General features: G+C 29.6%; 200 protein-coding genes, 5 tRNA genes, 3 rRNA genes and 1 riboswitch (2 of these 209 only partly in view). Of the genes, 43 read left to right on the top strand and 165 right to left on the bottom strand.

Annotation, left to right across the window (positions count from 1 at the left end; all coding sequences use genetic code 4):
- From SCLAR_RS02310 to SCLAR_RS02260, 11 genes are all read right to left on the bottom strand, one after another.
- A protein-coding gene (locus SCLAR_RS02310) for an ATP-binding protein (protein WP_100254338.1) crosses the window boundary here: on the bottom strand, positions 1–277 show its 5' portion. The gene continues 1,739 nt to the left of window position 1, outside the view; the window shows 277 of its 2,016 coding nt (coding positions 1–277); it begins with the start codon at positions 275–277; the stop codon falls past the left edge of the window.
- Between the two features lie 20 nt (positions 278–297).
- Positions 298–822, bottom strand: coding sequence for a P-loop NTPase family protein (locus SCLAR_RS02305; RefSeq protein WP_100254337.1), 525 nt, complete (start codon positions 820–822; stop codon positions 298–300).
- A 218-nt stretch (positions 823–1,040) separates the two neighbouring features.
- Positions 1,041–1,763, bottom strand: coding sequence for a DDE-type integrase/transposase/recombinase (locus SCLAR_RS02300; RefSeq protein WP_146637825.1), 723 nt, complete (start codon positions 1,761–1,763; stop codon positions 1,041–1,043).
- 125 nt (positions 1,764–1,888) lie between these two features.
- A complete protein-coding gene (locus SCLAR_RS02295; RefSeq protein ID WP_100254336.1) occupies positions 1,889–2,185 on the bottom strand; it encodes a transposase in 297 nt (98 codons plus the stop codon).
- Between the two features lie 350 nt (positions 2,186–2,535).
- A complete protein-coding gene (locus tag SCLAR_RS02290; protein ID WP_100254335.1) occupies positions 2,536–4,146 on the bottom strand; it encodes a hypothetical protein in 1,611 nt (536 codons plus the stop codon).
- 167 nt (positions 4,147–4,313) lie between these two features.
- The gene (locus SCLAR_RS02285) at positions 4,314–4,754 is read right to left on the bottom strand and encodes a PTS sugar transporter subunit IIA (protein ID WP_157795128.1); all 441 of its coding nucleotides are present in this window, start codon (positions 4,752–4,754) and stop codon (positions 4,314–4,316) included.
- Positions 4,735–6,597, bottom strand: coding sequence for a fructose PTS transporter subunit IIB (locus SCLAR_RS02280; protein ID WP_100254333.1), 1,863 nt, complete (start codon positions 6,595–6,597; stop codon positions 4,735–4,737). Before SCLAR_RS02280 ends, SCLAR_RS02285 begins: the two co-directional genes overlap by 20 nt.
- Positions 6,597–7,454, bottom strand: coding sequence for a class II fructose-bisphosphate aldolase (locus SCLAR_RS02275; RefSeq protein WP_100254332.1), 858 nt, complete (start codon positions 7,452–7,454; stop codon positions 6,597–6,599). Before SCLAR_RS02275 ends, SCLAR_RS02280 begins: the two co-directional genes overlap by 1 nt.
- An 11-nt stretch (positions 7,455–7,465) precedes the next feature.
- Positions 7,466–7,909: a PTS glucose transporter subunit IIA gene (locus SCLAR_RS02270; RefSeq protein WP_100254331.1), complete on the bottom strand. Its 444-nt coding sequence runs from the start codon at positions 7,907–7,909 to the stop codon at positions 7,466–7,468.
- Positions 7,902–9,458, bottom strand: coding sequence for a PTS ascorbate transporter subunit IIC (locus SCLAR_RS02265; protein WP_100254330.1), 1,557 nt, complete (start codon positions 9,456–9,458; stop codon positions 7,902–7,904). Before SCLAR_RS02265 ends, SCLAR_RS02270 begins: the two co-directional genes overlap by 8 nt.
- A gap of 1 nt (position 9,459) precedes the next feature.
- Entirely contained in the window at positions 9,460–9,753 is a 294-nt protein-coding gene (locus SCLAR_RS02260) for a PTS sugar transporter subunit IIB (protein ID WP_100254329.1), read from the bottom strand.
- Positions 9,754–9,889: 136 nt separating this feature from the next.
- Between SCLAR_RS02260 and SCLAR_RS02255 the strand changes: the two genes are divergently transcribed.
- A complete protein-coding gene (locus tag SCLAR_RS02255; RefSeq protein WP_100254328.1) occupies positions 9,890–10,621 on the top strand; it encodes a MurR/RpiR family transcriptional regulator in 732 nt (243 codons plus the stop codon).
- 206 nt (positions 10,622–10,827) lie between these two features.
- On the opposite strand, the gene SCLAR_RS02250 is transcribed toward SCLAR_RS02255, so the two are convergent.
- The 11 genes from SCLAR_RS02250 to SCLAR_RS02200 form a co-directional block, all read right to left on the bottom strand.
- Positions 10,828–11,277, bottom strand: a complete 450-nt coding sequence (locus SCLAR_RS02250; protein WP_100254327.1) for a hypothetical protein — start codon at positions 11,275–11,277, stop codon at positions 10,828–10,830.
- A 227-nt stretch (positions 11,278–11,504) separates the two neighbouring features.
- Entirely contained in the window at positions 11,505–12,059 is a 555-nt protein-coding gene (locus tag SCLAR_RS02245) for a hypothetical protein (RefSeq protein WP_100254326.1), read from the bottom strand.
- A 288-nt stretch (positions 12,060–12,347) separates the two neighbouring features.
- Positions 12,348–12,923 carry a YdeI/OmpD-associated family protein gene (locus SCLAR_RS02240; protein WP_100254325.1) on the bottom strand — a complete coding sequence of 192 codons (576 nt, stop codon included), beginning with the start codon at positions 12,921–12,923 and terminating at the stop codon, positions 12,348–12,350.
- A 129-nt stretch (positions 12,924–13,052) separates the two neighbouring features.
- Positions 13,053–13,775 (bottom strand): DDE-type integrase/transposase/recombinase, encoded by a 723-nt coding sequence (locus SCLAR_RS02235; RefSeq protein ID WP_146637825.1) that lies wholly within the window; start codon positions 13,773–13,775, stop codon positions 13,053–13,055.
- Between the two features lie 125 nt (positions 13,776–13,900).
- Positions 13,901–14,197, bottom strand: coding sequence for a transposase (locus tag SCLAR_RS02230; protein WP_100254044.1), 297 nt, complete (start codon positions 14,195–14,197; stop codon positions 13,901–13,903).
- Between the two features lie 146 nt (positions 14,198–14,343).
- Entirely contained in the window at positions 14,344–14,682 is a 339-nt protein-coding gene (locus tag SCLAR_RS02225) for a PTS sugar transporter subunit IIA (RefSeq protein WP_100254324.1), read from the bottom strand.
- Positions 14,682–15,641 carry a glycosylasparaginase gene (locus tag SCLAR_RS02220; RefSeq protein ID WP_100254323.1) on the bottom strand — a complete coding sequence of 320 codons (960 nt, stop codon included), beginning with the start codon at positions 15,639–15,641 and terminating at the stop codon, positions 14,682–14,684. Before SCLAR_RS02220 ends, SCLAR_RS02225 begins: the two co-directional genes overlap by 1 nt.
- Entirely contained in the window at positions 15,641–17,596 is a 1,956-nt protein-coding gene (locus SCLAR_RS02215) for a PTS sugar transporter subunit IIC (RefSeq protein WP_100254322.1), read from the bottom strand. The genes SCLAR_RS02220 and SCLAR_RS02215 overlap by 1 nt, the downstream gene beginning before the upstream one ends.
- Before the next feature lies 1 nt (position 17,597).
- Positions 17,598–18,932, bottom strand: a complete 1,335-nt coding sequence (locus SCLAR_RS02210) for a M17 family metallopeptidase (RefSeq protein WP_100254321.1) — start codon at positions 18,930–18,932, stop codon at positions 17,598–17,600.
- Positions 18,922–19,413: a DUF3284 domain-containing protein gene (locus tag SCLAR_RS02205; protein ID WP_100254320.1), complete on the bottom strand. Its 492-nt coding sequence runs from the start codon at positions 19,411–19,413 to the stop codon at positions 18,922–18,924. The genes SCLAR_RS02210 and SCLAR_RS02205 overlap by 11 nt, the downstream gene beginning before the upstream one ends.
- Positions 19,413–19,712 (bottom strand): PTS sugar transporter subunit IIB, encoded by a 300-nt coding sequence (locus tag SCLAR_RS02200; RefSeq protein ID WP_100254319.1) that lies wholly within the window; start codon positions 19,710–19,712, stop codon positions 19,413–19,415. Before SCLAR_RS02200 ends, SCLAR_RS02205 begins: the two co-directional genes overlap by 1 nt.
- A 48-nt stretch (positions 19,713–19,760) precedes the next feature.
- Here SCLAR_RS02200 and SCLAR_RS02195 point away from each other — a divergent pair, with 48 nt between their 5' ends.
- Positions 19,761–19,955 (top strand): hypothetical protein, encoded by a 195-nt coding sequence (locus tag SCLAR_RS02195; RefSeq protein WP_100254318.1) that lies wholly within the window; start codon positions 19,761–19,763, stop codon positions 19,953–19,955.
- Positions 19,956–20,013: 58 nt separating this feature from the next.
- Here SCLAR_RS02195 and SCLAR_RS02190 read toward each other — a convergent pair whose 3' ends face one another.
- From SCLAR_RS02190 to SCLAR_RS02175, 4 genes are all read right to left on the bottom strand, one after another.
- Positions 20,014–20,826 (bottom strand): MurR/RpiR family transcriptional regulator, encoded by an 813-nt coding sequence (locus SCLAR_RS02190; protein WP_169921837.1) that lies wholly within the window; start codon positions 20,824–20,826, stop codon positions 20,014–20,016.
- A 276-nt stretch (positions 20,827–21,102) separates the two neighbouring features.
- Entirely contained in the window at positions 21,103–21,696 is a 594-nt protein-coding gene (locus SCLAR_RS02185; protein ID WP_100254316.1) for a lipoprotein, read from the bottom strand.
- A 413-nt stretch (positions 21,697–22,109) separates the two neighbouring features.
- Positions 22,110–24,245 carry a hypothetical protein gene (locus SCLAR_RS02180; protein ID WP_100254315.1) on the bottom strand — a complete coding sequence of 712 codons (2,136 nt, stop codon included), beginning with the start codon at positions 24,243–24,245 and terminating at the stop codon, positions 22,110–22,112.
- Complete coding sequence (locus SCLAR_RS02175; RefSeq protein WP_100254314.1) at positions 24,238–27,018, bottom strand: hypothetical protein; 2,781 nt, start codon at positions 27,016–27,018, stop codon at positions 24,238–24,240. The genes SCLAR_RS02180 and SCLAR_RS02175 overlap by 8 nt, the downstream gene beginning before the upstream one ends.
- 138 nt (positions 27,019–27,156) lie before the next feature.
- Between SCLAR_RS02175 and SCLAR_RS02170 the strand changes: the two genes are divergently transcribed.
- The 3 genes from SCLAR_RS02170 (at position 27,157) to SCLAR_RS07120 (ending at position 28,326) form a co-directional block, all read left to right on the top strand.
- Positions 27,157–27,711: a hypothetical protein gene (locus SCLAR_RS02170; protein ID WP_100254313.1), complete on the top strand. Its 555-nt coding sequence runs from the start codon at positions 27,157–27,159 to the stop codon at positions 27,709–27,711.
- 57 nt (positions 27,712–27,768) lie between these two features.
- The gene (locus SCLAR_RS02165) at positions 27,769–28,008 is read left to right on the top strand and encodes a hypothetical protein (RefSeq protein ID WP_100254312.1); all 240 of its coding nucleotides are present in this window, start codon (positions 27,769–27,771) and stop codon (positions 28,006–28,008) included.
- A gap of 117 nt (positions 28,009–28,125) precedes the next feature.
- Complete coding sequence (locus tag SCLAR_RS07120; protein WP_169921836.1) at positions 28,126–28,326, top strand: hypothetical protein; 201 nt, start codon at positions 28,126–28,128, stop codon at positions 28,324–28,326.
- A 224-nt stretch (positions 28,327–28,550) separates the two neighbouring features.
- Here the strand turns inward: SCLAR_RS07120 and SCLAR_RS02160 are convergent, their stop codons facing one another.
- From SCLAR_RS02160 to SCLAR_RS02070, 19 genes are all read right to left on the bottom strand, one after another.
- The gene (locus SCLAR_RS02160) at positions 28,551–29,063 is read right to left on the bottom strand and encodes a hypothetical protein (RefSeq protein WP_100254311.1); all 513 of its coding nucleotides are present in this window, start codon (positions 29,061–29,063) and stop codon (positions 28,551–28,553) included.
- A gap of 334 nt (positions 29,064–29,397) precedes the next feature.
- Positions 29,398–29,895, bottom strand: coding sequence for a lipoprotein (locus SCLAR_RS02155; protein ID WP_100254310.1), 498 nt, complete (start codon positions 29,893–29,895; stop codon positions 29,398–29,400).
- A gap of 237 nt (positions 29,896–30,132) precedes the next feature.
- Complete coding sequence (locus tag SCLAR_RS02150) at positions 30,133–30,699, bottom strand: lipoprotein (protein ID WP_100254309.1); 567 nt, start codon at positions 30,697–30,699, stop codon at positions 30,133–30,135.
- A gap of 237 nt (positions 30,700–30,936) precedes the next feature.
- Entirely contained in the window at positions 30,937–31,485 is a 549-nt protein-coding gene (locus SCLAR_RS02145; protein ID WP_100254308.1) for a lipoprotein, read from the bottom strand.
- A gap of 422 nt (positions 31,486–31,907) precedes the next feature.
- Complete coding sequence (locus tag SCLAR_RS02140) at positions 31,908–32,519, bottom strand: lipoprotein (RefSeq protein ID WP_100254307.1); 612 nt, start codon at positions 32,517–32,519, stop codon at positions 31,908–31,910.
- Between the two features lie 138 nt (positions 32,520–32,657).
- The gene (locus tag SCLAR_RS02135; protein ID WP_100254306.1) at positions 32,658–33,653 is read right to left on the bottom strand and encodes a Vmc-like lipoprotein signal peptide domain-containing protein; all 996 of its coding nucleotides are present in this window, start codon (positions 33,651–33,653) and stop codon (positions 32,658–32,660) included.
- 10 nt (positions 33,654–33,663) lie between these two features.
- Complete coding sequence (locus tag SCLAR_RS02130) at positions 33,664–37,770, bottom strand: ABC transporter permease (RefSeq protein ID WP_100254305.1); 4,107 nt, start codon at positions 37,768–37,770, stop codon at positions 33,664–33,666.
- Between the two features lie 2 nt (positions 37,771–37,772).
- Positions 37,773–39,095 (bottom strand): lipoprotein, encoded by a 1,323-nt coding sequence (locus tag SCLAR_RS02125; RefSeq protein ID WP_100254304.1) that lies wholly within the window; start codon positions 39,093–39,095, stop codon positions 37,773–37,775.
- Between the two features lie 340 nt (positions 39,096–39,435).
- Positions 39,436–40,515 (bottom strand): lipoprotein, encoded by a 1,080-nt coding sequence (locus tag SCLAR_RS02120; RefSeq protein WP_100254303.1) that lies wholly within the window; start codon positions 40,513–40,515, stop codon positions 39,436–39,438.
- A 112-nt stretch (positions 40,516–40,627) separates the two neighbouring features.
- Positions 40,628–41,131, bottom strand: a complete 504-nt coding sequence (locus SCLAR_RS02115; protein WP_100254302.1) for a hypothetical protein — start codon at positions 41,129–41,131, stop codon at positions 40,628–40,630.
- A 130-nt stretch (positions 41,132–41,261) separates the two neighbouring features.
- Entirely contained in the window at positions 41,262–41,975 is a 714-nt protein-coding gene (locus tag SCLAR_RS02110) for a hypothetical protein (protein WP_100254301.1), read from the bottom strand.
- A 235-nt stretch (positions 41,976–42,210) separates the two neighbouring features.
- On the bottom strand, positions 42,211–46,620 hold the full coding sequence (locus tag SCLAR_RS02105; RefSeq protein WP_100254300.1) for an ABC transporter permease: 4,410 nt from the start codon (positions 46,618–46,620) through the stop codon (positions 42,211–42,213).
- Between the two features lie 59 nt (positions 46,621–46,679).
- Positions 46,680–49,028 carry a Vmc-like lipoprotein signal peptide domain-containing protein gene (locus SCLAR_RS02100; protein ID WP_100254299.1) on the bottom strand — a complete coding sequence of 783 codons (2,349 nt, stop codon included), beginning with the start codon at positions 49,026–49,028 and terminating at the stop codon, positions 46,680–46,682.
- A 43-nt stretch (positions 49,029–49,071) separates the two neighbouring features.
- Positions 49,072–49,698 carry a hypothetical protein gene (locus SCLAR_RS02095; protein ID WP_100254298.1) on the bottom strand — a complete coding sequence of 209 codons (627 nt, stop codon included), beginning with the start codon at positions 49,696–49,698 and terminating at the stop codon, positions 49,072–49,074.
- A gap of 96 nt (positions 49,699–49,794) precedes the next feature.
- Complete coding sequence (locus tag SCLAR_RS02090; protein ID WP_169921835.1) at positions 49,795–50,211, bottom strand: nitroreductase family protein; 417 nt, start codon at positions 50,209–50,211, stop codon at positions 49,795–49,797.
- Complete coding sequence (locus SCLAR_RS02085; RefSeq protein ID WP_100254296.1) at positions 50,166–50,441, bottom strand: nitroreductase family protein; 276 nt, start codon at positions 50,439–50,441, stop codon at positions 50,166–50,168. Before SCLAR_RS02085 ends, SCLAR_RS02090 begins: the two co-directional genes overlap by 46 nt.
- Positions 50,442–50,698: 257 nt before the next feature.
- Positions 50,699–50,804: ribosomal RNA gene (gene rrf / locus SCLAR_RS02080) — 5S ribosomal RNA — on the bottom strand.
- A 102-nt stretch (positions 50,805–50,906) separates the two neighbouring features.
- Positions 50,907–53,816: ribosomal RNA gene (locus SCLAR_RS02075) — 23S ribosomal RNA — on the bottom strand.
- Between the two features lie 309 nt (positions 53,817–54,125).
- Positions 54,126–55,645 (bottom strand): 16S ribosomal RNA (locus SCLAR_RS02070).
- Together the 16S, 23S and 5S rRNA genes form the textbook arrangement of a ribosomal RNA operon.
- Before the next feature lie 557 nt (positions 55,646–56,202).
- On the opposite strand from SCLAR_RS02070, the gene SCLAR_RS02065 reads away from it, so the two are divergent.
- Together SCLAR_RS02065 and SCLAR_RS02055 are read left to right on the top strand one after the other, a co-directional pair.
- Positions 56,203–57,483 carry an AAA family ATPase gene (locus tag SCLAR_RS02065; RefSeq protein WP_100254295.1) on the top strand — a complete coding sequence of 427 codons (1,281 nt, stop codon included), beginning with the start codon at positions 56,203–56,205 and terminating at the stop codon, positions 57,481–57,483.
- 276 nt (positions 57,484–57,759) lie between these two features.
- On the top strand, positions 57,760–58,059 hold the full coding sequence (locus tag SCLAR_RS02055; RefSeq protein WP_100254293.1) for a hypothetical protein: 300 nt from the start codon (positions 57,760–57,762) through the stop codon (positions 58,057–58,059).
- 37 nt (positions 58,060–58,096) lie between these two features.
- Here SCLAR_RS02055 and SCLAR_RS02050 read toward each other — a convergent pair whose 3' ends face one another.
- The 11 genes from SCLAR_RS02050 to SCLAR_RS02000 all read right to left on the bottom strand — a co-directional run bounded on the left by SCLAR_RS02050 (position 58,097) and on the right by SCLAR_RS02000 (position 70,033).
- Positions 58,097–58,837 (bottom strand): ATP-binding cassette domain-containing protein, encoded by a 741-nt coding sequence (locus SCLAR_RS02050; protein ID WP_100254292.1) that lies wholly within the window; start codon positions 58,835–58,837, stop codon positions 58,097–58,099.
- 6 nt (positions 58,838–58,843) lie between these two features.
- On the bottom strand, positions 58,844–59,128 hold the full coding sequence (locus SCLAR_RS02045; protein ID WP_100254291.1) for an ATP-binding cassette domain-containing protein: 285 nt from the start codon (positions 59,126–59,128) through the stop codon (positions 58,844–58,846).
- A gap of 34 nt (positions 59,129–59,162) precedes the next feature.
- A complete protein-coding gene (locus SCLAR_RS02040) occupies positions 59,163–60,641 on the bottom strand; it encodes a hypothetical protein (RefSeq protein ID WP_100254290.1) in 1,479 nt (492 codons plus the stop codon).
- Between the two features lie 609 nt (positions 60,642–61,250).
- Positions 61,251–63,050 (bottom strand): hypothetical protein, encoded by a 1,800-nt coding sequence (locus SCLAR_RS02035; protein ID WP_100254289.1) that lies wholly within the window; start codon positions 63,048–63,050, stop codon positions 61,251–61,253.
- Positions 63,051–63,217: 167 nt separating this feature from the next.
- Positions 63,218–64,396, bottom strand: a complete 1,179-nt coding sequence (locus SCLAR_RS02030; protein WP_100254288.1) for a hypothetical protein — start codon at positions 64,394–64,396, stop codon at positions 63,218–63,220.
- A 95-nt stretch (positions 64,397–64,491) separates the two neighbouring features.
- Positions 64,492–65,907, bottom strand: coding sequence for an NADP-dependent glyceraldehyde-3-phosphate dehydrogenase (locus SCLAR_RS02025; RefSeq protein ID WP_100254287.1), 1,416 nt, complete (start codon positions 65,905–65,907; stop codon positions 64,492–64,494).
- A gap of 45 nt (positions 65,908–65,952) precedes the next feature.
- On the bottom strand, positions 65,953–66,693 hold the full coding sequence (locus SCLAR_RS02020) for a TrmH family RNA methyltransferase (RefSeq protein WP_100254286.1): 741 nt from the start codon (positions 66,691–66,693) through the stop codon (positions 65,953–65,955).
- Between the two features lie 2 nt (positions 66,694–66,695).
- Complete coding sequence (locus SCLAR_RS02015; RefSeq protein WP_100254285.1) at positions 66,696–67,823, bottom strand: hypothetical protein; 1,128 nt, start codon at positions 67,821–67,823, stop codon at positions 66,696–66,698.
- A 15-nt stretch (positions 67,824–67,838) separates the two neighbouring features.
- Positions 67,839–68,339, bottom strand: a complete 501-nt coding sequence (locus SCLAR_RS02010) for a dUTP diphosphatase (protein ID WP_100254284.1) — start codon at positions 68,337–68,339, stop codon at positions 67,839–67,841.
- Between the two features lie 61 nt (positions 68,340–68,400).
- The gene (locus SCLAR_RS02005) at positions 68,401–69,681 is read right to left on the bottom strand and encodes a glucose-6-phosphate isomerase (protein ID WP_100254283.1); all 1,281 of its coding nucleotides are present in this window, start codon (positions 69,679–69,681) and stop codon (positions 68,401–68,403) included.
- A gap of 40 nt (positions 69,682–69,721) precedes the next feature.
- Positions 69,722–70,033 carry a S1 RNA-binding domain-containing protein gene (locus SCLAR_RS02000; RefSeq protein WP_100254282.1) on the bottom strand — a complete coding sequence of 104 codons (312 nt, stop codon included), beginning with the start codon at positions 70,031–70,033 and terminating at the stop codon, positions 69,722–69,724.
- 91 nt (positions 70,034–70,124) lie between these two features.
- Between SCLAR_RS02000 and SCLAR_RS01995 the strand changes: the two genes are divergently transcribed.
- The 4 genes from SCLAR_RS01995 (at position 70,125) to SCLAR_RS01980 (ending at position 73,426) form a co-directional block, all read left to right on the top strand.
- Positions 70,125–70,364, top strand: a complete 240-nt coding sequence (locus tag SCLAR_RS01995) for a NifU family protein (protein ID WP_100254281.1) — start codon at positions 70,125–70,127, stop codon at positions 70,362–70,364.
- A gap of 223 nt (positions 70,365–70,587) precedes the next feature.
- Positions 70,588–71,670, top strand: a complete 1,083-nt coding sequence (locus SCLAR_RS01990; RefSeq protein ID WP_100254280.1) for a hypothetical protein — start codon at positions 70,588–70,590, stop codon at positions 71,668–71,670.
- A 63-nt stretch (positions 71,671–71,733) separates the two neighbouring features.
- Positions 71,734–72,360 carry a hypothetical protein gene (locus tag SCLAR_RS01985; protein ID WP_100254279.1) on the top strand — a complete coding sequence of 209 codons (627 nt, stop codon included), beginning with the start codon at positions 71,734–71,736 and terminating at the stop codon, positions 72,358–72,360.
- Positions 72,361–72,364: 4 nt separating this feature from the next.
- Complete coding sequence (locus tag SCLAR_RS01980; protein WP_100254278.1) at positions 72,365–73,426, top strand: MFS transporter; 1,062 nt, start codon at positions 72,365–72,367, stop codon at positions 73,424–73,426.
- A 28-nt stretch (positions 73,427–73,454) separates the two neighbouring features.
- On the opposite strand, the gene SCLAR_RS01975 is transcribed toward SCLAR_RS01980, so the two are convergent.
- The 8 genes from SCLAR_RS01975 to sufC form a co-directional block, all read right to left on the bottom strand.
- Entirely contained in the window at positions 73,455–74,048 is a 594-nt protein-coding gene (locus tag SCLAR_RS01975) for a LemA family protein (protein WP_100254277.1), read from the bottom strand.
- A 292-nt stretch (positions 74,049–74,340) separates the two neighbouring features.
- A complete protein-coding gene (locus tag SCLAR_RS01970; RefSeq protein ID WP_100254276.1) occupies positions 74,341–74,862 on the bottom strand; it encodes a hypothetical protein in 522 nt (173 codons plus the stop codon).
- Between the two features lie 289 nt (positions 74,863–75,151).
- Positions 75,152–77,254 carry a PTS fructose transporter subunit IIABC gene (locus tag SCLAR_RS01965; RefSeq protein WP_100254275.1) on the bottom strand — a complete coding sequence of 701 codons (2,103 nt, stop codon included), beginning with the start codon at positions 77,252–77,254 and terminating at the stop codon, positions 75,152–75,154.
- A gap of 173 nt (positions 77,255–77,427) precedes the next feature.
- Positions 77,428–78,840, bottom strand: coding sequence for a Fe-S cluster assembly protein SufB (gene sufB, locus SCLAR_RS01960; protein ID WP_100254274.1), 1,413 nt, complete (start codon positions 78,838–78,840; stop codon positions 77,428–77,430).
- On the bottom strand, positions 78,840–79,280 hold the full coding sequence (locus SCLAR_RS01955; protein WP_100254273.1) for an iron-sulfur cluster assembly scaffold protein: 441 nt from the start codon (positions 79,278–79,280) through the stop codon (positions 78,840–78,842). The genes sufB and SCLAR_RS01955 overlap by 1 nt, the downstream gene beginning before the upstream one ends.
- Positions 79,281–79,291: 11 nt before the next feature.
- A complete protein-coding gene (locus tag SCLAR_RS01950) occupies positions 79,292–80,506 on the bottom strand; it encodes an aminotransferase class V-fold PLP-dependent enzyme (RefSeq protein ID WP_100254272.1) in 1,215 nt (404 codons plus the stop codon).
- Entirely contained in the window at positions 80,507–81,274 is a 768-nt protein-coding gene (locus SCLAR_RS01945; protein WP_100254271.1) for a SufB/SufD family protein, read from the bottom strand.
- Positions 81,275–81,277: 3 nt separating this feature from the next.
- On the bottom strand, positions 81,278–82,015 hold the full coding sequence (gene sufC / locus SCLAR_RS01940; RefSeq protein ID WP_100254270.1) for a Fe-S cluster assembly ATPase SufC: 738 nt from the start codon (positions 82,013–82,015) through the stop codon (positions 81,278–81,280).
- Positions 82,016–82,177: 162 nt separating this feature from the next.
- On the opposite strand from sufC, the gene SCLAR_RS07295 reads away from it, so the two are divergent.
- The 5 genes from SCLAR_RS07295 (at position 82,178) to SCLAR_RS01915 (ending at position 88,486) form a co-directional block, all read left to right on the top strand.
- Complete coding sequence (locus SCLAR_RS07295; protein WP_100254269.1) at positions 82,178–82,768, top strand: CatB-related O-acetyltransferase; 591 nt, start codon at positions 82,178–82,180, stop codon at positions 82,766–82,768.
- 171 nt (positions 82,769–82,939) lie between these two features.
- Positions 82,940–83,962 (top strand): rod shape-determining protein, encoded by a 1,023-nt coding sequence (gene mreB, locus SCLAR_RS01930; protein ID WP_100254268.1) that lies wholly within the window; start codon positions 82,940–82,942, stop codon positions 83,960–83,962.
- Positions 83,963–84,121: 159 nt separating this feature from the next.
- Positions 84,122–86,308: a Vmc-like lipoprotein signal peptide domain-containing protein gene (locus tag SCLAR_RS01925; RefSeq protein ID WP_100254267.1), complete on the top strand. Its 2,187-nt coding sequence runs from the start codon at positions 84,122–84,124 to the stop codon at positions 86,306–86,308.
- Positions 86,308–87,999, top strand: coding sequence for a lipoprotein (locus SCLAR_RS01920; RefSeq protein ID WP_100254266.1), 1,692 nt, complete (start codon positions 86,308–86,310; stop codon positions 87,997–87,999). Before SCLAR_RS01925 ends, SCLAR_RS01920 begins: the two co-directional genes overlap by 1 nt.
- A 73-nt stretch (positions 88,000–88,072) precedes the next feature.
- Positions 88,073–88,486, top strand: a complete 414-nt coding sequence (locus tag SCLAR_RS01915; protein WP_100254265.1) for an HIT family protein — start codon at positions 88,073–88,075, stop codon at positions 88,484–88,486.
- 33 nt (positions 88,487–88,519) lie between these two features.
- Here the strand turns inward: SCLAR_RS01915 and SCLAR_RS01910 are convergent, their stop codons facing one another.
- From SCLAR_RS01910 to ftsY, 14 genes are all read right to left on the bottom strand, one after another.
- Positions 88,520–89,494, bottom strand: coding sequence for a 3'-5' exoribonuclease YhaM family protein (locus tag SCLAR_RS01910; RefSeq protein WP_100254264.1), 975 nt, complete (start codon positions 89,492–89,494; stop codon positions 88,520–88,522).
- A gap of 53 nt (positions 89,495–89,547) precedes the next feature.
- Positions 89,548–92,118 (bottom strand): hypothetical protein, encoded by a 2,571-nt coding sequence (locus SCLAR_RS01905; protein ID WP_100254263.1) that lies wholly within the window; start codon positions 92,116–92,118, stop codon positions 89,548–89,550.
- A gap of 220 nt (positions 92,119–92,338) precedes the next feature.
- Positions 92,339–93,061, bottom strand: coding sequence for a DDE-type integrase/transposase/recombinase (locus SCLAR_RS01900; protein WP_146637825.1), 723 nt, complete (start codon positions 93,059–93,061; stop codon positions 92,339–92,341).
- 125 nt (positions 93,062–93,186) lie between these two features.
- On the bottom strand, positions 93,187–93,483 hold the full coding sequence (locus SCLAR_RS01895) for a transposase (RefSeq protein ID WP_100254044.1): 297 nt from the start codon (positions 93,481–93,483) through the stop codon (positions 93,187–93,189).
- Positions 93,484–94,041: 558 nt separating this feature from the next.
- The gene (locus tag SCLAR_RS01890; protein WP_100254261.1) at positions 94,042–94,677 is read right to left on the bottom strand and encodes a lipoprotein; all 636 of its coding nucleotides are present in this window, start codon (positions 94,675–94,677) and stop codon (positions 94,042–94,044) included.
- Between the two features lie 251 nt (positions 94,678–94,928).
- Entirely contained in the window at positions 94,929–95,339 is a 411-nt protein-coding gene (locus SCLAR_RS01885) for a hypothetical protein (protein WP_100254260.1), read from the bottom strand.
- Positions 95,340–95,495: 156 nt separating this feature from the next.
- Positions 95,496–96,203, bottom strand: coding sequence for a hypothetical protein (locus tag SCLAR_RS01880; protein WP_100254259.1), 708 nt, complete (start codon positions 96,201–96,203; stop codon positions 95,496–95,498).
- A gap of 241 nt (positions 96,204–96,444) precedes the next feature.
- On the bottom strand, positions 96,445–97,116 hold the full coding sequence (locus SCLAR_RS01875; RefSeq protein WP_100254258.1) for a copper homeostasis protein CutC: 672 nt from the start codon (positions 97,114–97,116) through the stop codon (positions 96,445–96,447).
- On the bottom strand, positions 97,117–98,250 hold the full coding sequence (gene metK / locus SCLAR_RS01870) for a methionine adenosyltransferase (RefSeq protein WP_100254257.1): 1,134 nt from the start codon (positions 98,248–98,250) through the stop codon (positions 97,117–97,119).
- A 77-nt stretch (positions 98,251–98,327) separates the two neighbouring features.
- Positions 98,328–98,420: riboswitch (SAM riboswitch) on the bottom strand.
- 31 nt (positions 98,421–98,451) lie between these two features.
- The gene (locus SCLAR_RS01865; protein WP_100254256.1) at positions 98,452–99,402 is read right to left on the bottom strand and encodes a serine aminopeptidase domain-containing protein; all 951 of its coding nucleotides are present in this window, start codon (positions 99,400–99,402) and stop codon (positions 98,452–98,454) included.
- 68 nt (positions 99,403–99,470) lie between these two features.
- Positions 99,471–99,836, bottom strand: coding sequence for a hypothetical protein (locus SCLAR_RS01860; protein ID WP_100254255.1), 366 nt, complete (start codon positions 99,834–99,836; stop codon positions 99,471–99,473).
- An 86-nt stretch (positions 99,837–99,922) separates the two neighbouring features.
- Positions 99,923–100,684, bottom strand: coding sequence for a TIGR00282 family metallophosphoesterase (locus SCLAR_RS01855; RefSeq protein WP_100254254.1), 762 nt, complete (start codon positions 100,682–100,684; stop codon positions 99,923–99,925).
- Positions 100,685–101,008, bottom strand: coding sequence for a YlxM family DNA-binding protein (gene ylxM, locus SCLAR_RS01850; protein WP_100254253.1), 324 nt, complete (start codon positions 101,006–101,008; stop codon positions 100,685–100,687).
- Positions 100,995–101,975, bottom strand: a complete 981-nt coding sequence (ftsY, locus tag SCLAR_RS01845) for a signal recognition particle-docking protein FtsY (protein ID WP_100254252.1) — start codon at positions 101,973–101,975, stop codon at positions 100,995–100,997. Before ftsY ends, ylxM begins: the two co-directional genes overlap by 14 nt.
- A gap of 106 nt (positions 101,976–102,081) precedes the next feature.
- Between ftsY and SCLAR_RS01840 the strand changes: the two genes are divergently transcribed.
- The gene (locus tag SCLAR_RS01840; protein ID WP_100254251.1) at positions 102,082–102,717 is read left to right on the top strand and encodes a hypothetical protein; all 636 of its coding nucleotides are present in this window, start codon (positions 102,082–102,084) and stop codon (positions 102,715–102,717) included.
- A gap of 84 nt (positions 102,718–102,801) precedes the next feature.
- On the opposite strand, the gene phoU is transcribed toward SCLAR_RS01840, so the two are convergent.
- The 18 genes from phoU to SCLAR_RS01750 all read right to left on the bottom strand — a co-directional run bounded on the left by phoU (position 102,802) and on the right by SCLAR_RS01750 (position 126,022).
- Positions 102,802–103,503, bottom strand: a complete 702-nt coding sequence (gene phoU, locus SCLAR_RS01835; RefSeq protein ID WP_100254250.1) for a phosphate signaling complex protein PhoU — start codon at positions 103,501–103,503, stop codon at positions 102,802–102,804.
- Positions 103,504–103,515: 12 nt separating this feature from the next.
- Positions 103,516–104,439 (bottom strand): phosphate ABC transporter ATP-binding protein PstB, encoded by a 924-nt coding sequence (gene pstB / locus SCLAR_RS01830; RefSeq protein ID WP_100254249.1) that lies wholly within the window; start codon positions 104,437–104,439, stop codon positions 103,516–103,518.
- Entirely contained in the window at positions 104,405–106,579 is a 2,175-nt protein-coding gene (gene pstA / locus SCLAR_RS01825) for a phosphate ABC transporter permease PstA (RefSeq protein ID WP_100254248.1), read from the bottom strand. Before pstA ends, pstB begins: the two co-directional genes overlap by 35 nt.
- Positions 106,580–106,582: 3 nt before the next feature.
- Positions 106,583–107,731: a phosphate ABC transporter substrate-binding protein gene (gene ptsS / locus SCLAR_RS01820; RefSeq protein ID WP_100254247.1), complete on the bottom strand. Its 1,149-nt coding sequence runs from the start codon at positions 107,729–107,731 to the stop codon at positions 106,583–106,585.
- Between the two features lie 25 nt (positions 107,732–107,756).
- Positions 107,757–110,708 carry an AAA family ATPase gene (locus tag SCLAR_RS01815; protein WP_100254246.1) on the bottom strand — a complete coding sequence of 984 codons (2,952 nt, stop codon included), beginning with the start codon at positions 110,706–110,708 and terminating at the stop codon, positions 107,757–107,759.
- Between the two features lie 146 nt (positions 110,709–110,854).
- Complete coding sequence (gene rnc, locus SCLAR_RS01810; protein WP_100254245.1) at positions 110,855–111,547, bottom strand: ribonuclease III; 693 nt, start codon at positions 111,545–111,547, stop codon at positions 110,855–110,857.
- Positions 111,548–111,550: 3 nt separating this feature from the next.
- On the bottom strand, positions 111,551–112,549 hold the full coding sequence (gene plsX, locus SCLAR_RS01805) for a phosphate acyltransferase PlsX (protein ID WP_100255215.1): 999 nt from the start codon (positions 112,547–112,549) through the stop codon (positions 111,551–111,553).
- A gap of 216 nt (positions 112,550–112,765) precedes the next feature.
- A complete protein-coding gene (locus SCLAR_RS01800; protein ID WP_100254244.1) occupies positions 112,766–114,253 on the bottom strand; it encodes a hypothetical protein in 1,488 nt (495 codons plus the stop codon).
- Positions 114,253–116,367 carry a hypothetical protein gene (locus tag SCLAR_RS01795; RefSeq protein WP_100254243.1) on the bottom strand — a complete coding sequence of 705 codons (2,115 nt, stop codon included), beginning with the start codon at positions 116,365–116,367 and terminating at the stop codon, positions 114,253–114,255. Before SCLAR_RS01795 ends, SCLAR_RS01800 begins: the two co-directional genes overlap by 1 nt.
- A gap of 3 nt (positions 116,368–116,370) precedes the next feature.
- Positions 116,371–118,035 (bottom strand): hypothetical protein, encoded by a 1,665-nt coding sequence (locus SCLAR_RS01790; RefSeq protein ID WP_157795125.1) that lies wholly within the window; start codon positions 118,033–118,035, stop codon positions 116,371–116,373.
- Positions 117,980–119,119 carry a hypothetical protein gene (locus SCLAR_RS01785; RefSeq protein WP_100254241.1) on the bottom strand — a complete coding sequence of 380 codons (1,140 nt, stop codon included), beginning with the start codon at positions 119,117–119,119 and terminating at the stop codon, positions 117,980–117,982. Before SCLAR_RS01785 ends, SCLAR_RS01790 begins: the two co-directional genes overlap by 56 nt.
- A gap of 2 nt (positions 119,120–119,121) precedes the next feature.
- Positions 119,122–119,979: a hypothetical protein gene (locus tag SCLAR_RS01780; protein WP_100254240.1), complete on the bottom strand. Its 858-nt coding sequence runs from the start codon at positions 119,977–119,979 to the stop codon at positions 119,122–119,124.
- Positions 119,980–120,049: 70 nt separating this feature from the next.
- Positions 120,050–120,925 carry a hypothetical protein gene (locus SCLAR_RS01775; RefSeq protein ID WP_100254239.1) on the bottom strand — a complete coding sequence of 292 codons (876 nt, stop codon included), beginning with the start codon at positions 120,923–120,925 and terminating at the stop codon, positions 120,050–120,052.
- 71 nt (positions 120,926–120,996) lie between these two features.
- Positions 120,997–121,872: a lipoprotein gene (locus SCLAR_RS01770; RefSeq protein WP_100254238.1), complete on the bottom strand. Its 876-nt coding sequence runs from the start codon at positions 121,870–121,872 to the stop codon at positions 120,997–120,999.
- Positions 121,873–121,943: 71 nt separating this feature from the next.
- Positions 121,944–122,756 carry a hypothetical protein gene (locus SCLAR_RS01765; protein ID WP_169921834.1) on the bottom strand — a complete coding sequence of 271 codons (813 nt, stop codon included), beginning with the start codon at positions 122,754–122,756 and terminating at the stop codon, positions 121,944–121,946.
- A gap of 640 nt (positions 122,757–123,396) precedes the next feature.
- Positions 123,397–124,149 carry an ABC transporter ATP-binding protein gene (locus SCLAR_RS01760; RefSeq protein ID WP_244900143.1) on the bottom strand — a complete coding sequence of 251 codons (753 nt, stop codon included), beginning with the start codon at positions 124,147–124,149 and terminating at the stop codon, positions 123,397–123,399.
- Positions 124,149–125,441 (bottom strand): hypothetical protein, encoded by a 1,293-nt coding sequence (locus tag SCLAR_RS01755; RefSeq protein WP_100254235.1) that lies wholly within the window; start codon positions 125,439–125,441, stop codon positions 124,149–124,151. Before SCLAR_RS01755 ends, SCLAR_RS01760 begins: the two co-directional genes overlap by 1 nt.
- Before the next feature lie 269 nt (positions 125,442–125,710).
- On the bottom strand, positions 125,711–126,022 hold the full coding sequence (locus SCLAR_RS01750; RefSeq protein ID WP_100254234.1) for a hypothetical protein: 312 nt from the start codon (positions 126,020–126,022) through the stop codon (positions 125,711–125,713).
- A 411-nt stretch (positions 126,023–126,433) separates the two neighbouring features.
- Between SCLAR_RS01750 and SCLAR_RS01745 the strand changes: the two genes are divergently transcribed.
- Positions 126,434–126,925, top strand: coding sequence for a GNAT family N-acetyltransferase (locus SCLAR_RS01745; protein WP_157795123.1), 492 nt, complete (start codon positions 126,434–126,436; stop codon positions 126,923–126,925).
- 28 nt (positions 126,926–126,953) lie between these two features.
- Here the strand turns inward: SCLAR_RS01745 and SCLAR_RS01740 are convergent, their stop codons facing one another.
- Positions 126,954–127,622: an MBL fold metallo-hydrolase gene (locus SCLAR_RS01740; RefSeq protein ID WP_100254232.1), complete on the bottom strand. Its 669-nt coding sequence runs from the start codon at positions 127,620–127,622 to the stop codon at positions 126,954–126,956.
- A 296-nt stretch (positions 127,623–127,918) separates the two neighbouring features.
- Entirely contained in the window at positions 127,919–131,743 is a 3,825-nt protein-coding gene (locus SCLAR_RS01730; RefSeq protein ID WP_211277558.1) for an FtsX-like permease family protein, read from the bottom strand.
- A 434-nt stretch (positions 131,744–132,177) separates the two neighbouring features.
- Here SCLAR_RS01730 and SCLAR_RS01725 point away from each other — a divergent pair, with 434 nt between their 5' ends.
- From SCLAR_RS01725 to rpmB, 3 genes are all read left to right on the top strand, one after another.
- Entirely contained in the window at positions 132,178–132,609 is a 432-nt protein-coding gene (locus tag SCLAR_RS01725; RefSeq protein ID WP_100254229.1) for a hypothetical protein, read from the top strand.
- 19 nt (positions 132,610–132,628) lie between these two features.
- Positions 132,629–133,402 carry a hypothetical protein gene (locus SCLAR_RS01720; RefSeq protein WP_100254228.1) on the top strand — a complete coding sequence of 258 codons (774 nt, stop codon included), beginning with the start codon at positions 132,629–132,631 and terminating at the stop codon, positions 133,400–133,402.
- A 103-nt stretch (positions 133,403–133,505) separates the two neighbouring features.
- Positions 133,506–133,706, top strand: a complete 201-nt coding sequence (rpmB, locus tag SCLAR_RS01715) for a 50S ribosomal protein L28 (protein WP_100254227.1) — start codon at positions 133,506–133,508, stop codon at positions 133,704–133,706.
- An 82-nt stretch (positions 133,707–133,788) separates the two neighbouring features.
- Here the strand turns inward: rpmB and SCLAR_RS01710 are convergent, their stop codons facing one another.
- Both SCLAR_RS01710 and SCLAR_RS01705 read right to left on the bottom strand, forming a co-directional pair.
- Positions 133,789–135,441, bottom strand: a complete 1,653-nt coding sequence (locus tag SCLAR_RS01710; protein ID WP_100254226.1) for a DAK2 domain-containing protein — start codon at positions 135,439–135,441, stop codon at positions 133,789–133,791.
- Positions 135,442–135,543: 102 nt separating this feature from the next.
- Positions 135,544–135,852 carry an Asp23/Gls24 family envelope stress response protein gene (locus tag SCLAR_RS01705; protein ID WP_100254225.1) on the bottom strand — a complete coding sequence of 103 codons (309 nt, stop codon included), beginning with the start codon at positions 135,850–135,852 and terminating at the stop codon, positions 135,544–135,546.
- 188 nt (positions 135,853–136,040) lie between these two features.
- Between SCLAR_RS01705 and SCLAR_RS01700 the strand changes: the two genes are divergently transcribed.
- Positions 136,041–136,125 (top strand) — tRNA-Leu (locus SCLAR_RS01700).
- A gap of 36 nt (positions 136,126–136,161) precedes the next feature.
- Here SCLAR_RS01700 and SCLAR_RS01695 read toward each other — a convergent pair.
- The 6 genes from SCLAR_RS01695 to rlmN form a co-directional block, all read right to left on the bottom strand.
- Positions 136,162–136,779: a thiamine diphosphokinase gene (locus SCLAR_RS01695; protein WP_100254224.1), complete on the bottom strand. Its 618-nt coding sequence runs from the start codon at positions 136,777–136,779 to the stop codon at positions 136,162–136,164.
- Positions 136,769–137,443, bottom strand: a complete 675-nt coding sequence (locus SCLAR_RS01690; protein ID WP_100254223.1) for a ribulose-phosphate 3-epimerase — start codon at positions 137,441–137,443, stop codon at positions 136,769–136,771. The genes SCLAR_RS01695 and SCLAR_RS01690 overlap by 11 nt, the downstream gene beginning before the upstream one ends.
- Positions 137,443–138,354 carry a ribosome small subunit-dependent GTPase A gene (gene rsgA / locus SCLAR_RS01685; protein ID WP_244900142.1) on the bottom strand — a complete coding sequence of 304 codons (912 nt, stop codon included), beginning with the start codon at positions 138,352–138,354 and terminating at the stop codon, positions 137,443–137,445. Before rsgA ends, SCLAR_RS01690 begins: the two co-directional genes overlap by 1 nt.
- A complete protein-coding gene (locus SCLAR_RS01680) occupies positions 138,342–139,364 on the bottom strand; it encodes a serine/threonine protein kinase (RefSeq protein WP_100254221.1) in 1,023 nt (340 codons plus the stop codon). Before SCLAR_RS01680 ends, rsgA begins: the two co-directional genes overlap by 13 nt.
- 62 nt (positions 139,365–139,426) lie before the next feature.
- Positions 139,427–140,191 carry a PP2C family protein-serine/threonine phosphatase gene (locus SCLAR_RS01675; protein ID WP_100254220.1) on the bottom strand — a complete coding sequence of 255 codons (765 nt, stop codon included), beginning with the start codon at positions 140,189–140,191 and terminating at the stop codon, positions 139,427–139,429.
- Positions 140,181–141,254, bottom strand: coding sequence for a dual-specificity RNA methyltransferase RlmN (gene rlmN, locus SCLAR_RS01670; protein ID WP_100254219.1), 1,074 nt, complete (start codon positions 141,252–141,254; stop codon positions 140,181–140,183). The genes SCLAR_RS01675 and rlmN overlap by 11 nt, the downstream gene beginning before the upstream one ends.
- A gap of 745 nt (positions 141,255–141,999) precedes the next feature.
- Here rlmN and SCLAR_RS01665 point away from each other — a divergent pair.
- The 8 genes from SCLAR_RS01665 (at position 142,000) to SCLAR_RS01630 (ending at position 149,273) form a co-directional block, all read left to right on the top strand.
- The gene (locus SCLAR_RS01665; RefSeq protein ID WP_100254218.1) at positions 142,000–143,877 is read left to right on the top strand and encodes a hypothetical protein; all 1,878 of its coding nucleotides are present in this window, start codon (positions 142,000–142,002) and stop codon (positions 143,875–143,877) included.
- Positions 143,870–145,501, top strand: a complete 1,632-nt coding sequence (locus tag SCLAR_RS01660; protein ID WP_100254217.1) for a hypothetical protein — start codon at positions 143,870–143,872, stop codon at positions 145,499–145,501. The genes SCLAR_RS01665 and SCLAR_RS01660 overlap by 8 nt, the downstream gene beginning before the upstream one ends.
- Positions 145,474–146,004: a lipoprotein gene (locus SCLAR_RS01655; protein WP_416374968.1), complete on the top strand. Its 531-nt coding sequence runs from the start codon at positions 145,474–145,476 to the stop codon at positions 146,002–146,004. Before SCLAR_RS01660 ends, SCLAR_RS01655 begins: the two co-directional genes overlap by 28 nt.
- 110 nt (positions 146,005–146,114) lie before the next feature.
- On the top strand, positions 146,115–146,672 hold the full coding sequence (locus SCLAR_RS01650) for a lipoprotein (protein WP_100254215.1): 558 nt from the start codon (positions 146,115–146,117) through the stop codon (positions 146,670–146,672).
- A 100-nt stretch (positions 146,673–146,772) separates the two neighbouring features.
- On the top strand, positions 146,773–147,330 hold the full coding sequence (locus SCLAR_RS01645; RefSeq protein ID WP_100254214.1) for a lipoprotein: 558 nt from the start codon (positions 146,773–146,775) through the stop codon (positions 147,328–147,330).
- Positions 147,331–147,419: 89 nt separating this feature from the next.
- On the top strand, positions 147,420–147,977 hold the full coding sequence (locus tag SCLAR_RS01640) for a lipoprotein (protein WP_100254213.1): 558 nt from the start codon (positions 147,420–147,422) through the stop codon (positions 147,975–147,977).
- A 100-nt stretch (positions 147,978–148,077) separates the two neighbouring features.
- On the top strand, positions 148,078–148,635 hold the full coding sequence (locus SCLAR_RS01635) for a lipoprotein (protein WP_100254212.1): 558 nt from the start codon (positions 148,078–148,080) through the stop codon (positions 148,633–148,635).
- Between the two features lie 89 nt (positions 148,636–148,724).
- On the top strand, positions 148,725–149,273 hold the full coding sequence (locus tag SCLAR_RS01630) for a lipoprotein (RefSeq protein WP_100254211.1): 549 nt from the start codon (positions 148,725–148,727) through the stop codon (positions 149,271–149,273).
- A 146-nt stretch (positions 149,274–149,419) separates the two neighbouring features.
- Here the strand turns inward: SCLAR_RS01630 and SCLAR_RS01625 are convergent, their stop codons facing one another.
- The 3 genes from SCLAR_RS01625 to rsmD are packed head-to-tail and all read right to left on the bottom strand — an operon-like array spanning position 149,420 to position 152,122.
- Positions 149,420–150,673 carry a transcription antitermination factor NusB gene (locus SCLAR_RS01625; RefSeq protein WP_100254210.1) on the bottom strand — a complete coding sequence of 418 codons (1,254 nt, stop codon included), beginning with the start codon at positions 150,671–150,673 and terminating at the stop codon, positions 149,420–149,422.
- Positions 150,673–151,554 (bottom strand): guanylate kinase, encoded by an 882-nt coding sequence (gene gmk, locus SCLAR_RS01620; protein WP_100254209.1) that lies wholly within the window; start codon positions 151,552–151,554, stop codon positions 150,673–150,675. Before gmk ends, SCLAR_RS01625 begins: the two co-directional genes overlap by 1 nt.
- A gap of 4 nt (positions 151,555–151,558) precedes the next feature.
- Complete coding sequence (rsmD, locus tag SCLAR_RS01615) at positions 151,559–152,122, bottom strand: 16S rRNA (guanine(966)-N(2))-methyltransferase RsmD (RefSeq protein ID WP_100254208.1); 564 nt, start codon at positions 152,120–152,122, stop codon at positions 151,559–151,561.
- An 82-nt stretch (positions 152,123–152,204) separates the two neighbouring features.
- On the opposite strand from rsmD, the gene def reads away from it, so the two are divergent.
- From def to SCLAR_RS01590, 5 genes are all read left to right on the top strand, one after another.
- Positions 152,205–152,807 carry a peptide deformylase gene (gene def, locus SCLAR_RS01610; protein ID WP_100255214.1) on the top strand — a complete coding sequence of 201 codons (603 nt, stop codon included), beginning with the start codon at positions 152,205–152,207 and terminating at the stop codon, positions 152,805–152,807.
- Positions 152,808–153,163: 356 nt separating this feature from the next.
- Complete coding sequence (locus SCLAR_RS01605) at positions 153,164–154,945, top strand: ribonuclease J (protein ID WP_100254207.1); 1,782 nt, start codon at positions 153,164–153,166, stop codon at positions 154,943–154,945.
- Positions 154,946–154,964: 19 nt separating this feature from the next.
- Positions 154,965–156,515 (top strand): APC family permease, encoded by a 1,551-nt coding sequence (locus SCLAR_RS01600; protein ID WP_100254206.1) that lies wholly within the window; start codon positions 154,965–154,967, stop codon positions 156,513–156,515.
- A gap of 66 nt (positions 156,516–156,581) precedes the next feature.
- Positions 156,582–157,553, top strand: a complete 972-nt coding sequence (locus SCLAR_RS01595) for a hypothetical protein (RefSeq protein ID WP_100254205.1) — start codon at positions 156,582–156,584, stop codon at positions 157,551–157,553.
- Positions 157,554–157,656: 103 nt separating this feature from the next.
- Positions 157,657–158,559 (top strand): hypothetical protein, encoded by a 903-nt coding sequence (locus tag SCLAR_RS01590; RefSeq protein WP_100254204.1) that lies wholly within the window; start codon positions 157,657–157,659, stop codon positions 158,557–158,559.
- A 41-nt stretch (positions 158,560–158,600) separates the two neighbouring features.
- On the opposite strand, the gene SCLAR_RS01585 is transcribed toward SCLAR_RS01590, so the two are convergent.
- From SCLAR_RS01585 to SCLAR_RS01545, 10 genes are all read right to left on the bottom strand, one after another.
- Positions 158,601–159,401 (bottom strand): hypothetical protein, encoded by an 801-nt coding sequence (locus SCLAR_RS01585; protein WP_100254203.1) that lies wholly within the window; start codon positions 159,399–159,401, stop codon positions 158,601–158,603.
- 89 nt (positions 159,402–159,490) lie between these two features.
- Entirely contained in the window at positions 159,491–159,661 is a 171-nt protein-coding gene (locus SCLAR_RS07115) for a hypothetical protein (RefSeq protein WP_169921833.1), read from the bottom strand.
- A 50-nt stretch (positions 159,662–159,711) separates the two neighbouring features.
- Complete coding sequence (locus SCLAR_RS07110; protein ID WP_100254202.1) at positions 159,712–160,227, bottom strand: hypothetical protein; 516 nt, start codon at positions 160,225–160,227, stop codon at positions 159,712–159,714.
- A 12-nt stretch (positions 160,228–160,239) separates the two neighbouring features.
- A complete protein-coding gene (locus SCLAR_RS01575; protein WP_100254201.1) occupies positions 160,240–160,482 on the bottom strand; it encodes a M60 family metallopeptidase in 243 nt (80 codons plus the stop codon).
- 137 nt (positions 160,483–160,619) lie between these two features.
- Positions 160,620–162,269 carry a M60 family metallopeptidase gene (locus tag SCLAR_RS01570; RefSeq protein WP_100254200.1) on the bottom strand — a complete coding sequence of 550 codons (1,650 nt, stop codon included), beginning with the start codon at positions 162,267–162,269 and terminating at the stop codon, positions 160,620–160,622.
- 173 nt (positions 162,270–162,442) lie between these two features.
- The gene (locus tag SCLAR_RS01565) at positions 162,443–164,992 is read right to left on the bottom strand and encodes a M60 family metallopeptidase (protein WP_100254199.1); all 2,550 of its coding nucleotides are present in this window, start codon (positions 164,990–164,992) and stop codon (positions 162,443–162,445) included.
- Between the two features lie 189 nt (positions 164,993–165,181).
- The gene (locus tag SCLAR_RS01560; protein WP_100254198.1) at positions 165,182–166,801 is read right to left on the bottom strand and encodes an ATP-binding cassette domain-containing protein; all 1,620 of its coding nucleotides are present in this window, start codon (positions 166,799–166,801) and stop codon (positions 165,182–165,184) included.
- A 142-nt stretch (positions 166,802–166,943) separates the two neighbouring features.
- A tRNA-Arg gene (locus SCLAR_RS01555) sits at positions 166,944–167,020 on the bottom strand.
- Positions 167,021–167,128: 108 nt separating this feature from the next.
- Positions 167,129–168,736, bottom strand: a complete 1,608-nt coding sequence (locus SCLAR_RS01550; protein WP_100254197.1) for a hypothetical protein — start codon at positions 168,734–168,736, stop codon at positions 167,129–167,131.
- A gap of 415 nt (positions 168,737–169,151) precedes the next feature.
- Positions 169,152–171,179: an ABC transporter ATP-binding protein gene (locus SCLAR_RS01545; protein ID WP_100254196.1), complete on the bottom strand. Its 2,028-nt coding sequence runs from the start codon at positions 171,177–171,179 to the stop codon at positions 169,152–169,154.
- Between the two features lie 373 nt (positions 171,180–171,552).
- On the opposite strand from SCLAR_RS01545, the gene SCLAR_RS01540 reads away from it, so the two are divergent.
- Entirely contained in the window at positions 171,553–172,953 is a 1,401-nt protein-coding gene (locus SCLAR_RS01540) for a DDE-type integrase/transposase/recombinase (protein ID WP_100254164.1), read from the top strand.
- Between the two features lie 268 nt (positions 172,954–173,221).
- On the opposite strand, the gene SCLAR_RS01535 is transcribed toward SCLAR_RS01540, so the two are convergent.
- The 12 genes from SCLAR_RS01535 to SCLAR_RS01480 form a co-directional block, all read right to left on the bottom strand.
- Positions 173,222–174,418 (bottom strand): phosphoglycerate kinase, encoded by a 1,197-nt coding sequence (locus SCLAR_RS01535; protein ID WP_100254195.1) that lies wholly within the window; start codon positions 174,416–174,418, stop codon positions 173,222–173,224.
- 113 nt (positions 174,419–174,531) lie between these two features.
- A complete protein-coding gene (locus tag SCLAR_RS01530) occupies positions 174,532–175,056 on the bottom strand; it encodes a type II toxin-antitoxin system antitoxin SocA domain-containing protein (protein ID WP_100254194.1) in 525 nt (174 codons plus the stop codon).
- Positions 175,057–175,106: 50 nt separating this feature from the next.
- Entirely contained in the window at positions 175,107–176,123 is a 1,017-nt protein-coding gene (gap, locus tag SCLAR_RS01525; RefSeq protein ID WP_100255213.1) for a type I glyceraldehyde-3-phosphate dehydrogenase, read from the bottom strand.
- Positions 176,124–176,249: 126 nt separating this feature from the next.
- Positions 176,250–177,146, bottom strand: a complete 897-nt coding sequence (locus SCLAR_RS01520) for a DnaA ATPase domain-containing protein (RefSeq protein WP_100254193.1) — start codon at positions 177,144–177,146, stop codon at positions 176,250–176,252.
- Positions 177,146–178,414 (bottom strand): DnaD domain protein, encoded by a 1,269-nt coding sequence (locus SCLAR_RS01515; protein ID WP_100254192.1) that lies wholly within the window; start codon positions 178,412–178,414, stop codon positions 177,146–177,148. Before SCLAR_RS01515 ends, SCLAR_RS01520 begins: the two co-directional genes overlap by 1 nt.
- A gap of 171 nt (positions 178,415–178,585) precedes the next feature.
- Positions 178,586–179,413, bottom strand: coding sequence for a DNA-formamidopyrimidine glycosylase (mutM, locus tag SCLAR_RS01510; RefSeq protein ID WP_100254191.1), 828 nt, complete (start codon positions 179,411–179,413; stop codon positions 178,586–178,588).
- 10 nt (positions 179,414–179,423) lie between these two features.
- Positions 179,424–182,114 carry a DNA polymerase I gene (gene polA / locus SCLAR_RS01505; RefSeq protein WP_100254190.1) on the bottom strand — a complete coding sequence of 897 codons (2,691 nt, stop codon included), beginning with the start codon at positions 182,112–182,114 and terminating at the stop codon, positions 179,424–179,426.
- 27 nt (positions 182,115–182,141) lie between these two features.
- The gene (dnaE, locus tag SCLAR_RS01500; protein ID WP_169921832.1) at positions 182,142–185,138 is read right to left on the bottom strand and encodes a DNA polymerase III subunit alpha; all 2,997 of its coding nucleotides are present in this window, start codon (positions 185,136–185,138) and stop codon (positions 182,142–182,144) included.
- 67 nt (positions 185,139–185,205) lie between these two features.
- Positions 185,206–185,634 carry a J domain-containing protein gene (locus tag SCLAR_RS07290; RefSeq protein ID WP_100254188.1) on the bottom strand — a complete coding sequence of 143 codons (429 nt, stop codon included), beginning with the start codon at positions 185,632–185,634 and terminating at the stop codon, positions 185,206–185,208.
- A gap of 10 nt (positions 185,635–185,644) precedes the next feature.
- The gene (locus SCLAR_RS01490; RefSeq protein WP_100254187.1) at positions 185,645–185,944 is read right to left on the bottom strand and encodes a hypothetical protein; all 300 of its coding nucleotides are present in this window, start codon (positions 185,942–185,944) and stop codon (positions 185,645–185,647) included.
- Positions 185,925–187,118, bottom strand: coding sequence for a tRNA uracil 4-sulfurtransferase ThiI (thiI, locus tag SCLAR_RS01485; protein WP_100254186.1), 1,194 nt, complete (start codon positions 187,116–187,118; stop codon positions 185,925–185,927). The genes SCLAR_RS01490 and thiI overlap by 20 nt, the downstream gene beginning before the upstream one ends.
- 2 nt (positions 187,119–187,120) lie before the next feature.
- Positions 187,121–188,884, bottom strand: a complete 1,764-nt coding sequence (locus SCLAR_RS01480; protein ID WP_100254185.1) for a septation ring formation regulator EzrA — start codon at positions 188,882–188,884, stop codon at positions 187,121–187,123.
- Between the two features lie 272 nt (positions 188,885–189,156).
- On the opposite strand from SCLAR_RS01480, the gene rpsD reads away from it, so the two are divergent.
- The gene (gene rpsD / locus SCLAR_RS01475; protein WP_100254184.1) at positions 189,157–189,774 is read left to right on the top strand and encodes a 30S ribosomal protein S4; all 618 of its coding nucleotides are present in this window, start codon (positions 189,157–189,159) and stop codon (positions 189,772–189,774) included.
- 100 nt (positions 189,775–189,874) lie between these two features.
- The gene (locus SCLAR_RS01470) at positions 189,875–190,561 is read left to right on the top strand and encodes a hypothetical protein (protein ID WP_100254183.1); all 687 of its coding nucleotides are present in this window, start codon (positions 189,875–189,877) and stop codon (positions 190,559–190,561) included.
- A 62-nt stretch (positions 190,562–190,623) separates the two neighbouring features.
- Here the strand turns inward: SCLAR_RS01470 and SCLAR_RS01465 are convergent, their stop codons facing one another.
- The 7 genes from SCLAR_RS01465 to pgsA all read right to left on the bottom strand — a co-directional run bounded on the left by SCLAR_RS01465 (position 190,624) and on the right by pgsA (position 199,899).
- On the bottom strand, positions 190,624–192,408 hold the full coding sequence (locus SCLAR_RS01465) for a hypothetical protein (protein WP_100254182.1): 1,785 nt from the start codon (positions 192,406–192,408) through the stop codon (positions 190,624–190,626).
- Between the two features lie 1,233 nt (positions 192,409–193,641).
- Entirely contained in the window at positions 193,642–195,804 is a 2,163-nt protein-coding gene (nrdE, locus tag SCLAR_RS01455; protein WP_100254180.1) for a class 1b ribonucleoside-diphosphate reductase subunit alpha, read from the bottom strand.
- A 3-nt stretch (positions 195,805–195,807) separates the two neighbouring features.
- The gene (gene nrdI, locus SCLAR_RS01450; RefSeq protein WP_100254179.1) at positions 195,808–196,266 is read right to left on the bottom strand and encodes a class Ib ribonucleoside-diphosphate reductase assembly flavoprotein NrdI; all 459 of its coding nucleotides are present in this window, start codon (positions 196,264–196,266) and stop codon (positions 195,808–195,810) included.
- The gene (nrdF, locus tag SCLAR_RS01445) at positions 196,266–197,294 is read right to left on the bottom strand and encodes a class 1b ribonucleoside-diphosphate reductase subunit beta (RefSeq protein ID WP_100254178.1); all 1,029 of its coding nucleotides are present in this window, start codon (positions 197,292–197,294) and stop codon (positions 196,266–196,268) included. The genes nrdI and nrdF overlap by 1 nt, the downstream gene beginning before the upstream one ends.
- Positions 197,295–197,554: 260 nt before the next feature.
- The gene (locus SCLAR_RS01440; RefSeq protein ID WP_100254177.1) at positions 197,555–198,349 is read right to left on the bottom strand and encodes an SDR family NAD(P)-dependent oxidoreductase; all 795 of its coding nucleotides are present in this window, start codon (positions 198,347–198,349) and stop codon (positions 197,555–197,557) included.
- A 40-nt stretch (positions 198,350–198,389) separates the two neighbouring features.
- Positions 198,390–199,187 (bottom strand): SDR family NAD(P)-dependent oxidoreductase, encoded by a 798-nt coding sequence (locus SCLAR_RS01435; RefSeq protein ID WP_100254176.1) that lies wholly within the window; start codon positions 199,185–199,187, stop codon positions 198,390–198,392.
- Positions 199,180–199,899 (bottom strand): CDP-diacylglycerol--glycerol-3-phosphate 3-phosphatidyltransferase, encoded by a 720-nt coding sequence (gene pgsA, locus SCLAR_RS01430; protein WP_100254175.1) that lies wholly within the window; start codon positions 199,897–199,899, stop codon positions 199,180–199,182. The genes SCLAR_RS01435 and pgsA overlap by 8 nt, the downstream gene beginning before the upstream one ends.
- Before the next feature lie 203 nt (positions 199,900–200,102).
- Here pgsA and SCLAR_RS01425 point away from each other — a divergent pair, with 203 nt between their 5' ends.
- Together SCLAR_RS01425 and SCLAR_RS01420 are read left to right on the top strand one after the other, a co-directional pair.
- Positions 200,103–200,699, top strand: a complete 597-nt coding sequence (locus tag SCLAR_RS01425; protein WP_100254174.1) for a hypothetical protein — start codon at positions 200,103–200,105, stop codon at positions 200,697–200,699.
- A gap of 46 nt (positions 200,700–200,745) precedes the next feature.
- Positions 200,746–202,518 carry an ATP-binding cassette domain-containing protein gene (locus SCLAR_RS01420; protein ID WP_100254173.1) on the top strand — a complete coding sequence of 591 codons (1,773 nt, stop codon included), beginning with the start codon at positions 200,746–200,748 and terminating at the stop codon, positions 202,516–202,518.
- Between the two features lie 33 nt (positions 202,519–202,551).
- Here the strand turns inward: SCLAR_RS01420 and SCLAR_RS01415 are convergent, their stop codons facing one another.
- The 8 genes from SCLAR_RS01415 to ytpR all read right to left on the bottom strand — a co-directional run bounded on the left by SCLAR_RS01415 (position 202,552) and on the right by ytpR (position 208,942).
- On the bottom strand, positions 202,552–203,277 hold the full coding sequence (locus SCLAR_RS01415) for a hypothetical protein (RefSeq protein WP_100254172.1): 726 nt from the start codon (positions 203,275–203,277) through the stop codon (positions 202,552–202,554).
- Positions 203,278–203,294: 17 nt separating this feature from the next.
- Positions 203,295–204,539, bottom strand: coding sequence for a tyrosine--tRNA ligase (tyrS, locus tag SCLAR_RS01410; RefSeq protein ID WP_211277556.1), 1,245 nt, complete (start codon positions 204,537–204,539; stop codon positions 203,295–203,297).
- A 1-nt stretch (position 204,540) separates the two neighbouring features.
- Complete coding sequence (locus tag SCLAR_RS01405) at positions 204,541–205,035, bottom strand: hypothetical protein (RefSeq protein WP_100254170.1); 495 nt, start codon at positions 205,033–205,035, stop codon at positions 204,541–204,543.
- 13 nt (positions 205,036–205,048) lie between these two features.
- A complete protein-coding gene (locus SCLAR_RS01400) occupies positions 205,049–205,399 on the bottom strand; it encodes a hypothetical protein (RefSeq protein ID WP_100254169.1) in 351 nt (116 codons plus the stop codon).
- A gap of 131 nt (positions 205,400–205,530) precedes the next feature.
- Positions 205,531–206,325 (bottom strand): hypothetical protein, encoded by a 795-nt coding sequence (locus SCLAR_RS01395; RefSeq protein WP_100254168.1) that lies wholly within the window; start codon positions 206,323–206,325, stop codon positions 205,531–205,533.
- Positions 206,326–206,340: 15 nt separating this feature from the next.
- Positions 206,341–207,294: a hypothetical protein gene (locus tag SCLAR_RS01390; RefSeq protein ID WP_100254167.1), complete on the bottom strand. Its 954-nt coding sequence runs from the start codon at positions 207,292–207,294 to the stop codon at positions 206,341–206,343.
- 27 nt (positions 207,295–207,321) lie between these two features.
- Positions 207,322–208,362, bottom strand: a complete 1,041-nt coding sequence (locus tag SCLAR_RS01385) for a nicotinate phosphoribosyltransferase (protein WP_100254166.1) — start codon at positions 208,360–208,362, stop codon at positions 207,322–207,324.
- The gene (gene ytpR, locus SCLAR_RS01380) at positions 208,352–208,942 is read right to left on the bottom strand and encodes a YtpR family tRNA-binding protein (RefSeq protein WP_100254165.1); all 591 of its coding nucleotides are present in this window, start codon (positions 208,940–208,942) and stop codon (positions 208,352–208,354) included. Before ytpR ends, SCLAR_RS01385 begins: the two co-directional genes overlap by 11 nt.
- A gap of 179 nt (positions 208,943–209,121) precedes the next feature.
- Between ytpR and SCLAR_RS01375 the strand changes: the two genes are divergently transcribed.
- From SCLAR_RS01375 to SCLAR_RS01365, 3 genes are all read left to right on the top strand, one after another.
- A complete protein-coding gene (locus tag SCLAR_RS01375) occupies positions 209,122–210,522 on the top strand; it encodes a DDE-type integrase/transposase/recombinase (protein WP_100254164.1) in 1,401 nt (466 codons plus the stop codon).
- Positions 210,523–210,749: 227 nt separating this feature from the next.
- The gene (locus SCLAR_RS01370; protein WP_100254163.1) at positions 210,750–211,586 is read left to right on the top strand and encodes a DegV family protein; all 837 of its coding nucleotides are present in this window, start codon (positions 210,750–210,752) and stop codon (positions 211,584–211,586) included.
- 25 nt (positions 211,587–211,611) lie between these two features.
- Complete coding sequence (locus tag SCLAR_RS01365) at positions 211,612–212,463, top strand: DegV family protein (RefSeq protein WP_100254162.1); 852 nt, start codon at positions 211,612–211,614, stop codon at positions 212,461–212,463.
- Positions 212,464–212,509: 46 nt separating this feature from the next.
- Here SCLAR_RS01365 and SCLAR_RS01360 read toward each other — a convergent pair.
- From SCLAR_RS01360 to SCLAR_RS01265, 19 genes are all read right to left on the bottom strand, one after another.
- Positions 212,510–212,585 (bottom strand) — tRNA-Trp (locus SCLAR_RS01360).
- A 37-nt stretch (positions 212,586–212,622) separates the two neighbouring features.
- Positions 212,623–212,698: transfer RNA gene (locus SCLAR_RS01355), tRNA-Trp, on the bottom strand.
- 214 nt (positions 212,699–212,912) lie between these two features.
- Positions 212,913–213,407: a hypothetical protein gene (locus SCLAR_RS01350; RefSeq protein ID WP_100254161.1), complete on the bottom strand. Its 495-nt coding sequence runs from the start codon at positions 213,405–213,407 to the stop codon at positions 212,913–212,915.
- 268 nt (positions 213,408–213,675) lie between these two features.
- Positions 213,676–214,134, bottom strand: a complete 459-nt coding sequence (locus SCLAR_RS01345) for a Fur family transcriptional regulator (RefSeq protein WP_100254160.1) — start codon at positions 214,132–214,134, stop codon at positions 213,676–213,678.
- On the bottom strand, positions 214,127–214,360 hold the full coding sequence (locus tag SCLAR_RS01340; protein ID WP_100254159.1) for an acyl carrier protein: 234 nt from the start codon (positions 214,358–214,360) through the stop codon (positions 214,127–214,129). The genes SCLAR_RS01345 and SCLAR_RS01340 overlap by 8 nt, the downstream gene beginning before the upstream one ends.
- 154 nt (positions 214,361–214,514) lie before the next feature.
- Complete coding sequence (locus SCLAR_RS01335) at positions 214,515–215,603, bottom strand: hypothetical protein (RefSeq protein WP_100254158.1); 1,089 nt, start codon at positions 215,601–215,603, stop codon at positions 214,515–214,517.
- A gap of 137 nt (positions 215,604–215,740) precedes the next feature.
- Entirely contained in the window at positions 215,741–216,934 is a 1,194-nt protein-coding gene (locus tag SCLAR_RS01330) for a hypothetical protein (protein WP_100254157.1), read from the bottom strand.
- Positions 216,935–216,998: 64 nt separating this feature from the next.
- A complete protein-coding gene (locus tag SCLAR_RS01325) occupies positions 216,999–218,153 on the bottom strand; it encodes a hypothetical protein (protein ID WP_100254156.1) in 1,155 nt (384 codons plus the stop codon).
- A gap of 36 nt (positions 218,154–218,189) precedes the next feature.
- Positions 218,190–219,341 (bottom strand): hypothetical protein, encoded by a 1,152-nt coding sequence (locus SCLAR_RS01320; RefSeq protein ID WP_100254155.1) that lies wholly within the window; start codon positions 219,339–219,341, stop codon positions 218,190–218,192.
- A 36-nt stretch (positions 219,342–219,377) separates the two neighbouring features.
- A complete protein-coding gene (locus tag SCLAR_RS01315) occupies positions 219,378–220,532 on the bottom strand; it encodes a hypothetical protein (protein WP_100254154.1) in 1,155 nt (384 codons plus the stop codon).
- A 70-nt stretch (positions 220,533–220,602) separates the two neighbouring features.
- Positions 220,603–220,821 (bottom strand): hypothetical protein, encoded by a 219-nt coding sequence (locus SCLAR_RS01310; protein WP_100254153.1) that lies wholly within the window; start codon positions 220,819–220,821, stop codon positions 220,603–220,605.
- Between the two features lie 60 nt (positions 220,822–220,881).
- Positions 220,882–221,763, bottom strand: a complete 882-nt coding sequence (locus SCLAR_RS01305) for a hypothetical protein (protein ID WP_100254152.1) — start codon at positions 221,761–221,763, stop codon at positions 220,882–220,884.
- A 100-nt stretch (positions 221,764–221,863) separates the two neighbouring features.
- Positions 221,864–222,397 (bottom strand): phosphoribosyltransferase, encoded by a 534-nt coding sequence (locus tag SCLAR_RS01300; protein WP_237243861.1) that lies wholly within the window; start codon positions 222,395–222,397, stop codon positions 221,864–221,866.
- A 225-nt stretch (positions 222,398–222,622) separates the two neighbouring features.
- Positions 222,623–224,089 (bottom strand): IMP dehydrogenase, encoded by a 1,467-nt coding sequence (guaB, locus tag SCLAR_RS01295; RefSeq protein WP_100254151.1) that lies wholly within the window; start codon positions 224,087–224,089, stop codon positions 222,623–222,625.
- Between the two features lie 13 nt (positions 224,090–224,102).
- A complete protein-coding gene (gene guaA, locus SCLAR_RS01290) occupies positions 224,103–225,647 on the bottom strand; it encodes a glutamine-hydrolyzing GMP synthase (protein WP_100254150.1) in 1,545 nt (514 codons plus the stop codon).
- A gap of 88 nt (positions 225,648–225,735) precedes the next feature.
- A tRNA-His gene (locus SCLAR_RS01285) sits at positions 225,736–225,811 on the bottom strand.
- 92 nt (positions 225,812–225,903) lie between these two features.
- On the bottom strand, positions 225,904–227,607 hold the full coding sequence (locus tag SCLAR_RS01280) for a hypothetical protein (protein ID WP_169921831.1): 1,704 nt from the start codon (positions 227,605–227,607) through the stop codon (positions 225,904–225,906).
- Positions 227,608–228,224: 617 nt separating this feature from the next.
- Positions 228,225–229,208, bottom strand: coding sequence for a hypothetical protein (locus SCLAR_RS01270; RefSeq protein WP_100254147.1), 984 nt, complete (start codon positions 229,206–229,208; stop codon positions 228,225–228,227).
- A 33-nt stretch (positions 229,209–229,241) separates the two neighbouring features.
- A protein-coding gene (locus SCLAR_RS01265; protein WP_100254146.1) for a hypothetical protein crosses the window boundary here: on the bottom strand, positions 229,242–230,686 show its 3' portion. The gene runs 892 nt beyond the window's last position; only the last 1,445 of its 2,337 coding nucleotides appear in the window; its start codon lies off the right edge, out of view; the stop codon is at positions 229,242–229,244.

Below are 230,686 nucleotides of genomic sequence, written 5' to 3'. Positions count from 1 at the left end.
CTAGTACTTTGCTTATTTCTGACATACATATCTCATAATTATGTTCACTATCTAATAATTCATTATAGTTTTCAATTAGATTACCAATTTTTGTATATGAGGTGCTTAAGCACTTTGATAGTGGGTCAATTACTTTATTATTAAATCTGTCAACTAAAGTACTGTGAAAAATTTTTATTACTTCACTTTCAAATTCATTCTCATCAATTTGATTTGATAGTGAATAAATATCATCATAACTTATATAGTCTAAATAAGAATTTTCTATGAATTTCACGAGTGTATCTACAGGTTTTTTTACATTGCCATATGCATTTTGCTTTGAAATATTAGACTTAAATTTTTTTTCATTTCTTCTAATAAGTTATTTTCTAACTCTCTTATTACTTCCAAATTTATCTTCGTCAAGTTTTTCAATTCATTAAAAGTGCTTGCATTTTTTCATTCATTAAAGGCATTAATAAAAGCATCTTTATCAATACCTATCTCATAAATTTTATCCTTTGCAACACCTATTTTTTTTAAATCTTCATTAACAAAAAATCTACTTTTTATTTCTTGTAATTTTGCAGGAATTTTTATAGTTCCATCTTCTTTAAAATTTAAGATAACACTATTTATGTAGTTTTCACTAAATGTAAAAAATATCTCACCAACATTGCTATTTTCTAATTCGGAAATATTGTCTAATTGTTGAGAAATTGTGGTTTTGCCTGAACCATTACTTCCATATATATAGGTAATATTTGTACTTATATGTAAATCTAATTCTTGAGAGCTTTTTGACTTTAACTTTATTTTTTTATCTAATTTTATGCACACATTAATTCATGTCCTTTCTAAACTTATTTAAAAAAAATATGATTTGTTTCATTAAATCAATTTTCAAATTTTTTATATAAGCATATTTAAATTTTAGAACTTAAATATCTATTGTATAAGTATAGTTTACAATATTTTCAACTTATATGTTGAAACTTTAAAAATTTTTTTACTTTAAAATTATATTGACAGGTAACCTTTTTCCGGACACACATATTTTACAACTTTATTCTCACATAATTGTAAAATTTTTGATATAAACTTGCATTTAGCTGATACTCAGCAAGTCCTTTATAACAGTAATTTTCTTTTAAGCATTCTCTTTTAAAAACTGATCAAAACCCTTCAATCCAACCATTATCTGTAGACTTGGCTATTCTTGACATGCTTGGAATCAAATTAAAGTACATTAGCATCAACTTATAATTATATGCTTTAAATTCAGAACCATTATCTGAGTGTATTACACTGTTTGGCAAGAAGACACCAAATTCATCAGTCATTTTTAGAAATGATTTTTCTACAAGTTGATTCCCTTTATTTTTTTCTGTTACTAAACCAAATATTTTTTTCATTTTAATATGATAAAAACCACAGGTATAGTATCTTTCACCATTGAATTCCTTTTCTGTTATGTCTACTGAAAAAACATCACCATACTTATCAAAATTTTCAGGATCAGTTAACAAGTTTGGGTATTTACCAACCTTTTCAGGTTTTGCTACCTTATTTTTTCATTTCACATGATTATTGGTGGAGATGCTTCTCATTTTAAAGTATCTCAATATTTTTTTATGTGATGACTTAGCTATCCCCTTAGTGAGCAAATCTATTGCAATTCTTTTACAACCATAGGTTTTTCCTGAATCAATAAAGCTCTGCTCAATATTTAAATAAAAATCATGATCATAATATCTTACCCTAGGTTTCCCTTGCTTCACTCATTCATAGTATGTACTTTTTGGAAGTTGAGCAATTTTTAATAAGCCATTTTTAGGTATTTTGAATTCATTGTAGATAAATTCCTCAACAACTAAGCATTTAATTATATTAAGCTCCCATTTAACTACTTTTTTTTACTTATCAGGGCCTCAATTCTTTTTTGCATTTCATTTCTAGTTTCTAATTCGGCATTTTTCTTCTTCAGTTCTTTAACTTCATTTCTTAAAATTATTAGTTCTTCTTTATCAGCTGAATTTGGTGCCCCAAGACCATCAATTCCAGATTGATCATACTTTTTACACCAATTTAAAAGTGTTTGATCTGAGATGCCATAACTTTTAACAAAATTCTTGGCCTTTGTCTTGCTCTCTCTAAATTTTAAAATTATTTTTTCTTTTTGCTTTGCTGAGTAATGTCCCATAAAAAAACCTCTTTCCTAACAATATTATTTTACATTCAATATAAATGTAATTTAATTTTTTGTCCGGAAAAAGGTGGAAGTACACTTTAAAATTATATTTTAAGTCTATGAAAATAATATATAACACTAAAACTGTCTTAACCTTTAGGACACACTTAAAAAAATATATGCCAATGTGCCTTTTTATCACTGATTGCTCTATAAATATACCAAGAAAAATTCTACAAAGCCTAGTAATTAATGATTAATTTAAAATCCTTCATGTAATTGACACATAATTACTAATATAGTTATAAATTAGAATTTGACAAAATAACTAAAAACCCCCAAGATTCTCTTGGGGGTTTGTATTAAATTCTTGTATTATTCATAAAATATTTCCCTATTGCATTAGCGTTATTTGAAAACTCTTCAAATCCAAAAGCAATATTCATAAAATTAAATTGAATTTGTAGCCCTGCATATTCATAAGGGTTTTGATCATTTGGCACTTCTCATCCTGATTTCTCAAGGCCATTTTCCACAAATATTGTTGAAAATTTTATAGCCAAATTTTCTCTAAAAATAAATGTACCACTGCTATCAAATGAGCAAAGTTCTAATGAATAATTTCCTTGATATCCTATTTTTAGTAACTCTTGTCTAGATTCATTGGCACCTGAAATTGTTAATGAAAGGATACTACCCAATTTTGGATAATTATCATTACTATATGTTCAACATTCATCACCATTAGAGCTAACTACTGAATAAAAGGCATTATCTTTAATATCTTGTCATAAATCTAAACCAGTTTGTTGATTAATTCCACTAAAAGCCAGAGGAATCTCATAACTTGTTGTTATTTTTGGTGCTTCAACCCCCAAGTTTGATTGAAATGATGATATTCCTGCAATTATGTTTTTGTAAATAGCTTCTCCTAAATATGAGTTTACAAGATTTGTTGATGGTAATAGTTCTTCTCCAGATAATGAAAAAATATAATTAATTTTAAAGTCATTTATCGTAGTTATAAACTTATCAGTAGTTATTTTTATGCCCCCAAGAGTTGCTTCACCCATTAAAAAATTATCAATTTTAGCATAATTGCCTCTATAATCCTTACCTTGTAATTTTTGTGAAAAGTTTGTCTCAAAGTCATTGTACATTTGAGAAATATTTTGATCTAAATAATCAAAAATTTGATTATTTACTTTTTGAACTCCTGATTTAAAAGTTATATCACTGCCATCTTCATGTATTTCTCTTAAAACTGCATGTTTTGTTTCTAAAACATTAGCTTCTGTATTTTTAAAAAATACATCTGGTAGATTTTGTGGTTGGTATTTTGCTAAAACCTCTTCACCAACAAGATTCATATTACTTAAGTCAATAGAAACATTGGTAAAATCTGAAAAAAAGTCACCCTTTAGGTCTTGAATTATGTTTTTAAACTCATCACTACTATAAAAATCATCTAATTTAGCAACTCTTATTTGTTTGTTATATAATTCAAACATTTTGTAGTAATCATTTACTTCATAACCTAAATCACCAGCATCAATTCATGTGGCTTCACTATCACCATTTAAAAGACTTTCAGATCCTTTATCTTGAAAATCTTCAACTGCTTTTTCAAAATCATCAGCACCATCATTGGTGTTTTCATTGTCTGTGTCTTCACCGTCTTCTGTATTCTCATTGTCTTCTATGTCTTCACCATCTTCTGTATTCTCATTGTCTTCTGTGTCTTCACCGTCTTCTATATTCTCATTGTCTTCACCATTATCGGTGTCATCATCATCGTTGTCATCAATTCCTGAGCCACTATCTGTGTCTTCACCATTACCAATATCATTGACATTTTCATTGTCGTCAATGTGACCATTATTTTCATTTCCTTTTAATCCGCAAGAAATAGTTGTTGATGCTGAAATTGTGGCCAGACTCAAAATTGATAAGATTCCTAATAATTTTTTCATTTTATCCCCTTTTTTAATAACAAAATAAATATAACATATATTAGTGTTAATTTCAAATACTAAGTATCAAAAAAAATAATTTTTTGCTAAAATAACCAATTATACTCAAATAAAAAACTCTTACTTTAAGAGTTTTTTAAATTAAATATACTTTTCTATCAATATCTCTATTCTGAAAACATTAATTTTAATACCTCTTCAGCAGACTCTAAATTAATAAATTTTTCTCGAATTATTTTGTCTGAAAACGCAGTGGCGAAGCTCTTTAATATACTTAAATGTGAATCAGTGTCTGGTGCAGATAGCACAAACATTGCTTTAACTGGGTGTTTATCTGAATCCAAAAGGAAAGTTTCCTCTTTTAAGTAAACTAATGCTAACTGAGGTTTTAAACAAAACTTACCAGGAGCTGCATGTGCCAAGGCAATCTTGTCACTTAAAACATAATATGGTCCAAACTTTTTGGTTGATTCAACAATTTGTTTTAAAAGTTCTTGGGTGCAAACATTGTTTTTAACCAATAACTCCACTCCCTTACCAATTGCTTCTTCTCAACCAAGTTTTTCACTAACAAATGTAAATAGTTGTTTATCCACTAATTTGTTCATTTTTATAACCTCCTTGAAATTTAAGTATAATTTCATTTACTAAGACCCCAAAAGCTACTGTACCAAATAAGACACACAAATATGCTACTCCCCAAAACAAGACAGGTTGATATAAAAATCCAATTAATGCTCCTAAAGGAGAACTCAAGAAAATAAAGTACTGAATTTTTAAATAGCAGATTCCAAATGACATTAATAGGTAGGTTAAAATTAATGACAAGAGAACAACCTTACCATTTTTTTGAAGATAATTTTGACAACTCTCAGTTTTTGGTAATAAAGTATCTTTCATTAATATTTTAAAGTATTTTTTATCTTTATTAATTAATGCAGATATTCCATAAACAAGATTTGGAAAAGTTGGAGCAAATAATAGTACTGTACCTGAATATAAATAGATTGCCAAAAGACCTTGGCTTAAACTAAATAAGATCAAATTGTAACACAACATCATACTTACTTTATTAATTTTACCTCCTAAATCAATGGTATATAAAACTAATAATAAAAATACTAAGATTTGATTGATGTACCAGTGTTGATTTAAGTAGGCAAATGTTTTAAACACAACCCAATCAATGTGTTTTAAATAATCTAGTAAGTATAAATAATTTGTTAAAAAGATTATTACTAAAACTAAACCGTCAGCAATCATAATTAGATTTTTCTTTAAAATTTGCTTATTAATTTTATTTAAAGTCAATTTACAAATTTGAAAATAAATCATTAAGCCAACAGTAATGTAGATAAATGATCCACAAATTGCTGTGATTGAGGTTAGTTTAAATATTGATGGGATAAAAGCAATTAAAGTTACTCAAAATTTTGTTTCTCCAAAAAGGCTTGCAAGAATATAACTCGAATAAATAGCAATTAATATTGCTGCACTTGTTTGAAGTAATAAATTTAAAGATTCAAATTTAATAATTTCAACATTTAAATATCATTTCAAAAATGATAATAGCCCCAAAACTAGCATAATTAACTTTATTGCAAAGCTAAGATTTATTGTAGTTCCCACAAATGCTGTATAAAATTCTGTACCAGTAATAATTGATTTATTTTTTCTTTGATTTGAAATTACTTTCTTTAGGTTATTTACAACATTGACTGTTGAAGTTTTAATAATATTTTTGTTTAAATTGTAATACTCTTCTAAAACTACTGGTCTATCAATTGCTTGGATAAATATTTTTGCATTCTTAACATCATCTTTGGTAAGTTTATTTTGAATACCATCTCTTCCTCTTGTTTCAACTTTTACTTTTAAATTTTCTTCTCTGCCATAGTTGTATAAAATTTTTTCAGCAATAAAAGTATGAGCCAATCCACTTGGACAACAAGTTATTGCTACAATGTCATAGTTGTTTACTTGCAAAGTTGTTTTCTCTTCTAATTGCATTTCTAAATTTTGTTTTTCATTTTTAAAATCTAAAATGAGTTTAACAAAATCTTTTTGAGATTTCACATTGATGATTTTAGATTTGACAGCAGCATCAATTAATAGATTTGAAATGAAAGCAATAATCTCTAAATGCTTATCACTATTTTCTTGAGTAACAATTCCAAAAATGTATTCTACTGGCTTTTCATCAAGACTATTTCAATCAATTTGCTTTTTAACTTTTAAAAAAACTAAGTAGTCATCAGTGATTCCAGCAACTTGACAATGGGGAATGGCAATTTGATTTCCAATTCCAGTTGAAATAATTTCTTCTCGTTTAATAAACCCATCAACAATATTTGAATTTATCACTTCTGAATCTGTAATTAGGTTGGCAATTTCTTTCAGAGCTTGGTCACGATTAATTGTTCTTGAAAAATTTTTAAATAAATATTTCATTAACCTTTATTTTCAGAATTAAATAATTTTATTTTTGACTCTAAAAGATTTTTAACATTTTTATTTGCTGCACCAAAAAATAATCTTGAATCAGTTTCAGTTGGATGTTCATGTAAATACTTTACCAAGCCATCATGGAAGACCACTTTAAATTCTGTGGCAATATTTATTTTAGCAATCCCTTTGCTAACAACAGTTTTTATTTGTTCATCATTTAAACCTGAACAACCATGCAAGACCAAAGGGATTGTTGTAGTTTTTCTTAATTGTTCAAGTCTTTTTAAATCCAAACTTGGTGCAAGTTTTGTGACACAACCATGAACTGTTCCAATGGAAATTGCTAGGGCATCAATTTTTGTTTGCTTAATAAATTCAATTGCCAAATTTGGATCTGTATAAAAAGCATCAGCACTAGAATGATCATCTTCAGTTCCTTGGATTGCTCCAAGTTCTGCTTCAACACTTATTCCTTTTTTTGAACAAAACTCAACCACATCTTTTGTGATTGCAACATTTTTTTCAAAGTCAACAAGTGATGCATCAATCATAACTGAAGTTATGTATTTATTTTTTTTAATTCTTGTAAAAATATCTTTTGGGTCTTTGTGATGGTCTAAATGAACAGCAAATGGAATTTGATACTTTTTACTAGCTGCACTGCAAAGTCCTTCTAAAATTTCATCACCATAATACTTAATTAATCCTGTGGTAAAAGCCACAATTATTGGTGATTTTAGTTTTGCTGCTGTGCTTAAAATGGTGTCAAAGTGTTCTAGATTTGAAATATTAATATGTGGCACTGCATAATTTTGTGCCACAGCTTTGGTTAGTATTTCTTTTGTGGTTACTAATGGCATAATTTTCCCCCTTATATAATTTGTTCTCCACTTAAATATTCTTTTTGTAATTTAAGTTTGGCAAAGTCAATCTTTAAATCATCGTCAACAATTATTTCAAGAATTGAATTCAATGACTTAATACTGTTTGCCAGTTCCTCTTTATCAATTGTTAGTAGCCGATCTCCAACCGAAACTGGTTGACCCACCACAACTTTCATGTCAAAACCGACTCCAAAGGCTTGTTCTGATTCTTCACCAATTGTTAAGTTGACTGAGACATTATTTTTTTTATTTGAAATTTCATAATAATAGTTAAAAGGTTTAATAACACTAACTACTCCATCAAGTGGAATTTGAAATTTTTCATTTAAAGGTGTAAAAACAATTTTTAAAATAGTTTTATTAGTTACTTTATGAATAGTGGTAGACAATATTTTCAAATCACATGGTGAAAATATTTCAAAATTACTCATTTTTAACTTCCCCTTTTATTTGTTCTTCTTTTGATTTGGCAGCTTTAGTTATTTTTTCAGTTTTAATTTCTGCACTAGTTTCTGCTGTTAAACTTAATTTTTTAATTTTTTTATCTTTAATAGTTCCATCAACAATTAGTCCGACAACTACTGCTGCTAAAACTCCTAGGTAAACATAACCACCAGCTGTTCCCATAAATCCAAAAATAGCACTAAAAGCTCCAAGTAAGTAGTCAGTATCGCCTCAACCAACTTGATTTAGAGTTGAAGCATCGCTAACTTCGGGTAATCATTTTGCTGCTAGAAAAATAATTGGCACTAAGTGGAAAATGATACTTTGAATAAATGGTCCAATGATGGCCCCTAAAATTCCACCTTTAATATTTCCGTATACTGCTGAAGTTCCACCTTGGAAAAAGATGTTCATAATTGAAGGTAAAACAATATAAACAATTGCTTCTACTTGAAAACCAATGGCAAAAGAAATTCCCATTGCAACAAGTGCACCAGCAAATGCTGAAATAAAGCCAATAATAACTGCATTGGGTGCATAAGGAAATACTACTGGACAGTCAACTCCTGGTTTTGAGTCTTTGATCATTCTTTGTGAAACCCCTTTAAAAGCTGGGACAATTTCTGCAATAAAAGTTCTTACCCCTAATAAGATAATTTCTACTGCTGCAGCAAATTGAATTCCCCCAATCATTCCATTAACCAGTCAGTTTCCACTACTTAAAATACTATAAGCAGCACCAGGTTCTATTTTTCCTAATTCATATTTAATTCCAACTGGAATATAAATTGCCATGTAAATAATAAACATTAAGATAGCAATAGCAATTGTTGTGTTTCTAAAAATTGCCAATCCTTTGGGGAATTTAATTGATTCAGTAGATTTTACTTTACCTTTTCTAATTTTGTAAATTAATTCACCAATGTTTGCAGATAACAAGTAACCAAAAGCACCAGTGTGAGCCAAAGCTAATTTATCTGAATTGGTAATTTGTTTTGTTCTTTTTTGTAACATAGCTGGTTGTAAAGTCATATAAATTCCCATACATAATGCTCCAGTAACTACTGCCATGATGTAACCTTCAATAGTGTTAATATTTAAAATTCCCACCATACTTGCAGTTCCAGCTAACATAACTGACATGTAAAATAAACAATGTCCTGATAAATAAATGTATTTAAATCTTGAAAATTTAGCTAATAAAATATTGACTAGCATTGCAAAAATCATTATTAATGAACCAATGGCAACAATTTTAGGGGTAATTTCTGCTAAAATTGCAGCAGTAGCTTCATTTAAAGGTATTGCTCCAGTTAAGCCAAATAGTTCTTGAAATAAAATACTTAAATTTGTTAAAGTTAGAGTTAAAATTGCAGCCCCTGCTTGCATTACTACAAAACCAATAATAGTTTTTAAAGTGGCAGTTAAGGTTTGAGTGAAGCCTTTTTTTTGTAAAATACAACCCAATAAGGCAAATAAACCAAGTAAGATGGCAGGTGCTCCAATAAATTCTTTAAGAAAATTTACAAATCACATACTATTTCTCCTTTATATTCTGTAAAACAGATAAAATCTTTTCATTAACTTCATCAAAATCAATTAAATTAGTTAATGTGAGTTTGTGCCCATATACTACTGTAATTTGATCTGCTAAATCACTACCACAAATCACAATGTCATAATCATTTTCTTGAGTATATGAGTTTAAATTTTTGTGTTCGACATCTGCATTAAGGTTATTTTCATCAATAACTCTTTGGACATTGATTTCAATGACAAGCGATGAACCTAACCCATTACCGCAAACTGTACAAATTTTTAATTTTTTCATTACATGCTCCTTTCACTTTGATAATTGCATAAATTGTAATGAAACAAGTTTTATTAAGCAAAACATGTTCCAATTTTTAAGAATAGCTATAAAATAAATATAAAATAATAATGTAAATAGAATGGAAGTTAAGAATATGAAAATTATTGAAAAAATAATTAAACTTAATGCAAATGATGATACATTAGAGTCAATTATTTCAAAGTTTTTAATTGCAGATCTTAACAATATTAAAATCTGAACCCATAAATACATTGTTGAAAACACCCATTGTTCTAAAGCTACCCTGTCAAGGTATATTAATAAAATTGGGTTTAAAAATTTCAATGAATTTTACTACTCTTTACTTACTGAAAATGAGAAATTTATTCAAAAAAAACATGATCTTGACAATGAGATTGAGTTTAGTACTATCAAGAATATCAAACTTATCTCTGAGTGACTTAATTCTAATAACATTTTTTTAGATCTAAGAGAATTGCTAATTACTAAGCGCCGAATTTTCATTGTTTCAGATGTCTTATCAACTGGAATGATTACAACTTCAATCTTAGATTTTGTTTTCAAAAGAAGTAATGTTCAAATCTTAAATATTAGTAATATGGATGAAACAATGTTAAATCATTTTGATCAAAATGATGTTTTTATAAATATTATTTTAAGAGAATCTGAAAAGTATTTCTCATTGCTTAAAGAATTATTTAATAAAAGAATTATGAGCATTAATATTTCAAATCAACCTAATCTTGCTTATGAAAATAATAAAATATTCTATAATTTAGCCTTACCATGCTTTAAAAAAAATAAGCAAATTTCTGAAATAATATCGATTATTCTCTTATTATCTACTTTAAATGATTACATTTAAAAGTAAATGCCAAGATTTGCAAATAAAGTTACTGACTTTTGTTTCTAAAGGGCATTTTTTTACTTAAATTACTAAACTGAAAATGTAAAGTAAAAAAGAGATTATTAAAATAATCTCTTTTTTGGGATATCAATTGTATTCTAGTTCTATTCTAAATTATTAAATAAGTTATGGTGTTTATACTCAATTGAGTATTTAGATAATAACTAGTTTATTAAATTTTTAAGTTCTTTAATTTCTTGCTTTAATTGACTTATTTCAGCCTGCATTATTAGCTCTCTTTGTCTAAATGCTTCTTCTCTCTGTTTTAATTCATTTATTTCAGCCTGCATTATTGATTCTCTTTTTTGAAAATATTGAAATTGTTTTAACATTAATTCTTCCATCATTTTTTTAGTGCTTGCAATTGCTGCATCAACAAATGGTTGACAACTTCGTGGTATTCCTTCAAATTTGTATTCATTTAATTCTTTTTTATTTGAATCAACATTTTTACCAAACATGTTTTTTTCCTCTCCTGTTAAGATTTTTTCAAGCCTTTCATACTCTGTAATTAGTATATCGTCATATCTACCAATTAATTTTTCAAGTTGCATTTTTATGCTATCCTTATCAATTAAAAGAAAAACTTCTGCAATTTTTAATTTTAAATTCATCTTAAAATTACTTTCGAAAAATTTGTCTAAAGTCTAGTTTGTAAATTTTTTAGGCAAGCAATTCAATTCTGCTCTATAATTAATTATCATCAGTTAAAAATAAAATTTGCTGATTGTCACAAATAACCCTTGATTATATTTAAAGAATGCATAGACTATTTTGCTTTTACTTGGTTTCATTTAAAGTTAAATAAAAAATACTCAACTAATGATTGAGTATTTTTTGGCTAGTTTATTAATCTTTTAAGTTCCATAATTTCTTGTTTTAATTGACTAATTTGATCTTGCATTATTATTTCTCGTTGCCTAAATGATTTTTCTTTCTGTTTTAATTCATTTATTTCAGCCTGCATTAATAGTTCCTTTTTTCTAAATTCTGCTTCACGTTGTTTGAATTCTGCTTCGCGTTCTTTAAATTCTGCTTCACGTTGTTTAAATCATTCCTCACGTATTTTGAATTCTGCTTCACGTTTTTGAAAATATTGAAGTTGTTTAAACATCAATTCTTCCATCACTTTTTTAGTTCTTTCAATTGCTTCATCAACAAATTTTTGACAGTCTGATGGCATGTCAGCAAAATTGAAAACATTTAGCTCCCTTTTGGTAGCATCAATAGTTTTTTTAAACATTTTTCTTTCCTTTCCAGTTAAAACTTTTTCAAGTTTTTCGTACTCTTTAACTAGTATATCATCAAACCTACCGATTAATTTTTCAAATAGCATTTTGATATCTGCATCAGTAATAATAAGGAATATTTCTCCTATTTTTAATTTTAGACTCATAATTAATTATGTCCTTTCAAATTATTTGCCCATAGTTTTGTTTGCAAACTTTATAGACAAGTAGTTCAATTCTGTTCTACAATTAATTAATCGTTGACAAATAACAAAATTTGCAGCTAAATTAAAATTTTCAAAAATGCTTTATCATAAAGAAAAAATACTTTGCACTCTTTTGATCAGATATAGTTCAATAATCTAAGTTTAACAAAAAATAAAAAAATGTTTTAAGAAATTTAAAACATTTTTTCAAATCATTTTCTAATTTATCTTTAATGATCAGCTAGAATTCTAATCATGCATTCCTTTTCCTGCAAGAATTTTGTCAATATTTTTTTCAATTCTAGCAATTCGGGTAGCAGATTGTTTTGCTGATGAAAAATATAAAACATAACCTTTTTGACGCCCCTTTGTCAATTTGTCTCAAGCAACACTTAGTTCTGGGTTTGATGCTAAAATTTCTACAAGTTCATCAGGAAGTGGGTAATCCTTGTAAACAATTTTTAAACCCAATCTTTCATTTTCAATTGCTTCTTGAATATACTCTTTAATCTTATCAGCTAAGGCTTCAATTTCAGCAACATTTGCAAATCTTATAATTTTCCCACCCTGAGCATTTGGTCCTGGTGCTTGTAAAATTTGGTAAGGATCTTTTAATAAACTCCCTTTAACAAAGGAAAAAACACACTCAGTTTTAAACTTACCTAAAATCACTACATTCTTACCATTATAGTCATAAACTGGAGTTCATCATTTAAATTCTTCATCTAACTCAAATTCCATTAACAGTGCTCGCATAGCTTTAAATTCAGCTTGAAATTTACTTAATTTATTAATATATTCTTCGACAGTGGGGTTTGTTCTCATAATCTCTACCTAGTTTCTTGCTTTCTACTTATATTATACACTTTTCAAACTATATGTTTAACTTATTATTGGTCAATTACTCGAACTTGGTAGCAAATGACAGGTAACCTTTTTCCGGACACACATATTTTACAACTTTATTCTCACATAATTGTAAAATTTTTGATATAAACTTGCATTTAGCTGATACTCAGCAAGTCCTTTATAACAGTAATTTTCTTTTAAGCATTCTCTTTTAAAAACTGATCAAAACCCTTCAATCCAACCATTATCTGTAGACTTGGCTATTCTTGACATGCTTGGAATCAAATTAAAGTACATTAGCATCAACTTATAATTATATGCTTTAAATTCAGAACCATTATCTGAGTGTATTACACTGTTTGGCAAGAAGACACCAAATTCATCAGTCATTTTTAGAAATGATTTTTCTACAAGTTGATTCCCTTTATTTTTTTCTGTTACTAAACCAAATATTTTTTTCATTTTAATATGATAAAAACCACAGGTATAGTATCTTTCACCATTGAATTCCTTTTCTGTTATGTCTACTGAAAAAACATCACCATACTTATCAAAATTTTCAGGATCAGTTAACAAGTTTGGGTATTTACCAACCTTTTCAGGTTTTGCTACCTTATTTTTTCATTTCACATGATTATTGGTGGAGATGCTTCTCATTTTAAAGTATCTCAATATTTTTTTATGTGATGACTTAGCTATCCCCTTAGTGAGCAAATCTATTGCAATTCTTTTACAACCATAGGTTTTTCCTGAATCAATAAAGCTCTGCTCAATATTTAAATAAAAATCATGATCATAATATCTTACCCTAGGTTTCCCTTGCTTCACTCATTCATAGTATGTACTTTTTGGAAGTTGAGCAATTTTTAATAAGCCATTTTTAGGTATTTTGAATTCATTGTAGATAAATTCCTCAACAACTAAGCATTTAATTATATTAAGCTCCCATTTAACTACTTTTTTTTACTTATCAGGGCCTCAATTCTTTTTCACATTTCATTTCTAGTTTCTAATTCGGCATTTTTCTTCTTCAGTTCTTTAACTTCATTTCTTAAAATTATTAGTTCTTCTTTATCAGCTGAATTTGGTGCCCCAAGACCATCAATTCCAGATTGATCATACTTTTTACACCAATTTAAAAGTGTTTGATCTGAGATGCCATAACTTTTAACAAAATTCTTGGCCTTTGTCTTGCTCTCTCTAAATTTTAAAATTATTTTTTCTTTTTGCTTTGCTGAGTAATGTCCCATAAAAAAACCTCTTTCCTAACAATATTATTTTACATTCAATATAAATGTAATTTAATTTTTTGTCCGGAAAAAGGTGGAAGTACAAACTTGGTAGCAAACAAAAAATAGATCTAAATTGATCTATTTTTAAAATCTTTACAAAATAATTAACTAGCTAGTTTAGCAGTTAGTTCCCCAACTTTTTGATGTAAATTAATCAACTTCTTAGCAGTCAAGATAAAAAATTGAGTACTCAGCATTTGGTCTTCAGCATGCATAAAGAGGATTTTAAATTCCAACTTAATGCCCTGAGCTTCTTGAACAATAACACCAAGATGTAATTTTTCAGCACTAATGAGCAGTTCTTCAGCATCCTTGATATCTTGAAGAGCTGCTAAAACCTGATTATTTTCAGCCTTTTCAATAGCAAAAACTGCCAGAGATTTTGCTTCTCCTGAATAAGCAATCATGTTCATGCTGATTTCATTTCAATCAATTTTTGCCATTATTTGATAGGTTCTTTTCTGGCTCTATCATAATCTGCTAATCATTTTGGTGAGGGTTTGGTAATTGTTAGTTTGGTTAAATCTTCATTGGGTTGAGCAAGATAAATGGTGGTAACTTGGTTGTGGTTTCCCACAACAAAAGAGAACTCACAATTTGTACCCACTCCATACTCACCATTTTTGTCTAAGGCAACAATTGAGATGGGTCCACATTTTCCATATTTTTGAATTAACTTGTCGTTAAACTCTTTAACAACTTCTTGCACCACAGTTTTAACATCAAAGTTTTGACGCAGTTTTTCAACCACTAAAAAACTTAAACAACCTTTATAGATATCTTCACCTAAACCTGTTGCCACTGCCCCACCAACTTCACTATCTGCATAAAATCCACTGCCCATAACTGGAGAATCTCCAACTCGTCCAGGTTTTTTCATAAACAAACCACTTGTTGATGTTCCTACACACAAGTTATTTTGACTATCAAGACTGACCATTCCCACAGTATCATGACCATCATATGGAGATAAAGTTGGATCAGATCTTAAGAGGTCTAATTTTTTTTGATAATGTTGTTGGGCTCTTTTTGTTAACATATTGGTAAATTCAAACCCTTGTTGTTGGGCATATTTTTCTGCTCCAGCTGCTACTAAAAAACTATTAAATTTTTCTTGACTTAAATGATGAGCTAATTTGATAGGATTTTTAATATTTTTTACCCCACCAATTGCTCCAATTGCCAAGGTTGAACCATTCATAAAAGCAGCATCTAGCTCCACTTCACACTCTTGATTGGGTAGTCCTCCATATCCCACTGATTTAAAATAAGGATAGTTTTCAACTTCAACAATAGCTTGTACCAGTGCTGCTCCTGGAGCTGTACTTTGTTTTAATTGGTCAATATTGTTTGCAATGGCTTCATAAGCCATTCTTCATGTGCCAATCATTGCATATTTCATTAGCTATCAAGCTCCACAATGGTGGTTTCACCATTGATGTTTTTTAAAGTATAACTAGTTTGCTGATTTGCTTGACAAATTTTGCCAACAATTTCACGCATTTTCTCATCACTTAAAGCAGATGCAACAGTTTTACCATCAATTCTAATTTTATAACCTCCATAAGGAATGGTTTCAACTAAAATTGTTTTTGAGGTTGCTTTGCTAGTTTTAATTGAAGCTAATTTTTCAAGTGCTTTGGCTTCCATTTTTAGCATTTTTTTGTTATGTAAAATTTGCTCTTGTTCTGCTTTTGGTAGTTTTAAAAACTCTTGTTTTTCAGCAAGTTTTGCTTTTTTTGCAGCAATTTTTGCTTCTTTGGCAAGTCTTTTTTGTTCTTGGTAGTCAACTTCATCTTGAGCAATTTGAGCCAATGCAGCATCTCTGCTCATACCTGTATCCATGTAGCTTTTAATATTTAAGTTTGCTTGATATTTATTGGCAATCAAAACAAATGGAATGTACCAGACAAAAATAACTGCTAAACAGAACCAAGATAAAATCATAGCTCGCCAGTCAAATCCGGTTGATAATAAGGCTCCAATTCCTGGAGGTAAAGTTCAAGGTACCATAATGTAAGATTTTCTTACAATACCAATTGGACCCACAACTAGCCAGGCAATAAATAAAGTAATTGGCATTGCAAACATAGCACCAACCCCATAAACTGGGTGTAACATAATTGGAATTCCAAATGTTACTGGTTCATTAATTGAAAAACAAGCAGGTACTGCTGCAATTTTGGCCACTTCTCTTTGTTCACGAGCTTTTCCAAAAATACCAATAGCAATTAGTAATGCTCCAGTGTGACCTCAACCTGTAGTTTGAGAATAACTTTCAATAAATTGAATATTAATGACACTTAACATGTTTTGTGCATCTGCAACCGCATAACTGTATTGAGAAACTGCATCTGCATTTTGCATAAACATTTGTAATAAGAATGGGTAATAGGCTCCATTAACAACTGAACTTCCATTTAGACCAAAGAATCAGAAGAAACCAATTAAGAATTGGTATGATAGTCCAAAACCTAACCCAACTTCATTTCCTGAAATTAGGGCAGTAAATGGTGCTGAAAGGGTTTTATAAAAAAGACCCACAAAGCCATATTCTCCTCTTGCCAAAACAACAGCTCCACTACTACTGGTAATATCATAATTTCCATATTCTCCAATTGCTCAAGCTGCAGTATTAATTGACGATACCAAAATCAAAGTTAATGCTACAGGGATTAACAATGAAAACCCAGTGGCCACCATTGGGGGCACTTGTTTTGGCATTTTAATTAACATTTTTTTATTATTTGCTAAAATTCGATAAAATTCAATTACTAAAAATGTTTGAATAATTGCTGCTAACATTCCTTTTGAATCATAAAAGAAATTGAAGCGTGCTTGTTCAGCTCTAAATGTAGCTGCTGTAATTAAGAAAGTTACTAAATTAAAGACTGCAACAAACATTGGACTTTTTAAATCTCTTTTTTTAGCATAAAGATATCCTAACATAACTGCAATCATTAAAGCAAAGGTTCCCATTGAAAAATCAAAAATTGTTTGAAAGATTTTTTCTCCAATTTGGTTGGCAATTAATCACCCACCACTAATTTGTCAACTAGTACCATGTCCTGAATCTCCGACCACAGTAACTGCTCCAGCAGCTTTGGCTAGTAATCCTAATAATGAAGTTTGTAAATTGCCTCCAGCTCCAAAGATTAAGATCCCTAGTAAAAATGAAATTGATCCTCCAATAATAATTGGAGTTAGTATCCCAAAAGCATCTCTAATGCAAGTTAGATGAGTTTGACTAGCAAATTTTGTCATTGCTGGCATTAGTTTATCATTAAACCAACTTTTCTTTTCAACATTAGCATTAGTTGGTTCAGGATTAATTTCTGGTGTTTTTGGTTTTTTCATATTATCACTTCCCTTCAAGTTGATAATTTTTAATAAAATTTATAATGCCTCGCACCAAAACTCCTGTGGCACGATTGGCTTCAACCCCAGTTCCACCAATATCAAAGTGTAATAAACTAGTTTGAGGTTGAATAAATTCTGCAACAAATGCAGCTCCGAGTGAACTTGCTCCGTGAGTTGCAGACTCAGGAGCATTGGTTAAATCAGCCAGTGTTGCTGTGCGAATTTGTTTGTAATTTTGACGATGAATTGGTAAAATTCACACTTCTTCACCAACTGCATCACAAGCTGTTTTTAAGTTATGGGCTCATTTTTGATCTGTGGCAAACAACCCAGTCATGTATTTACCCAAAGTTGTACAAATAGCACCAGTTAAAGTGGCCACACTAATTACTGTTTGACAAGGATACTGATCTTGTAAATAACTGATTCCTTCTCCCAATAGTAGCCGACCTTCTGCATCTGGATTATCTACTTGAACAGTTTTTTGATTATAAGCAGTAATTACTTGACTTGGCAATAGTGCTTGTTGACCAATTAGATTTTCTGCTAAAACCAGTACTGCAGCCACATTGACTTTAACATCTTGTTCAACTAAGTATTGTAAAACTCCACAAAGACTGGCAGCTCCACTTTTATCTAATCTCATTGTCCGAATACCTGTAGAATTTTTTAAAGCATAACCCCCACTATCAAAGGTAACTCCTTTACCTACTAATACTAAAAAATTATTTTCTAAGGGATTATTTTTAAAACAAACTTCTAAAACTACTGGGGGGTTTTTTCCAGATCCACCTACTGCAGAAATTAAGTTTAAACCCAATTGTTGAATTTGTTGTGCATCTCAAACTTTAACCAAAAGATTTTTATGTTTTTTTGGTAATTGTTTTAAAAAGTTTTGACAAAATTGAGTTGGAGTTCCATCATCAAGTGAATCTAAATCACCCAAGTATTTTGCCTGATAAACTGCTTGGTAAAGTGCTAAGAAATTTTGTAGTTCCGCACTAATGCCACCAACAAAAATCACTTGAGTTTTTGGGTTTGCTGAGGTTTTTTTACTATACCTTGTACCATAATTATTAAACAAAATTTGAACTAGAAGTTCTTGTTTTAAAACTGAGTCAAAATCCTGAAGATCAATTTGAATTTTTTCAAGAGTTGGTAATTTAATTTCTTTGCATTCTTCAAAAACTTCAGCAACATTTGCTTTGTATTTTGTATTTAAATGCAAAGTAATTTCTAAGTTAGAAAAACTTGGGTTGATTAATAAAGTTGATTTTGAACTTTTTAAAACTGGGATTTTTAGATCAAAATCCTTTTCAAAACTAATATTCATCAAGATTTTTAACCTCCTCAAAAATTGCTAAAGTAATTTGTTTAACTTTTTTATCAAATTCTTTATTAAAGTTCATTTTCCCAATATTTGCTCTAAATCCATTTAAAGCACTACTAAACTTAACAGTTTCAGTAATAATAATTTCAGTTTTATTATCTTTAATTTTTCTTAATTCATAATTTGTTCAATAGATTACTCCATTGCTTTCACTTTTAAGTTCATACAAATAAGGAAATTCTAATAAAGAAATTTCAAATCTTGTACCTGTCTTTGATTTAACAACAGTATGAGGTTGCATTTCTGTGATTTTTCTTCAATTAACACCTCTTAGAGTTTTAAATGACAATTTAATGATTGCATAAAAACATCTTTCAATTTCATACCCCAAACTGAATCTACTTTTACGAGAATGACAAGCTTTTAGCTCTTCAACAACACTTGCATTTGGTGCTGAAACTGTTTTTTTGTTTGTAAAAAACATTAACCTAAATCACTCATAATACTTTCAATAACTGCCATCCCATTCATAATTCCGTAATGTTTCATATCAATAACCTTAACAACTGTTTCTTTGGCTTGCTTTTGAAAAGCTGCTAATTCATACCTGACTTGGGGACCTAAAAGCACCACATCAACTTGGTCAACTTTATGCAGGGCACTATTAACTGGTTCAGCTCAAATTTCTAATTCTAATCCTTTAGCAAGTGCTGCTTTTTTCATAGCTTCAACCATCATTGAAGTACTTAAACCAGCAGCACATGCCAATAATACCTTTTTCATTATTTTTTCCTCCTTTTGCTGTATTATCATTACAAGGGAGTGATCAAGATGCTAAATGCCTTAATATCAGTTTTTGCTGTTTTAATTTTGATTCCACTATTTACATGGGCTGCTTTAAAACTAGTGAAAAACTCTAAAGGATATCAGGTTTGATTTAAACCAACCATCAAGTGAACCTTTATTGGTTGCTACTTAACAGCACTTGTAATTTTAATCATTATCATTGTACTTGCAGTGTTGTAGATAATACAACTACTCCAATTATCTGGAAATGCTAAAAATAATGCTACTATTTTGAGCATTAATTTTTTTCGTTTTCTTGAAAAATAATGTAATTGGCAAAAATTACATTAAACAGGTAAAAAATAATAGCTCCTCTTGATGAATAAAGGTTTCACATACCATTTTCATCAACATCAATTTCAACTTCAAGGTCTGGTTTTGGGTTTAAAAGTTGAGTTTGCTTTGAAAAAATATGAATTCATTTAGCATGATTGGTTTTTGCATTATTCCCAAACTGAATAATGTTGGCGTTTTCATTTGATAAAGAGATTGTTATGACTAGATCATTTGCACTTGTGGTATGGGCTAAACTTTTTAAAAGGTGTAAATCACATTCAACCATACAGTTTTTTCCAATAGAAATCATCTTATTTTTAAAATCAACACTTTGGTTATAGTTAATATTCATACCTGCAATCACTATTTTGTTAGCTTCATACAACATTTCAGTGATTTTTGCTATGGTTTTATTAGCAATTAACCCTTTTATAACATTTCTACCCTGCTCCATTCTTTGTCAGTAGCATTCTTCAAAAGTAGAAATATCTTTAAAAACATCTTTTTTAAAAATTAATTCTAAATTATTGTAGTTTAAATTATCATTAATTTCTAAAACAGATTTTCGAAATTGATAAAACCCTTGGTAACCAAACTCCTTACAAAATCTTACTATTGTTGCTGGGGATTGTTTTGTGGCTTGAGAAATTTTTTTTAAGGAAATATGACGAATTTCATTTCATTGTTCAATTAGATATTTAGCAATTGCTTGGTTATTTTCATTCATACCTGGAAATTTTGTTTGAATTTTTTTATACAAATTACTGATGCTCATACTATAAGTCCCTCTTTTTTTCATTTTTATGAAAATTATTTCATAAATATTATAAAATAGAGATTGACTTTTTCAAAAATTATTACAAAAAAAATACTACTCTAGTCATTATCGTAAATTACTGCTATTCAAAAAGAATTGTTGGTAAGATTTGGTCTATTTAAAAATAGTGGCCACATGCTCTAAATTTATTTACTTTTATCTTGAATTTTTTAAATGGACTTGCCTATACTAAAAAAACCTTAAAACTATAATTATAGTTTTAAGGTTCAAAAATTAGCTGCTGGTCGAAAATTTGTTTTCCATTACTCAAGCAGCAATTTTTTTAAACTGTTCTTTGGTTTTATCTGTTGCTGAAGCAATATCTTCAAAATCATCATCAAATAAACTTGTGACAAAAGTATTAACCTTTTCTTGCAAAATTCCATTTGCTAATTTAATTTCAGGGAAGATTATTACAAAGGATATTTTTTCTAGATTTACTTTATGTTCTCCAAAAAAAGTTTTTTGATCTGCTACATCAAGTGTACATATATATTGGGCCACTTTGGCACTAAATGCATACTGAGAAAGCAGACCAATAAGTGCATCTTGCATAACCTGTTTTTCCTTAAATGCTGGAACAATAAATATAGGTTCATCACCTTCTCAGTCCTCATACTCATCAAGTATAGCCATAACTTCATCATTAATTTCATCCATTTTTGCTACTAAATCTTTTACATTATTGTTTATTAATGCAATAATTTCTTCTTTAGTTGATGGATTTTTTGGTAATGAAGAACCTTCGGTATTAGTACATGCAATAACACTTGTGCTTGCAGTAGCTACCATACCAATTGCTCCAAATAGTGATAATAATTTTTTCATTTCGTATTTCTCCTTTTCATAAATAATTATAACTTATAAGTTTAGTTTTTTAAAAAAAATAGTTAATTTTTAGTAATAATTGGATATTTAAAAGAAATTTTAGTGTATTAAACAATAATTTATCAACATCATTCTTCTTCATTGATAATCACCTCTACACAAATTTAAAATATTAACATTAGAATAATTAATTTCTCAATAGATTTCAAAATCTATTAAAATAATATAAATTATATAATTGTAATTTACTTTTTAAATTGACTTTTTATTACTGTAATTCATTATTCTTGTTATTCTAAGTTTTTATAACAGCTTTAGAGTTTCTTTTGCCCTTGGAACAAGACATGTTTTTGATGTTGTTAATTATTTACTTTTAAATTTTACTCAGTTATTCTAAGTAGTTTTATAATAATTTAGTGTTTTAAATAATTGGTGGAAATCAAATTAGCTACATAATCAACATCATAATTAAAGTAGATAATTGGAATTATTTCACCATCTTGACTTTTGTAGTTATACAAAAAGCAACTTGTGTATTTTTCTACAACCTTATCTGAAACTCTTAAACTTGATTTAACAGATGCTAGTGCTTTTTCTAGTGAAGCATAGTAAATAAATTTGCCAAGATTATTTGGGTCTTTTATTCTATAAACTACATATCTTCCATCTGAAATAACACTTGCAAAATCAATTTTATAATTTAAATTTCACTGTTGGTATTCTTGAATGCTAACAAATTTTGATTCAGTAAGTATTTTTTGCTGTAAGGTTCTAATTGCATCTTCTTCACTATCACCAGATGTCACACCGTTTCCAAAAACATCATAAGCAATATATTTTTTCTTTAAAGATCTAGCATTATTAATAAATGCTTTTTCTAATGCTTCTTGTTTAGAGTTAGACAACATTTTACCTTCAATATCTGATAATTTATTATCAGTTGACTGAAAATATTTAACTCTTGCATCAGGACCCATTTCAAAAGGAATAAAAACTTCTAGATCTTCTTTGGTTACATAATAATCTGGTCTTAGTTCATAGAGATTTACACCATCAATGTTTTTTGGGTTATTTAAAAGTTCTAATTTTTTTGGTAAAAAATCAAAGTAGCTTTGTAAGAAAGAATAGTTTTTACCATTACCTGAATTCATTGTGAAATACAAGTCTTTGTAAACACTATTATCTGCATTGGCAATTAATTTTTGATTAATGACATCAGCATATTTTATAGTAACATTTGCACCATTTGAAATTGTGCTACCATTACTGTTTTTGTAATAAAATTTTGTTAAAACATTTCTAAAGTAACTTTCAAATCAAATATCATATAGTCTTTGACGTTCACCAGATTCAAGGTCATTAACTGAGTATCTTTTTGGTAAGTTAGTTAGTGACCCTAAATATTTTGATTTATTTGTATCTAAATAGAGCTTTGCAACACTTGTTGTTTTATCAGAATAATTGTATTTACTAAAATCATACTTGTTCTTTCCACCTCCATAAGATCAATTAGGAACAGTTTTAACCACTGCATCCTCCACTCTTCCTGTTGTTGGATTAATTAATTTGAAGTTACGATATACATATTTTCTACCAATTGAATAACTACCTTCTGAACCCTTATTTCATCATGCTTCATTTTTAAAATCATTTAACATGCTTTCGTTTGAATCATACTTGTTTGCAAATACTAATTGAAATGATTCCCCTTTTTCACCATAATAAATGTCTTGCTCAGGAGCTGAAGAAAAATGGATTCTTAATTCATGTTTTTCAGTTGGTTGAACCACCATCATACTTTGGTGCTCCATTTTAACAACTTGTGAAAAATAGGTGTTTACAAAATTGTTAAATAATTTTGCTTTTATAAAACTAAATCCATCAGATTCACTTCCAACAAAAGTATATGGAGTTTTTAAGGTTCCCCCTTCTAAGTTTTTCTTAATATTTACAGATATCCCATTTCTAAAATTTAGAATTAATTTTTCCATATCCTCTAAATTGAAGGCATTGTAATAATTGTTACCTCATAACTGAAAAATTGACTTATAAATATCTAAATTATTTTTTTCATAGATTTTTGCTTCTTCTGCACTACTAAATCATTCTTGGGCATCATAACTATATTTCTCTTTTACAAGTCCTGGATTGGTATATGTATTTAAGGCATCTTGATGAGTTAAAGCTACATTTCCAAAAGCATCTCTATAAACTTTTTTTGCTGTTTCAATATCTGTATCAAAAACTTTATCTCCATCAAGAACTTGATTTTCATAATCTTTGACTATTTTACTTGGGTTTGATGAAGTTACCACTGATTCAATATTACTTTGTTGATAAATATGTCCATCTAATTGATCTTGGCTATAAAACTTTTGTCCATCATATTCAGTATAATATGAATCTTCTAGTTTAATAGAGTTATTAATTATGTCTGATTTTAGATTTTCATAGTAATGAGTTTGAACATCATTCATATTTATTGCTGAAATAACTGTTGTTGATGGCAATGAAGTTGCCATTAATGATATAAGCATTTTTTTAAGCATATGTTTGCCCTCTCATTCCATCAAGATTATTTGCTACACTACTTATAGTAGAGGAATTATTTAGAATTCAATTTTCAAATTCTGCACTACCTAAGAATTGCATATTTTTATAATTAATTATTTCAATTTGGTGATTGATATCAATAAGTTTATAATTTAGATTTGCATCTAAATAATTCAAGACTTGTTGATATGACTCAAAATACATTTCAATTCCATAATAATCTAAAGAATAAATTGTATATGTTTGTCCATCATACTCTTTTAGATTTTGATAGACACTTGTTGAAAATAAATCTGTTGATAATACTAGTTTTGAATAAACATGTTGATTTTGTTTAATGACATTTTTGATACCATCAACTGATGTCTCATAAACTTTTTTACCAGTTTCAGGAACTAGATAAGTATAGTGTTTTTTATAATACTGTTCACTATCAACTTTATCCTCTAAACTTTTTTGTGCTGCAAGTCTAGTATCAAAGTAGTTTCCAAAGCCATCAAGATAATAAGAGGCTTTGTTTTTTTCATAATATTTTTCAAAAAGAATATTTATATATTTTTCCTTTTCTTCAATTATTAATTTTTCATACTGTGCCTTAGATATACCTCCATCATTTGCAGAAGTTGAAATTCGGGGTAAGCCCAATATGTAATCACTATCATCAAAAATGGAAGCATATAATTTTGAAGTTCTGATATATTTTTCTGGGTTTAAATAAATTTCATTTTTAAGTCTCTCAATTGCTCTTTGTTTTTCAAAATAATATGCATTATTGAATTCTCATACTTTTCCTTGCATATTATTTGATGAATAACTTAAAACTGAATCCACCAATGGAGTTATTGTTGTTTTAATATTTGGGTCTTTTTTAGGGAAAAATTGACCTATAAGTGGAATTCTTATGTTTGGTGTTATATAAAATAAAGATTGATTTTCATCAATTACTGCTTCATATGTATCCATGCTTATAAAACTCAAAACTTTTGAAATGTTTCATATTGCTACAAGCAAACTTATTGTAGCTGCAATAATTCCAATAACAGCAGCTCTATTCTTACCATTTAATAGTTTTGAAGTATAATCAATTCCTAATTCACTCATAAATATTTCACTATTGCGGCTTGCAATTGCTTCACTGGTCTCAATGGCTGATTTAATCTCTCCATTTAAACTTTCTTTACTAGTTTGTCCACCAGATTTAACAGCCTTTACAAGGTTTAAAGATGCTGCTACCCCTCCCAGTATTGTCATTATACCATCCATCACTTTAGTGAAATTTTCATAGGTTTTTAAAAATGAAGTAAGGTCAGTATTATTTTCATAAAATGCTTGACTATTTAAATGTAAATTGTAAATATCATCAAATTTAACATTTTCTTTAAGTAAAAAATCAATTCCGCCATCTATGCCTTTAAATAAATTATCTGTAAGTTTTTTATTACTTTTCATTGCTTCAACAACAATTTTCTTTGCCAGGTTTTCAAATTCATTCAATTCAAAATCTGCTCGCGGGAAAATCTTGCTATATTCAATTACACTTTTGATTGTTATCAAAAATTTATGAAAATTAGTAAGTTCATTATTTTTAATTTGATTCAACTTATCTGATTTGGCATAAATAAATTCTTTAAAGTACTTCTCTGACAATGATTTGAAATTTTTGAAAGTTAATTGTGAAATAATGCCACTTTGTCTAAGGTCATCAATATAATTAAAAAACTCATATTCTTCATTATTTGAATTTGTCAATTTTGTTTCTAGATAGACAGAATAAACATCAATAAAAGATCTGGCCATAAAAAAGGTAGAAATAAAGTCAATATTCATAGAACTTATTGGATTTCAACTAAGTTCTGTTAGTTTTTCCCTAGTTTGAACATACTTTGGACCTACAAAAAAACCTAAAAATGTACTATTATTGTGCTCAATTCAATATTCATTTTTATCGGTATTTGCAACCTCTTTAATGTTTTCATCAATAATTCTTTGATCTAAATCTTGCACAGCATTTTGAAACTCTGCATAATTATAATCACTAAAATGATTTCCATTATAGTCAAATCCAGGTTTAACATTTCTTCTAATTCATGATTTTATTTCATCTTCAGTTTCACAAATTGAACCCTTAATGTAACATGTAGTTTTTCCATAATTTACATCTTCTAACTCTGCCAATTTTACATCTCTATAGTAATTTTGTGCAGAATATATATTTTCAAATTCTTTACCTTCAATTGAATATGATGTTTGATAATTATTTGTATATGAATCAATTGCATCATTTTTATCAAAGTAACTATCACCACTTAATCCCTTGTAAACTTTTTGTAAATTTTCAGTTTTGTCTGTTAAAACTCCATTTCCTAATTTTCCACTGTAGTCCACTACATAATCTTTAGGATTTTTTATAGTTTTTTGCTCCTTGATTGCAAATTTGTTTAAAATATGATTGTTTAATTGATCTTTTGAATTATAGATTTGGTCTTCAAATAAATAGCTGCTGCTATCATAACTATATTTTTTGACATCTGAATTGCTATATGCATAGTCAATCATTTCATTTTTATTTTCAAAAGTTCTATCATCAAATATGTAACTTGTTTTAATTTTCTCTGCTTTATCAACTGAATAAACTGTTGCTAGAATTGACCCAACTGTAATCGATGTGACACTTGCTGTGATTAATATTGTTTTTCAGTTAATTTTTGATTTGCTTTTTGTTTTGAAAAGTTTTTCAATTAACTTTTCATATGTGCTATTTTTTTTCATTATTACGTTCCTTTCCGTAATAATAATACTACTTTGGAAAAAAATTACAATAAAAATTGTTAAATTTTTCTAAAATAATCTAGAAAAAGTAGTTAATATTCTATGCTATAATAAGAGCATTAGAAAAGAGGAAGTATTATGAGAAAAATTTTATCTTTGTTATCAGCACTTTTAATCACAAGTGCTGCTTCATCAACAGTTATAGCATGTAAACCTGACAATCATGCCCCTACTGTGGATGAATCTTGATTTACTTTACGAAATCAACCTCAACCAAAAGACCAAGAAGATGTGATTAAAATTTATAAACTTATAGAAGATGGGTTTTGAAAATATAAGGCTTTGAGTGATGTAGAAGAGACTAACTGGTTAAAAGAAAATGATGTAAGTTCTAGTGGTATAGGTCCTGAGAATTGACAAGAATCATATAAGGAATTTTTGAAAACAAATAGTAACACACAAAAAAGAGGTGTTTATTCTTCTCTACATTTAATACCTTATTTCAAAATGACTCAACTTGATTTACCAGATTTTTATTTAGAATACAATGGGGATAAAGTGGAAATTTTCCAAGTTGATTGAGATGATGTATTAGATTGAGTTAATATTACAAATAATAAAGAATTGTCTAATCCAGATTATACAAAATTTATTGATGAAGGCTTAGAATGAGCAAAAGCTCCAATTGAATAAATTTAAAAACCGTTAAGAAAACCCTTGGAAATTGATCATTAGAAAAGAGGAAGTATTATGAGAAAAATTTTATCTTTGTTATCAGCACTTTTAATCACAAGTGCTGCTTCATCAACAGTTATAGCATGTAAACCTGACAATCATGCCCCTACTGTGGATGAGTCTTGATTTACTTTACGAAATCAACCACAACCAAAAAACCAAGAAGATGTGATTAAAATTTATGAAATTATACGAGAGGGACGTCAAAAATATAAGACTTTGAGTGATGCAGAGGAGTCTGAATGATTAAAATAAAATGATGTAAATCCTACTACTGGTACAGGTCCTGAGAATTGACAAGAATCATATAAGGAATTTTTGAAGACTAATAGCAATACACAAAAAAGTAGAGTTTGAAACTCTCTGCGTTATGTGCCATTTTACAAATTGACACAGCTTAATATAGATGCTTTTGAATTTGATTATAATGGGGATAAAGTGGAAATTTTCCAAGTTGATTGAGATGACGTGTTAGATTGAGTTAATATTACAAATAATAAAGAATTGTCTAATCCAGATTATACAAAGTTTATTGATGAAGGTTTAGAATGGGCAAAAGCTCCAATTGAATAAAATTAAAAATGTAAAAATAAAACCCTTGAGCATTACTAGTTCAAGGGTTTTTAATTGCTATTGAAAAATATCTAGCACTGATTAAACAAATCATAGACCCCTATTTTGTTAATAGAAGTCTATAGCTACCAAAAAGTGTATTATTATTTATAACTTTTTTATCAATATTTTTTTGCTATTTACTATAATGTTTCCAATATAATGTTTCTTCTAGGTTAGTAAACTTAGTCAGTTTTTTTAGAAGCTTTTGTTCTTTTTTTAAACAAGAAAAATGCCAACAAATAAAGTGCTGAACCACTAACCATTAAAGTACCTGATATTCCTAAGTAAATAAATAATAACCCTGTAACTAAAGAAATTGAACTAGGGTCATTGACAGTTTTAAAAAAAGGTATTGCACCAATTCAAAATAAAGCAAAACCAACTAAAAAACTGATCAAACTTCCTAAAACTACTAAAATTTCTTTTTTCATATTGTTAAATATAGTTTGAATTAAAACTACAACAAATAGTACTAAACTTACTGTTAAAATAATTACTCCCAATTGAGAAATTGTTTCTAAAGAAGGACTTAAAATTGATTTTAATCACTCTCCAAAGTCACTAAATGTTTCTAAGCCGGATTCAATTAAGTGTTTAATCCCAATTAAAATAATTGCAAAAGTCATAATTGGGATTAAACTTGTTAAAAATATATATGACCCAACATTATTAATGGTTTTTGCTACTGATTTCATACATGATTCCCCTAAATTTCTTTTTATATTTTAACACTCATTGTTTTAAAAATTGAAATTTTTTAAGAAAATTTAGCACCCACACAAAAAACTGTCTTTTTAATTATTCAAAAAAAGCAATTAACTATTTGAATTAATTTAAGAGCTTTCAAACAAAAGTGTTCTATATGATTTCTTTAATTACCCCCAACATTAACAATTCATATAAAACTATTTACTAGATCTTGTAAAAGTATTAAGTCTAAAAAAACTTCAAAACTATAATTATAGTTTTGAAGTTCTGTTGTTAAACTGTTTGAGAAAAGTTATTTTCTTTTACTCAATTAATAATTTTTTAAAGTTGTTTTTTGGTTTTATCTGTTGCTATTATAAAGTCATCAACTTCATCATTAAAAAACAGTTCTATAAAATTCTCAACATCAATAGGCTTGATTTTTTCTGTAGTTTTAATTTCTGGAAAGTAGATAGAAAAGCCAATTTCTTCTAGATTCAATTCATGTTCATTAAAAAACTCTTCTTGTTGTGTTGCTTCTAACAAACACAAATATTGAGCTATCTTAGCATTAAATGCATATGAAGTTCATAATGCAGTAATTGATGTTTGTAAAATCTTGCTTAATTCATCAAAATTAGTTACTTCATCAAGCTTTTTGGCAACATCATCCATTTCAGCTAACAAATTTTGCGCATCAATGTTTATTAAATTAATAATTTCTTCTTTAGTTGATGGATTTTTTGGTAGAGGTATACCCTCAGTAGTACATGCAATTACAGTTGTACTTGTAGTAGCTACCATACCAAGTGCTCCAAATAGTGATAATATTTTTTTCATTTCGTATTTCTCCTGTTTCTTAAATATTATAACTTAAAAGTGTTATTTTTTTAGAAAAATCACTTTTCTTTAAAAATATTACTAAATGCTTATGTAAACTACTTGAATTGATTTTGGTATAGTAAATTTTTAATTAAAAAAACAAATGACCTTTAGTCATTTGCTTTATGTTATTTGAAAATTGTTAATAATAATTTATTTGATCTAAAATTACAATCTTTTAAAAAACTAAGCAATTTAAAATTTATTTTCAAGTGCTCAATCTAATAGTTTTGAATATGTATCTATTGTTTTTTGTGCCAAAGATTTATATTCCATGATAAGTTCTCTGGTAAGTTCAACATCTCTGAGTATTGCTTTAAGAAAGTATTTGATATCACTAACATTAAGACCTGATATATCTAAAAAGTTAAGTAAAAGACTATAATTTTCTAATAAGAATTTACCTGCCATTACTAGATTGACAGAATCAAGATATTGAAAGGTTTTAACACCTAGAACATATAATTTTGCACCATCTAAAACAAATTTTTGAAATTTTTCATTACTTTGAAGTCCTTCATCATCAAATAATGCCTCAACATTATCTACTTGACCTGATTGAACTAGTTCTAGGGCTGTGGCTTTTAATTCAGCATTAAGATTTTTATTAGCTTTTAAAAGTTTTAAAAGTTCTGCTTTGTTGCTTGGATTTTTGATTGAATCAGCATCTAGTGTTGTCAGGTCTGAGTTACATGCAAGCACACTTGTGCTTGCAGTGGTCACCATACTAAATACTCCAAAAATTGCTAATAATTTTTTCATTTCGTGGTTCTCCTCTTAACAAATTCATTATAACCTAGAAAGTTTAATTAGTTTCAAAAAAAATTGATATTTTCAAAAAACATTCCATTTTGCTAATATCAGTAATATTTAAAGAAATTTTATAAGTAATTCTCTCAGTATTTTTATAACTTTATGATCATTCCGGGTTTGACTTTAAAATAGCTTTAAAATTTGTCAATTAAAAACCCTAATTTATCTTAAATTAGGGTTAACAAGTTAACTTGTGAAATTGTTTGTTTTTACTCATTCAAAAATCTTTACAACCGACTCTTTGGTTGAAGATGAGTAGGATTTAACATTAAAAATATTTGCAATTACTGAATCTGCACCAGCTTCAATCTCATCATTAGGAATAATTTCAGTTTCCTCAGTAATAGCATAAGTTTCTAATAATACAGCATTAGTTGTAAGAAAAGTTGACACACCCTCTTCATCTAAAGTATTAATGTATTGAAAGGTTTTATCTTTATATGCATTAATTTCTAGTGCTTTAATATGAAATTTTTGAAATGATGAATTGCTTTTGTTATCCTCATTTGCCATTTCTACTATGCTAGATGGGTTGATCCCCTCTTTTAATAACTCTTTTAAAAGTGCAGTAGCTTCAGTAAATGTTGATTTTTTTTCTTCTAAAACACTTATTAATTCTTCAACTGTGGCAGGATTAATTGGTAGTTCAACAACATACCCTCCACAAGCAATGACATTTGCACTTGCAGTAGCTATTAAACCTACTGCTCCAAAAAATGATAATAATCTTTTCATATTTAATTTCTCCAATCTATAAACAAATTATATCAAAAATTTCGTATTTAATTTTTTTTATTTTTATTTGAATTTAATCAAAAACACCTACCAAAATACTAGGTCTATTAAAAAACAGCTTGTAATTCTTGTTTTATTTAATAGACTCAGTTAAATTCAAAGGCTTTTTTAGATATTTTTAACACATTTTGTAGTTCATTTAGAGATAATCGTTCATTTTTACTAATTTACTTTTAGTAACTTTACACTCAATTGTTGACAAAAAATCACAACCATGAGATTTTAAAAAATTAATTATTATCTTTCATTAACTCTTATAAAAAATTATTACAACCAATTATTTTAAAAATTTGACCCAAGTCTTACTTTCAAACTAGTATAAAAAACTTCAAAACTATCTTCATAGTTTTGAAGCATTTAGATTAGTCTACTTTCTGAAATTTGTCATCTCTTATTCACTCAATGTTTTTTTTAAGTCTTTCTTTAGTTTTATCAGTAATTGACTTCATTAAATCAGGATCACCTGCAATTCTATTGACAAATTTTTCAATATACTCTGACTTGAGTCCATCCTCATGATCAATTTCTGTAAAAGTGAGATCAAATTCTATTTTTTGCAAGTTCTCTTTATTTTCATTAAAAAATTTAACTTGATCTGTTGGTGTATACTTGGCCAAAAATAAAGCAGTTTTAGCATTAATTGCCATTATTGTATATTGTCCAATAATAGCATCTTGGATATCTTCACTATCTTTAAATTCCTCAACAAAATAGATTGCCTCACTAACATCTTTGTGTTCATCAAGTAAGGGTTTTATTTTTACAAAAAGTTCATTTATTTTTGTATTGATAGTTTGGGCATCTGTGTTAATTAATGTTACTAGTTCTTCTTTTGTTGTTGGGTTTTTTGGTAGAGGAATTGTTTCAACAACCCCTTCTGGTTTATCTGGTTTATCTGGTTTACAAGCAACAACACTTGTAGCAGTTGAGGCAGTTAAACCAATAACTGCCAACATTCCTAATATTTTTTTCATTTAAAATTCTCCATTTCTAGTATAAATTTTAACGTAATTTTTTGTAAAATTTTAACAATTTGCAATAATTTTTACTTATCTGCAAAACTATTCATAAATTATTTAAAAACCCTACATTTTGTAGGGTTTTATAGGCTATTAAATTGGGTTTATTCCAAAATATCTAAAAGTTAAAACTATAGTTCCAGTCAAATATGATGGATAACCATCATCATGATTGGCAATGGTGTTAAAAGTTAAAGTGTATGCATTCAAACCATTTTCAGAGTCTAAAGCAATTTTATAACCATCAACATCAATATCATTTACTAAAATTGACAAATAATTAAGTTTATTGGCAAAGTTGTTAGTAACATATTGAGAAAAAGCTTGGTATGGTGTGATACTTCTCAAGGTTCCTAAGTCGTTGTTAACAACTGTGTTGCCTTTTGCGGCTAAATCATTAATATCAATTGGACCAGGACCTCAGTCTGGGGTAAAATCAACCACTCGATAAGTAAGTGTAGTTGTTCCATAAAACTTGTCACGATTTTCTTTATCAAATGAACCAAAGTCCAAAGTAACTTTGTCAGCTTCTGGGTTAATTTTATCTGAGTTAACCATTTCATTGGCAATATCATCAATTCTTGAAATTAAACCTAAATTTCTAAAGATCATTCTCATTAAAATGGTTCTAACCCGATTGTCTTCAATATCTTTTAAGTCTGTTTCAACAATTACATCTGGTAAGTATTTTGAGTTTGTGATTTTTTGTTCAATTGTAATTTTATCATTACCATTTTGAGAATTGGTAATTGTAAAAATATAAGTACCATTTCTTAACAAGTTATCCTCTAGACCTTTTTCTAAAACCATTTTGTTTCTAACAACTTCTCAGTTTAGTTGTTTTAAATCATAACCTCCGTCAGTTAAGTAAAATTTAACTTCATCAATTAAGTCATAAGTGTAAACAAATTTGTTTACATCAATTTTATCTGCAGCAAAATTTTGAAAGCCAGTTTTTCTAATAGCATAAACTGGATCAGGTCTTTCAATTTCAATATAGTCAATTCAATTTTTATCACATGACACAGTTAAGACTGCAGTGGTGCTGATAAACACAACACTGGCAAGTGTTTTTAAAAGTTTTTTCATATTCTCACACCTAACTTTCTTGTACTGCTATTAGTAAGCGAATTCTTTTTAGAATTTCTCAACTGGTAATTGAAGATGATGTGTAAATTATTCACACAATTAGTAAAGTAGCAATTGGGTATCATCAAGTGAAAATAAATAAAGGTAAGACAATTCCTGAACTTGTCATATTTGTGGTGACTAAACTCATCACCACAACTCCCAAGATGAATCCTAAAATTGTGGTTACTACCACAATTGGTAGATACATTCCTACAAAGATTTTTAAAATATATGAATCCTTGTAACCCAAGACTTTCATCACTGCAATTATTTTTTGGTATTTAACAATTACTAAGTTAACAATCAAAGTAATGATAATTAAACATAAAAATAATAAAGTAGCAATAACATAATAAACAATAATTTTAATGTTGTTGATTACTCGGGTTTGAATTTGTAAAGCTAAATCTATTTTAATGGCATTGTTTATGGCAGCCATTTGATAACCAGTAATACTTTGAGAATTACTGGTTCCCCCATTCAATCCATAGCTTGAAAAGTCTCCAAACTCCTGACTGGCACTGACTCCTTTTGAAATATCATTAAATTCATTATTTTGTGAACTTTTATAATTAAAGATTGGGTATTCATTTGTAAATAATTTTAAAATTTTACCATGCTCTGCATTTTCATTTGTTCAGTTTAAAAACTCTTGATATTTATTTGCAGATTGAGTTGGATCATTTGTTTGTCAACTCTTATTTCTATTAACAAATTCAGTTAGTAAACTACTGTTTGCTCCAGAGTTGTAATCTTTGGGGTTTTCTCATTCTTTTAAGAAAACTTGAAATAAAACAGCTTGAGATTTTTCATAACCTGAAATAGTTTTTGCAACACTATTTTGGATTCAAGCTTTTGGAGTACCAAATTGTCTTGAAATTCCAACAACTTTATAGGTTTTGTTAGTACTTGCAGTAACTTTACCAACATCTCCAGTATTAACAACTTCAGACATTACTGTTGGTTTTGTTAAAGTTTCACTAGTTGTATCAATTTCTGTATTATAAACAAATCTGTCAGTAGCAATGGTTGAATTTTTTCAACCCTTGTCTTGTGAATTCAACAGTGAACGAGAATATAATTCTTGTTGATTAGTTGAACCATCAGCACTTTTGGCACTTAGTTCTGCAGCATTTCAACTATATGGATCTATTTCATTTCCTGCATTTGCTAAGGCTTGGTAAAAATGTTCAATATCAACTTCATCACCAACTTTTAATTTTAGCATTTTTGCCAGAGCTGAATTAATAACAATGTTGTCTTTGTTGGCAAATAATTTTTGTTTTAAATCTGTTCCTTTATTATTTAAAAGTAACTGAGTTTTGTTATCAGCTTCAATTCCATAAATTTTAAATGCAACATTTTTTACTGCAGCATCTAAGTAAACTCCAAGATCATCAGTGACTACTGAATAAGGAATTACATTAAATAAAGCATTGAATTGTTTTGAATCATCAACAAAACTTTCACTCATAATTCTTCTCATGCTTTCTGGAGAACTTACATAAATTCCTTGTAAAAATCCTTGTTGTAAATTATCCATAAAGAAGGCTCTTGCTCAATTGTAAAGTGCTGCTGCATCTCTAGCTGTAAAGATGTATCAAGTTTCACTACCTGAATCTAAGTCATCATAAAAACTCTTTTCATAAATTGAATCTTTTTGAATTCTTCCAGATTTTGCTAAAATTGGTTGAGCATTAGCTCCATCAATTCCCATATCTGCAAGTTCTGTATTGCTAACTAGATCTGTATTGCCACTGTCAAACTGTTGAGCACCTTTGAAAAATTCACTGCGACGAATATCTAATCCAATTGTGTTACGATATTTTAAATAAAATACTCTTAAATTTTCAATGTCTTCAAGTCTTTCTTTTAAAGATTGTTCATCTTTAATTACATCTAAAAATTTTTGTTTATTTGTATACTGATCAAGTTTGTAAGTTTTGTAATCACTTCAAACACTTGAAATGATTGTGCCTTTTAAAATTGCACTATCAAGTCCTTCACCAGATACATCTAAATTTAGATTTAAGTTTGTTAAAAAATCCTTGTTTAAATTTTTATAATTTAAATCTGTTAAAGTTCCAATATCATCTTTTGGTGCATAAACATTTGCAGAAATTTCATTAGCCAAATACATTTCTAATAATTTAGAACTTGAAGCTGTTGGTAAAACAGCTCCACTATCTGGATTATATGTTTTATAAAATGTTGTTGGTGCATTATACATTGGAGTTTGGTATTCAATTTGATTGTCAAACTCATTGTCAATATACATGTATTTGGCATAGTTATTTAACATGTCTGGAGAAATGACCCCAACAGCCACAATCAATGATGACACCAACATAACCGAAGTTATAGAAACAAATTTTGAAATTGATGAAGACAAAATTGCTCCCTTAAATCTTGAATCAAAGTTTTTACGTTTTGTTAAAAGTTTTTTAAATTTAATTTTGAAATTACTTGTGGTTGTAATATTTTCATAGTTAATCATTTGTAAAGTTGAATACTTACTGAACATAATTCAGTAAGTTAATAAAGTAATTCCTAATAATAAACCAAACAATCCAAAGACCATTGTACCTAAACCAATTAAAGAGAAATCTGGATCGGCAAAATTAATGGTAAAGAAATTGGCAAAAATATTTGTGACAAATAGTTGAAATGGTAGTGCTAGCAAGTAACCAGCAATTCCTCCAATTACTGAAATAAAAATTGGGTAAAGGAGATTTGATAAAATCAATTCTCGCTTTTTATATCCTAAAGATATTAAGACTCCATTTTGTCCAAAAGTTTTTTGGATGTTGTTTTTTAAAATAATAATTAAAATTCAAACTCCAATTAAAACAATAACCACTGTGGAAACATACATTATTAAACGGAAATACAAAACAATCATGGGAAACATACTTGTTCTTAATTTATAATCGTAATCTCCATCATTAATGCTGTAAACTAATTTTCCAAAACTGTCACTTGCTGGTTTGTAATTTGAGGTTAAACCAACTGTTTGAGCTTTATTCAAATCAGTTAGCAGATCATTTAATTGAGTTGCTGCTTGATCAATATTTAGTTTATCATTTAAAAATTTTATTGAATAATAAACTTCTTTATCTTGATTTGAAACTGCTCTTAAAGTTTCAAGTGCTTGAGTTTCAGTATTGTTATTAAAAACTTTATAGTTTTTAATATCATCAATTACTTCTTGCATTTTTGTAACAATCTCATTGCTAAATGAAGCTTCTAAATAGTTTTTTTGTCATCCAAAATTTTTTGGATTGACATAAACTAATCCTTCATTTACATTATTTGGAAGTGGTGAAGTGTAATCAATGATTGGTGCCATAAAGTTAGCACTGGCACCATACCCTACCACTTGAAATCAATTCATTGAAGAATAAAGTGAATTGGTAATTCAACTATTAATATCTTGATTTTCATAATCAGTTAAATCAACTGCAAATTTTTCACTATCTTTTACTTTAACTGATGTTCCAAAAGCATCATCATTAACTCTAATGACATCATTAATTTGAATGTCATTTGCTTTTGCAAATGTTTCAGAAACATAAACTCATCTACGAGTTAAATCATTTAATGAGTTTTCATATTCTTTTCATGTGGCTAAACTCATTCCAACTGAAACTACAAATGAATCAACAGCTTTATCTGGATCAAGTGAGATTGTTTTTAAAGTTTTTCCTGAACTTAATGCAAAATTCCTAGCTTCAGTACGATCAAAATCAAATTTTAAATCACTGTTACTTTTAGCTAAACTATTTTTTAAATAGTTGAGCACAATTTCATTTCTAAGTTCAGTATTGGTTATTGTTCTAAATTCGTCTGTTTCCATAAAATTATAAGTACTTCCCTCAAATTTTATTACAGCATCATGTAAATTACTTTTTAAAGCAAAATCATCTCTGCTCTTGGTTAATCTTTGAGATGAAGAATCTGTTAGTGTAAAGACAAAAACAGACAAAAACATTAACAAAATTACCATCACAAGTTGCAATTGGTTTTTGATAATGTTTTTAAACATATTTTTAAAAAATAGTTTTTGTTTTTTCATAATTATTCATCTGCTACAACGAATTTATAACCAGGATTTGTACCTTCTTTTGGAGGTGTTAATTTTTCAATTAATTCTGGGTCTGTTATTATGTTAAGAGATTCAATTAATTCTCAGGCATTAGAGTCAATTGCATATAAGTAGTCTCCACCTGGCAAAATTTCAATAGTTGGTATTTCATCATTCTCAACAAAATGCACTTTTACAAATTTCCCAAACATTTCCTGAGATACTAAATTCTTGAATTCATCATTCATTTGTGTATAGATTTCTTCAATAATTTTTGAGATGCTTCTTCCATTATATGCTTCACTTGAAACTTTTAAATCATTTGCTGGTATATAATCTCCAAATACAATTCTATTTTCCTCTATCAATTTATACTCTATTGTTGTAGTCAAACTTCTTCTATCAATAATGTTTTCAACAGCAAGTGGGTTTTGTTCACCCCATGATAAGTTTAATTTTAATGAATTTACTGATATATTTGCACTAACATCTTTTTCCATCTCACCCATCATAGAGATAGAAGCTACCATTAAATCTTGTACTAAGTATGTAAATAATTTGTTCCTATCTCCAACACTTTGAAAAACAAATGGAACAGAAACCATTAACTGCATAAATGTGGTATTTTCATTTCCAAAATAATCTGCTCTGTCTTTTCAAAGTGAACCTGGTAGATAGATTTTTCCAACATCAGTAATTCTAAGTAAATCTGCAGAATTTATATTTTTGTTTAAAGTTATGATTTCTTCATCATCACCTTTTAAAATGTTTTGATTTTTAGATTTAATTGAAACTGAGTTATCTTCATAATTTACTTCACCAATCTCAATATCACTTTCATTTAAATAAATTCCGTTCATTTGAGCAAATGAAGTTCTAATTGAATTTTTTGTAACTTTCCCTTGACTCATAACATCTTTAAGAGGTAAGGTTTGATCAATGATTCCATTTTCATCCATATTACCTGCAATAATATTTGTTACAAGTGACTTGTTATTTTCACTTAAATCAAGTGCTTTGATTGTGTAAGTCACATTAATTGGTTCAAATTTATTTGGGTTTGAGAAACCTTTTTTGTAAATTAGTTTTGCACTAGTTTGATCATAACTAAATACTTCCATTTCATCAGTATTTACATTATCATTTTTGGCTTTATAAGCAGCTAAGATTGTTTCTGGGAAAATATTGGCAATTTCTCCCAAAGCATTTTTATCTCGATTGTTAATACCACCTACGGTGTCACTACAAGCCACAACACTGGCTGTTGATGCAGCAGTTAAACCAACTGCTGCTAATAATCCTAATAATTTTTTCATATGTTTTCTCCTTATGATTTTTAAATTTTTTATTCTACTACAATTTTATAACCTCAACCTGTACCTTCACTGATTGGTTTTAAGCTCTCTTTATACTCATCTGAAATATTTGAGGCAATCAATTGTCATGCACTTGGATCTAATCCATAAATATAATCTCCCCCAGGTAAAGTTTCAATTGTGGGGATTTTACCTTCATCAGTAAAGTTTATTTTTGTAAATTTTGTAAATACTTCAAAATTAACTTTAGTTTTAAACTCAGCTTCTAATTGGTTATAAATTTCTTCTTTAATTTTTACAATATTTTTTGCATCATAATTTGTTTTTGAAACTTTGAAATCTACTGGAACTTGAGTTGCATCTTCTCCTTCACCAAGAGTTTTGGTTTTCTGTAAGTTCCTAAAATTGCTCGATCTTCTTTAACAATTTCAAACTTAATAGTAGTAGTTTTTGAATCTTTACTAAAGACTCCATTTTTTGCTAATCAGTTTGTTCCAATACCTTGTCCTTGTCATCCTAAATTAATTTTTAAAAAGTCTAAGGCTAAGTTTTCGCCAATATTTTGTCTAGCTTCACTAAGTATTCCAGTAGCTGAACTTGCTAAATCTTTTGCAAGATAAGCAAAGATTGGGTTTTTATCTCCAATATTTTGAAAGACCATAGTGTAAGCAGTTGTTGCCATACCAACTTTTTCAGGGTTATTTGCTCCATCAAAGAAGTCAGCACGATTATCATACATTTCTCCTGGTAAATAGATTCTGCCAACATCAGTAATTTTTAATAAATTAGTGGTGTCAACATTTCTATTTAAGGTGATGATTTCCTCATCAGTGCCTTTTAAAATGTTTTGGTTTTTTGATTTAATTGAAACTGAGAAGTTTGTATAATCTACTTCACCAATTTCAATGTCATTTTCATTTAAATAAATTCCGTTCATTTGAGCAAATGAAGTTCTAATTGCAGCCTTGGTGATTTTTTTCTGTGCTAGAATTTTTGAAATTGTTAAGGTTTGATCTATCATCCCATTTTCATCCATAATTCCTGCCACAATGTTTCTAACCAAAGCTTGGTTAGTTTCAGTTATATCTAGTGGTTTGATTGTAAAGTTAACAGTAATTGGTTTTCAGCTGCTAGCTTCTGTCACTTTTTTCTTAACAATTTGAGCACTAGTTTGGTTGTAACTAAAGACTTCATAATCACTAATATTGATAGCACTATTTTTTGCTTTAAAAGTATTTAATAATGTATCTGAGAAAATGTTGTCAATTTCTCCTAAGTCTGTTTGTAAACCTTCAATGTTTTCACCATCATCATTGGTGTTGTTGTTACTTTTTTCTATGTCTGCACCACAAGCAACAACGCTTGCAGTTGATGCTGCAGTTAAACCAACTGCAGCTAATAATCCTAATAATTTTTTCATGATTTAGTATCTCCCTTTTGCATTTTTTACTAACTCAAAGTAAATTAATAGCTAGGTTTTATACTTTTATCACTTACAGGTTTGTGTTTATTTTTGAAGAGGTATCTGGCTTTTAAATTCTTAAAAACCGGGCACTATTTTCAACTTCATAAATTTGTTCACTTGCAGATAATAATCTTTTTGTTAAGTTATTTGTTACACCTGTAAAATGAACTTTGGTCCTTTTTCAAAACATTTTTAAGTTCATTGAACTTGGAAATGTTTCAGCCATTTGTTTATGAATTTGTTTAATGTTCTTTAAATTATCATTAACTTTCAAATCTTGTTTGGTTTGAGAATTGAGTTTTTTTAACTCACAATTTGATTCTATTAATCTAAATTCACTAAACATTATCCTACTTGAACCTGCAACACTTCCAATGCTTTGCTTAAAAGGTTCTAGTTTTTTCACTATTTCTCCATTGGGTTTAATTTCACTTAAATTTATGAGTCGCAATCAATTTGTAAAATCGAGATTCACAAAATAACTAACAAGTAATTTGTTATATTTTGAAGTTGAAATTAATAAAGTTGGTGGTCAATTAACCACAGCAAACAGTTCAAGTAATTTTTTCATAAATTCACCTTAAGTCGTATAAGTTTTTAATTCATTTCATACATTTTAATATTTTATGACATCTTGTAAAAGGTTGACTCTTAAAATAACAATAATCTTAAATCTGATTTTCCCGTAATAAATAATTATTTTAATTAAAACTTACAGCCAAAGGTGGTACTTTACTCTTTTTCAAATTACTTCAATATTCTGCATAAGTAATATTAATTTGAATTAAAACATCAATGTTTTTATTAACCATATAAACATTAATAAAACTATTAAAGTCTTGTTCACAATATTTTTTGTTTAATTGAGTTGAGCACAATGGTGTTTCATCTGCTAGATTTGAAAAACTAAAGTTAATTTCTGTTAAAACTTGCTCTACTTTGCTTTTTTCATATTTTGAAACATAGAAGATCACAGCTCCAAATAACATAGCAATAAATAGTAAAGTGATTGAAAATAGTGAAATCATAGCAACAAAAGCTTTATAGTTTGAAACCAAAGTCACTTCACTAAAGAAATTAATAAAAGAGATTGAACCACAACAAATTGTAATCAAGGCAATTAAGGCCACTCTTTTAATAATGATTTTGTTTAGTAAAAATCTTTTAGTAAAGATTGCTAAACGTAAACTTGTATTAAGTTCACTAACTAAACGAGTAAATTGTGCAAAAATGACAACCACAGTAATTAGTAAAAGTACTAAATAAGATGCTGGGTTGAAAATTAAATAAGCAATTTGGTCAAGATAATTTCATGAATATTGGTGAAAAACTTCAAGCATTAGAAAAACTAGTAATGCTAAGATTACAAGACTATAACTAAGTGTTGCTGAACTGCTTTTTTTATAACCCTTCATAAAAACATCTCCACATATTTCCTTATATTTAAAGATTAACATATTTAGACCTAATTTGAGATTGATTTTTAAATAATTTTTTCCATAAAATCTCATTGTTTTACTTATTAAAAGCAGTTATTGTCAAAAAAGTGTAAACATTAATAGTATTTTAAAAGGTTATTAACTCTATCTAGTGCTAAACTTTAAATTAAAAACAAAAAAACCTAGTGTAAACTAGGTTCAATTTTGGGGTTTACCCCATCATCATTGCTAAATTAACTTTAGACATTTCTCGAATAATGATTCCATAAGCTGTTCCAAAAATTGCAAGAACTGCTGCAAAGATAATTGGGAACATAAATCAATTTAACATTAATGGCACTGCAATGTTTAAAGAAATTAAAGCAGCTGGAATGATTGTGTAAACCGTTAGTAGTACTAAACCAAAACCAAGAGAACAGGCCAAAATGGTAAGTGGTAAGAAAATTCAAATAATAATTGCATTAACCTCTTGCAACGAGTAACCTTGAATTCGCATGTAATTCATAAAGACTTTGTATTTACCAACAAACATATCAGTAATCAGATAAATTACAATGATCGAAGTAAATAAACAAATTATGATAAAGATTACAATAATCGATAGAACTGAACCAATTAAGTCATTAACTGCAGCTTTTTTCATATTAACATAATCTGTTTTTCCAATCAGTTGGGTCATAAATTTATTAAACCCAATTGTAGTGTTGTTCATGTTTTCTGGAGTTAAAATGTAGCGTTGCATTTGATCTGTTACAAGAGAATTTTTACTTAATTTAGCATTACTTCAAATGTTAACTGAAGAATTGTTGGCAAAGTTTTTACGAGCAGCTGGGTTTTTAAAACCAAGCATTTCATTGGCATACAATTGGTCAGTGTATAAGAAGTTTCCATTATACATTTTTTCAACTCCAACCACTTTAACTGGTTTTGTTTGAGCTTGGGTCACTTCATTGGCAAGTAACCCTTCTTTTAAGGCAATATTCATTCAAGTATTAGTTCCAGTAACTGCAATATCACCTGGGGTTAAACGATTTGGTTGACCATTTTCATACGTAAAGACATCAAAAGGGTTCACTGTTAAAATATTGTTAACTATTTCAACAGGTTTTTTTGAATATTCTTCATATTCAGCATTTACTAATGCTAATAAGTCAGGATCTACTTGACTTACATCTAAATCTAGTTGAATTTTACTTAAATCATTATACTCTTTATACTGGTTTCCCTCTTTATAATAAAAAGTAGTTCCACTAGCACCACTAGCTTCATTTCCAGCATAAGTTTTTTGTGAATAAGTTAATTTATCTAAATCTATGGTGTATAAATCAGCAATTTGGTGATTTTGATCTGCATATTTTCAGGCACTATCTTGAAGAATGTTATAACCTGTTTTAGTTTGCAGTGTTAAAACTTCTACAGGAACATTTAAATTAAAGGTTGAATCAACCCCATAACCTTGTAAGCGCATTTTTTCACTAATTAGCACTGGAATGTAGTCAAGTGCTGCATCATATTTAACAGCATCTAGTTTACTTAAATTTAAATTATGTAAACCAGCTGCTTGATCAATACCATAAACTTGTAAATCTAAACGAGTTTTAGCATCACTGGCTTGAACATAAGTGACCATTTCATCTTCAGTGGCATTATATGGCACTAAGGAGAAATTGAAACCAAAGTTTTTAAAGTTATTGTCATCTTCAACTCACATTTGTTTAACTGTTGAAGGAATTAAGTTATTTGAAATACTCTTAATACAGTCATTATAATCATTGGTTTCCCCAGCAATGGCATCTTGACCAAATAATTGTGGTAAAACTTGACAAGTAAAAGCATTAATAGTTTTTTTAACTTGAGATTGAGTTGTTGGGTTATTGATTTTCCCTGAAGCTGTAATCACTTCTTCAAGCATTCCTGGTGAAATACTTACACCTTTAAAAGTTAAAACATTATTTAAAAAGACATCTTCAAAGGTTTGTAAATATTTATTGTCATCTTCATTTTTTCAGTTATCGAAATCTTGTAAAAGATTTAAGTAATTGTCTGTGTTTTTGCTTTTAACATAGGTGTTAAAAGAAGAAATGGCTGAATTATCTTCTTTAAGATCATCACTGGCTTGATAAAATTCAGTTCTAGTCAAAGGATTGTTGATAATTGTTTTAGCATAATTAAACTGATTTGCATAATTGACATTTCGGAAGAACTCTTCATTCATTTTACCAATTGTACTTGGCACTAAACTTGAAATTGTCAAGATAAAACTTGATAGTAAGATAACTCCAAAGAAAGTTGTTAGTCCTTTTCAAGAAACTGAAACTAAAGTTAATCTTAGTTTATTACTAAAGGTTCCAACTTTAAATCTTCTAATAAATCTAGTAAACCAAGAATTGGTTTGCACTGTTTTGAGTTCAGCTAATAAAACTAGTGATGGTTCTTTAACTGTGTTGTAAACCACTAAAACCACCATCAAGGAATTAACCCCAATAAAGGCCGGTCATAAAATTAGTAATAAAACTCAATCAATTGTAAACATTGTGGGAATATTAAAATAATGTTCAAAAATGTTCATAATTGGGATTTGTAAAAATAAACTAATTGCTCAACCAATTGGAGTAATGATAGTGATTGGGATAATCATGTAAAGCCAATAATTGATTAAAATATTGAATTTTGAATAACCTAAGGATTTTAAATTACCAATTTGTTTACGATGAGACTGCATAACTTTTTTAGTAATGGTGTAAACCATAAATAAAATACAAGAAACAAAAATTAAACAAAAGATAATTGAAATAACTAAAAACATACTAGTCACTGTTGGAAACATGGTACTACGTAAAACCAAAGTCGGTGTTTCTGCTGTACTTTGGACATTAGCGCGAGATAAACTAGTTTCTTCATCAAAAATCTTTGACTCAGTTCCTTCATTTAAAACTTCTTGCACCTCTTTGATTGATGACATATTGTCTGCTAAATACAGTTTAAATAAATTTAAATTATCTGCTTTAGCAGTTTTTGCACCAACATAATTTAAATAAACTCGACTAACATCTTGATAAGCTGAGTCATCAAGTAACTTTGAAGAATTTCGGTCATGGTTGAACATGGCTTCAAAGGTAGCTGCATTAATGTAAAATATTGCTTCGTTATTTTGATTTGTAATTAAATCTTCTTCATAAATTGTTGGATAAGTGTTGTAAGCATCAACCCCAATTGCATCTAAACGATATTGAGCTTGAATTCCACTAAAACCTGGGAAAATTTCATAACTTTTACCCAAACTTCAATTGTTGGCTTTGACAAACCCATTAGAAACCATAAAACTGTTTCTAGTTAAGTAGTCTTCAGCTGCAAAACTATCATAAATTGTGTAAAGTTCTTCATTATAAAACTTTGTAATGGTAGTGTTTTGCTCTGTGGTTTCATTGTAAAAGGCTGAAATATAGCGGAACTTTTGTCCATCCAAGTTTCACATCACAACTTCACTAGTTAAATCAAGATTAAAACCAGTGGCTGTTCCAATTAGTTTGAAATAAGTTTCAAACAGGTTTTTTGCTGTGATGTTTTTTGAATTGATTAAAAATCCTGAAACATCTGTTGGGTTTCAAAACAATGATCGTGACTCAAAGTCCTTAATTAAATAAGTTCCATTTTTTTGCAACTGTTGAATCATATAATGATTGGAATTTGTTGTATAAAATGCTTTGGTGAAGTTGGGTTGATTGTACAAGAAATATTGTTTTTCAACAAAGTTTCCAATACGACCATTAAATCCATTAGTTTGAAGATCTGCAATAGTTTTGTTGGTGTTATCACCATCACCATTAACAAAATTTTCAACAAGATTATTAATGTTTGCCTCATTTGCATTTTTTTCATAGTATTCTGCAATTGTTGCCTTTAAGACTGAAGTTATGGCTGAATTATTTAAATAAAACATGTAGTCAAATATTTCAGTGGCTGCTGCAATTGCCGTTGAAGACAGTTCTCCTTGGAAATTGGCATTTTGGGCATAAAGTTTTCCAAATAAAGAATTTTTAAAAAACTTGCTTTCAAAATTAAAACGATAAAAGCGTCCAAATTCACCACTAGCAACAGTTTTAATTTTGTCTTCAACTGAATAGTTAATTACTGCCTGTTGGGGTGTTGGTTTAAAGCTTTGGTCTTTACTTTTACTAAAACTTGATTCAGTATCTCCAAAACCAAAGTTAACATAATAATTTGAATTATAGTGATAAATTGCTGAATCATAAGTAAATTCATTCGCTTGGTTTTTGGCAATGTTAAATTCATATGGTTTTAAAACAGCATCAGCATTATCTCCAATTGTTAAAGTAGCAAAATTCTCCTTTTGACTTTTTGAAACCAAATCCGTGTTAAAAGCAAATCATGGATTTAAGGTTTGGGTGTCATTGGATTTGTAACCACTACTTGTGTATTTAAATGAATAGTCATAGTTGTTAAAGTTTTTGGTAATTGCATTGTTAGTTCTAGTTAAGTTAGAATTCACAATCCCAAAAGACGCAGTAAAAATAGCTGCTAGTACTATTAGAATGATAAAAATCAAGAACTGCATGTATTCTCTAATTAACTTTCGAAAACCATTTTTAAATAGTAACATTACAATTTTCCTCTCTCTTAACATTTAAAATAAAAACCATAAAAATATGGTCCTTATTTTTAGTATATGTTATAGAATTGTTGTCCATTATTAAAACAATCAATTCCAGTAATTACTCAATATGGGTTTGATTGATCATTTGAGATATTTTCTCATTTAACTTTATATTCGAAGTCTACTTTGTCATAATTGTTTAACAAGCCAACTCCATCATACTTAATCAAATCATCATCAGTTTTTACAACATTTTGTTCTACTCCAAGAACTACTCCTGATTTTCTACTTGTATCAATTTTACTTAAAGCACCTTCTCTTGGTTGGCTAGCTTCAGGTAAAAGTTTTGTTTGATTTTTCAAGATAGTTTGGTAAGGGTTGAAGTTCTCGGGTACTACAACCTTAGCATGTTGCGATGAGGCATTTGATGATTTATCACCAATCCCTGTGTATTTTAAAGTAAATTCTAAGCTACCGTTTAAATCAAGATTTGAAGTACCGATAACTTTACTTTCACTTGTTGTTCAGTATTGGTCATCATAAATATATTGAAAGGCTTTTTCATGGACGTCTTTCATCCCTGAATTTACAACATTTTTCATTGACTTAAACAACATAGCAAATTGTTTTTGACCTATGACACTTTCATCTGTAAATCCTGAGTATGTTCTGCCAAGATATGAATCCTTTTCAAATCCACTACCATTATACCCCAATAATTGCAAAAATTTTTGTTTTTCTGAACTTGTTAGGTTTCTGAAAGCCATTTCTCTACCACCAAATTCAGTGTGTACTTTTTCTACTTGTTTTTGTAAATTTTCATCAAGTGCCATTTCATAAGCACCTTGACCTAATTGTAGTAAGTTAATTCCACCAAGCCCTTCATCACTTTTGATTAGGTTATTTCAGTTTTCAAGACCCATACCAATACCTGGTGCAAACACATTTCCTTTATCATCAATAAAATTTTTGTACTGATTGCTAATTGCTCCATCATAGCCATAAAACAATTTAGTGTTTAACTCTTCAATTTGTGTACTATCTGCATTTGCGTACTTTTCTGCTAACTTGTTGACTAAATCTACAATAATTTGAGCATTAGTTCCTGGATTTTCTTGATCTTTTGGTGCTCATTTATATAAAACATCATACCCAATTTGATCTCTTTTAACAGATTCATTTGACGTACTACTATTTGGTACAGGTGCTGCATCTAATTTTTCCATTTCATTAATAGCTTCAATACCAAATAAGTTAACTAAACTTTCATCAGTTGTCTTGCTAATTTCATTAAATGATTTTCAGATATTTGTTAATAGAGTAAATGATAATGATTGTAAAAAACCGTCAGCTCCAATATCTGTAATTAACACAGGTAATAAGTAATTTGTAAACTCAGCTGTAGTTAAAGCACCTGAAGCTGTTGTTGATAGATTTTCAGCCATAGATGCAAACAAGGCAATACCACCATTAACATTATTAGATTGTCCAGATTTTGCAATTGTAGCTCCCATTTCATTAAATGAAATATCATTTATTTTTGATGCTGCTGCACTTGTACCTCCAGCAGTATATGTTATTTTTGGGTCAAGATTAGCAAGTTTTGTTTTAACTGTTTTATCTTTAACTGGAATATTATATGCAGAAGAGCCAATTGCCATTAGCGAATTATAAAAAGCATAACCCCCTCCATTGGTTCCACCTTTATTTACATCAGCACCTGAGCCTGGGTTTCCAATTAATCCACCTCAACGAGCTCTTGTGTCACCTGGGTTTCCTCCATCAAAACCTTGTTTTAACAAGTAGTTTGTTAAAGCACCTGTATCTTGGATTCCTCAAGCAAGTGATCTTCGTGAATCACTGCTTGCCAAGCTTAAATCTTTATTCAAACCAGCTAAATAACCCAAAGCATTTTTATCTGCTTTATTAAAACCAACATCTCCATCTTGGTTCATAGTATCATTAAATGATCTTTCACCATTAATAATAGTTTTGTAAAAATCATCATCATACATTCCCATGATGTAACTTGCAAATGTTCCTGCATAATGATCTTGGTCTAAAGTAGCAATTGTTGGTGCTAGTAATTTTTTGTAGTTTGATAATGCGCCATTAATATTAATATTTTTACCCTCGTATTCGTAACTTTGAGGCATTCTCATCAAAGTAGCTTCTGGTGTAATTAAACTTGACAGTAATTCATTAACATTAAAATTTAAATTTTCATGACGAGCAGCAATAATGACTTTTGACATAAATTCTGCTCCTTGTAACATACTGTTTTTTAGTGATTCTTCATTTTGGTTGTCATTATTATCTGAATTATCCTCTTTTTTGTTTCCACAAGCAACCACAGTAGTAACAGTTGAGGTCATTAAAGTAAGTGCACTTAAAGCACTAAGTAATTTTTTCATAGTTTTTCCCCTTTTCAGTTTTTTTGATTTAGATTTATTAAAATTAAAAACTAAAAAGTTCGGGTATTTCATCACCCTTTTTAATGGTTAACAATGCTAATTTTTTCCTAAATGAGACTTCAAATTTTAAAGCATTATTTAAACGTCTAAAAATTCTAAACAATTTATAGCTTATTTTTAAAAATAAGCTAGTAATTTGGTTTTGTAAAAATAAAAATAATAGTTTAACTTTCTTTTTTATAATTAAAACTGGTGAGTTTGATTGTCAAATAAAGGTCACTATTGAGATTCTCACATAAGTTAGAGCCATAAAAAATAAAAATAAACCAGTTACCAAAATAATATTTAAAAGTAACATGTTGTGTATAACTGTCATCACTGAAAATTCTAAAAGAATGGACAATTTAAAGTCATATTGTGCAAGTCAAAAAATAACAACTTGAGCTGATTTAAGGTTTACTCTAGGAAATCACTTTAATAAATCAATGAAGTTTAATAAAATTAAATTAACAGCAAAAATAATTAGTAAAGTCATAAATTTCTTAGTTTTTGAAAAGACTTTAAAAAAACTAAAAAGGTTTCAAATAATTAGGTTCAAAACTACTTGAACACAATAAAAATTATTTGAACTATTTGTGTTAATTTTCGACTCTTTTCTAACTTTCATCATTTTCTCACTCACCTAATAAATTATAATTACTATTATTGTACTTCATTTTTTGTAAAAAAATAAAAAATTTCAAGAAAATTCTTGAAATTTATGAAACTATTCAATTATTTTGTATGCCTTTTCTGGTGCTTTACGAGATTTATTAAAGAAATGGTGGAAATCTTGACTTGTATCAACTTTTCCAACAAACATTCCTACTACAACATTTTCATGAGTTGCATCTGCTAAACCATCACTTGCTAGAACTTCCATTACTGCTTTAGGATCAAAACCTTCTGATGGACAAACATCAAGTCCTAATTCTTGTGCAGTATTTAAGGTTGTCCCTAAGGAAATATACGCTTGTTTTGCTGCTCATTGTTCTTCTGAAATATTGTGTGCAGCTCAAACTCCAGTAAGACCATCTTTCATGGCTTGACGAATTTCATCAAAACCATCTGGAATATTTTGTTTGTTTTGTTCTGCAATTACTTCATTAACCATAACATCTTTTTTTGGAGATAATCACAACATCAACCCATTTGAGGCAGTGATCCAACTTGATTTCATCAAGGTCCTAATAATTTTTCACGAATTGCTTTGTTTTTAATAAATAAAACTCGAAATGGTTCCATACCAAATGAAGATGGTGCCAAACGAGCTGATTCTAGTAGCTCTGTAATTTGTTCATTTGTGATTTTAAAATCACTTTTAAATCTTTTTGCAGATCTACGATCTGTTAATAGTTGTAAACTTTTTGTCATTTTAATACCTGCTTTCTCTAAATTTTGAAGAAAATTAATTTAATAAACTAAGCTTTTGTCTTAAAATAGTCAAAAAATTGTGTAAACATATAATTTGACATAGGCAACTACCATGGTAGTTGCAGGTCTTGCAACCTATTTCTTCATACTTTTTTTCTCTTGTAGTATACTGTACTACACTATTATCTTACTACTTTATCAGTGAAAATAATTTTTAATCAACAAAAAAGCACATCAATTGATGTGCTTTTGCTTTAAACTGGCAACGTCCTATTTTTGCATGATACTATCTTCGGCGCAGCTAGCCTTGACTACTGTGTTCGGCATGGGAACAGGTATTACCCTAGCGCTATGGCCACCAGATCTTAAATTTTTTTCGAGAGTTGTTGACTTGCAACAAATTGTACTCTCAAAACTGAACATTAGATAAATTTATTCTATAAGCAATTTTTTTTAGGATTCTTTTTAGAAAGACTCTCGATCTATTAGTATTGGTAAGCTGAACACATCACTGTGCTTACACACCCAACCTATCAACCATGTGGTCTACATGGGATCTTACTTCTAAAAGAATGGGAAAACTCATCTTGAAGGAGGCTTCTCGCTTAGATGCCTTCAGCGATTATCCTTTCCGCACATAGCTACCCTGCTGTGCCACTGGCGTGACAACAGGAGCACCAGGGGTGCGTCCATTCCGGTCCTCTCGTACTAGGAACAGCTCTTCTCAATTTTCCTACGCCCACAACAGATAGGGACCAAACTGTCTCACGACGTTCTGAACCCAGCTCGCGTACCGCTTTAATGGGCGAACAGCCCAACCCTTGGAACCGACTACAGCTCCAGGATGCGATGAGCCGACATCGAGGTGCCAAACCTCCCCGTCGATGTGAACTCTTGGGGGAGATAAGCCTGTTATCCCCAGAGTAACTTTTATCCGTTGAGCGACGGCCCTTCCACACGGGACCGCCGGATCACTAAGTCCTGCTTTCGCATCTGTTCGACTTGTAAGTCTCGCAGTTAAGCACCCTTATACCTTTGCGCTCTTCATACGATTTCTAACCGTATTGAGGGTACCTTTGAGCGCCTCCGTTACTTTTTAGGAGGCGACCGCCCCAGTCAAACTACCCACCAAACACTGTCCCTGACCCGGATAACGGGCCTAGGTTAGAACCTCAATGTAACAAGGGTGGTATTCCAAGGGTGACTCCACAGCCACTAGCGTGACCGCTTCAAAGTCTCCCACCTATCCTCTACATGTTACACCAAGATTCAATATTAAGTTATAGTAAAGCTTCATGGGGTCTTTCCGTCTAGTTGCGGGTAACCAGCATCTTCACTGGTACTAAAATTTCACCGAGTCTATAGCCGAGACAGCGAAGGGATCATTACGCCTTTCGTGCGGGTCAGAACTTACCTGACAAGGAATTTCGCTACCTTAGGACCGTTATAGTTACGGCCGCCGTTCACCGGGGCTTCAATTCAATGCTTCACCGAAGCTAACATCTCCTCTTAACCTTCCGGCACTGGGCAGGCGTCACCCCCTATACTTCGTCTTACGACTTTGCAGAGAGCTGTGTTTTTGCTAAACAGTTGCCCCTCCCTCTTCACTGCGGCTCACCATAAGTGAGCACCCCTTCTTGCGAACGTACGGGGTCATTTTGCAGAGTTCCTTAGCTATAGTTATCTCGCTTGCCTTAGGATACTCTCCTTGACCACGTGTGTTCGTTCTAGGTACAGGCACCGCCAAAATTAACGCTAGAAGCTTTTCTTGGAAGCGTGGAATCATTGACTTCGTTACTAGCCGCAGCGTTCACTCCCCATCACACTTCAAGGTTATAGTATGCGGATTTGCCAACATACACCCCTTTGTGCTTAGACCGGCATGTCCAGCAGCCGGCATCAACTATCCTTCTCCGTCACTCCATCACTTTTGGTGGTGGTACAGGAATATCAACCTGTTGTCCATCGACTACGCCTTTCGGCCTCGCCTTAGGTCCTGACTAACTCTGGGTGGACGAACCTTGCCCAGAAAACCTTGGTCAAACGGCATGGAGGATTCTCACCTCCAAACGTTACTCATGCCGGCATAATCACTTCTAAGCGCTCCACCAGTCCTCACGGTCTGACTTCATCGCCCTTAGAACGCTCCCCTACCACTCACATTGCTGTGAATCCTAATCTTCGGTAGTATACTTAAGCCCCGGTACATTTTCGGCGCAAAGGCACTCGACTAGTGAGCTGTTACGCACTCTTTAAATGGTGGCTGCTTCTAAGCCAACATCCTAGCTGTCTGTGCACCTTCACATCCTTACACACTTAGTATACATTTTGGGACCTTAGATGTAGATCTGGGCTGTTTCCCTCACGAGCATGGACCTTATCACCCATGTTCTGACTGCCGAGTATGAAATTATGGCATTCGTAGTTTAATTCTACTCAGTACCCCTAGGTGGGGCCATCATAGATTCAGAGCTCTACCTCCATAATCCTAAACCTCGACGCTAGCCTTAAAGCTATATCGGGGAGAACTAGCTATCTCCTGGTTCGATTGGAATTTCACCCCTAGCCACAAGTCATCCGCGGTCTTTTCAACGAATGTCGGTTCGGTCCTCCATAAGGTTTTACCCTTACTTCAACCTGCTCATGGCTAGATCACCAGGTTTCGTGTCTACGACATCGTACTAAACGCCCTATTAAGGCTCGCTTTCACTACGGCTCCGTGGATTCCACTTAACCTTGCACGATATCGTAACTCGCCGGCTCTTTCTACAAAAAGCACGCCATCACCCATTAACGGGCTCTGACTTCTTGTAAGCATATGGTTTCAGGGACTATTTCACTCCCCTCTCGGGGTACTTTTCACCTTTCCCTCACGGTACTGGTTCACTATCGGTAAAATGGTAGTATTTAGGCTTACCCAGTGGTCTGGGTGGATTCCGACAGGGTTTCACGTGCCCCGCCGTACTCAGGATACTCAATCGAGATTAGTGCATTTCGCATACGGGGGTATCACCCTCTACGCCGCTGCTTCCCAACAGCTTCTGCTATACACTAATTTTGTAACTCTAACATGAGTCCTACAACCCCGGCCCGAAGACCGGTTTGGCCTGTTCCGCTTTCGCTCGCCGCTACTCACAGAATCACATTCGTTTTCTCTTCCTCTAGGTACTAAGATGTTTCAGTTCCCTAGGTTCCCTTCTCTTGACCTATGTATTCAGTCAAGGATACTATGAGATTAATCATAGTGGGTTTCCCCATTCGGACATTTCCGGATCAAAGCTTATTTCCAGCTCCCCGAAACTTTTCGCAGGTAATCACGTCCTTCATCGGCTCCATTTTCCAAGGCATTCACCATATGCCCTTACTATACTTTCTTAAAAAGAAATCCTATTGCATTATAGATAATCTATTCTATATAAAAATTTGAAATTTTAGATTTTTTCTTAGTAATTTTTTAATATTTAAATTAAGTTACTGTCATTTGTTTCAATAAATTGAAACGTAGAAAAAATAAAATGTCTTTTTTCATCTAATATTCAGTTTTCAAAGAACAATTTTTTTCAGAGATTAAGAGCAAAAAAATGCTCTAACAATCCCTGAAAACTAGATAGAACCAGAATATAATCAAAAGCTGTTTTATCGATTCGCTCAGCTTTATGTACTAATCTATAGTTAACTCCATAGAAAGGAGGTGATCCATCCGCACGTTCCCGTACGGATACCTTGTTACGACTTCACCCTAATCGCTAGTCCTACCTTGGTACGCTCTCTCCTAATGGTTAAGATACGTGCTTCTGGTATTACCAACTCTCATGGTGTGACGGGCGGTGTGTACAAGACCCGAGAACGTATTCACCGCGACGTTGCTGATTCGCGATTACTAGTGATTCCGACTTCATGAAGTCGAGTTGCAGACTTCAATCCGAACTGAGATTGGCTTTTTGAGATTAGCTCCCCCTCGCGGGATTGCGACTCTTTGTACCAACCATTGTAGCACGTGTGTAGCCCAGGACATAAGGGGCATGATGATTTGACGTCATCCCCACCTTCCTCTAGCTTACACTAGCAGTCTCATTAGAGTCCTCAACTGAATGTTAGTAACTAATAATAGGGGTTGCGCTCGTTGCGGGACTTAACCCAACACCTCACGGCACGAGCTGACGACAACCATGCACCACCTGTCTCAATGTTAGCCTCCACTACATCTCTGTAGCTTTGCACTGGATGTCAAGCCCTGGTAAGGTTCTTCGCGTTGCTTCGAATTAAACCACATGCTCCACCACTTGTGCGGGTCCCCGTCAATTCCTTTGAGTTTCACTCTTGCGAGCATACTACTCAGGCGGAGTACTTAATGCGTTAGCTGCAGCACCGACGTATGCCGACACTTAGTACTCAACGTTTACGGCGTGGACTACTAGGGTATCTAATCCTATTTGCTCCCCACGCTTTCGTGCCTCAGCGTCAATAACAGGCCAGTAGACCGCCTACGCCACTGGTGTTCCTCCATATATCTACGCATTTCACCGCTACACATGGAATTCCATCTACCTCTCCTGTATTCTAGTCAGCCAGTTTTCAAGGCGAACCGGAGTTGAGCTCCGGGCTTTAACCTCAAACTTAACTAACCGCCTACGCACCCTATACGCCCAATAAATCCGGATAACGCTTGCCACCTATGTATTACCGCGGCTGCTGGCACATAGTTAGCCGTGGCTTTCTGGTAAGGTACCGTCAAACTAAAAGCATTTCCTCTTCTAGCATTTCTTCCCTTACAACAGAGCTTTACAATCCGAAGACCGTCATCACTCACGCGGCATTGCTTCATCAGGCTTTCGCCCATTGTGAAAAATTCCCTACTGCTGCCTTCCGTAGAAGTCTGGGCCGTATCTCAGTCCCAATGTGGCCGATCAACCTCTCAGTTCGGCTACGTATCATTGCCTAGGTGAGCAATTACCTCACCTACTAGCTAATACGCCGCATCCTCATCTTCTAGCGGCCCAAACGGGCCTTTCAACGTCTTCTGATGCCATAGTGACGTCACATGCGGTATTAGCAGTCGTTTCCAACTGTTATCCCCCACTAAAAGGTAGATTAGATACGTGTTACTCACCCGTTCGCCACTGGGTGCAAGCACCCCGTTCGACTTGCATGTATTAGGCATGCCGCCAGCGTTCATCCTGAGCCAGGATCAAACTCTCATTAAAAATATTAATGCGAATATATTGATTCTTGACTATATCTGTTTTTATGTTGTATATTTTCTCAAAAAATTGAACTTTTTTAATTGTACAAATTTTGGTTGTTGTTCTATCTAGTTTTCAAAGATCGTTTTTAACACAAAAGTGCCATATTTAAATATACACCAGAAATCATTTTTTTCCTATTTTTTTTAAAAAAAAATTCAATTTGATTGATTTTTAAACACTTAAAGCTCTTGTGTCAACTCATTTATAATAGCATAAGTAGATTATAAAAACAAGCACTTTTCTTAAATTTTTTTATTTTTTTATTGTCTTAAAACAGGTCATGCTTTTTGACAGCACTTAACTCAGACTAACATTTAAAAGGCTTTAATCTTTGCGTGATTTTAAGAAACAGATTGCTATATTACAAAAATTTTGTTAAAAATTATTTTTTGACACTTTAAATGTTATTTTCTAAGAAATTAACTCAATTATGACTTATGTTTTTTAAATTTTATCAAATAAAATGTTATTTTAATAAAAAGTGGTATAATACATTTGACTAGGAGGAACAAAATATGAAAACAATTATCAAATCATTAAAATTCAGTGGCTACAAAGCTTTTGAAGATGAAGTTTTTATTAACTTTGAAACAAATAAAAAGAAATATAATTTTAATGATTCAGTAATAGAGCTAGTTAGAGATGAAAAAAACCTCTATTTCAACAATCATTTAGGTTTTATTGGACCAAATGCTGCTGGGAAAACTTCAATTTTAACAGTATTTAGAATTTATCGAGTTTTTTTATCAAGTGGAGTAAGAACTTTTGGTGAAGGTATCCTTGATCCACTTACAGGAGTAGTTGATCGTAATTTTTCAATTCTAAACCCTGAAGATATAAATAAGAATAAAGATTATCTTGAAATCACTGTTGAATTAGTAACTGAAGAGATTTTAGTTAAACATAATTTGAAAATAAAAAGAGATTTTACTTTTTTTGAAAAAATTGATGTACATATTAAAAAAAATAAAAACTACACTTGAGAAAATATATTTGAAAAGAATTTTGAAGACAAAATTGATTTTATTACTTACTCAAAATATACAAGATTTGAAAATAAAAGACATTTCATAGCCAAAGAACAAAGAGAGAGTCTGGAAATTATCAAAAAAACTGCTAATATAATTGACTCAATTGCTTCATCAATTATGACAATTAGTTCTGAAACAACCAAAATGAATTGAACCGGAGATTTAAACAGATTATTATTAAGAAATCACCATAATGATGAAGCTATTAAAAAAATTCAAGATTTTCTGGGAACTATTGCAAAGTCTGTTGATCCACAAATTGCTGGTGCACAAATTCAAAAAGTTATGATCAATGATATGCCCACATTTAATTTTTCATTTATACTAAAAAATGAAGATAAAGCAGCATGATCTGCTTTATCAGTTGGTACCTGAAAAATTATAGGTATTTTTATGAAATTATACTTATTAAAACAGATTAATGCAAAAAATGTTTATGTTTTAATTGATGAGATTGACAATTCATGACACCCAAATTTAACTAAAATTTTCTTAAGGTTGGTTAAAAGCAAAATGTTTGCAAGTACAACATTTTTATTTACATTTCATAACCCCTATATCGCAAGTGAAATTAGGCATGATGCACTTTACATAGTTTCAGAAAACCAAGAAGTTGTGAATTGACCAGAAAAAATTAAGGAATTTAGTGAAAATGGTGCTCCAAGATTAAGCACAAAATTTGAAATTAAGTATTTGGATGAAGTGGTTTGCTCTGGACCCGAAAACTTCAAAGCTGAAGAGATTTATGATTTTTTCGGAGAGTAACATAATTGCTTTTATTATTATGTTTTGAAGCCAATAATCCAAATACAGAAATTAACACATTTAAAAGTTTAAGAAGAAATGAGAGGGTCTTTAAAAATATTATGGGATGAAATGATGTGGTTGTTCATTCATTTAATCTTATTGAAAAACTAAATGAAACAAAATTAGAGAGCAGACTTAAATTTAGTTTAAAATCCCTACAGCACTATAACAAAAGAGAGAAATACTCTAGAATATTAATTTTTTTTTGATAATGATAGAGAAACTCTTTGCGAAATGTACGAAAGACTAGAAACAGAAATCCACAACATTTTAAGTGAAGAATTTAACAATCTTAAAAAAGGCATTCACAAAATTAAAATACCTTGTAATGAATGTTTCGAGTACTTTTTTACCCTATTTTGTGAAAACAAAATTAACAATTTCGATCAAAAAGAATGAGAAACTAGAAAAAAAGGAAGCTCAAAATTTGTAAGTAAACTTTGAACCAATGACAGATTAGCAATTTTTAAGGAAAATGTTAAAAAATATCAAAATGAAACAAATTGAAGACTACTATTTAAGGATGAAGAATAAAGCTTCATACAAAAAAACTCTTGCAAGCAAGAGTTTTTTATTCATAATTTTCAGATTCAGGTTCACCCTCAATATCAGGTTCTGATTCAGGTTGAACTGAGATCACTTCAGTTTGAGTAGTTTCATAAGAATTATCACTTGATAATTTTTTTCTTTTATTAGCATCAGCAATTGCTTTAAAAATAGCTTCCATGTTAACTGGTAATTTTTTAATATTTGTAACTGGAGTTCCCTCTTTTACAAAGTATAAAAACACTCAGTTAATGTCTTTTAGATCATTAACTGCAAAAACCACTGAGTTTTCACTTTCATCATAATCAAACATTTTTAAACTTTTTGAATCCATAAAATCTCTTAGTTTTGCAATATCAATATAATCAGAAACATAAATTTTGTATTTTAAATAAATATCAAGTTGTTTTGAACTTCCATCAAATACAACAGCTCCATCATCAATAATAATGTAGTGGTCAATTAAACTAGCAATTTCATCAATATTGTGAGCAGTTAGTACTAAAGTTTTATTTTGTTTTTTTAAATCATCTAATAAATTAATAACTTTTTTACGTCATTTTGAATCAAGGTTTGCCCCTTGCTCATCCATAATAATTATTTCTCCTTGTTTTAAAAAACAAATAATTAAATTAAGACGGTTTTTCATTCCTCAAGAATAATCTTTTATTTTTACATCTTTTGAGTTTCAAACTCCAAAGTACTCCATTCAGTACTGCACTGCAGCTGCTCGGTCTGCTTTGGGAATATTTAAAACAATAGTCATTGTAGTTTAAAACTCTCACCCAGTTAATTCATACATTGAAAAGTCAATTTGAGTATAGAAGGAAATTAATTTATTAATAACATGATTTCCACTTTTTTTACGAGAAATATCATTAATTAAAATATCACCCTTATATTTTTTGATTGAACCAATGATTGAATTAATCATAATTGATTTTCCACTACCAGACAGTCCTAAAATTGCTGTGGTTTTACCAGCTTGAACATGGACATTAATTGGTCCTAATTTAAAGTTTTTATAATCTTTAAAGTAATTTTTAAATTCAATCATATTCTCTACCTATCTACTTTCTATTTGGCATAACTTATTTTAAGTCAATGCGGTTAAATTTGAAACTTGTTAAAACTATAAATAAAATAATTAAGACAACTTGGACAATTAAATAAATTCATGGCACCAGATAGTTCTCATAACTATCGGGTTTAATAACGCCTACTTCATTCAATTCAAAGGTGAACTCTGCATAACTTAAGAAAATATTTTTTTCTGGAGCAAGGTTAATGAAAGAAACTGAGTAAGGATCAAACCACAAATCATTTCCTGAAATTCCTGTGTAATATGTATAATTTGTCACAAAGGCATTGTGCATATTAAGCATATTATAAATATTGAACAGATTTCTGTTACCAATATATTCTTTTCAACTCTCTGAATCAATGTTTACTCGATTTTGTGTTGCAAATACAAAAATACTTGTTCTTTCAATTAAGTATTGTTCTAAAACTCTTGCTATTAACATGACTGGATCAAATAATTTTTCAGTGACAAGTTTTGTTGCTTCTGGATCAGGATTAAAAGTTAAGTTTGAAAGATTTAGTGGACTTGGATTTAAAATATTTCTATAAGCACTTACTAATTCTGATTTGGGTAAATTTAATGGCTCACCTGTATCTCCAACTTTTTGAATGGTACTTGTTGTTTCATTTAAAAAAACATAATCATCAAAGAAATCTGAGTTTTGTTTTTGAAAGTCATTACCTAAAGTCTCTTGTAAAAAATCTGTTAAATCCAAGAAATCTTGGATGACTAGCTTTTGACTGACATCACTATTAGGACTATCTCTTAAAGCTGCTAATTCATCATAATTTAAAAATTTCTTATCAAAGTTAATAGTAATATTTACAAGATCTTGTGGACCAATACCTTGAATAACTTGGTTTGATAGTACTGTTAAACCATCAACTTTAATTGGTTGGACATCATTAGTTTTAATGAATCCTAATCCTGTTCCACCATCACCTCATAAATCATTAATTCTTGAATTAATCCCATCTTGACTTACAAAATCTTCTTTTGTAAACCCTGTTCTATCATAGCCATTAACAGTGTGCTGGAATGTTGTTAAAAATTCATTAACTTTTTTAGTTAAATGTGGGTATTTGTTTTGCTCATTGTGAATATATTTTTGTAGTAAAAAAGCATTTCTTAAAGTTGTAGCATTAAAAAACTGTTGTCCACTATTACCACTTGTTGAGAAGACTAAAACAATTGAATCTTCTTTTGTTTCGACTAATTGTCTTGGTAAAGCAGAAATAAAAGTAAATGCTAATAATAATGTTGTAATAATTGTGGTTACCTGAGGGGTTGTAAATAAAATTAAAAATAAAATAAATAATGTTAAAGTTGTAGATACTAGTGTTACATATAAAAAGAAAACAATACTAATTCGAGCAATTAACTGTCAGTAATCTGTGGCTAAACTCATTAAAAACATTATTAAAGTAGATCAAGCTGTGATTATAAAAATGTTTAAAATACATAACATAATTTGAGAAAACAACATTTTAATTCTAGAAATTTCATTTGAAAGTGTTAAATACAATAATTTATTATCTTTACAATAAATTACAAAAAAACTAAAATTCTTAAAACTAGCACAAAAGCTGTAACTGCAATGAAAAAAATTAAGTAAAAATTAATATACTCAATTGCTTGTGCACCAGTTTGTAAAAAGAAAAAATTAATGAAAACATTAACGGAATTATTAGTAATGAAATATTAAGAATAAAATACGATTTCTCCTTAATGATTAACTTAAAATTGAATTTTGTTATATTAAAGAATGAAATACTTCCTTTAACTTTCATAAGTTTTATCCCCTCTCAAACAAAACACCAACTTCAATGTTTTGCTCTATGTAAAAAAATGCATCAGTTAAAAAATATTCTCAGTTTGAAAAATTTCCCATTATGATTTATTTCAAGAATATTATACCAAAAAAACCGTCCAAGTAAATAGAAAAGTGTTTCAAACCTAGATGCTCTCAATAATCTTTTATACCAAAGATTATTGACTTTATTTAAAATAATTATAATAGAATTATTCATAAATCTATAAAAAAATAAAAATTTAGATATTAAAGCCAAAAGTCTTCATATCTAAATTAAAACTATTATGTTTTTTGAATTAAAACTTGATCTTTGAGACTTGCATCATTTGATGGTCACTCATTCATTGCAAACAATAAGTTTAAAAAATTAATTTCAAAGCGTAAATTATGAAATCAGCCTTCATGATTTGAGTTTTCCAAAAGTACATAACCCTTAGCATTATAATATGCAAGTCAAAGTCTAGGAATTGTGCCTTCTGTTCCATCAGCTTTTGTGGTTAAAACTTCAAGGTTAAAACCTGTTTGTTTTCCTTGAATTAAAAGCATTTGTCTAAGTGCAATTTGTCTACCTTCCATCAATGATAAACTGGTTTTGAATTGGTGACCAGTTCCCATGTATACATCTGGTAGTAAAGTTTGTCAAATACCTTCATCTTTAAAAGCAAATAAGGGTTTTGGCTCAGTTTCTTTAACACTTGATTTAGTAGTGCCTCAAGCTGTTTGGAAAGCTTTAATACCTTGGCAAGTGTTTTCAACCATTGCTTTTACAATTGGTGAATCTTGAATTGTTTCGGGTGCATTGACTTCACCATTAAAAGCCACCACATAACGTACAATTAAGTCATTTAGTTTAATACTAAAGTTTTCATTTACTTGTATTTCAAAACCACTTAACCCTACTAGACCTGAAGTAAAATTGTCTTCATTGACTTTAGTGCCAGTATATCCAAGTGTAGTTTGAAGTTTATCAGTTAATTTTACATTGAATTCTGGTAAAGTTTGGGGAGTGTTTTTGACAACAAATTCAGTAATACTTGCAACTTGTTCAGCATTTTCAGTATCTAAATTTTCAAAAACAGCTGCTCTTAATGTTTCAAAAGACTCATAGCTTTTTTCAACAATATCATTCTTATTTTCAACACTGATTGTTTCAGCAGGATCTGCTGTTAACTCAATTTTCCCAGCTTTAAATCTTAAACCAGTTTGTGCTCCAAATGCTTTTTTAGCAACTCGCTCATTTAAGTCATCAACAAATCCAGAAGTGTTATAAAGTTCAGTAAGTCTTGATGCATTTAGTGTTGGATTAAGAAGTCCAAAAACCCCACTACTTGTTTCAGCGTTTTCGTAATTGGCAAAACTATTTTTTGTCAATCAGGCATATTCTGATTCTTGAGTTATTAACTCCTCTGCTGTCTTATCATGAATTTTACCAAGTCCAAGTTCCAAGTTTACATCACTTGTTTGTATATAATTAAACTCTCTGTTTATTGTTTGTTTTACAGGTAATCCATTAGCATCAAAATATTGGTAATCAACTTGCAAATTATCAATTGTATATGCTGTAAAATAGTCGGGTTGAGGTGGTGTATCTGAATCAGTTCTTGTAAATCTGATTGAAAAATCAGGTAAATAGTCAACATCACTAACTAACTTATTATCTTGAATTATCAATTGATATTTATCTGTACTTCTTACAATTGCATTCAGCGCATTTACCAAGGTATTTGTTTTAGTAATCTTGTGAAAATCAACTTTTAGTTCAGCAATTTGTTCAGTTTCCAACTCTGATTCTTGGGTATCATTGTTATCTGCATTAACTCCATATTTGCTAATATTGTTTTTATTTAAAAAATTTAAAGGCATCTTCTCATCATCAAAAACACCATTTAGGCCTTTGTTATCTTCTATTTCTTTAAAATGATTAAAAAACACACTTGCAACTTCTTGATTTAAATCTGCAATCAAATTTACAAGGTCTTGATTTGGTTCGGTATTAGTCGCCTTTGGCGAACATGCTAATGCAACATGGGTTGAATTTGCAGATAAAGCCACTATTGACAATAAATTTAAAAGTTTTTTCATACATTCACATCCATTCTTAACTTAATATTAGTTTATTTGCAATCTTTTGTCAACGAAAATTCTAAGGTTTATGGGTGGGTTTGAAATATTTTATGAAACTAACAAAAATACAAAAAAATGCAGTTTTGTTCTAAACTGCATTTTTTGTTTAACTAATAATTTAAATATTATTCATCCCAATCAATTGTTGGGTTGGTTTTTGTGTTTGTATCATTTAATGGATCTTTTACATCTGCAGAGTTAATTTCCATTGTATTTTCGCTTTTAGCAGTTTTAACTGAATCCATTAAGTTTGTTGAAGTAATTTCATTACTTCTTATTGATTTAAAATCATGTTGAGGTCTTTCTTGATTTTTAACAACCTCTCAAATTCTGTCACCCTCACCAACAAATAATTTATCACGATAACTACCATCTAATCTTGCTTTATCTTTTGCTAATTGACGTTGTTCAATTTCACGATCTGTTAATTTCTTAGAAAGTTCACCTTCATATTTTGAACCCCTCATTCGACGAGGTAAAATTACTTCTTCATAAGGGTTTTTAGCAACAATTGCCCCAAATTCCTCAGTGATACTTTTTGGAACTTTTGGTTCAAGTTGAACTTGTGGACTTGGGGTTGGTTGCGGTTTGATTACCTCAGGAGTTGGAGTTGGGATTGGTTGAGGAATTGGAGTTGGTTGCAGACTTTGTTCATCTTCAGTATCTTCATAATTTGCAAAGTTTCCTTCAATTAAATCTTGGCGCATTCTTTGAACACGATCTGCAATATCAATTGTTTCTGATTTATTAGTTGCAGGAGTTGGATTATTACCTTGGTTGGCAAAAACATCAGTGTTGTCTGCTGCTTGAGTTTTTGAGGTTTTTGCAGCTTTTTTAGAACTGTCTTTTGCTTTTCCAGTTGGAATTGATAATCCAATTGTTAAAATAATTGTTAAACTTGCTAGAATTGGAAGAATTAAAGCTACTAATAGTGTTGAAGTTGGTGGTTCAATTGGTTTTAAGATTTTAGTATAAAGCAATCCAAAAGCAAATCAAAGTAAGCAAATTAAACTAATTACTAAAGTCAGAATTCTTATAATACGAATTGCTGGTTTATTATCTTTAACAACAATGTTTATTAATGAAAGCAAACATGTCAATCCCAAAAGCAACATGGCAGCAACTCTAACTATTAAGTAGAGTAGCCCAATAATTTGAGCATTTCAATTAATTGTTAAGAAGTTGAATGATGCATTTGAAAACTCACCAGCTGGTAAGTAGAAGACTAATAAATTAAGAGCTAAAAATGATAGCACTGCTGCTGCTATTGAAAATAAAAAACTGAGAATTTTAAACTTAATCATATTTTAACCCCTATCTATTTTGCCCTATTTCAATAAAATTTTAACATATTTAAAGTTAGTTTGTCTACACTTAGTTGCTTGCATTATAATTATTTTTAATAATTAATGACAATTCCTTGGTAGCGAGTCATACTCAACAATGCTTCTCTAATTCCTTGTACTCCCTCACCTGAATCTTTGATCCCTAAAAAAGGAAAACAGTCTGGTCCGCGTTGTGAACGACCATTAATATTAACAGTTCCTGTTTGAATTTGTTTAGCTACAACAATCGCTGTGCTAAGATCTTGACAAAAAACACTTGCTTGTAAACCAAAATTAGATTCATTAGCAATTTTAATCATTTCTGCTGGTGAATTTACTCTAATAATTGGTAAAACTGGTCCAAAAGGTTCTTCTCAAGCTAAACGCATTTTAACACTAACTCCATCAACCAAAGTTGGTCACATTAGGTTTTTAACCCTTTTGTCACCACAAATAATTTTTGCCCCTTGTTTTTTAGCGTCATCAATCAATCCTTGAATAAAATCTGCTGATTTTTCATCAATTACTGGGGTAATATTTGCATTGTCTTGGGGTTGACCCACAGTCAGTGCCTCAACTTTTGCTTTTAAAATTGGTACTAGTTGATCGGCAATTGCATCACTAACTAAAACTCTTTTAATTGCAGTACATCTTTGCCCAGAGTAACCAAAAGCACCAGCAATAATTTCAGTGGCATATTTTTCTAATTGCAAGTTGTCAAGCACTAAGGCTGGGTCTTTACCACCAAGTTCTAAAACTAAATCTGTGGTACTGGCATTTTTACGCAATTGGTTTCCAACCCCAACACTACCTGTAAATGAAATCATGTCAATTTCAGGATTTGCTGTAATCAAATCACCAATTTCTCGTCCTCTACCAGTAACTACATTAAAAATCCCTTTTGGAAAGGCAGCAGCTAAGGCAAGTTTTGCAAAGAAAGCTCCACATAAACTACCAGCAGTTGCTGGTTTAAACACAACTGTATTTCCAGTTAGTAGTGCTGGAGCAATTTTTGCAATTGCCAAGTTAACTGGATAATTGAATGGTGAAATAGCACAAACTACCCCTTTAGGAACTCTTGAAAAGATGCCAATTTTGTTAGTAGCACCCATTCCTTCACCAGTCATTGCTAGTGGATCTAATCTTTTGACTTCCTCAATTGTGTAATCAATGATTTCAGCAGTTCTTTCAACTTCTCCAAGCGCTTCTTTATAACCTTTAGCAACTTCTTCACTCATAATTGTAGCTAATTCTTCTTTGTTTTTTAATAATTCTTTTTTAAAATTATTTACATACTCTATTCTTTTTAAAAGTGGTAAGGCACTTCAAGTTGTTTGAGCAGTTCTTGCTGCTTGATAGGCTTGATTAATATCTTCACTTTTAAGAGCAGTCACTTTTCCCGCTGGTTTTAAAGTAGTGGGGTTAATGATTTCTAATCATTCCCCATTATCAATAAACTCATTATTTATAAATGCTTTGTATTCTCTCATATTTATTTTTCTCCTTAATAATATTTTAGACCTTAAAACTAAAAATTATTTTCCAAACTTAATTAAGTACATTAAAATTGATCCAGCAATTGCTACATTTAAACTTTCAACTTGTGCTTCAATTTCAAGTAAAATATTAGCCTCACAAAGTTCAGAAATTTCAGGACGAACTCCTTGACCTTCATTACCTAAAACTATTGCAACTTTGCGATTTTTTGAAATTACTGGTTGACTATTACCACCCTGCAAGTTGGTTCCTAAAACCAGAAAATCTTGTTCTTTTAAATCTTTAAGAGTTCGTACCAAATCACAATACTTGATGTGTAAACTAAAATGTTGACCTTGGATTGCTCTTAATACTTTACCACTGTATAAATTAACAGTGTCATGTGAACACAAAATATTTTTAAAACCAAAAGCAGCAGCTGAGCGAATCAAGGTTCCTAAATTACCTGGGTCTTGAACTCCATCAATTACTAAAGTATGTGCTGAATAAAAGTCATTGGTTTTGATGCGACAAACTGCAAAAACTTCTTGAGATAGTTTTAGATCTGTTAATTTAGCTGCAACATTATCTGTGATTTCAATGCAATTTTTGAAGTCTTTAAAAGTTGCTAAGTGTTTTTTAGTAGCAAAAATGGTTTCTACAACCTGATTTTTTAATGCTTCAACAACAATATTTACTCCCTCAACCAAATACTTTTGTTGAGCGATTTGCTCAGCTCGATTTTTTAGTTCACAAGCACCTATGATTATTTGATTTTTTACTGAAGTTATCTTTTCCATAACTAACCTGTCAACGAAAAGGCTATTTGATAAAGTTTGTTTTCTGGTTTCGTTGCATCCTTTCCACTGAATTTTGGATCACTAACTGGGTAACCTGCAATGTTGATAGCCCTTCTTGGAGTTTCTAATAATTTTGCTTGCAATGATGCTAAAGGATTAACTGGTTTGCCTGCAGCTTTTTGAGCTTTAATTTCAGTCATTAAATCTTCATAATCTTTTACTTTAACATCTTTGACATGAATTCGAATTTTGTTACTTTCATACCATTTTACAATTTTCATGTACTCTTTAAAAGTAAATGATTTTGGGTCATCTCCAGCAATAAAACGAAAACCAGCTTCATTTCAATCCATAACACAATCTCTTCAAACAACTGTTCCTGTACGTCCATAACTCATTAAATCATCTGCTTTTTTTAAACAAGCTGCCAAGGTTGGCAATCCATAGCCTGTAAAAGTGTTTCCACTTCATAAGGTGATGTAACGAACTTCTTTGGGGTTGAATAACTCTTCAAATTTTAAAGCAACTACTCATCATTTTTGATCATTATTATTTTTATAAAATTCATACCCATACTTTTTATCTTTAATAACCACTTCTTTTTTGGTTATTTTAACTACTTGATATGAAAAATAATCAACAATTTGTTGAATTTCTGCTGGAGTTAAAGTAATTCTCACATCTTTTTGTAAACGCAACATTTTACTCTTAACATCTCGATATTCATTGACATCACTTTGACTTTTATATGCTTGGTTACGATTAAATAAACAAATTTCACTATTGGGATCTGGCATCACCACATTGTCTTTTTTTTCATAATTTTCAGCATCTGGGTCAACTGAAACAAAAGGGTTTGCTACATTATTTGTGCTTGGTTGTTCAGTTTTTTCACTTACTTGGGCTTTTAACCTTGCAATTAAACTCTGAGCACTTGATTTAGCTTCTTTGTCAACACTATCACTAATCAATTCTTGTGCTTTTAACATTGGTTTTGCAATTAAAGTCACTGTTTGAGCCTCTTGTTCAACCTCAACAGATTTGGTACTTTCATCTTTTAAAGTAGGTCTTTTACTGTCATTGGGGTTGTTGGGAGTATAATCAAATAGTTTATTTTTTTTCTTCTCCAAGTTCATCACCATCCTTTAGTAATTGCTATCTTGTCTTTTTAAATTCACTTCATTTTTTTCATTGTAAGCTGTTAAAAGTTCGGATTCGGTAAATCCTAAACATTTTGCAATTGAAAAATAACCATCTAAAACTACTTTGAAATTATTTGTTGATTGTTTTTTACTAAAAATTGCAATTTGAGCATAACAATACAAATATAAATCAATAGTGTTTTTAACAACTGGGGCAAATTGATAACTAACAAAGTCATAATCAAGATTAATCCCTATAGATATTATAAAATGAATTCCATCAATAAACTCTTCAAGTAGAACTTTTTTTTCACTCGCCGGTTTAGCAGATCAATACTTGAATGAGCGCTCCTCATTAATAAATTCTCCTAACTCTACTAATAGTGCCACTATTTTCTTTGAGAAAATAGTTTTGTCTGATTTTAATTGTTTTGCAGAAATTATAGCACTATCTAATTCCTTTTGCTTTTCAACAATTGCTAATAAATTTTTTGTACTTAACATTTTCTATCACCACTATAATTTTAAATAAAAAAACAATTGTTTTTACAATTGTTTTAAATTTCTAAAATCCTGGTTTTTTCAGTAGTTTAAACATGTTTGTTTTATATACTTCAACTCCAGGTTGGTTGAATGGGTTTATGCCTAATAAATAACCACTCATAGCGCAGGCTTTCATAAATCAATATGCAGCGTAACCAAACATTTCAGCATCCATTTTATCAAATTCTAAAATGATATTTGGAACCTTTCCTTCATTTGCATGTGCATCAATAACACCAAGTAGTGCTGTTTGATTAATTTGATGGAATGTTTTAGTTGTTAAATAGTTTAAACCATCTAAATCTGCTTGTGTTTTTGGCACATTTAAATCTAAATTTGGTTTTTTAATATCTATTATTGTTTCAAATAAAACGTTTTTAGTCCCCTCTTGAATAAATTGCCCTAGTGAATGCAAGTCTGTTGAAAAAATACAACTTGTTGGAAATAATCCAACTCCATCTTTACCTTCTGATTCACCAAATAATTGTTTTCATCACTCAGTAAACATTTGCATTTGTAGCTCATATGCTACTAATGTTTCACATTTATAACCTTTTTGGGTATTTAAAATATATCTAGCAACTGCATAGTCATATGCAGAATTTTGTTCATTTTTTAAATCCTTCATAGCTTGTTTGGCTCCAGCAAACATAGCATCAGTGTCAATACCACAAACCAATAGTGGAAATAACCCTACTGGTGAGAAAACACTAAATCTTCCCCCAATATCATCAGGGATTGTAAATGTTTCATACCCTTCTGCGGTTGCTAATTGTTTTAAAGCTCCTTTAGCTTTATCTGTGACTGCAATTATACGTTTTTTGGCAATTTCTTTACCTTTTAAATCTATTAATTGTTTTTCATAAACTCTGAAAGCAATTCCTGGTTCAGTAGTAGTTCCTGATTTTGAAATATTGACAATTCCAAATTCTTTGTCTTTTAGGTATTCAAAAACTTGTTGAGTATATGTTGATGAAATGGTGTTTCCAACAAAAATTAATTTAACTTTATTTGTTGGAAATAAACCATTTATCATTTCATTGGCAGCTCTTGCTCCCAAATAACTTCCCCCGATACTGACTACTAACAAAACATCAATTTCTTTTTGTAGGTTTTGAGCTACTTTTTTCATTTTTAAGTACTCAGTTTTATCAAAATCTTCAGGGTAATCAACTCACCCTAAAAAATCATTCCCCACTCCAGTTTTTTGTTCAATCATTTGATGAACTGCTTTTACTTTGTTTTTATCGAATTTTTTTATTTCTTGTTCAATTTGTGAATTTGAAAAATCTACTTTTATCATATTTATATTACTCCTTTGATATTATTACTTACCCGCACTTTTAAAACTTTTTAAATCTAGATAGACGTCTGGCTTCTCTAGCTTTTACTAAGTCACTTTTTAAAAGTTCGGGACGTAGGTTTTTATAGCTTAATCTTAACTGTTGAGTTTCTTCAATAATACCAATTAATTGAACCTCAACCTCATCACCAGTAGCCACATATTGATTGACACTAGTTACAAAATAATCTGAAAACTCAGAGATGTGGATCAAGCCCTTTCTTAATTGATTTCCGTCCATAACCTCGCAAAAAGCGCCATAACTCACTAAGCAAGTGATTTTGACTTTAACTTTTTGTCCGATACTCATCATTTTTTTTAATTCCTCCTAGTAAAATTTTACACTTAATTTTTTTAAATCTTTATTTAATGTAAAATAATTTTAACAAGAGGAGTTGGAAATTATGGATAGCGAAGTATTAGTAACAAAAATCAAAGAAATTCTAGATCAATTAAAAATCTATGTAAACCAGGATGGCGGTGACATGGAATTTGTAGCCTTTAAAGACCGTTTGGTTTACATTAGATTGTTGGGAAACTGTGTTGGTTGTGGACTCACAGACATTACCTTTAAAGAAGGAATTGAATCCATTTTACTTGAAGAATTTCCCTATGATATTGATGGTATTGAGCTGGTTATGTAAGTTCTGGTTAAGTTTAAAAAATACCAACAAAATTATTTTAAAGCAAAAATAACCAGAAAAACTTTTTTACTTGAAAAAGTTGTTTGACAAATTTTGTCAAAAATAATGAATTTTGAACAACTTCAGTAAATTAGCTTAATTTAGAAAAAACTAAATATTTTTTAGACTTTTTTTAAAAAAAATATTTTTCAAGATATAATCTATTTGTATAAGAGGTGTACAAATGGAAAAATTAGAGTATATTGAAAAATATAAAATAAATGAGCTTCTCCCTTTGGACGAATTTATGAAAGAGTCGAAAAGACTTGCAGCAAAATATAACCGTCACCAATTTGTTTTTTTACTTCTAGGTATTCTTTCGCTTATTGTTACAGGTGTCTTTTTTTTAATACTTTATGTAAAATATGGTGGAAAAAGTGTTTCAGGTGGTGATACAAAAAATGCCTTGCTTTATCTAGTGTGTTTTGCAGCATTTGGTGGAGGGGCAATTCTTTTATTAATTTGTTATTTTGTTTCCCGAGCAAATGAAAGAAAAGAAAAAAACAATTCACCAGTAATTAGAAAAATTAAAGCCTTAGGTTCAGAAATCTTTTATAATCGTATTATTGAATTACAGCCCTCATTAAAGGGTTTAGAAATAATTGCTGTGACTGATGATTATCGCTGCCGTTATAATCCAGACTTTCTAGCAGAATTACGCTCACTTCAAATCAACCCTAAATTAATTAGAGGTGGGCACATTGTCTTTTCTTATAAAGGACTTAAATACGCTTTTACAATTGAATATGTGCATGAAAGAGTTGTGACAATACATAGTAAAAACCACACAACTTATATTTATTACCACACTTTTGTGGATGCACTAATGCAACCCAAAGCTATTACTAACAATCATGGTATTTTTTATCTTTCAACCAAAAAATTCCAGGGTGGTCAATTTAAAAAATTTGAATCTGAAAGTGTCGAGTTTAATAATAAGTATAAAGTTTCTTATATTGCTGATGAAACTGAGGTGTTTGACCTTTTCAACCCAGTTGTGTTAGATAAATTCATCTCTAATAATTTCCCAAATTTGAGAAGTATGTTTATCAACAACTCGGGAATTTTAGTTTATAATTCAGCTGAAGTTGAAAGAAACTCTGATTTAAAGTTAAATACAATTTATGGGTTTGAAGTCACCGATAAAGATATTGATATTGAGTTAAATGACATGATTGGAAGATTTGAAAAAAACTTGTCACGAATCAAACTTAAATTAGCTTGTCTTCTACCCTTCATTAATTCTAGATCAAGAGAAAATAAATAAAAAATTGCACTAATGGTGTGATTTTTTATTTATAATAAATTTATAGATTAAAAAGGAGTTCATATGAAATTTACTGACCAAAAAAACAAGTATGGTCTAAACCAAAAACAACAATATCACTTGTATGTTAAAGTTTATGGTCAAAAAATTAATAATCTCTTTGAGGAAAAAATTAAAACTGAATTCAAAGTGAAAGAAATTGAGTACACTATGCTGCGGGATTACTTTCGCTATGATAAACGCATCAGAAAAGTCTTTTACAAGTACATTGAACTTTATGAGGAAAATTTAAAGTCAATTTTTTATGATAAGACTATTTGAGAAAATAATTTGTTTGTTTTAAGTCCTGATCTTAAAAATTATTCAAGCATTTATGAAATTAACAAAACTGATAAAAACTATTATTCATTAGGTCGTTTAAAAGATATTTTATTTATTATGAAACTAATTGATGAACAAAAAGTTCAAGAAATTGATCGAGTTATTGATTTAAGAAATAACATTGCACACTATAATTTATTAGTGCTCCACTTAGATGAATTGCAAGATTTAATTGCTGGTTTTCTCACCTCAATGACTAAACAAATCAAAAGACAAGTACTACAAGATCTAGATGATTGTAAATTGGGGTTAGTTGACTTAAAGAATTTATATTTAAAAAATTATACACACACTAAGCATAGGAGGTAATTATATGCTATTAAAAAAACTACAAAACTTAGAAAAATACAAAATTGAAGAAATTTTACCTATTAAAGAACTTGATGCAGAAGCTGCTGCAATTGACAAAAAGTATGCTAGCAAAAAACTATTTGGAATCATAATGTTGGCAATCTGTCTTGCTATTGGCATAGCTTGTATTTTAGTATATTTTTTAACTACACCGGGAGGTTGATCAAAGATTTTTCTTCAAATTGGCATAGTCTTTTTTGTTATAGCTCTTGTAGCTGTAGCTATTTTATTATGAGTTTTCAAAAAAAAGTTAAACGAGAAAAGACAACTGCCTGCATTTCAAAAAATTAAAGAAATTAATAGTGTCACTTTATACAATCAGATGGCTAAATTCTTCCCTGAACTAGAAGAATTCAAAGTAATTTCTGTTCCTGAAAGTTATTCATTAATTTTAAATCCAGGTTACAATGATGTTTTAAAAAACTATGAAATTAATCCTAATCAACTAAGAGGTAACCAATTGGTCTTTCAATTACAAAATCAAGTTTTCTCTTACACTATTGAATACATTAAAGAAAGAGTAGAGATTCGTCGTAATGATAAGGGTGAAGAAACCTCAAGAGTTTACTACCATACCTTTGCTGATGTTTTAATTCAACAAGCAGCCCTACCAAGAAATGAAAACATCTACTTTATTTGTGCACATAAAGTGCTATTAACCCCAAAACCATTAGCTAAATTTGAATCTGAAAGTGTTGCTTTTAATAAAAAATATAAAGTCTTCTATTCAGGTGATGGAATGTCTGTTTTCAACATCTTCAACCCACTTGTGCTAGACTCATTTAATAACCTTGAAAAAGGCACTTTCCAAAACATGCTTATTAATAAAACTGATTTACAAACCTATTCAGTTAATGAAGTTGAAGAACGTCGTGATCATTCAGTTAATGCAATTTATGGACCAGTTTTAGCAGATACTAGTCTTTTAAAAAGTTTAAACTCAAATGTTAACAGATTTGAACATACCTTAACTACAATTATCAAAAAACTTAATGGCTTTAAAGCCATTACAAGTGGAAATTAGCCAAAAAAAATATCATTTTTAAATGATATTAAAAATAGGCTTTTTTTGTTACTCTAGCTTCTTGTGATGCTTCAAAGTATTCTTTTATAGATAACTTCATATTTTTAGCAGCAACATTTTTTGGATAAACATTGATTTCTGAGTTAAAAATCTGAACATTTGAATTATAGTTACGACGAGCAGCTGCAATTTTTTGGTTCAACAATGTACAAGTATTATTAAATTGTTGAAAAGATGCACTAAGTTGTAAGTCTGGATAATTTTCAACTTGTAAATTAAATTTACCTTGTAATTGTGTCATTTTATCATTGGCTAGCATTTTATCTGAAAGAGATCCAGAAGTACGCAGTCTAGTAATTTCTTTGAAAATATCTGCTGTAACTTTGCTTTGACCTTGGATACTATTTGACATTTGTGCTAAAGTATCTTCTCTTTCTTCTAACTGTGCATCAATTGCCCCCATGGCTTCATTAATTTTTTGTTGTAATCTAATAAAGTGATTTCGCATTGAAATGTAAATAAAGATTGGGATAATAAGTATAAAAAGTAAATAAAATATTACTCTACCAAACATACTTGATTTTGCTGGTTCACCTAAATTTTGATTTTGAGTGTTTAACATTTTTTGTTTCTCCTTTTCTATTAGTTAATATTATTATAGTTTAAAAAAACAGTTTTTTATAATTTTTCAAAAAAATGGTAATCTTAATTCATAATTACCAAAAAAATGATTATGAATCAATCATATTTGTTAATAAAATTTAACCTTTCCCATTGTTTGTCAGAAATTCTAAAATCGGGCACTTTTCAAAATTGTTTATATTCAATTTTAAATAAAAATAGTCTTTTAAATGAGACTATTTTTAAATTTGCCAGCAATCTCAAAAGGATCTTTGTTACTTGCTATGCTAAAGTTAGAGGCTCATTTTTGATGTTATTTTTTTGTTTGCAGGTTTTTTGCTAATAGAATACAAAATATAAAAATAGCCAATTAAAAAACCTGTAATTGGAACACAAACAGCAGCTATTAGCATTAAATATAAAACCAAATCTCACCAATTTATACTTTGGCCAGAAAAACCATATCTAAAAGCATTAGCTATTAATATAGTAAATATTGGAATAAATAATGCAGCTATTCCCACAATAATTGAAATTGTTAAATATTTTCTAACATTAAATTTTTGATTTAAATTGCTTGTAAAAATTAAATGATTTTTTTTAGCCAAATAAATTGAAATAATTAAGAATGCCACAAAAATTAATGTCATTGGCACAATTATTACTAAGGCTATGAATAAATCTGAATTTTTTAAATTTCAACTTGTTCCAAAAGACATGTAAACCCCTAATAAGATTAGCATTATAGATGCCAAAGTTGGAAACACAATAGTTGAATAAGAGTCTATTTTCTTAATTTTACTTGTTTTGTTCATTTTCATCACCAATTCCGTTTATCCACTAGATGAGTTAAAACTCTTTATAGCATTCCAATATCTAAAAAATCACTACTCTGACTGTTGGAATTTGCTTTCCCACCTAGTTTTTCTTTTATTTTTAAAGGTAAATGAACTTAACAAAAACTTAAAACTTCCAAACTCATTACCTTCTATAAAAAATTATACAACAAATATTTGTCAATTAACATTTATAAGTATAAAAAATATCACCATTTAGTTTTGAAAAGCAAAACTTGGTGAAATTTTTTAAATTTAAAATAGCAAACTATTTTTTAACTTTATCATTTACTTTAGTTGGTTGAACTTTTTTAGTTCTAGTAAACATGTTTTTAAAGTCAGTACCAGTTAGTTTACCTTTAGTTTGAATTTCTACAAAAATTCTAAATAACACAATGTGCACTGCAGTTCCAATAATTATTGCTAAGAAGTATCACAAGATTCCAAGATAACTCATATCTCATGTAGTTACTCCTCCAAAGATTGCAATGATTGGTCCTCCTCAAGCTCCAACTCATCCTGAAACTTGAAAGATTCCTGCAAACATTCCTGCTAATCCTGAACCAATAATATTTGGTACAATTGCAGCTCAAGTATATTTAGCTGCAAAAGGTATTGCTCCTTCTGAAATTCCCATAAATCCTAAGATGGTTGCATTGACACCAAGTTCATGATCTTTTTTGAATTTTTCTCTAAAAATCATTGTACTAATACCACATCCAAGTGGAGCAATGGCAAATGAAGCTGCAGCAGCTCCCATAGCTTTTCCTCCATCAACAAAAATTAAAGCAGTGGCTCCAAATGAAGCAATTTTATTAATTGGACCACCCATGTCAATTCCAGCAAGTAATCCTAGTAGCAGTCCTAATCCAGCCATTCCAACTGCATTTTCTTCAAGTTTTTGCAGTCCTAAGTTGACATAACCCATAATTAGACCAAAAATGTTTCCTAATAAGAAAATAACAATTAATCCATAAAATAATGAAACAAAGACTGGAATAATGATAATCGGCATGATTGGTTTAATATATTTGTTAATTTTTCATTTAGTATTTATTCATTTGATGGTATAACCAATAACAAATCCAAATAATAAGGCTGCAAAAATACCTCCCCCATTACCAGGGAAAAGTGCTTCTTTTTCTGCAAAAACTCCAAATTTAAATCATAAATTTGGATTAGTTCCAGCCCAAGTTAGAATAAAGGCTGGAGTAATTGCAGATCTTCCAGCAATTGAGTTAGCGATATATGCCCCCATAAAAGGTATCATAACTGTAAAACCAATTGCTGCAAATTGATTCAAATAAAATAAAATAGCAATTCCCACACCCTCAATTACTTTGGTGGTTGGTGCTTGGCCCACACCTAAAATAACATTTACTTGAGTATATGTTAAACTGCTATTGTCAAAACTTCCAGATAAGTCTAATCAAGTTCCATAAATCATTTTCCCAATTCCAGTTACTAGGGCAAAAATGATTCCTGCAAAGACAATGAAAGGAATCATGAAAGATACACCACTCATTATGTGGCGAATCCAGGCTTTTTTATCTTTAACATCAAAAATATCAGTTTCAGTGCTGCCTTCTCCTTGTTTGCCAGCCCCAGATAAGGCAGTTTTTAAAAAGTTAACTGGATCTGACATAATTTTTTTTGTACCAATATTAAAAACTCTTTTACCACTAAATCTTTCAGTGTCAACTGCAATATCTGTAGCTAAAATAACCACATCTGCTGCTGCGATTTGTTCTGGGGTTAAGGTGTATTCTTGACCTTTTTGACCCTGAGTTTCTACAAAAACATTAGCTCCAATTTCTGCTGCAGCTGCCAGAATGGCATCTCTTGCCATATAAGTGTGAGCCACTCCAGTGGCACAAGCTGTTATTCCAACAATTAATGGTGCTTTGGCAAATGTTTTAGCAGGTTTTGGACTCTTGTGTAAGTTTAAACTTGCAAAGATTTCTTGATGATCACTACTAGTTTTTAATTTTTCTCTAATTTTTTGATCCATCAAGTTAGTAGCAATGTTACTCAAGATGTCTAGGTAATCTCCTGATACTTCAGGAACCAATAACATAATAATGTACTTAATACTTTGACCATCAATACTTTCTCATTCCAAACCATGTTGGTTTTTGATGAAAAAAATTGCAGGTTTCAAAACACAAGCAGCTCGGGCATGAGGTATAGCAAAACCATCTTCAAATCCAGTTGAAGATTCTGCTTCTCTGCATTTAAAAGCTTTTATTAAGCTTTTTTGGTCATTTACAATTCCTTGTTCAGCAGCAATTTTTGCATAATTTTTAAATAAATCATTCAAATTTTTGCTATCATCTTCAAGAAACATAAATTCAGCAATATTTTTTTCCATTGCAATTCCCCCTCTTTGAGGCTAAACCTCAACTAAATGATAACGCTTTTGTTTTTCATTTTCTCGTATTTTTTAAATATATGTTTTTCAGTGGAAAAAATACTATTAATGTGTGCATTTTGTTTTTAATAAAAAAATATTTTACAACTGTAAAATATTTTTAATCTTAACTTTTAACCTACTGAACCTTCCATATCCATTTTTATTAATTGGTTTAATTCTACTGCATATTCTAAAGGTAATTCTTTGGTAAATGGTTCTAAAAAACCCATAACAATTAGTTCTAAAGCCTCTTGTTCACTAATGCCTCGGCTCATTAAGTAAAATAATTGTTCTTCACTAACCTTTGAAACAGTGGCTTCATGTTCAATTTGTGATTGGTTGTTATGGACTTTATTTTGAGGAATAGTATCAGAATGAGATTGATTATCTAAAATTAAGGTATCACACTCAACTCTTGCTTTTGAGTTAATTGCATTTGGACCAATGTAGGCTAAACCTCGATAATTGGCTGTTCCCCCTTGAAAAGTTATTGACTTAGAAACTATTTTTGATTTTGTTTCTTTACCTAAATGGATCATTCGACTACCAGCATCTTGATATACTCCTTTTTTAGCAACTGCAATAGAAATGGTGTCTCCTTGGGAACGGTCTCCTTTTAAAATACAAGCTGGGTACTTCATGTTGATTCTTGAACCAATATTACCATCAACTCATTCCATGCGACCATCTTCTTCCACAATACTTCTTTTGGTTACTAAATTTAAGACATTGTCACTTCAATTTTGAACAGTAGTATAACGAACACTAGATCTTTTCCCAACAAAAATTTCAACAATCGCTGCATGCAAATTATCTTTTGAATAAATTGGTGCAGTGCACCCCTCAACATAGTGCAGTTCAGCATCATCTTCTACAATAATTAAAGTTCTTTCAAATTGTCCTGCTTGTTGAAAATTAATTCTAAAATAAGCTTGTAAAGGTTTTTCTAACTTAACTCCCTTGGGAATGTAAATAAATGTTCCTCCCGATCACACTGCACTATTTAAAGCAGCATACTTGTTGTCATGATTTGAGACAAGTTTGGCAAAATATTGACGAAATAACTCTGGGTATTTTTTCAAAGCAGTATCGCAATCAGTAAAAATAACCCCTAAATCTGCAATTTCAGATTGTAATTGTTCATAAACTGGGCTGGCATCTCACTGAGCATTAATCCCAGCAAAAAAGTTTTTTTCTGATTCTGGAATCCCTAAACGATCATAGGTGTTTTTAATTTTATCTGGTAAATCAGTTCATTTGCTAACAAAACCATCAGTTCCCACAGTATAGTAGTAATAATCTTGAAAATCAATAAAACTTAAATCAGGTCCAAAACTTGGTTGAGGCATAGCAAAGAATTTTTTTAAACTATCCAGACGAAAGTTCAGCATTCACTCAGGTTCCGCTTTAATAGCAGACATTTTGCGAATAATTTCTTCATTTAAGCCTTTATCTAATTTAAGTTTAGAAACTTCACCTTCATTAAAACCATACTTGTATTTGGATATCTCTTTAATTTCTGCTTCTTGTTTTAACTTTTTCATTATTTTACCTCCTCTTCTAAGATGTATCTTAGTCCATCTGCACCTAATAAAGCACAATTGATGCGGTTACGTTGACTATAAATATTGTGAAAGGCAATTAATTCACCCAATGTAGTTTCGTCATAAACCTCTCCAACTATCATATTGTGATAGTTGCTAAGAATTTTTAAAGCTTCAGCTTTACTTTGATTGGTAATTTGGTCACATAAAATATCAATAGCAGCTCCACTGATAGAGCAAGTTACTCCATCAAAAATTGCTTTGGTAACTTTTTGGTTTTCATAAGTTATTTGCACGTTTATTTCATCACTACAAGTTGGAGAGTCTTGATACTTAATAAAACTGTTTGGCATTGGAGTTACTGGTGCTTTATGATCTGGATCTGTATAATGTTCCATTAAAATTTGTCTTAAAGCTATTTTGTCGTTTTTATCAATCATAAAGTTACCTCCTATAAAATTGCATCAAGTCAATTATCACTATTTTGCATAGCCTCAATTAACTTGTCAATATCTTCAGTAGTGTTGAAAATTCCAAAGCTGACTCTAATAGTTGACTCTGCTTTGAAAACATATTTACCAAGTCGAGCACAGTGCTTACCAACTCTAACTGAAATATGGTAATTCTTATTTAAGAATGCTCCAAAGTCTTGAGCATTAACTCCCTTAACATTAAACAAAAAAATTGGTTCATCAGTTTTTAAATTATAAAATTCAAACTTACTTTGATCTAATTTTTTTACAGCTTGACGTAAATATGCTTTTAAACTATGACCATGTTCTATTAGAGTTTGCAAGTTAATCTCATCAATAAATGCTAATGCTGCTTGAAAACCACAAATTGCACTGAGATTTAAAGTACCTGCTTCAAATTTTTCAGGAATTTTTGCTAAATTGAATTTATCAAATTCAATTGCCGAGTTATTACCCCCACCATAAAAAATTGGTTCCATGATTTCTAAAACTGCTTTTTTTGCTCACATAACTCCTAAACCGAATGGTCCAAACATTTTGTGGGCAGAAAAAGCTAAACAATCAATGTTTCAAGCACTAACATCAGTTTTGGTATGAATAATAGCTTGGGCTGCATCCACCACCACCAAAGTTTGTGGATTAATTGTTTTAATTGTTGTAGTTATTTTTTCTACCAAATTCAATGCTCCCATTGTATTGGTAATATTTGCAAAAGCCACAAGCTTGGTTTTTGCATTAATAAAGTTCTTAATATTTTTTAAGTCAATTGACCCATCTGCTTCTAAATCAAAATAATTAAGTTTTAAATTTAGTTCTTTTGCAAGTACCATTCATGGTAAAAGGTTTGAAGAGTGTTCTAACTTAGTTAAAACAATTTCATCTCCTGGTTGAAAAATCTTTTTTAAACCAAAAGCAATTTGATTTAATGAATGTGTTGTTCCACTTGTAAAAATAATTTCATCAGCTCGGGTAGCTCCAATTAACTTTGCTGTGAGTTTTCTAGTTGTACTAACCATTTCATTTGCCAAATATGCATTATCAAATAAATTATTATGAGTGTTGGCAGCGATTTTAACATTATAATTGTATTCTGCATCTAAAACACTTTTTGGTTTTAAAACTGTTGCTGCTGAATCAAAATAAACTTCATTGGGATTGGCAGTAAAATAAGGAAAAAGTTTTTTATAATCCATTTAAATCATTCCCTTCAAGATTTGTTTTAACTCAGATTCCAATTGTGGACTTGGTAAGTCCACAAAAATTGGTGCAAAATAGCCATTGACAATTAACTCTTGGGCTTGTCCATCATTTAAACCTCTTGATTTTAAGTAAAAGACTTGGTCAGGATCTAGCATTCCAATTGCATTAGCATGACTTGCCACAATATCATTTTCATCAATTAGTAAAACTGGGTCTGAATCTGCTTTGGCATTCTTATCTAAAACTAGTAAACGTAATTCCTGGTGAGCTTCACTCCCACTACTTTTTTCTCTAATATCACTAACACAGCGAATAAAACCTTGTGATTTACCTTTTAAAACTTCATAAGCTTTAATATTTGAACTGGTATTTCTTGCTAAATGACAAACATTTATTAAGCTATTTTTAACAAGATTTTGATTAAGGATACTGGCACTATAAAATTCAACTTGACTGTTATTGGCAACTAAATTTATTGTTATTTTATCATCAATATCAACATTTGTTAAATTAGCAATTTTTAAGTTTAAGGTTGCATATTGGTGCACTTCAAAAACTACTTCAAAATGTTTTGCAACTGGTTTTGTTAATGGTAAAAAGACAATTGTTAAATCTAAAACTACTTCTGGACTAACTTGAAAATTGATTTTACCATCACTTTCTGCTAGGAAAATTATTTTTTTTGTTGATTTTGTAAAACTATATTCTGCTGGTAAAGAGGTTTGAAAATCAAGAATTTTTTCATCTTGGATCTTTAACATAATTTAACTTAGCTCCTTAACTCAGTTATACCCAGCCCGATTAATTTTATCAACAATTTCAGCTCCACCACTTGTGACAATTTTCCCATCAATAATGACATGAGCATGAGTTGGGATTACTTTTTTAAAGAAGCGATCATAGTGTGAAACTATGATTTTTCCTTGTTGATTTGGATTGATGTTTAAGTTGTTTGAAACAACATCCAAAGCATCAACATCAAGACCTGAATCAATTTCATCAATTAGGGCAAAATATGGATTTAATAGTTTTAATTGTAAAATCTCATTTTTTTTCTTTTCTCCACCACTAAACCCATCATTTACAAAACGTTTTAACATATTTAAATCAAAATCTAGGTCTTGAGCTTGTTGTTTAATGCTGCCAAAAATATCTTTGAGTTTTTGTTTTTGTTCACTATGTGCATTAACTGTGTATTTTAAAAACTCTAGGTTTGAAACCCCAGGAATGGTTTGAGGATTTTGCATTGCTAAAAATAAACCAGCTTTACTGCGTTCATCAACTGCTAAATCTAAAATACTTGTTCCATCTATTAAAATATCCCCTTGAGTAACTTCATATTTTGGATGTCCCATTATTGCCATTAATAAAGTTGACTTTCCATTACCATTTGGACCCATTAAAGCATGAGTTTCTCCTGAATTAATTGTTAAATTAATTCCTTTTAATATTTCTTTGTCCTCAATTTTGACATGTAAATCTCTAATTTCTAATTTGTGCATAATACTACCCCTTAACACTTTAATTATAAGTTGTTTTCTTGGTATTTTTTTGCAATTTAACAGATAATTATTTTTTTTGACTAAATTTAGTTAAAATTTAGATTAATTTTTATAACATAAATAATCTGACTTATAATAGTGAAAGAAAGGTGAGATTAAAAAATGCCTAAATCAAATAAAATTAAGTTCTTAAAAGATTACATTACTAATAAAAATATCTTTGTTGGTGAGTACACCTACTTTTACTCTTTTCAAGGTGAACAAGCTTTAAAAGAGTTTCAAAATCGCAATGTTTTATACCATTTCCCAGAGCTTTGACATGACAAATTAACTATTGGTAATTTTTGTGCCATTGCTGATGAAGTCAAAATTTTAATGAATGGTGCCAACCATCGACTAAACAGTCTTTCAACTTACCCCTTTGAAATGTTTTGTGAGTTTGAACTAGACCCCAAAACAGTTCCCCCAGTTAGCTCGCGAGGAGACACTTCAATCGGACATGATGTTTGGATTGGTTATGGAGCTACAATCATGCCAGGAGTCACCATTGGTAATGGTGCTATTATTGGGGCCCAAGCTGTAGTTAGTCAAGATGTCCCCCCTTATAGTGTGGTTGTAGGTAACCCAGCTAGGGTTGTGAAAATTCGTTTCGACCAAGCCACTATTGCTAAATTAGAGGCACTACAATGATGGGAACTACCCCTAGCAGAAATTAAAATGCTGCTCCTAGATTTACTTAAAAACAAATTATAAAAGACAAAATTCACAATATCTGTTGTAAATTTTCATACACTAATTATAGCGGAAAAAAGGATAAAAGTTTTTTTAGTTTCCAACTAAATTTTTAAGATTTGGAAAAAATATTACTTCTTTTCTAACAAAATGTTATAATTACATTGTTAGGAAAGGTTATACGGTAACAAAATGAAACAAAATGAAAAAAAATTTGTCTCAATTGATTTAGGAACAACTTCTACCTTAATCTATGTGAGTGGTCAAGGAATTGTTTACAATGAAGCTTCAATTGTTGCATACAAGATCAAAGAAAATAAAATCATTGCTGTAGGTAATGAAGCTTACAAAATGATTGGTAAAGGTAATAAATCAGTAAAAATTGTTAGACCCATGGTTGATGGGGTAATTACAGACATCAGAGCAACCACAAAACAACTTAAATATATTTTTGATAGACTAAGAATGCAAGCAGCATTAAAAAAATGTATCATGCTACTTGCCTGTCCTTCAGTAGTTACAGAATTAGAGCGAAAAGCCCTAGTAAGTATTGGGAAAAGTTTTGGAGCAGAAGAAGTTTTTATAGAAGAAGAAGTTAAAATGGCAGCCTTGGGTGGTGGAGTTAACATTTTTGCCAGCACAGGGAGACTTGTAATTGATTGTGGTGGAGGAACTACTGATGTGGCAGTTTTAGCATCAGGAGATATTGTCTTATCAAAATCAATAAAAATTGCTGGAAATGCCTTTAATGATGAAATCCAAAAATTTATCAAAAGTCAATTTGGTTTAGAAATAGGACAAAAAACTTCAGAAAGCATAAAAATTAGCATTGGATCAATTGCCAAATATACAGATGAAAGAAACATGAAAGTTTATGGACGTGATGTAGTTTCTGGATTACCAAGAGAAATTCAAGTAACTCCTGAAGAAATTCGTGAAGTCTTAAAAATACCTGTTTCAAAAATTATTGATCTAACTGTTCAAGTTCTTGAAGAAACACCTCCAGAATTAGCAGGAGATATCTTTAGAAATGGTATCACATTATGTGGTGGAGGAGCTTTAATTAGAGGAATTGACAAATACTTTGCAGATACTCTACAACTACCTACAAAAGTTTGTGAACAACCACTTTTAGCTGTAATTAATGGGACACGTAAATTTGAATCATATATTTATGACAAAATGAATGAACCAAAACGTCAAGAAATTATTTAAATTATCTAACAATACATTCTCAATCAGTGATTGAGAATTTTTATTTCAAAATCCCCTATTTTAGAGTTTAGCTTGTTTAAAAATATTGAAATTAACCGAGCAATAATGTTTTTTTTCTTTATAATTATATTGTATATTTAATTTCAAGGAGTGAAATAAGTGAAAAAATTAATCACGCTATTAAGCGGACTAACTATTACAGCAAGTTCTGCATCAGTTGCAGTAGCTTGTACAAACTATGACCACAAGGTTGATGGAAACTCAATATTGGTGCAATTCTTGCAATCAATGGATGGAGTAGCACAAATTGATGCTAGTGACGTTCTATGAGAATTAATTAACCAAAGTGGACCAGCCAATCGTGAGAGTTTCTTAATTCAGTTGTTAAACCTAATTAACGTATCTATTTTAAGTAATTCTGAACAAAATTTTGGTGAAACTGGCTCAATCTTAGATGATGCATCAAGTTTCATTAATACAGGATTGGGAGATGCACTAATTAATAAATGAAAATCAGTTAGTGCTGCTGTTGACCTACAAATTCAAAGGGAAAAAGATAGCTACCAAAGAGCAAATGGTAAAAATTGATTGTCAAAATGAAAACAAATGTTAGTTGATAAATATTCAGTTTATCAAAAAGACACAGGAGATATGGATTTAGACTTCTTAGAAGCAAAATACAAAGCAAATATCTTAATGACTGATGCTAGCAATAGTGCAACAAAAGGTATTTTAGATGTATTGTTAAATACAGATAGTTTTGGGGTAACTTGAGTTACTTCAACAACTGTTGCAAGTAAATTTAATGCACTAAAAAGTGTTGTGGGAGATGATGCTAAATTTCAACAAGTTTTTGATGCAGATAAATTAGCTATTCAACAGATTGAAAATGCCCAAGAAGCAGATGCTACAAAATGAGCAAAGAAAATAGATTATACAGTTGAAGAAGCAAAAGCAGTTATTAGTGGACTTGCTGATGCCTCAACCTTAGAACATGATGTTCCCGAAGATACTAATGTTTGATCTGCAAATGGTTCAGCTTCAAGAGCTGGAATGCTAAGTAATTCTCAACTATTCTTCTTAAACAAGTACTATGAAACTAAGGCGCCACTTGCAATAAGTGAAGTTGTCATTGCCTTTTCAGATAACCAAAAATTTGATGATGGAATTACCCCTGAAGACTTCAATGGTGACAATGAAGTTGACTCAAAAGCAACAAATAGACTATTACCAAATCTATTGGATGACAATTTATGAAATGCAGCATTGGTAAAAAATGATGTTTTTACAACTTACCAATCAAAAGCATCAGTAAAAACTTATGATTCATTACTAACTCTAACAAACTCAAATTATTCAAACACACTTAAATCAGTAGTTTATGACTATGTGCTTAAAGGTAATGGAGCTAGTGATGAACCCATACAACCTGATGTAGCGAGTGATAATCAATTATCAAAGATTGTTACAGACTTAAATAGATCTTCTGATAAAAAACTATATGCTCAATTTGGTTCAGATGGAAACAAACTTGTTTACATAGACACAGATGGAATTCATGTAGTTAGAATTGAAGGTTGAGATTATTTTAAAGATGCAGAAAGCAACGCAGAAAGAGCAAATACTTTGACTGAATTACAATCATTTAACAAATTCCATAATTTAAAAGATTCAGAAAAAATTGAGGGTCTATTTTCAGGAACTGGAAGACCACAAATGGAATTGTTGAATACAGCAATTAGTAACAAATACTTGCAATATTTGGTAAATACTTCATTGTTAAAAGGACTAACATCAAGTCCAGTTAATTATGACATTATGAGTGAAGTAAAATCATGAGCAACAATTAGTAACTCATCAGATTCAGAAACATATTGAATAACTACAGTATTAGAATACTTTGAAAATATTTCAAATATCTCTCCTGAGGGAAGTGATTCATCAAACAATGACATAATTAAAACATTTGTTGGTAAATTCTTGGTGTTTGGGTCAAGCAATGCAGCAAATCAAACAGCAAATGACATTGCAGAAAGTATGGAAAATTGAGCAATTGACAAAATTAGTACTGCTCAACAAACAATTCAAATAGCTTCATCAGTTAAATTTGTGGAAATGTTTAAAAACTGAAGAAAATCAATAGAGTCAAACACAGCAGCTGAATATCCAAAAGGTTTAATTGATGGTGATAAATTTGGAGATAGTACTTTAGCAGAAAGTGTAAAAGAGATTTGATTAGTTACTACAGATCCACCATCAACTAGTGGTGAATCTAGTTCAAATCTAAAAGTACTAGATGTTTACTATCTATTCAATACTATGACTGAGAAAGGAACTGATTTATAATGAGAAAATTACTTGGATTAATTAGTGCTTTTTCACTAACAGCCACTGCTTCATCAATTGCAGTAGCTTGTGGTTCAGATAGAATTGAAAGTCCTGTTTTAAATAAGGATTTAGCAAGACAAATTATTGCTAAACTATCTGGTGAAGACTTGGCAAGCATTGACTTTGGTGATATTTTCACCAATGCAGATATTTCTGCAACAGTTGTTAAAATGATTAATGACTTAGTTTCAAAACAATATGGTTATGATTCAACCAATTCATTATTAAGAAACTTAGGTTTAACACCCTATGCAGATAGAGATAGCAGTGGAAAACTGCCTGAGGCATTCACTGAATCATTTGCTAATTCAGCAGCAACTGTTGCTGAAGATAAATTATTTACAGAATATACTAAATCAATCTCATCAGGAACTAGAATGGATTTAAGTCAACTAGTTTCACTATATTCATTAAATCCAATTAAAGACACAGTAGTTGAAGCCATTGATGGAACTCCTGTTGAAGTAAAAGTTGGTGATAAAATTTATATTGATGAAAATGTTTGAGGTCTATTTACAGAGGCAAGCAATGATTACACAGTTATTCTCCCAACAATTGCTCAACTGACAGCTAAAGAATCAGTTTTTACAATTAAAGGAAGAGAAATCAGTGCAAAAACTGCACTGAGATTGAGATTTCAAGACTACTTTAATAACTCATTAATGAAAAGTATTGCAGAAAACCTATTAACAATGGCTTACATTGATTCAAACTCATTTGTTGCTTCAGAAGTTGCAGGTGGATATGAACCATTTATCAATACAAGTTCTGCTCTATTTGGAAAAACTCAAACATGATATACTTCAAATACAACAGCAACTGATAGAGAATGAAAAACCAATGTTAAAATGGTTTGATCACTAAAATTCAACAATGAAACAGGTTTAAATCAAGCAAATGCTTTAAAATTAATTGATAATTTAGCAAGTTTCATTAATACTGCAACTGGTGAATTAAAACCTGATGGAGATGGATTAATTGCCTTAATGGAAAAGGTAATTGAAAAAATGAATAATGCAAGTGAGTTTGATGGTGGTATCTATACTGCTGATGATTCAAATGCATATGACTCATTCTTTAATCAAGAAGGTTTCAAAGGATTAACAGTTTATGAAAGTGGTAGTTCAATTGGAACTAGTCCAATTTCAGGTGCCAACTATGAAGATGCAGTAAAAAATGCAACCAAAGCTGGAATGTTAAAAAATGGTCCTTTACCTTACTTTACAGATTCAAGTAATGGAAACATTGCAGAGTTTGTCTTTGTTTTACCGGTATATATGATTGAACTACTTGGTGGTAGTGATCCATCTGGTGCATCAAACTTTACTATTAAAGATGCAGCTGATGGATCTAAACCAGTAAACCTTGGACCATCAGCAGTTAACCCTGATCGTTATGTTGAAATTTGAAATCAAACTAACAACAAGGCTTTCCATTCAAAAGATGTTCAAGAACTAATAACAAATGATAGTGCTCGTCGTGCATTAATTAACCAAGTTAAATATGTGGTTTCTCAAGACAGCACAACCTCATCAATCGCAAAAACTACTTTATATTCAAGATACTTGGATGCAGATGATATCTTCTATGCTGGTTTATACAGCCAAATTGGAACATACATTAGAAATGAAGCGGAATCAGACGAATAATTTAAAAAGTTGAAGTTATTTCAACTTTTTTTAAACAAATTTTGTAAAATAACTATGAGAGGAAAAAAATAATATGAAAGACTGTATTTTTTGTAAAATCATAAACCAAGAATTACCTTGTAAAAAAATTTATGAAGATGATTTGTGTTTAGCTTTTTTAGATATTGCCCCAAACAGTGATGGACATTGCTTGGTAATACCAAAAACTCACTCAGAGGATTTGACATCATCAAGTTTTGAAGACCTTCAAGCAGTGGCAATAGCTAAAGTAAAAGTTGTTGAAATTCTCAATGCTAAATTACCTCAAAAACCTGCTGGTTATAATTTTATTTCAAATCAAGGGGCAGAAGCTTATCAAGTGGTTTTTCACTATCATGAACACATTGTGCCAAAATATGTTAAAGATGAAGGTTACACTATTAAAATTAATAAAAACCCTAAAGACTTAACACCTGATGAACTTTATGAATACTTTACAAGTAAATAAAAAAATAGAACTAAACTACAAAATGTAGCAGTTCTATTTTTCTTTTTTAAAATGTTTTAAAAATTGGCGACCATTTTCAGTTAAAACTCTTGGAGTTCACCCAGTTTCAGCAGTTACTTTCTCTAACTCATCATTCACTCGATAAATGCGTGCATCCAAAGCATCCAAAGAAGAAACTATAATTGCTTCCATAAGATTTGGTTCAACTGGCGACCCAAACTCTCTTTGACCATGACTTGCTAAAATAACATGTTGGAGTAAGACTACACTTGCTTCTTCATCAACAGTTAGCTTAAGTTCTTTGGCTTTTTGAGCTACAAATGTGTTTCCAATTGAAATATGTCCAATTAACCGTCCTGCATCAGTATATTCTGATGCAGTTTTGCCCTTCATTTCCACAACTTTACCAATATCATGTAAAATAGCACCACAAATTACTAGTTCTCAATCAATTTGAGCATATTTATAAACATCTTTTAAAGAGATGGCAGCTTTTAGTAGACTAACACTATGTCAAAATAGTCCCCCCACCACATTGTGGTGAATTGAAGTTGCTGCTGGGAAAGTTTTAAACTCATTTTCATAATCATTTAAAATAGCAATAGTAATTTTTTTATAAACTGGATTTTTAATTTTGCCTAACACTTCTAATAGTGCTTTATATTGTTTATTTACATCTAATGGTGCAGAAATCAAAAACAAGTCTTCACTAATTTGGTATTTACCAAAATCTACTGGATCTATCACCAAATAACTATTTATTTTTAATTGTAATTGTTGGCGATAAACATTTGCAACTGCATCAACCTTAACATAAGCATCTGTAATGATTTTCTTTACATCTTCTTCTTCACAATTTCACAATCTTGCCTCAATTCTCCCAGTGGAGTCTGCTAAATTAACTACTAAGTAGTTTGCTCCATTATTACCAGTTGATAAAATTACTTTCTCAACACGAGCAATTAAGCTAATATTTTTTGTTTCACTGTTAATTTCATTAATTCTCATAAAATTTTCCTCTATACTACTTATTTTATCAAAAAAAGCACCATTTAGTGCTTTTAAATTAACAAACCAGGGTTATTGATTATCTCATTAAATGCATTAGTTAAATTAACGGCATCTTTAAATGAAATATATGACTGATCAAATGCAACACTTACATTAACATAGTCTGATAACAAGTTGTGGTTTATTACTCTTGAATGCACATCACCAATTGTGATTGCAATTACTGCTTGATTTGGTAATTGTAATTTTGATGAAAGGACATTAAATTTACCCATATCAACTAAAATAATATTATTTGGAGTTTTTGTAACTTCATTATTTTTAATTTGCAAGGCCACTTGCTCTAAATTAGATTCAGCAGCTAAATTAATATCTTTATACAATAACTCACCTTGTTTAATTTTTCCTAAACTAATTGTTTGATTATCATTGAAATCAAATTCTTGGAATTCAGCAATTACCTTATGTAAAGCTTTCAAATAGAAGGTATTTAAACCTAGTTTAACCCCTTTTGCTAAATAAGGGTCATGCATTAAAGTGTGTAAGTTCATCAATCCTGTTACATCAACCTCAAAATCAATTGAACTGATTTGTCTTGCAGTACTTGTTGATGTTTGCAATATTTTTTGATTTAATTTTGCAAGTTGTTCATCAATTTTTTCAATTTTTTCTAAAATTGCTTGTTCACTATCTGCAGCTAAATCAAAATGATTAACATCAGTTGAACTAATTTCTGGAGCTGTTATTGAAACTGTATTTTTAAAATTATCTACTTTTTCTTGTAAAGTTTTTTGTGTTTTTTGAATTTCTTCAATTTTTTCTAGTAAATAACTATTTTCATGAGATTGCACTGCCTCATAATCTTTAACTATTTGGCACTCTTGCTGTTCAAGTTTTTCAATTCTTTCAGTCAAGTTTCTAATTTCTGCTAATAGAAGTTCTGCATGCATTTCTGAAATCTCAGAACTTGGTTCAACCTCAAAATCTGCAGTTTTTAAATCTGTAAATTCTGTAAATTGGTGTAAATCATCAACTTCTGTGCTTGTAACTTCTGGTTGGGTTTCCTCAAACTCAATTGAAGCTACCACTTCAGGGTTTTCATTTGCAAAAAACTCAGCATTGATTTTATTTTCACTGCCCAAAGCAGTTACAAATGAACTATTCTCTTCATTAATTAATTTCGGTTCAACATAACTTGAAGCTGCTTGGTCTCTTGGGACCACTGTGTCTAAAGGTTTGCTCTCAGTTGAGTCCTCTGTTTCAGAACTTTCATTTGTAAATTTTGATAAAAACTCAGAATCATCAATCATTTCAGTTAATTCTTGGGTGTTTAACACCTCTGCTGGTAGTTCATTTGTAAATTCTTCTTCAATCTCTGTTTCAGGCTCTAATTCAGGTTCATTTAGGTCTGCTGCTTCATCAACACTTAATGCATTCAACTCACTTAACTCTTTTGTGATTGAATCATTGACAAATAATGGTGTTGCATCAATTTTATATTCATCCTCTACTTTGTTTGGAGCTGGAGTCGGTTCAAAATCTGGCTGTGGAGTTGCATCATGATTTTGTTCAACAGAGTCCTCAATAATCACTTTTGGATCAGTTATTTCAGTATCAGTTATTCCATCTTCATCAATTGATTCAATATTAATGTCTAAATTAGATCAAGTCATATCAATTTCAGAGTTTAATTTGTTTTGGGTTGCTTCAAAATCTGGAGTTTCTTGGGGTACAAATAAATCTAAATCATAGTCTTCTGCAGCATTATCATCTGGCTCAGAATTTGTGTCAACTGCTGCAAAAGCAGCTTCAACTTCATCTTGTGTTACTACACTATTGGTCTCAAAATCATCCACTGGAGTAGAATCAGTGCTATCAGGTGATTCAATTTCACTTTCTTCTGAAAATGAGTCTACACTCTCAGGTGAGTCGGCTTCAGACTCAAAAATAGCTTCAAATTCAGTTTCAATTATGACATCTTCATCAACACTTGTAAACTCTTCATCCTCAGCATTAACACTGGCAAATGAAGGTTCTGTTTCAGGTTGAAACTCATTTGCAGTTTCAACTTCGTCATCTGAGTAGTCTTCAAATTCATCATTGTTGTCAGCAATACTTAAATCTTCAGTTTTATTACTATTTTCATCAATATCTAAGTCACTGTTTGCGGCTGAAAATTCTGTTTCAACATCAGTTTCAGGTTGAAACTCATTTGCAGTTTCAACTTCGTCATCTGAGTAGTCTTCAAATTCATCATTGTTATCATCAGCTGCATCATATTCTTTAACAACCTCATTAATGTCATTGCCTAAGTGTCCAAATTTTTCTAGACCTTCTCTTAAAGTGTTACCTAGCTTATTTTGTTTTCTGATTAATCTATTTAACTCATGATCATTTAACACTTCAAACATAGTTTCACCAGGTTTAACAATAATTGATTCAACAATTTTAATTTCACCAATGATACCATCATTTTTTGCAATAACTTTGATTTTTTCACGTTCTGAATTGATGACTAAGGCAAGTAAATCGCCTTCTACAACTTTTTGCCCTACTTCAACAATGACATTTTGCACAATTCCTTTGCGCTTATTGTCAGACTGAAATTTAATTTTATCCATAATAGCCCCCTATAAATTAATGTTTTTGCCCATAAAACATTTTTTTTGATTTAACTTATTTTTTAACCATTCTTTAACCTAAAAGTCAGCTTTTATCAAGTTTTCACTAAAAAATAAGAATTCAACTATATTATACGCAATTATTAAGCTGACTTCAATTTTTTATTAAATAAAATTGAAACTTTTTTTGACAGGTAACCTTTTTCCGGACACACATATTTTACAACTTTATTCTCACATAATTGTAAAATTTTTGATATAAACTTGCATTTAGCTGATACTCAGCAAGTCCTTTATAACAGTAATTTTCTTTTAAGCATTCTCTTTTAAAAACTGATCAAAACCCTTCAATCCAACCATTATCTGTAGACTTGGCTATTCTTGACATGCTTGGAATCAAATTAAAGTACATTAGCATCAACTTATAATTATATGCTTTAAATTCAGAACCATTATCTGAGTGTATTACACTGTTTGGCAAGAAGACACCAAATTCATCAGTCATTTTTAGAAATGATTTTTCTACAAGTTGATTCCCTTTATTTTTTTCTGTTACTAAACCAAAGATTTTTTTCATTTTAATATGATAAAAACCACAGGTATAGTATCTTTCACCATTGAATTCCTTTTCTGTTATGTCTACTGAAAAAACATCACCATACTTATCAAAATTTTCAGGATCAGTTAACAAGTTTGGGTATTTACCAACCTTTTCAGGTTTTGCTACCTTATTTTTTCATTTCACATGATTATTGGTGGAGATGCTTCTCATTTTAAAGTATCTCAATATTTTTTTATGTGATGACTTAGCTATCCCCTTAGTGAGCAAATCTATTGCAATTCTTTTACAACCATAGGTTTTTCCTGAATCAATAAAGCTCTGCTCAATATTTAAATAAAAATCATGATCATAATATCTTACCCTAGGTTTCCCTTGCTTCACTCATTCATAGTATGTACTTTTTGGAAGTTGAGCAATTTTTAATAAGCCATTTTTAGGTATTTTGAATTCATTGTAGATAAATTCCTCAACAACTAAGCATTTAATTATATTAAGCTCCCATTTAACTACTTTTTTTTACTTATCAGGGCCTCAATTCTTTTTCACATTTCATTTCTAGTTTCTAATTCGGCATTTTTCTTCTTCAGTTCTTTAACTTCATTTCTTAAAATTATTAGTTCTTCTTTATCAGCTGAATTTGGTGCCCCAAGACCATCAATTCCAGATTGATCATACTTTTTACACCAATTTAAAAGTGTTTGATCTGAGATGCCATAACTTTTAACAAAATTCTTGGCCTTTGTCTTGCTCTCTCTAAATTTTAAAATTATTTTTTCTTTTTGCTTTGCTGAGTAATGTCCCATAAAAAAACCTCTTTCCTAACAATATTATTTTACATTCAATATAAATGTAATTTAATTTTTTGTCCGGAAAAAGGTGGAAGTACAATTGAAACTTTTTTTTGACAGGTAACCTTTTTCTGGACACACATATTTTACAACTTTATTCTTATATAATTGTAAAATTTTTGATATAAACTTGCATTTAGCTGATACTCAACAAGTTCTTTATAACAGTAATTTTCTTTTAAACATTCTCTTTTAAAAACTGATCAAACCTTTCAATTCAACCACTATCTGTAGACTTGGCTATTCTTGCCATGCTAGGAATAAAATTATAGTACATTATATTTAAAAATATATTTATTAAATATCTATTAATCTTGTTATTGGTTAAGTTACATCAATATTGTCAATTTTAACAAAGTTAATTTACATAATTGACTTAAAGTTGTAATGACTTTGCAAAAATAAGATCTAGAAAAATAAAAACTATTCAAGTATACTTGAATAGTTTAAAAACTTATTATTAAAAGATAATTTATTAAATGATATTGTTGTGTGAAAATGTTTTAAATGCTATTAAACTTTTAAATCTTCTTCATCTGAAACTAAAATTTCAGTAACTGTAAATGATAAAGTGTCTCCATCAGCTAATTTATATCCTGTTGCAAGAGTAAATGCAATATCTGCACTTGTGTCTGTAGCATCATTTTTAGTTACTGTTCAAGTATCAACTTCAACAATTGTTTCATCAGCATCTAATAATGCTTTTAATTCCACAGTTGTCAAGTCCTCTTTATCTGTTAATAAAGCATCAACTTTGTCTTTAATGCTTGCAGTAGTAACTGTGATTTCTTCATCTTCATCTTCTTCATCTGAAACTAAAATTTCAGTAACTGTAAATGATAAAGTGTCTCCATCAGCTAATTCATATCCTTCTGCAAGAGCGAATCCAATGGTTGCATTTGTTGTGGTACCAACTCTAGATACTGTTCAAGTAGCAACTTCAACAATTGTTTCATCAGCATCTAATAATGCTTCCAATTCTGCAACTGTCAAGTCCTCTTCATCTGTTAATAAAGCATCAACTTTGCCTTTAATGCTTTCAGTAGTAACTGTGATATCTGTTTTTTCATCTTCTCCACAAGCAACTACAGCAGATCCTGTGCTAGCAACTAAGCCAGTTGCTGCTAGTAATCCTAATAATTTCTTCATATATTTTTATTCCCTTTCATACATGTAGCATAATATTATGCCTAAAAATTATTATACATATATTTTCGTTATTTACAACACAAAAAAGTGTTAACTTTGAAAATATTCCATTGTTATAAAAATAAAAAAGGATAAATTAGGTCTTTAATTTATCCTTTTAAATAGTTGTTATTGGGTTAAAATTCTATTCATAGTTAAAAGATACTTTTGTTAGTTTTAAAGTGAACAGTTAACTTTTAAAAATTTAGTACCTAAAATGAACTTAAGAGACTTTCACTTTCTTGGTATTTTGAGTATATATATGTCACAGTGATATTACCAGCATCATAACTTCAAATACTAGTCGGTACAGATATAATTGCTTGCATTGTTGTTGGATCCTCTACAAAATACAAGTTTATAAAAATTCCATTCTCTAAATAAGTTTCATCAACATCTGCATAATTTGCTTCTCATAATTTTTGGACTATTTCTTCAAGTGATGGTAAATCATCAACACCTGAAAACTCACCCAATTCAGTTTTACTAATGTAATCTTTCAAATAAGACTTTGGTGGTACTGCAGTATTTTTTCACCAAAAACATGACACAGTATTTGCTGCTGCTAAGCTCACACTTCCAACAAATGCAAAACTCCCTAATAAACTTAAAGTTTTTTTCATTATTGACAATGCTCCTTTCTCTTAACTGCTTTATTCCACAAACTAATTATAACACCAGAATTTTTCTTAATCAAAAAAATGCAATTAACTAAAAACCTTAAAAATAGCACCCCAAAGGATTAACTTAAATTGAAAAAATGGGTTGAAACCCATTTTTTATCCACTTACTGCTTGTTTTAATAGTCAGCTTTCAGACATAGTTTCAAAACCTCGACAAATGCGTCCAAATTCTGGTAATCTTAATCACTCTTTTTTATCAGTTGCCTGACACTTTTCAACCAATAATAAAGTAAAGTTAATTAGATGACTTGCATCATAATCATCATGGAATAGAAGAATTCCAAAGTCTTTGAAAATGAATGGTGCTTGTAAAACTAATCAAGCATACTCAAAATTGAATTCCCCTAAAGGTTTAATGATGTGAAAGTCAACATAAACATAAGCTAAATCTTCACATAGTTGAAACAATTCTTCAACATTTTCCGTTTCTTCACATGTTTTGGCAACATTTGTTTTAAATTCTGGATACTTGTTTTTATCAAAAAAGTCTACATATGTACCCTGTGGATCAAGTTTTAGATATAAGTTTTTAAATTGCTCTAGGTTAACATATGGTCACTTTCCATTATGTTTTTTAGATTCAACCCCAGTCAAGATAATTTCTTGAAAGTAACAAAGCATGTCTATGACATTAGCAGTGTGTTCCCCATAAACATTACGTTCATTAGGATCTAGATAATCTTTTTCAACAATATAATCTTCAAGTTCAGCACAATTTACATCAATTTTCTTAAAAGTGCAGACACTCTCTATATATTTAATAAAAAATTTATCTCAAAATTCGTTTAGTTGGTAAGTTAGCATAAGACCACCTCGATTATTCTTATAATTATAACCTTTTATATAGCTTTTAGCAATTAAATTAGAAAAAAACATAGCACTATTAATAGTGTCAGAAAGGTTTAAACTTTTTTTATTCCCGTACGTTAGCAAAGAATAAACTACTTCACAAATTCAGTTTAAACTGAGTCTGTCAATAATAGTTTTCTTTACAAATAGCAGACCCTAAATGTCTGCTATTTTTTTGTTTTTTATCATAAAAATTTTATGATTGTTGATCAGTTGCAACAAGTGCTTCAATTTTTTTAATATCAATTGGACTTGCAAATGTTCCATCAACTCTAGCTGCAGTTCCCACATGAATAAATGGTGAAATAGCTCTAGCTTTATTAATGTTACTTGAATTAACCCCTCCACCAATTAAAATATTAATTGTTAGGTTTAAATCTGCAAGTTCTTGTAAAACACTAAATCCTTCTTCAATATTTGCTTTTCCTGAAGTTAGCACAGTGTCAACACCAAGTTCATCTAAAACTTTTAAGGCCTCAACTTTATCTTCAATTTCATCAAAAGCACGATGGAAAACTACTTTTTTCCCTTTAGCTCTTTTAAAAACTTCATGCATAAAGTCAACATCAACTTTTTTAGCAGCTGTAATTGCCCCAATAACAATGGCATTTGCTTTTGTTGAAGCAATAAACTCAATGTCTGCAAATAATTCAGCAGCTTCTGTTGGATTGATGAAATAATCTGAATGTTTTCTACGCACCATAACATTGACTGGTAAATCTGAAACAGCACATGCTTCTTTGATAATTTCTTTATCTGGAGTATATCCTCCAAATTCAAGATGTGAACAAAGCTCAATTCTTGAAGCAGAGCTTGCATTTATATCAATTACATCTTGAACATTTAAACCAATAACTTCTAAATACATCTATTTATAACCCTTTAACTTTCTTACCACATCTAATTTCTCTCAACTGAACTCTTGTTTCCCAAAGTGTCCATATTTTGCTGAACGGAAATAAACTGGTTTTCTTAATTCTAGCACATCAATTATGTTTTTGACACTAAAATCAAAATTTTCTTTAATTGCTTTGTGGATTTTTTCCATTGAAACTGTATTTGTTCCAAAGGCTTCCACAAAAATCGAAATAGGTCTTGGTAGTCCAATTGCATAGCTTAATTGGATTTCCAAACGGTCTGCAAGTCCAGCAGCCACAATATTTTTAGCAGCATAACGAGCCATGTAAGCTGCACTACGATCAACTTTTGTTGGATCTTTTCCTGAAAAGGCACCTCCACCATGTCGAGCATGTCCCCCATAAGTATCAACAATAATTTTACGACCAGTTAAACCAACATCTCCCAAAGGTCCCCCAATAACAAAACGGCCAGTTGGGTTAATTAGAACTTTAAAGTCTGTGTTTAAACCATGTCTTTTAGCAATGGGATTCATAATGTTATTTTTAATAAATGATTCAAATTCAGCTTTATCATAATTTTCATCATGTTGGACTGACATTAAAATTGTATCAATAATTGGATTTTTTGGATTAGTAATATCCATAGTAACTTGAGATTTCATATCTGGTTGAGCATATTTAAACTGTCCAGCTTTTCTTAATTTACTTGCCATGTGCACTAAGTCATGAGCAATTTGAATAGAATATGGCATTAAAGATTCAGCTTCTTTAACAGCATATCCAAACATAATGCCTTGATCTCCAGCACCCATTTCTGCACCATCAACTCCTTGAGCAATGTCTGGTGATTGTTCTTTTAATCTAATATCAACCTCACAGTGTTCTCAATCAATCCCTGTTTCGGCATTTTTATAACCAACTTTTTTTAAGATACGACGAACTTGACCTTCATAATCAACCTTAGCTGTGGTTGAAATTTCTCCTGTCACAATTACATAGTTTTTTGTAGCTAGTGTCTCACAAGCAACACGCGAATTTGGATCTTCTTTTAAACAAGCATCTAAAATTGCATCACTAATTTGATCACAAATCTTGTCTGGATGCCCTTCTGAAACCGATTCACTTGTAAAATATCTTTTCATTTTTATTTCTCCTTAATTTATATATCATCATATTGAGTAAAAAAACCCCTAAAAAGGGGTCAAATAGAAATTCTAGCTTCCTATTGCTGGTTTCCCCAAATTTAAGCACCTAACTTAAAAGGTTGCTACTACTTCAACGAGTTTTTTCTCTCAGTAGTTCTTAATAAGAATATTAAGTCTGAATCAATATTAACAAATTAATTACAGGTTTTCCATAATTTTTGTAAAGTTTTTCTCATTTTCAGCTCAATGTCAAAAATGTTTAAAATCTGGCACTGCTACAGTGCTAAATAATTCATTTTTTACTTTAACAGAAAGTTTCACTGCCTGTTTTTGGTTACAATAAAAGTCATTATTAGAAACAAATCACACAACTGGAACTGAAGCTACATTAAGATTATGATAAACTCTTGCTTTCATGCGATTATTTTGTAAATATTCTTTAAAAGAATATTGCCCTTGTTCTTCATGCAATTTATCTAAGGTTTTGGCAATAACTTTATCATCAGTAAAATCAAAACCACTGTACTTTTCAACAATTGTAGTATTTAACAAGAACAATCTACTTCAAAAAATTAATTGCTTAGTGCGAGCACTGTGTGGGTAAGGTGGATTTAAAGTTGGATTTAGAACTATGAATTTTTCAACTCTAGTGTCAGTACTGTAATACAGTGCTCCCAGTGCAGATTTACCTGAAGCTACTATGACGATTTTTTTCTCATACTTTTCTTTTAGTTCAGTTAAAATTTCATCTAAATCAGCTAACAAAGTTGCTTGGTTACCTGGAGTAAATGGTTGATTGGCTCCTACTCCTCTTTGATCATAAAAAACATAAGAGTGTCTAGTATTAGCATCTAAATATTTGGCAAAGCTAGCAAATTCACTTTTGTTTGTTTTAAAATCATGAATTCCTAAAATTAGATATTCACTATCAACAATTAACTTTTGATTAATTTTAAGTTCATATTGGTCTTTTGTAATAAACATTTTTTGCTTAATAATTTCACCTTTTTGAATAGCATTAGCACTAAATTTAAGTGAATACATCTTAATTGACTTGGTTACTATATAAATAATAATAATTGTTATCAAAAATGCTGCAACTAAGTATAAAATTAGTTCCAGGCTTGATTTGAAAAAATCTGATATCATAAAACTACACCCCTTTATATTAAAATTTTAGCATAAAAAAATGCAATAATTATATTGCATTATACTAACTAATCACTATGTGATAGATCTAATGCATAGACATCAAACTGTCCCATAAACCAGAAAGCAAAGATAACATTTTGTCTTCTAATGATGAACTCATCATTACCCATGACATTAATGGCTTCATAAATTACATTCCCAGCATCTTGTTCTAAGTTTATGCGCATACGCTCAAAGTCGTAAATTGTTGAACGCCCATACATTTCATTTTTACGTTCAAATTCTACTTCTGTTAAGGTTCTTTCATAAGTGTCTTTATACTTTGTCATAGTTTTTAAGCGCTGCTCTAAACCTCGACAAACATTTTTAACTTCTTTATCAAGTGCAAATAATGCTTCATGTAAATTTCTTAGCTTATCGTGTCTCTTCATTTAAAGCACCTCCTAGTTAGACTATTTATAAATATAAGGATATTATATCATAAAAATGAACTTCAAATGGCTTATAATGATTTTTTCTAACTTATTGCAAACTTTTTAATGGATTTGGTAACCTTACCTACAACTTCTAAAACCACTCCCCTAAGTACTCCTGGGTTTTCACAAGGGGTGAATTTTGTTGGTAAACTAGTTTTTTCACGCAGAATTACTTCTTCTGGGTTTGCCCCAATAATTGAGTTAATTGGACCAGTCATTCCCAAATCAGTAATGTAACCTGTTCCTTTGGGGAAAATCTGTTCATCAGCTGTTTGAACATGAGTGTGGGTACCCACCAGTGCTGAAATTTGACCATCATAATTTCAAGCAAAGGCCATTTTTTCAGCACTGGCTTCAGCATGAAAATCAACAATATGAATATCACTAGTGTCATTCAAAAGTAAGTTGTCCATAATTTCATAAGGATTATTGACATGTTCCATAAAGGTTTTGCCCATTAAATTTGTGACTCTAACTTTTTGACCATTTTTGTGCAACATAATTGTTCCTTGACCTGGTAGATATGAATTCATATTTAAAGGTCTTAATAAATCTGGGGTAGTTTTGATAAAATCTTGGGTTTCTTTCAACTTAAAGATGTGATTACCTGAGGTAATCACATCAACTCCCAGCTCCTTTAAAAAAACATAATGGTTATTATTGATGCCTTTGCCATTTGAAATGTTTTCCCCATTGACAACAACTAGATCTATGTTTTCTTTTTTTACTAGTTGGGGTAATTTTGCTTTTAAAATGGCTCTTCCTGACTTAGAAAAGACATCTCCAATCATTGCAATTTTCATCTAAATTTCCCTCTCTAGTACTACCAACAACTCATTTAATGAAATTTTTTGGCTTTTATATTGCTCTAAACTAGTTTTTAGTAAATCTGATTTGGTTTTTAAATTTAATTTTTGCTCAGTTTCTCGCAAAATGGTGATAGTTTTTGAAATACTATCATGGATAGCGGTTTTAGAAACCCCAAAGGCTTCACCAATTTCTTGATAAGTTAGATCTTCAAAGAAATATAGTTCAAAATATTCTTTTTGTTTGTCGGTTAACAACATTTTGTAGTAGTCATAAAGTTGAGCAATTTCAACTGATTTTTCAACACTATTCATCATCATCTTCATCCTCTAAACCACTAATTAGGTCTTCAATGTATTCTTCAACATCAAACTCTTTTAAGTCACCAACCTTTTCACCAAAACCAATTAGTTTCACAGGAATATTTAAAGCATCTTTGATTGCCAAAGCAATCCCACCCTTGCTAGTTCCATCCATTTTGGTTAGCACAATTCCAGTCACATGAGTGGCTTCTGCAAAAGCTTTGGCTTGATTGACTCCATTTTGACCAGTTTGAGCATCAATTACCAATAAACGTTCATGTGGTCCATCTTTCACAGTTCTGGTGACTATTTTTGTCATTTTTTCTAACTCACGCATTAAATTTTCTTTATTTTGTAATCTTCCTGCAGTATCAATTAAAACCAAATCATAATTGTTTTCTTGACCTTTTTTGACTGCATCAAAAACAACACTAGCAGGGTCTTTTGAATTTCCTTTTACTAAATCAACCCCAGTTAAACGTTTAGTACATCATTCTTCAAGTTGTTCAACAGCACCTGCTCTAAAAGTATCTGCTGCTGCAATTAAGACTTTTTTACCTTGTGAAGCATAATAATGAGCAATTTTGGCAATACTTGTGGTTTTACCAACTCCATTGACTCCCACCATCATAAAGATGTTTAAACGACCATCTTTTCAATTAAGTTTTGTATTAGCTTTCCCAGAACTTTGGTGAGCTGCATAGATTTCATCAACAATTATTTCTTTGATTTCTTCAAAATTATGTTTGGGTTTGACTTTTTTTTGCACAGCATTAGAAATCTCTAAAACCATTTTCATTCCCATGTCTGTTTTTACCAAGATATTTTCAAGTTCTTCAAAAAACTCTGAATTAGGTTCTTTATAATTCTTACTTAATTTTTTAATGTCTTTTGAAAAAGTCAAAGTTGTCTTATGTTCTTTAACATGTTTTTTAATTTCTTTTTTTGTTTCTCTTTTTGCTTTTAAATTGGCTCAAAATCCCATATTAGTTTTCTCCACTTCTTCTATAAATATTGTATATTAAAAATTTTTTTGCAAGAAAACAATTTATAATAATATTGTAAGAAATTAATTGAAAAGCAGGGATATTATGAAACTATTTTTAAAACTACTGATGGCTATGAAGTTAGATGTTACTAGTAATGATTCAAAACAAATTAATTTGTTAATTGACGAACAATCAAAAAATAATATATTTTTTGATCAAGAAATTGATTTGTATTTTAAAACTGATTTAAGTGAAAAACAGACTTTAAATCAGTACATTGAGGCCAATTGAAGAACAATTCTTATTGAAAACCTTAGTGAATATCATGGGGGAATTGATGTCATTACTAAAACAGATTATCAACTAGTAAACTATGAAAACTTTAAATTAACAGTTAAATTTAGTAACAAACTAGGAGAAAACCTCTTAGATGATACTTTAGTTAAAGATTTTGATGTGTTTTTATATAATTATGATGCTTTAGAAGTTATTAAAACTCACATTGAAAATAATTTTGTTGTTACACCTGACATCTTAAACTACAAACACTCACACCTAATGGAGTTTTTAGAGAAAAACTATGCTCGAGATTTTAATAGAATTTGTAATAAACACCTTCTTTTAAATGATGAAACAGAGTTTTTTGATTATTTAAGTGTTGAAGAAGTCACAGATAAAGGTGTTCGCTTAGAATTTTTAAGTGATAGTTCTTTTGAAATCAATGTAGCCAAACAGTAACCAACATATTTTACATTAAAAAGCACCAAGAATTGGTGCTTTTTTTAATAAAAACCCCTGGACCATTTAGGTCAGGGGTTAAGGTTATTTGCTAGTTTTACTTTCTTCATCAATAGTTTCAATTAAAGATTCTTCAATTTCTTCAAACTTACCAGTTCTAATAAATTGTAAAGTTTCTTCAGTATTAATTAAATGTTCCCCAGCTCTTTCAAGATTTTTAAGTTGTCTAATTGTAGAAATGGCTTTTTCTGCTTCTGAATCAGTTTTAGATTCTTTAATTCTTTCAGCAAGTGCCACGCTTAAAGAGTAAAATTGTTCATTTAAACTTTTTTCAATTTTCATAACTTTATGATGCTGGTCATCTGTATAATTTTCAATTAATGAAAAGATAATATTTAACATTGCATTAACTTGGTCAAACATTTTTGAAATCATATCAATTTCTAATGGCTCAGGTTTATATTTAATAGTATAGTTACAAATGTGTTTTGCAACGTCTGCAATACGTTCAATTTCTCTACTAATTAAGATTCCCCCAACTGCCAACCTTAAGTCTCCTGCAACCATTTGTTGTTTGGCTATTTTTCACAAAGCCATTTTGGTGAAGTTGTTTTGCATATCATTAATTTTTAGATCGCCATCAACCACTTGCTGCGCTAGGGCAAAATCTTCTTTCTTCAAAGCATCAAATGTTTTTGCATATTGAGACTTGGTTGCCTCAACTAGGTTAAATAAGTCTTTTTTAATTGCTTTAATATCATTATCTAAAATTTTGTTATATGACATATTCTTCACCTCTTATCCGAATCTTCCTGAAATATAATCTTCTGTTTTTTTATCTTTAGGATTAGTAAAGATTTTTTTAGTTTTATCAAATTCCACTAGTTCTCCTTGCAAGAAGAAGGCAGTGTAATCACTCACTCTGGCTGCTTGTGCCATTGAGTGGGTTACTATTACTATTGTATACTCATCTTTTAATTTTAACACTAATTCTTCCACTTTTAAAGTTGCAATTGGATCTAAAGCACTGGTTGGCTCATCCATTAAAAGAATTTTTGGACGCATAGCAATGGCTCGAGCAATACACAAACGCTGTTGTTGGCCACCACTTAACCCTAAGGCTGAATCTTTTAAGTAATCTTTAACATCATCTCATAAAGCAGCTTTCCTTAAAGAGTCCTCAACAATTTGGTTTAAAGCAGCCTTGTCTTTAACTCCTTGACTTCTTGGTCCAAAAGCTACATTATCATAAATTGACATTGGGAATGGGTTTGCTTTTTGAAACACCATTCCAACTTCTGTTCGCAAACGAGCCACATCAACACCAGGATCATAAACATTGCTTTTGTTAACAATAATTTCACCCTCAAGTGCTGTGCCTTCAACTAAGTCATTCATCCGATTGATTGATCTTAAAATTGTTGATTTTCCACAACCACTAGGTCCAATAAAAGCAGTCACAGTGTTCTCTTTAATTTTCATATTAATATCAAACAGGGCTTGCTTGTTTCCATGCTGATAGTAAAAATCAACATGATTTATTTCAATCGCAGTACCTCTTTTACTTAAAGGTAATTTTTTTGGTTTAGTTAACAGTTTTTCTTCACTTAATAACTCTAAATCTTCAGTTTTTTCTTCAAAATCTAAGGTTTTAGTTGTTGAAGTTTCAATAACTTTATCAATTCCCTTATTGGTCAAGTTTTTTAGTTGTTTTGCTGTCATTCTTTTTAGCCTCCCCAATAATGTTTTTTATTACTGCCCTTCTTGTTTTGGCATTGGCAATAATAATTTTTCAACGTTTTATGCTAAAGACATTAATAAATTTCATTCAAAAGTTTTTGATTGATTTTCCTAAGAAAACAAAATCTTGCTTATAATTATGTTTTACCATAATATTGTATTTTGTGGCTCAATAAGTTTTAAAACCAACTTTTTTATAAGCTGGGTTTAGTCTTTTAGCCACGTAACCACTAAAGGCATTTAAACCTAAGACTAAGACTAAGGTGACTAGTGCCACTTGATAAGCCACCCCAATAACTGCCGGATTACTTCCTTCCGCTGCCATCATGTAAATTTGAGTGGTTAAAGTGGCTCCCGATGAAAAGAATCCTTCAGTTGGCATTCGCACAGAAGTACCTAAAGTTAGGTAAACTGGTGCTGCTTCTCCAATAATTCGTGCGGTGGCTAATATTGTTCCAGTAACAATTCCTTGCATAGCATTTGGTAACACCACTTTAAAAATGACTTTAGTTTTATTTAAACCCATTCCATAAGCTGCTTCTCGATAATTGTCTGGAACACTAGTACAAGCATCTTCAAATGAAGTAATTAGTGGGGGCAAGATTACAATAGTCATTGTTAAACTTGCTGCAAAAACCGACATTGGTATTTTCATTAAAACAATGAAGAAACTTAGTCCAAAGACCCCAAATACGATACTTGGTGTTGAAGATAAAACATTAATTGCAAAACGAATAATTTTGGCAAACTTAGAATCTTGATGAGCATATTCTGCTAAGTAAACTGCCACAATCAGTGATAAAGGTAAGGCAAACATCAATGTGTTGACAACTAATAGTAATGTTACTAACACTGTGGCAAAGATTCCAGATCTTTGCCCTTCAATTTGCACAAAAGCACCAATTTCAAAGCCAGCAACCCCTTTAAACATGACTCCTAAAATTATCCAAGTTGTAAAGGCAATAATAATTGCCGTTGAAGACATCATAAAGAATTTTAAAACAAAACTTTCAATTGTTTTTTTAGTTCTTTTATCTGTACTGGTTTGGACCAAAACTTTTAACTTGTATGGTTCAAAAGTATAGTGTGGTCCTTTTAAACGAATTTTTTTATGAGCTTTACCACTTTTTAAGCGTCTTAATTGACGACGACTTTTATTAGTAATAGCAATAATTAAAAGGTTAATTAAAATCACTAAGAAAAATAAGATTAACCCAATGGTATAAAGTGCAGATTCATGAATGCTACCATAGTTTTCTAACATTTCTAAACCAATGGTTCCAGCAAGTGTTCTAATTGAGGAGAAGATGAATCCAACAAAGCCATCATCAGTAACTAACCCCTTAGTTGAGTTACCAGCAATTAAAATAACTGCCATTGTTTCTCCGATAATTCGAGCCATTCCAGTAATAATGGCTGTAATTATTTTTGGGGTAGCACTTTTTAAAACAATTGCAAAAGTTGTATGTTCTTTTGTAATTCCCAATCCTAATGAAGCATAACGATAACTTAAAGGTACTGCTTCAATTGCATTAACTGATAAAGTAATCATTGTTGGCAAGGCCATAAAAGCTAAGGTAAAACTAGCTGTCATCATATTTCCATTTGTAGCTGCCCCCATTTTCACAAAAATGGGACCAATTTGATCTAGGGCAAATAACCCAAAAACTACTGAAGGAATTCCTGCTAATAATTGGATGACAACTATCACAAATTTTTTAACTTTTGGTGATAGATATTCACTAATAAATAGTGAACTAAAGATTGTTAATGGTATGGCAAATAATAAAGCAATTACCAACATCATTAAGGTTGAAGTAATTATTCTTAAAACACCATAACTTGCAGCTTTATCTCCAGTTCTCCCAGGAGCTCATTCAGCTCCAAAAATAAACTTAAAGAAACCAAATTCATGCAAGGCTGGTACTGACTTGTAAACTATAAAGATTACTAAAATTGCTAAGATAACTAAAGCAAAAGTAGTAAATGTGATAATAGTTCACTTGGTAGTACTATCAGTTTTAGAAAGCTTTGTTGCCGGCATTTTCATATGGAGTTTTGGCGGTTTTTTTGACGAATTTACATCAAGGTCATCTGATTGTATTTCATTATTAACTTTCATATTTTAACCTCCACTATTTCTAGTAGTATCTGCAAATGATTTTATTTCGAATTTTGGTACCAAACCTTCTTCAATAAAAGTTTCTTTGACCCATTCTTCTTGTTCACCAATACCAATTAATTCTGCAAAAAAATCCACAATTAATGATATTTGTTTATTTTTTAAACTAAAGATGGTAATAAATGGTCTTTGAAAACTATAAACATTACTTTTAATGTACTCTTCATTACTGGTATTGTTTGCATTTACAATAAAAGTACCTGTGGTTTCATCCAAAACCATTCCAATACCTTGGGTTCCATCAGCTAGATTACCTAATCTTATACCATTGATTCCAGCAATTCTAACATTACTGTTTCCATCAACTTGGTCAATAAAAGCATATGAAACAAAACCAATACTGCCTGGGCTTTTTTTCACATTATCCAACATTGCTCCATTTGAGTTTACAACATTGGCTGTTTCCATATTTTTTATTTTTGTTAAATCTGAAAAAGCACTACGTGTTCCTGAACCATCTTCTCTAGTAAAGGTGTTAAAACTTGTTTTTGAAGATCTTTGTGTACCTCCTAAACTTTTTGCTAAATCTTCTCAGGTTAAAGAATTTGCATAAATTTTACCTAAATCTGTACTATTTGGGTCATTTTTATTTAAAAGAAAATCTAATTTTTTATCCAACCCTTCATCTAAAAATCATGTTGGTGGGCTGTAAACAATAATAATTGCATCAATTGCAAATTCAAAAGCTATAAAACTTTGATTTGCAGAAACTGAGTTCCCAGTTTTTGCATTTTGAATTGTTTCTTTAAACTCTGTACCATGTCCTGTTTCATAATGTTGAACATCACCAAAGTCAAAGAATGAATTTCCTGGTGATAAAGTGGCTGAGGCAGTAGCATCTTTTGAGATGAAACCTGCTCCATACATGTGTTTTTCAACACCACTAACTCCTGCTTGACTTCCAGTTGAGTTGTAAATGAAGTCCTTGTGATTATGGGCCTCATATTCTTTGGTGTATAGTTGCATAAAGGGGTTAACACTGGTGCTTCCCCCCAGAATAACATAATTTTTTGGCATTGCAAATGATCAAATTCAAATTCCAACAATAATTGTGAGGAATGTTGCCAAAATAATGCTAAATTTTTTGCTCATTTTTAGTTCTCCTTAATGATCTCAGCTAATTTGCATTGGTCATTTTTTTAGCTTCGATTAATTTAACTTGCACTAATTTTGTGACACCCTTTTGTTGCATGGTAGCACCAAATAAAATATCACAGTTTTCCATTGTTCCCATTCTATGAGTTACAATCATAAATTGGGTTTCTTTTGTAAATGATTTCAAGTATTTTGCAAATCGCTCCACATTTGCAATATCTAGTGGTGCTTCAACTTCATCTAAAATAACCAGTGGGATTGGTTTTACTTTTAAAATTGAAAACAACACTGAAAGAGCTACCATTGACTTTTCACCCCCTGATAAAAGGTTTAAATTACTAATCTTTTTACCTGGTGGTGAAATTTTAATATCAATTCCAGAGTTTAAAATGTCATCTGGATTGGTATAAATAATTGAAGCAGTTCCACCACTAAATAAAGTGGCAAAAGTGTTTGGTAGAGCTTGATTAACATCTTTAATAATTTTTTTGAATTGTTCTACCATTTCAACATCCATATCAGTAATTACTGTTTTTAAATTTTTTATGGCAGCAACTACATCACCTGATTGAGTAACATAATTTTGGTAGCGTTCATTTTCTTCTTCATATTCAGCAATTGCCTCCACATTAACATTTCCCAAGGCTTTAATTTCATTGCGTAAAATGTTAATGCGTTCACGAGTTTCTTGCTCATTGTCAACATTTGCTTGTTCAAGCTGGTTAGCAGCTTCAAAAGTTAAATTATAATTTTGCACTAACCTTTCGCTAGCACTTCTTTGTTTTTCAGTCAGTAAAACTGCATTTGTATTTAGTTTGCCATATTCATCTTTTAAGGCCTGTGCCATTCTGCGGTCTTCACTAATACTTAAATTTAACTTTGTAACTTTTTCTGAAGAACCCTCTTTCAATGATCGTAAGACATTCATTTTTTGATCAATTTCTTCTTTGGTAGTTTCTTTAGCACTAATTTGTTTAATAACTGCAATGATTTGTTCATCAATAGATTTAAATGATTGTTCTTCTCCATCAAGCTCTTTACCAGTTAAAATCTGGAATTCAGCTTTAACCTCTTTTAATTCTCTTTCAATTTGATCTGAAGCTTGTTTGCTTGCCCCAATTGCACTTTGAATTTCTGAACTTGCTTCTCGGTAAAGCTCAATTTGTTCACTAATACTACTTACTTCAGCTACTAATTTTGTTTCTTCACTATCTAGCTGAACTTTTTTATTTTCCAGTTCTTTAATTTTATTTGATTCACTAAATAAATTATTACGGTTCTTTTTGCTACCTCCAGTAATTGCTCCATATGGAGCAATTCTTTCACCCTCAAGAGTAATAATGTGGTAGCGATAATTTGTTAATTTAGCAATTTCAAGTGCTTCTTCATAAGTTTTAACAATAACATTAGTTGCCAATAAGAAGTCTAACACTGTTTGATATTTTTTATCAATTTTTACAACTTCATTTCCAAAACCAATGAATCCTGCTGATTTTTGAATTGCAAAACGCATTTCATTAGGAATAAAGTTTGGTTTGATGGTGTCTAATGGTAAGAAAGTGGCACTTCCAGCTTTATTAGTTTTTAAAAAGTCAATTGCTTTTTTAACATCCATTGCTGTTTTAGCTACAATGTTTTGGAAGGCATTTTGTAAAGCTGTTGCCACTGCCACTTTATGATCTTCATTAACTTGAACTAATTCTTGAACTGTACCAATAATTCCTGGTAATACACTGCGGTTCTCTAAGACTGTTTTTACACCTTCAAATAAACCTTCATAAGAGTGTTTTTTAGAAGCTAAAACTTCTAAGTTAGACTCAATTTTTGCCAACTCTTTTCTAATTCCATCAAGTTTAGTATTAATTTCATAACGTTCATGAGAATATTGGTCAAGTTGTTTTTTTCTTTCTCCTTTATCTGCTAATAATTTTGAAAGTTTTTGTTCTTCTGCATCAAGTTTAATTTCTAATTCTCTAGCTTTACCTTTTAATTCAGAGACTCTAAATTCTTTATCATCAACTTCTGCTTTTGATTTTTGACCCTCTAAACTAATTTTGTCAACTTTCAATTGAGCCAACTCATCAACAACTTTTGTGTATTCTTTATTTAAGTCTGTTAACTCTTTGTCATGTGCAAACCCTGAACTTGAAATCTGGTTAAATTCATGACTTTTAGCTTGAATTGTTCTTTCAATTGAACTAATTTTAGTTTTCAGATCAACTTTACTTTCATTTAATTCTTCAATTTTAGTTTTGTAAAGTTGAATATCTTTTACTAAAATAGCAACTTCAATTGATTTTAATTCATCAAATTTTTGTTGAAACTCAATTGCTTTTTTTGATTGTCTTTTTAAAGAAGGCAATTTACGCTCAATTTCATTAATAATGTCATTAAGACGATCTAAGTTTTCTTGACTTCTAATTAACTTTCTTAAAGCCTCATCTTTTCTTTTTTTGTAGCGAGCTACTCCAGCTGCTTCATCAAAAAGTTTTCTTCTTTGTTCTGGACTTGATTCCACAAAGTTTGAAATTGAACCTTGTGAAATAATTGCCAATGATGATTTGGTTAAACCAGTTTCAAGTGCTACATCTTGTACATCTTTTAACCGAACTCTGGCACCATTAATGTAATATTCTGATTCTTTTGTTGTTTTAAAGTATTTTCTAGTAATTGAAACTTCATTAAATTCTAAAGAGCTGAATGCTCGTTTGCTGTTATCAAAAACAAGAGTGACTTCTGCCATATTTAATCACTTACGATCACTACTTCCTGAAAAAACTATGTCTTCCATAGAATCTCCTCTTAATGATTTTGATGATTGTTCACCTAAGGCTCACATAATAGCATCATTTATATTTGATTTTCCTGAACCATTTGGACCTACTATCCCTGTCATTGCATAATCAAAGTTCAAGACTGTTGATTCGGCAAAGGATTTAAAACCATATGCTTCAATTCTTTTTAGAAATATCATATTTTTATCTACCTCTTGTTTTTGTATATAGCCATCCTATATAACTCACATAGGTTATTATATAGATTTTTTTAAATAATCAAACCTTGACACATTAAAAAAACCCTTTACCAAAAGGGTTTCACAAGAAATTTAATTTAATTTAATTATAACTTTTTTTTAATTTTAGATAAGGCATTTTTTGCTGATTCTTGCTCTGCAGATTTCTTATTAAACCCGGTTCCGACACCAAATACCATGTCATCTAACATACAATTGACTGTAAATAAGATTTTGTTTTTTTCTTGTTTTTCTTGAGAAACTGTCACATACTTAAGTTCATTTCTCATTTCTAACTGAATGAGTTCTTGTAACTCAGACTTATAATCACGCATTGCATCTAAAAAAATGTCTATGTTTTTTTCATCAAAAATAGTTTGACTTAATCATTTATCAAGTGATTCATTACCTGCATCCAAGTAAATTGCAGCAGTTAAAGACTCATAAACATCAGCTAAAATTGAGTCTTTTTCATAACCTTTTGATTCTCACTCACCATGACCTAGGCGAATATATGCTCCTAAACCTGTCAATCTTGAAAATTTTGCTAAAGTTTCTCCTCTAACAACTGAACTACGGTATTTTGTTAAAATACCTTCATCAGAATTTGGAAAACGTAAATAAATAAATTCACTAACCTTTTGTTGTAAAATTGCATCTCCCAAAAACTCTAATCTTTGGTAGTTTTTTGAGAGTCTTTTTTCATTTGAATAAGAATTATGAGTTAAGGCTTCATAATAAATTTCTGGTTCTTTTGGTGTGATACCAAATTTTGATAAAAAGTCAACAATTGAGGGCATAACCTAATCTCCAATTGCACTTTTCATCTTAGTAATTACATCATTTGTAATGGCTTCATAAGTCATTCTTAATGTTGCAAAAAATGATTGGGTATCACTTGAACCATGAGATTTGAAAGCAATTTTGCTAACACCAAGTAAAATTGCTCCAGCATAGTTTTTATAATCAAATTTATTAGCAACTTCTTTAAAAGCTTTTCTTAAACTTAAAGCTGCAATTTTTCTCCAAATATTTTTAGTTAGAGCTGCTTTTATTTCTGAAAGTAGGTTTTTCCCCATTCCTTCAAATGATTTTAAGGCTAAATTTCCCCCATAACCATCAGAAATAATAATATCTACTAAACCATTAGTAATGTATCTTGATTCAATATTGCCAACAAAACTTAGGTTTTTGTTATTTGCCATTAACTGGTATGCTTCTCGGTGAAAATCTAATCCTTTTGATTTTTCTTCACCAATGTTTAATAAAGCAACTTCAGGTCTATCAACCCCCAACACAGCTTTAGCATATGCACTTGCCATAATTGCATATTTTTCTAAATCTTCACCTTTGATCTCAATGTTAGCACCAACATCTAATAACATAGTTTGACGATTTGCATTAATTGTGGGAATAACTGGCATAAAGGCAGTTTTGCTAATTCCATCTAAAGGTTTTAAAATAAATTGACAGCCAGCTATAAATGGTGCAGTGGCACCACCTGTAGTAATGGCATCTGCTTGACCATCCCTCACCAATTCAAGGGCTTTTACCATAGAAGAATCTTTTTTCCTTCTAATGTCCATAATTCCATCTGTCATTTCAATGACTTGGGTTGTGTTAATGACTTCTACTCGGTTTTTATCATATTTTTTTGTAGCTAGTTTTGCTTTTAATTGTTCTTCATCACCGACAAAAATAATTTTTAAATCTTTTCGCTCACTTAAAAGTTTAATTGCAGCATCAACTGCTGGGATTAAACCATTATCCGAACCCATGACATCAAATGCAATTGTTTTTAATTCCATATTTATACCTCCATAGACTTATTATATATTAAAAAGGTATAATTAAACTTTTAAATCTTAGCATTATTTTTAAATTTAAAAATAATTAAACTTTTTATGGACTTTCTATAAAAAATACTATTCATAATCATAATTGTGCAAATAAGAAAAGTAACACCTGAAGCATTTTTGGTTTATAAACCTACTAGTTAACTTGTGTTACTTTAAAAACTACTTTTTATTTTTCAAAGCCTTTCTTGAAAATTTTTTATTAGTTTTTTTAATTTTTTTATCAACAATTATATCTGTATCATTTAATTTAACATTAATTCATTTACCTAGATACTTATTTTGAAATTTACTTCAAAATGTCAAAAATATGATAAAAAATATATTTAAATAAACAACTCAAATACCTTGTAAACACTCTAAAAAGATTTTAATATTTGGTTGTTCTGAAAAATACTCCATTGAAACAAACATGAAAACAAAGACATTCAGTGGTAATAAAAACTTAAATGATACTTGTAAAACAATTTCTAAAACATGTTTTTGTAATCACATGGGATCATAAGTTTTTTTTGTATTTTCATACTGACTTAAAGAAATCTTACACTCATCTAGGTAAAAACTTTGATAAAATGCTGTTTTTAATAATAAAAATTTAGCATTATAAGTATTGTTGATTTTTTGTTTACTAAACTTTGCTCTAACTTGCTCTAAAAATATATTTTTCTTAAGGTATATTTTTCATTCAGTGTAAAAATAATTAACTGCAACAATACTCATTCCAAGCAGTAATGAGTTTGTTATTGTTGAAAATACTCATTCACTTAAATTTAGTGTTTCTGTATTAATCTTATTTTGAAATATACTTATTAAATTATATTCTGAAACAATCAAATAGTTTTTAATTAAAAGACTTGTTAAAATATTTCCTATCAAAAATATCAAACTTGAAATGATGAGTTTAACTTTTACAATTTGAAGTAACCCAAATATTAGTAAAGGCAATAAAGATAAAATACTATCAATGTTTTTGATATAAATTAAGTTAGTAAAAGTTGCATTAGGGTCATGCCCTATTGCAAAAAATAGTACCAAAGCTATAAAAAGCAGTGGGATGACAATCTTAAATAAAATTATCATAATTTGAGTATTTAATATCTCAATATTGTGTTTATTTTGTTTTAAACTTGACACAATTACAATCATAATTTCTACAAGACATTGCCCAGAAATTATGGCACCATAAATCATTCAAGTGTTTTGACCTTGAATAAATTGTACTGGATAAAGAAATATTATTGGGATCAATATCAGTCTTGCATAAGTGTTTGACAAAATCATGCCCAAACAAATTGAGACAATGAAAGTAAAGCCAATTAAAACTGATGGACTTAGAAACTGTAAAATTAAATCTCAAAATCCATAGATTGTGTAATTACTTATTAAAATATAACCTGACATTGCCAATAATAAAATTTCAATAGTAAAGTACTCTCTTTCAATCGGCTTTTTAGATTTTTTATTTGCCACTTTCAAAACACAACCAATTGTTATCACCAAAATTAAAACAATAATTAGTGGCAAATTGATTGGTGTTTTAGTAGCAGTAATCAAGGCATTTGCAAAGACACATGTTAAAAAAATTAGAGCAATTGTTATTGTTATAACAATTAGTTGCTTTTTTTTATTATGTTGGAGTATTTTTGACATTAACTTAAAATTTCTCTAACAATTGCATAAATTTCTGCATCACTTTTGAAAATATAGATTTTGCTTTCTCCAAATTCATCAACATAAGCATATAAGAATAAAGTAGTTTTATCATCTGATTTAATAGTAGTGTGTTGTAAACCAGCTTTTACAGCTTTTAAAGCATTATCATAATTGGCAAAGTAAATTTTTTTACCAGAGTTTTTGTCAATTACTATACTATAAACTGTATAAACTCCATCTTGAATAATTTCTTCATATGATCTTGGTCTTCCATTTCATGATTCTATTTCAGCTTTGTTAATAAATTTACTAGTTAGTGAAATTTGATTTTGCATTTTTCTTATAGCATCGGCTGCAGATTCTGCAGAAGATTGAAAGTTACCAAAAACATCATAAGCAAAATATCTGTTTAGAAGTATTTTAGATTCATACTCAAACATTTTTCGACGAGCTTCTGCTTCAGTTTGAGCTAAAACTAGTCCATCTTGTGATGAAATATCTTGTTCATTAATAAATGTATACATAAGTCTTGTATCCATTTTTCCATATAAGAACATGTAGTTTTCAACTTGTTCTTTTGTGGCTCAAAAATCTTCTCTTATCTTGTAAACAGTTACACCATTTTCAACTTTGGTTTCACCATTTAAAATTTCATTCATCATTATTTTATTATATTGGTTTTGAGATTCATAGTATGAGTATTTTTCTCCTTGTTGACCATTGACATCATATAAATAGTCATTTGCAACACCATAAGCATTAACGGGTCTACCAATTTCATTTAATTTTCCATCTAGTGATTTTGGAATATTTTTAAAGAGCTCTTTATCTTTAAAATATTCAAATCAATCATCATATAAATTATTAACATCATATGTAGAAAAATCAGAGAATGACCCAAAGCATCTATCATATGAACGATCATAAATTTTATTTTTCTTTTCTAGATCAGAATATAATTGAATATTTGTTTTTGAACTGTCTGCAAAATTCTGAATATTAAAATTAACTTTTGAATAGCCAATTCCAATTAAATCTTCAATTGGTCGAATTCTAATTTTAGTAAATTTCCTTTTAGTTTCTTGATTCATACCACCCTTTTCTAATGTGAAAGTTTCTTTCAAATCTTCATTTCCGTCTTTTTCTAAAACCCTCTTTCAGTTCACTTTATCACTTAAATATTTTGCATCAATAGATTTGTCATCAAATATTAATGGTGCTGTTTCAGTTTCAAGATATTCTATGTCTGAAAAACCTGCAGGTCATCATGAAGGTGCATTATCACCTTTATATCAAACTTCTAAATAAATCCCTTGACTAGTTCTAATATTTACAAATTTAGCTGCATCTTTGGTAATATAATTTGAGTAGTGCATTTCACCTTTTGGTGCACTATTTTTTCCCTTAGTTCAAACACTTCGTAAAGTTGACTTTACAGTTGTGGCAACATTGTTTTTTGTTCCATAAATAGTTTGGTGGTTGGTCATATCACTTGGAGTGATTCGGTACCCTTCCTTAAAAGTGTTTAGAAGGTCTTGTCTATCTTTACTATTAAAAACATTGTAATATCTCCCATTAATAAAATAATATAGTGATTTTCTTAATCCACCTTGATAAACATAATCATTTTTTGCTTCTTCTGGAGAATCAAATCATGAATAGTTATCATAACTATATTTATGATTTACTGACCCCATATTTACATAAGTGTCCAGTGCTGCTTTTTTGGTTAAAGCAGTATTACCAAAGGCATCTCGATAAATTCTTTGGTACTGATTTTGATCTAAATCATAAATTTTGCTTTCATCTAAAATCCCATTGGCATGGTCTTTGATGATTTTTGATGGATTTGAAGAAGTAGCCACCTTCTCAATATTTCCTTGTTCTATTAAATAATTGTTTAAATTATTTTCATCATAGAAATCAAGACCATCAACAGATCACTTTTCAATTTCTTCAATTGGTTTTGAACCTGTTTTAATAGAGTTAAATAATCTTTCAACTTCTATAGAATTTTGATTTTCTGTTTCGACAATTGCATGTGAACTCATAGCTACTGGTGCACTTGCAATACCAATTCCACAAAGTGAAATCAAATATTTTAATTTCATAAATTACTCCTTCCCTTTTACAACTACTAAGTTTTCTGAAACTCACTTGTAAAATTCTACTTCATTTTCGTACAAAACACCTTTATAACTTACTTCATAGTATGTTAGTGTGTCATTTTTTCTTATAATACTTGTATTTCCAAACATATAGTACAATGCATCATTGTATGTTGTGAAATAACGATATTTCCCATTAAAGAATACTTTAAAAATTGAGTAAGCAATTTTGTTGTATTCTTTAATTTCATTAAAGTAGGTTGATTTAATTAGTTCAGAGTTTAAGGTAACTTTGCTTACTAACTTACTTTCAACATTTACTTTTTGATGTTCTCATGCTTCATCTCATGAATCATAATAATATGATAAACCATTAATAACAATTTTGTATTTGTTATTAAATTTTTTATAAGTAAGATTTTGACTCATGCTATTTAAAGCATGAGTTTTTTCTGAAAAGAAATTTCCAAATCCATCACTATATGCTTTAACTGCTGATGACTTAAAGTACTTGTTAAAGATGTTCTCTTTAAATTGATTAAATTGTTCTAAGAAACTGGACTCTTGTAAATTATCATTTTCATTTTCTTTATTGATAGTGACTTCAAACGATTCTTCTTGGGACATAATGTTTATGTAAAGCATATTTGTATCACTAAATTGCAATGGATTTGCAATAATGTAGTACTTCAAGTAGTCTTCTGCAGCTTTTTTACCTACAAAAAGACTTCCATAAACAAGATAATATTGTTCATCATCAGTTTCTGGTTCTGGGATTATGCTTCCATCAAAAAGTGGAGTTGCACTAAAATTACCTTTAAACTCATCATTGTCAAAGTGTATACCAATTAAGGGAATGTTATATCCAGTAACAGTATAAGTTAGAACTTGACCACCCCCCAAGTCATTTTGGTAAGTAACATATGACATAAATGAAAGCATGTTTCCAATATCTCAAACTGCTTTTGCTGCTGCAAAACCAGATAACATACTTCCCACCATTTTCCCAACTCCAGTGGTTACAGGGCTTTCTTTCATTTTTACTTTACCAGTTTTTTCATCAACTTCAGCTTTTTTATAACGTTCTTCAAGTTCCTTGAAAGCCTCTTTTTTTTCTTCATCACTATCAAACTTCTTCAATTTAAGTTTGTTGTAACTGTACTCATAGTTAATTTTTTTAATTTGATCTGAATTAGCTTTGACATTTTTGACAAGACCTTGTAATTTTCCTAATTCTCCAAAAATTACATCACCAACATCATTCATACCTTTAATTATGTTATCTGTCAATTCAAAATCACTATTTACTTTATTTTGAAGTGATGATGGATCTATAAACATATCTACAATGGTTATAAAATCCATTGTTTGTTTTTTACTAGTTTTTGTTGAAACAGTATCTGGTGTAAACAATTCATCAAGCAATTCATCTGGATATAATGAGGTTTGTTCTCTAATAAATTCTTTTAAAGCTGTTTTCAAGAAATTAGTTATGTCTAATACTTGTTGCTCTTTACCATTATTGTTTCTGGTTACTAAAAATAAGTATAGATTTTTAGCAAAAATAAGATTTTTTTCAAATAAAGGCAACTCTGAAACTTTAGATAAATTTCTTTTAACAACTTTGTAGTTCTCTCAATGGAATTCTATTGTTTTTTTTGCTTGTTCCAAAATATTTGTCAAGTAATTCATTTAACTTATAAGTGTTTTCTTTATTATCCTTTACAAAGAAATCTTTAATATCTCAATCATCTGTAACCTGCTTAAATTTATTATTGATTATGGTTTTTGCAATTTCTGCACTACCTTGAATTGGTGATAGTATAGCATTAATTGGTTTTGTATCAACCTTTTTTCAATTTGTGTATAGAAGTTCACGAAAGGCATCAAAACTTTCATTACTTGTTATATATTTTGGACCCCTAAAAGTTCCTGTAAAACCTTTTGAGTCATAATCAATTCAATAAGCATTTTTAACTGGTTGAAATGGTTGAATTTTTTCTTCATCTGCTCTAGTTAACTTCATTTCACTTATATCCGGGATTTGATTTGGTGACCAAGAAAAATTCCCATGTTGATATTTAATATTTGAAGTTTGTTCAATTCATTGCAAAACTTGATCTTTTGTCATATCAATTCCAGAAACATTGTATTTGTCTGTTTGAGTTCCATTTTCAAGTTCTTTTCTTATGACACTATCATAATATGACAGTGCATCATTTTGATTTTCAAATTCAATGTTTTCTTCACCATTGAAATTATTAATCATAGTGATTTTTTTTATGTCTTGGAAAGTATCAATTGCTTCATTTTTATCTGTGTATGCAACTCCATCATTTCCTTGATAAATATTTATAAGTTTTTCACCTGGGTTGGTCACAACATCATCAGATAATTGGTTTGAAGTGTCAATGATGTAATCATTGACATTTTTATATGTTTTTTCTTCAACAATTTTGTTTTTTGTTGCAATATCCTCTGCAATGGCTTTTAAGCCATTGACTGCATAAGCTTTTGAATCATATAAATAAAAATCATTTTGTGTTTCTTTTGGATTATACTCTAGATTGTTAGTGATATATTCATCTAATTCTTCTTTGGTGTTGAACCTTCTACCATCAAATTCATAATGAAATGAATTATTGGTATGAGGAACAACTACCATTACAACAGTAACTACTGTTGTAGAAAGTGCTAGAAAAATTGCTGCTGTAAAAGCCATTATTCTTTTTCTTGTTTTAAAAAATCATTGCATACTTATTCATCATCTCTATCAATAAATTCTTTTATTATTGAAATTCCATGATTTGATTTTAAGAATAATTTTGCTTTTATTTTATAATACTTAACACCATCAACTTCTTTATGATATTGACAATCTAATATTTCTACATCAATATCATTCAATAATGAATCAGTTTTGCTATCCTCTTCCATTCTTTCAGAATAGGCATTGGTTAAATAACTTACTTTGTCTATTTGATTACTAAATTCTTCTAATTTACTTGATGAAAATAGACCAGTTTCCCACCCTCATTCTGTGTATCTTTCTTCATCTTCATTTCAACTTGTATTTATTTTAGTTGGATTATTTCTAAAAGAATATACTGTAAAATAGTTGTTAAAAATTTCTTCTAATAGTTCAGTTCCTGTCATTTTATTGGTTTGTTTAAAATTAAATGTAAAATTTAGCCCTCTATTCATACCTGAATCCTTTTGTGATGTTGTTCTGAGTCCCATACTTGTTTTAATTGTAATAACTTCATTGTTCTGAAAAGCAAGTTGATTATCTTCAATCAATCCAGTTAAAAAGGCAAAGTCATTATTTGTATACTTATCATTAAGGTCTTTATACAAATTTTCAATTGCAAGTTTTGATAAAAACGAATTTGTAATTGATTTTCAGTCATCAAATTTATCTCCATCATTAAAAACATATGCTCCTGTATAATTTACTGTGGGGTCATTATCAAAAAACTCATCAAATATTTCTTGTGTCAAAATTGGCTTTTCCTCATTATCAGGATTTTCTACTGGATCTGTACAAGCCACCACATTTAGTGCTCCAATTTGTGAAAAACAGATCACACCAAATAAAGTTAATAATTTTTTCATTTTTTTACTCCTCCTTTTGAGTTTTAATTTGTTTTAAATATTTAAATGTTTATATAAAAATACTGCATATTTATTCATAACCTCTGTCAATGAATTCTTTTTCTATAAAAATTTCAGGGTTTGATTTTAAGAATAATTTTGCTTTAATTTTATAGTATTTAATACTATCAACTACTTTATGATCGTGTAAATCCAATATTTTTACATCTATATCTTGTAGTAATGAATTTGTTTTTCTATCTTCATTCATTCTTTCAAAATATGCATTTGCTAGATAATTAATTTTAGAAATTTGATTGGAATATGATTCTAGTTCACTTTCTGAGAATACTGAGTATGTTGGTCCCCCTCAAGCTGTATAATATTCTTCATACTTGTTTCGACTAGTATTTATTTCAGTTGGATTATTTCTAAAAAAATATAAAGTAAAATAGGAATTAAATATTTCTTCTAATAATTCAACCCCAGTCATATTGTTGGTTTGTTTAAAATTAAATGTAAAACTTAATCTTCTATTCATCTCTTCATCCTTTTGTGATGTTGTTCTAAAAGGTGTTGAAGTTTTGATTGTAACCATTTCATTGGTTTTAAAAATAATTGAACCGTCATTAAATGAACCTGTTACAAATGCAAAATCATTGTTTGTATACTTATCACTAAAATCTTTATACAAAGTTGCAACTGCCAACTTTGATAGAAAAGTACCTGAGACTGTCAGTCAATCACCAATTTCATCTCCATCATTAAAAACATATGCTCCTGTGTAATTTACTGTAGGATCATTGTTAAAAAACTCATCAAATATTTCTTGTGTCAAAACTGGTTTGTTAGCATCAGGTTTTGGCTTGTTATCAGAATTTGATGTTGGATCTGTACAAGCCACCACATTTAGTGCTGCTACTTGTAAAAAACTTAGAACACCAAATAATGTTAATAATTTTTTCATTTTTTTTACTCCTCCTTTTGAGTTTTAATTTGTTATAAGATATTTAAATGCTTATAAAAATCATTGCATACTTATTCATCACCTCTATCAATAAATTCTTTCTCTATTAAAATTCCGTGATTTGATTTTAAGAATAATTTTACTTTTATTTTATAATACTTAACACCATCAATTACTTTATGGTCTTGACAATCTAATATTTCTACATCAATATCCTTCAATAATGAATCAGTTTTACTATCCTCTTGCATTCTTTCAGAATAGGCATCTGTTAAATAACTTATTTTAGAAGCATGTTCATTGAATTCTTCTAGTTCATTTTGTGAAAATAAACCCTCATTTTTCCCTACCCAGGCTGTATATTTCTCTTCATCCTCGGATCTACTTGTATTTATTTCAGTTGGGTTATTTCTCAAAAAATATCAAATAAAATAGACATTAAAAATTTCTTCTAATAGCTCAGTTCCCGTCATTTTACTGGTTTGTTTAAAATTAAATGTAAAATTTAGAGTTCTGTTTAATTGATCATTCTCCTGCGATGTGGTTCTAAAGGGTATTTGCATTTTAACTGTGGCTGTTTCATTGGTTTTGAAAATAATTGAACTGTTATTAAATGAACCTGTTAAAAAGGCAAAGTCATTATTTGTATACTTATCACTAAAATCTTTATACAGAGTTTCAACAGCCAACTTTCCTAAAAAAGAGCCCGTAACTGATAGTCAGTCTCCAATTTCGTCTCCATCATTAAAAACATATGCTCCTGTGTAATTTACTGTAGGATCATTGTTAAAAAACTCATCAAATATTTCTTGTGTCAAAACTGGCTTGCTAGCATCAGGTTTTGGCTTGTTATCAGAATTTGATGTTGGATCTGTACATGCCACCACATTTAGTGCTGCCACTTGTAAAAAACTTACAACACCAAATAATGTTAATAATTTTTTCATTTCTTTTACTCCTCCTTTTGAGTTTTAATTTGTTATAAAATATTTAAATGTTTATAAAAATCATTGCATGTTTATTCATAACCTCTATCAATAAATTCTTTTTCTATAAAAATTTCAGGGTTTGATTTTAAGAATAATTTTGCTTTTATTTTATAATACTTGACACCATCAATTTCTTTATGGTCTTGACAATCTAATATTTCTACATCAATATCCTTCAATAACAAATTATCATTACTATCAGATTGCATTCTTTCAGAATAGGCATCTGTTAAATAACTAATTTTAGAAGCATGTTCGTTGAATTCTTCTAGTTCACTTTGTGAAAATAATGCAAAATTTGGTCCTCCTCAAGCTGTATATCTTTCTTCATCTTCAGTTCTACTTGTATTTATTTCAGTTGAGTTATTTCTAAAAAAATATCTAGTAAAATAGGCACTAAAAATTTCTTCTAATAATTCAGTTCCCATCATTTTATTGGTTTGCTTAAAATTAAATGTAAAATTTAATGTATCATTCTTTCCCTCATCCTTTTGTGATGTGGTTCTAAATGGTATTGAAATTTTGATTGTAATCATTTCACTAGTTTTAAAAATAATTGAACTGTTATTAAATGAACCTGTTAAAAAGGCAAAGTCATTGTTTGTGTACTTATCACTAAAATCTTTATACAAAGTCTCAATTGCAATTTTTCTTAGAAAAATACTTGTAACTGATGTTCAATCATCAAATTTGTCTCCATCATTAAAAACATATGCTCCTGTATAATTTACTGTAGGATCATTGTTAAAAAACTCATCAAATATTTCTTGTGTCAAAACAGGTTTGTTAGCATCAGGTTTTGGCTTGTTATCAGAATTTGATGTTGGATCTGTACAGGCCACCACATTTAGTGCTGCTACTTGTAAAAACTTACAACACCAAATAATGTTAATAATTTTTTCATTTTTTTTACTCCTCCTTTTGAGTTTTAATCTGTTATAAAATATTTAAATGCTTTAAAAATTTATAATCTAATTTATATTTAACAAAGACATTGTTTTTTAATAAAAAATACGTAGATTCTTAGAAATTACCTGAAAAGGAGTTTTTAGGCAAGTGAAAATATAAATATGTTATCTAATCAACAATTCTATCTGGTTATTACATTTTCAAATTTATTAAAAATACTTATTAAATAATTTTAAGATTAAAAAATTCACATCATTTTAAATACTTAAGCTTATTTTAAACAAATAAGCTTTTTTGTAATAAGTCTAAAATACCTAGGAGTTTAATCAGTTAGGTTGAAAAACCTTAGGTTAAAAGAAATAATCATTAACAGAAGGCGTCGGAATATTGGTGTAACAATTATTTGCTTTTACTTATTACTAGTTTTTACCTTCTACAACTATATAATAATACATTTTTTTGGAAATTTTAAAGTTTTTTAGAATATTTAATTATTTATTTGTGATTATCACCAAATCTAATAATTTATCAAAAAAACTATGAAATTATAAATTCCATAGTTTAAAAAAAGTATTAAAGTTTTAAATTTTTCTCTAAGTCAAGGTTGGCAACAACCTTTTCTTGGTTAATTTTTATTCTTGATGAAACACTGCTATAAATTTTTTGAATTGATTCAATTTGAGCATCAAATTTTGCATTATAAACTTGTAAACCACTGTCAATGATAACTAATTTATTAATAATACCTTGTAATTCATCAATAATGTGACTTGTAATTAAAATTCCTATTCCTTTTTGACTTAAGGTTTTAATAATTCCTAAAAGCTCAATTCGAGAATTAACATCTAAATTTGCTGTTGGTTCATCTAAAAAGATGTATTTTGGATTAGAAACTAAAGTAATTACTAACATCATTTTTTTCTGCATTCCTGCAGATAATTGAGCAAAGGTTTTGTTTAAATAGTCTGCTAATCCAAAAAGTTCTAATAGCTCTTGAAGTCTTTTTAAAGCAGCAGTTTTATTAATTCCAGCTAATTGGGCATCTAATAAACAATAATCTTTAATTTTAATACCTTTTGGGTAAACACTTTGATCTGGAAAAAAACAAAGAGAACTTAATGAGCGTTGCTCATAAATTGAACTACCATTTAAGAGAACTTCTCCTTCATCTTTATCATATTCTTTAAAAATACATTTAATAAAGGTTGATTTTCCAGCTCCATTGTCACCAACTAAACCAATAATATCTCCTGGTTCTAGAGTTAAACCAATACCTTTAATTCCAGCTTCACCAAAGTTTTTTGAAATATTTTTAATTTCTAACATTATTTAACTCCTCCTTTTTGTTTCTTAACTTTATACTTGGTTTTTTTAACAAAAACCCAATATGAAATTGCTCCAAGGGTAATTCCAAGAGCAAAATAACAAACATATGTAGCAGCAACACTAAATGGTCTGTTTGTAAACTGTAAAGTATTCTCATTAAAATTTAACTCTGTTGGATCTGTTGAACTTATAATATAACCAGTTCTAAAACTTGGAGTTCCAAATAAGTTGATTGAAGTCATGGGGATATCAAACTTAGGCTGATTAACACCTGAAAAGTAGGCCATGTTATATAAACTTCCAAATGGGTTAAGATTATATAAAAGATTTAAAGTTCTTCTTGAAGCAGTATATTTTGAAAATTCATTTTTATCTTTGAATCACAAAATTCTTCTTTGAAGTTCATCAGCATCACTATTGTAGCTAGTTAATAAATCTTTAGATTTCACAACCAATGGTTCTACATTACCCCCACCAATCATTAAACTATATAAGGTACGATCCCCACTACTAAATTTTAAGATTTTTCCATATTCGTCAATATTTTGAAGAGGATCAAAATAGCCAATACTTAAACCATTGTATACACTATTTAAATTTGATCTGATTTTTCAAGTCACAGCTATATCATAATTAAATTTATCTACCAGTAACTTTTGTAATTCAAGTAGCTCATCAGAGTAAACTGTAATATTATTTTGTTCTAAAAAATCAACCAAGTTCTTATTCTCAATTGAAAGTTTTTTGCTAGCATCAGTCAGTTGACCTGGGGCAGTTAAAGCTGCTAAGGTTCTATTAACTATAAATGAATTTTTAAAATCATTTGTGGTTGTGGGTTTTTTATCCATAAATGTTTTAAAAAAATTATAAGCAAAACTATTTGCCAAATAGTCTTCAACTATTTCAGGTGTAACACCCACTTTATAGCTAACTGTTAAATTTTCAACATCTGTAATGTCTTGAGACTTTAAAATATTATAACTATTGTTAATACCAAGTAAGTAATTTTTAATCAGTTCACTAATTCCTTGAACTCCTCCATCATTTTGATAAGTATAAAAAAGTTCAAAAGCAAAAGTTGGATCTTTAATTTGAATGTTGTTTATTACAGCTGAACCCAATTTTGAATCAACATCTAAAAATCCAGATAGTCTTAATTCAATAGTTTCATTCTTATCTAACTCAGATAAGAATTTAGCAGCAAGTCCCTTATCATATTTTTGTGCAATTTTTTGGTAGTGATAACTTAAAATATCTGCATTTGATGTTGTCACATCAATGTCTGAACCCATAAACTGCATTACTCCCAAAATATAAAACAATGAACAAAAGGCTGACAAAACTCATGAAGTTGGTAAAACCTTTGCTATTTTGTTTGATTTAATTGCAATTAAATAAATTAAACCTGAAATTAAAATATCATAAGCGAATAAACTAAAACTTCCAAATGCTACAGTATTTAAAACAATATGTTGTGTTCTTACTGGAATTACACTTGGTAAAGTAAAGGCAAATGAAATTATTAATAAAATGTAGATTGTTGAAATTGTTTTATTAACAATTAACTTTGAAAAAAGATTTCACTTTTTTTCAAACCACGACGAAGTTCAAGATTTTGAATTCCACTATTTTTATCATAAATAAAAAAAGTCAAAATTGAATCTGTGTTAAAATATGTTAGTCAAAAAATTGAGGGGGCAATTGTAATAACTGCAAATAAACTCAAGATTGTCATTTGTAGAAATGGTGATAATAAAATCAATAGTAATCCTACAAAAACAGTTAATAAATGAATTGTTGATATAATTCAAAAAGCTTTCTTTTTTAGTAGTCTTTGGAAATCAAAGCGTACCATAATGTTAAAATTGTTCATAAATCCTCCATTAATATTCTCATTACTCTCATTATCTTGACAAAATTAGTTAATACATTGAAAATCATCCATAGTTTTATTATATAGCAATTTTACGTAATAAACTTAATTTAAACCTTCCTCTCCTGAAAGGAATTCCTAATTTTGCTGAACACTTCTTTTATGTTAAACTTAGTTTTTGGGCAAGGCCTATATTATTGATTATGTGATGTTAGATAACCTAAATTAGATCCCCTACACTTAACATGCAGGTAATAATATTTTATCACGGAAATTAATGATGCCAATAATTCTTCCTTTTTATAATTAATCTGCAAAAAAATGAAAAATTTTACAAATAACCCTTCTATTCAGAAGTTTGCTATCACTCTAATTATTTGTTAAGATATAAGTGTTATGGAAAGGACATTTATGAGAATAACCTTTGATAATCCAAAGTTAACAGATTTAGATGATCTTTATCAAGTTGAAATAACTGCATTCCCAATTAATGAAACATTAAGTAAGGTTTCATATGAAGAACGTATTAAAAAAATTAGTGATTCAATGATTGTTGCTCGAAACGAAAACAATCAAGTTATTGGATTTGTGGTTGGCATAAGCTCACCAGAAAGATATTTATCCGATGAATATTTTTTTAGTACAAAACCAAATTCACCTAGCGACCCCAACTTCTGTATTGTTGGTTTGGCAATAGCACCAAAATACCAACAGTATAAAATTGGCTCTGAACTTTTAACCAAGTTTTTAAAATTAGCTAAAAGTTTAAAAAAACAATTAGTTTCTTTAACCTGTGAAGAAAAGTTAATTAAGTTCTATGAAAAATTTGGTTTTGTAAATGAAGGAGTTTCTAAATCAAAATTTGCAGACCTAGTTTGATATGACATGGTCTATACAATTTAAAAACCCAAAAACAAATGTTTTTGGGTTTTTATTTACTTACATATTTTGCTAATTTATTTGCAATGATGTTATTATTTTTAACTTCACCAAGTGTAAACCCAGCTTCACCATGTCCAGGAAAAATTAAACAATCATCATTAAAGTTTTTGTAAATAAACCTAATTGATTTTTTTAACTTTCGGTTTGGACATTTTTTCAAATCAGTTCAATGGTGGTCAAGTCCAGTTCTATAGATGGTGTCTCCACAAAAAATCATATTTTCAGCCATCAATTTATAAATAATTGACCCTCTAGTATAACCACCAATTAAATCAAGTCTAAATTCAATTCCATCAATATTTATTAGTGAATCTTTTGTAATGGGTACAACATTTTCAACTTCATTTTTGATTTCTCATTCTGCTCCAGTTTTATAACTTAAATTAGCTCGACAATCATATAAACAAATGATGTCTCTTTGACCAATAAAAACTGCAGCAGAGGCAAACTGTTCTTTAATAACTTCTAAACCAAGGATATGGTTGTAGTGACCATGAGTTATTAAAATATGAGTTAACTCTATTTTATTTGTTTGCAAATACTTTAAAATTTCACTTGCTTGATTTGCACAATCAATTAAAATTGCTTTTTTATCTTTGACTATCAAGTAAGCATTTGTTTCATAAAAATCCTGATTTGAAAAAGTTTTTATTTCCATTTGATACACCAATCCTTAAAAAGATATTAACAAAATATCTATTGTAAATGTCAGTTTCCCTCTATTTATTGTACTTTTGTTTATTCTCTTGTTGTCGGGTACTTCCTTTTGAACAACAAGGACATTGTTTTGATAAACAAACTTGACAACCAATACATTTTAAACAACTTTGGCAGCCATGAAATGAACCGCTACATACCCGACATGTAAAACAATTATGTGCCCCTCCTGGGCAACAAATTTGTTTAGTTTCCATAATTTCTCTTCCTTCCTTGTTGACTTACCTTTTACACAAACTATGTCATTAAATAAGTCAATGGTCTGTTTTTAATTTGATACATTGCTGCAAGTCAACCACAAAACATAATTGCAGCAATGGCAAAGAATGATACAAATGGAATTCAAGGTACAGTTGGGATAATTATTAACATTTTAAAATTATTCCAGACAATATACTTGACGACTTCTCATAAAACCATTGAAGCTATGTATGAGAAAATAAAGACTAAGATTGAACCAACAACATACCGTCCCATAACCATTCAGTTGATTTTTTGATCTGTATAACCAATTGATCTCATTAAAGTAATGATGTTAATTGAGTCATTAACTACAATATTCATAATAACTACTAATAAGATAATCATCAAGACAATGTCAATGGCAATATACATAAACAATGACCTTTGGACTTGGTCCATCATCATATTAATTGCTTGTTTAATAATTGGTAACACCATTATGTTTCCATTTAGTGGATTGGCATTTATAAAGTAATTTAATACTTGATCTGGTTCTTTAATAACTTCAGCATCAATTCGGTTTAAAGCTTCTTGTAAACCTGGAATTGAAGAAAGATCATAATCTAGACTCTTGATATTTTTTAAATAAATATCTAAAACAGGTCCTAAATAATTTTCAGCATTGCTCCCCACACTTGTAGTTAGAGCAGTTGCTCGAACATTATTTTTAAACATCCTTGCTAGATTTTCAAGTTTTGATAAATCTAATTTTCCCACAAAGCTTTTTGATTGACTTATAATTTCAGTGAAATGTAAGTCCTTTTGAATTTGTTCATCAGCATTTTTAGACATAAATGACTGGTAATCTGCATAAATCGATTGGGTCATGTTATCATTTTCATTAATAGCGATTATCTGTACAGGCTGAGTAATCAAACCTCGACGACCCACAGTTATTTCAAAATTATCTCCAGTGGTTTTGTTTAATAACCTTGCCAATCTTGCAGAAATTATAACTGGTAAATTTGTAGCGCTATTGGTTTTTAAACTTGTAATTTGTTGGTCAGAAATTCCTGAGAAATTATAACCATTTCTAACACTACCATATTCTCCTGAACTATCAAATAATGATAACGTTGATGACTCTAAATCAATATCTGAATTTCCTTCAACAAAGTAACCTACATTTGAAGCTAGTAAATCTGTTTCTTTATTGTAAAGTACTGAGTTTGTTGCAATGAATTGATCTGTTGTGAAATCACGAGTCATAAATTCTGAGATTCAACTTGTGAAAACTGAATTGATGAAGTTTTGAATGGTTTCACCAGTTCCTCCAGAACCCCCTCCAGGGGTTGAAGTTGAATCTCCATTAAAGTCAATTCCTCCATCAATTATATAGTTTTGGTATTTTTCAACATCTCCACAATCTGTATAACTTGCTGAGGCAGTTGAAACACATAAATATCTACCAACATCGCTTAATCATAATCCTGAGTTTCTAACTGGGTCTGCTTCATCATTTTTTAAATTGTAAATGTTATTGTTGTTTTTCATTTCCTCAATTATTACATCAGCTTGCCCTGGGGTCATTAATCCCAAAATAAAATTTAATGCAGAAACCTCATCTAAATCTTGAATATAATCTAGTGAATAAAACAATGTCAATACATTCATAGCAATTGGTAACATTTCTTTTAATTGAGGTTGTGCTACCAAAATAGGGCTAGCAATAAGTCTATCTCTAATTTCTGCAACTTTAGTTACTAATTCATGAATTTTTTGATAATCTTTAAAATGATTTTCACCAACATTTTTGATGTAATTTTCGACACTACCATAATTGCTGTAATCAAGATAATTAATATTTGGGTAACGTGTTGTTAGGTTTGTAGTAACTTTACCTTCATAACTTAAACGACTAACTTCTGCAAAACCATAAAAATGGTCAACATCAGGGTTATACATGTTAAAGGCCCCATTAATTACTCCTTGTAAAATTGGCATTGCTCTTAACTGAATGGTAAAGAGAAATGAAGTAAAACCAACCAGTAGCATTACTAGTAAGTACTTACCTTTACCTTTAGAAATAAAGGCATCTTGCATTCGGTAAGTAAAGCAAATATTTTTGGATTTAAATGACTTCATTAAAATCCAATTTAAAAATACAAAAGGTAATGCTACTGGAAAGGCTGTGTAAAATAAAACAATTAGTCAAGTTCTTTTTTTATCTTTTGGTCCTGATGATAATAAGTTTAAAGCACTTTCATTTAAGTACTTAAAGATAATAATGTAAGACATTATTGCAAAAAGTAGTGGCACTACAAGTCCAATTACCACTAAAAAGACTGGGTTTGTGTAAATAACTTGGTAATCAAATATTACTGTTCCAGCATAAACCTTAGTAGCTGCATTAATTTGAAAAGGAATTGATAATAAATATCCTAAAAAAATTGCTACAAACATTGTTAAAAAGGTCTTAACTGAAAACACTCAAGTCAGTTCTTTCGTGGTATAACCTAAGGATTTAAATACTCCCAGTTGCTTTCTAGTACTATTTATTTCTTTTTTCAAGACAAAAGTAATAAAGAAGAATGCTAAGACAAATAAAATTCCCCCAATAATTGAAAAGACTCAGGTCATAATTGTAAGGTTTGTAAGTTCACTGATTCGTCAGTGTTCACTAAATCCACGATAAACACTTACCCCAACATTGTTTAATGCTAAATTATTGTTGCGAGTTGTGGGGGTGAAGTAATCGTTGATATTATACTTTGAGTTTTGCACAAAAGCATCTTGGTAATTGAAGCTAGCTTCATGATTAAATTGAAAGTCACTAGGTAAAACTTTTTCATAGTAATTTTTATAACTAAAGAAAGTTGGATTAACAAAAATTTGACCAAAGTTTTCAACTGATTGTAAAATACTTGAATTTTGAGGTGTTAAAGTTGAATATTTTTCAGCAACTCCCATAATTTTAAAGCGAACTGAAACTGCATTGCCTCCAAAACTAACTGGCAAAGAGACTATTATAACATCACCAATTTTTTTGTTTTGAGCTCTTAAAAAAAGATCATTGATATAAATTTCAACTGGTGGTTTTCCAGCCTCAATTCCATCACCAGGAGTAACAGCTTTTAATGATTGAGCTCCTTGACGAACAATTAAGTTGTTTAAATCTGCATCAGTTGTGCTTGTCATAACTGATTTATCTGACTCAATCACATAGTTATAAACTGCACTACCTTGGTTAATTATAGCTTGGGTTTTTGAAAAAACATTATAGTGAAAATCTGGTTCATGCTCATTGATTAACTTTAAAATACGACGATGAATTAATCAAAAGACATTATTTGACAAGTTTTCTTTAACAAACATTTTTTGAACTTCTTGTTTAAAAAAGTCTTTGACTTTAATTGTCACTACATCATCATCTCGAACATCTCGATAGGTACACTCATCTGGATCTTCAGGTTCTTGGGAATTTAATCCTAAACGCATTTCTCTTTCTGGTCCATTAAATCTAGCAAAGGAAACAAATCTTTTAATAATTTCAATGGTTTTGATTTCTAATAAAACCTCAGGTTTAATCTCAGGTTGAAAAGCTTGAGTTTTTTCAGCTTCAATTTTGGCATAGTCATCAATAATATTCTTAGTTGTTTCAGTAAATCAACCTCCAGAAATTGCTTCAACCACAACTCCATAATCAATTCTATGTTCTTTACCATCATAAATTACTTGTTTGGCAAACTCATCACTTAAAGTAAAAGGAGTTAGATTTTGTTGACTTCAAGTGTTAGTTTGTCTTTTAACACTTGCTGCATGCAATGATAATTGCAAAGGAGTAGCTAACATCCCTAAAATAATCATCGTAAAAATCATTAAAAACAAAATGGTTCCTAAAGTTTCAATTCAGGATTTTATAAATAATTTGATATATGATTTACCAATCTGTTTCACTGTTAATTCCCCTGTACACTACTTTAATTATATATATATGCAGCTAAAAAATCAGATAAAATTATAATTTCTAAGTTTTTAATCAAGGTGTAAAAAGAATCATTATAAAATGTGCAAGTTCAAAAAAGACTTAGTTAAGTCTTTTCTTTCACAAGTATGAAAATATAATGATATAAATTAGATGTTTTTTAACTTATTTGTTTGCTAACAGTGTTGTAATAACTGTTTTTTTCATATAAACTTAAATTGTAAGTTATTGATGAATGAGTAACTTTTTAAATTTAAAAAACAAATAGCCAAAACCTTTTAAAAATGCTTCTCTATCATTTTTAAAAGCAGAGTCATATAAAACTAAAATGTTTAATTCCATTGACATTGTTCTTGAAAACCAAGAATGACTAAAAATTGCAATGGAAGAATCTCAAAAATTAATCATAGATCTTAAAAAGATCAATGCCAACCTTGAAGAAGCCATTGCATATGTTCAAGAAAATAATTCTGCATTTAGTTTAGAATATAATAAACAGCTTGCCGAATATGAGAATGCAGATGATTTGACAAGTTTATTGGCTTATGATAAAGAAGCCAACAAATGAGAAAAAGGTGGTAATGCTTTTAGTCTTGCATTTGCTGCAGGTCGAACACTTGCAAAAACAGGAAGTCTTATATTGAAAGCTTTGTATGGTACTGTGACAGCAAAAACCTGAATAACACCTACACTAGCTGGGGTTGCAATTGGAATTACACAAATATTAACCTGAGTTTTATCATACTATTGACTAACATAAAAATTTAAGGAGGGAAAATATGGAGATGCTTTCTCATATAGTTGTTACTTTTGCACTTTTATTCCCCATGTTGGGCTTAGCATTAGCAGCATGATTGACAACTATAATATTTTATAAATATAAGATTGAATATCAAGAGACATACTTTGATAACATAATTAATTTTGAACAATTTTCTTTCCTGTTGAAAAAAGATAAGTTCTATATTTTTCAAAGTATTTACATTAATTTTCTATTAATTGTTGCTATATATATTGGACTTTGCTTTTTTTGACCAAAGGATCATGAGTTTTATACAGCTTTTATGATTTTAAATTCTATTGGGTTTGTCCTTTCATTTGGACTTTTGCTTATACCACTATGTATTTATACAAATATGCTTAAACCATACAAATTTTACAGCAAAAAAGAAGCAATAGCTCGGTTTGAGATTTATTTACAAGAAAACTCTGAAAAATCAGAGTATATAAGCTTTAAATTAACAGAAAGATGATCTGCTCCTTCTGCAAATCATATCTTTCAATTTCAGCAAAAAAGATTTAAAAAGAAATGGACAAAAGTTAGGGTTCAAGAAAGTAGTCACCGTAAACTAGCAGTTTTTAGAGCATATAGTTTTGAAAATGCTCGTCTATTTAAGCGTTTTAAAAGCTCAGGATGAGTAGTTATAAAAGGCAATCAGGAGAGTTGTGGTTTCTCAGACTTACCTAAAATTGTTCATGATAATTTCTTTAATTTGGACCAGTATGTGCCTTTTGAAAAAAAGGAAACACCAAATTTAATTAAAGAAGAGTAGACATTATCATATAGAATTGATGGTCATTGATTAAAATAATTGCAATATGCTATTGTAATTGCCAGTGATTTATTATATTATAATTTGGTTAGAGGTGAATTATATGGCTAGAAAAGACGATTTAACTGGAAAAGGACCATTATCTGGGAATTCAAGATCACATGCTTTGAATTCAACAAAAAGAAAATGAAACCTTAACCTTCAAAAAGTTCAAGTTATGGATGAAAATGGTAAAGTTATGACCATGAAAGTATCTGCAAGGACATTAAGAACTTTGAAAAAAAACAATGCAATTGTTAAATAAAACAATAGTCCCTACTAAAGGGACTTTTTTTAAACCAAGAATCAAAAAAACATGTTTTTTAAAACATGTTTTTAATTAAATTCTATTCAATTCCTATGATAAATGTGTAGACCTCTTGGCCTCCATCAATCATTTCATATTCAACATCAAATTTTTCATCTAATAATTTTCTCAATTCACTAACATCTTCAGGAGTTGCATCATTTCCTGTGAAAATTGTTAAGATTTCAGTTTTTGAAGTGATAAATTTAACCAAAGACTTATTAAAAATGTCTTTTAATGAATCAGCAGCAATTGTAACTTTTTTATTTGCCATCATCATATATTGGTCTTTTTTAATGCTAACCTCATCAATTGTAGCATCGCGTGCTGCTTTGTTAATTGAAACTGAGGTTACTGTTTTTAATGCTCTGGTGATATTTGTTTCATTTTTCTTTGGTGATTCTTCAGGATCTAGACTCAAATAACCAGTAATTCCTTCAGGAATAGTTTTAGTATTTAACACTACCACTTTTGATTTTTTTTCTAATTCTTTTGCTTGTTTAGCAGCTAATAAAACATTACTATCATTTGGGAAAATATAAACTACCTTAGCATCAATTGTTTGAATTGCCTCTAAAAAGTCATTAGTTGAGGGGTTCATTTTTTCTCCCCCATCAATTACAAAATCAATATTTAACTCATCTTTAAAGTATTTTTTCATTCCTTTTGAGCGAACAACTGCAATTGTTCCAATGGGGTTAACTAGTTTTCGTTGTTTTTGTTCTGTTTTCCTAGCTTCACTAATTACCTCACCATTTTTGTGTTTAACTTGTACCTCAGCTTGTAAAGTCATATTTTCAACTTTAACTGTTTTAAACTCACCAAACTGTTGTAAGTAAGTTAAAATTTGTCCTGGTAATAAAGCATGAGTGTGGATTTTTAAAATATCTGTATCTAAAACTGCAACAATTGAAGTGTTTCCATATTGTTCAAAAGTGTTTCGAACACTTTCAACTTTCAACTCTCCAATGAACTTTTCATCCAACATCACAATTGCTTCAGTACAATAGCCAAATTCATCTTCAATTTCAAGGTCTAAGTTACCACCAGTATTTTCTTCAATTTTCTTTAATCTTTCAATTGGTTTACCTTTATGTGCATAATGTTGCATTCCTTCAAAGAATTTAACTAAACCATAGCCACCACTGTCAACAACTCCAACTTCTTTTAAGGCAGGAAGTAAATTAGGTGTATTTTCTAAAGAAACATTTGCAGCTTTAGTTACTTGATCTCAAAATTGACGAGGATCGATGCTTTCATCTGTAATTGTGTTCACAAATTCACTAGTTTCTCGAATAACTGTTAAAATTGTTCCTTCAACTGGTTTCATAACTGTAGAATATGAAACTTTTGTAGCTTCATCAAAAGCAGATTTCCATGTTTCTAAATTCAAATCTGTTTTTTCTTTCATTCCATTGGCAAAACCCTTAATAATTTGTGAAAAAATCACTCCTGAGTTTCCGCGAGCTCCCATAATTAGACCTCTTGCAAACTTAGACATTAATGAGCCAATTGAATCAAACTTTTCTGATTCAATTTCTTTAAAACCATTTGAACATGTTAAATTCATATTTGTTCCAGTATCTCCATCAGGAACTGGGAAAACATTTAACTTGTCAATTTTTGGGTGATTATTGTAAATATTATTTACACCACTATTAATCATACCTTTTAGTGTTTGTATCTCTTTCATTTGTAGTCACCTTCTATTTTGTTGTTTTTTTTGTAACTTATTTGCAAGTACAAAAAAATTGCAAAAATCTCTTTTTGCCAGTTTAGAAATTCTTAGCCTTTTTTAAATCATTTGTAGGTCATCAACTACAACATCCACACTATAAGACATTGTAAATTGTTTTAATTTCTCTAATTCGTATTTTACACGTATTTGAACTTCATTAACAACGTCTCTAATGTTAAAACCATTCATTAATATCACATGCACTTTTACTCGGTGAATTGAACCTGAAGAAACAATTTCAACTGCCTTAGCAATATCTTTTGTTTCCAAATCTCAAATATCTTGAGATTCATAGTTCGCTAGTGACTTTACACCCGGAACAGTAGTTACTGCATTGTTGATTGCATTGTAAGTAATTGTATCCATAAAAGTCCCCCTTTTTATGTGTTATCAAATAGGTAACATTGAAATCATGATTGTCACGTTTCAAAATAGTACAATAATATTTTAACATTATAATAAAACGAATTACCACTCATTTTATTAAAAAAACAATTTTTTCATAAAAAATTTAGTGTTTTTCTCTAGAATTTAGTTATAATTAAAAAGGACTTGCCCTCTTGGCGGAATTGGTAGACGCAGCAGACTCAAAATCTGCCGAGGCAACTCATATCGGTTCGACTCCGATAGAGGGCACCATTATTGAAAAGAAAGATTCAGCATTGCTGAACTTTTTTATTTGTTAAAAATCACTAGCACTGGTTTTGTAGTTGTTATTTTCCCAGCAGTATTTGGAATAAATTCATTTGAAAATGCTCTTGTACTATTTGGCAACAAATGCAAGTCTTCAATATTGTATTTTAATCCAGAAATTGTTAATAAAGTTTCATGAACTGGGAAGAAGGTTATGTAAGTATAACCTTGATATTGTGCAAAACTTAAAGTTGAAGTACCTTTACCTAAACAATAAGCTACTGTATTATCATTTAAAAATTTAACATGATACTTGTAACAATATTCTAAAATTGTTAGGTTCATGTCAACTCGATTTGTTGGTTTAGCTACAAAAACAATCTCAGTTGCTCCAAGTTCATAAGCTTTTTTAATGGCATAAGTTCCATCAAGATTATCTTTTTGACAATCTAACTTCTCAAATGATTTTGCTTGCTCTTGAATTTGGGTTAGTTCACTAGCAAGCACTTGATCGAAATCAGAGACAGCTAAATCCATTTTGATGTTCTTACCAATTAAATCCAAACAACCTCTCTCAACACCAATTATAAAAAAATCTTTTTGATAGTATGAAAAATCAAGTTGAGTTTCACAAGTAACTATTAAAAACTTAGTTTTCAAGTTTAGCCACCCTTTCTTTTAGTGTCATTAGATCTTGACCAACCAAATAACTACCAGCAACTATCATGTCAACTCCATGCTCTTGAACAATTTTATAAGTTGCATCATTGATACCTCCATCAACCTCTACTAAATAATGATAGTTATTTGTAGCTTTTAATTTTTGCAGTTCAGCAATTTTTTTACCTGCTTCAGGTAAATAGGTTTGACCTCCATAACCTGGGTAAACTGTCATTACTAATACATTATCAAGATCTGCTAGGTATGGTGTTAGTTCACTTACCTTAGTATCTGGGGAGATTGCCAAAGAACATTTTAAGTCATTTGTTTTGCAAAGTTTGATAAATTCTTGAATTTGTTCTGCTACAAGTGCCTCATAGTGAAAAGTAATTTGACTTACATTTTTTTGTAAAAATGGTGTTAGATAATCTGAAAGAGTGTACTTGTCAAGAGTCACCATCAAATGAATATCAATTTTAAAATCATAATTGTTGGTAATATCACTAAGTACTTTTGGTCCAAAACTAAGATTTGGAACAAAGTGGTAGTCCATGACATCATAATGGATGTACTTAATACCAGCAGCTTGTAATAAATCTAATTCTTTTTTTAAATTTAAAAAATCTGCAGTTAAAATACTGGGGGCAACTAGATATTTTTTCATTATTTTTTTCTCCTATATTCTTTTTCCGACATTTCTCTTTGCATTTTGACATAATCATCATAAATGAAATTTGGGATCTGGTGATTGTGAACTAATTGCAAAATCTTACAACCAGGAGTTTCAGGTAAATGTAAGCAATCATTAAATTTACAAGCATTTAAATGTTCTTCAAACATTTTAAAACTATGTGCTAATTGATATTTATCAAAGTCTTTAAACTCAAATGAAGAAAAACCTGGAGTATCACCAATTAAACCCCCAAAATAATGAAAAAGTTCATTTTTTGTTGTTGTATGTTTACCTCGATTAAGGGCTTTTGAAATTTCTTGTGTTGGTTCAAACAAATCAGGAATAATGTGATTTAAGGTTGTTGATTTACCAGCACCTGTTTGTCCAGTAAAAACTGAAACTTTATCTAATAGAGATTGTAAAAATGCATTTCATTCAGCATCAGTTTCAATCATATTATTTATCAAGTAAGTTTCATAACCTAAATTTTTATATTCACTCAACAAAGCATAAGTTGCATCGTTTTCTTTCAATAAATCAACCTTAGTAAAGGCTAGAACTGGTTTAATGTTCAAATACTCAATAAAAGCTAAATACTTATTTAAGGTAAAAGTGTTTAAAACTGGTTCTCGAACAGCAGTAATGATGACAACTTGGTCAATATTTGCAATTCTTGGTCTGTATAATTCATTTTTTCTAGGCAAAAGTTGTAAAACTTGTCCTTTGAAATTGTTTTCATCAAGAATGTTAAATTCAACATTATCCCCAGTTATTGGTGTTTGTTTTGTGTGCCTTAATTTTCCTATTGCTTTACACTCATATATTTTTTCTTCATAAAATACATAGGCAAATTCACTTAAAATTTTTAAAATAATTCCTGTTGGCATTTTTAAATCATCCACAATAACAGGCCAACAAAGGCAAAGAGAAGAAGCAAACCAATAATAATGCTTGTGGTGATTGTGGTTTTTTTAATCACACCACTTCTTCGAGAATTTAAATTTTCAGCAACAACTGCTTTTTGACTATCGTTACCGCCTTTTAAACTGCGGAAACGACCCTTGTAAACATAGGGTTTAATATTAACTTGGTCAGTAACTTCTTTTAAACTACTTAAAACTTCTTGCATTGATTGAAAACGACTATCTGGATCTTTTTCAATCATTTTTAAAATAACATTTTCTAAAGCCTGGGGAATTGCAGGATTTAGTTCTCTGGGAGCTATTGGACGTTGGTATAAGTGTTCTAAAGATATTTTTTGAGCACTACGACTGCGGAATGGAGCCATTCCAGTGGCAGCTTCATACATCATAATTCCTAATGAGTAAATATCTGTTCTTGGTGTTGCTTTTTGACTATCAATGACTTCTGGGGCAATGTATTTTGGGGTTCCAATAGTTTTTTCTTCTTCTTTTTTATAACCATCCATTAAAGAAATCCCAAAGTCAGTCAATTTTACTTGTTTATCTAAAGTAAGTAGGACATTTTCTGGTTTAATGTCTCGGTGAACTATTTTTTTTCTATGAACTAAATCTAAGGCTTTACACAAATCACCAAAATAATACTTAATTTCAGTTGTAGTTAATGGAGCAAAAGCTGCTAAAAACTTTTTAAAGTCTCCTCCATCAACATATTCTAAAATTAGTAAAAAAGCTCCATCTTTTTGAATCACATCATGCAACTTAACTACATATTTTGATTCAATTAGGTTGGCAATTGATTCTTTTTCAATTTCAAATCTTTCCAAACCATTAGGATTAACTAAAGTTTGTTCATTAATAACTTTAACAGCAACATAGGTTTTGGTAATAATGTCATAAGCTTTAAAAACTGAAGCCATTCCTCCAGAGCCTGAGACTTCTTTTAACTCATACCTATCATTTACCAATGATCCAACAGTATAATTTTTCATCAATAACTCCCCTTTTAAATTTCTATAAATATCATAACAAAAAAAAGCAAAGTATTGTGCTACTATTGCTTTACTTCAATAATTAAAATTGATAAATTATCAGTTGACATGTTTTCTTTGGCATCTTCCACAATGATTTTACATTTTTCTTTTAAAGTAGTATTTTGGTTAGTTAAAGTGGCTGCTGTAATGTCATTGTCAATGTAATCATGAACTCCATCTGTGGTTAAAATGTAAGTTCCATAAGGTTTATCAATGTAATATGTGTCAATTTTTAAAGTTTTTTTTGGTCCTAATGCACTAGTTAAAACTTTTCAAAAAGTGACATCATTGGCACGTTCTCCATAAACTCCTGATGCTTGAATATCTTGACGTTCTGCTTCAGGGGTTGAATTTCACAAGTTTTGGTCAGTTGTTACTTGAAAAAGTTTACTATTAACCAATTTATAGGTTCTTGAATCACCAATATTAATTACAAATGCTTCATTGTTTACTAGTAAAATTGCAGTTAAAGTGGTACCCATATCTAAGGTTTTAGTGTAACTATTGGCATATTCTTTCATAAAGTTGTGAATTTTTTTTGCACTTGCTCTTAATCACTTGTTAACTTCTCTTTGACTTAGGCCTGTAAAATCTTGTTTTTTAAATAACTCAATAAATTTTGTAACAGCAATTTTACTTGCAACTTCACCATGGGCATGTCCTCCCATTCCATCACAAACTATTCCAAAAGCATCACCTTGTTTATTTAGACAAAAGTCTAAATAATCTTGATTTGATTTTCGGTAATTACCTGTATCTGTGTGGATTGCATGTTTAAATTTCATTTTTAATTGCACCTTCTCTTTTAGCTCTTAACTGGCCACAAGCAGCATCAATGTCTGCTCCAAATTCTTTACGAACAATAGCATTTATGCCAGCTCTTTTTAAAATATTAAAGAATTTGTCTATTTTGGTTGATTTTTTAAAAGGGTTTTCTTCAACTTCATTATAAGGAATTAAGTTAACATAACCATTAATTCCCCGAATTAATTTTGCTAATTGTTCTGCATGTTCAGGAAGATCATTGATATCTTCAATTAAAATATACTCAAAAGTAATCCGACGATTGGTAGTACCAATGTAATAACGGACTGCATCCATTAATTTTTTAATGTTAAAGGCTTTGTTAATTGGCATTAACAAGTTTCGCACCTCATCATTGGGTGCATGCAAAGAAATTGCTAAATTGATTTGGTTTTTTAAGTCTGCAAATTGGATTATTCTTGGCACTACTCCACAAGTTGAAACTGTGATATGACGAGCACCAATCCCAAAACCTTTATTATCATTAACAATGTTAATAAACTTCATCACATTATCAAAGTTATCCATAGGTTCACCAATACCCATTACCACAATATGACTAACTCTGGCTTGTGGACTATCTGGGTTATCTTGAAATTTCTTTTTTAACAAAACATTCATAGTGAAGATTTGACGAACTATTTCATCTGTTTCTAAGTTACGTTCAGTTTTGATTAGACCTGAGGCACAGAATTTACATGCCATTTTACAACCAACTTGTGTTGTTACACAAACTGATTGACCATATTTTTGAGGCATCAAGACTGTTTCAATGGTTCTTTTGTCATCTAACATAAAAAGAATTTTGATGGTACCATCTTTCGACTCTTCTACTAGTAAATCTTTTAGAGGTGCTGCAGTATAGTTTTCATCTAAAAATTCTCTTAGTTCTTTGCTTAAGTTAGTCATATTTTTAAAATCTGCTTCTAACTTAACATAGATTCAATCAAAAATTTGCTGTGCTGCAAATTTTTTAAAGCCATTTTCTACTAAAATATTTTGTAAATCTTCAATTGTATATTTAAAAATGCTTGTTTTGTCCATATAATTTTACTCCAATCTCTATTATATCATATTTTACCCACCCAACTTTGGTTAATTGAGACAATAAATGTAGCAACAATTATTGTCAAAACAAATAAATTTTTAGTTTATAAAGATTACACCAGGACAAAAACTAAGGAAATTTGTAAATCGTACCCTTGAAGACATTCAAAAAATTAATACAAACTTGGTTTAATTTTTATTCAAGATCTATTTATTTTCAAGTTACTTTTAATGATTAAACCAGTTTTAAGTTACAAAAAAACATTAAATTTTTTCTAAAAAAAGTAAATTTTCTAATTTTATCAATAAAATTGGGTCATTAACTCTCTTAAAGTTAAGCAATAGACTTAAAAGTTTGTTATTTCAATTAATCATTTTTGATTTTATGCAACCTATCTTGAAAATAAATTTAGGAATTTTAAAATACCTATTTATTTTTCGAAAAAATACCGTAAAATAGTAGTGAGGATCATCGTTCTGTTAAAGATTTCTTTAAATATTAATAATAAAACTTAAAAAAAATCAATATAGATGGTTACTCACAACTTTGTAGTCTATTGCCTAATAAATCTACAAAAGCACCTTTAAAGAGATTGGTTCCACACTATTTATTGACATAGTAATTACATAAATTATTTTAATTAATAATTGAACTAGTCTCTCCTATCAATTCATACCAGGAAATAGCAAGAAGATATGATGAAAGGGAGAAATAATGATGTTTCTCTAAAGGAAAATGAGTATGAAAAAATTAATAATTTTGTTGTCATCGGTTTTACTTTCTGTACCACCGATTATCACAACAACCTCATTAACTCGAAATAATCTTAGAAGCACAAAAAGTGTTTTTAAAGAATATGAGGTTGATTCAAAACACTATGATGATATTTTAAAAAGTACCATCATCAATGTTGAGAACTATGATTTTGAAAGTTTACATGAAATTTTAAGCAATGGTATTGAACCAATGTTTGGATTTTACTCAGAACTTTCATATAACAACTATATGAACACATTTTATCAACTTATGAATAATTTAAATAAATTAATCACAAGTGAAACCCAGGTTTCTGAGTTCAATGAATTAAACTTTAACTTAGGACAAGCAAATCAAATGATTCAAACAAAATTAGACCAAGAAGATTATATAAATGAAATTAAATCAAGAAATAGTGAGGTTTCTGAATATGCTAATTTAAATTATTATGCCTTTAATATTTTATACTCAGAACTTATTTCTGAGGATATTGAAAAATATAAAGACTCAAAAACAGAATTAGCTGGTTTAAAAGCTGAGGTTTCAGTTTATGAAGCTAGTGTTGATGACTTAAAAGCTGGATTGTCAAATCTAGATATTGGAATTCAAGCAGGTAAAAATGTTGAAAAAATATTTGATAATATTCTAGCAATGATTCATGAAAGAATTGACTATATTAAGGGATTTTTTGCTGGAAATTCAGAAATCTGAATTGAAATACTTCATGATGGAATGTGAAGTGCATTAGATCAACTAGTAAGATATGCAGTTAATCAAATTCCAGGATTAGATTATGATGAAGTTCTAGCCAATGTTAAAGAACAGTTCTTAAATGCTGATGTCGAATTTGAAGATTTTAAAGATATCTATGAGGCATTTACAAGTGCTATAAATGGTGATGAAGAAATCATAGTTCCAGATGCCACCAATAATATTGCAACATTTTTGGATAATATGACAAAAGATGTGGTTAAGGATCTTTTTAGTGACAAAATTGGTGAATACATTTCTGAACAACTTCCCATCATAAAGGTTATTGAAAACATTGTTGATATTGGACTAGCCATTCTAGCTGTGGAAATGGATATGTTTACAAATTTACATAACCATTCAAATTTTCTTGATAGTTTCATAATGAATGATTTGCCAAATATGTTTTCTATTATTGAAGATGAATTTAAAAATGATGATTCAATTGAGGCTCAAATGATTTTGAGAAAAATTACAGCCTTCACTGCAGACATTAGAAATGTAATTTCAAGTTTTAGATTTCAGTTTATAGATCTTAAAAAAATTGACTTAGTAAAGAAAGCCTTTGATTTAGTAACTGGAATCAAAGAAGAAACAAAAAAATGATTTAAAGATGTAGCAGTTGCTGCAGGAATGCTAGACAAACCAATTGCCCTACTTTATGAAATGAAAGAAAATACTGTCAAAAAAATAGCTCAACTTGAAAATGATAAATCAAACTTATTAAATGATGCTGATGATTTCATTAAAAAAATAGCTGAAAGTCTTGAAAAAATTGATGATTTAGAAGCATATGTTAAAAATAGTCAATTGGATAATCTAGTTGCAGATTCTGAAGAATTCAATAATTGATTAAAAGACTACTCTGATATTATTGACTTTGATGAGTTCTCTAGCAGAGCAATGCAATTTGAACCCCTTAAAAATTTAAAATATAAGTACGAAAACTACCGAATTGAAGAACTCTTTAGAAAACAACTCACTGGTAAATACTTATATTCATATGGTCAAGATAATGCCTCAGATCATCAGATTGAGTATAAACAAAACCGTTACATTGAGTTATATGAGTTTATCACAAATAAATATGAGGGGGTAATGAAAAATGCATAAATTAATTTTAAGTTTAATGTCTCTAACACTGATTTCTTCACCAGTGGGAGCTGTTATTGAAACTTCAAAAAAAGTACAAATCAATAGTCTTTTGGATGGTCCAGATGTAACATCTGTAATGGATAAAACTATCTTAAAAATTGAAAGAGCATTAAGTTACAATCCAACAGATACTAAGAAATTGCCAGATAATGAATTAGTGGATTTACTAACAACATCAATGGCAATCTTAAATGACCTAGTGTTAGAAGACAATTTCTATAAGTATCAAGATAAATTTATTAACTATATTCACTATTACAAAGTTCGTCTTGAAAAACTATCAATACTTGATGGACAAAATCTATATGATTATTCAATGAGTTGATACAATGATCAAATGGTGCGATTTAACAATCAAGTCCAAGAGGGATTGCAAAATGATTTTTTAGAATTTAATATTGCTAAAAACAAAGAGCTTTTCTATTTAAGAAATTTTGTTGAAAGTAAATTTAACAAAATTGTTGCAGATATTTCAATTAACAATAAAACCATTGCAGAAATTGAAGCTGAGAATGCTGTTTTAATTGCTGAGAATGCTGCAAACAATGAGAGAATTAAAATTTTAAAAACAATTCTAGAAGTAAATTCAAGAGCAAGAGCTATGTTTATGGAATACTACAACATGTTTTTTGACCTATATAACTATATGGAAAATGGTTATAGTTCAGCTGAATGACATTCTGAAAATTATGAAATGGCTTGAATTCCAATCTATGGCATCTTCTATGTTAAAAACTTTAGAAATGCAATGGATGTAGTTATGAAAGGAATTGCAGGCTTTGTAAACATTTTAGACGTTAATAGTGATGGGCTTAATGAAGTGTTTAAATCATATGATAACAAACTAACTTCATATGTTGAAGATATTGTTGCTGATTCAGGTGAATCTAGCTTAGTTGATGATATGTTTGAATATTTTGAAATTAAAGATAAAGTCAATAATCAATTTAAGGGAGCAGAAAAGCTACAAAAAGTTGTAGTTAAAGGCTTAGATTATTCAGTTCTTGGAGGAATATTAAGTTTTCTACAAGATTTATTTGCCCCAGCTTTTGCAGCAAAAAAACTGCATGATGCATTCAATGGTTTAATTGCTGATAGTAGAAGCACATTAAAAAGTAATATTGAACCAAATTTAGACAAGCTAAGCACAAACAAGGAGGCATTTGAAGATTTAGAGAAAAAAGATCTTGCACTTATTTCAGAACTATCTGTGGGAATAAATGGAAACTGAAAAAAAATTAAGGAAAACTATAAGAAAATCAATGAATTAAATAAAGAAAATGAGACTCTAATTAATTCTAAACGAAAATTAATTATTCTTATGCATAAAATCTTTGGTGAACTATCACCTGTAAGTCATATTATTAATGATGAATTCACATCAATTTATAATTATGAACTTTTCTATCAAAATAGGTCTATTCCAAATAATTTAGAACAGCTAATTAAAGTTAGAAAAGAAAAAGCAGGTAAATTACTTACATCAATTCAAAGTCAAAATGTAGTGAATGATATGAATTATGTCATTAACACCATTGATGAAGTTGAAAATAAATATCTAAATGAATTAGGAGAAATATAAAAATAAAAAAGTTATTAAGCATTATGGCTGCAGAAACACTGATGTCTTCAACTGCAGCCTCAGTAGTTGCTTGTAATGACTCAGATGGAACTAAACCAACAATCAGTGTAGGACTCACAATTGAAAATAAAGATATGTTTGCAACTCCAGAAATGGTTTGAATAGAATCTCCTGGAGACTTTAACCTAGATGAATGAGAATTTGATCTGAGTTCAATAGGTGTAGAAATAACAAAAGAAAATATTAATGCTGAGATAAATAAATTTTTATTAAATTCTTTAAGTCCAGCTCTCAAAGATGCATTAAAAAAAGATGATTTTTTAAATGAAGGATTTTTTGATAAAGGACTATCACTTAAAGAGTGATTTGATAAATATTCAAAGAACCTTTTGCATGAAGGAAAAGTAATTTGATTACTTAATGATGATGCTCAAAATGTAAATGCATCTTTTGACTCAGGATTCTATATTAAAGATTATGATTTAGACAACCAGCTTATATAAACAAAACTAAATATGCCTATTTTTGATTTCATAATTTGAAACAAATAGATTATTAGTTATTTCATTAATATAATTAATGAAATTTAAAAGAAATTAGGAGAAATATAAAAATGAAAAAATTATTAAGTATTATTGCTGCAGGGACACTGATGTCATCAACTGCAGCCTCAGTAGTTGCTTGTGACAAACCAAGTGAAAAAGATGATGCCAAACCAACAAGTGCTGAAAAAATTGCGATTGAAAATAAAGATATGTTTGCAACTCCAGAAATGGTTTGAATAGAATCTCCTGGAGGCTTTAACCTAGATGAATGAGAATTTGATCTGAGTTCACTAGGTGTAGAAATAACAAAAGAGAATATTAATGAAGAGATTGGTAAGTATCTATTAAATTCTTTAAACCCCATTTTAAAAAATGGAATGGAGAAATCTGACTTTTTAAACCAATCAAAGGAAAATAAAGGGATTTCACTAAAAGATTGGATTGAAAAAGAAGCAAAAACACTTTTAACTAAAAGTGCAATTAATACCTTACTTGAAAATCCAGGTACTAATATGGACCGTGGTTTCGACTCAAAATTCTACATTAAAGAATATAATTTGGATAACCAACTTATAAAGGTTAATTTGAATGATCCTGTATTTCACTTCATAATTTGGAATAGATAGTGTTGTTTGGATTATTAAGAATTCCAACAATAATTATCAAGCTAAGTTATTTCATTAATATAATTAATGATATTTAAACTAAATTAGGAGAAATATAAAAATGAAAAAATTATTAAGTATTATTGGTGCAGGGACACTGATGTCATCAACTGCAGCCTCAGTGGTTGCTTGTGACAAACCAAGTGAAAAAGATGATGCTAAACCAACAAGTGCTGAAAAGATTGTGATTGAAAGTAAAGACATGTTTGCAGTTCCAGAAATGGTTTGAATAGAATCTACAGGTGGTACTGACTCAGCAGAATGAGAATTTGATCTGAGCTCACTAAATGTAGAAATAACAAAAGAAAATATTAATGTAGAGATTGGTAAGTATTTATTAAATTCCTTAAATCCCCTTTTGAAAAAAGCAATGAATAATGACGACTTTTTAAATCAAATAGGTGGTGATAAAGGAGTTTCACTAAAAGATTGGATTGAAAAATACTCAGCAGTTCTTTTAAATGATTATTCTATCAATGCTTTGCTTGGAGAAAAAGGAAAAAGTTGAAGTTCATACTTTGACTCAGAATTCTATGTTAAGGATTATATTTTAGATAGCCAACATATAAGAGTTGATTTGAATGACCCTTTCTTTCATTTTATAATTTGAAACAGATAGAGTATTTTCAACTATAAGATAAATATTAAACTAAGTTATTTCATTAATATAATCAATGAAATTTAAACCAAATTAGGAGAAATATAAAAATGAAAAAATTATTAAGTATTATTGCTGCAGGAACACTGATGTCTTCGACTGCAGCCTCAGTAGTTGCTTGTGACAAACCAAGTGAAAAAGATGATGCTCAACCAGCAAGTGATGAAAAACCCACAGTTGATAGCACCAATATGTTTGTATCACCAGGGATGGCATGATCTGAAACCCTAGGTGGGTTAATTTCACCAAAATGGGAATTTAATATAAGTTCACTAGGTGTAGAAATAACAAAAGAAAATATTAAATATGAAATAATTAAATATTTTTTAGATTCTTTAAATCCCACTCTACAAGAAGCAATGAAAAATGAGGATTTTTTAAATCAAGAAGATTTTGATAATAAAATGACTCTCAAACAATGAGTTGTAAAGAACACAATAAGTTTTGTGACTAACTACTGAATTGACATTTTTTTTAAAAATCCTGGGGATAGCTCAAAAGTATATTTCATGTCAAAATTCTATGTTAAAGATTATAGTTTAGGTGATCAACTCATAACAGTTCATTTGAACAACCCTATATTTTATTTTGAAATTTGAAATAGATAATATTGTTTTGATTATTAAAAACTCCAACAATAAATATCAAGCTAAATTATTTCATTAATATAATTAATGATATTTAATAGAAATTAGGAGAAATATAAAAATGAAAAAATTATTAAGTATTATTGGCGCAGGGGCACTGATGTCATCAACTGCAGCCTCAGTAGTTGCTTGTGATAAACCAAGTGAAAAAGATGATGCCAAACCAACAAGTGCTGAAAAAATTGTGATTGAAAGTAAAGACATGTTTGCAGCACCAGAAATGGTTTGAATAGAATCTGCTGGTGGTCTTGACTCTGCAGAATGAGAATTTGATCTGAGCTCACTAGGTGTAGAAATAACAAAAGAGAATATTAATGAAGAGATTGGTAAGTATCTATTAAATTCCTTAAATCCCATTTTAAAAAAAGCAATGAAAAATGATGATTTTTTAAATAGATCAAATAGTGACAAAGGGATTTCACTAAAAGATTGGATTGAAAAGTGCTCAGCAGATTTTTTAAATGAATATGCTATTAATGCTTTGCTTGGAGAAAAGGGGAAAAGTTGAGAATCCTACTTTGAATCAAAATTCTATATTGCAGATTATAATTTAGATAACCAACTTATGAAAGTTAATCTGAATGACCCTTTCTTTCATTTTATAATTTGAAACAGATAGAGTATTTTCAACTATAAGATAAATATCAAGCTAAATTATTTCATTAATATAATTAATGATATTTAATAGAAATTAGGAGGAATATAAAAATGAAAAAATTATTAAGTATTATTGCTGCAGGGACACTGATGTCTTCAACAGCAGCCTCAGTAGTTGCTTGTGATAAACCAAGTGAAAAAGATGATGCCAAACCAGCAAGTGCTGGAAAAGCTGTAATTGAAAATAAAGATATGTTTATTGCTCCAGAAATGGTTTGAAGTGAAACTAACTCTAGTCAAACATGATTAATTAACTTAGCTACACTAAACATAACTTTTACCAGAGAAAACATACATGAAGAAATAGTTAAATTTATATCAAATTCTTTAAGTCCAATTCTTAAAGAAGCATTAAAAAATAATGATTCTTTAAATCAAACATCTGCAGATAAGGGTTTAACATTTAAACAATGATTTGATAAAAATATACAAAATATTCCAAACAATAACTCCTTTTCATTGCTAGTAGAGAAAGGTCCACATGAAATAAGGGAAACTTTTGATACTGTTTTTCACAATAAAGAATACAAACTGAACGATAAACTTCTGTATTTTAATCTAAACAACCCAAAGGCTAGTTTTATATTTTCAAATAAATAAGCTAAATTAGCCAATTATTATGAATTTGCTTGGACAAACTTTGTAAATTAATCACTATTATAGAAATTTAAAACAATAAAAATAGTCATATAAAAAATGCTAGTTAAGTTAACTAGCATTTTTATTATCTTGATAACAAAAAATTCTTACAATTTTTTAGAAATTAGAGCCAGATAAAAACCATTGTTATTACTTTCAAATCCAAAATATTGTTCTTCACTAAGTAGGCTTGCTGTTGGTTCTTTTTTAAGAAAACTTGTAATCAAGTTTTGATTTTCAGCTTTATTAATAGTACAAGTTGCATATAATAATTTTCCATTATCATTTAATAAACCAAAAGCATGACTTAAAAGTTCAGCCTGAGTCTGGTACAAACTTTGCATTGCTTCATGTGTAAATTTTTTTAACTTAATTTCTGGTTTTCTCTTAAATACCCCTCACCCTGAGCATGGTGCATCTAACATTATATAGTCAAAATTTCCCTTTACTTGACGTCCATCTAAAAATGAGAGTTTTACATTAGTTATTTGACAAGCATTCAAGTTTTGTTCAATCAAGTTTTGCTTTTTTACATCAATTTCATTCCCTGTAACAATTGTTTTTGGTCCAACCAATTGAGCTAAATAAGATAATTTCCCTCCAGGGGCACAGCATAAATCAAGAACCTTTGTGTTAGGTTGTGGATTTAATAGTTCAACAGCAAGAATACTTGTTTCATCTTGGATGTAAATTAATTTATCCACAAATGCTCTTGATGTAAAAATAGAACTAGCAGCCAAATAAGCATTCTTAGCAATTTTTGAAACTTCAATTTTGTGGGCAACTTGAAACTCTGCTAAGAAATCTTGTTGACTAATCTTGTTTAGATTAAGGCGAAATGAAATTAAGGTTGGTTGGTTTGCACTAAGAACTAATTTTTCAGCAATCTCTTGGCCAAAATCTGCCTTAAAATGTTGGTAGAGTCAAAATGGAAAGCCATTTTCAAGAGCTAAGGTATTTTGTTTGTTTTTAATATTAACTTCTCAAAGTTTTGAATCAGCAAGTGCCTTAATTTTAACATTAACAAAACCAGCAAGTTGCTTATTAATTTTTTTAACAACTTCAACCCCTTCAAAAGTAACTGAATAGATTGGTGTATTTAAAAACTTAATTTGGTATAAACTCATTCACAATAAAATTTGAACCTCTTTATCAGTTTTTTGAGGATCAATAATTTTGTTTACCACATACTCTAAATAAATTTTATACTGAATTGTTCCATAAACTAGTTTAAAAATAAAGGCAATATCAGGGTCTGAAAATTTTTGACTTTGTTTAAGCTGGTTTAATAGTTTGTTGGCAAACTTTTGGTGTAAGAATACCTCACACAAAAGTTTTAGTGCTGTTAACCTTGTTTCCATTAACCAAAATAAATTTCTTCAACATTGAAAAAATCAATATCAAGCATTGCTCTTTCAACTTTATTTTTAACAAACTCAACATCTGCAAATGACATCAACATCCCTCTTGCCAATGTATCTCGATAAATGTTATTTGTCAAAATATCTATTAAGTGTTTTTTAAAGTCAAAGTCAGTGGCTCGATTAATTCCTCCAACTAATTGGGCATTTTCTCTTCAATTTTCAACAAAAAACAAGTAATTTTCTTCAACTTCACTTGCTACATTATCATGCAACTTGTAGTATCAGCTTTGTTCTGGACTAAAATCTTCAATGGCATCTTCTTTGGTTAAGACTTCTTTAACTTTAGCAGTGCAATTTTCAACACTATCTATCTCTATAACATATTGGTATTTGTGTTTTAATGGTATTTCTAATAATGCTTTATCTAATCTTTGTTTAACAATAGCATCAGGTTCAGTGGCTCTACCCCTTAATCTAGATTTTAAAACTTTCAAATTTGGGGGCATTAAAAAAATTGAAACTAGGTTTTCAGCTTTTTCTTTTTTTAAGACTTGAGTTGCCCCAATTACTTCAATTTCTAAAACAACATTTTTACCACTATTTATTTGGTCATAAACTGGTTTTCTTGGTGTTCCATAAAAGTTCCCAATAAATTCGGCATACTCAATTAATTCATCATTTTCAATTGCTTTTAAGAATTTTTCTCGACTCACAAAAAAGTAATTAACTCCATCAACTTCTCCTGGTCTGGGTGCACGAGTTGTCATAGAAATTGATTGGACTAGTTTTAAACTTTTATCCATTGCTAATGCTTTATTAACTGTTCCTTTACCTACTCCTGATGGACCAGAAAGAATAACAATCTTACCTTTTTTCATACTTTTACTCCTTATCTTCTCTTCTAAACAAATATAAATGTTTGGTTTTATATGCTTTATGCTTTAATAACACTAATTCTGAAATCTTTTCAAGTTCTAAAGGTTTTTCAGATTCTGTTATTACTATACCATAATCATTTAAAAGTTTGTTTGTTTGCAAGTAGTTAAAAAAATCATAATAATATTGTAACTGAGCAAATGGTGGATCTAAATAAATTAAATCCACTGTAATATTTTGAACTGTTAAGTACTTTAACAATTGAAAATAATCTCAATTATATATGTGATAAGTACTACTGTCAACATTGTTAAAGTTTTGTTCAATCACTTTAATTGCCAATTTGTGGTGATCATTCACATAAGCTAATTTTATTCCCCTTGATAATCCTTCAAGACTAAGCGCTCCACTACCACCAAATAAGTCTAAACTGATTTTACCTTCATAGAGAAAGTAATTATTTAAAATGTTAAAAATATCTTCTTTTACCCTTTGAGTTGTTGGACGAGTATTGCTACCAACTAAAGCTTGTAGCTTTTTACCTCGATATTTACCACTAATGACTTGCATATTTTTCACCTCTTATACATAATATAACTCAAAATTGCTTAATTTTTGAGTTATAATCAAATGTGAGGTAATTTTTATGAAGATGAATTTAAAAACTGATTTATTACAAAAAGAGATTCCTTCGAATAAGTGATTATGTAAAGACACAAATCGTGAAGTAATTAGAGGGACAAGTGTTGATGTTTCTTTACCATTAAGTTCTGAACATGAACTTGTGATTAAGAAATTAATAGATTTTGTTCGCTATTCACAAGACCCAATCTTAAACAAGAAAGACAGTGCTGACCATTTACGACCAGCAGTTGGTTTAGCAGCTCCTCAAATTGGCAGCAACACAAACATGTTTTTTGCTCGTTTTGAGTGAGATGAAGAAACTGATGATATTGAAGAATTTGCTCTAATTAATGCAAAAATCACTGCTAGCAGTGATCAAATTGCTTTCTTAAAAGGTGGAGAAGGATGTTTAAGTGTTGACAAAGATCATCCTGGAAATGTTCCCCGCAGTTACAAAGTCAAAATATCTGGGTTTGAGTGATTAACTCAAGAATATGTGGAACTAACAGTGCGAGGCTATCAAGCCATTGTTTTTCAGCATGAATTAGAGCACAATCAAGGTCAACTTTACTATGATCGTATTAATAAAGCAGACCCAAATTATGAAGAAGAATCTTGAATTATGTTATAAATTTATTGCTCTTTTAAAAGAGTTTTTTTATTTAAACACCGAACTTATTGAGGGCAGAAGTGGGGAAATAATTAAAATTATACATTCTTGAATTATTTTGATATACTTAATTTAAAGACATTTATATAAATTCTTTTGGCAAAAAAGATAGTAATATACCAATTCTTTTGCTAGAATTAAAATAATGAAAATTCTTTTAATTAAAGACAAATTCTTAATATCTTAAAACTATTAAATTAATATAGGATATCAATTAATGGTCACATTCAATTGTAGTGGTTTTTTGTGGAACACAACTAATCAAATTTAAGTGAATTTTCAATGTAAAAGATATAAATAAAAGGAGATAGCAATATATGGTCAATACAGATAAAGTTACCAAGGTTCCAAGCCTAGTGGCTGACTTAGAAGCGAAAATTGAAATAAAGAAATTAAAAAGTAATGAAAATCCCACTAGAAAGAAAATAAATATGGCACCTCACCCCACTAAAGTTTTTGCACTTGGTGGTTTAGAAGAAGTAGGTAAAAATACATATTGTGTTGAATATGATGATGAAATAATTATGCTTGATGCTGGAGTAAAATTTCCTGATGCTACTCAATTAGGTGTAAGTGCTGTCATCCCTGATTTTAGTTATTTAGTACAAAATAATTCTAAAGTTAAAGGTTTGTTTATAACTCATGGGCATGAAGACCACATTGGGGGAATTCCTTATTTACTTCAACAAGTAGATATTCCAGTAATTTATGCTCCTGCCCTAGCAGCAGCACTTATTCGTGAACGTCTAAAAGAATATAAATTACAAAATAAAACTGTTGTCAAAGAATACACTGAAAATGATGTTTATGGGACAAAGTATTTTAACATTGAGTTTGCAGCAGTAAACCACTCAATTCCTGATGCTTTTGGTGTCTATGTTTCGACACCAAACGGTTCAATCTTTTCAACAGGAGACTACAAATTTGACTGAACTCCTCTTGGACATGACGCCAACATCCAAAGAATGGCACAATGAGGTAATGAAGGTGTTGAACTACTAATGGCAGATTCGACCAATGCTGAAGTTGAAGGTTATACACTTGGGGAAAGAAAAGTTATTCAAAATATTGATTCTCTCTTTTTAAAAGCAAAAGGTCGTATCATTATTGCTTCATTTGCATCAAATGTCCACAGAATTCAACATATTGCTGAACTTGCAAATAAATATAGTCGTCGAATCGTAGTCATTGGAAGAAGTATTGAACGTATTATCAAAATTATTAGACAAATGGGACATTTAAATATTAATGACAAAATGTTTATTAAACCTAGTGAAATTGACAACTTCCCAAAAAATCAAATTATGATTTTATGTACTGGGAGTCAAGGTGAACCAATGGCAGCTCTATCAAGAATTGCTCGTTCAGAACACCAAACAATTAAATTAATCCCAGGAGATACAGTTATTATGTCTTCTTCTCCTATTCCAGGAAATAGAGCTGATGTTGAAAATGTGGTTAATAAATTAACTTTCCTAGGAGCAAATGTCATTGAAAACAATGGGGAATTAAAAATTCACACTTCAGGACATGCAAGTCAAGAGGAACAAAAACTCTTGTTCTCCCTATTGAAACCTAAATTCTTTATGCCAATGCATGGAGAGTATCGAATGCTTAAGATCCATGGTGAAACAGCAAGTAGTGTCAATGTGAAACCACAAAACGTATTCGTTGTAGCTAATGGAGACCAGATTGAAATTCACAATGGTAAAGCAGAAGTAGGTCGAAGAATCCCTGCTGATGCAATTTTTATTGATGGAAAAGATATGACAGGGAAAGCAAGTAATGTGATTCGTGAAAGAAACATTTTAAGTCATGATGGCTTAATGGCAGTAATTCTTTCAATTGATTCACAATCAAATAAACTACTTGCCCCTCCCCGTATCGTATCAAGAGGAAGTTTTTATGTAAAAAACAGTGGAAATGTAATTGCAGAATCAATTAATATTGTCACAGATGCTGTTTTAAAAGTTTTAAATTCACCAAAACCAACATTTGGTGCTATTAAGTCTGCAGTTAAAGAAACACTTTCACCATTTATTTTTAGATATAAACGTAGAAACCCTCTAATTATTCCAGTAATCTTAAATAAAAAATAATAGGGAGTAATAAAAGACAATGAAGACAAAAAAAGAAGAGCTTAATCTATTCAATTTAATTTGAATTGGTTTTAGTTTCATTGCCGGAATAACTTTCACGGCAAGTTTTAGTACAATTTTAAGCACAACCAACCCTGAAGCAAGTGTTGGGGTTCATATCTATTGAATTTTTGCACTAGAAGGTTTAATAGCCTTCTTATGTGCTTGATCATTTGCACGATTAGTGCAAATTCACCCTCAAGCAAATGGAGGTGGAGGTCAATATGCTCGCACAGCTTTTAATAAGTTTTGAGGGTTAATGACTGGTCTATTAAATTATGCAGTTATTCCAGTAATTGGAATGGGATTAATGGTCACTATGGTTCGTGCCAACTTTGATAACTTATCTGGTTATCATGGTGGTAACTGAGGTTCATGAGGATCATGAGGTAACCTTTACCTAGACCTAATTGCCTATGCATTATATATGTTTGCATCTTCAATCATATTCTTTGGTATCAAAAAATACAAATATTTTGCAACCATTATTGGTTATATGACTTGAGGAATTACAATTTTATTAATTATTTTTGGTTTAGTAGCTGGATTCATTCAACCACTAAATGATCCCAACAATCATACAGGTTTTGTGGGACAATCAACCAATATTAAGTTAGGTTTTGACAACTTTGTCAATACCTTTACTACATGTTTCTTTGCCTTTGCTGGAATTGAAACATTTATAACCACAGGGAAAAATATTAAAAATAGAGACAAAAATATGCCTATTGCTATTATTGTCATTATGATTTTAACCACAGTCTTTTATATAGCTTTTACAGCTTTAGTAATGTTTGCAGTTCGCCAAGAAAATTGGTCTGGAAACCCAAACAAGGAGATCTTTCAAGGTTTTTCAGCTAAATGATTAAGAGATTTTGGTTCAATTTTAGTAATTGTTTGTACAATGTTAATGAGATTTAACTCATCACTACAAATTACCCTGTTTGGTGGGGCCACTTTAGAGCCATTAGCTTCTCAAAAATTCTTACCTGATGCTTTAAGAAGAGAAAATAAAGAAAATGTGCCAGTTGGAGGTATTATTGTCACAATTATTGGGTTCACAATCACATTTATCTTATTTATCTTAATTCCAGACATTATTCAAGGGGCCACTGAACGACCAAGTCCCTTTGATTATGCAACACTTTCAAGTACAGCTTCAATTCTCTTGATTTCAATCTACATTGTAGTTATTGTGGCTGCAATTACTCATGGATTTAAAAAGAACATGAAAGTTAAATGATGAGAATATTTAGGTTGATTCTTAACAATTGGGTTTATTATCTTTATCTTTGCAATGTATTTAAAAGGTTTAATTACTAGTTTTACAAATCCATATGATAGTGATGGAGAAATAGACATTCAAAAACTAGTAGCTGCAAGTTTTCAAATTATCTACTTTACAGCAATTGTTGTTACTGCAGTTTGTGTCTACTATATTGCTTACAAAAAAAGACTAAGTAAACTACAACCTGAAGAATTAAAAAATCTTGAAAATTATGAAAAAATATATCAAATCATTAAAAAATAAAAAATGCTCAATAAGTTGAGCATTTTTTTTATAAAAAGATATAATATATTCAAAGGAGTGATTGAGATGAAAAAACTATTACTATTACTTAGTGTAACTGCTCTAACTGCAGGTGCCTCAGCACCTTTATTTTTACTTTCTAGATCTGGGCAATTTAAATCTGTTGAAGTAAAAACAGTCACATATATACAAGATTTAAGCAAAATAGAATCACGTGAAGAAAATGGTGCTACTATAATTGACTTAGATACTGATAAATTCAATGACCACACTCTTGAAACAATTTGATCTTATTATAATGAATATAATCCTACAATTAAATTATTATCAGTAACCTCACATCTTTCTAATCTTCCAAATCTAGAAAGCGACACAAAATATGTAAATCTGCAAGATTTAAGCATGTTATTTGCTCAAAAAAGAAAAATAAAAATGGTAAGGCATCAAGTAATTATTGAAAAAAACAAAAATACAGGAACTGGGGAATGAAATTTTTATATTGATGCTGATTTTGCATATATTAACAGTGATGGAGATGAATTACCAATTGATCGAGAAACTAATCTTCGCATAGGTTCATTTGCTCATCACAATGCAATTATTAATCCAGTTACAATTGAGAATTCAATTTTCACAAATGAATTTCAATTGAATTATACCTTTGTACCTTCAATTGAACATACTGACTCTGAGCAAGAGTTCCCTGGTATAATTGTGAAGTCAGATATTGGGTCTTTCTATGGACACCAAATTATAGATATGCTAAATGGTGTAGATTTAGGTCCTGATTTTAAAACTCATATTGTAAACTATATTGAAGATAAGCTTGGTTTTAAAATACTTGCAAGTTCAATCACTTTTGGTGCTATGCATAAGGCAACACTTGTAGATGGTAAATATCATGTTGGTGATAATATACCACTAAGTGGTGAAATGATTAATGAAACTAACAATAATCCATTCTATGTAGGGATTACTTCAACAGATGCTGATGGAACATTTAACATTTTATTTAGATTTGAACGAGCAATGTCTTAATTCAAAATTTGTAAAATTTCAAATAATACTCCTGAACAATTTTTTTAAAAATTGTTCTTTTGTATTTTATAATATATAATATAACTATTAAGGAGATGATTTAATGAGAGGAAATTATAGTGTTGCCTCTACAAAATTTTGAACGTTGGTTGCAAATTGAGTTGGTTTAGTAATTTCTGTTATTGGAATAATCGGGTTATTCTATTCAATATTTGAAAGCGAAAAAGTTTCACTTACTGGTATAGCACAAGCTGACAAAGCGCTTTATTCACTGATGATGTTTTCATCAGGGCTATCACTTGCATCATGTGCTTACATCATTTATTTCACAAAAAAAAGTGATGATATTACCTTTATTAACAACCGTTACATCTTGGTATTGTTTTCATTATCAGTTGGAGGAATTTTCACACCAATTATTTTAACTAGATTACCAAATGTTGATGTAAAATCAACAATTATGCCAAGAGTTTCAATTTCACAAGGGTATGCAGCAGTTTTAACAAGTTCAGGATTATTAGCATTAACATATTTACTTGCAACTCAAGCAGTGCAATGAAATGCAATGTTTAACGGGGATGAATATGTAACCTTGACATCAGCTATGGCAATCTTAGCAATTGTTGCTATTAGTTGAGGGTTAATTAACTCAATGATGTTTTTGGGAAAAGATGTTGAAAAACGTTTTGAATCAGGAATGAGAGTTCCAATGTTAATTGTTTCAACAATTAACCTAATTTTAGGAACAATCACATTGGTATGAATTATTTTTATGTCAATTTTAAATATTTTGGCAGCAATTTCAGAAATGTTCAACAGAAATAATGGTTTCTTGGGAACTTTACTAAATTCAATGTATCTTGGTTTAAGAATTGCTCTACAAATGTTTATTATTTATACAGCATGACATTGTATCATTGGTATTTGAAAAAATGAAAATTTTGAATACAAACGCAATGAAAATCTTGCCTCAAAACAAGAACAATATGCAGCTTCAACAAATTAAGCATTTTGAGTAAAAAAATAAGCACTAAATAGTGCTTATTTTTATTTTATAATAACAATTTTGTGATCTAAGTTTTGTTGCTTGTTTTTATCAAATAAAGGTTTACAAATAAGTGTTTCAGAATTGACAACAACAGCTCTATAGACATAAAAATCACACAAATGCATTTCTTCTTTGGTTGAGATGTTAATTAACTTTGAAAAATTTTGCTCCTTATAGCTTACCAAAACATTTGCCTTGTTTAAGTAAAAAATTGAGACAAATTCTTGTGGATCACAAAGAATTTGTTCTGTGCTTGAGTCTTTAACTCAAATGCTGTTATCTGCTTTTTGATAAACAATTTTTTCATCAAAAACAATTGCATTAACTGCAGGAATTTTTAAATCAGTCACTACTTGCAAATTTTCATCAAGATAAACTAGCATTCCATCTTTAATTGCTAGCATTTTATCTTCTAGAACTTGGAGTATTTGAACTGGTACAAGTTTTTCATCACATTCCTTTTTAGTAACAACTTTTTGGTCCACAATCAAACTCAAATAACGTTGTCCTGCAAAAAATGTGATTCTTTGAACATAACCTGAAACTGTTTCCTTAACCTCTACATCACTCATTTTTGATGCTAACCCATTTTTACTAATATATGGTAGAGGATTTGCTAAAAACATTCTCCCCACATCTGCTTGATCTTTTAAATTTTCTAAAAGAGCTTCTGTTTTGATGCTGTAAATTGTAGTGTCTGGTTGTTCAAAACGTGCATCCACTAAATATAAGTTATCAGTTCCTAAAAAAATATTTGTTATTCACTCTGTATTATCAATAGTTCTTACTTTTACCTTCATAAATTCACCTTAGTTTATTTTATCAAATCTATTAACAAAAATTAACCATTTTAAAAGGAATTTTAATTAAAACCAAAAAATAAAAACAACTAGAGTTTAGCTTCTCAAGTTGTTTTTAAAATAACATTAGCAATTGGTTCAAATTTTCTAGTCTTGTGATTATAAATTTTTGAACCATCTCCATTTGGAGAGTCAAGTTTAAAATCAGCATCATTAAATTCTACTTGAATTGTATAATTTGGGTCAAAATCTCAAGTCATTAGACCTAATATTTTCTCGGTATCTTTTGAAAGAATTTCAAGTGTTTTTACTAGATTACCCTCTTCATCAAAAAGCTTAATAGTTGCAAAGACCGAATTATTCATATCAATTCAGTTTGAATAAGCCTTAATATAAATTTTTTGCAACTTACTGTCAACCCATATATGAACACTATAATTGTTTGATATTTTTCCTCCTCCAGTATACCCCCGAATTTTCAAGTAATGGGGAAAAGTTTTGGAAAAATCTTGAACTTCAAATAGACTTCGAGATAGTAGTAAACATTTGCTTCAGTCTCGCATTGGTAAATTGAACTTACATTTATTTCTGCACTTTTTAAATCTTGTTCAACAACTTTGTTTTTTAATACCTTCATTGAAACTGGTGTGTCTCCAATTGTTCCTCACTCTGAAAATGGTTTAACCTTTTTGGTTATACCTTCAAGTAAAAATCCCCCATTCATATTATCAAATCATTTTTGATGATCATTGAAACCTGAATAGTCTTTATCTAAAATCACCTTGAACAAATCTGATCCTAAATCAGCACCATATGATTGAGCCAACTCCCTAGTTATCTATGGGATTTCTAAACCTCATTTTTCAAAAAAAGTGGTCAGATTGGTTTTTGTAATTCGAGTAATTACATCAAGCAAAATATCTAATTTAGCATGGTGCTCAGGGACAAAGTGTTTTGAATACTGATCTGCATTTGCAGCATAATGCTCTTTAAGCTCTGCACTCCTTGTACTAATTGCTGCTTTATGATGGCGATAGTAATTGTTTAGCATTGGGATAAAACCAGTTCCTAAACCATACATTAACTGAGTTATAAACAATAATTCTACATCATATGAAGTTTCAAATTTTTCTGGGTTACTTGCATCATAGTTGATTTTCCCGCTTTGAGGTTTACTTTGAGGTACTTCATATAAAGCATTTTTTCTAATTCCATGATTTATGAAATTAGGGTTAATTTTTTAGATATCAAACGTCTATAAACTTGATCATAAAACCCTGAGTCAATTGGTTTTATCAAATTATATTTATATAAAAGTTGAGTGATACCTACTGGACCAATATTAACAGTTACTTCACCTCATTTACTTAGTTTATAACCCCCAACTTGGAAAGTGTGCCCAAATTCATGTTGTAAACCTCACATTCCTTGTGAGAAGTATTCAACAATATTTTCAGTAGTTTGGGAATCAGATTTTTTAAAACCAACACCACCCTTACCAGTAAAAGATGAAGTAAATTGACTTCTTTTATAAAAGTCAGATTCTGAAGTTAAAGTAGCATTGAAGTTTAAAAGCTCTTTTCCTAAACTTGAGTGCATTGCAAAGTATTTAGAAGTACTATAAAATAATCCATATCCATCATCACTAAATATTATGTTTTCTTTTTGAAAATCATACTCAAAATTGTAATCTCCAAGTCCCTGAGAACTTAAACCATTTATTTCATTGCTTAAATTGTAGTTTCAATCCATTGCTAATAATGCACTATTTAAATTATTGTCATTATAAAATATGCCATCATTTTTTGCTGTCTGCATTATTAAAAACATTTTTACAGAGTCAATTATTAAATTAAATTTTTCAGATTTTAAAATTATAAATGGTGTATCATTAACTAACTGCTGGTTGATATCATAATTTGAGGCTTGAAATTTATCAAGTTTCTGATAAAGTTTTTTTCAAAAAGCACCATAATTTGTGTCAACTGGTCCACTCTTTGGATCACGATTATAAATTAAGTTAGTTCGTGAGGGATCATTTTCAAGACCATTGACTAAAACTTTTTCAATAAATAAAGTTGAAGCAATGTGGTGAAATAAAATTCCTGGATTTGGAGTACTAAAACTAAAAACATAATAGTCATTGTCTTCAATTTCTACTGGTTTTACAAGAATACTTCCAATTGTTGAAATTTTGGTTGAGGCTTCAAAAACATGTTCAAAAGATGTGCTTCATTGTCCATATAAACCAACTTGGAAAATTCCATTGGTTTTTAAAATATATTCACGTTCTGCAGCGGTAGTCTTAGATTTATTTAAGTAAACCTTAACTATATCATCTTTGTGTAAAAAAGTATTAGTTGGTATGTAGTCACTTAATTGAAATAATCTTGAAACTTTATTATGATTTTGATAATCTTTATATGATTTATGATTTACTCCTAAATTAAAATCATTCAGGTATTGATTATAATTTACAAAATAATTATATTCATTAGAATTGATTGGTTCAGGAGTTTTTTTATCTTCTGTTTCAGTCTCAACTTCAATATCAGTATCAACTTCAATATCATTATCAACCTCAGTTTCTTCATCAATCTCAGTTTCGTCAACAATCTCAGTTTCATCATCAACTTCAGTTTCAGTTTCGTCATCAATCTCAGTTTCATCAACAACTTCCGCTTCAGCTTCATCTTCAACCTGAGTTTCATCTTCTGTTTCAGTCTCATTATTTGGTGTTTCTGGATCACTATCCCCTTTGGATTTATTAAAAGAAATCTCACAAGAAATAACTGTCGCTGGAGAGAAGACAATAAAAAACTTGCTAATGCATACAATAACTTTTTCATTTTTCCCTCCGACATACAAAGAAATAAACTTGTACCTAAAGTTATTATACCCTCGTTTAGGTTGTTTGCAACACAATTAGGTGTTTAAGTGAAAACAAAAAAACAAGTACAGCATTGTACTTGTTTTAAATGACTTTATTAGAGAATAATTAAATAAAGTTGTCAAAAAGAGAATTGCAAGTTAAAGAATATTTAAAGCGTAACTTCTCAAATTTTTCCTGGAATTACATTAGAAATTGGTTCAAATCTTTTATTTTCGTGATTAAAAATTTTCGAACCATCTCCATTTGGCTCATCAAGTTTAAAATCATCATCTTTAAACTCAACTTGAAGTGTATAGTTTTTATTAAAGTCTCAGTGAATTAAACCCTCAATTTGTCCGACTTTCTTTGATTCTATTTCAAGTTTTTTTACTAGCTGGTGCTTTTCATCAAAAAGACTAACAATAGCAAAAATATTATCAGCTCTGCCAATCCAACTTGAAAAGGCTTGAATATTAACTTTTTGTGCCTCACTATTTACTCATAAATGAACACTATAACCATTTGAAGTGTTCCCAGCAGCAACTCCCCTAATTTTCAAGTAATGAGGAAAATCTTTAGAATAATCTTGACTATCTAAAAAATTTTGAGAGGCATAATAAATGTTAGGGTTTTCTGCATTTTGGTAAACTAAATTCACATCAATGTCAGTGCTTGCTTTAACTGGTTCAACAACTTTGTCAGTTGCTAATTTCATAGAAACTGGTTTATCTCCAATTATTCCTCACTCTGAAAATTGTTTAAGTTTTTCAGCTATGCCTTCAATCAAAAATCCCCCACTCATATTGTCAAATCACTTTTGTTTGCTATTATTAATCCCTGAAAAGTTTTTATCTAAAATAACTTTAAATAAATCTGTTCCTAGGTCTCTACCATATGATTGGGCCAACTCCCTAGTTTCCTGTGGGACTTCTAACCCTCACTTTTTAAAGAAAGTGTTTAGATTAGTTCTTGTAATTCGAGTAATTGCATCAATTAATATATCTAATTTGGCATGGTACTCAGGGTTAAATTTTTCTGAATATTGATCTGCGATTGTGGTGTAATGTGCTTTAAGTTCTGCAGTTTTTGCATTAAGTGCTACTTTATGATGACGATAGTAATTGTTCAATGCAGGAATAAAACCACTTCCCAGACCATACATTAACTGAGTTATGAAGATTAACTCAACACCATTTGCATCCTCAAATTTTGTTGCATCACTTGCATCATAGTTAATTCCATTTTGTGAATTTTCATACAAGGCATTTTGTCTAATTCCACTACTAATAAAGTTTGGATTTGCATTTTTAAACCCTGAACGTTCATAAATTTGATCATAAAAACCATCACTAACTGGTTTTACTAGATTATATTTATATAAAAGTTGCGTAATTCCTACTGGACCAATATTAACAGTTACTTCACCTCATTTACCTAGTTTATAACCCCCAACTTGGAAGGTATGTCCAAATTCATGTTGTAAACCTCACATTCCTTGTGAGAAGTATTCAACAATATTTTCAGTGGCTTGGGCATCGGGTTTTTTAAAACCAACACCACCCTTACCAGTAAAAGATGAAGTAAATTGGCTTTCTTTATAAAAAGTTTTTCTGTTAGTTAGTCTAGCCTCAAAATCCATAAAAGCATCACCCAATGATGAATGCATCGCAAAGTATTTTGAAGTACTATAAAATAGTCCTGGTCCATGATCACTAAACATTATGTTTTCTTTTTGAAAATCATACTCAAAATTGTAATCTCCAAGTCCTTTTGAACTTAAACCATTTATCTCATTGCTTAAATTGTAGTTTCAATCCATTGCCAATAATGCACTATTTAAATTATTGTCATTATAAAGTATGCCATCATTTTTTGCTGTTTCCATTATTAAAAACATTTTCACAGTGTCAATTACTAAGTTAAATTTCTCAGATTTTAAAACTATAATTGGAGTGTCTTTTGTCAACTGTTTGGTAACATCATAACCTGAGGCTCTAAATGTATCAAGTTTCTCATAAAGTTTGTTTCAAAAATTACCATAATTTGTGTCAACTGGTCCACTCTTTGGGTCACGATTATAAATTAAGTTAGTTCTTGAGGGATCCTTTTCAATACCATTGACTAAAACTTTTTCAATAAATAAAGTTGAAGCAATGTGGTGAAATAGAATTCCGTGTTTTGAAACACTAAAACTTAGCACATAAGCATTGCTTTGAGTTTCAACTGAATCTATGCTAATATCTTCAGTTTCTTGCAATCTTGTTGATTTTAAAATATGGTCAAATGATGTAGTTCATCTTCCATACATTCCAACATGAAAAACACCTTTGTTGTTTTTAATAAAATCTAAATCAGCACTTGTGGTTTTAGATTTATTTAAATAAACTTTAACCTCATCATTTTTGTGTAAAAAAGTACTTGTTGGGATGTAATTGCTTAATTGAAAACCCCTTGAGATTTTGTTATGGTTTTGATACTTTTCATATGCTTTAAAGTCAGCTCCTAAATTAAAATCATTTAAGTACTTATTATAATCTACAAAATGTTGATATTCAGCAGAAATCTCTGGAGCTGGGATTTCATCTTCATCATCTTCATCAGGCAATTCAGTTTCTTTGTCAACACCAGGGTGATTAAAAGAAAGACCACCACATGCCACAGCCAAAGTTGGGGAAACAAAGATAAAAAAGCTTGAAAGTGCATATAACAACTTTTTCATTAAAAAATCCTCTCAAATATTCTACTTATAGATTACATCATATACATAAATAATAATGAAATAACTTTCATATGTCAATGAAATAATCAATAAAAATCTATTTTCTAACAATTACCTGTAAAAGACTGGTGTTTTTTCAATGAAAATAAAAAACACTTCAAAAAGTGTTTGGCATTTTTAAAATATTCTTTAGTCTTGTCATCTTAACTTAAATGCTGGAACTACAATAAAGAACGCAATTAAAGCTAATGTAACAATTAGATAAATTGTATTTTCAGTATTAAATTCATAATTTCCATTTCAAGCAGCCACAAAAGGATTGATTGAATATTTAAATGGATTTGCTCATGACATAGCATTAAGTTGTGGAGAGGTTTGAATTGATTCAATTGGTGCAAATCCCCCACTTAGTAAAGTAATTGGCATATAAATTACATTAACTACGGCATTGTATGTTGTTGTTGATTTAAAAATTGATGCCAAAGTTAAACCTAAAGACATTGCTAGACAAATCATTGGAATAAATAATAGGATTGAAGCCCCAACATCATATGGTGTTGAAGTTACACTTCAGCCAAATTTATAACCAAAAAGGATTCCAGCTCATAATGCTGTTCATAAAACTGATATGATTACTAAAAATAAACCTATTAAAACTACTGAAAGTAAGAAGAAAACTGGTTTAATGTTTGTAGCACCAATTCTTTTCATTAAAACACTTGTTTTAAATTCCAAGATAGTTGATGGAATAATGAAAAATCCAATTGCTAATGCTGACATTGCAGAATATGATCCCACAAGTGAATGCAAGAATGCAGCAGCTTGTTCATCATTACCAGCCATTGCTCCAGAAGTGTAAATGCTTCCCATCATAAATATCATTAAAATTGGGAAAACAAAGATAAAGAATGGCACTGCCACACCTTTAATATAATATTTCATTAATAATGAAATTAAAGGAATGTTTTTGTTAATGTTTTTTCCTGAACTAATAATTTTGTCAAATTTATTTTTCTTACCTGGTTTTTTCTCTTCAGCTTTTGCTGCTTCAAATTCTGCATCTAAATCTGCTTTTTTCTCTTCATTAAATTTTTTTCAAGTATATTTGTGTACTGAACCATATTCTTTAACAATTGATTCCACAGTTCCTGCTTCTCTAATTGTTCCATTGTGAATATAAATAAACTTGTTACATAGTTGTTCAATTTCACTCATTGTATGTGTAACTAAAATTAGTGATTTATCAGTATCTACTACTTTTTCTTTAATGAATTCAATGATTTGGTTTCTAACTTCAATATCTAATCCAGTTGAAACCTCATCAAAGATAACTAAATCTGGACTATGAATTAAGGCTAATAAGATATTTACTCTTTGTTGTTGTCCCCCAGATAAACTTTGAATATACTTATTCTTAAATCCAACAATTTGATAAATTCTCATTAATTCTAATAATTCCCCTTCAGTCATTGCAACTGAAAAAGTATCTAAGTAGTATTTGATCATGTCAATTACTGTTATTCCTAGTGGATATTTTGATTCTTGAAATTGGATTCCATAAATTAAGTTGTTTTGTTTAACAACACTCCCATTTGTAGGTTTTCTTATTCCCGCAATTATTTCAGTAAGAGTTGATTTACCCCCACCATTGGGACCAATTATTCCAATCCTGTCTCCTTTTTTAATATCTAAATTAATGTCAGAAAGAACGGTCTTTTTCCCGTATATTTTATTGACATCTTTTAGAGAAATTAAAACATCATTATCCATTGTACTCGACTCTGTCGATTGTTCTGATTTTTTAATCATTTAAAAGATCCTCCTATAATCATAAACTTTTAAGTGTGCTAACTAAATAGCACTATAATTATATATTTCGTATTATGAAAATTAATTTTATTTTAAAATTTTTAACAAAAAATCTGTTCTTAGACAGATTTTAATTCTAAAATGGCACCCACGAGAAGATTCGAACTTCTGACCCTACGCTTAGAAGGCGCATGCTCTATCCTACTGAGCTACGTGGGCATTTTTAAGACCAAAAATATAATATCAAAATATTATTAATAATTCTATACTTATTTTAATAATTTTATAAATTTTATTACTATTTTGGTCTTGAGGATGAGGTATTTTTTAAATTTCCTTAACTCATTTCCTTAACTTGTCTGGTAATTCAAAAAATTTAAAGAAATGTTGGTACTCATCACCTGGATAATCAAGAATATTGTTTTCTGAAAATGTTTGACAAGCTTTTGCAAAAATATCATATACTTTATCAATAGTTTCTTGGGTTAAAAAGGTGTGTCCAATTGGATGTGGACCAAAAATTACCAGAATATACATCAATAAATCCTTTAGATTGTAATCTACTGTTCGAGCAGTATATTTTTTTAAAGCAAGCAAGTATGAACAGGTTTTTGCCAGTCTAATTAGTGTTTGATTTGTCATATAATCAATTTTTTTTGTAAATTTGGTTTCAAGTAGCTCACTCACTTCTTCTTCAGTGATAAAAAATAAATTTTCACTAAAGTTCTCTGCATCTGTTTTGGGTTTAAATTTATCTTCAGCAATTTCAATAAAAATATCTAAAATATCAACATAAACTTTTTTCCGCAATTGCAGTTGAGCATTAATTAACTTTGGTAAATACTCATGAGTAAAAATTAACTCCTTAATTTTTGAAACTACTTTAAAAATAATAATGTTAATTTTTCTCAAAATTTCTTCATCAATTTTAACATGTCTTTCTTGTTTTGACTTAATATAAGGTATCAGTAAGTCAATATTTAAATTTTGAAAATTGATTGGAACAAAAATTTGGTTATCATTATCTTTAAAGTTTGGTTCTCTACTTGCTGTTGTTAACTTTTCATGACGATCATAATCTAAAAATAGTGGTCAATAATCAATCAACATACTAAAAACTTCTTCACCATTGGCTAACATTGTGATTGATGAAATCTCATTTTTCATTAAGATTGTAGTTACTTTAGTTAGTTGAAATAAAGCCTTAAAACGTTCATTAATAGTAAATGAATCTCACTTTGAAGTTGAAAAATTGCTTAAAAACATGCTTCACTCTTCTATGTTTTTTAATAATTCATGAGTTTCTTTTAAATATTCAACTTCTTTTTCTTTTCATTCTCGTCCAGTTTCATATTTTTTTAATAATATTTCTCTTGTATAGTATTTTTGCACCCTTTGGTATAAACCACTTTTATCATAAATTTTAATTAAATTGATGGTAAACAAAAATGGATACAAAGAACTTGTCTTTAACTTACCATCAACAGCTTGATGATTAATATCATACTCAAAGTTAATTATTAGTTTACGAATAAAAGTGCTATTCATGTGATAAATTTCACTTAGTTTTCTAAAACAATATTTGTTAATGTAAGGAAGTAATAACCCTGTCACAATTGCTTTAACTTGCTCAATAAATTCTTCATCTTGTAAAACCAATCTTTTTGGTTTGACTTTAACATACTTGTAATTTGCATCATACAAGCTATCCAAGTTTTTCACAATGTAATCAGTTATTTCATTCATATCTTGGTTTTGAATTTCTTGAATTTTTTCTCCTCGATATAGTGAATATTGACTAATACCAAAGTACACTAAAGGATACAAGTTGTAAATTAATTCTTTTTCAGTATTTATATAATATTTGAGTTCTTGATCTTCAGCAAGCAAGTATAATCCATATCAAAAAATACTCTCTTTTTCATAGTTTCTCATAGACACCTCTAACCTATTGATTTTAGTCCTTTTTTCAAAAAATGACAAATTTTCAGATTAAAAAAAATCCCTTAGATAAAGGGATTTTCAACAAATTAAATTGTTGAATTAAAACTAACACTATGGTCAACTAGTTTTATTTAATACAGTAAAGTATTATTTGGCTTGACAACCACATTTGCATCTTGTTTGTCACACTCACATGATGAGCAGTCACATGCACCTGGTTTACAAGTACAGTCAAGTCCGCTGTTGCATTGACAATTTGACATAAATTATCACCACTTTTCTATAGATAAAGTGAATTGCTCCCCTTTATCTAAATTAATTATAACAAGCACCTTATTAAAAAGTACAAAAAGTTTTACATTAGAGATTTTATAAATTAGAGAAAAAAAAATAACAAGAATTCTTGTTATTCCATTAATCCAGCTTCATACAAACGTTTGAAATGACCTGTTTGGTGTCTTAATTCATCAAAAGTACCAACTTGTGCTATTCCTTCATCTCTTGCTAAAACTATAATTTGATCACAGTTTTTAATAGTGCTTAAACGGTGAGCAATAGTCACTGATGTACGTCCTTTCATAAGTTTATCAAGTTCTGCTTGGATTTCTGCTTCCACAATGTTGTCAAGAGCACTAGTGGCCTCATCAAGAATTAAGAGTTGAGGATCTTTTAAGATCATTCGAGCAATGACAAGTCTTTGTTTTTGCCCTCCACTTAACATAAAACCACGTTCTCCAAGAATGGTTTGATAACCATCTGGTCAAGATAAAACTAAGTTATCCAATTCAGCTTTTTTAGCAGCTGCAATTGCTTCTTCATCAGTTGCATCAAATCTACCATACTTAATGTTATCTAAAACATTTCCATATAAAATTTGAGGTTCTTGTTCAACATAGCCCACTTTATCTAAGTAACTTGATAGGTGAATATCTTTTAAGTCTGTGGTACCATTAATTAAAACTCGACCTTGACTTGGATCATAAAATCTTAATAGCAATTTAGCTACTGTTGATTTTCCAGCCCCAGTTTCACCAACAAAAGCATAACTTTTTCCTTTTTTGAAGACAAAATCAAATTTTGGTAAAATTAGTTTTTCAGGTTTTTCTGGATATCTAAATTCAACATTTTCAAACTTAATGTCCCCACTAATATCATTAATTTCAATTCCTTCATTTGGTCCATAATGTGAATCAAATCTAGGTTTTGCTTTAATAACTTCATCAACTCTAGCAGCTGAAGTTGAAGCTTGAACTAATCCCCCAACAACTCTAGTAAGTTGCATAATTGGACTGACCATTGTTCCCACACCACTAATAAATGATGATAAAGTTACTGCTAAAAATGATGGGTCATCATTGTAAATTAAGGCTCCAGCAATCACAATTACCATTTGAATTGAGGAAATTCCTGCCACCAATAATGTAATGATAATTGATTGGGCTGTAATCATTTTTACAGATTTTTTATAATAGTCTTTATGAATTTCTATAAAACGCTCTGTTTCATAACTTTCTGTTCCACTAGCTTTAATTAAACGAACAGTAGCAATTCTATCAGTGACATCTCCATTGATTTCAGTGATTGATTTTCTAACTTTAAAGGCAAGTTTTCTCATAATTCCAAATGAACCAAAGATTACTACCAGAATTACCACCATTAAGACTAGAACTACTAAAGTTAAGTTGACATCAATTGTAAACATCATTCCTAATGAACCAAAGAAGGTAAAGAAGGCTGACATCATTGCAATTGGAACTTGTTGAGCTTGATCTCCAATAATTTGAGTATCTGAAACAATTTTAGTTAAGATTTCTCCAATTTTTTTATCAGAATAGTAACTCATATCTTGTTTAACTAATTTTTCAAGTGATTTATTTCTTAACTCAATTTCAATATCTTTCCCCATGATTCCAGCAACATAATTTGATAAAAATGTACTTACTGCAGTTAAACCAAATAGGCCAAGTTGTAAATAAATTCAGTGCATTCAAGTTAATTTTAAACCAAATAGATTGGTTGCAAATTGTTTTGAATCACTTGATAACTGATTTATTAAATCTGTAGTATTAGTAAAAGTAACATCTGATCCAATGTAATAAAATCCACTACTAGTATCAGACAGGATTTGATTAATTTCAGTCACTGATAAACTAGTTTTCCCTTGTAAATCTAGTGCTAAAAAGATTTGCTTGATAGAAAGTGGTGCCATTAAATTTGCCATAATATTTTGAATAATTTTTGGTCCAAATACTGCAGCAGTTGCAGAAAGTGCTGTTAAAAAAACTATTCAAAATGCAGTCATTGGATGTCTTTTTAGATAGTGACCAATTATTGCAAAAAAAGTTGCATTTTTGCTTTTTTTCTTAAATTTAATATCTTTTTCATGAGTACCTGAGGAATTTGCTTCATTTATCTCAGTGTTTTCTCTTTTCATAATTTTCCCCCTTATATTTTTTTGACTATCAAAATTATTTTAGCACTTTTAACACTCATATTTTAGCTACTTTGTAAAATAAAAAAAATAGCTCAACCATTTTTATAACAAAAACACTGGATAAATCCAGTGTTTGCATACTCATCATTTACATGTCGGGAATAAAATGATTAGTTTAAAATTATAAGGCGTTAACCTTTTTACAAGCGTGATATTTCTATCACACTATTAATATAACACAGAATTTTTGGATTTTAAAAAATATCTGACATTTTTTATATTTTTTACATTGTTATCAAAACAAAAAAGGACTAAATGTTATCAAAACAAATTTGGACTTGATTATAATAATAAAGGAAATCAGGGAATAAAAATGAAAAGAAATTATAGAGGTAAAAGACAAATGAAAACCAACAAACATATACAAGATATTATTAGGGAGGCTGCTTTATCCAGGGATAAAGCAGCCAAAAGAGAACTTTTGATAAAAAGTGGTGGTAGTAGATCATGGTTTTATGATGCCATTAAAAAATACAAAGAAATTGGTGAGGCCTTCTTTATCCACAAAAATAAAAACAATAAGCATGCTCAAAAGCGAACCCATATGCAAGCACTAGAGATTAGCAGGATTTTTAGGGATGAGTACTTAAACTGTAATTTTAGGGATTTTATGCGCTATTTAAAAGCAGATAAAAGATATGACTATCAGTGGGTGAGTTATTCATATATTTACAATATTTTAAGATCTAAAAATCATTGCTCAAAACTGGCACATAAAAAAACTATCAAATTGTTAGCAAAAGAAGAAGAGTTGAAAAATAGACCTCAAAGTCTACTGGTTCCCTCCTCAGCTACAGAAAGAGCAAAAGAAAATATCCATATTGCAAGGCCAAGAACCCAAAGGCGTGGTCATGTTGTTGAAGCTGATGCTACATTTTGAAGATTCAGTGATGAGGAGATTTGGGCATTGCATGGTTATATTGATGAGGCAAGTGGAGAGGTTTTAGGATTATATTTTGATCATCAAGAAACTACTGAAGGTTATTTCAATGCTTTGAAACCGGTCTTAAAAAATTATGGGACTTTTGAAGTGCTAAGAACTGACAAACGCAGAACTTTTTGGAGTGAAAAAAAAGAATCTTCGCCCGAAGATTCTCGAATTCAGTTTGCATTTGTAGCTAAAAACTTAGGTATTGACATCCAATCATCAATTTCACCACAATTCAAACCAAGGATTGAAAGGCTCTGAAAAACCATTAAAGGTACAATCACTACCTTTATGGAACAAAATAAAGTCACAAATATTAATGAGGCCAATCTAGTCTTACCAAAATTTGTTGAGTATTTAAATAATCATGTTGTAACCCTTCAAAAAGATTTTACTACAAATTCATTCAAAAAATTTGAGGGAGATCTAAATATTATTTTGGGACACAAATCAATTAGAGTGGTTGCAAGAGATCTAACTGTTACCTATGAAAAGAAAAAGTACTTTATATGCAATTTCACAACACCATTAAATATACCTAGACGAGAGATTATGATAATTCAATGTTGTGATGGTAACCTTATCGCATCACTTGGTGATAACTATTATAGTATGATTGAATTTGATAATGAAATGCTCTACAAATCAAAAGTTGTTCTTGAAAATGAAGGAGTGAAACCTGAAGATATGCCACAAAAAATTAAAAACAACTCTGTCTGAGCTCAATCAAACTTTATCTTTTTTAAGAAAAAATACTCAAGTTGATATAAAAAGCACTCCTATTAAACTAGCAATTTATTAAAAGTTGTATTAAAATTACTAAAAGTCCAAATTTGTTTTGATAGCTACAAAAATATCTGACATTTTTTATATTTTTTATGTTTAATTCTATGCCTATTATCATATTAGTCTCAAATAAACCATACAATTCCAACTTTAAATGTTATCTTTGAATAATTTAGGGGCAAACCAAGTTATTTAATTTTTCGTGCAATTTTAAGTAGAAAATGCACACTTTATAATAAAAACAAAGACCTAATCTTTGTTTTTAAAACTATTTGTTTTGAATTGCTTCAACTCCAGGCAGTACTTTACCTTCCATAAACTCAAGTGAAGCTCCTCCACCAGTTGAGATATGAGTAAATTTATCTGCAAATCCTAATTGAATTGCTGCAGCAGCTGAGTCTCCCCCACCAATTAATGTAAAGGCATTGCCAAGGTTAGCAATTGCTTCACAAACTCCAACAGTTCCTTTTTTGAAATTTTCAAATTCAAAAACTCCCATGGGTCCATTTCAAGCCACTGTTTTTGCACCTTTTAATGTTTCTTTGAATAATTCAATTGATTTTGGACCAATATCTAGTCCCATAACATCATCATCAAGATCAACACCTGAATAAACTGGAGTTACATCTTTAAATTCAGTGGCATTTGCTGAGTCAACTGGCAAAATGATTTTCCCATTTGCTTTTTGTAAGTATTCTTTGGCAAGTTCAACTTTATCTTCTTCACATAAAGATTTACCAATTTTATGACCTTGTGCTTTAAAGAATGTATAAGCCATTCCTCCACCAATAATAATTTTATCAGCTTTGGTTAGAAGGTTATCAATCACTCCAATTTTGTCAGAAACTTTTGCTCCACCAATAATTGCTATAAATGGATGTTCTGGATTATCCACACCTTTTGCTAACATTTCTAATTCTTTTTGAACTAAAAATCCTACACAACTTTCAGCAATGTTTGAGGCAATCCCCACATTTGAAGCATGAGCTCTGTGAGCTGTCCCAAAGGCATCATTTACAAAAATGTCACCTAATCCTGCTCAATATTTACCTAACTCTGGGTTATTTTTTGATTCAAATTTAACAACTTCACCATCTTTAACATCTTCAAATCTAGTATTTTCAAAAAGAATAATTTCTTTTGGTTTCATTTCGTTAATTGCTTTTTCTAAAACTGCTCCTCTTGTTTCAGGAACAAATTTAACAGGTTGTCCTAGTACTTTTTCAAGTCTTTTGGCAACTGGTGCTAATGATTTCTTAGCTTTATCAGCTTCCTCTTTAATTCGACTTAGATGTGAAGATAAAATAACTTTGGCACCATTTTCAACTAAATGTTTAATTGTTGGCACTGCAGCCTTAATACGGTTATCATCTGTAATTAGCCCGTCCTTAATTGGGACATTGAAGTCTACTCTAACTAAAACTTTTTTATCAGATACTTGTACATCATTTAATGTTTTTTTCATTGTTTGCTCTCCTTTGTTTATCTATATTATTTTAAAACAATTTTTAACAAATAAACAGACATTTTAAAAAAAGGTGAGAACTAGTTTAATTTGCCTTGTAAAATAAAAACTTGCTAATTTTTTAGCAAGTTATCTTGTTTTTTGTGATTTTCAATTACAAAATGTAAGTAATCAAAAAAATTGTCAGGATGAGTTTTGTGAAATTTATAAATGTCTTCATCCTTAATTTTAATATTTCGATTAGGAACATAAAGTTTTTTTCAAGGAGTTTGCTCATGACAAATTTCTACAATGTCTCAAGTTTGCATTTTTAGCATAAACTCAATGATTTTTAAACATAAACTTTCAATATCAGCATCTTGATATTGGTTAGTAATATTTTGATCAAATTCTAATTTAACATTATGGGCTTTGAATTTTGTTTGAGTTTTTCATAAAACATAAATTACAGGACCTCAGCGTCAAGTTTCGAAGTCAATTTTAGCAATTGGTTTGACAAATAACAAGAAATAAGCATAAACTATGTAAATAATTTTTTGGATTTGGATTTGAGTAATTTTACAATTGACTCTCTTGTTTACTTGATAAATTAGATTTATTACATACTGTATAAAATCAGCTTTTAAATAAAAAAACATATTTTCACCTCAATAATATAATCGTAGGGAAAATATGTTTTTTGCACAAATTATAATGATAACATGTAATTAATTGTTCTAACGAATTGAGAAGTAAATGAATTTTCATTGTCATATCATGAAAATACTTTAACTAATTGTTTTCCTTCTACTTCCATAACTCTTGTTAAAGTTGAATCAAAGATTGATCCATAGATTGAACCAACAACATCCATTGAAACTATTGGTTGAGTGTTGTATTCTAATGCTTGACCTAATTCTTTGTCTTTTGTTACAGCATCTTTAACTGCTTTGTTAATTTCATCAACTGTAGTTTTTTTCTTTAATTCAAGTGTTAAGTCAACAATTGAACCAGTGATTGTTGGCACACGTAATGCTAAACCATCTAATTTTCCATTTAGTGAAGGTAAAACTTTACCAACTGCTGCTGCTGCTCCTGTTTTTGAAGGCACAATGTTTCATGCAGCTGCACGTCCTCTACGAACATCTGAGTGTGGTAAATCAAGTAAAGTTTGGTCATTTGTAACGGCATGGATTGTGTTCATTAATCCTTTTTCAATTCCAAATGATTCATCTAATACTTTTGCCATTGGTGCTAAACAGTTTGTTGTACATGAAGCTGCTGATACAATTTGATCAGCACTTGTTAAGTTTTTGTGGTTAACTCCAAATACAATTGTTTTTAAATCACCAGTTGCTGGTGCTGAAATAATAACTTTTTTTGCACCTGCTTTAATGTGAGCTTCTGATTTTTCTTTGTCTGTGTAGAAACCAGTACATTCAACAACTAGATCTACTCCTAATTTACCTCATGGTAAATCTGCAGCATTTCTCTCTGCATATACTTTAATTTCTTTTCCATCAACAACAATTGCATCATCTTTTGCACTGATTTTTCCTTTTAGGAATTTTCCATGTGCTGAATCAAATTCTAATAAATATGCTAATGTTGAAGGTTTTGTTAAATCGTTGATTGCAACGATTTCAATATCTTTTTGCAAGAATAATTGTCTAAATGCTAGACGTCCAATTCTTCCAAATCCGTTAATTGCGATTTTTTTCATAATTTTGACTATTTCCTTTCACTTTCTTATTATATTCCCAATAGTCCCTTTTTTACAATAAAATCAAGATAATTTTTTTTTCTTCTTTTTCCACAGCAAAAAAATTAGTGTGGAATATTTTCCACACTATTAGTAACGTTTGTTATAACCTTTAATTGTGACTTCTTTGGTTAAAGCTTTAATTCTTTCAACTAACCGTGCTGCTTTTAATTGTTCATCTTTAACATAATTGCTTAAAGCCTTTTTGTTAATGTAACTTTTTTCAAGTGCAGCTAGATCTTTGTTTGAAGAAAAGTAAGTGGTTTTTTTGTATTCCATCCTGTGATTTAAAATGCCAAATAAAATTTCATCTCGACTTCACTCTGAAACCGATTCAGCACCAATATCATCTAAAACTAGTAAATCTGCTTTTAGACATTTTTTTTCAAGTTGATAATAAGCAGATTGATCTTCTTTTGAGATTACTTCTTTAGCAACTTTTATTAGTTCATTGGCAGTTAAAAATACAACTGTTTTATTGTTAAAAGCATATGTGTTAGCAACACATTTTAATAGATAAGTTTTTCCTACTCCAAATTTCCCAGTGATATATAACCCTTTTCACTCTTTTTCATTTTCTAGATTTTTCTTTAACAAAGCTAAACTATTTCCATAAATTTCTTTTTTCTCATCATTTGATAAGTTTTTGTGTTCTTCTAGATAATCTGTAAAAGTTTGGGTAAAATCTAAAACGTTATAATTTGCATATAAAAAATTTCGAGTCAACAAGTAGTATTTATTGTCATGTAACCAGTGAGCACAATGATTAAAGCGAATATAAATGTATCCATTTTCATATGCCAAACGCTCTTCTTCGCCAGCAATTAATTGCTGGCAGTCACTCATTGGTCCAGGAGTGCATTTAATGTGGTTTTGTAAAAACTCTTCAATAATCATTAAATTATCATTGATTACTTCATCAGGGATGTGCTTTGAAGTTTTGATTTCAATTATTTTGTCTACAAATGGCGAAGTTTTATAGTCCATTATGAATTACCTCAAACTTCTATAAATGATTCTTCATCAATCACTTCACTTACCTTGTACCCATTTGGGTCTTGAGGTAGATTTCACAAATTAGCATCATTATTTGTTGGTGCAGCTGTTAAAATTGTACTTTTAAATTTAGGCTTGTTAGCATTTTTGACAGCTTCTTTTAAATAAACCATGGCTGCATCTGCAGTTTTTATGCTAAGTTCATTCATTGTGGCTGCAATTTTATACAAATAGTTTGGTACAACATTACCATTATTTTTATAATATGAAAAATCTAATAAACAATTGATTACAGAATTTCTCATTTTATAAACATCACGCAATTTTTTAATTAAGTTTTCTTTATCTTGATCTAGTAGACTTACATTCATTAATTGAGTTAAATAATCTTCAGGTTCTAGACTTTCAAATTCAAAAATTTTCATTTTTTGATTTGCAAACATATTGGCTTTTGGGTCAAATTTCATTGCTAAAGCAGTTACTTCTGCATTTTGAATTTCAGAACTTAAATGAGCATACAGCAACTCTTCATCAATTCTTAATGTGTTTTTATTATAAGCTTCAATAACAGTTTTTAAAATCTTATCAACTGGTACTTTATACAAAGTATAAACTTCTTCAATCAATTTCATAGTTTTATCATTTTTCTTCATGATAATATTGCTTTTTTCAAGTTCACAAGTAATTGTTGCTCAATCTAACTCTTTAACACATGGATTTGATTTTTTTGGTTTTGATTTAATACCTTTGGGGATAACTGCAACTTCTAAATCTTGAACATTGGTAAAGACATCAGAAATACTGGTTACTCTTTTAATGTAACCTTGTTCATCAAGAAGATCACCTTCATCTTTAAAAATAAAACGAGCAATATCAAAGTCATCTTTTGATGTGTTTTTCAACAATAAGGCACTAAAAATTTTATTGGCAAAAAAATCACTTGGTTCTAAGGGAGCATAAACATTATAAATTTTATGCTGTTTTTTATTGTTTTGAAGAATTTCTAATAAATTAAGTGCTTCTAGCTTTTTACATTGTTTATCTAAAGCATCCTCAGAATAACCAAGGTTTTTTAAAATTCTCTCTTCAGTAATTTTCATATTACGCAGTTCTTTGATGCTTTCATATTCATATGCTAAAAATTGATATAAAGCCATGGCCTTAGCACCAATAATTGGTAAATATAAATAAGTTAATACTTTTTGATCAAGCGCTGAAATTGAGTTTTTTAAAACTACTTTATAAACATATTTTTCCATTATGGTGTATCTCCTTGGTTGATTTCTCTTCTTAGTATTAATGATATTAAAAATAATCTCAGTTTGATATAAAAAGAATTACTTTTAAAAAAAATTGATAAATTTGTTAGTTAAAGTTATAAAAAAACACCATAAACAAAGGTGTTTTATGAGTTTTCCACATATAAGAATTTAAAACTGACATTTTGGACAATAATATGTTCCTCGACCATTAACCTTAATTTTGACAATTTTACTTCCACATAAATAACAATTTTGACCTGCTCTAGTGTGGACTTGTAATTCTCTTTGAAAACGTCCATCAACTCCTTGTTCAGATTGGTAGGAATTAATGGTTGTGCCTCCATATTCAATTGCTTTTTTCAAGATTAAAGTGGCATTCTGAGCTATTTGAGTGTACTCACTCAAGTCAAGTTGATTACCTAACTTTAAAGGGTTTATTTTAGAAGCAAATAAAATTTCATCAGCATAAATATTACCAATTCCTGCTACTAAAGTTTGATCTAGCAGTAGGGTTTTAATGTGTCTTGCAGATTTTTGCATTTTTGCTTGTAAATATTCCCCATTTACCTTTGAGTCCAAAGGTTCTAAGGCTACTTTATTAATTGGATCAATAGTTTTATAAGTCTCTTGATCTTGGTAATGGAAAGTACCAAATTTTCTGACATCATGAAAAGCTAAGATTTTATCATGACTTAAAGTAAATACTGCCAAATGATGTGGAGATTCAAAAAAGTTTGCTTTGTTAAAAACAAATCACTTGCCTGTCATTCTCAAATGGCTGATTAAAACTTTATCTTGTAGTTCAAAAATAATGTTTTTCCCAATTCTTTCAATCCCAGCAATGGTTCTACCTACAATATCTTTTCTGAATTCAGGAATATCAATATTTCCCTTGATAAATTTGTTTAGATAAACTTTAACATCAAGAATCTGTTCCCCAAGAATTTTAGTTCTTAAAATTCTGACAACAGTTTCAACTTCTGGTAATTCTGGCATAACTTCACCTCTATTTTAATTCAAATCAGTTGGTTCCAACTGATCCATTTACTTCTAATGGCACTTTTGCTTGGCGAGCAATTTTGATAATTTCAAATAATCTATTATAAGAATTATCCATCATTTCTTTAATAATTGCTTGATATTTTTCAATCTCACTAGTTTTGACTTTAATTATTAATTCATCATGAATTTGAGCCACAAGTCTTGCAGTTGAATCATTCTTTAACAACCAATTATGAACATCAATCATAGCAATTTTAATAATATCTGCTGCAGTACCTTGAATTGGAGCATTAATAGCAGCCCTTTTACCAAATTCACGCAACATATAATTGCTACTTTGCAATTCATAAATGTAGCGACGACGATTTGCTAGTGTTTTCACATAACCATTGTTCATTCCAAATTCAACAATTTGTTTTTTGTATGTTTCCACACTTGGGAAAGTTTTGTTATAAGCATCAATGTACTTTTGAGCGTCAAGGTGAGAAATTTTTAAATCTTTAGCTAAACCATATTTTGTAAGTCCATACAAAATTCCGAAGTTAAATACTTTAGCAATTCTTCTTTGTTCAGATGTAACTTTTACTGATGTTGGTAAATCAAAAATGTTTCTAGCAGCAAGTTCATGAATATCAACTCCTGAATTATAAGCTTCAATTAAAACTTTTTCATCTGCGAAATCTGCTAAAACACGCAATTCAATTTGTGAATAATCATAACTTAAGAAAGTGTAACCTGGTTCAACAATAAAGATTTTACGAACTTGTTTTTGATCAGGGTCACGCACAGAAATATTTTGTAAATTTGGATCTTGAGAACTTAATCGCCCTGTGTTGGTTAAAGTTTGATTATAAATCGTATGCACTTTATTATCAAAGAAAATAAATTTTTCAAATCCTTTTAAATATGTTGAATATAATTTTTGGTACTTTCTAATTTGTTGTAAAACTTCAACAATTGGGTGCAGACCCAACAATTCATCCAGCACCTCTTTGTCTGTACTACCTTTTTTGTTATCGGGTAATTTCAATTTATCAAACAAAAGTTCTTTTAATTGTTTTGGTGAAGCAAAATTTATCAATTCAAATCCAGCATCGTGAACAATTTTACTAGCTTGTTGTTCTAAATTATTTAATTGTTCTAAAATATTTTGTGACTGACTTTTCAACTCTTGGCGATCAATTAAAACTCCTTCTTGTTCCATTGCTAAAAGAGCAAAACATAAAGGTAGTTCAATTTCTTGATAAAGTTCAAACTGTTCTGATTCATGTAGTTTTTTGATAATTTCGGTCTCCAACTGTTTTATTGCCAAAGCATGATTAATTAGATATTGGTTTCTAATATCTTTATTAATTTGTTTAGTTTTTTTAACACCTTTGCCGAAAATCTCATCAAAAGTTTTAATCTCAATGCTTGAGTCAATTAAATTTAAATGTGATTCAAAGTTTGATTTAACATTTGAATTTAAAACATAAGCTGCAATCATCATGTCATAAGTAAATTGCTCAGTCTTAATTTTATATCCTAAATCTTGTAAACAATATAAAGTTTTTTTCAAATCATAACTTTTGAATTTTTTAGTTAGTAAAAATTTTTGAAACTCTTCATCAACAATATTTTCTTGTCAATTGAAAATATTTTTTTCACTCATATAATCAAAAATATAAACAAAGTTACCTTTTGAATTAACAATTCCCATTCCAATCAAGTCAGGGTGATGATAATTTTCATCAAGTGTTTCTAAATAAATATAATTTTCTTCATCACTAAATTGTGCTTCTCATTTTGAAATTGTTGTGATTTCGATTTTAACTTCTTCAACCTGAGTTTCATAACCATATTTTTTAATAAATGAGTTCATTTCATATTTTAAGAAAAAATCTTTTAAGTCTTCAAAGTTGATTTGAGTATCTCGAAGTGTATAAGTTAAACCAGGAACATCTAAGTGAATTGTGGCAATCTCTTTTGAAAGATAAGCATTATCTTTGCCATCAATTAATTTTTGTTTTTTAGCACCTTTGACTTGTTCAATATTTGCATAAATTCCATCAAGATCTTTAAATTCTTGTAGTAATTCTTTGGCTCCCTTTTCACCAATTCCACTAACTCCCTTGATGTTATCTGATGAGTCGCCTCGTAAACCCTTATAGTCAATTACTTGTTCAGGAGCAATTCCTCATTTTTCAAAAAGTCGAACTTTATCATAAACTAGTAAGTCACTTGTTCCAGTTTGAGGAGCCAATACAAAAACATTGTCTGCAATTAATTGGTACATGTCCTGGTCACTTGTTAAAATGTGAATTTCATTTTCAAGATCATTTTTTAATTGGTCTGACATTGTTCCGATGATATCATCTGCTTCATAGTTTTCAATTTCATACCAGTCAATTTTTGCACTAGTTAAAAACTCTCTAACAATTGGAAATTGTGTAATTAGTTCAGGAGGAGTTTTTGCTCTACCAGCTTTATAATCATCAAGTTTATCATGACGAAAGGTTTTTTTACCTAAATCAAAAGCCACTTTAATATCATAGTAATTATTTTGTTTAATGATATTAAACAGCATATTGATAAATGAATAAACTGCATTGGTGGGAGTACCATCTCTTGTGGTTAAATTAGTACGTCCATAAGAACTATAAAAAGCTCGAAAAATTAAAGCATTACCATCAACTAATAATATTTTTTTTGTCATACACTTCTCCTTGTTTTAAAAAGCTATTTACTTAATAACTTTTTTAATGGTTTCTAAGACACAAGTAATTTTGTCATTATAACTTTGAGTTTTAACTTTAATTACCAAATATTTTGATAAACCAATTTGATTTTGCATAGTTTCATATTGTGAAGCAAAAATTGTGACACCAATTGTCCCTGTTTCATCAGAAACATCTAAAAAACACATTTTTTTACCATTTTTATCAACTTTGGTAATTAAGTTGTCTATCCTTACTAGGATATCACAAACTATATCTTTTTTAGTTAAATTTGCAACATAAAATAAATTTTCACTTTTTACTAACATTTTTCTAACTGCTGCCACTGGGTGTGAAGTTAAATAAAATCCCAAGTATTCTTTTTCATAGTCTGCATTTATTTCCAAGCGATCTTTTAAATTGGTTGGTAGATCTAGTTCTAAATCTGCAAAACCTTCCACTGCACTAACTTGTGCTAGATTTAAAATTAAATCTCGATATGCCATAAGGCATCTTCTTGAAAACCCATAACTGTCAAAAGCACCACCAAATACTAAGGCAGTGTATCTTTGCTCAGTTAAACCATTTCCACTAAGTTTTGCTAAAATTTTTAATAATGAATTTAAACTACTTTTGTCTTCACTAAAGATTTTTTTAATTATTTTAATGAATTCAGGACCAATTCCTTTAATGACATTTAAAGGAATATTGATCATACTGTTTGCAAAATAATAAATACTGTTAGGGTTTTTAATATTTGGTCCATTAATTTTATAACCTAAATTACGAAGTTCTGTTAAATATTGTGCAGTTTTATGATCATTGCCAATAACCCCATTCAGTAATGAACAATAAAACTCAGCCTTGTAATTTGTTTTTAGATAGGCCATTCAGTAACTTACTAATGAATAGGCTAAGGCATGTGATTTATTAAACCCATATTGGGCAAATTTCTCAATGTAATTTCAAAGTTCAAAGGCTTGTTTGCTTTCATAACCTTTTTTTACTGCTCCCTTAACAAATTCTTCTTGAAAATCATGCATTAAAACTGCATCTTTTTTCCCCATTGCTCGTCGCACAATATCTGCTCTAGCTAAACTTAAACCTGCAACAGTTTGTAAAATCATCATTACTTGTTCTTGATAAACAATGATACCATAGGTTTTTCCCAAAATTTCTTGTAAATTTTTATCAATTTGATACTTTTTATCAAGTCCATTTTTACGAGCAATAAAAACAGGGATATTTTCTTGTGGACCAGGACGATACAAAGAACTTGTGATGGCGATATCATCAATACTATTTACTTTCATTTTTTTTAAGACTTCAGTCATTCCTGATGACTCTAGTTGAAAAATTCCACTAGTATCTCCTGCTCTTAAAAGTTCAAAAGTGTTTTTATCATTCAAAGGTATTTCATTAAGTTTTAAAGTTTTTTTAGTTGAAGTTTTAACTGAGCTTAAAATTTCTTGAATAGTTGATAGGTTTCGCAAACCTAAAATATCAGTTTTTATCAAACCAATTTTTTCTAAATAGTTCATTGGAAATTGGGTTTGAGCAATCCCATTAATCCCAACCTTGGTTGGGACAATTTCATTCAACATATCATCACAAAATACTACTCCAGCAGCATGAGTTCCAGTTTGTCTTGGTAAACCAATTATTTTTTGCATTATTTCAAAAACTTCACTATATTTTTGTTGACATTTTTGAAGATAATCAGATTCACCAATTGCTTTTTGTAAGTCCTTAACATTACCATCTCTAACTTGTTTTGACATTGTGTTTATGACATCTGCTTCTAATTCAAAAACTCGACCACAATCTCGGATGGCGTTTTTAATTCCAATTGTTTGGAAAGTGGTAATGGTTGCAAAATGTTGAGCTCCATATTTTTCAAATAAATATTCTAAAATTAAATCTCTTTTATCATCTTGAAAGTCGATGTCAATGTCAGGTTTTGTAATTCTTTCTGGATTTAAAAATCTTTCAAACAAAAGTTCACATTTGATGGGATCTAATTTAGTGATTCCTAATAAAAATGCCACTAAACTCCCTGCTGCAGATCCCCTTCCTGGTCCAACTAAAATGTTTTTTGACTCTGCATACCAAATCATATCAGCAACAACTAAAAAATAATCAATAAAACCCATTGAAGCAATGACTTCAACTTCATAATTTAATCGATTAAGGTACTCTTGACGATCAATATTTGTTAAATTATCCAAAGCAGTTTCACATAAGTTTTGCAAGTAATTTTTTGAGGGGATATTTTTAGAATTTGGGTATGTTAAAAAATGATCAACCCCACTATTAATGACATCAGTGTTTGTGTTGTTGGTGATTAAGGTAATGTTTTGATTGTGAACTTCTAGATTAATATATTTGCTGACTCTTTCACTATCATAATAATAGTTTTTTTCAGGATTGTTAGTTTCAGATAAAGTGGTCCCATCTTTAATGGCTTTTAAAACCTTTTGGACAAAAAAATCTTCCTCATTTAAAAAATTAATTTCATTAGCAAAAACTACATTTTGGACATTTTTTGAAATTCAAACACTATTTGTTTTGGTAATTCCAAAAAATAGATTTGTTTTGAACCTATCTTCAATTTTTTCCTTAAAATGAACATAGTTTTCTACACTTGGTGAAAAAATTACTCAAACATTATCATAGTCATAAGTTGACTTAAATATCTCTGACTCTAAATGGTCAATGTCAATTTTTTCATCAACACATGCAATTGAAGAGAGTTTTGAAATAACTTGATAGCCTATGTGGTTTTTTGCAAAAAAATGAATTCTACCATAGGTTAGCTCAAAAGCTACCCCAATTATTGGTTTAATGTCATAGTTCAAAGCAAGTTCGACAAATTCTGCAGCACCATACATAGTGTTTAAATCTGCATAAAATCCTACTTTCAAATTATTAGTTGCTAAAAATCCCAAATAATCTTGAGGTTTTATTGTTGAATTTAAAAAATTATAACAAGATTGGACATTAATTAAATTTGTATATTTCATATTAAACCTCCGCATTATAATTTTACACAATTATTAAAAAAGTTATCATCTTGATAACTTTTTTGTTCTAATGCTGAACTTTACGTTGCATAATTGTTTCATAAGCATTATTAATTTTTGTCATCTCAGCTTGAGCTTCAATATTACCTTGATTTTTATCTGGGTGATATTTTTTTGCTAATTCTCGATATTTTCGCTTTACTTCCTCTGTTGAAGCATTTTTGCTCAAACCAAAAACTGAATAAGCTTCATCTAAAATACTTTTTGAATTTGTGTTCATTGAAGTATCATAAAAATCTTCATTTTGATAATCTGCATTTGAATGACCTTGATTTTGTTGTCCAAATTGATCATCTTCATACATTCTATTGCTGCCATACTGACTTTTTCTATAACTTCGATTTCTTCTTCGTGAACCAAATCTTAGTAAGTCCAGGAAAAAGAAAATCAAAAACACTCTTATAACTGCAAACAAAATTTTAAATAACTCTTCCATTTTTCATCACCTAACTACTTACTGCTAAGAAAATTATACCACCAACAAAAGTCAATGCAATGACAATTGTGGCAATTATTTTATAAATTAAATTATTCTTTGACTTTTTTTTAATTTTTGGTGGAGTTTCAAGGGTCTTTTGTCGCTTATAACTATCACCACTAATTTGAGTGATAGTGATTGATTCATCTTTATATGGTTCAATAATAAATTCAGTGTCAGCAACAATTGTATCACTTTTAATTACATTACCATTAAAAACTCCATACTTATTAGTGTTTTTTTCACTCTTATCCTTCTGCTTTTTCAACTAATTCACCCTCTTTAAAAATATACTTTTTAATACTCTTATTAATTGTATAATCAATCAGTTCTGAAAGCAATAAGTCCTGCTCTTGAATTTCAGCAATTGCTATTTTTGGTTTAGTCACTGGGTTTTTAGGAACATATAAAGAACAAACATCATCAAATGGTAAGACTGAAGTTTCATAGGTGTTAATCTTTTGAGCAATGGTGATAATTTCTTCTTTGTCATAAGTTATTAGTGGTCTTAAAATTGGTAATTTTGAAGTAACATTGATAACATTAATTGATTCAATGGTTTGAGAAGCCACTTGTCCCAAACTTTCTCCTGTAATCAAAGCTTTGGCTTTGATTTTTTCAGCCAATTGGTTAGCAATTCTAATAAAGATACGACGCATAATTGTGATTCGATATGACTCATCTTTAATGTGCATCAATTCTCTTAAGATCATTGCAAAATCACAAACATAAAGGGCAAAACTTGATTGGTTGTACTTCTCTAGTGTTTTTGCTAGCTCAAACACCTTATTTAGTGCCTCAGGGGTGGTGTGTGGTGGAGTCATGAAGTGTAAAAAGTCCACTTGCATTCCTCTTTTCATAGCTAAATAACTAGCAACAGGAGAGTCAATTCCCCCACTTAACAAGCTGAGACCTTTGCCTGAAACTCCAACTGGTAGCCCTTTAACTGCATTAATTCTTGAAGTAAAAATATAAACTCCATCACTTTTAATGACAACATTGATTTTACTCAGTGGTTTATGAACATCTACTTTAAGATGTTCAGTATTACGTAAAATGTTTCCAGCGATTTGGATCTTTAAATCATTTGAAGCTATTGCGAAACTCTTATCTTTTCTTTCCACTTCAACTTTAAAAGTTCCTGTTGGTAACTTTTGAGCAATGGCTAAGGTTTTTTCTAAGATTGTTTCTGTCTCTTTTGGAGCAATTTCAACAATTGAAATTGAGTAAATCCCAAAAACACAAGTTAAAATTGCTGTGACCTCATCTAATTTTTCAGCATTAACCTTAATAGTTAAACTATTGTAATCTTTTTTATATTCCACAAAGTCTTTTAAATGTTTGAGCTTAAATTTAATATTTTGAATCAATTTAGTGATAAAAACACTGCGGTTATTACCCTTTAAAGTTAGTTCTCCATAACGCACTAATATACTTTTCATATTTACCTCACTTGTTTATAGTTGATTTTTGACATTACATCAATTCAAAAACCAATTAATTGATTTAATTCTCGATTATGATATAAATTTTCTAAATTAGCAACAGCATTTTGAATTTCAATGCTTTGAGCTGAATAACGTTCCAAATAAACTATTAATTCTTGAGAAATGTAGTCTAAAAAGATAGCATCATTGATGTCTGTGATTAGATTTTCAACTTCACTGTTTAAAGCTTTAATTTTGTCTTTAACATCCTCAGCCTTAAGAGTTTCTTGCATTGCTAAGACTAAATCAGTTGTAGAGATTTTCTTTGCACTTTCACTAAGTTGACCAGTTTTAATTAAAAAATTTTGCAACTCTGGAACTCTATTGGCATTATTTTTGATTTTTACTTCACATTGGGTTATTAGACTTTGACAATATGTTAAATCATCAACCAGTTTATCTATGCTTGTGGTTTTTTTAGTTAAATGTTTATTTAATTTATCAAATGTTTTAGAAATTGCAATTAGATTAGCAATTACTTTTAAAATTCTACTTTTAAATTCAATTAACTGTTCTTTGGAAAAAGTGCTTGTAGTTTTTCTAAAACTATTTGTCACTTTATAAGCCTCTGTTTCAATTTTCTTTCAATCTTGTTTTGCTTTTTCCATGTGTTTCACTTCATCACTAATGATTTTACTTGGAGGGAAAGCTGCTAAGAATTTCTTTTCAATGTTAATTTGGATAGTCTCTAAAAACATAAGTTGGTTTTCAATATAAGTGACATTGGTATTTAAAACATTGTACAAGCGATCTCCAAATTCAATTGAAGTGCGCACATTGTCAATGTTTTCCAACACTTCTTCAATGTCTTTTTTAGCAGAAATGTACTTTAAATTACTTAAATTTTGTAAAATTACCTGACTTTTTGTAAAAACATATCCTTGTAGTTCATTGATTTTATTTTGAGCAACATTATTTTTAAAATCTGATTGAATTTCTAAAAAATGATTAATAACATTATTCATTTTATCTGGAATAACATTTTTAACTTGAAAGAAAAGATTTGGTGTGCGGTCCAAGCAACCAACAATGAACAAAATTCGATTGTCAATGTTTTTTGCTTCATCAAAAGCAGCTTCATATTCAGCACAAAAAATTGCAGTGAAAAACTTGTCAAAAAGAATTTGCACTGTGCGCAAAGTTTTGTCAACAATTAATAAGCGAATCTCTGTTTGTTGGGTAATCAATGCATAACAATCATCTTTTAACAAGTCAAAAGTTCCTTTTAAAGAGACAATTCGATTGCGATATAAGTGTTCTTCTTGCATAAAAGAATAAAGTTGATTAAATAATTCAAAAGCATCATTTTCTAGTTCTTTAAAATACTTTTTAATTGTTTTGAATTTATTCAGATTTTTTTTGCTTAGTTTTAAAGATTTTGGATCTCTTAAACTATCATCAAAAATTTTAAACAACTTAATTAACTTGATATCATAAATTTTTTTAATTCTTTTTCTCCAGACAGCCACCTGATCTGTTGCCTCTTCATTAAAATTGGCAATTCTTTCAACATTGACAAAGTATTTTCGGATTGAATGGATTTCAATTACTTCAATCGAGTTAAAAATGTCTCTAATAGTTCTTGAAAGAGCTTCACTAATTGCAGCGTAGACCACTAAAAAAATAAAAACAATGGTACAAATTAAAAATAAGGCAATTGCAAACATTGCTAAAATGCCATCTTTTTCAAAAATTTGACTAATGTTTTTTGCAAATATCATCATTTAACCCCTTGCCCTTACCTGAAAATCACCATTATTATAACATATCACCATTAATTTAAGAAAAATATAAATTTATCAAGAATTTTGGTGAAAAAACATATATAATTAATCAAGGTTAATCTGCATTCAAGCATTCCAAAACGATTAGTTTGTGATTTTGTTAAACTAGTAACCCTTGCAGATAAGGGCGAAATATAAACTTCCTTTGGAGGGGCTTGTAAATTTTAATAGGTTTACCGACAAAAAACATTAAAAATAAGGAGAAATAGATGTCAAGATATACTGGATCTACCTTTAAGAAAGCTCGTCGCTATGGTTTTTCAATTTTAGAAACAGGTAAAGAGTTTTCAAAAGGTAAAAAAAGAACAACAGCACCTGGTCAACATGGTTCACGTCGAACTAAATTATCAGGTTATGGACAACAAATGCAAGAAAAACAAAAAGTTAAATTTATGTATGGTTTAACTGAAAGACAATTTAGAAACACTTACACTAAGTCAAAAAAATTGTCAGGGATTACAGGAACTAACTTTTTACAAATGTTAGAATCAAGATTAGATAATGTAGTTTATCGTATGGGATTGTCTTTAACTAGACAAGGAGCTAGACAACTAGTAGCCCATGGTCACATTTTGGTTAATGGTAAAAAATTAGATATTCCTTCATACACAGTTAAAGTTGGGGAAACAATTGCCCTAAAAGAAAAAATGCGTAAAAATGATAAAATACTTGAAGCAATTGCTTCAAGTACAAAAACTGTTGATTTTGTTAAATTCGACAAAGCTAAATTTGAAGGTACATACATAAGATTACCTGAAAGAGCTGAATTAAACCAAGAAATCAATGATGCATTAATTGTTGAATGATACAACCGTTTAATTAAGTAAGAACACTGTTTCAAAAAACAGTGTTTTTTTTGACTATATTTATAGAAAATCCCAAGATTGTTTTTAATTTCCTTTATAATATTTAAGTTAGGTGGTAAATATGAGTTTAAAAAGAACAGAACGTCTTAAAGAACTACACTCTCAAATTGACAAAGAGAATCAGGTTTTTAATAAAACAATTGCAGATGTTTCAATTACCAATCAGATTTTAGAAAAAATTAAACCTTTTGATTTTGATGGTTCTTTACAAAAAGAGATCACCTCATTTTTAAAAGAAGAAAAATTTGAAAAGCCAACAATTGATAATAATAATGATAAAAAAATAATATCTGAGAATTTTATTCGAAAATTAAAAGTTATTCAAGCTGAAATAAACGCAATCAATCCTGAATCTATGGAGAACTTTGATGCTAAAAAAGAATTTAGTGAAGTGTTAAAAAGCAAATTACATTTAAAAAATAAGCAAGATTTACAAATCCATGAGGATGAACTTTATGATAATTTAAAAAAACTTGATAAAAAATTTGAAGAGGCAAACCCCTTTGATTATCGTGAAAAATATAATCCAAAATTGGTTGATAAAGCACTTTATGATTATGAAATTCCCTATAAACAGATGAGCAATGATATTGATAAAATTAGTCAAGATAAAATTAATCAACTGAGAAAATACTGAAAAGCTGCCAAGAAAAAAGATAAAGGCAATATTCATTGGTGACATTTTGCCTTAGTTATAACCTTAATTTTTATAGCTCTAGTTTTACTGCTAGTCTTTATTTTCATTTAAAATAAGCATTTGCTTATTTTTTGTTTATAGATTCAAGTCAAAAGTTGAGCTGACTAATTTTTTTAAAGCAGCTCAGGTTTTTGTTGAATGTTTTTTAAATGCTTAGGTTTTATATTTTGCATAACTTTGATTCATTCATCAACTAAATTTTGTAATTGACGCTTTTCATAAAGTTTTTCTAAATTAATTGCTTGTAAATTTGTGTCTTGACCATGATAATGTTCCAAACTTGCTATTAGTCTTTGACAAAAAAAATCTAAGAAGAAAATATCATCAATTTTTGTCATTAAAAAGAAGAAGTCTTGTTTGATTTTTGTGAAAATAGTATTTTCTTGAGCATATTTTTCTCTATTAATTCTTAAACTCTTTAAAAATTCAGGTGTATACTTTTCAAATTTCTCACTAATAGCAATAATTTCAGGAATAAATTGCTTGATTTCTGCAATTTCTTTTTGATTATTTTTAATTTTTAAAGCATATTGAGTTACTAGACTTTGGAAGAAGACAACCTCTTCAAAAAGTTTATAGTTTGCATTATACTCTCTCACAATTTTGACATTTGTTTGCAATAATTCATCACAAATATTGACAAAATCATTTAAAAATTGGCTTGTCAAATTTTTATAGTTTAACATTTTTTGACTAGTTAATTGAGCCTGGTTATTTGAAAAAATCTCACAAACTTTACGACCTAAAATAGCAGTTTTTTCTCAGTTCTCTTTTAAAGTCAATAGTTGTTGGGGTTGAGTTAATGTAGTTTTGTCAAATTTATTAGCTTCATTAAACAGTTTCTCTAGTTTTTCAATGACAACTGTGACTTCACCAATACTTTTATCCAAAACTGGTAGGTTGGTTTCAAAAAAGTCTCTCAATTTATCTCCATTTTCAAGAGCATCTTCAACACTATTAATTTCTTTTAAAACTTCAATAATTTGTTGCTCTGCAGTGATAAACTGAAGTTTACTTAACATTTGCATTATTAAAATCGACTGTTCTTGAGCATAGAATGATAATTCTGAAATTCTTTCAAAAGCATATTTAATATCTTCTTGATTTGATTCAATTAGATAATTTTTTCTCAGTTTTTGAATTTTATCTGGGATTAACTTATTCAAAATGCTCAATAAATTTGGCATTTTGTCTAAAAGATCCATAATATAACCCATATATTCAGTGATTTCTGTAGTCAAATTTATAGCATTTTCAAAATTTGCCTTTTTAATTGCATTATAATACTGTTCAAAGCGCACTTGGGTTTTTTTAAGTGCTTCTTCCATTTTTTGCAACTGAATTCCTTTTTGTTGAACCACAAAAATGAAACTCTCCTCTTTTAAATCGTCAAATGAAGATTTTAAAAAGATAATGTAGTCTCGCAATAACATTTCTTCTTGTGAGAAATCAAACATTTCCAAGTAAATTATTTCAATTTCTTTTTTTAAGATTTCGAATTTAATGGCTAAATTCTTGTAGCCTTTTAAATTTTTAGCAGTCACACTGAATGGTTTAGTAGTATCTAAAAGATCTGTAAATCTTGTTACCAAGTTATTATAAACAATAGTATAGGTGCGATAAATTCAAAAGTTTCACACTCTTACTTTCTTTTCAAACTGTGGTTTTGTGGCTAGACCTTTGATTGATTGACGCAACATTAACTTAATGGGTGAATTGTAAACCACATGTATATCTAAAATAATACTTTTTACATATTTATTTAACTTAATTATTCTACTAGCTTTAATGATAAAATAAACAAATAAACACAAAGCTAAAACAAAAAGTCCCAAACTTACTAGTGCAATTGGGTTAGGTTCTGTGAAAATGTCACTGATTTTTCTTGTGTACAACATTTGTTAGCCCCCAAAATGTCTTGATAATTTTATTATAGCATAGCAAAATGTTTTAAAAAGTATCTAATTTTCACAAAAAAACACAAGAAAAATCTTGTGTTTAATAGACCTGGATTTTTAATTCAAGATCCAATATTATATAGAATATTTTATATAAGGCAACCATATCAGAATCAGAAGTAAATCTAAGCAGTTTTAAAGCTTTAAAATTTGGCGACAATTAGCAATAAGACATTTTGTTAAAAGGATGCTTAAGTAGAGTTTCTAATTTAAAAGACTGGTTGCAACTTGTAAACTGTCATAGTTGCAAGTTTACATGTTCTAATTAAATTGTTATGAAAATCATATAGCTAGTTCATTCAAGTTCTGCCTCTGAAAGGTAGGTCAGAGCAGCTTGGATTTCAAGATTTTCATTGACATAGTTAATAAATTAAAATATTAAGTGTTTTTTTAAAATATGTAGAATAGGATAGATGTGTTTTTGCTTTTTTACCATATAACTTATGAGGATCATTGTCAAACTTATTTTTACCACACTTTTTTTATTAAAAATCAAACAAGATTACTGTTTTGACAAATTTGTTATACAGCTTCAAAGTAATAAAATTTTTTAAAGAATAAACATTATTAATTAACTTAAATTTTTATGGTAGGAAAATACAAATTCTTGCATTTGAATTTGTTTGCTCTAGCTATGGATTGGGCTTAGAAAAAAGACAATTTGCAAAACATACCCCATTGCATAACTCTGATAACTAAACTGAGACACCAGATAGTCTTTAACTTAAATTCCGTAGACTTCGAGTAAACTTTTGTTTAGCTGTTCACAGCTAAATCTCAAATTATTGTTAAGTCAAACAATTAGCGATTTGTTTGACATGTTCTTCCTTGTAAACACAAGGGTTACATTAAAAGATTGATACATATTTATTTTAGTATTCACCTAATAAATATTTGTGCATTCTCTCTAAGGTAGAAATAAATTGAAATAAGAGTAATGCCATTGATTGATAGGCCTGTTTGGCCAAAAACAATTAAAGTTTGACATAGTCAAAACGTGTATAATATCTTTTCCCTTTCCCAACTCCTTCAAAAAAAATCATATTACAGTTTTGGTAAAAATTCAATGCTTTTTACCAAACTCGAAAGTTATTTTATAAAATCCGAAGTTTTTTTATTGCTCCTAGTATCAGTGTTTAAAAAAACAAAGCTAAAAGGCTTTGTTTTTAAATCTTAAATTACACAAGCATCACAATCATAGTTTTCACTATCTTCTAACACTTCTTGTCTAATACGCACATAATAAATTGAAGCACAACCTTGTTTAAAAGCTTTAATATATGCTTTATTTAGGTCACGAGTTGTTGCAGAATCAGTCATAAATAAAGTTAAAGATATTGCTTGATCAACGTGTTGTTGAGCTGCTGCTACAATATCAATTATCGGACCTGGACCCAATTCATAAGCACCTAAGGCATAGTATTCCATGTTATCAAAACTTATATCATATGCTGGTACATAAACTCTACCTAGTTTTCCTTCTTTTCTGACTTCAACTGGTGATACCACTGGTTGTAAACTTGGAGTACAACTTGATAAATAACTAATTGAACCAGTTGGTGCTACAGCCATTAAATGTGAATTGGCAATTCCATCAACTTTAATTTTTTCAACAAGCTCAATTCAATCTTTTTGAGTTGGAATTTGAACTTGATATTTTGTAAATAAGTTGGCAACATTTTTGTTTGTTGGGGTTCATTTATCTGGTGCACAATTTGTGTATTTAGCAAAGTAACTTCCATCTGCAAACTTAGATTCCTTAAAGCTTTTAAATGGACCAAATTTTTTACTTAATTTATGTGAAGCACTAATGGCATGAAAAGCCATTGTGTAGAAAAATATATTGGTAAAATCAACTGCATCAGTTGAGTTGTAAAAAATCTTGTTTGTTGCTAAAAAACCATGTAAATTCATAGCTCCTAAACCAACTGCATGATTGTTAACATTTCCATTTTGAATTGATGGTGCACTTGAAAGATCACTATTTCTTGAAATAAAATCTAATGCCTGAATTGCATTATTAATAGTATCTCCAAATTCAACTCCTGCCTCCATTATTTTTGCAATATTTATTGAACCTAAATTACAACAAATGTCTTCTCCTAATTTTGCAAAGCTAAGATCTGGGTTATATTCACTCGGTGTGCTAACTTGAACAATTTCACTACATAAATTACTCATAACGATTCTTCCTTGTTTGGCATGAGCATTATTGTTATTAACTGTATCATCAAACAATAAATAAGGGTAACCACTTTCAAAATGCAATTCAGCAATTAATTGAAATAGTTTTCTAGCATTAATAAATGTTTTTTTAATATTTGGATTATTTAACATATTTTCATATTCTGCAGTTATGGAAATATCTGACATTGGTTTGTGATAAACTTTTTCAATATCATAAGGACTAAATAAAGCCATTTCTTTATTTTCTCTGGCTAATTCAAAGGTAATATCTGGAACAACTACCCCTAAAGATAAAGACTTAATTCTAATTTTTTCATCAGCATTTTCTCTTTTGCTATCTAAAAATGAAATAATGTCTGGATGGTGAATATTTAGATAAACTGCTCCAGCTCCCTGTCTTTGTCCTAATTGATTTGCATATGAAAATGAGTCTTCTAAAATTTTCATAACTGGAATAACTCCAGAACATTGTCCTTCAATATTTTTAATTGGAGCACCAAATTCACGTAAATTTGTTAAACACAAAGCAACTCCTCCACCACGTTTTGAAAGTTGCAAAGAAGTGGTCACTGCTCTAGCAATTGACTCCATGTTATCTTCAACCCTTAACAAATAACATGAAATATATTCTCCACGTTGTTGTTTTCCAGCATTTAAAAAAGTTGGAGTAGCTGGTTGATATCTTCCAGTCATTAATTCTTTTAAGATGGCTTGGGCTGCAAGAAAGTCTCCTCCACCTAAAAATAGAGCATTCATAATAGCTCTCTCTTCAAAGTTTTCTAAATATTCTTTTCCATCAAAACTTTTCAAGCAATAAGCATTATAGAATTTTAATGCTCCCATGAAACTTGTTCATTCTCTCTTAAATGAATAAGCATAGTTTGTAATTTCTGTAATTTGTTCAATGGTATATTGGTCAACTACCTTTGCCTCATAGTAGTTGTTCTCAACAAGATATTTCATACGTTCTGCAACACTTTTAAAGACCTTAGTATTTGGTAAGACATGTTGCTCAACATAAACCTTAGCAGCTTCTCGGTCTTTTTTAAAATTATCTACTCCTTTTTCGAAAAATTTGGACTTAGCATTTAGGGCAATGTATTCATCGTTTTCATTTCCAAACAATTTTGCCGCATTATTATGTTTCATTTGTTATTCTCCTTTTCAAAAATTATTAATGATGTCATATAAATTATCGACATCTTGACTTGTTCCCAACAATTCAAATTGATAGAGCATTGGCACATTTAATTTTTTAGAAATAATTGGGCCAGCAATAGCAAATGTATCTCCAAAATTTGTATTTCCTGATGCTACTACACCTTTGCAATGACTACGATTAACTTCATGATTTAAAAATTTTATTACTTGTTTTGGCACAGCTCCTTTACGATCAGAACCCCCGCCCCCATAAGTTGGCACAATCAAAATGTAGTCTTGAGTTACTAATAACTCTTGATCTAATTCAATCGGTATTCTTGAATTTGCAATTCCTAATTTTTCAATAAATCTGTGGGTATTATTGGAATGTGAGGAAAAATAAACAACATGTTTTTTCCCAGTTGGTTTAGCAACTTTGTCTGCACCAACTTTGATAACATCATCATGCATTAAAATTCTCAATCCTCATCTTCAGTTTCCTCTGTAACACCCATAATATATGATGAACCATTTCCAGAAAAGAAATCATGGTTTTCATCAGCTCTAGCAGAAATTTGAGTAAAAATTTCAGGTTCAATTCTGGTTTCTTCTTCTGTGAAAGGTGACTCATAACCCAAGTTTTGTAAAAACTTTCCAGCATTATATAAACTAAATCGAATGGCATCATCTGCAATATCAAATCCAGCATATAACTCTTTTAAGTAAGTTGTTTCAAGGTCAATTAATTGATACAACAAATCAAACACAAATTTCTTCATTTCAGCTTGCTTTTCAGGTGCAAGTTTTTCGACTTTTCTTTGGTATTTGTAACCACTGTAATAGTTGTGAATAACTTTATCTCTTAAAATTAACCTGATGATATCAGAAGTGTTTGGTAATTTTTGACGAGCAGATAAGTAGAATGGTAAGTAAAAACCTCCATATAGTAAGAAACCTGGCATTAAAGCTGCAGCAACTTTTGATTTAAGTGGGTCACTCCCTCGATAAAAGGGAATTAAAATTTCTGCACGTTTTTGTAATGATTCAGTATTTATAACTCATTCATGTGCTTCTTCAATTTGTTCACTTGAACAAAGAGTTGAAAAAATTGTTCCATAACTTCGAGCATGGACTGCTACCATAAATGCAAAGTTAGTATAAATTACTTGTTCATGATCGGTTAATGAATGATCAACTTGAGCGACATCCCCAACTGTGGCTTGAATTGTATCCAATAAAGTTAGCCCTGTGAAGGTGCGAGTTACTAGTTGTTGTCATTTAACATCCAAAGTTTTTCATGACATTAAGTCATTTGAAACTGGGATTTTTTCAGGTAATCAAAAATTCTGAGTTACCCTATTTCAAACTTCAAGGTCTTTATCATCATTCATTACATTTCAGTTTACAGATCTCATCTTGCCTTTAAAACCATCAAGTGCAAATTGCACTGGTGAGACTGATTCATCATAGTATTTATTTTTTTTATTATTGTTTGCCATAAATTTTCTCCTTAATCATCTACATGCAACTAAGTATTTTACTTATAAAATTAGACTATAAAAACACATTATCAGATACCTAATGATTCAAAACTAAAGTGAAGCTGACTAAAAAATTATTGTTAGACTAACATGTTTTTGTATTTTATAAAACCTAGTTGTAATGTAATACTACTATATGTACCATAGTTATTCAACCAATAAAATTGTTATCTTGTAGAATAAAAAAAAATTTCATTTTTAAATGAAATCATTGACAGTTATCGACTTTTTTGACGAGAATAAGTCTGTCCCAAAACCAATGATTGGGGGAAGTATTTCATTGCAGTCACTAAAAATCGATTCCCAAGACCGAGTAAAATGATATTTTTTTTCATAACTTTTAATGCCTTTTTTAAACTTTGGTGACAAAACTTTTCAGGAGTCATTCCTTTGATTTTTGGTGGTTTTTTATTGGTGTTTTGGTATTCACTTCGACTTCAAAAATCAGTTTTGATAGGTCCTGGACAAACACTAATAACTCGCACCAGTGATTTTTGTTTTTTTAACTCTGTATTAATAGCAGTGCTTAAACTTAATACATAAGCTTTTGATGCAAAATAGGTTGAAAACACTGGACCAGGAGCAAAGGCTGCAATTGAAGCTAGGTTAATTACTCGCCCACAATTTTTTTCAACAAAATGTTTAACAAACAATTTAGTCAAAATATGTAATGCTTTGATATTCAAGTCAATCATATTTAGTTCTTTTTCTAAATCAGTATCTTTAAATAATCCTCAAACTCCATAGCCTGCATTGTTAATTAATAAAGAAACATTGAATTTAATTGCTCTTGCAAATAAACTGTGACAATTTTTCAAATCACTTAAATCATAATCTCAGGCTTGAATATCTAGATGAGGATACTGAGTTTGTAATTTTTGTAATGACTTTGTCTCTCTAGCAACCCCAATAATATTATAGTTTTGTTTTAATAACTCCTCACAATAGGCAAAACCCAAGCCCTTGCTGGCTCCAGTAACTAGTGCATATTCATTGGTATTATTTTTTTTCATAGTTTTCACTCTCTTTAGATAGTATTAATTAAATATTTAATTAACGATTTTTTTGGTATTTATAAACTGAGTTTAATGCTCAACTCTCAGGTATTCATTTATTTAACTTAATAATGAGTTTATTTGTAAGTCCTGTAATTAAATAATTTTTACGTTTTGTTTTTAAACCGGCTTGCAAACTCTTTCGAGCATAAGTGCTAGTTTTCATGATTTTTACTGGTGTTTTCACTACAGCACCTTTACGATTACTACTGCGACTTCAAAAATCAGTTTTAAGAGCACCTGGACATAAAGTAATTACTCGAACAGGAGCTTTGGTTTTTTTAAGTTCAGTGTTAATGGCAGTACCTAAACTTAAAACATATGCTTTCGAAGCATAATATGAAGAAAAAACTGGAGCTGGTGAAAATGCAGCCATTGAACTTATATTTAAGATTCTACCTGCTTGTTTTTCTAAAAATAATTGTAAAAAATATTTAGTTAGAGCATGTAGGGATTTAATATTTAAATCCAACATATTCATTTCTTGTTCTAAATCTGTTTCCTTAAAAAAGCCTCAAACTCCATAGCCGGCATTATTGATTAAAATTTCAACATCAAAAGCTTGTGCCTTATCAAAAAGTTTTTTATTATTTTCAAAAATACTAAGATCAAAATTTCAAGCTTGAACATCTAGACTGGGGTACTTTTCTTGAAGTTCCATTAATGCACTAGTGTCTCGGGCAACTCCAATAACATTATAATTTAACTTCAACAATTCTTCACAATATGCAAAGCCCAAACCCTTGCTAGCTCCAGTAACCACAGCATATTTATTTGTAGATGCTTTTTTACTCATCCTTATTGCCTCTTACTTTAGTTTCTGTATCTTTAGATTTTTTTGCTTTATCTTTTACTGTTGTTTTTTCTAAACCTGTATCTAATAAAGTTTTTCTGTTCAAATAAATGTAATTTGCTGCTGAAATTATTGATAAAACTGTGGCAATATACATTGGAATCATAACAATTTGGTTTAATCACCCATATTCACCATACATCTGAGCTGTTCCATCAAACATTTGTGAACCTAAGAAAAATAAAATGGTTAAACCTAACATTTCAAATGCTGCACGATATTTTCCTAACTTATTAGCAGCCATAACAACATTTGCTTTAGCAAGCACTTGACGAACTACGTCTATCAAAAAATCTCGACAAATTAAAATAATACATATTCAGGCTGGAATTATATTGGCAATTGTAAACATAACTAATACCGAATTTGTTAATAATTTATCTGCAATTGCATCAAAGAACTTACCAAAAGTTGTAACTAGATGGTGTTTTCTAGCAATGTATCCATCAAGTGCATCACTTAATGATGCTAAAATAAATAAAATCCCTGCAACTAAATAAGCAACTGGTAGTTGGTAATTGCCAGCTCCAATTGTTTGGTTTCAAACCCCAAAAAAACTTGGAACTGAACCATTAAAATCGTGCAACATCATTAAAACTACAATTGCTGGTAGTAAAATGATTCTAAATAAAGTGATGCGGTTTGCTCAATTCATATATTTTCCCCATTTCCTAATTCCATATTATTATACACTTTTTCATAATTTTGTACCATTTTATCCCTTGAATTAAAATTTACTGTTTTATTAATTTGTTTGGACCGCTTTAACTGACTACTAATCTACGAATTTTAAAATTTATTTGTTTTTCACAAAAAAAGTGTATAATTTAATTAATTATGGGAAACGAGAGATAAAACATGCATACATCTAGAGGTAAATCAAATTGAAAATCTGTTGTTAAAATTTTACTTTGCCTTGGTTTAATTGATTGAGTTTTATTTCTCCTAAACTTTGAGCACTTTATTTTCTTTGTGGTTCCTGTCTTTTTTATTGTTTATTGTTTACTTAAAGTTTTAAGTAGAGTTTCAAGAAAATTACTTTGAGGGTCTGAACAAAAATATGACTCAAGAAAAAACTTAATTGTCAAAACAGCCACTATAATTTCACTTTTTATAATAGCTAGAGTACTTACTATCCACTTTAATGAGCAATATGTCAACATTTTAAAAGTCTTATACTTATATTGAATTATTAGTAGTTATGTTTGTTTAGCACTTTGAATGAATCTGGATTTTTACTTAAATCAACAAAATGAAAAGCTAATTAGAATTATAATTGTTATCTTTAAAAAAGTGCTGTTTTTCAAAGATAATTTTACTCTGTTTTTAAACTATATTAACAACTTTTTCAAAAGAAAAATAGATCATCAAGAGTTATTAAAATTTAGAGTTATTCAACCACAAAAATCTAAGTTAATTAAATTAAACCAAACAGTTTATGGTGATCAATTTTAAGACCCTTATTTTTTAAATCTGTTTAAAAAATAAGGAGGAAATTAATATGGCAGAAAAACAAGCAATCGTTGTCACTGACTTAAATAAAAAATTTAAATCAGGATACGGTATTGAAAATATAAACTTGGTTGTTAAACCTGGAAAAGTATTTGGTTACTTAGGACCAAATGGTGCTGGAAAATCAACAACCATTAGAACAATTATGGGTTTCATTAAACCCGATTCAGGGAACTCAAAAATTATGAGTTCAAAATTAAATCCACATAATGTGGAAGATATCATTAGTTATGATTCATGAACTGATGGTGACAAAATTCAAAAAGTAATTGGTTATGTTCCTGGGGAAATTGCTTTTCCAGAATTTATGACTGGAATTGAATTATTAAAAATGGTTTTTAGATTAAGAAATATGACTGACTGAGAAGATGTAAAAAAATACATCTACTATTGAGAATTTGATCCTAATTTAAAAATTAAAAAAATGTCAAAAGGTATGAAGCAAAAATTAGCATTATGTATTGCCTGAATGCACAATCCAGACATCATTATCTTAGATGAACCAACATCAGGTTTAGATCCATTAATGCAAGAAAAATTTGTAAGTCTTATGAAACAATCAAAAGAAGCTGGCAAAGCTGTAATTATGTCTTCACATATTTTTTCTGAAATTGAAAAAACTTGTGATTATGTTTCAATTATTAAACATGGAAAAATTGTTTCAACAATTGATATTAATGACATTAAATATAATAGTGAAAAGGTTTATGAGATTAAATTTAAAACAGCACCAAGTGCAGAGTTTTTAAATTCAAAAACCTTCAAGTTAAAAGAGCAAATTAGTAGTACACTTATCGTGAATGTTTTAAATCAAGACATTAATGATTTCATTAGTTTGCTTGCAAAACAAGATTTGGAATTCTTCAAAGAACATCCATTAGACTTAGAAGAATACTTTATGAAATATTATCAAAATGAAATTAAAACTGATGTGATTGAGAAAATTGAAAACTACAGTGAAAGTGTCAAACAAAAAAATTCAAAAATTTCATTTGAATTAATGCGTCACTCTTTTAAGAAGTCAATTATACTATGAACTTTTTTATGCACTCTGCTTCTATTTTTTACAAGCATTCTATTCATTTCAATGAAAGTTGAGAATGTCTTTGACATTGATCCATCAAATCCAGAGGCAGCTTATGAAATTTCACAAATTATGGGAATAATTATTCCTATGTTGGTAGGAAATCTAGGTTATATCCTTATGGTGATCTATATTTTAGTTTCTTCAACAGCCTTAGTGGCAACTGAAGTTGAGAGAGGTACCATGGTCAACCTACTAACCACAAACCAATCAAGAAAATCAGTTATCTTAACAAAAATGTCAACATTTATTATTCTAATTTTATCAAGTGCACTCTTGCAAACAATAGTAACCTACATTTTCATATATGCATTTGGTATACAAAATTATATTAACTTAGGCTGAGTTGGACTTGGATTCATAGGCTCATTCTTATTATTATTCTTTGTTGGTGGAATTGGTATTTTATTTAGTACTACTTTTAATAAAACAGCATTATCTCTTGCAACAACTGGGGCAATCATTATTATCTCATTTGTTTTAAATCAAGTATCAGGAACACCTCAAACAGAGTGATTGAAATACTTCTCAATCAATACTTTGTTTAACTTATCTGAAATTTCTTCACCCTCAGATTTGGGTAGTTACTTAGGACAATACATCTTCTTAGGTCTTGGTGGAGCTGCAATGTATGTTGGATCATACTTTATCTTTACAAAAAAAGACTTACCACTTTAATAATAAAAAACCCAATCTTATGATTGGGTTTTTTTAACTATAATAATTGTTTTTTAAAATGTAAGCATAAATTTCTGTATAAACTAGTAAACCAACAACTTCAGCATTGACCTTAGCCATTTTGACAACATCTTGGATTCAACTGTATTCTTCATCGATTGTACCTTCACAAATTACTTCTCCAGATTTTAAAACAGCTCGGTGTTTTTCTAAAATTTGATTGGTAATGACTTCAACCTCTGAGAATTTTTCTTTTGTGTTTAATTCTTTTACCATTTCAATAATTTCTTCAAGGTCAACATTTTTTTTCAATCTTGCTGGTAGTTGCACATATTTTGAAACCAAAGTTAATGATAGAGCACTAATTTTTCTTAGAGCAAACTTTTCATTGATTGAGGTTGTGATAAAATTGGCATCCCTATTTGATAAGAAAATTATGTTTTTAAATGCCTCAAATAAACTTTCATAAGCAGTATACAATGAAGACAAGATGATTTCATTTCCCCCAAAATTTTTCACTTTAAAGTTTTCTTGTTCTAATTGTACTTGGTTTTTATGTCTCAAATGATTTACTTGTTCAATAATATTTTCAATAAACTTTTCAAAATCTTGGTTTTCACTTATGTTAGATAATTTTTCAAGATTAAAATTAATATTAACAACTTGTCCATCAATTGTGACTGATTTTGTGAAGATTTCAGCAGTATAATAGTTATAGATTTCTTCAGATACTAATTTAAATATTTCAATTAATTTCATTTTAATACACCCCTTAATTATTTACAAACTATACTAAAATATTTTCTTTTTCCTTTTTTTACAATGACTACATTGTCATATGCATAATATTTTACATCAATTAAATCTGATTCAATAAAATCATTTTTATCTTGGATTGTTATTGCCTTATCTGCTAGCAATTCCCTGGCCTCACGATTTGATGAAGCAATTTTTGAACTAACAAGAAATTCTAGAATTGTTAAATTTGACTGAACCTGGGCACTTGGTATTGACTGAGAAACAATTTTTAATTCCTCTTTACTCAAGTCATTTAGCTTGCCACTAAAAATTGATTCAGAAATTTTGATGGCCTTGGAAAAACCAGCCTCTCCATGAACCCAACTAGTAATTTCACGAGCAAGTTCTTTTTGACCAAGTCTTTTAAAGGTTTCTTTGTTATGTTGCTCTAAAATTTCTGAGATTTTTTTACTAGGTAAAAAAGTTAGAAACTTTAATAACTGTTCTAAATCTTGATCATCTTGATTTAAAAAAAATTGGTAAAATTCATATTCACTGGTTTTGCTTGGATCAAGTCAAATGGCACCAGATTCAGTTTTTCCAAATTTTGTTCCATCTTTTTTTGTTAGTAAATTACTAGTCACACCACAAGCCTTTGAATTTGCATTTCCTATTTTTGAAGCAATGTAGTCAATTCCGCTTGTAATATTTCCTCATTGATCTGAACCACCAAGTTGTACCCAACAGTTTTTTGTTTGGTATAACTTATAAAAATCATAAGCTTGCAACATTGTGTAAGCAAATTCAGTAATACTTAAACCTTTTTCAATTCGACTTGCAATATTTTCTTTTGCTAATAAGTAAGCCAAATTAAAATCTTTCCCAATGTCTCTTAGAAATTCAATCAAAGTCATTGGTTTTAACCAATCTGCATTGTTTAGAACTTCAACATCCGGAATTAATTTTTTTAACTGTTTTTTTATCCCGATAACATTTTCGTCAACTTGTTCTAATGTCAACAATTGACGCTCTTCACTTTTAAAACTAGGATCGCCAATCATTCCTGTAGCTCCCCCGATGATGGCAATTGGTTTAAAACCAAAATCCTGAAAACGTTTCAAATTTATTAGTTGTACTAAGTGACCTATATGTAATGAGTTTACCGTGGGGTCAACCCCACAGTAAACTGCACTATGTTCATCCTGGGCTCTTTTTAATTTTTCTTCATTTGTGAATTGTTTTAAAAGGCCTCTTTCTTTTAATTCATTTAAAACAAACTTCATGCTATTTCTCCTCATTTATAGATTTTTTGCTGTTATCACTTTTCTCAACAACAGCATCACTCATAGAAACCGAAACATCTTTTACTTTTGAATAGACTGCATCAGCTTGGTCTATTGCTCCAACAGTAATTAAGGCCAAATCCTTGGCAATTGCTTGCATATTTTTTGATTTTGCAACTTCCTTACCAATTGTTACACTTGCTTGTCCAATTTTTTGAAGTGCTTTGAAAGCAATTTCTTTGGTTTTAGCACCATCTAATTCTTCAGCAGCAGTTCTAACTCGATCTAACTTCATTTCAACATTAGCAACCACTTCATCACTTTCATTCCCCTGTGATAATTCTCAGGCTTCATCAATTGCTGCTATGAATTTTTTAATTTGTGGACGGTATTTTTTAATGTAGTCAACAAAATCAACTCTAATTTCAATTCCTTTTTTTGGTGCCAACATCATTCCCAATACAATAAATCCAGTAAACTTTAGTAATTTAAACATTTAACCCATCTCCCTAATCTTCTGAATTCGCAAAGTCTCTTAGTTTTTCAACTAACTTATAGACTATGTCTTTATTTTTAGTGGCCACTTTAACTCATGACTTGACATTTCTTTTTGCAAAAGCATCAAAAATATCAACATAGTTTGTCACACGTGCCACTGTATCCACTGTAGCATTTAACATCTCTGATTTATAAGTTAAATCTTCAAAGAAATAGTCCACCTTTTTTGCAGCAACTCCTATTTTTCTCAAAGTAATAATTGCATACAGTGATAAAATAATTGCCAAAGCAAGTAAGACTATGATTAAAACAGATTGGGTAGTGCCAATTTCAGTATTTGCAAGTATGATTGGTTGTAACATTGTAATTCTCCTTAATAACTATGTTTATTATACATTACATTCATTTATTATGAAAATTTTTGAGTAAAAAAGATTAGGAGTTTTTTTAGATTAATTATCTAAAAAACAGCATATTTACTGCTGTTTTTACTCTAATCATCAAACTCTTCAATCTCTTCTTTTCAAGTTTTAACACGTTTTCGCTCTGGTAATGCGGCATTTTTATCTGGCATAACCAGATTACTATCAGCCACATGGTTGCTTCAATTTAAACCATTTCCAGTTTTTGATTCTTGTCTTGCTTTAACTATTTTTCTAACTCGGTTTGTTTCAGCATTATAAGCATTATTATAGATTTTTCTTCTTCTTTCATCTAAGCTCATATTTGGTGAGAAAGTTTGAGAAATGTTTTTAAAACCATCTTGAATGAACTTTAGTTCATTTGCTAAATTGTCCTTGATTTCCATAGTTTTTTCAACATCATCATGACGTCCTTTTTCTTGGTAGATATTAATTTTGCGTTCATAACGGTTAATTTTTTTAATTAATTTATTTTGAGTTTTTAAATACTCTTTTTCTTTACGTCTAATTAATCTTTCATGTAAATCATGCTCAGTTTTAATTTGGTCCACAGTTGCTGTAATTTCTTTTTTTTGCTCATCTGTAAAGGGGCTGACAGCTGCTTTTCTTGGTCTAATGATGTTTTCTGGGCGCTCATTGTAATTTTCAAGTGGACTGTGTCTCTTTTCAATGTCAATTTTTCTATCTTTTGCAGACTGTTTCTTTTGAGTTTCAACTAGTTGAGGATCTTCAGATTCAAGACTTTTTCGAGGCACAAAATAGGTTTCTCTGCCTTGGGCATTAAATTGGCTACTTTTATCAATTTCTTCAATTCTTTTTCTTAAGTCATCTGTTAGTAAACTCTCTGGTCTTTTTTGGTCACTCATTATTCTCACCCACTTCTAATTGTTTTTATTTCTCGATCTTTGATTAGAGTTCTTTCTAACCCTTCTTTGTACTTGATGATACTTTGGTTTTAATTTCAATAAGAGTTTTTGTTGAAAATCTGTTAATTCTTTTAAGCGTTTTTGTAAAAATTCTTTGCGATCTGCTTCACTAAAGAACTCTTTGTTTTCAATTTCAATAGTGCTTGCCATAGCTTCTCTTTCAATTTTACCTTGTTTTATTACCTTAATTTCTTGAATTAAATCTTTAACTTTGTTTTCTAAATCATCAAGTTCATTATTGGCACTTCGACAAGTTGCAAGAAAGAGACTATGTTCAGGTTCGAGGTTTGAAGATTTTGAAACAATATTTACTCTTTGAGAGAAAACTGGATCAGTTCCTTCGTCAACAACTTGAACTTCACCACGTAACATTTCTCTTTTACGTTGAGCTTCTGCTTGTAACCTTAACTTCCTTTGTAATTCAGATTCATTTGGCAAATTTTTTAAGTTTTTTTTGTGAAATTCCTCAGCTCTTTTAGCATAAGTGGCTCTACCATCAGACTTACTAGTATCTGTGTAAACCCCAGCGTCTGAACCTCCAGTTTTTTTCAATTCCTCAATTTTTGCAAGTTTGGCAATAACTGGGTCAATTTCTAAAATTTCATTCTGAATATCTTCAGATTTTTTCTTTGCATTGTTTATTATTGAATCCAAAACTCCAAAGCTTTTTTTTGGTTTTGGTGCAATAATTGGACTTTCAATTTCAGGTTCCTTTTCTGTAACTGTTGGTGCTGGGCTGGTTTCTGTTTCAACTGCCACTTTTACTGCTGGTTGATCTGTAAAAACTGGGTCAATATTTAAGATGGGATCATCACTATATGCTCAGTGGTTGGGTACTCTTTGTTCTTCAAGCTTTTCATATTCGCTTTTTGCTTCTTCTGATAGTTTTTTTTGCTTATTTTTACCCATAATTAACTACCCCCTTATTGTTGTCTATTAATATTTTATACTTTTTAATCTACTAGAGAAAGTGTTTTTCCTTCCAAATTTAGATTGGTCTTTACCATTAATTTGGACTAAATCACCTGTAAAATGAATTTTGGTTTTGGTGAGTGCTTCACCAACTCCATAAATATCCACTGGGGTTTTTTCAGCTTCAAATCAAGTAATTTTTGCTTCATCAAAACCTGAAGAAGCAATTATTTTAATATGTTTAAAACCATTATCATCAAAGGTTTGACGCAACATTTTCACCAAGGTTGGATTAACCCCATGTAATTCATCATTAACTTCAGTTAAACCCTCCAAAGACTTGTCAACTAACGCTTTTGAGGTGTCTAAACGAACTGCAAATAGTTTTTCTTGAAAGACTTGGGCCACTTTTAGACCATCAGTAATACAATCATTATTATAATCAATTAAAGCCACTAAGTTATGGTTTGGAAAAGTTTTAAGATATGCATTTGTTGCAGCTACTAAATCTCCATCAAAAGCAGCAATTAAGGCATGAGGCATTGTGCCATTAAGTATTGGCTTTTCAAGAACATATTCAAAACTTGCTGGTGTAACTAGGTTTTCAATTCCACCCACAATTGAGGCATAACCATCAATTTGTTGAGCTGAAAAGACATCCATACGATCATTCATGTTAATGATGGTTTTATTATTGGCAGCCTTTTTCAAACGAGCAGCTGCAGTAGCCACTGATGAAGCTCTTGATAAAATACCATCAAATAGTCCTTCAAAATGAGCAAAGTCACAATACTTACCTGTAATCTTTAGTACAGGTTCATTGGCATCAACAAGGGTTCCATCCTCTAACCCCTCCACATGCAAATCTTGAACTTGACTGTGTTTTAAAATTGCTTTGATGTAATCAATCCCACACAAAACTGTTTGGTTTTTTCTTTGAAATCACTGCATTGTCACTACTTGATTAGGGTGAAATTTTTGAATAATAGCTTTAGTTTTTTTAAAGTAATCAGCACAATAATAGTCTTCATAAATTCTTTCATCAATTGTAAAATTAAATTTCATTTGCAAACACCTCTCAAATTGGTTTTCCCATATATTTTTTTTGTGAAACTTCAATGATACCAGGTTTGTCTCATTTAGCTGCAAAAACTTGGAGTTCTTTGGCACTACATAACATTCCAAAAGAATCATGTCCTTTTAAACTTCCCTTGCTAATTTGTAAACCATTAGGCATAAATGCTCCAACTGTTGCTAAACAGGTTAACAAACCAGTTTTAACATTACTAGCTCCACACACCACTTGTCAAGTGTTGACACCATCACTAACCTGACAAAGTGATAAGTGAGTACCTTCAATTGGTTCACACTGTTTTACCTCAACCACTAGAAATTGAGGTTCACAACCCTCAATTTTGATATATTTTTTTAACTCTTTACTAGCATATGCTTGTAATTGAGCATCTTCTAAATAATAAGTCTTGTGTTTGTCAATTTTTGGTTGCAAAAGATTAGCCCCAATTAGTTCTGCCTCATTGTATAATAACTCACAGTTTGGTACAGACTTGGTACTAGTAACTGGTAAGTTTTTAAATGTAACAACTAATGTATAAAAATTTGGTACATATCTTGTAAAAAATTTCATAAAATTTCTCCTTTAAATGTGATTTTCTTAACTAGATTATATAATAAAAGACCAATTATATGTTAAAAACACCATGGGAATTGTAGTTATGTTCATTGTTATCAAAACAAAAAAGGACTAAATGTTATCAAAACAAATTTGGACTTGATTATAATAATAAAGGAAATCAGGGAATAAAAATGAAAAGAAATTATAGAGGTAAAAGACAAATGAAAACCAACAAACATATACAAGATATTATTAGGGAGGCTGCTTTATCCAGGGATAAAGCAGCCAAAAGAGAACTTTTGATAAAAAGTGGTGGTAGTAGATCATGGTTTTATGATGCCATTAAAAAATACAAAGAAATTGGTGAGGCCTTCTTTATCCACAAAAATAAAAACAATAAGCATGCTCAAAAGCGAACCCATATGCAAGCACTAGAGATTAGCAGGATTTTTAGGGATGAGTACTTAAACTGTAATTTTAGGGATTTTATGCGCTATTTAAAAGCAGATAAAAGATATGACTATCAGTGGGTGAGTTATTCATATATTTACAATATTTTAAGATCTAAAAATCATTGCTCAAAACTGGCACATAAAAAAACTATCAAATTGTTAGCAAAAGAAGAAGAGTTGAAAAATAGACCTCAAAGTCTACTGGTTCCCTCCTCAGCTACAGAAAGAGCAAAAGAAAATATCCATATTGCAAGGCCAAGAACCCAAAGGCGTGGTCATGTTGTTGAAGCTGATGCTACATTTTGAAGATTCAGTGATGAGGAGATTTGGGCATTGCATGGTTATATTGATGAGGCAAGTGGAGAGGTTTTAGGATTATATTTTGATCATCAAGAAACTACTGAAGGTTATTTCAATGCTTTGAAACCGGTCTTAAAAAATTATGGGACTTTTGAAGTGCTAAGAACTGACAAACGCAGAACTTTTTGGAGTGAAAAAAAAGAATCTTCGCCCGAAGATTCTCGAATTCAGTTTGCATTTGTAGCTAAAAACTTAGGTATTGACATCCAATCATCAATTTCACCACAATTCAAACCAAGGATTGAAAGGCTCTGAAAAACCATTAAAGGTACAATCACTACCTTTATGGAACAAAATAAAGTCACAAATATTAATGAGGCCAATCTAGTCTTACCAAAATTTGTTGAGTATTTAAATAATCATGTTGTAACCCTTCAAAAAGATTTTACTACAAATTCATTCAAAAAATTTGAGGGAGATCTAAATATTATTTTGGGACACAAATCAATTAGAGTGGTTGCAAGAGATCTAACTGTTACCTATGAAAAGAAAAAGTACTTTATATGCAATTTCACAACACCATTAAATATACCTAGACGAGAGATTATGATAATTCAATGTTGTGATGGTAACCTTATCGCATCACTTGGTGATAACTATTATAGTATGATTGAATTTGATAATGAAATGCTCTACAAATCAAAAGTTGTTCTTGAAAATGAAGGAGTGAAACCTGAAGATATGCCACAAAAAATTAAAAACAACTCTGTCTGAGCTCAATCAAACTTTATCTTTTTTAAGAAAAAATACTCAAGTTGATATAAAAAGCACTCCTATTAAACTAGCAATTTATTAAAAGTTGTATTAAAATTACTAAAAGTCCAAATTTGTTTTGATAGCTACATAAAAACACCATGGGAATTGTAGTTATGTTTCAAAAAAACTGTTTTTTTTCTAAACAACTTAAAAATTGCTTTTACAAAGTAAACTTCTTCTTGAAAAATTCTTATTTTTATAACAAATAAGTAAGTATTATTGATAGAATAAGTGTATAAGGAGAACAAAATATGAAAACAGCAATTATAATTGACTCTTCGGCCGGTATTAAGGATACAGAAAACTACAAAGATTTGTTTTTAGTCCCACTAATGATTACCACTGAAAATGGAGAACAAATTAGTGATGATGAAAACCTATCACATGAAGAATTTTACAAAATGAACAAACAAGAGTTGTTAAAAACCTCGCAATCAATCCCTGGAGTTATGATGGGAATGTGAGATAAGTTATTAAAAGACTACGATCAAGTTGTTTGTTTATTATTATCGAAAGGTTTGAGTGGACAATTTAACACCTTCCAAATGTTAGCTCAAGAAGAAGAATATTTAGGAAAGGTCTTTTGTGTTGACACTAACGGTGTAAGTATTGTTTTAAAAAAAGAAGTACTTGAAGCTATTAAGTTGAGAGATGAAGAAAATAAAAGTGGTGCAGAAATTAAAGCAATTTTGGATTCAAAAAATGAACAATTTAATTGCTTTATCATCCCTAAATCATTAACTCAACTTGTAAGAGGGGGCAGAATTACAAAAGCTGCAGCTGCCATGGCAAAATTGTTTAAAATCACTCCAATTTTGAGATATGATGGAACAATTGATAAAGAAACAAAAACCCGTACTTTTAAAAAAGCAGTTGAGGATTCACTTGACCTGCTAATTAAAAGAACAACAACTAAAAACAATAATGTTTATGTATCATACTCAAGGTGTGATGATGAAACTATGGAACTTGTTAAAAACTTACTTGCAGATAAAAAACTAAATGTGGTAATGTTTGAGCAATTACCAAATACCATTATCTGTCACACAGGAGAGGAAACATTTGCATTTGCGATTTTTGATGAATAAGCATATAAAAGAAAGAGGTTAAAATATGAAAATAGGAATACTAGTAGATAGCTCTGCTGGATTACAAAGTGAAAATCTAAATGGAACAAACATTGAGGTTTTACCTTTACAAATTGTATTAAGTGATGAGTTGAGCTTCCCTGATACTCCAGAAAACAATGAAAAACACCAAACACTAAAAATAGTTAGTGAAGGTGGTAAAGTAACAACAAGTCAAGCTTCACCAGGTGAAGTTATTGAAAAATATGAAGCAATGTTAAAAAAATATGATCATTTAATTCACATAACAATTAGTGAAAATTTATCAAGCATGAAACAAACTGCTATGATGGTTGCAAATGATGATCAATTTAAAGGTAAAGTAACCATCCTTGAACATTGTCATGCAGCCAATGTAATTGGTGAACTTGCTCTTAAATTTAATAAAATGAGCGATAATAAGAATGTTAAAATTGAGGACTTTCAAAAAGAGTCTGACCAATGAATGAAACATTCAGCATCAGTGATAATCCCAGGTGATTTATCAAGACTCTCAAAGGGCGGCCGTGCTAAATCTATTTTGTTTTCAATTTTAAAAATGTTAAAAACAAAACTTGCTATAATGTGAGGTTATAAACCCTCAAAGATTGTAATGGGTAGAACAGTAGGTTCATTATTACCAAAAATCAAAGTAGCAGTTGAAAAAAAATGTGGTAAAAATATTCAAGTGTTTTTCCTATATACTCCTTTTACTTCTGAGAAATTAATTGAGGCAGTTAAAACTGAATTGGCTGAGCTAAAATTAGCTTATTCAGAAAAATTTGTGCCAATGCCATTTGTTTGTCATGCTGGTACTGAAACAATTGCCTTTATTGTTGTTGATAAAAACTTAATATAATAAAAACGATGTTAATAAACATCGTTTTTTAGTGTTTAATCAAATTTGGCAGGGGTAGCAGGACTTGAACCCACGACACTCGGATTTGGAGTCCGATGTTCTACCAACTGAACTATACCCCTATAAAAAAAACCTCAAATTGAGGCTTTGGTTTCTGACTGGCAGGGGTAGCAGGACTTGAACCCACGACACTCGGATTTGAAGTCCGATGTTCTACCAACTGAACTATACCCCTATTGTGATAATATGCTTTATATTAATACTATGTTTTATCACAAGAGTTATTATACAATAAACCATATTAATATTACAATAGTTTTAGATAATGTTTGTCCATATTTGATGATTTTTGCAAAAAAACTTACAATTTTTACAAGCCAAATTTTAAAGAGTTTAGTAAATAAAGAAAACATACAGATATCTGTATGTTTTTAAGTGAATAATTGGGCCTATTTCTTGTGAATTTCAAAGTTTCATGTGTATGGGTTTTTTAAAATATCAATGTATTTAACACTAACTTTAGTTGGTAATTTACTATCAAATTTGAAATTTAAACTTATTGAATCATTGGTTGGTCCTAATTTTGCAAACTTACTCATAAAAAAGTATTTAAACATATCAATTCTTAGACTTGCATCATAATTTTCAAACTTTATCATTTGCAAAGTTTCAGATTGGTCAAAACCAATTTTCAGATTTTCCTTTTTAAAGGCAGGTTCTTGATGGTTATCTGGTTTCCCATCTGAGTTTGATGGGTTTTTTGGATCATCTTCACCTGGAGATTGGTTGCCATCTGTACCATCAGAAGATTTTGGGTCAACTTGGTCAACTGATGTATTATCTACTGTTTTTAACCTTCAATAAATACAGCCACCAACTGCTCCAGCTGAAAGGACAATCAATAAGGCCAGACCAATCTTTAAAAATAATTTTTTTCTTTTCACTATTAAATTTACTCCTTTTTGCATTATTTTGCTTTCTAGTTTGTTTTAAAATGTTAAATTTAATCTCTCCAATTAATAGGGAAAAATTAAATTGAAACTAATTATGTCGAGGTTATATTAATCATAATTATTGATTTTAACCCCTACTTATTTATCGTATGGAAAAACAAAAGTTCGCCAATATTTCTTCAAAATTTTAAAATAAAAAACAAGCCCTTGGGTTTCACCCAATAATGCTTGTTTAAATTGTCTGTCATTTTCAAAAATTCTATTTACTTGGCTCAACCTTGTTTTTTTGAGAACATTTTTTGCATATTCCATGCATTTCTAATTTAAAATGGTCCATTGTAAACCCAATTGAATCTAAAAATTGTTGACAACTTGATCATAATTCACCAGATAAAATTGGACTATTAATATGTTCATAACTATCACATTCATGACACTTTATATGTATTAGCTGGTTTGTTATAGCTTCATAAATAATTTGCTTTCCGTTGATGGTGTTTGAAAATAATAAATGTAAATCTAATAATAGGTCAATGTTGTTATATACTGACATTACATTCACTGTACCTAATTCCTTTTCAATTTCACTAATTAACTCATTAATTGTGAAATGTTTTCGTGAAGCAACGCATTTTAAAATGACTAAACGAATATCTGTTAATTTTATTTTTTTTTCTTTAAAAGTTTTGATGTACTCATCAAGTAATTCTTTACTCATTAGTATTTAATAATTCCTCTAAGATTTGTATTAAGTCACTAATTTTTTGCATTGACATAACTTGATCATCTGACAGAGAAATATTTAGTTTTTCTTCTAAAGTAATTACCATATCCATTAGATCCAATGAATCTAGGCCCAGTGACCTAAATTCAGTTTCTTTTGTAATATTTCCTTTTGCACCTTTTGCTATTAGTGCTTTTTTGATTTCTTCAAAGTAGTTCATTTCTATCACCAAGTTGATTATATCTTTTTTGTGATGAAAATTCAAACAATACCCCAGGAGAAATGAAGATTTTCACAAGTTTTGTAAATACAGCATCTTTACTAAAAAAATCCAAAAATTACTTCTTGGATTTATTGTTTTATTCATCAACTTGTTAGTTTAGTTCTTTCTCCTTTCCATTAATGAACTTAATTACTTCTGATGTCTTATCCTTTGCCAACTTATTTCACTCACTTACCAAATAATTGACTTGATAACCAACATAATTTGTGAAATTTAACTCTGAGGTTGCAGTAATTGTGTAATCCTTAATAATATGACGACTTGATTGTTCTAAAACAAATTTAATTTGGTTAATTTCTATTTCTCTAACAAAACTTGTTTCTGAAAGATCAGTTGGATTTAAAGTGATTCCTTCAGATCCATTTACTGTTTCAATGACTTTACCTGTTTTTCAGTCAAAAGTAGTTTTATTAGCACTTTGATAATAGCGAAAGTTTTTATCCCCAGCCTCTTTGGTTTCAAGTTTTTTAATTTGGTAATTTTGTTCATTTTTTACAATATGACTTGATTCACTAACTACCACAGGAATGATAATTCCCATTTTAATTTGCCGAAGAATATCTTGAATTTGTTTAAAAACTTTGTTTCAATCTCAAATATAAGGTTGGTAAAATCAATAGTTTAGTTTAAGGTCAAAATCAAGAAACCCTGGTTTTTGAATTATCTCATATCTGATAAAGAGTCCAGATAGATAATGAAAATTATCTATCATTTTGTTAAGTTTCTCATTAAAAACTATTGCATAATTTGAAACTAGTCCATAATCTAAAATTGTGTTATCAACTCTTACATATTTCGGAGTTGTGTCAACATGAATTCTAACTGAACTATCATTATTAGTAGTTTTAGTTTTTTCCTTAATTTTTACTGTAACTGAAATCAAAAAGTCAAATTGATCGTTGCTAATTTTTTCAGCTGGAATCAAGTAAAAAGCCCAAACTGGGGTAGAATAATAATTATTCTCCCCTGAATTATTTACAAAGTTATTTTTTTCATCTGGGGTTAACTCATAGTTTTGCCCATTACTGCTCAAGTAACCTTTACCTTTTATGTAAAAATCATATGGGAACTCGTAATGATTTTGATGGCCATATTCAAAGAAAAGATAAAGTCTATAAAAATTTTTACCCTCAATCCCAACTGGATTATTTATAAAGAAAACATTTAAATTATACGGCAAACCATAAGATTACTCTCCAGTAAGTGTTTGAGTTTCATTAAAGTCATAACTATTTTTTTCAATCAATGAATTTGCTGCTAATTGCATTTTTTTCCTCCTTTCATAGAGAGACCTTGTTAATTCAAGTTGAGAAGTTTTTAAACACCAAAAATCACTTTCTCATATTTTTCAAGAAACTTGGTAACACCCTTAGCACTACTACTGATTTTTTCTCATTCTTTTAGTGAATAATTAATTTGGTATTCTGCATAATCTTTAAGGTCTATATTTGAAGTTCCAACAATGCTATATTGATCTGTGATGTTGTCCCCAGTTTGGGAAAACACAAGTTTAAAAGTACCAATAGTAACTTCCCTAACAAAAACTGTTGGGGTTTTGTCATTAGGGTTTAGAACTATTCCATTTTTTGCAGCTTTGTCTTTTTTTGTCTCAACAACTTCACCAAGATCGGCATCATACTTAGTTCAAATATCTGTATACATTGCAGAACCATTTTCATAAGGGAAATCTCCAGCACTTGTAATTTCAAAATCATAATTTCTCCTATTATTTTTTAGATAAGTTTTTGTTTCAAAGATAACTTTACAATAACTTGGATTATAAATATTTTTTAAAAGTTTTAGAACTATTTTGTTTAGATGTTTTCGCTCTTCAACTTTTCATTCAAATAAAGATCAGTTGATAACCAAATTAAAATCTAATAAATTTGGTTTTGCTTGGAATTCATAATAAATTCTGAAACTAACTAAACTATGAAAATCTTCATCATATGAATCTGTGTCTTTGTTATAAGTCATTGCCAATTCAGTAAAATAATTCTTATCTTCAATTAGTCCGTTTTGAAAATTAAGAAATTTTGTTCTATCAAGATTTACAATTACAGAACTAGTATAATAATTTATTTTTTCACTAGTTGGTTCTTTAATTGAAACAGTAATTAAAATTTTAGACTTATTATTAATAAACTCAGTATCCAAAACCCAAGTAGTAAGAACTCTTGGGTTTTTATAAAATTCACTTTCATTGAATTTTTTCATAGATGCATTTTCTAAGTTAGAAGAAATTGGTGAATCTAATTGATTATCATCTGTTACATATACTTGAGCTCTAAACTCGATTTTATTTGAACTAGAAAAATCATGAGTTTGGTTGTCTTCAAAAACTGTAATAACCTCATATGAATCTTTGTCATTGAATTTTGTGTGGCCATTTAAAAAATATATTTTAAGATCAAAAACCTTAGCACCAATTACAACTGCTGAAATATTTTTAAAGTCTTCAGGGTAATTGCTTTCAGGCAAATGATTATTGATAATTGCTATTTCATTCATAACCTACCTCCTTTGGTCATTTCAAATTTTTTTAATACTTGAAATTGTTACAATAGTATTTGTACTAGAACAATTGTTTTTCATGAGCTTTAATAAATTTCAAAGCTAAACCTTGTTGATTTTCATAAAATTTGTTTCAAGCATTCATCTGATAATTTATTTGATACTCACTGAAGTTTGTGAAGTTTAATTGCTCAGATGAAATTATTTCATAAGTTTTTTGGGGAATAAGTGTAATTTGACTTACACTATAATTAATATTACTTATTTGAATATTTCTCACAAATTCATTTTGTCATTTGTCATTTGGATTTAATAAAATTCCAGAAGTACCTGGATCACTTTCTTCAACCCTTTGAGCTCTGCTATCAAAAACTGTTTGATTAGTTGTACTAATTTTTTCAGAAAAACCTTCAGCTGTTTTTGAACTAGCTAAAACTGGGATCAGATAGTTGGTTTTAAAATATTTTATTTCACTACTATCATCAAGATTAAATTCTATTCGCTTTCCTTCATTCAACTCAGACACGAGACGATCAATATTTGCATCCAAGAACTGCTGATCTTTTTCAAGAATACCATAAAATTTTCATTGGATTGTCAATGTGAAATCAAGTCTATCATTTCAATTTTGTACAACATTATCTATTTTCATTCCAGCAGCTGAAAAAGTTTTAGTTTGATGTCCTGTTCCATTTTTTCTAGTGGTCATACTAAATTCTGTGATTGCATTAGTAACATCAACAGAGTTATTCTTAGATTCAGTTTTTAATGAAGTGTTTACTGGAAAATCTATTTTACCATCATAGCCATGTCCAAAAGCTCCAATAAGTTTTAATCCTAAATTAAGTTTGAGATTATAATAATTTAATTTGACAAACTCAACTGGAATTAAATATGTTGCACTGACCGCTTCTTTAAATAAAATTGTTTTACCAGTACCTGTTTTGAAATCATCTTCTGGATGAATCACCATTGATGAATCTGCAGAAACCAAAGTACTATTTGCAGTAATAGTGTACATTGTTCATATAGGATGAGCGAGATTAATGTTGACAATAAATTTATAATACTCTTTTTTGTCAATAATTTGATAAACGTTAAATGCAATTCCTCAAACATTGATAGGCAAATTACTACTTATACTAACTGATTGTTTTTTCTGATCATAATTATTATTAGTTTTAATCTTAACTACATGATCTGGATTTTGATTCATAATTACCTCCTAAATTATTTAATTGTTGATAAATTTTTATAACTGTTTTTCATGAGCTTTAATAAATTTTAAAGCAAGATCTTGTTGGTTTTCTAAGAATTTATTTCAAGCATTTAACTGATAATTTATTACATACTCACTAGCCTTAGCAAAATTTAATTGTGGTACTGAAATTACTTCATAAGTTTTTTGGGGAATAAGTGTAATTTGACTTACACTATAATTAATATTACTTATTTGAATATTTCTCACAAATTCATTTTGTCATTTATCATTTGGATTTAATAAAATTCCAGAAGTACCTGAATCACTTTCTTCAACCCTTTGAACTATGCTATCAAAAACAGTTTGATTAGTCGTACTAATTTTTTCAGAAAAACCTTCAGCTGTTTTTGAACTAGCTAAAACTGGGATCAGATAATTGGTTTTAAAATATTTTATTTCACTACTATCATCAAGATTAAATTCTACTTGCTTTCCTTCATTCAACTCAGACACGAGACGATCAATATTTACATCCAAGAACTTCTCATCTTTTTCAAGGATACCATAAAATTTTCATTGGATTGTCAATGTGAAGTCAAGCCTGTCATTTCAATTTTGTACAACATTATCTATTTTCATTCCAGCGGCTGAGAAAGTTTTAATTTGACGTCCTGTTCCATTTTTTCTAGTGGTCATGCTAAATTCTGTTATTGCATTAGTAACATCAACAGAGTTATCCTTAGATTCAGTTTTTAATGAAGTGTTTACTGGAAAATCTATTTTACCATCAAAGTCTTGTCCAAAAAATCCTATTAGTTTTAACCCTAAATTAAGTTTGAGATTATAATAATTTAATTTGACAAACTTAACTGGAATTAAGTATGTTGCACTGACTACATCTTTAGACAAAAGTGTTTCACCAGTACCTGTTTTGAAATCATCTTCTGGATGGATTGCTACTGATGAATCTGCGGAAACCAAAGTACTATTTACAGTAAGTGCATACTTTGTCAATAAAAGATTGGCAAGATTAATGTTGACAATAAATTTATAATACTCTTTTTTGTCAATAATTTGATAAACGTTAAATGCAATTCCTCAAACATTGATAGGCAAATTACTACTTATACTAACTGATTGTTTTTTCTGATCATAATTATTATTAGTTTTAATCTTAACTACATGATCTGGATTTTGATTCATAATTACCTCCTAAATTATTTAATTGTTGATAAATTTTTATAACTGTTTTTCATGAGCTTTAATAAATTTTAAAGCAAGATCTTGTTGGTTTTCTAAGAATTTATTTCAAGCATTTAACTGATAATTTATTACATACTCACTAGCCTTAGCAAAATTTAATTGTGGTACTGAAATTACTTCATAAGTTTTTTGGGGAATAAGTGTAATTTGACTTACACTGTAATTGATATTACTTATTTGAATATTTCACACAAATTCATTTTGTCATTTATCATATGGATTTATTAAAATCCCATCAACACCTTCCTGACTATCAAAAACTTTTTTTTGGTTATAATCAATAGCAGTTTTATTTTCAACTGCAAGTTTTGCTGTGTATAAATTTACATTTGTTTTGCTAATAATCTTGTTGATAGCATAATTATTTTTAAAATAATTGATATTACAAGCATCAGTAAAATCAAATTTTAAATCATGTGTATTAGTTAAGTTATCAATGACATCTGGAATTGGTTCACCAGGAAAATGTTTTCGCTCATCTCCAATTTCATAAAAGTTTCAATCTACTAGTAGAGTAAAATCAAGTCTCTCCCTTCAATTTTGTACAGTGTTATTAATTTTCATACCTACAACTGGAGTGATTTTATATTCAGGAATTTCTACCCCTTTCTTTAAGGTGGCATTAAATTCAGTTACAGCATTGCTGACATCAACAGTGTTGTTGCTAACCTCTGTTTTTAATGAAGAATTTACTGAGAAAGTTACTTCTTCTGTGAGAATATATGAATTAAGAAACACTAAATTTGTTAGGGTTAACTTTATTTTAAGCTTGTAGTAATTTTGTTGTATTGCCTCTAGTGGAATCATATATGTTGCACTCATTGGATCTTTATATAAAAAATTTCTTTTTTTATCTGTAATGAACTTTTCTTTTGGATGAATGTCTTCAGAATAATTGTCTGAAGTCAAGGTGCTTTTTTCTTCAACAAAATACCCTTTTGGTTTTTCCTCAATTTGTTTAAGTGAGACAATAAACTTATAATATTTTTTTAAACCAATGGTTTCTGTTAAATTAAAAGCAGCACCTTTAACTTCAAGAGGAAGTTTACCGCTTAAAGACATTGCTTGTTTTTTGTTATCATATTGATTATCTGCTTTTACTTTTATAACTTGCTGTTGATTTTGATTCATAATTACCTCCTAATTATTTAATCGTTGAGAAATTTGCTTTCTCGCCAAGTTTTTTAAACTTTTTTTAAAATTACTGTAACTGTTTTTCATGAGCTTTAATAAATTTCAAAGCTAGATCTTGTTGATTTTCTAAGAATTTATTTCAAGCATTCATTTGATAATTTATCGCATACTCATTAACCTTAGCAAAATTTAATTGTGGCACAGCAATTATTTCATAAGTTTTTTGGGGAATAAGTGTAATTTGACTTACACTGTAATTGATATTACTTATTTGAATATTTCTCACAAATTCATTTTGTCATTTGTCATAGGGATTTATTAAAATTCCAGGCTTAGCATCAATACTTTATTCAACTTTTCTTGTATCACTGTCAAAAATCGTTTTGTTAGCTGTTGTAATTTCTGCAGCAAATTTGCTAGAATTTTTTGAACTAGTTAGATTTTGAACAATATAATTATTTTTAAAGTATTTTATTTCACTACTATCATCAAGATTGAATTCAATTTTAATTTGCTTAAATAAACTAATTATTTCTTCAGGTATTCGTTCATTTGAAAATTTCTTGCGATCATCAGGAATTTCATAATAATCTCAATTTAAAGATAAAGCAAAATCAAGTCTATCATTTCAATTTTTTACAGCATTGTTTATTTTCATGCCAACAATTGGGAAAATGCTTGAACTATGTCAGACTGAATCTGCTTTACTTTCAATGTTAAACTCTGTAAAAACATTGGCAACATCAATAGTTTTGTCTTTAACCTCTGTTTTTAATGAAGTGTTTACTGAAAAATTTAATTTAAAGTAATGTTTAAATGTTAATATAAATGATTTATCTACTATTGTAAAATCTGTTTTAAGATCATAATGGTTTAACTTAACTAGTTCAGCAGGAATCAAGTAAGTTGCACTTAGATTCTTTGTAACTCCCCCAAAAACATCTGTTGGAAACTTTCCAAATCTATTATCAGGATGGATAACTTCAGAATAATCAGCTGATGATACTGTACTTTCTTCTGAAAGTCGATAAAAGGAAATTTGTTTACCTCCCATTCTAATAAGCACAACAAATCTGTAGTATTCTTGTTTGTCAATAACTTGATAAACATTAAATGCGACTCCCTTAACTTCAACAATTAAATCAGTGTCTAGTTTAACTGTTTGTTTTTTGTTATCAAATTGATTCTCTGCTTTAAATTTTACAATTTGATTTAAATTTTGATTCATAATTACCTCCTAATTATTTAATCGTCGTCAAATTTAAAAGTTCGCCAAAAAAATAAAAAAAATTGCTCTAAAAAGAGCAATTAATAATTTGAGATAGGTATTAGTCTACAACGTAATAAATTTCTGGTAATTGACGGTATAGGTCGTCAGTTTCTAAACCATAACCCACTACGAATTTGTTGGGAAAATCAAACAATGTTTTATATTCATATTTGAAGTCTGGGTGACAAGGTGTTTTATCTCCAAGTGTAATTATTTGTAAAGTTTTTGGTTTTAATGCAAGAATATGTTCATAAACTGCAGTTAAAGTTAAACCTGTATCAATTAAGTCTTCAATAATAATTACATCCTGTCCCTCAACGATTGGTTTTGTAATTTCTTTGTGGAAAGTCACTTCCCTAGTTGAAGCCATTCCTGAGTAACTTGAAACTGTTACAGTGTCCATTTTAATAGGAATGTTAATTTGTTTTAATAAATCAGTAAAGAAGAATAGTGACCCGTTCATAATCGCTACAAATGATAAACTTTCGTTGTCTTTATATTTTTCATTTAGTTCTTCTGCTAATTCTTTAATCTTTGCACTAATTTCCTCTTTTGAAAGTAATAGTTGCAAGTTATGCTTAAATTTCATCATATATATTTTACCCCTATAAGTGTAACTAATAGATATTTACCTCGAATAACTAATGTTTAATTCTAATTTTTAGTACTCATAGCTTCTAGATTGGTCTAGACGTAGAGACATCAACCCATTATGTTGACATATATAAATACTATTAACTACAATTTTATTCTAACAAAAAATTCTAATGATAGATATATAAAAAGTTTTTTTATTTACAAGTCTCTATTTAGAATTTTATTTATTGTAATTTGGTGCCTCTTTGGTTAATTCCACATCATGTGGGTGAGATTCTTTTAAACTAGCACTTGTAATTTTGACAAATTGAGCTTGAGTTCTCAAAGCAGTAATGGTTTCACTTCCTGTGTAACCCATTCCACTTCGTAAACCTCCAACTAGTTGAAAGACTACTTCGTGTAACTTACCTTTAAAAGGAACTCGAGCCTCAATACCTTCAGGTACTAATTTTTTAACATCTTTTTGAAAGTAGCGATCTTTGCTACCACGTTTCATAGCAACCATAGATCCCATCCCAACATAAGTTTTATATTTTTTTCCATTAACAACAATTTCTTCCCCAGGAGTTTCTTCAGTTCCTGCAAAAATACTTCCCAACATTACTGAGTGTGCCCCTGCAGCAAGTGCTTTAACAATATCTCCTGAATACTTAATTCCTCCATCAGCAATAATGGTTACGGGTTTACCTTGAGCTCAAGTGTAAACATCATTAATTGCAGTAATTTGTGGTACTCCGACTCCAGCAATAACTCTTGTAGTACAAATACTTCCTGGACCAATTCCCACTTTGATTCCATTTGCTCCTGCTTCATACAATGCTTGTGCTCCTGCTGCTGTACAAATGTTTCCAGCAATTAATTCTAATTTTGGATAGACTTTTTTAATTGCTTGGACTGTTTTTAAGATTCCTTCACTATGACCATGAGCTGAATCAACTACTACAACATCAACTTCAACTCCAACCAGGGCCTTAACTCGATCCATTGTGTCAGGACCAATACCAACTGCTCCTCCAACTCGTAAACGTCCTTGTTTGTCTTTACAAGCATTAGGATAGTCTCGGGCTTTAAAAATATCTTTGGTGGTAATTAAACCAATTAAAGTGTTATCTTCGCCTACAAGTGGTAATTTTTCAATTTTATTTTGTAACATGATTTTTTTAGCATCATCTAAACTTATATCTCGAGCTGCAGTAATCAAGTTTTTTTGAGTCATAATTTCTGCAACTAAGGTTTTACCTTCAATATCTCGTAAATCTCGATTGGTTACAATACCAATAAGTTTTTTTTGACTATCAACTACAGGTAAACCTGAAATTTTATAAGTGGCTAAAATTTCTAAGGCCTCAGCAATTGAAGTGTCTTTAAAAACAGTAAATGGATCAGTAATAAAACCTGATTCATTTCTTTTAACTTTTGCCACTTCTAGGGCTTGTTTTTCAATACTTAAATTTTTGTGGATTATCCCAATTCCACCAGCCCTAGCCATTGCTATGGCTAGTTCAGCTTCAGTTACTGTATCCATTGCAGCACTAATAATTGGGATATTTAAAGTAATATTTTGAGTCAGTTGAGTTTTCAAATCAACTTCACTGGGTAAAACCTTTGAATAGGCAGGAACTAGTAACACATCATCAAAAGTAATTCCCTCATTAATTATTTTTCCATTTAAATTATTTACACACATATTTTTTTACTCCTTATTCTCATTCAATTGTTCCTGGTGGTTTTGAAGTTATATCATAAACCACTCGGTTAACACCATCAACCTTGTTAATGATTTCATTAACAACTGCTTCTAAAAAATCTCATGGTAAGTGAGTAGCAGTGGCTGTCATAAAGTCAATTGTATTAACAGATCTTAAAGCTACCACATAATCATAAGTCCGGTTATCACCCATAACTCCTACTGTTTTGACAGGTAGAATGGTGGCAAATGCTTGGCTAACTGTTTGGTATAAATTAGCTTCATATAGTTTACTAATAAAAATATCATCAACTTCTTGTAAAATTTTCACTTTCTCAGCAGTGACCTCACCAATAACTCTAACTCCCAAACCAGGTCCTGGGAAAGGGTGACGATCAACAATGGTGTTGTCTAAGCCTAGTTGACGACCAACTTCTCGAACCTCATCTTTAAATAAATTACGCAAGGGTTCTAAGAGTTCAAATTTTAGCTCTTTTGGTAAACCACCTACATTGTGGTGTGACTTAATTGTTTTCGAGCTATGACCATGAGCTGATGATTCAATAACATCTGGATAAATGGTTCCTTGCGCTAGAAATTTTGCCTTCTGCATTTTCTTTGCTTCATCATTAAAAATGTCTACAAAATTTTTACCAATGATTTTTCTTTTTGCTTCTGGTTCTGCAACACCACTTAAAGCTTTAAAAAACTTCTCTTTAGCATCAACTAATTTAATATTCATAGTAAATAACTCTTGGTATTTTGTCATAACTTGATTGGCTTCATTTTTTCTCAATAAGCCTGTATCTACAAAAATACAAGTGAGTTGCTTACCGATAGCTTTGGCAATTAAGGCAGCTGCCACTGAGGAATCAACTCCCCCACTTAAGCCTAAAATTACTTGGTCTGCACCGACAACTTTTTTAATTTCAGCAACTTTTTTAACAATAAAGTCTTGCATATTTCAATCTGGTTGAGCCTGACAAACTAAAAACAAGAAATTTTTTAACATAGTTCCACCTTGTTCACTATGAGTTACTTCAGCATGAAATTGAATTCCATAAAAAGGCTTTTCTTGATGTTTGATTGCAGCAATTGAAGCTTGTGAATGTGCTATTTGCTGGAAATTTGGTGGCAATTTGGTGATGTGGTCAGCATGACTCATTCAAACCAAACTTTGATCTTTAATGTCTGCAAATAACTGACTGTTTGCATCATCAAGATGTAAAACTGCTTTTCCAAATTCTTTGTTTGTGGCTTGCTCTACTTTACCACCAAATAATTCACAAAGCAGTTGTAAACCATAACAAACTCCAAGCACTGGGATATTTAAATCAAAGATTTCAGGATCAACTGTATATGCATCATGTTCATAAACACTTGCTGGACCTCCTGACAAAATTATGCCTTTTAAGTTTGAGAATGTTTCTTTGATAGCTTTTGCTGTTATTTTAAAACTAACAACTTCACTATAAACTCCCAATTCTCTAATCCTTCTAGATAAAAGCTGTGTATATTGACTACCATAGTCTAAGATAATTAATTGTGTCGGATTCATAATTTACCTCTTTTTATTTACTATATACTTTATTTTAACAAAAAATATAAAAAACTCATTGTGAAATGAGTTTTAATTTCTAAATAAATGGGGCGTATAAAGGGAATTGAACCCTCGAATGCCGGAACCACAATCCGGAGCGTTAACCACTTCGCCATATACGCCATATGTTAACTATAATATTATACAAAAAAATCTACTAATGTTTGACATTTTTTTAAAATTTTATGTTTCTATCAGAGTTGCCAAAGTCTATTTAAATAATAATTGGAAAACTTCTTGAATGAACCTTTTCTTTAAGTTTTAACCTTGAAAAAATTCAAATTGCCCCAATTTGAGAAAAAATTATGAATAGGTAAATTATAATTAATATTCAAAAATAGTGGTCAATTTTGCCTGGATACAAGTATAAGTTATCTTTATTTAAAAAGAGATTGTTTTCTAATAAGTAAAATGGTTGTTTTTTTGCAAAGTAACTGTTTTCTTTTAAAATGCTCAAATATTTTCCCTGATAGTCTAAATTTACTTGATTAAATCAAGAATTATTGTAGGCAAAAAAATTAAACAGGTAGTTTTCTTTAACTTTGTTTTTGAATTTTTTGAGTTCATCCATTTGATTTTGATCCACTTTGAATTCATTAATAATTCCAATTAATAGAATTGGATTATAATTTTCTTTAAAAAATAGATTTATATCTCCTAGAGAATAGTTTTGATTTTGCAAGTCTTGGTATTGTTCTGAATTTTTTTCAGGAAGTTCTCACATTAACTCATTAACTAAGGTGCGAAAATGTCTAGTTTCATAAATTTGTGAAGTTAAAAACCTTTCAAAAACTTTACCATAGGTTAATTTTGTCATCTGATCATATGCACCTGGGTTTTTCATGTAATTAATAAGATAGTAATAAAAAATAACCTTTGCAAAAATTTGTAATTGAGTGTCATAATATGGTGGTAACCTTTGGTCACCAAAATTGAAACCAAAATCTTTGTCAATATTAATTTCATAAACAACATATTGAAGTGCTTCAAAATCTACTTGAAAATCATAATCTGAAAATAAGTCACTAATTATAGCTAATTTTTCTTTCAAATCTCCTTTGGTTTGAAATCAACTAATTATATCTCCATATTTTATTAGAGTATCTTTATTAAAAATTGAATTCTTTCAAATAATATTGATATTTGCATTATCATTAAAAGCTTCATTTAATACTGTTTTTTCTACAATACAAGTATTGTAGATTTCATTATTAACTAAGACTACATTTATTGAATTTACACAAAATTTTTTGACATGACTTGTGACAACACTATAGGCTTTATCAAAATTTAAAAAAATCAGATTATTTTCATTTAAAAATGAATTTAAATAAATTAAATCTGAATTCTTAATATCTAGTTGATAATCATTTGTGTCAAAGTTATATGAATAGGTTTTTGAGAGATTTTTAAATTCAACTGAATTTAAAGGTAAAGTTGAAAGCAAAGGACTTATAATAAAACAAAATAAGCTTGAGGTTATTATAAAAATTTTAAAGTCTGAAACTACATAAATTAAGTAGGCAGTTAAACTTACAAATGTGTAACTTGTTAAAGCAAATATAAATAAGTAGCCACAAATTTGTAAGTAAAAAACTCAATGTTGGATAAAAATCCCCATTGTACTTAAATAAAATAACAAGATAGTTACAAGTAACATTAAACTATTTACAAGAAAATAATTTAAATACCATTTTACTAAGCTTTTAAAACCATAATTTTCTTTAAAAATATCTCTCTTTACATTACCCAATGATAATAGTGAATTTAGTGTTAAAATAAATGTCAAACAAAACCATAAAATTCAATTGATTTTATTAAAGTTAAACTCCATTAAAAACTCATGATTTTTACTAATACTGTCATAACTTTCTAAGCCTAAGTCAAATATCTCTATGAAATAATATGTTAAAAACATTATTAAGTAGATTAGTAGAACTAGAGAACTAGAAATATACAAATATTTATTCTTAAATTCTTTGATAAAAATAAATTTCATTTAATTTATATAACAATCTAAAAGATATTTTTGTTGATAAAAAGTTATTAAGAAATTTGTGACTTGTTTATATACTTGTTCCATTTGACCAGCACTAATTTTGTATAAACTATAAATTCACCTTAAAGAAATTATCCATACAAAACTCTTAGATCATTTAAAATAAAATAATGCCTTATTTTCAAATATTCACTTCATAATTTTCTCTCCAAGTTTATCTTTTTTAATTTGAATGATTAATCTATAATACTTGCTACCTTAATCTAATCAAAATAGCAAAAATACAGTTATCAAATCTAGTTTAATTTTTGGATTATTAATTGTCTTTAATTTTCAAAACTGTAATTTTTGAAAATTAAAATTTTTTACTTAATCAATATATCAATCATGAATAAAAAACTTTATGATTATGACAATAACTAAATTAGCAGGTTTTAATTTTTCTATTATGTTTTGTTTAATATATACTAAACTTCAAAAAAATTATTTTTAGAAACAATTTTTATTCAGAATAAAGATCTAAATAAAATAGATTTCTAAATTGATGAAATATGAAGTAAATATCAAAGGTCAGTTATTCCAGAAAAATTAAATCTATAGGTAATACTAAACTCTTCTTTATACCCATCATATTTATATGATTCATAATTTAAATTTTTAAATTCTCACATTTCCTTTAAAACACCCAATTCTTTAAGCTCATCATAATCAGCCATATAACTACTAGCAAATACTTCTGCAAAATCACTATAAATATAACTACTTCTAAAAGAACTTGCATTACTAAAATAAGCAAGTTTAACTTCAGGAATTTCTCCACTTTTGGGTAATTTTAAAAAGTATTCAGACACATCTTTAAACTCTGCTTTTTCTCATAGTTTTTTAAAAACTTTTTCTATATTGTCTATAAAATTGAAATGGAAGTTGGCAAGTTGAAAACTCTTGGTAACTGTCACTCAATTTAACATTAAATCCGGACCACTTGAATCAATATTTTTAACATTAATTTGGAAATGCTTAAATTTGTTACTTGCTTGATAAGTTCCAGGACTTCAATTTGTATAATAGAGCATTTCTCCGTTTTTTCTTGTATTTAGATTTGTCTCCTCTCGTGATTTCTCCACTGTATCCTTTCAAAAGCCATCATAATCATCAAGATCTACTTCTTTAAATGTAAAAAAGCTTATAATTTCAGTTGGATATGGTTTTGAAGTATCTGTTGGTAAATCTAATTCATATGGTAAGAAAAATATTTCATCTCTTTTTTCTTCACTCATGTTCATTGAATAGGCAAGGTTTGATGGACCATTTTTTCCAAAGGCAATCTTGTTACCTTTAGAAGTTAATTTAATATTTCCACCACCTAAATCTTCATATTCAAATTCTCCAATTACATTCAAGTAATCTTCATCTGAGTATTCGGTTTTTACTGAAGGAGTCTTGTCTTCTTCATCAGTTTTTGGTGTATTACATGACACCAAAGTTAAAGCAGAAGGTACAATAAAAGTTAAAGTACCCAAAATAGCTAATATTTTTTTAATAATAAATTTCTCCTAATCTCTATTCAAATCTTTTTTGATTTTGTTTACTAAATCATCAATATTATCTTCATTAGTATAATTATATGTATACTCTTTTCCTTCATAAACAAATGAGTAGACATAACTTGAAACCATTTTTTCAGAGATTCCAGTAATTAATGAAATTTGATTTTCAAAAATTTCTCTGGCACTACTGTAGTCTCCAAAATACATTTCTCTATTATTTAAACCATTAAAATAATATACATAACTTTCTTTGCTTGTTATTAAATTTGATCTACTGGTTTTTTGATCAACCATATTACTTAATTCATTTTTATGAATTAAGATATTTTCAAGACTAATTTGTTCTTTTAATTTTTTTATTGCTTTTTGTAAATCTGATTCATCAATTACTATTTCTTTACCATTGATGTCATACATTTTGTATCTTTTTATTAATACTTTGTTTTCTCTATCTTGTGCTATTTGCACTGCTTGATTGTGAGATGAAGAAACATTGTTTCCAAAGTTATCTGAATATTTTGTTATGTCTTCATTATCATTTACATAATACATTCTTTGCATTGGTATTCCAGAGTTATTTTCATAACTTAATGCATAAAAATCATTTTTTCATTTTTTTAAGTTAGTTGTAAAATTAATTTTATTGTATGAATAAGGTAATTCATCACTATCTTTAAGTCCAGCAGATTCTTTAAGCAGTTGTCCACTAAAGTTCAGATTTGATTCTACATATGAATATGCATAATCTTGTCCATCAGATCCTGTTTGTTCTCCATATAATCAGTCATCAGTTACAGGAGCATCTTTATGATTAATGCTAGTTATTTTTTCTGCAAATCTCTGTCAAACAAATTCAAAGATACTATTTTTGTTAAAAGCACTCATATTAGCAATATTTTGTTTTAATGTTAAATCTTTATAAAAATTTGCATCTCCATAACCTGAATTATTATTTTTAATAGACTCAGCTCTCATGTGTTCTAAAATATCATTTGATGAGAATTCATTTTCTAGACCATATGTTTTTTTAAATAAACCAAGCAACTTGTTATTATCGTTTCATGAAAAATTGAAATTTGAATTTGATAATCCACCAACATCAATTTTGGTATTTAATGGAGTTGTATCATGATAACCTTCTGGACAACCATCACCACTATCATTTGTAGTATCCAAAGTTATTTTAAATCACTCTTCATCATTTGATTTAAAAGTAAAATGATGCTTTCTTCTTTTATCTGATGTGGTTAAAATGCAACGTCCAGTAACCATTTCTGATTCTCAATTTGATTTATCCTTAAATTCTTTTTCAAAAAGATTAATGTTAAAATCTTTTCCAACATTACTTTTAATTTTTATTTTTACATTATTAGAGTTTGATGTATCAAACTCAACAATGTCTTCACCAACATAATTGGTAATATCAAATCACTGATTTCTATCTGCTTCGC

Source organism: Spiroplasma clarkii (assembly GCF_002795265.1).
In the GTDB taxonomy this organism is placed as follows: Bacteria; Bacillota_I; Bacilli_A; order Mycoplasmatales; family Mycoplasmataceae; genus Spiroplasma_A; species Spiroplasma_A clarkii.
Note: the sequence above shows the minus strand (reverse complement) of the source record. Positions and strands in the feature narration are given on the sequence as shown.